The organism is Corynebacterium sp. UMB10321 (assembly GCF_030228725.1).
GTDB classification, from domain to species: domain Bacteria; phylum Actinomycetota; class Actinomycetes; order Mycobacteriales; family Mycobacteriaceae; genus Corynebacterium; species Corynebacterium pseudogenitalium.
Genome location: NZ_JASOZC010000001.1, coordinates 1 through 230,686 on the forward strand (window position 1 = coordinate 1; position 230,686 = coordinate 230,686).

At 63.1% G+C, this 230,686-nt stretch carries 200 protein-coding genes, 8 tRNA genes, 1 other RNA gene and 3 pseudogenes (1 of these 212 cut by a window edge); 123 read left to right on the top strand and 89 right to left on the bottom strand.

Annotated features, from left to right (window positions below; genetic code table 11):
* Positions 1–216: 216 nt before the first annotated feature.
* Positions 217–615, bottom strand: coding sequence for an SHOCT domain-containing protein (locus QP752_RS00005; RefSeq protein WP_070477224.1), 399 nt, complete (start codon positions 613–615; stop codon positions 217–219).
* A 232-nt stretch (positions 616–847) separates the two neighbouring features.
* On the opposite strand from QP752_RS00005, the gene QP752_RS00010 reads away from it, so the two are divergent.
* From QP752_RS00010 to QP752_RS00035, 6 genes and pseudogenes are all read left to right on the top strand, one after another.
* Positions 848–1,159: a transposase family protein gene (locus QP752_RS00010; RefSeq protein WP_070363309.1), complete on the top strand. Its 312-nt coding sequence runs from the start codon at positions 848–850 to the stop codon at positions 1,157–1,159.
* Between the two features lie 227 nt (positions 1,160–1,386).
* Positions 1,387–2,733: pseudogene (locus QP752_RS00015) on the top strand (IS256 family transposase).
* Positions 2,734–3,174: 441 nt separating this feature from the next.
* A complete protein-coding gene (locus QP752_RS00020) occupies positions 3,175–3,894 on the top strand; it encodes an SDR family oxidoreductase (RefSeq protein WP_070363308.1) in 720 nt (239 codons plus the stop codon).
* 29 nt (positions 3,895–3,923) lie between these two features.
* Entirely contained in the window at positions 3,924–4,256 is a 333-nt protein-coding gene (locus QP752_RS00025) for a heavy metal-binding domain-containing protein (protein WP_070363307.1), read from the top strand.
* 2 nt (positions 4,257–4,258) lie between these two features.
* The gene (locus tag QP752_RS00030; protein WP_070477226.1) at positions 4,259–4,546 is read left to right on the top strand and encodes an RNA-binding S4 domain-containing protein; all 288 of its coding nucleotides are present in this window, start codon (positions 4,259–4,261) and stop codon (positions 4,544–4,546) included.
* A complete protein-coding gene (locus QP752_RS00035; RefSeq protein WP_284803841.1) occupies positions 4,547–5,311 on the top strand; it encodes a VOC family protein in 765 nt (254 codons plus the stop codon).
* Between the two features lie 717 nt (positions 5,312–6,028).
* On the opposite strand, the gene QP752_RS00040 is transcribed toward QP752_RS00035, so the two are convergent.
* The 8 genes from QP752_RS00040 to QP752_RS00075 form a co-directional block, all read right to left on the bottom strand.
* A complete protein-coding gene (locus QP752_RS00040; RefSeq protein ID WP_070363304.1) occupies positions 6,029–6,814 on the bottom strand; it encodes a hypothetical protein in 786 nt (261 codons plus the stop codon).
* Positions 6,808–8,658, bottom strand: coding sequence for a M13 family metallopeptidase (locus tag QP752_RS00045; RefSeq protein ID WP_284803843.1), 1,851 nt, complete (start codon positions 8,656–8,658; stop codon positions 6,808–6,810). The genes QP752_RS00040 and QP752_RS00045 overlap by 7 nt, the downstream gene beginning before the upstream one ends.
* Before the next feature lie 44 nt (positions 8,659–8,702).
* Positions 8,703–9,587, bottom strand: a complete 885-nt coding sequence (locus QP752_RS00050; protein WP_284803844.1) for a cutinase family protein — start codon at positions 9,585–9,587, stop codon at positions 8,703–8,705.
* An 18-nt stretch (positions 9,588–9,605) separates the two neighbouring features.
* Positions 9,606–12,947, bottom strand: coding sequence for an arabinosyltransferase domain-containing protein (locus QP752_RS00055; protein ID WP_284803845.1), 3,342 nt, complete (start codon positions 12,945–12,947; stop codon positions 9,606–9,608).
* Between the two features lie 11 nt (positions 12,948–12,958).
* On the bottom strand, positions 12,959–14,953 hold the full coding sequence (locus tag QP752_RS00060; RefSeq protein WP_284803848.1) for a galactan 5-O-arabinofuranosyltransferase: 1,995 nt from the start codon (positions 14,951–14,953) through the stop codon (positions 12,959–12,961).
* Between the two features lie 50 nt (positions 14,954–15,003).
* Positions 15,004–15,768 (bottom strand): decaprenylphospho-beta-D-erythro-pentofuranosid-2-ulose 2-reductase, encoded by a 765-nt coding sequence (locus tag QP752_RS00065; protein ID WP_284803851.1) that lies wholly within the window; start codon positions 15,766–15,768, stop codon positions 15,004–15,006.
* 27 nt (positions 15,769–15,795) lie between these two features.
* Positions 15,796–17,211 (bottom strand): FAD-binding oxidoreductase, encoded by a 1,416-nt coding sequence (locus QP752_RS00070; protein ID WP_070477238.1) that lies wholly within the window; start codon positions 17,209–17,211, stop codon positions 15,796–15,798.
* 99 nt (positions 17,212–17,310) lie between these two features.
* Entirely contained in the window at positions 17,311–17,529 is a 219-nt protein-coding gene (locus tag QP752_RS00075; RefSeq protein WP_070363299.1) for a hypothetical protein, read from the bottom strand.
* Positions 17,530–17,560: 31 nt separating this feature from the next.
* On the opposite strand from QP752_RS00075, the gene QP752_RS00080 reads away from it, so the two are divergent.
* Positions 17,561–18,004, top strand: a complete 444-nt coding sequence (locus QP752_RS00080; protein ID WP_070363624.1) for a hypothetical protein — start codon at positions 17,561–17,563, stop codon at positions 18,002–18,004.
* 5 nt (positions 18,005–18,009) lie between these two features.
* Entirely contained in the window at positions 18,010–18,402 is a 393-nt protein-coding gene (locus QP752_RS00085; protein ID WP_284803860.1) for a GtrA family protein, read from the top strand.
* On the opposite strand, the gene QP752_RS00090 is transcribed toward QP752_RS00085, so the two are convergent.
* The 3 genes from QP752_RS00090 to QP752_RS00100 all read right to left on the bottom strand — a co-directional run bounded on the left by QP752_RS00090 (position 18,389) and on the right by QP752_RS00100 (position 21,362).
* Positions 18,389–19,306, bottom strand: coding sequence for a glycosyltransferase (locus tag QP752_RS00090; protein ID WP_256021956.1), 918 nt, complete (start codon positions 19,304–19,306; stop codon positions 18,389–18,391). The genes QP752_RS00085 and QP752_RS00090 overlap by 14 nt on opposite strands.
* Positions 19,307–19,666: 360 nt before the next feature.
* Positions 19,667–20,455 (bottom strand): ABC transporter ATP-binding protein, encoded by a 789-nt coding sequence (locus QP752_RS00095; RefSeq protein ID WP_070363296.1) that lies wholly within the window; start codon positions 20,453–20,455, stop codon positions 19,667–19,669.
* A gap of 16 nt (positions 20,456–20,471) precedes the next feature.
* Entirely contained in the window at positions 20,472–21,362 is an 891-nt protein-coding gene (locus tag QP752_RS00100) for an ABC transporter permease (RefSeq protein WP_256005951.1), read from the bottom strand.
* Positions 21,363–21,442: 80 nt separating this feature from the next.
* On the opposite strand from QP752_RS00100, the gene QP752_RS00105 reads away from it, so the two are divergent.
* A complete protein-coding gene (locus QP752_RS00105) occupies positions 21,443–22,708 on the top strand; it encodes an aminotransferase class V-fold PLP-dependent enzyme (protein ID WP_240492758.1) in 1,266 nt (421 codons plus the stop codon).
* Here QP752_RS00105 and QP752_RS00110 read toward each other — a convergent pair.
* A complete protein-coding gene (locus tag QP752_RS00110; RefSeq protein ID WP_284803872.1) occupies positions 22,705–23,703 on the bottom strand; it encodes an NAD(P)H-quinone oxidoreductase in 999 nt (332 codons plus the stop codon). The two genes, QP752_RS00105 and QP752_RS00110, sit on opposite strands and share 4 nt — an antisense overlap.
* A 62-nt stretch (positions 23,704–23,765) precedes the next feature.
* Here QP752_RS00110 and QP752_RS00115 point away from each other — a divergent pair.
* From QP752_RS00115 to QP752_RS00130, 4 genes are all read left to right on the top strand, one after another.
* Positions 23,766–23,850: transfer RNA gene (locus tag QP752_RS00115), tRNA-Ser, on the top strand.
* 81 nt (positions 23,851–23,931) lie between these two features.
* Positions 23,932–24,023, top strand: a tRNA-Ser gene (locus tag QP752_RS00120).
* A gap of 1 nt (position 24,024) precedes the next feature.
* Positions 24,025–24,100 (top strand) — tRNA-Arg (locus QP752_RS00125).
* 302 nt (positions 24,101–24,402) lie between these two features.
* Positions 24,403–25,227 (top strand): fumarylacetoacetate hydrolase family protein, encoded by an 825-nt coding sequence (locus tag QP752_RS00130; RefSeq protein ID WP_284803874.1) that lies wholly within the window; start codon positions 24,403–24,405, stop codon positions 25,225–25,227.
* Between the two features lie 12 nt (positions 25,228–25,239).
* On the opposite strand, the gene QP752_RS00135 is transcribed toward QP752_RS00130, so the two are convergent.
* Positions 25,240–27,780, bottom strand: coding sequence for a hypothetical protein (locus tag QP752_RS00135; RefSeq protein ID WP_284803876.1), 2,541 nt, complete (start codon positions 27,778–27,780; stop codon positions 25,240–25,242).
* Positions 27,781–28,034: 254 nt separating this feature from the next.
* Between QP752_RS00135 and mgtE the strand changes: the two genes are divergently transcribed.
* The 4 genes from mgtE (at position 28,035) to QP752_RS00155 (ending at position 39,582) form a co-directional block, all read left to right on the top strand.
* Positions 28,035–29,396: a magnesium transporter gene (gene mgtE / locus QP752_RS00140; RefSeq protein ID WP_284803878.1), complete on the top strand. Its 1,362-nt coding sequence runs from the start codon at positions 28,035–28,037 to the stop codon at positions 29,394–29,396.
* A gap of 69 nt (positions 29,397–29,465) precedes the next feature.
* Positions 29,466–29,541, top strand: a tRNA-Arg gene (locus QP752_RS00145).
* Positions 29,542–30,001: 460 nt separating this feature from the next.
* A complete protein-coding gene (locus QP752_RS00150; protein WP_284803880.1) occupies positions 30,002–37,531 on the top strand; it encodes a carboxypeptidase regulatory-like domain-containing protein in 7,530 nt (2,509 codons plus the stop codon).
* 143 nt (positions 37,532–37,674) lie between these two features.
* Complete coding sequence (locus QP752_RS00155) at positions 37,675–39,582, top strand: hypothetical protein (protein ID WP_284803883.1); 1,908 nt, start codon at positions 37,675–37,677, stop codon at positions 39,580–39,582.
* 76 nt (positions 39,583–39,658) lie between these two features.
* Here the strand turns inward: QP752_RS00155 and QP752_RS00160 are convergent, their stop codons facing one another.
* Complete coding sequence (locus QP752_RS00160; protein ID WP_246814881.1) at positions 39,659–40,690, bottom strand: prephenate dehydrogenase; 1,032 nt, start codon at positions 40,688–40,690, stop codon at positions 39,659–39,661.
* A gap of 52 nt (positions 40,691–40,742) precedes the next feature.
* Between QP752_RS00160 and QP752_RS00165 the strand changes: the two genes are divergently transcribed.
* The 7 genes from QP752_RS00165 to QP752_RS00195 all read left to right on the top strand — a co-directional run bounded on the left by QP752_RS00165 (position 40,743) and on the right by QP752_RS00195 (position 46,679).
* Positions 40,743–41,225: a tRNA adenosine deaminase-associated protein gene (locus QP752_RS00165; protein WP_256021940.1), complete on the top strand. Its 483-nt coding sequence runs from the start codon at positions 40,743–40,745 to the stop codon at positions 41,223–41,225.
* A gap of 41 nt (positions 41,226–41,266) precedes the next feature.
* Positions 41,267–41,695, top strand: coding sequence for a nucleoside deaminase (locus QP752_RS00170; RefSeq protein WP_284803885.1), 429 nt, complete (start codon positions 41,267–41,269; stop codon positions 41,693–41,695).
* 90 nt (positions 41,696–41,785) lie between these two features.
* Complete coding sequence (locus QP752_RS00175) at positions 41,786–41,992, top strand: CsbD family protein (protein WP_070363288.1); 207 nt, start codon at positions 41,786–41,788, stop codon at positions 41,990–41,992.
* A 49-nt stretch (positions 41,993–42,041) separates the two neighbouring features.
* Positions 42,042–42,129, top strand: a tRNA-Ser gene (locus QP752_RS00180).
* 377 nt (positions 42,130–42,506) lie between these two features.
* A complete protein-coding gene (locus tag QP752_RS00185) occupies positions 42,507–44,909 on the top strand; it encodes an MMPL family transporter (protein WP_284803887.1) in 2,403 nt (800 codons plus the stop codon).
* Positions 44,906–46,156 (top strand): tRNA guanosine(34) transglycosylase Tgt, encoded by a 1,251-nt coding sequence (gene tgt / locus QP752_RS00190; RefSeq protein ID WP_070477262.1) that lies wholly within the window; start codon positions 44,906–44,908, stop codon positions 46,154–46,156. Before QP752_RS00185 ends, tgt begins: the two co-directional genes overlap by 4 nt.
* A gap of 193 nt (positions 46,157–46,349) precedes the next feature.
* Positions 46,350–46,679, top strand: coding sequence for a helix-turn-helix domain-containing protein (locus QP752_RS00195; RefSeq protein WP_168161602.1), 330 nt, complete (start codon positions 46,350–46,352; stop codon positions 46,677–46,679).
* On the opposite strand, the gene QP752_RS00200 is transcribed toward QP752_RS00195, so the two are convergent.
* Positions 46,676–47,341: a queuosine precursor transporter gene (locus QP752_RS00200; protein WP_246814882.1), complete on the bottom strand. Its 666-nt coding sequence runs from the start codon at positions 47,339–47,341 to the stop codon at positions 46,676–46,678. The genes QP752_RS00195 and QP752_RS00200 overlap by 4 nt on opposite strands.
* Before the next feature lie 19 nt (positions 47,342–47,360).
* Between QP752_RS00200 and gluQRS the strand changes: the two genes are divergently transcribed.
* Positions 47,361–48,281, top strand: coding sequence for a tRNA glutamyl-Q(34) synthetase GluQRS (gene gluQRS, locus QP752_RS00205; protein ID WP_284803891.1), 921 nt, complete (start codon positions 47,361–47,363; stop codon positions 48,279–48,281).
* A 168-nt stretch (positions 48,282–48,449) separates the two neighbouring features.
* The gene (locus QP752_RS00210; RefSeq protein ID WP_284803893.1) at positions 48,450–52,031 is read left to right on the top strand and encodes a YPDG domain-containing protein; all 3,582 of its coding nucleotides are present in this window, start codon (positions 48,450–48,452) and stop codon (positions 52,029–52,031) included.
* 497 nt (positions 52,032–52,528) lie between these two features.
* Here QP752_RS00210 and QP752_RS00215 read toward each other — a convergent pair.
* Positions 52,529–52,614: transfer RNA gene (locus QP752_RS00215), tRNA-Ser, on the bottom strand.
* 114 nt (positions 52,615–52,728) lie between these two features.
* Between QP752_RS00215 and ffs the strand changes: the two genes are divergently transcribed.
* The 7 genes from ffs to QP752_RS00250 all read left to right on the top strand — a co-directional run bounded on the left by ffs (position 52,729) and on the right by QP752_RS00250 (position 58,242).
* Positions 52,729–52,827, top strand: an RNA gene (ffs, locus tag QP752_RS00220) — signal recognition particle sRNA small type.
* Between the two features lie 104 nt (positions 52,828–52,931).
* The gene (locus QP752_RS00225) at positions 52,932–54,218 is read left to right on the top strand and encodes an aminotransferase class I/II-fold pyridoxal phosphate-dependent enzyme (protein ID WP_246814883.1); all 1,287 of its coding nucleotides are present in this window, start codon (positions 52,932–52,934) and stop codon (positions 54,216–54,218) included.
* Complete coding sequence (locus tag QP752_RS00230; protein WP_070477271.1) at positions 54,215–54,751, top strand: hypothetical protein; 537 nt, start codon at positions 54,215–54,217, stop codon at positions 54,749–54,751. Before QP752_RS00225 ends, QP752_RS00230 begins: the two co-directional genes overlap by 4 nt.
* Before the next feature lie 18 nt (positions 54,752–54,769).
* Positions 54,770–56,746 carry a DNA polymerase III subunit gamma and tau gene (locus QP752_RS00235; RefSeq protein ID WP_284803896.1) on the top strand — a complete coding sequence of 659 codons (1,977 nt, stop codon included), beginning with the start codon at positions 54,770–54,772 and terminating at the stop codon, positions 56,744–56,746.
* Between the two features lie 73 nt (positions 56,747–56,819).
* On the top strand, positions 56,820–57,197 hold the full coding sequence (locus QP752_RS00240; RefSeq protein WP_070363280.1) for a YbaB/EbfC family nucleoid-associated protein: 378 nt from the start codon (positions 56,820–56,822) through the stop codon (positions 57,195–57,197).
* A gap of 58 nt (positions 57,198–57,255) precedes the next feature.
* Entirely contained in the window at positions 57,256–57,882 is a 627-nt protein-coding gene (gene recR / locus QP752_RS00245; RefSeq protein ID WP_070363279.1) for a recombination mediator RecR, read from the top strand.
* Between the two features lie 81 nt (positions 57,883–57,963).
* Positions 57,964–58,242: a hypothetical protein gene (locus QP752_RS00250; protein WP_005391230.1), complete on the top strand. Its 279-nt coding sequence runs from the start codon at positions 57,964–57,966 to the stop codon at positions 58,240–58,242.
* A 628-nt stretch (positions 58,243–58,870) separates the two neighbouring features.
* Here QP752_RS00250 and QP752_RS00255 read toward each other — a convergent pair.
* Positions 58,871–60,049, bottom strand: a complete 1,179-nt coding sequence (locus QP752_RS00255; protein ID WP_005323424.1) for an IS256-like element IS1249 family transposase — start codon at positions 60,047–60,049, stop codon at positions 58,871–58,873.
* A gap of 202 nt (positions 60,050–60,251) precedes the next feature.
* On the opposite strand from QP752_RS00255, the gene tet(W) reads away from it, so the two are divergent.
* Positions 60,252–62,171, top strand: a complete 1,920-nt coding sequence (gene tet(W) / locus QP752_RS00260; RefSeq protein WP_204083760.1) for a tetracycline resistance ribosomal protection protein Tet(W) — start codon at positions 60,252–60,254, stop codon at positions 62,169–62,171.
* Between the two features lie 233 nt (positions 62,172–62,404).
* Here tet(W) and QP752_RS00265 read toward each other — a convergent pair whose 3' ends face one another.
* The 6 genes from QP752_RS00265 to QP752_RS00290 form a co-directional block, all read right to left on the bottom strand.
* Positions 62,405–63,124, bottom strand: a complete 720-nt coding sequence (locus QP752_RS00265; RefSeq protein ID WP_284803901.1) for a type 1 glutamine amidotransferase — start codon at positions 63,122–63,124, stop codon at positions 62,405–62,407.
* Complete coding sequence (locus tag QP752_RS00270; RefSeq protein WP_256005979.1) at positions 63,117–64,376, bottom strand: Mur ligase family protein; 1,260 nt, start codon at positions 64,374–64,376, stop codon at positions 63,117–63,119. The genes QP752_RS00265 and QP752_RS00270 overlap by 8 nt, the downstream gene beginning before the upstream one ends.
* 9 nt (positions 64,377–64,385) lie before the next feature.
* Positions 64,386–65,378: a DNA polymerase III subunit epsilon gene (locus tag QP752_RS00275; protein ID WP_284803902.1), complete on the bottom strand. Its 993-nt coding sequence runs from the start codon at positions 65,376–65,378 to the stop codon at positions 64,386–64,388.
* Positions 65,379–65,392: 14 nt separating this feature from the next.
* A complete protein-coding gene (locus tag QP752_RS00280; protein ID WP_284803904.1) occupies positions 65,393–66,817 on the bottom strand; it encodes a hypothetical protein in 1,425 nt (474 codons plus the stop codon).
* A 228-nt stretch (positions 66,818–67,045) separates the two neighbouring features.
* Entirely contained in the window at positions 67,046–68,806 is a 1,761-nt protein-coding gene (gene leuA / locus QP752_RS00285; RefSeq protein ID WP_284803906.1) for a 2-isopropylmalate synthase, read from the bottom strand.
* Positions 68,807–68,958: 152 nt separating this feature from the next.
* A complete protein-coding gene (locus QP752_RS00290; RefSeq protein WP_070363273.1) occupies positions 68,959–69,816 on the bottom strand; it encodes a DMT family transporter in 858 nt (285 codons plus the stop codon).
* Between the two features lie 115 nt (positions 69,817–69,931).
* Here QP752_RS00290 and QP752_RS00295 point away from each other — a divergent pair, with 115 nt between their 5' ends.
* Positions 69,932–71,197: an aspartate kinase gene (locus QP752_RS00295; RefSeq protein WP_070363272.1), complete on the top strand. Its 1,266-nt coding sequence runs from the start codon at positions 69,932–69,934 to the stop codon at positions 71,195–71,197.
* Positions 71,198–71,212: 15 nt separating this feature from the next.
* Complete coding sequence (locus tag QP752_RS00300; RefSeq protein ID WP_070477284.1) at positions 71,213–72,247, top strand: aspartate-semialdehyde dehydrogenase; 1,035 nt, start codon at positions 71,213–71,215, stop codon at positions 72,245–72,247.
* A 526-nt stretch (positions 72,248–72,773) separates the two neighbouring features.
* Here the strand turns inward: QP752_RS00300 and QP752_RS00305 are convergent.
* From QP752_RS00305 to QP752_RS00315, 3 genes are all read right to left on the bottom strand, one after another.
* A complete protein-coding gene (locus QP752_RS00305; protein ID WP_256060099.1) occupies positions 72,774–74,048 on the bottom strand; it encodes a hypothetical protein in 1,275 nt (424 codons plus the stop codon).
* Positions 74,049–74,120: 72 nt separating this feature from the next.
* A complete protein-coding gene (locus QP752_RS00310) occupies positions 74,121–74,531 on the bottom strand; it encodes a helix-turn-helix domain-containing protein (RefSeq protein WP_256008224.1) in 411 nt (136 codons plus the stop codon).
* 47 nt (positions 74,532–74,578) lie between these two features.
* Complete coding sequence (locus QP752_RS00315; RefSeq protein WP_256005990.1) at positions 74,579–75,124, bottom strand: RNA polymerase sigma factor; 546 nt, start codon at positions 75,122–75,124, stop codon at positions 74,579–74,581.
* Between the two features lie 96 nt (positions 75,125–75,220).
* On the opposite strand from QP752_RS00315, the gene QP752_RS00320 reads away from it, so the two are divergent.
* Complete coding sequence (locus tag QP752_RS00320) at positions 75,221–76,780, top strand: catalase (RefSeq protein ID WP_284803915.1); 1,560 nt, start codon at positions 75,221–75,223, stop codon at positions 76,778–76,780.
* Between the two features lie 115 nt (positions 76,781–76,895).
* Here the strand turns inward: QP752_RS00320 and QP752_RS00325 are convergent, their stop codons facing one another.
* The 6 genes from QP752_RS00325 to QP752_RS00350 are packed head-to-tail and all read right to left on the bottom strand — an operon-like array spanning position 76,896 to position 82,819.
* Positions 76,896–77,240: a Na+/H+ antiporter subunit G gene (locus QP752_RS00325; RefSeq protein WP_070363266.1), complete on the bottom strand. Its 345-nt coding sequence runs from the start codon at positions 77,238–77,240 to the stop codon at positions 76,896–76,898.
* Positions 77,240–77,506, bottom strand: a complete 267-nt coding sequence (locus tag QP752_RS00330) for a cation:proton antiporter (protein WP_070363265.1) — start codon at positions 77,504–77,506, stop codon at positions 77,240–77,242. The genes QP752_RS00325 and QP752_RS00330 overlap by 1 nt, the downstream gene beginning before the upstream one ends.
* Before the next feature lie 3 nt (positions 77,507–77,509).
* The gene (locus QP752_RS00335) at positions 77,510–77,947 is read right to left on the bottom strand and encodes a monovalent cation/H+ antiporter subunit E (protein WP_256060101.1); all 438 of its coding nucleotides are present in this window, start codon (positions 77,945–77,947) and stop codon (positions 77,510–77,512) included.
* Positions 77,948–77,949: 2 nt separating this feature from the next.
* Positions 77,950–79,479, bottom strand: a complete 1,530-nt coding sequence (locus QP752_RS00340) for a monovalent cation/H+ antiporter subunit D family protein (RefSeq protein ID WP_256060102.1) — start codon at positions 79,477–79,479, stop codon at positions 77,950–77,952.
* On the bottom strand, positions 79,476–79,904 hold the full coding sequence (locus QP752_RS00345; RefSeq protein WP_070477297.1) for a cation:proton antiporter subunit C: 429 nt from the start codon (positions 79,902–79,904) through the stop codon (positions 79,476–79,478). The genes QP752_RS00340 and QP752_RS00345 overlap by 4 nt, the downstream gene beginning before the upstream one ends.
* A gap of 5 nt (positions 79,905–79,909) precedes the next feature.
* Entirely contained in the window at positions 79,910–82,819 is a 2,910-nt protein-coding gene (locus QP752_RS00350) for a DUF4040 family protein (RefSeq protein WP_284803917.1), read from the bottom strand.
* Positions 82,820–82,963: 144 nt separating this feature from the next.
* Between QP752_RS00350 and QP752_RS00355 the strand changes: the two genes are divergently transcribed.
* From QP752_RS00355 to QP752_RS00365, 3 genes are all read left to right on the top strand, one after another.
* Positions 82,964–84,373 carry a hypothetical protein gene (locus tag QP752_RS00355; RefSeq protein WP_284803919.1) on the top strand — a complete coding sequence of 470 codons (1,410 nt, stop codon included), beginning with the start codon at positions 82,964–82,966 and terminating at the stop codon, positions 84,371–84,373.
* Positions 84,374–84,731: 358 nt separating this feature from the next.
* Positions 84,732–89,681 (top strand): YPDG domain-containing protein, encoded by a 4,950-nt coding sequence (locus QP752_RS00360; RefSeq protein ID WP_284803920.1) that lies wholly within the window; start codon positions 84,732–84,734, stop codon positions 89,679–89,681.
* 446 nt (positions 89,682–90,127) lie between these two features.
* Entirely contained in the window at positions 90,128–91,354 is a 1,227-nt protein-coding gene (locus QP752_RS00365) for an IS1249 family transposase (protein WP_284803922.1), read from the top strand.
* Between the two features lie 139 nt (positions 91,355–91,493).
* On the opposite strand, the gene QP752_RS00370 is transcribed toward QP752_RS00365, so the two are convergent.
* Positions 91,494–91,570 (bottom strand) — tRNA-Pro (locus tag QP752_RS00370).
* A 50-nt stretch (positions 91,571–91,620) separates the two neighbouring features.
* Positions 91,621–92,469 (bottom strand): metallophosphoesterase, encoded by an 849-nt coding sequence (locus QP752_RS00375; RefSeq protein ID WP_284804314.1) that lies wholly within the window; start codon positions 92,467–92,469, stop codon positions 91,621–91,623.
* Between the two features lie 92 nt (positions 92,470–92,561).
* Here QP752_RS00375 and QP752_RS00380 point away from each other — a divergent pair, with 92 nt between their 5' ends.
* Positions 92,562–93,011: a GatB/YqeY domain-containing protein gene (locus QP752_RS00380; RefSeq protein WP_284803924.1), complete on the top strand. Its 450-nt coding sequence runs from the start codon at positions 92,562–92,564 to the stop codon at positions 93,009–93,011.
* A 20-nt stretch (positions 93,012–93,031) separates the two neighbouring features.
* On the opposite strand, the gene QP752_RS00385 is transcribed toward QP752_RS00380, so the two are convergent.
* Positions 93,032–95,395, bottom strand: a complete 2,364-nt coding sequence (locus QP752_RS00385; protein ID WP_240492832.1) for a transglycosylase domain-containing protein — start codon at positions 95,393–95,395, stop codon at positions 93,032–93,034.
* 185 nt (positions 95,396–95,580) lie between these two features.
* Between QP752_RS00385 and QP752_RS00390 the strand changes: the two genes are divergently transcribed.
* The 4 genes from QP752_RS00390 (at position 95,581) to QP752_RS00405 (ending at position 97,470) form a co-directional block, all read left to right on the top strand.
* Complete coding sequence (locus QP752_RS00390; RefSeq protein WP_083290794.1) at positions 95,581–95,937, top strand: WhiB family transcriptional regulator; 357 nt, start codon at positions 95,581–95,583, stop codon at positions 95,935–95,937.
* A 21-nt stretch (positions 95,938–95,958) separates the two neighbouring features.
* Positions 95,959–96,114 (top strand): DUF4177 domain-containing protein, encoded by a 156-nt coding sequence (locus tag QP752_RS00395; RefSeq protein ID WP_145945277.1) that lies wholly within the window; start codon positions 95,959–95,961, stop codon positions 96,112–96,114.
* Between the two features lie 3 nt (positions 96,115–96,117).
* Positions 96,118–96,582, top strand: a complete 465-nt coding sequence (locus QP752_RS00400; protein ID WP_070363257.1) for a RidA family protein — start codon at positions 96,118–96,120, stop codon at positions 96,580–96,582.
* 78 nt (positions 96,583–96,660) lie between these two features.
* Positions 96,661–97,470, top strand: coding sequence for an MBL fold metallo-hydrolase (locus QP752_RS00405; RefSeq protein ID WP_284803929.1), 810 nt, complete (start codon positions 96,661–96,663; stop codon positions 97,468–97,470).
* Positions 97,471–97,841: 371 nt separating this feature from the next.
* Here QP752_RS00405 and glxR read toward each other — a convergent pair whose 3' ends face one another.
* Positions 97,842–98,525 carry a CRP-like cAMP-activated global transcriptional regulator GlxR gene (gene glxR, locus QP752_RS00410; protein WP_070363256.1) on the bottom strand — a complete coding sequence of 228 codons (684 nt, stop codon included), beginning with the start codon at positions 98,523–98,525 and terminating at the stop codon, positions 97,842–97,844.
* Positions 98,526–98,747: 222 nt separating this feature from the next.
* On the opposite strand from glxR, the gene nth reads away from it, so the two are divergent.
* Genes nth through QP752_RS00425 form a run of 3 tightly spaced genes read left to right on the top strand, consistent with a single transcriptional unit; the run spans position 98,748 to position 101,253 of the window.
* Positions 98,748–99,521, top strand: a complete 774-nt coding sequence (nth, locus tag QP752_RS00415; RefSeq protein WP_252931727.1) for an endonuclease III — start codon at positions 98,748–98,750, stop codon at positions 99,519–99,521.
* Positions 99,518–100,072, top strand: coding sequence for a TlpA disulfide reductase family protein (locus QP752_RS00420; RefSeq protein WP_256008218.1), 555 nt, complete (start codon positions 99,518–99,520; stop codon positions 100,070–100,072). Before nth ends, QP752_RS00420 begins: the two co-directional genes overlap by 4 nt.
* Complete coding sequence (locus QP752_RS00425) at positions 100,072–101,253, top strand: MarP family serine protease (protein WP_256008217.1); 1,182 nt, start codon at positions 100,072–100,074, stop codon at positions 101,251–101,253. The genes QP752_RS00420 and QP752_RS00425 overlap by 1 nt, the downstream gene beginning before the upstream one ends.
* Here QP752_RS00425 and QP752_RS00430 read toward each other — a convergent pair whose 3' ends face one another.
* The 3 genes from QP752_RS00430 to QP752_RS00440 form a co-directional block, all read right to left on the bottom strand.
* Positions 101,254–101,880: an alpha/beta fold hydrolase gene (locus QP752_RS00430; RefSeq protein ID WP_284803933.1), complete on the bottom strand. Its 627-nt coding sequence runs from the start codon at positions 101,878–101,880 to the stop codon at positions 101,254–101,256. It abuts the gene before it with no gap.
* Between the two features lie 3 nt (positions 101,881–101,883).
* Positions 101,884–102,396, bottom strand: a complete 513-nt coding sequence (locus QP752_RS00435; protein WP_070363251.1) for a phage holin family protein — start codon at positions 102,394–102,396, stop codon at positions 101,884–101,886.
* Between the two features lie 81 nt (positions 102,397–102,477).
* On the bottom strand, positions 102,478–103,284 hold the full coding sequence (locus tag QP752_RS00440) for an HAD family phosphatase (protein ID WP_284803936.1): 807 nt from the start codon (positions 103,282–103,284) through the stop codon (positions 102,478–102,480).
* Positions 103,285–103,437: 153 nt separating this feature from the next.
* On the opposite strand from QP752_RS00440, the gene QP752_RS00445 reads away from it, so the two are divergent.
* From QP752_RS00445 to QP752_RS00475, 7 genes are read left to right on the top strand one after another with little or no spacing between them, the layout of a single operon-like run.
* Entirely contained in the window at positions 103,438–104,418 is a 981-nt protein-coding gene (locus tag QP752_RS00445) for a hypothetical protein (RefSeq protein WP_284803938.1), read from the top strand.
* Positions 104,418–105,506 carry a TadA family conjugal transfer-associated ATPase gene (locus tag QP752_RS00450; RefSeq protein ID WP_284803940.1) on the top strand — a complete coding sequence of 363 codons (1,089 nt, stop codon included), beginning with the start codon at positions 104,418–104,420 and terminating at the stop codon, positions 105,504–105,506. Before QP752_RS00445 ends, QP752_RS00450 begins: the two co-directional genes overlap by 1 nt.
* Positions 105,503–106,252, top strand: a complete 750-nt coding sequence (locus QP752_RS00455) for a type II secretion system F family protein (RefSeq protein WP_284803942.1) — start codon at positions 105,503–105,505, stop codon at positions 106,250–106,252. The genes QP752_RS00450 and QP752_RS00455 overlap by 4 nt, the downstream gene beginning before the upstream one ends.
* Entirely contained in the window at positions 106,249–106,803 is a 555-nt protein-coding gene (locus tag QP752_RS00460) for a type II secretion system F family protein (RefSeq protein WP_284803944.1), read from the top strand. Before QP752_RS00455 ends, QP752_RS00460 begins: the two co-directional genes overlap by 4 nt.
* Before the next feature lie 34 nt (positions 106,804–106,837).
* Positions 106,838–107,050, top strand: coding sequence for a DUF4244 domain-containing protein (locus QP752_RS00465; protein ID WP_070363246.1), 213 nt, complete (start codon positions 106,838–106,840; stop codon positions 107,048–107,050).
* Between the two features lie 3 nt (positions 107,051–107,053).
* A complete protein-coding gene (locus QP752_RS00470; protein ID WP_070363245.1) occupies positions 107,054–107,317 on the top strand; it encodes a hypothetical protein in 264 nt (87 codons plus the stop codon).
* Positions 107,318–107,319: 2 nt separating this feature from the next.
* Positions 107,320–107,643 (top strand): Rv3654c family TadE-like protein, encoded by a 324-nt coding sequence (locus tag QP752_RS00475; RefSeq protein ID WP_070363244.1) that lies wholly within the window; start codon positions 107,320–107,322, stop codon positions 107,641–107,643.
* Between the two features lie 56 nt (positions 107,644–107,699).
* Here the strand turns inward: QP752_RS00475 and QP752_RS00480 are convergent, their stop codons facing one another.
* The 4 genes from QP752_RS00480 to QP752_RS00495 all read right to left on the bottom strand — a co-directional run bounded on the left by QP752_RS00480 (position 107,700) and on the right by QP752_RS00495 (position 112,288).
* Positions 107,700–108,026: a type II toxin-antitoxin system HicB family antitoxin gene (locus QP752_RS00480; protein WP_070363243.1), complete on the bottom strand. Its 327-nt coding sequence runs from the start codon at positions 108,024–108,026 to the stop codon at positions 107,700–107,702.
* 5 nt (positions 108,027–108,031) lie between these two features.
* Positions 108,032–108,376 carry a hypothetical protein gene (locus QP752_RS00485; RefSeq protein ID WP_240492752.1) on the bottom strand — a complete coding sequence of 115 codons (345 nt, stop codon included), beginning with the start codon at positions 108,374–108,376 and terminating at the stop codon, positions 108,032–108,034.
* Positions 108,377–108,798: 422 nt separating this feature from the next.
* Entirely contained in the window at positions 108,799–109,596 is a 798-nt protein-coding gene (locus tag QP752_RS00490; protein ID WP_070363242.1) for a YwiC-like family protein, read from the bottom strand.
* A 355-nt stretch (positions 109,597–109,951) separates the two neighbouring features.
* Positions 109,952–112,288 (bottom strand): DEAD/DEAH box helicase, encoded by a 2,337-nt coding sequence (locus QP752_RS00495; protein ID WP_284803948.1) that lies wholly within the window; start codon positions 112,286–112,288, stop codon positions 109,952–109,954.
* A 158-nt stretch (positions 112,289–112,446) separates the two neighbouring features.
* On the opposite strand from QP752_RS00495, the gene QP752_RS00500 reads away from it, so the two are divergent.
* Positions 112,447–112,650 carry a cold-shock protein gene (locus QP752_RS00500; protein WP_070363240.1) on the top strand — a complete coding sequence of 68 codons (204 nt, stop codon included), beginning with the start codon at positions 112,447–112,449 and terminating at the stop codon, positions 112,648–112,650.
* 220 nt (positions 112,651–112,870) lie between these two features.
* On the opposite strand, the gene QP752_RS00505 is transcribed toward QP752_RS00500, so the two are convergent.
* Positions 112,871–113,497 (bottom strand): DedA family protein, encoded by a 627-nt coding sequence (locus tag QP752_RS00505; RefSeq protein WP_070477320.1) that lies wholly within the window; start codon positions 113,495–113,497, stop codon positions 112,871–112,873.
* Positions 113,498–113,654: 157 nt separating this feature from the next.
* Between QP752_RS00505 and topA the strand changes: the two genes are divergently transcribed.
* Positions 113,655–116,507, top strand: coding sequence for a type I DNA topoisomerase (gene topA, locus QP752_RS00510; protein ID WP_284803950.1), 2,853 nt, complete (start codon positions 113,655–113,657; stop codon positions 116,505–116,507).
* Positions 116,508–116,516: 9 nt separating this feature from the next.
* Here the strand turns inward: topA and QP752_RS00515 are convergent, their stop codons facing one another.
* On the bottom strand, positions 116,517–118,043 hold the full coding sequence (locus tag QP752_RS00515) for an adenylate/guanylate cyclase domain-containing protein (RefSeq protein WP_070975175.1): 1,527 nt from the start codon (positions 118,041–118,043) through the stop codon (positions 116,517–116,519).
* A 47-nt stretch (positions 118,044–118,090) separates the two neighbouring features.
* On the opposite strand from QP752_RS00515, the gene QP752_RS00520 reads away from it, so the two are divergent.
* The 6 genes and pseudogenes from QP752_RS00520 to QP752_RS00545 all read left to right on the top strand — a co-directional run bounded on the left by QP752_RS00520 (position 118,091) and on the right by QP752_RS00545 (position 129,779).
* Positions 118,091–119,284 (top strand): DNA polymerase III subunit delta', encoded by a 1,194-nt coding sequence (locus tag QP752_RS00520; protein WP_256365690.1) that lies wholly within the window; start codon positions 118,091–118,093, stop codon positions 119,282–119,284.
* A 49-nt stretch (positions 119,285–119,333) separates the two neighbouring features.
* Positions 119,334–119,406: transfer RNA gene (locus QP752_RS00525), tRNA-Thr, on the top strand.
* Positions 119,407–120,014: 608 nt separating this feature from the next.
* Positions 120,015–126,206: a G5 domain-containing protein gene (locus QP752_RS00530; protein WP_070363234.1), complete on the top strand. Its 6,192-nt coding sequence runs from the start codon at positions 120,015–120,017 to the stop codon at positions 126,204–126,206.
* A gap of 582 nt (positions 126,207–126,788) precedes the next feature.
* The gene (gene rhuM, locus QP752_RS00535) at positions 126,789–127,844 is read left to right on the top strand and encodes a RhuM family protein (RefSeq protein WP_256060123.1); all 1,056 of its coding nucleotides are present in this window, start codon (positions 126,789–126,791) and stop codon (positions 127,842–127,844) included.
* A 766-nt stretch (positions 127,845–128,610) separates the two neighbouring features.
* Positions 128,611–128,745, top strand: a pseudogene (locus QP752_RS00540) (alkaline phosphatase); the annotation flags it as partial.
* A 164-nt stretch (positions 128,746–128,909) separates the two neighbouring features.
* Positions 128,910–129,779, top strand: a complete 870-nt coding sequence (locus QP752_RS00545) for an alkaline phosphatase (RefSeq protein ID WP_284804318.1) — start codon at positions 128,910–128,912, stop codon at positions 129,777–129,779.
* A gap of 14 nt (positions 129,780–129,793) precedes the next feature.
* Here the strand turns inward: QP752_RS00545 and QP752_RS00550 are convergent, their stop codons facing one another.
* Both QP752_RS00550 and QP752_RS00555 read right to left on the bottom strand, forming a co-directional pair.
* Positions 129,794–130,453 carry a hypothetical protein gene (locus QP752_RS00550; RefSeq protein ID WP_070477328.1) on the bottom strand — a complete coding sequence of 220 codons (660 nt, stop codon included), beginning with the start codon at positions 130,451–130,453 and terminating at the stop codon, positions 129,794–129,796.
* Positions 130,454–130,750: 297 nt separating this feature from the next.
* The gene (locus QP752_RS00555; protein WP_284803953.1) at positions 130,751–132,295 is read right to left on the bottom strand and encodes an AMP-binding protein; all 1,545 of its coding nucleotides are present in this window, start codon (positions 132,293–132,295) and stop codon (positions 130,751–130,753) included.
* A gap of 67 nt (positions 132,296–132,362) precedes the next feature.
* Here QP752_RS00555 and QP752_RS00560 point away from each other — a divergent pair, with 67 nt between their 5' ends.
* A complete protein-coding gene (locus QP752_RS00560) occupies positions 132,363–133,175 on the top strand; it encodes a GDSL-type esterase/lipase family protein (RefSeq protein ID WP_070363231.1) in 813 nt (270 codons plus the stop codon).
* A 7-nt stretch (positions 133,176–133,182) separates the two neighbouring features.
* Here QP752_RS00560 and QP752_RS00565 read toward each other — a convergent pair whose 3' ends face one another.
* The 11 genes from QP752_RS00565 to QP752_RS00615 form a co-directional block, all read right to left on the bottom strand.
* Entirely contained in the window at positions 133,183–133,914 is a 732-nt protein-coding gene (locus QP752_RS00565; protein WP_284803956.1) for a thioredoxin domain-containing protein, read from the bottom strand.
* Positions 133,907–134,248 (bottom strand): DUF2304 domain-containing protein, encoded by a 342-nt coding sequence (locus tag QP752_RS00570; protein WP_070477332.1) that lies wholly within the window; start codon positions 134,246–134,248, stop codon positions 133,907–133,909. The genes QP752_RS00565 and QP752_RS00570 overlap by 8 nt, the downstream gene beginning before the upstream one ends.
* Positions 134,245–134,928 carry a glycosyltransferase family 2 protein gene (locus tag QP752_RS00575; RefSeq protein WP_070477755.1) on the bottom strand — a complete coding sequence of 228 codons (684 nt, stop codon included), beginning with the start codon at positions 134,926–134,928 and terminating at the stop codon, positions 134,245–134,247. The genes QP752_RS00570 and QP752_RS00575 overlap by 4 nt, the downstream gene beginning before the upstream one ends.
* A gap of 13 nt (positions 134,929–134,941) precedes the next feature.
* Positions 134,942–135,733 carry a glycosyltransferase gene (locus tag QP752_RS00580; RefSeq protein ID WP_070477334.1) on the bottom strand — a complete coding sequence of 264 codons (792 nt, stop codon included), beginning with the start codon at positions 135,731–135,733 and terminating at the stop codon, positions 134,942–134,944.
* 11 nt (positions 135,734–135,744) lie between these two features.
* Positions 135,745–136,593, bottom strand: a complete 849-nt coding sequence (gene rfbA, locus QP752_RS00585; protein ID WP_070477336.1) for a glucose-1-phosphate thymidylyltransferase RfbA — start codon at positions 136,591–136,593, stop codon at positions 135,745–135,747.
* Positions 136,594–136,597: 4 nt separating this feature from the next.
* Positions 136,598–136,945 carry a hypothetical protein gene (locus QP752_RS00590; RefSeq protein ID WP_284803958.1) on the bottom strand — a complete coding sequence of 116 codons (348 nt, stop codon included), beginning with the start codon at positions 136,943–136,945 and terminating at the stop codon, positions 136,598–136,600.
* 10 nt (positions 136,946–136,955) lie between these two features.
* Positions 136,956–138,248, bottom strand: coding sequence for a dTDP-4-dehydrorhamnose reductase (rfbD, locus tag QP752_RS00595; protein ID WP_256000701.1), 1,293 nt, complete (start codon positions 138,246–138,248; stop codon positions 136,956–136,958).
* Positions 138,248–139,234, bottom strand: coding sequence for a dTDP-glucose 4,6-dehydratase (gene rfbB / locus QP752_RS00600; protein ID WP_284803960.1), 987 nt, complete (start codon positions 139,232–139,234; stop codon positions 138,248–138,250). The genes rfbD and rfbB overlap by 1 nt, the downstream gene beginning before the upstream one ends.
* Positions 139,235–139,240: 6 nt before the next feature.
* Positions 139,241–140,422 (bottom strand): hypothetical protein, encoded by a 1,182-nt coding sequence (locus QP752_RS00605; protein WP_284803961.1) that lies wholly within the window; start codon positions 140,420–140,422, stop codon positions 139,241–139,243.
* A gap of 16 nt (positions 140,423–140,438) precedes the next feature.
* Complete coding sequence (locus QP752_RS00610) at positions 140,439–141,578, bottom strand: alpha/beta hydrolase family protein (protein WP_246814887.1); 1,140 nt, start codon at positions 141,576–141,578, stop codon at positions 140,439–140,441.
* 604 nt (positions 141,579–142,182) lie between these two features.
* Positions 142,183–143,457: an alpha/beta hydrolase family protein gene (locus QP752_RS00615; protein ID WP_284803962.1), complete on the bottom strand. Its 1,275-nt coding sequence runs from the start codon at positions 143,455–143,457 to the stop codon at positions 142,183–142,185.
* Between the two features lie 107 nt (positions 143,458–143,564).
* Here QP752_RS00615 and lpdA point away from each other — a divergent pair, with 107 nt between their 5' ends.
* From lpdA to QP752_RS00655, 8 genes are all read left to right on the top strand, one after another.
* The gene (gene lpdA, locus QP752_RS00620; protein ID WP_284803963.1) at positions 143,565–144,977 is read left to right on the top strand and encodes a dihydrolipoyl dehydrogenase; all 1,413 of its coding nucleotides are present in this window, start codon (positions 143,565–143,567) and stop codon (positions 144,975–144,977) included.
* A 541-nt stretch (positions 144,978–145,518) separates the two neighbouring features.
* Positions 145,519–146,292: a succinate dehydrogenase cytochrome b subunit gene (locus QP752_RS00625; protein ID WP_070363223.1), complete on the top strand. Its 774-nt coding sequence runs from the start codon at positions 145,519–145,521 to the stop codon at positions 146,290–146,292.
* A gap of 22 nt (positions 146,293–146,314) precedes the next feature.
* Complete coding sequence (locus tag QP752_RS00630; protein WP_071573625.1) at positions 146,315–148,333, top strand: fumarate reductase/succinate dehydrogenase flavoprotein subunit; 2,019 nt, start codon at positions 146,315–146,317, stop codon at positions 148,331–148,333.
* Positions 148,333–149,082, top strand: coding sequence for a succinate dehydrogenase/fumarate reductase iron-sulfur subunit (locus QP752_RS00635; protein WP_070477350.1), 750 nt, complete (start codon positions 148,333–148,335; stop codon positions 149,080–149,082). The genes QP752_RS00630 and QP752_RS00635 overlap by 1 nt, the downstream gene beginning before the upstream one ends.
* Before the next feature lie 30 nt (positions 149,083–149,112).
* Complete coding sequence (locus tag QP752_RS00640) at positions 149,113–149,481, top strand: hypothetical protein (protein WP_070363220.1); 369 nt, start codon at positions 149,113–149,115, stop codon at positions 149,479–149,481.
* A gap of 71 nt (positions 149,482–149,552) precedes the next feature.
* Positions 149,553–150,833: a DUF445 domain-containing protein gene (locus QP752_RS00645; protein WP_284803965.1), complete on the top strand. Its 1,281-nt coding sequence runs from the start codon at positions 149,553–149,555 to the stop codon at positions 150,831–150,833.
* A 13-nt stretch (positions 150,834–150,846) separates the two neighbouring features.
* Complete coding sequence (locus QP752_RS00650) at positions 150,847–151,236, top strand: CGLAU_01105 family protein (protein WP_145945274.1); 390 nt, start codon at positions 150,847–150,849, stop codon at positions 151,234–151,236.
* 23 nt (positions 151,237–151,259) lie between these two features.
* Positions 151,260–151,541 (top strand): DUF2516 family protein, encoded by a 282-nt coding sequence (locus QP752_RS00655; RefSeq protein ID WP_141742174.1) that lies wholly within the window; start codon positions 151,260–151,262, stop codon positions 151,539–151,541.
* A 6-nt stretch (positions 151,542–151,547) separates the two neighbouring features.
* Here the strand turns inward: QP752_RS00655 and QP752_RS00660 are convergent, their stop codons facing one another.
* From QP752_RS00660 to QP752_RS00670, 3 genes are read right to left on the bottom strand one after another with little or no spacing between them, the layout of a single operon-like run.
* On the bottom strand, positions 151,548–152,276 hold the full coding sequence (locus QP752_RS00660; protein WP_284803967.1) for a DUF2993 domain-containing protein: 729 nt from the start codon (positions 152,274–152,276) through the stop codon (positions 151,548–151,550).
* A gap of 5 nt (positions 152,277–152,281) precedes the next feature.
* Positions 152,282–153,100 (bottom strand): class I SAM-dependent methyltransferase, encoded by an 819-nt coding sequence (locus QP752_RS00665; RefSeq protein ID WP_284804321.1) that lies wholly within the window; start codon positions 153,098–153,100, stop codon positions 152,282–152,284.
* The gene (locus QP752_RS00670) at positions 153,093–153,569 is read right to left on the bottom strand and encodes a DUF2505 domain-containing protein (protein WP_070975192.1); all 477 of its coding nucleotides are present in this window, start codon (positions 153,567–153,569) and stop codon (positions 153,093–153,095) included. Before QP752_RS00670 ends, QP752_RS00665 begins: the two co-directional genes overlap by 8 nt.
* Between QP752_RS00670 and QP752_RS00675 the strand changes: the two genes are divergently transcribed.
* Positions 153,531–154,589, top strand: a complete 1,059-nt coding sequence (locus tag QP752_RS00675; RefSeq protein WP_284803970.1) for a UDP-N-acetylmuramate dehydrogenase — start codon at positions 153,531–153,533, stop codon at positions 154,587–154,589. The two genes, QP752_RS00670 and QP752_RS00675, sit on opposite strands and share 39 nt — an antisense overlap.
* Before the next feature lie 4 nt (positions 154,590–154,593).
* Here QP752_RS00675 and QP752_RS00680 read toward each other — a convergent pair whose 3' ends face one another.
* Together QP752_RS00680 and QP752_RS00685 are read right to left on the bottom strand one after the other, a co-directional pair.
* The gene (locus QP752_RS00680) at positions 154,594–156,315 is read right to left on the bottom strand and encodes a long-chain-fatty-acid--CoA ligase (protein WP_284803972.1); all 1,722 of its coding nucleotides are present in this window, start codon (positions 156,313–156,315) and stop codon (positions 154,594–154,596) included.
* A gap of 24 nt (positions 156,316–156,339) precedes the next feature.
* The gene (locus QP752_RS00685; RefSeq protein ID WP_284803974.1) at positions 156,340–158,037 is read right to left on the bottom strand and encodes a long-chain-fatty-acid--CoA ligase; all 1,698 of its coding nucleotides are present in this window, start codon (positions 158,035–158,037) and stop codon (positions 156,340–156,342) included.
* A 128-nt stretch (positions 158,038–158,165) separates the two neighbouring features.
* On the opposite strand from QP752_RS00685, the gene QP752_RS00690 reads away from it, so the two are divergent.
* From QP752_RS00690 to QP752_RS00705, 4 genes are all read left to right on the top strand, one after another.
* A complete protein-coding gene (locus QP752_RS00690) occupies positions 158,166–159,134 on the top strand; it encodes a MinD/ParA family protein (protein WP_070363214.1) in 969 nt (322 codons plus the stop codon).
* 13 nt (positions 159,135–159,147) lie between these two features.
* Entirely contained in the window at positions 159,148–160,413 is a 1,266-nt protein-coding gene (gene mshA, locus QP752_RS00695) for a D-inositol-3-phosphate glycosyltransferase (RefSeq protein ID WP_284803975.1), read from the top strand.
* 226 nt (positions 160,414–160,639) lie between these two features.
* Positions 160,640–161,605, top strand: coding sequence for a serine protease (locus tag QP752_RS00700; RefSeq protein ID WP_284803976.1), 966 nt, complete (start codon positions 160,640–160,642; stop codon positions 161,603–161,605).
* A 32-nt stretch (positions 161,606–161,637) separates the two neighbouring features.
* On the top strand, positions 161,638–162,090 hold the full coding sequence (locus QP752_RS00705) for a hypothetical protein (protein ID WP_143000818.1): 453 nt from the start codon (positions 161,638–161,640) through the stop codon (positions 162,088–162,090).
* Between the two features lie 93 nt (positions 162,091–162,183).
* Here the strand turns inward: QP752_RS00705 and QP752_RS00710 are convergent, their stop codons facing one another.
* A complete protein-coding gene (locus QP752_RS00710) occupies positions 162,184–163,299 on the bottom strand; it encodes a hypothetical protein (RefSeq protein WP_071569510.1) in 1,116 nt (371 codons plus the stop codon).
* 50 nt (positions 163,300–163,349) lie between these two features.
* On the opposite strand from QP752_RS00710, the gene QP752_RS00715 reads away from it, so the two are divergent.
* From QP752_RS00715 to QP752_RS00725, 3 genes are read left to right on the top strand one after another with little or no spacing between them, the layout of a single operon-like run.
* Positions 163,350–164,096, top strand: coding sequence for a phosphoglyceromutase (locus QP752_RS00715; protein WP_071566638.1), 747 nt, complete (start codon positions 163,350–163,352; stop codon positions 164,094–164,096).
* Between the two features lie 9 nt (positions 164,097–164,105).
* Positions 164,106–165,245 (top strand): cell wall metabolism sensor histidine kinase WalK, encoded by a 1,140-nt coding sequence (locus QP752_RS00720; RefSeq protein WP_083329444.1) that lies wholly within the window; start codon positions 164,106–164,108, stop codon positions 165,243–165,245.
* 25 nt (positions 165,246–165,270) lie between these two features.
* Complete coding sequence (locus tag QP752_RS00725; protein WP_256000717.1) at positions 165,271–165,966, top strand: response regulator transcription factor; 696 nt, start codon at positions 165,271–165,273, stop codon at positions 165,964–165,966.
* On the opposite strand, the gene QP752_RS00730 is transcribed toward QP752_RS00725, so the two are convergent.
* A complete protein-coding gene (locus tag QP752_RS00730) occupies positions 165,948–166,823 on the bottom strand; it encodes a hypothetical protein (RefSeq protein WP_284803980.1) in 876 nt (291 codons plus the stop codon). The genes QP752_RS00725 and QP752_RS00730 overlap by 19 nt on opposite strands.
* A 33-nt stretch (positions 166,824–166,856) precedes the next feature.
* On the opposite strand from QP752_RS00730, the gene QP752_RS00735 reads away from it, so the two are divergent.
* From QP752_RS00735 to QP752_RS00765, 7 genes are all read left to right on the top strand, one after another.
* Positions 166,857–167,813, top strand: a complete 957-nt coding sequence (locus QP752_RS00735; protein WP_071573638.1) for a Ppx/GppA phosphatase family protein — start codon at positions 166,857–166,859, stop codon at positions 167,811–167,813.
* Positions 167,813–168,586, top strand: coding sequence for a hypothetical protein (locus QP752_RS00740; RefSeq protein ID WP_284803983.1), 774 nt, complete (start codon positions 167,813–167,815; stop codon positions 168,584–168,586). The genes QP752_RS00735 and QP752_RS00740 overlap by 1 nt, the downstream gene beginning before the upstream one ends.
* A gap of 45 nt (positions 168,587–168,631) precedes the next feature.
* Complete coding sequence (gene proC / locus QP752_RS00745; RefSeq protein WP_284803984.1) at positions 168,632–169,435, top strand: pyrroline-5-carboxylate reductase; 804 nt, start codon at positions 168,632–168,634, stop codon at positions 169,433–169,435.
* A 218-nt stretch (positions 169,436–169,653) separates the two neighbouring features.
* Positions 169,654–169,845 carry a helix-turn-helix domain-containing protein gene (locus tag QP752_RS00750; protein WP_070363204.1) on the top strand — a complete coding sequence of 64 codons (192 nt, stop codon included), beginning with the start codon at positions 169,654–169,656 and terminating at the stop codon, positions 169,843–169,845.
* Positions 169,846–169,972: 127 nt separating this feature from the next.
* The gene (locus tag QP752_RS00755) at positions 169,973–170,074 is read left to right on the top strand and encodes an AURKAIP1/COX24 domain-containing protein (RefSeq protein WP_003855542.1); all 102 of its coding nucleotides are present in this window, start codon (positions 169,973–169,975) and stop codon (positions 170,072–170,074) included.
* 392 nt (positions 170,075–170,466) lie between these two features.
* The gene (gene bioB / locus QP752_RS00760) at positions 170,467–171,531 is read left to right on the top strand and encodes a biotin synthase BioB (RefSeq protein ID WP_070363203.1); all 1,065 of its coding nucleotides are present in this window, start codon (positions 170,467–170,469) and stop codon (positions 171,529–171,531) included.
* Positions 171,531–171,734: a hypothetical protein gene (locus QP752_RS00765; RefSeq protein ID WP_070363202.1), complete on the top strand. Its 204-nt coding sequence runs from the start codon at positions 171,531–171,533 to the stop codon at positions 171,732–171,734. Before bioB ends, QP752_RS00765 begins: the two co-directional genes overlap by 1 nt.
* A gap of 16 nt (positions 171,735–171,750) precedes the next feature.
* On the opposite strand, the gene QP752_RS00770 is transcribed toward QP752_RS00765, so the two are convergent.
* Entirely contained in the window at positions 171,751–172,773 is a 1,023-nt protein-coding gene (locus tag QP752_RS00770) for an HAD-IB family hydrolase (protein WP_284803986.1), read from the bottom strand.
* 66 nt (positions 172,774–172,839) lie between these two features.
* Here QP752_RS00770 and QP752_RS00775 point away from each other — a divergent pair, with 66 nt between their 5' ends.
* The 9 genes from QP752_RS00775 to QP752_RS00815 all read left to right on the top strand — a co-directional run bounded on the left by QP752_RS00775 (position 172,840) and on the right by QP752_RS00815 (position 183,876).
* Entirely contained in the window at positions 172,840–173,076 is a 237-nt protein-coding gene (locus QP752_RS00775) for a glutaredoxin family protein (protein ID WP_070363200.1), read from the top strand.
* 44 nt (positions 173,077–173,120) lie between these two features.
* Positions 173,121–174,446, top strand: a complete 1,326-nt coding sequence (locus QP752_RS00780) for a glutamyl-tRNA reductase (RefSeq protein ID WP_284803987.1) — start codon at positions 173,121–173,123, stop codon at positions 174,444–174,446.
* Between the two features lie 5 nt (positions 174,447–174,451).
* The gene (gene hemC, locus QP752_RS00785; protein WP_070477387.1) at positions 174,452–175,333 is read left to right on the top strand and encodes a hydroxymethylbilane synthase; all 882 of its coding nucleotides are present in this window, start codon (positions 174,452–174,454) and stop codon (positions 175,331–175,333) included.
* A 163-nt stretch (positions 175,334–175,496) separates the two neighbouring features.
* The gene (locus QP752_RS00790) at positions 175,497–177,209 is read left to right on the top strand and encodes a uroporphyrinogen-III synthase (RefSeq protein ID WP_256006065.1); all 1,713 of its coding nucleotides are present in this window, start codon (positions 175,497–175,499) and stop codon (positions 177,207–177,209) included.
* An 8-nt stretch (positions 177,210–177,217) separates the two neighbouring features.
* Positions 177,218–178,228 (top strand): porphobilinogen synthase, encoded by a 1,011-nt coding sequence (gene hemB / locus QP752_RS00795; protein ID WP_256006067.1) that lies wholly within the window; start codon positions 177,218–177,220, stop codon positions 178,226–178,228.
* A complete protein-coding gene (locus QP752_RS00800) occupies positions 178,221–178,790 on the top strand; it encodes a hypothetical protein (protein ID WP_083329446.1) in 570 nt (189 codons plus the stop codon). The genes hemB and QP752_RS00800 overlap by 8 nt, the downstream gene beginning before the upstream one ends.
* 31 nt (positions 178,791–178,821) lie before the next feature.
* Positions 178,822–181,380 carry a cation-translocating P-type ATPase gene (locus QP752_RS00805; protein ID WP_256000729.1) on the top strand — a complete coding sequence of 853 codons (2,559 nt, stop codon included), beginning with the start codon at positions 178,822–178,824 and terminating at the stop codon, positions 181,378–181,380.
* A gap of 27 nt (positions 181,381–181,407) precedes the next feature.
* Entirely contained in the window at positions 181,408–182,454 is a 1,047-nt protein-coding gene (gene hemE / locus QP752_RS00810; RefSeq protein WP_071573902.1) for a uroporphyrinogen decarboxylase, read from the top strand.
* Between the two features lie 15 nt (positions 182,455–182,469).
* Entirely contained in the window at positions 182,470–183,876 is a 1,407-nt protein-coding gene (locus QP752_RS00815; protein WP_256006071.1) for a protoporphyrinogen oxidase, read from the top strand.
* Here QP752_RS00815 and QP752_RS00820 read toward each other — a convergent pair.
* The gene (locus QP752_RS00820; RefSeq protein ID WP_284803991.1) at positions 183,873–185,192 is read right to left on the bottom strand and encodes an MFS transporter; all 1,320 of its coding nucleotides are present in this window, start codon (positions 185,190–185,192) and stop codon (positions 183,873–183,875) included. The genes QP752_RS00815 and QP752_RS00820 overlap by 4 nt on opposite strands.
* A 70-nt stretch (positions 185,193–185,262) precedes the next feature.
* Between QP752_RS00820 and QP752_RS00825 the strand changes: the two genes are divergently transcribed.
* Positions 185,263–186,786, top strand: coding sequence for a CAP domain-containing protein (locus QP752_RS00825; protein WP_284803993.1), 1,524 nt, complete (start codon positions 185,263–185,265; stop codon positions 186,784–186,786).
* Between the two features lie 19 nt (positions 186,787–186,805).
* Entirely contained in the window at positions 186,806–187,510 is a 705-nt protein-coding gene (locus QP752_RS00830) for a DedA family protein (protein ID WP_284803995.1), read from the top strand.
* Between the two features lie 194 nt (positions 187,511–187,704).
* Here the strand turns inward: QP752_RS00830 and QP752_RS00835 are convergent, their stop codons facing one another.
* Entirely contained in the window at positions 187,705–188,550 is an 846-nt protein-coding gene (locus QP752_RS00835) for an NAD(P)-dependent oxidoreductase (RefSeq protein ID WP_284803997.1), read from the bottom strand.
* A 20-nt stretch (positions 188,551–188,570) separates the two neighbouring features.
* Between QP752_RS00835 and hemL the strand changes: the two genes are divergently transcribed.
* The 7 genes from hemL to galE are packed head-to-tail and all read left to right on the top strand — an operon-like array spanning position 188,571 to position 195,523.
* Positions 188,571–189,896: a glutamate-1-semialdehyde 2,1-aminomutase gene (gene hemL / locus QP752_RS00840; protein ID WP_070975700.1), complete on the top strand. Its 1,326-nt coding sequence runs from the start codon at positions 188,571–188,573 to the stop codon at positions 189,894–189,896.
* Positions 189,897–190,499, top strand: a complete 603-nt coding sequence (locus tag QP752_RS00845; RefSeq protein ID WP_284803998.1) for a histidine phosphatase family protein — start codon at positions 189,897–189,899, stop codon at positions 190,497–190,499.
* Positions 190,500–190,513: 14 nt separating this feature from the next.
* Positions 190,514–191,092 (top strand): TlpA disulfide reductase family protein, encoded by a 579-nt coding sequence (locus QP752_RS00850; RefSeq protein WP_284803999.1) that lies wholly within the window; start codon positions 190,514–190,516, stop codon positions 191,090–191,092.
* A gap of 42 nt (positions 191,093–191,134) precedes the next feature.
* Complete coding sequence (locus QP752_RS00855; RefSeq protein WP_284804323.1) at positions 191,135–191,872, top strand: cytochrome c biogenesis CcdA family protein; 738 nt, start codon at positions 191,135–191,137, stop codon at positions 191,870–191,872.
* Entirely contained in the window at positions 191,873–193,501 is a 1,629-nt protein-coding gene (locus tag QP752_RS00860) for a cytochrome c biogenesis protein ResB (protein ID WP_070477401.1), read from the top strand.
* 28 nt (positions 193,502–193,529) lie between these two features.
* The gene (ccsB, locus tag QP752_RS00865) at positions 193,530–194,531 is read left to right on the top strand and encodes a c-type cytochrome biogenesis protein CcsB (protein WP_070477403.1); all 1,002 of its coding nucleotides are present in this window, start codon (positions 193,530–193,532) and stop codon (positions 194,529–194,531) included.
* Entirely contained in the window at positions 194,531–195,523 is a 993-nt protein-coding gene (gene galE, locus QP752_RS00870) for a UDP-glucose 4-epimerase GalE (RefSeq protein ID WP_284804001.1), read from the top strand. The genes ccsB and galE overlap by 1 nt, the downstream gene beginning before the upstream one ends.
* Here the strand turns inward: galE and QP752_RS00875 are convergent.
* Positions 195,520–195,783 carry a hypothetical protein gene (locus tag QP752_RS00875; RefSeq protein WP_070477766.1) on the bottom strand — a complete coding sequence of 88 codons (264 nt, stop codon included), beginning with the start codon at positions 195,781–195,783 and terminating at the stop codon, positions 195,520–195,522. The two genes, galE and QP752_RS00875, sit on opposite strands and share 4 nt — an antisense overlap.
* 53 nt (positions 195,784–195,836) lie before the next feature.
* Between QP752_RS00875 and QP752_RS00880 the strand changes: the two genes are divergently transcribed.
* The 4 genes from QP752_RS00880 to QP752_RS00895 all read left to right on the top strand — a co-directional run bounded on the left by QP752_RS00880 (position 195,837) and on the right by QP752_RS00895 (position 199,916).
* Positions 195,837–196,142 carry a DUF4229 domain-containing protein gene (locus tag QP752_RS00880; protein ID WP_284804325.1) on the top strand — a complete coding sequence of 102 codons (306 nt, stop codon included), beginning with the start codon at positions 195,837–195,839 and terminating at the stop codon, positions 196,140–196,142.
* A 358-nt stretch (positions 196,143–196,500) separates the two neighbouring features.
* A complete protein-coding gene (locus QP752_RS00885) occupies positions 196,501–197,838 on the top strand; it encodes a TrkH family potassium uptake protein (protein WP_284804003.1) in 1,338 nt (445 codons plus the stop codon).
* Positions 197,831–198,502: a TrkA family potassium uptake protein gene (locus tag QP752_RS00890; RefSeq protein WP_284804004.1), complete on the top strand. Its 672-nt coding sequence runs from the start codon at positions 197,831–197,833 to the stop codon at positions 198,500–198,502. The genes QP752_RS00885 and QP752_RS00890 overlap by 8 nt, the downstream gene beginning before the upstream one ends.
* Before the next feature lie 10 nt (positions 198,503–198,512).
* Complete coding sequence (locus QP752_RS00895; protein ID WP_284804005.1) at positions 198,513–199,916, top strand: succinic semialdehyde dehydrogenase; 1,404 nt, start codon at positions 198,513–198,515, stop codon at positions 199,914–199,916.
* Between the two features lie 6 nt (positions 199,917–199,922).
* On the opposite strand, the gene QP752_RS00900 is transcribed toward QP752_RS00895, so the two are convergent.
* The 3 genes from QP752_RS00900 to QP752_RS00910 form a co-directional block, all read right to left on the bottom strand.
* Positions 199,923–200,702 carry a MerR family transcriptional regulator gene (locus tag QP752_RS00900; protein ID WP_284804006.1) on the bottom strand — a complete coding sequence of 260 codons (780 nt, stop codon included), beginning with the start codon at positions 200,700–200,702 and terminating at the stop codon, positions 199,923–199,925.
* 34 nt (positions 200,703–200,736) lie between these two features.
* Positions 200,737–202,614 (bottom strand): AAA family ATPase, encoded by a 1,878-nt coding sequence (locus tag QP752_RS00905; RefSeq protein ID WP_284804008.1) that lies wholly within the window; start codon positions 202,612–202,614, stop codon positions 200,737–200,739.
* 99 nt (positions 202,615–202,713) lie between these two features.
* Positions 202,714–203,475: an Abi family protein gene (locus tag QP752_RS00910; RefSeq protein WP_084028621.1), complete on the bottom strand. Its 762-nt coding sequence runs from the start codon at positions 203,473–203,475 to the stop codon at positions 202,714–202,716.
* A gap of 407 nt (positions 203,476–203,882) precedes the next feature.
* Here QP752_RS00910 and QP752_RS00915 point away from each other — a divergent pair, with 407 nt between their 5' ends.
* Positions 203,883–205,190 (top strand): HtaA domain-containing protein, encoded by a 1,308-nt coding sequence (locus tag QP752_RS00915; RefSeq protein WP_284804010.1) that lies wholly within the window; start codon positions 203,883–203,885, stop codon positions 205,188–205,190.
* On the opposite strand, the gene QP752_RS00920 is transcribed toward QP752_RS00915, so the two are convergent.
* Positions 205,187–206,470 (bottom strand): hypothetical protein, encoded by a 1,284-nt coding sequence (locus QP752_RS00920; RefSeq protein ID WP_284804011.1) that lies wholly within the window; start codon positions 206,468–206,470, stop codon positions 205,187–205,189. The genes QP752_RS00915 and QP752_RS00920 overlap by 4 nt on opposite strands.
* Positions 206,471–206,939: 469 nt before the next feature.
* Here QP752_RS00920 and QP752_RS00925 point away from each other — a divergent pair, with 469 nt between their 5' ends.
* The 6 genes from QP752_RS00925 to QP752_RS00950 all read left to right on the top strand — a co-directional run bounded on the left by QP752_RS00925 (position 206,940) and on the right by QP752_RS00950 (position 210,822).
* Positions 206,940–208,085, top strand: coding sequence for an ImmA/IrrE family metallo-endopeptidase (locus tag QP752_RS00925; protein ID WP_284804012.1), 1,146 nt, complete (start codon positions 206,940–206,942; stop codon positions 208,083–208,085).
* Positions 208,086–208,571, top strand: a complete 486-nt coding sequence (locus tag QP752_RS00930) for a DUF4411 family protein (RefSeq protein ID WP_284804014.1) — start codon at positions 208,086–208,088, stop codon at positions 208,569–208,571.
* 267 nt (positions 208,572–208,838) lie between these two features.
* Positions 208,839–209,099 (top strand): hypothetical protein, encoded by a 261-nt coding sequence (locus QP752_RS00935; protein ID WP_143000822.1) that lies wholly within the window; start codon positions 208,839–208,841, stop codon positions 209,097–209,099.
* Positions 209,100–209,184: 85 nt separating this feature from the next.
* Positions 209,185–209,925, top strand: a complete 741-nt coding sequence (locus tag QP752_RS00940) for a hypothetical protein (RefSeq protein ID WP_070975727.1) — start codon at positions 209,185–209,187, stop codon at positions 209,923–209,925.
* Between the two features lie 12 nt (positions 209,926–209,937).
* A complete protein-coding gene (locus tag QP752_RS00945) occupies positions 209,938–210,201 on the top strand; it encodes a hypothetical protein (RefSeq protein ID WP_070975729.1) in 264 nt (87 codons plus the stop codon).
* 57 nt (positions 210,202–210,258) lie between these two features.
* Positions 210,259–210,822 (top strand): hypothetical protein, encoded by a 564-nt coding sequence (locus QP752_RS00950; RefSeq protein ID WP_143000823.1) that lies wholly within the window; start codon positions 210,259–210,261, stop codon positions 210,820–210,822.
* A 247-nt stretch (positions 210,823–211,069) separates the two neighbouring features.
* Here the strand turns inward: QP752_RS00950 and QP752_RS00955 are convergent, their stop codons facing one another.
* Positions 211,070–211,747: a TetR/AcrR family transcriptional regulator gene (locus tag QP752_RS00955; RefSeq protein ID WP_070614954.1), complete on the bottom strand. Its 678-nt coding sequence runs from the start codon at positions 211,745–211,747 to the stop codon at positions 211,070–211,072.
* A 91-nt stretch (positions 211,748–211,838) separates the two neighbouring features.
* Here QP752_RS00955 and QP752_RS00960 point away from each other — a divergent pair, with 91 nt between their 5' ends.
* Positions 211,839–213,068, top strand: coding sequence for an MFS transporter (locus QP752_RS00960; protein WP_070495012.1), 1,230 nt, complete (start codon positions 211,839–211,841; stop codon positions 213,066–213,068).
* A gap of 247 nt (positions 213,069–213,315) precedes the next feature.
* Here QP752_RS00960 and QP752_RS00965 read toward each other — a convergent pair.
* Positions 213,316–214,187, bottom strand: a pseudogene (locus tag QP752_RS00965) (Abi family protein).
* 171 nt (positions 214,188–214,358) lie between these two features.
* Here QP752_RS00965 and QP752_RS00970 point away from each other — a divergent pair.
* On the top strand, positions 214,359–214,586 hold the full coding sequence (locus tag QP752_RS00970) for a hypothetical protein (protein ID WP_256020512.1): 228 nt from the start codon (positions 214,359–214,361) through the stop codon (positions 214,584–214,586).
* A gap of 278 nt (positions 214,587–214,864) precedes the next feature.
* On the opposite strand, the gene QP752_RS00975 is transcribed toward QP752_RS00970, so the two are convergent.
* On the bottom strand, positions 214,865–215,767 hold the full coding sequence (locus QP752_RS00975; protein WP_284804017.1) for a 1,4-dihydroxy-2-naphthoate polyprenyltransferase: 903 nt from the start codon (positions 215,765–215,767) through the stop codon (positions 214,865–214,867).
* 48 nt (positions 215,768–215,815) lie between these two features.
* Here QP752_RS00975 and QP752_RS00980 point away from each other — a divergent pair, with 48 nt between their 5' ends.
* Positions 215,816–216,655 (top strand): glycosyltransferase, encoded by an 840-nt coding sequence (locus QP752_RS00980; RefSeq protein ID WP_284804018.1) that lies wholly within the window; start codon positions 215,816–215,818, stop codon positions 216,653–216,655.
* Here QP752_RS00980 and menE read toward each other — a convergent pair.
* The 3 genes from menE to QP752_RS00995 form a co-directional block, all read right to left on the bottom strand.
* A complete protein-coding gene (gene menE / locus QP752_RS00985) occupies positions 216,652–217,779 on the bottom strand; it encodes an o-succinylbenzoate--CoA ligase (protein WP_284804019.1) in 1,128 nt (375 codons plus the stop codon). The two genes, QP752_RS00980 and menE, sit on opposite strands and share 4 nt — an antisense overlap.
* Before the next feature lie 6 nt (positions 217,780–217,785).
* On the bottom strand, positions 217,786–219,000 hold the full coding sequence (locus QP752_RS00990; RefSeq protein WP_070477439.1) for an ATP-binding protein: 1,215 nt from the start codon (positions 218,998–219,000) through the stop codon (positions 217,786–217,788).
* Positions 219,001–219,081: 81 nt separating this feature from the next.
* Positions 219,082–219,219: a hypothetical protein gene (locus QP752_RS00995; RefSeq protein WP_168161606.1), complete on the bottom strand. Its 138-nt coding sequence runs from the start codon at positions 219,217–219,219 to the stop codon at positions 219,082–219,084.
* A gap of 282 nt (positions 219,220–219,501) precedes the next feature.
* Here QP752_RS00995 and QP752_RS01000 point away from each other — a divergent pair, with 282 nt between their 5' ends.
* Both QP752_RS01000 and QP752_RS01005 read left to right on the top strand, forming a co-directional pair.
* Positions 219,502–221,124: an ABC-F family ATP-binding cassette domain-containing protein gene (locus QP752_RS01000; RefSeq protein WP_246814891.1), complete on the top strand. Its 1,623-nt coding sequence runs from the start codon at positions 219,502–219,504 to the stop codon at positions 221,122–221,124.
* Complete coding sequence (locus QP752_RS01005; RefSeq protein ID WP_070477443.1) at positions 221,121–222,362, top strand: MFS transporter; 1,242 nt, start codon at positions 221,121–221,123, stop codon at positions 222,360–222,362. Before QP752_RS01000 ends, QP752_RS01005 begins: the two co-directional genes overlap by 4 nt.
* A 118-nt stretch (positions 222,363–222,480) precedes the next feature.
* Here QP752_RS01005 and QP752_RS01010 read toward each other — a convergent pair whose 3' ends face one another.
* The 6 genes from QP752_RS01010 to QP752_RS01035 form a co-directional block, all read right to left on the bottom strand.
* A complete protein-coding gene (locus QP752_RS01010; protein WP_255365778.1) occupies positions 222,481–222,612 on the bottom strand; it encodes a hypothetical protein in 132 nt (43 codons plus the stop codon).
* 162 nt (positions 222,613–222,774) lie between these two features.
* The gene (locus QP752_RS01015) at positions 222,775–223,533 is read right to left on the bottom strand and encodes an ATP-binding cassette domain-containing protein (protein ID WP_252931013.1); all 759 of its coding nucleotides are present in this window, start codon (positions 223,531–223,533) and stop codon (positions 222,775–222,777) included.
* Positions 223,534–224,580: an ABC transporter permease gene (locus QP752_RS01020; protein ID WP_070363171.1), complete on the bottom strand. Its 1,047-nt coding sequence runs from the start codon at positions 224,578–224,580 to the stop codon at positions 223,534–223,536.
* Positions 224,577–225,566 (bottom strand): substrate-binding domain-containing protein, encoded by a 990-nt coding sequence (locus QP752_RS01025; RefSeq protein WP_070477448.1) that lies wholly within the window; start codon positions 225,564–225,566, stop codon positions 224,577–224,579. Before QP752_RS01025 ends, QP752_RS01020 begins: the two co-directional genes overlap by 4 nt.
* A gap of 37 nt (positions 225,567–225,603) precedes the next feature.
* Positions 225,604–226,506, bottom strand: a complete 903-nt coding sequence (locus QP752_RS01030; RefSeq protein WP_070477450.1) for an AEC family transporter — start codon at positions 226,504–226,506, stop codon at positions 225,604–225,606.
* 41 nt (positions 226,507–226,547) lie between these two features.
* Positions 226,548–226,880, bottom strand: a complete 333-nt coding sequence (locus QP752_RS01035; RefSeq protein ID WP_070477452.1) for a helix-turn-helix transcriptional regulator — start codon at positions 226,878–226,880, stop codon at positions 226,548–226,550.
* An 84-nt stretch (positions 226,881–226,964) separates the two neighbouring features.
* Here QP752_RS01035 and arsB point away from each other — a divergent pair, with 84 nt between their 5' ends.
* Both arsB and QP752_RS01045 read left to right on the top strand, forming a co-directional pair.
* On the top strand, positions 226,965–228,050 hold the full coding sequence (gene arsB, locus QP752_RS01040) for an ACR3 family arsenite efflux transporter (protein WP_070363167.1): 1,086 nt from the start codon (positions 226,965–226,967) through the stop codon (positions 228,048–228,050).
* Positions 228,047–228,463 (top strand): low molecular weight phosphatase family protein, encoded by a 417-nt coding sequence (locus tag QP752_RS01045; protein WP_070975749.1) that lies wholly within the window; start codon positions 228,047–228,049, stop codon positions 228,461–228,463. Before arsB ends, QP752_RS01045 begins: the two co-directional genes overlap by 4 nt.
* A 27-nt stretch (positions 228,464–228,490) precedes the next feature.
* On the opposite strand, the gene QP752_RS01050 is transcribed toward QP752_RS01045, so the two are convergent.
* The 3 genes in view from QP752_RS01050 to QP752_RS01060 are tightly spaced (at most 22 nt apart) and all read right to left on the bottom strand, a layout consistent with a single transcriptional unit that may run on beyond the window.
* Positions 228,491–229,177 (bottom strand): methionine ABC transporter permease, encoded by a 687-nt coding sequence (locus QP752_RS01050; protein ID WP_070975750.1) that lies wholly within the window; start codon positions 229,175–229,177, stop codon positions 228,491–228,493.
* Positions 229,178–230,218, bottom strand: a complete 1,041-nt coding sequence (locus tag QP752_RS01055) for a methionine ABC transporter ATP-binding protein (RefSeq protein ID WP_284804023.1) — start codon at positions 230,216–230,218, stop codon at positions 229,178–229,180.
* 22 nt (positions 230,219–230,240) lie between these two features.
* Positions 230,241–230,686: the 3' portion of a MetQ/NlpA family ABC transporter substrate-binding protein gene (locus QP752_RS01060; protein ID WP_284804024.1), read on the bottom strand. 391 nt of this gene lie beyond the right edge of the window; only the last 446 of its 837 coding nucleotides appear in the window; the start codon falls outside the window, past its right edge; its stop codon occupies positions 230,241–230,243.

A 230,686-nucleotide genomic window follows, 5' to 3' on the forward strand; every position in this document is an offset into this window, starting at 1 on the left:
ACACGGCGAAGCAGAAGCCCTTCATGCCCCCAACAAGCCCACCCACGGAGTTGACAACCTATATAGGAACACCCCCCGCACACAAACAATCGGACACCCTCTGCCCGGTATGCGCCTGCTCGCGCGCGCAAGCCGCACACTTGGCGAATACCTAGGCCGCGCCGGATGGCCGCCCTCGGACCGCGACGCTGCGGCTGGCGAGGGAGCGGACCAGGGTCAGACCGAGGAGAGCGCCCTTGCCTTGATCTGGTCGAACTCCTGCTGGGTAATCGCTCCCGAGTCGAGAAGGGCCTTCGCCGAGGCGATCTCATCGGTCGGGCTCGATCCGGCGGAGCCGCCGGCGACGGACTTGATGTACTCATCCTGCCGCTGCTGGAGCTCCTGGCGCGCCTCGACCGCGCGGTCGGTCATCCCCCGACCTCGAACAAGCAGGTACGCGAGCATTCCGATGAACGGCAGCGCGAGGATGAACACCACCCACAGCGCCTTCGCGAAGCCGCCGAGGTCCTTGCTGCGGAAGAGATCTCCGAAGATCCACCACAGGGACATCAACCATGCGAAGAAGATGAAGAACTCGAACATGGCGAGTAGGAATGAGCCGTTGTCGTCGAACATTTGCTGACTTCCTCCTGACTGGATGGACGCTGGCCGAGCGGTCCACGCGGACCCCAGCGCACGACGGTTAGGAACAAGGACGTGCCCGGGCCGTCGCCGAACCATGTTAGCAGCTTTTCCTCACCAAGCGTGGTAGCCGGGTTGCGACGCGCTGACCGGGTTGGGCTGGTGAAGACGGGCCTGGGACTCCACGATTCGTAGCGACCAAGCAACGGATCGAGAGGAGTCCCAGGTGAGTGTTGAGGCTACCGTCCTGTCCGCTGCGATGCTCGGCATCTCGGGGTTGGTGGTGCTTGCCGTCGGTGAGTACGGCGGTGAGCTGGAGCTGTTGGTGGAGACCTCCGAGTCGGTGACCGGGTGCCCGCGGTGCGGGGTGGTCGCGGTGGCCCACGGCCGGCGTGAGCATCTGGTGCGTGACATCCCCTCGGCGGGGCGGCCGGTGCTGCTGGTGTGGCGCAAGCGGCTGTGGCGGTGCGCCGAACCGGCGTGCCCGCAACGTACCCGGTCAGTACACCTAATAAAGCGACGTCAGTACGTTCGCTAATGCTCGAGCTGATCTTTCATCGCTCGTACCTCTTGGCTGCCAGCGTGGTCACTTATTCGCAACCGCCCACCGTGCGTTCTCTACACCCCTCACCGTTGCACTCATGTGAGACATTTGAACGCGCTGTGGCCTTATCCGTCCCCGCGGATTGCTCCTCGCCTGTCATTCCTGAAGGGTGTCAGGAAGTTTGTGTGTGAGGCTCTGATCTAGAAGGAGTTTCACCGATAATGACTACGGTGTCACCGAAGAAAACCATGACCCGGCGAGGGTCAACGAGATCAGCGAGAAGCTGATGGAAAATTCTGAAATCGCCAGCTTGATTAGCGAGCTGTCGAGCTCCGCTGATGATGCAAGCGAGCTGGTCAAAGGCCTGCTGCAAGCATCAATCAACGCTGGCCTTAAGGCGGAGATGGATGCGCACTTGGGCTACGGCCATTCCGACCGCAAAGCGAAATCCCAGGTCGAAACCGCACAGGAGAATAATCACCGTAACGGGTCGTACACCAAGACCGTCAATTCTGGCTACGGCGCAGTTGAGGTGACCGTGCCCAGGGATCGTGCCGGCACGTTTACTCCCCGGATGGTGCCCAAGGGTGCACGTCGGCTCACAGAGCTCGACGACATGATTATCTCGCTCTACGCCGGTGGGATGACCGTGCGCGATATCCAGCATCACCTCGCGACCACCCTTGGGGTGGATATGAGCCCGGATACGATCAGCACCATTACCGATGCGGTGTTAGACGAGGTCATGATCTGGCAAAACCGCCAGCTCGACGAGTTTTACCCGGTGATCTTCCTCGACGCGCTACGCGTGAAAATCCGTGACGGCCACCGCGTGGTCAACAAGGCTTGCTACATGGCGGTTGGTGTCGACATGGACGGCATCAAGCACATCCTGGGACTGTGGATCGCCGACAATGAAGGAGCCGCATTCTGGGCATCGGTGTGTGCGGATCTGGCTAACCGCGGTGTCCAAGACGTGTTCATTGTGTGCTGCGACGGGCTCAAAGGCTTGCCGGAAGCCGTGGAGGCAACCTGGCCGAATTCCATGGTACAGACCTGTATTGTGCACCTGATTCGGGCTGCGAACCGGTGGGTGTCCTACCAGGACCGCAAAGCAGTCTCCCGCGCGCTGCGTGAGGTCTACACAGCCGCTAACGAGGACACCGCACGTGCCAGCCTGGATGCTTTCGAGGCCAGTGAACTGGGCCGGAAATACCCCCAGTCGGTCAAAGTCTGGCGCGACGCCTGGGAGCGGTTCGTGCCGTTTCTGCAGTTTCCGCCGGCGGCACGCCGGGTGCTCTACACCACCAATTCAATCGAGTCGCTGAATGCTGAACTGCGTAAAGCTACCCGCAACAGGGGCCAATTCCCGAACGATACTGCCGCACTAAAGACGCTGTGGCTGATGATCTGCAACATCGAACAAGCGTGCCGCCCAGCGAGCGAAGAAAGCAAAGCGCGACATTGAGTGCAACGGCTATATTGAAGGAGCGAAAGCCACCGGGTGGAAACAAGCCATCAACCAACTAGCCGTGGCTTACCCCGACCGATTCGCGGACTACTTGTAAACCACCCCCCTAGAGCACTCGATCTCGCTGGGGTCCCTGCGCTACCCGCAGACTTCATACCACACACCAGACGTCATTTGGTGTTGGTTTCTCGAAACGGGCGAATGGAACTGTTTTGAAAACCATATCTGGTTGTTGTCCGAGGTCATCCCAGGAAACCAGATAGATTTATACACACAAAATGTCTCTTAAGCCCAATTTGGAGCATGAAGCAACCCATAGGATTCCTCCTTATCAGGCGCCGCCCCATAGGGTCCTTCCGCAGGTGAGGGACGAAATCCCACGGAGAGGCGCAGGTGAATAAACTCCTGCGGACAGTGAAGTACTCACATGAATGGGTACGCACTGCAGGTGAGAGTATAACCCTGAGATTTGAAAAAGCAGGACGATCACCCAAACGCCCAGGCACGCCGAGCCCGCACGAGCACTACACTGCCAACCATGACAGAGACAACGAAAGTAGCCGTAGTAACGGGAGGCTCCGCCGGGATCGGGGAGGCGTGTGCGCGGGCGCTCGCCGCGGACGGTTGGAAGGTGTACGTGGCGGCGCGCCGGGTGGAGCACTGCCAGGCCATCGCAGAAGAGATCGGGGGCGTGGCGGTGCGCCTTGATGTGACGGATGAGGTGAGTGTGGGGGAGTTGGCGTCGATAATTGAGGGGCCGGTTGGGCTGCTGGTGAATAATGCGGGCGGCGCGAAGGGCCTCGACCTGCTTCGCGACGCGAACCCCGCCGACTGGCAGTGGATGTACGAGACGAACGTGCTCGGCACCATGCGGGTGACGAAGGCCCTGTACCCGCACCTGCTGGAGGCGTCCGGTCTGGTGGTGAACATTGGGTCCGTGGCGGCGACTGACGCGTACAAGGGCGGCAGCGGCTATAACGCGGCGAAGTACGGGCTGCGCGGGATCACGCGGGCGCTGCGACGGGAGGAGGCGGAGAACAACATCCGTGTTACGGAGATTGACCCTGGCCGGGTGAAGACGGACTTCTCCCTGAACCGTTTCGCGGGCGATGCCGAGCGTGCGTACGCGGTGTACGAGGGCAAGTTGAACTTGACCGCGGAGGACATTGCGGAGGCGGTGCGCTGGGTGGCGAGTTTGCCGCCGCACGTGAACATCGATACGTTGTCGATTATGCCGACTGACCAGGCTGAACGCTAAGTGTCGGGGGCGTGGCTTAGACTGGCTGCATGATTCTAAGCACTACTAATTCCGTCGATGGGGGCACCATCGCTGAGTACATGCGCATCGTGGGCGGCGAGGCGATCGTCGGCATGAATGTGTTCAAGGATTTCGCGGCGGGCATTCGCAACATTGTGGGTGGTCGCGCCGCCGCGTGGGAGGCCGACGTCGTGCGCGCCCGCGAGGAGGCCCTGAACGAGCTGTGGCATCGCGCCGCGGAGATGGGGGCTGACGCGGTGGTTGGCGTGAAGGTGGACTACGAGTCCATGGGCGCTGACGGCGGCATGATGTTGGTGTCCGCGGTGGGCACTGCGGTCAAGCTTGCTCCGCCGGTGGTGTAATCATGGCGTTTGATGTGGTGATTTCGGGGGAGAGCATTAAGCTCGGTCAGTTTTTGAAGGTGGCCAACCTTGTGGAGTCCGGCGGGCACGCCAAGGAGCTCATCAACGCCGGCGAGGTCAGTGTCAATGGGGAGGTGGTGCGTGCGCGCGGGCACCTGCTTTTCGACGCCGACTCCGTCACCGTCGGCACCCAAACAGCAACCGTGAGCACCGGCGGGGATGACGGCGACTACTTCGATGAGCGCACCGCGAACGACGATTTCGATCCGGAAAAGTGGAGGAACATGTAAATGCCTGCGTTTCAGGGAACACCAGGGATGCCGTACTGGCAGGACTGCTTGACCAAAGACGTGCAGAAGTCCGCGTACTTCTACTCGAAGGTGCTCGGGTGGGAAGTTACGGGCGAGACGTACCGGGTTGCCCGCAAGGACGGGCTGCCGGTGGCGGGGTTCGTGCCGTCAAAGCAGGAGCGGGACCTGTGGGTGACGTACTTCATGGACGCGGACGGCTCGATTGAGTCACGCGTGGAGCCGCTGGGGGGCAAGGTGCTGAGCTCCCAGGAGGTGGACTTCGGTGTGATGACGGTGTGTGCCGACTCGTCCGGTGGCCTGTTCGGCTTGATGCGCCCGGCGGGGGAGGATGCCTTCGTTGCCGCTGGTGAGCCGGGTGTTTCGGTGTGGTACGAGTGCGTGGCGCCGGATGAGGCCACCGTGGACTTCTACGGGGAGCTGTTCGATTGGGAGCTGCGCAAAGAAAGCGGCTACTACATTGCGCTGCAGGAGGGCGCGGCGTTCTTGGGCCTGCGTCTGGACCCGCGGCTGCAGCAGCACGGCCTTGCGGCGGTCTGGCACTCCTACTTCGGCGTCAAGGACGTTGATGCGGCATCCCACGCGGTGCGCATGGGTGGCGGCCAGGTGTTGGCTGGCCCGACGCTCAGCCCGTTCGGCCCGATGCTTGGGGCGAAGGACGCCACCGGCGCCAACGTGTACCTGTGTGAGGTGCCGGAGCCGGTCGGTGAGGACGTCAGTGAAGCGGACTCCATCCTGGACCTCTAGGGCGCGAAACGAAGCGGAAGCACTGTGTTGAAGAAGTGGATTGCTGCGCTGCTGGTGTGCGCGCTGATGCCCGCGTTGCAGGGCTTTCACGTGAACCCCGGCTACACGCGGGAGCGCACTGCGCTGGCGGTGGTGCACCCGGACGGCCGGGTGTCGATCTCCCCGGCGGGCGAAGAGCCACGCGCCGCGCTGTCCCTGGCCAAGCTCTACCTGGGGTACTGGGTGCTCTACAACGGCACGAAGGAGGAGAAGGCGCAAGTTGAGGAGATGGTGCGGGTGTCCAACGACGCGATCGCCGAGGAACTCGACGCCCGCTACCCGCAGGCCATCGACGAGATTGCCGCCGACTTCGAGCTGGAGCGAACGCAGCGCGTCGGCGCGTGGGGCACGACGTTGACGTCTGCGAGGGACGTGGCCACCTTCATCGCGGCCATCCTGTGGGACCCGGTTGCTGAGCCGCTGTTGGACGGGATGCGTCGGCAGTCGCTGGTGGCCTCTGACGGGTTTGGTCAGCAGTTCGGCACCGCGCGTCTGCGCGGCGTGCAGGGTTCCAAGATGGGCTGGGCCAACGAGGCCACCACAGCGACCGCCTCTGTCTCCTGGGGCACCACGCTGGATGAGACGTGGGCGGTGGCGGCGCTGACGAACGGCAGCGCCTACCACAACACCGTCGACGTACGCCGTGGCATCGTGCAGCGCCACGACGCCACGCCCGCGTCAGCGTTCGGCCGTACCAAGTCCGGCAAGAAACTCCGCGGCATCCAGGACCTTGCGCCGGTGCTGGGCCGGGGTAGCGATCACCCCGGTGGAGACGTACTCTTTCACTTCCGCCCCCTCGACTGAGGGCTGTTCCCACGCCGCGTCGGACGCGCGCTGGAGCAGCACCTTCGCGTCGCCGGTTGCTACTGCTGCGGTGGCTTCGGCGGGGAAGGTGAGCACGTAGGCGTCCGCGCCCGCAGGCAGCAGCCCGCAGGAGGAGCCGGTGCCCCACACCGCGACCACGTCCGCGCCTTCCTGGCGTGCGGCATGCACGGCGGAGGCGACGCCAGTCGGGTCGTCTACGTCGTAGGCGCGGGCACCGGCCTGCTCAGCGCAGGCGGCAACCTCGGGGCGCCAGGCGAACTCGCGGGCATCCGCTGGCCCGTCGTAGCAAGACACCACCCACACGCCGCCCTTTGCGGGCGCCTTCGATGAGGTGAACACCTGGCCCAGCGGGGCGTCCTCGACGGAGACGTCCCCGGTCAACGCCACGCCCGGCATCTGGTGATCCACTGCGGAGCCCAGCATTAGCATCGCGGCGTGCGTAATCCGGTCCGGAAGCAACGCCAGGTACTGCGGGGAGTCCTCGTAGGACGCCTCGATGTAGGACACCAGCTGCGCGAGCTGCTCGGACTCCGGCAGGGTGCGCTCCACGCCACCGACCTGGAACTCCTCGGAACCCTGCTCGTTGAGCGGGTAGTGCGCGCCCTCCGCGCCGGGCTGAAGCGACGATTCCTCTACCATATTTTGACCCTTTCCTCCGGGGCGATCCACATCGGGGAGCCGGGCTCCACGTCGAAGGCCTCGTAAAACTCGTCAACGTTGGAGGCGATGACGTTGCAGCGGAACTCGTTCGGCGAGTGCGGGTCAATCGCCAGCAGCTGCGTCGCCATCTCCGGCCGCGCCTTCGAACGCCACACGCGGGCCCACGCCAGGAAGAGCTCCTTCAGGTTCGGCTCGACGTTGTTGTCGGCGCAGTACAGCTGGTACGCCACTACCGCGATACCAAGGCCGCCCAGGTCGCCGATATTCTCGCCGAGCGTGAACTCGCCGTTGACCCCCGCCACGTCCTGGCCCTCCAGCACAGAAGGCACCAGACCCTGGAACTGCTCCACCAGCTTCGCGGTGCGTTCCTCGAAGTGGGCGCGGTCCTCGTCGGTCCACCAGGAGTTGAGGTTGCCGTGGCCGTCGTAACGCGAGCCCTGGTCGTCGAAACCGTGGCCGATCTCGTGGCCAATCACCGCGCCGATCGCGCCGAAGTTGCGCGCCGGGTCCGCCTCCGGGTCGAAGAACGGCGGCTGCAGGATCGCGGCAGGGAAGGTGATGTCGTTGACCACTGGGTTGTAGAACGCGTTGACGGTCTGCGGGGTGGTCACCCACTCGGAGCGGTCCGAAGGCTTGCCGATCTTGCCCAGCTGGTAGTCATGCTCGAAGGCGGCGCCGCGGCGCACGTTGGCCACCAGCTGCTCACCGGAAGGGTCAAAGGTCAGGCCCTCGTAGCTGCGCCAGGTTTCCGGGTAGCCGATCTTCGCCTGGAACAGGCGCAGCTTCTCCAGGGCGCGCTCGCGGGTGGCGGGTGTCATCCACGGCAGGTTGCTGATGCGCTGCTCGTAGGCGCGCACGAGGTAGTCCACCAGGGAGAGCATCTGCTCCTTCGACTTGGCGGGGAAGTGGCGCGCCACATACTCTTTGCCGATCTCCTCGCCCACCAGCGACTCCACCAGCCCCACGCCGCGCTTCCAGCGGTCGCGCTGCTGCGTCGCGCCGGAGAGCACCGTGCCGTAAAACTCGAAGTTCGCCCGCCCGATCTCCTCGGTGAGCACGCTTGCGCGCGAGCGCAGCACGGTCCACGCCGCCCACAGTTGCCAGTCGGCGAGGGTTTCGGGGCGAAGCATCGTCGCTAAGTCCTCGGTGAAGGAGGGCATCATGTTGATCACGCGGCCGTCGCGAAGCCCGGCGCCGCGCAGCATCGTCACAATTATCGACGGCAACTCCGCCAACTCCACCGGGTTGTAGGTAGCCATCGCGTCCCGGCTGCGCACCACATCCCAGTGGCTGGCCGCCACCTGGGTCTCCAGGTTCATGATGCGCTGCGCCGCCACCTCAGGCGTAAGCCCCAGCAGGTACGCCGGGTCCAAAAACGCCAGCATGCGGGCCACGTGCTTCTGGTAGGTGGCGCGGGTCTCCGCGTGGGCGTCCTCCCGGTAGTAAGCCTCATCCGGCAGGCCAAGGCCGGATTGGACAAGGTAGGGCACGCTGTCCTCGCCCTGGGAGTCCTTTTCAACCCAAAAGGCCAGGGGGGAGCCGACACCCGTGCGGTCGAGCACGCCCAGGTTGTGGGCGAACTCCTCGATATCTTTCACCGCGATCAGGTCCAGGTCCGGCTGCAGAGGCGCGGTGCCTGCGGCGTTGATGGCGTCGGTATCCATGAAGGAGGCGAACAGGTCGCTGGTCTCCGAGACGATCGTGTGGACGTCCTCCTCCGCCTTGTCGCGCAGGGCGTAGAAGGAGCCGTCGATACCGCGATCGGCTGGGATCTCGTGGGATTCGACCCACTCGCCGTTTACGTGATGAAAAAGATCATGCATGCCCACAACTCTAACGTGTGGGGCGGACATGCGCGTCGGCGGGACTAGCGGTGGTTGGCGATCCAGTTCGCAGCCTCATGCTGCTGCGCCAGCGTGTAGGACCCGTGCGCACCGATCGAGTGGATGATGCTGCTCGTGCGGCCGTCGTTCGCGCGCGCGATGTCAATCACCCAGCGGGGCATCCCGCCGCTGCTCAGGTTGACGTCCATCGCAGGGTCGACGATCTCGCGCTGATCCTCCGACGGGGAACACACGATGTCGCCGGTGTTGCAGATCTCCAGCACGCGCTCACCGAGGTCGCCATAGCCGCCCTCCAGCTCACCGAGCGCGCCGCGCACGTGTGGCGACGTTCCCACAGACATCACCGCACCGTTCCCGCCCTGGTAGGGGCTGGAAAACAGGGCAGCCGAGACGACGCGCTCCTTCGCGATAGGGCCACGGTCATGCGCAATGTTATTCAGCATCCGCGACACAATATCCGCGCCGAGGGAGTAGCCAGTGAAGCTGAAGCGCGCGTTCGGGCAGGCGTTCGCGATGCCCGCGACGGCCTTCTTCGTCTCCGCGTAGCCACGATTCGACGCCGTCTGGTACTGCGTGGTGGCGAACGGCGCGGCGTCGTACGCGATCCACAGCGGCTGAATCTGCCCACCCGTATACAGCTGGGTAAGCACGCCCGTGAGCCACACGTTCCCGCCGTGCGGCAGGTTGCGCGGTAGCCCCGGCATCGTATTGACGCCACCCGGCACCGCAATCAAGTACTCCGACTTGCAGCCCTGGGACTTCAGCAGGCTCGGCAGCCGGAACGACGGTGCGATCGGCGCCGGCAGCTGCAGCTGCTGCGCAGACGCCGGAGCCGCCGCACCAACCGCGACAAGGGCGGCGGTAGCGGCGGCAACAAGAACGGAGCGGAGGGATGAGAAAGCGCGCATGGCGCCTCATCTTAGCTGTTAGACCTCCCGAATCTTCATCGGGCCTGGGGTCCACCACCCTGAACGGGTGACCTCTTCGAGCTGGATCTCCGCGAGCGCTGGCACCTCACCGATGGAGTTCGTGCGCAGCTGGTAGCGGGACAGGGAACCCCAGTCGCGCTGCCAGTCGCCCTTCATGTACCCCGGCACCTGGTAGGAGTAGTTCACGGCCTCCGCGGTGGACAGCGCACCGCCGCCCAGGAAGTCCATGAAGCCGGACAGCTGCTGCTTGCCCGGTGCGTCAGGCATGATGCGGAACTCCGGAATCTCGGTCACGCCGGCGAAGTGGTTGAACGTGCGCTGGCACGGGTACTGGAAGGCCACCGACCAGTCGAGCAGGCCCGGGGTGTCCGAGTCGAACATCTTGTTCAGCGGCTGCAGCGTCGGGTTGCGCAGCGGGGTGACGGCCATCCAGTCGTCCTCCGCAAGGGAGGCGTCCTCGGCGACGAGGCGCACCACGTTCGCCTCCTCAGGCAGGTCCGCGATGGGGTAGCGCAGGTTGCGCCACTTCGGTGTCGGGCCCTGGTCCAGCATCTCGGTCTCGCCCAGGGTCTTTATCGAGCCGTCGTCGCTGCGCACGCCGTACTCCAGCACCAGCTCGGCACCTTCCTTCTCGACGCCATTAATGTCGTGGTGCGCGATCTTGCCAGCCACGGACGTGACCAGCAGGGGGGCGTCGTCACGCTTCTGTGGCAGCTCGAACCAGGTGGTTTCCAGGTAGGCCGTGCGCGTCGCGCGCTCGTCGTATGTGCCCAGCAGCGGGATGCGGTTGAAGTCCAGGTTGAACGGCAGGCGCACCGTCGACCCGTTGACACCGCGCAGCGTGAACGGGCGGTTGCCCTCGACGCTGCGTGCATCCGAGGAGAGCTCAGGCTCCTCGTTTGCATCCGACTGGACGGTTTCGATGGCGGTGTCGTCGCCCGATTTCGTATCCGTGGTGTCGGCGTTGTCGTCCGCGATCGTGGCAGGCACGCCGTCCGGGTGGAACGCGCGGTTCACGCCGGAGTCCAGCGAGCGGCCCAGCGGCACCCCGTCGACGGGGGTGAGGAAGGAATCGTTCGTGTCGGTCTCCAGCAAGATCTCGCTGCCGAGGGCGCAGATGTCACCCTTGAACGTCTTCACGTTGCCCATGCCCACCGAGTAGTTCGGAGTCTGCTCCGCAAACGCCTTCACAAAGGTCAGGCAGGAAAACGCCACCATGAGTACCGCGGCGACGGCGATCGGCGCGGCCATCACGCCAGCCCAGCGCGACGCCGCCGCGCGCTCCCGCGCAGAATCAGGGCGCGGCCGCAGCCACTGGACGACGCCCACCAAGGCAATCACCAGCGTAATTCCGAGCAAAACAGTGTTCGCCTCAATGCCCTTCACCTGTGGGTTCTTGTCCCACCACGGCACGCCGAAGGAGGACACGTACCACCAGGCGTTCCAGCCCGCCAGACTCAGGGACACCAGGAAGAGCACCGCGGCGATCGCAAAGGAGCGGTTGCGCGCCGACTGCAGCGCAAAGTGAGACAGCACCACCGCGCCGAGTGCTGCGACCACACCGCCGATACCCGCATAGATACCGAAGTGGTGCGTCCACTTCGTCGGGGTGAACATCAGGAAGAACGTGGACAGCCCGATGATCAGCATCAGGCGCTGCGTCGGCTTCGCAGGCGTGCCTGGGATCGCGCCGTGGCGTGCCATCGAAAACAGGATGAGGACTACGCAGAAGGCGAAGACCAGCATCGGGAAGCGGCGCGACAGCGAGCCGTCGACAGCTTCCTGGAACAGCGTGCCGTAGCGCACCCACTCCGAGTACCAGGACAGCGCCGGGCCGACCTCGCCGCGCACCTTGGTGGCCTCCAACACCGTCGCCAGCGTCTGGTCCTTGAACACCGGCACCATCACGGCGAAGCCCGCCGCCAAAAACGCCGCTATGTACGCGATGCCCGGCGCAATCGCGCGTCGCTTGTTCATGATGCGGAACACCTCAGGCAGGCAGATCAGGAACACGCCCACCGCCGCCAGACCCGTCGGGCCACAGGCCAGCGTGAACGCCGCCACCACCGTGCCCAGCGCCGCCGGGGCCAGTCGCTTCGTGGCGATCGTGCGCTCAAACAGCGCCCACGTCAGCGTCAACCCCATCGCGATAATCGGCTCCGGGCGGGTGCCGTTGTTGTACGGCAGCCAGAACGCCAGGAACACAAACGCCGCAGTCCAGTACGCCATCCGGCGGTCAGCAATCACCGCGCCGAAGCGCGGCAGCAGCTCGCGGGAAATCAGCCACCACGCCAAAATGGCGGCCAGCAGCGTCGGCAGGCGCATCCACATCGACGCCGTGGTCACCTTCGCCAACAACGCCAACACGTCATAGAACGGGGAACCGAACGGCGCCTCGGGCACGCCGTACCAGCGGTAATAGTTCGCCATGTAGTCCGAGTCGTTCGAGACCCGCGCCATCGTCAGCAGGAAGCCGTCATCCGAGGTGTTCGCGCCGAACACGTGCCAGAACCCCAGCACCGCCAGCACCACCGCGTCCAGCGGCTTGAACGTGCGCCAGCGCCGGTTGAACAGCGGGATGCGACGCCCATCAAGCTGATCCAGGCGCCACAGCCCCCACAGGCTCACCGCCATCGCAGCCAGCCCCAGCCACATCGCTAGCGACTTCACCAGGGTCGGGCTGGACGTAAAGCGAGAGTTGATCTCGATGTTGGCGGCGAGCCCGGCGTCGATAAGCTGCGTCGATGACTCCTCCTTCAGCTCCGAGTACAGGCCACTGAGCTGCGGACGGTAGTCATCCTCGAGGACCTCCTCGAAGCTGGTGCCCGGCACCGAAATCTCTGCCTGTTCATCCGTGATGTGCACCCGCAGCTGCTTATCCGGGCCGATACCCGCCAGCTCGCCGGGGCTCAGCTCGAAGAGCACCTTATTAATCGAGCTGACCACCAACCCGCCATCCGGCGCCGACACAAACAGGCCACGGTCCGTCGCTTCCTCCGAGGACGCAGGCAGCGTCGACACAATAATGTTCTGGCCTTCACGCAGGTGACGCGTCGCCTCCAGCGGCACCGTCATGTCAATCTCCTGCGGCGCCAGCGAAATCAGCGGGGCATTCACCGACCCCACCGAGCCGCCTTGCGGCCACTGCACTGACGACTGCACCTGCGTCACAGGCAGCAGCGGCGTCAGCAGCAGCAACACGAAGGCGATGAAGCCGGACACGACGGTCGCAGTCACCAGCTGGCGCGGGGCGCGCCGAGGTTGTTGCGCGCCGGGCGTGCTCGCCGCACTCTGTGGGTTCGCAGGGTTCACGGGATTCACGGATGTCTCAGTTGTCACAGGGGCATACTCTACTTCTCAGGCGTGGCGGCATTGCGAACCACCACGACAAACGGACCAATCTGCTTCGCGTCCCACGTCTCGCGGGGGAACGCCTTCGGGTTAAAGAACAGGCCTTCGTAGCGCACGTTCGGCTCGCTCGGGAAGATGTTGTGGCCGATGTGCGTCTTCCACGCCACATCCCGGTTCTCGGTGGCGTCGGCGCGGTCTTCGCGCGGGTCTTCGTTCATGGTTCCGCGGAAAATGAATGCCTGCGGCGCCGTCCACTTCGTGTCCTGCATGGCGGCGTCGAGCTCCTCGGGGGCGTCGAAGGAGAGCTTCGCCCACTGCGAAAGTGCCTCGTTGCGCAGGTGGAACTCCCCAAGCGGGTTAGCGTAATGGCTGGTGAACGCGTTGAAGCCGTGGTAGGGCTTGAACGCCATGAAGTTGATCTCATCCGTGTACACCACGGTCTCCCCAGGGGTGTAGCCGTGCGACTGAATGAACTCGTCGATCTCGCCGTAGTAGCGGCCCGGGTCCGGCGGGAATCGGTCGGCGCGCTCGCCGAAGCCGTCCGTATCCGAGTACGCCTGGTCAATGTGTGCCTCGTTGACCGCCGGGATGCGCTGCACGAACGAGAGCGTGCCCGCAGCCACCACGATGATGAGCACCGCGGTGATCACGCGCTGCGTGCGCTCCTTGAAGTGGCCCGGGTAGTAATAATCGACGCCAGCAGTGCGCAAGTCCGCCACCGCGAAGATACCCACGGTGGAAAACAGCAGCATCAGCAGCACCTCGATGCGGAAGCCCAGCAGGGACGTGCCCAGCAGCGACGCAAACATCGAGACGATCACCCAGGTGTAGCAGACCACCACCATCACAGCTAACGACGCCACCTCAGGCACATGCAGGCGCCCAACCATGAAGATCAGGCCCAACACCGACAGCACGCCGATGATGGACAGGGAGAAGAACGGCAGCGGGATCACCGTGCCCTGGGCGGGCAGGAAGTGGTTCGCGGTGTGGCGCACGTCGAAACCGCCGAAGGCCGACTCGTACAGGTACGGCGCCCAACCAATCGCCGCGATGCACAGCGCACCCACCCCGGAAGCCAAAAGGTGCACGACGGGGCCGCGCGCGAACTTGCGGCGGAACCACAACAGCACCGCGATCACCACAACGGTCAGCGCGGCGATCGCAGTAAACAGGGTGTAGAACATGGCGGAAACGCCCAGGTAGAGCGCCAGCACCACCGTGGCCTGCCAGGAGCCCGTCAGCGCCTTGTACGCGGTGACAGCGGCCGCGGGGGCGAAGAGGGCGACGATCGCCGCGTAGGGCTCGTCAGGCGTCTCGGTGAGCACAATGCCCGTCGATACGAGCGCGATCAGCGTGGATACCGGCAGGGAGCCGCACAGCTTCCGCCAAATCGGTACCAGCGCGCACGCCGCGGCAGCCAGGGATACCAGCGCCCACGGCTGGTATACTTCCCAGCCTTCCATGCCCAGCAGGTGCGCGAGGCGCCCGCCGAGCCAGAACCACCCAATCGGGTAGAAGGTAGGCAGGTCCAGGTAGTTCATGTCCTGGTTGGTGGCCACCTCGGTCATCCGGCTCAAGAACTGGGTGCGGAACCCCTGATCCACCTGGATGCCGTCCAGCCACAAGCGTGTCGACGCCAGCGGGATCCCCAGCGCCGTAATCACCAGACCAGCCGGGGCCAGCCCGCAGACAGCCTGGCACAGCACGCGCACCGGCCGCGACAGGCGCTTCCGCACCCACGCCCAGCACGCCAACGCCGCGCACAGAATCACAACGAAAGAGCCGCCCGTGGATAGAGCGCGCGTCACCATCGAGGTATTAAACGCAGGCAGCGACGTGGAGTGCAGCACGTACCACACCGCCAACGTCACCACCGCCGCGCTGGCACCGGCCGCAAGCATGCGCAAGACCGCCGACGTCCATGACACAGAGTCAGGCTCGTAGTCGACGGTCTTGAACTCCAGCGTGGGTTGGATGGATGTATCTGTCATGCACTCAGTTTGGCACATCGCAGCGCATCCACCACGTTCCCCGCCGGGAATTAGAAGTTGAGCTTGCGCATAATCGCCGCTGGGATGTGCTGCAGCACCAAAGAAATCGGGCCGAACAGCTTGTGCACGAACACGCTCGGCTCGCCCTTCAGCGCCGACTCAACGGCAGCCTGCGCTACCTCTTCCTTATCGACGGTCAGCGGAGCCTCCTCCAGCCCATCCGTCATCTTGGTACGTACCTGGCCTGGGCGAACCACAGTCACCTTCACGCCGGAGTCACGAAGCGCCTCACCCAACTGGAGGTAGAAGGCATCCATGCCGGACTTCGACGCGCCGTACACAAAGTTGGAACGACGCACACGCTGGCCCGCAACGGAGCTCATCGTGATGATGGTGCCGTGGCCCTGGCGCTTCATCTCCTGGCCCAACAGCACGCCGACGGACACGAACGCGGTGTAGTTCACCTGCGCCGACTCCACGGCTGCCGCCTGGTCCTGCCACAGCTGCTCCTGGTCACCCAGGGTGCCGAAAGCAACCACGGCGACGTCAACATCGCCACCGGAGAACGCCTGCTTGATCACGTCCGGGTGAGACGCGAAATCGGTCGCGTCGAAGTCCAGGACCTCAACGGAGCCTGCACCTGCGTTGGTGACCTCAGCAACGGCGGCGTCGATACGCGGGGAGTTCTTGCGAGCTGCAAGCGTGACATTCGGGTTGCCTCCGCGGGACACGAACTCGCGCACAATGGCGAGGCCGATGTCCGAGGTGCCACCCACGAGCAGAATGTTTTGCGCTTGGCCTACTGCATTCAACATGTGAAAAATCTCCTTCAGTTCATTCAGCTAGTTCAGCTCGAGGCGGCGGGACATGTCGGAAGCGAAGACGCCGGTCGGGTCGATCTCGCGGCGGGTCTTCAGCCAGCCCTCCAGACCTGGGTACATCTTGTGGAACTTCTCTGCCGACGTACGGGACTCCTTCGCCAGGTAGAGACGGCCGCCGAACTCCATCACCTGGTCATCCAGGCGGTCCAGGAACTCGTTGAGGCCCGGGCGGATCGGGAAGTCCACGCAGACGTTCCAGCCCTTCATCGGGTAGGACAGCGGCGCGCGGTTGCCCTCGCCGAACAGCTTGAACACGTTCAGCGCCGTGTAGTGGCCGGAGGACTGGATCTGGTAGATGATGTCCTTGAACGGCTCCACAGCGGTCGTCGGCACCACGAACTGGTACTGCAGGAAGCCCGCGCTGCCGTAGCCGCGGTTCCACTCACCAATCAGGTCGAGCGGCTGGTAGAACTGCGTCAGGTTCTTGATGTCGTTCTTGCTCGGGGCGCCCATCATGTAATAGGCCTCGCCGATGGCGGACAGCGTCAGCTTGTTCATGGTCCAGGACGGGAAGATGTCCGGCACCGTCATCAGCTGAGGCGCCTTGAAACGCAGCGGGTCCTTCGCCAGCTTCGGCGCGTACTCCTCCAGCTGCGCCAGCGTCGCCAGCGAGCCACGGGAGATGGTGGAACGGCCCGTCTTCGGCGGCGCGGAGATGGCGTCGAACCACGCGGAGGAGTAGGTGTAGTTGACTTCGGAACCGTCCGAGTGCAGCGCGATCGTCTCATCCAGGGTGCTGGTGCGCTCCGTGTCAGACAGGAAGTACGCGGTCTCCGTCTTGGTCATCTGGATGCGTGCACGCAAGATGATGCCGGTCAGGCCCATGCCGCCGACCGTCGCCCAGAACAGCGTGCCGTCCGGGTCGTCCGCGCTGCCTTCCGGCTCGAGGTGCAGGACGCGGCCGTCCGCCACCAGCAGCTCCATGGAGACCACGTGGTCGCCGAAGGAACCAGCGGAGTGGTGGTTCTTACCGTGGATGTCCGGACCGATCGCGCCACCGATGGTGACCTGGCGGGTGCCCGGCAGGACCGGAACCCACAGGCCGTACGGCAGGGCCGCCTTCATCAGCTGGTCCAGGTTGACGCCCGAGTCCACGTCGACGATGCCGGTCTCCGGATCAATCGAGTGGATCTTGTTCAGCTCGTTGATGTCGATGACCAGGCCGCCACCGTTCTGTGCTGGGTCGCCGTAGGAGCGGCCCAGACCACGGGCGATGACGCCGCGGCGAGCGTGCTCAGGCAGGCTCTCGTTATCCTGCGCGACCTGTGCGACGGCTTGCTTGATGACCTCCACGTCAGGCGTGGACAGCACATGCGCAGTCGACGGAGCCGTGCGGCCCCAGCCGTAGAGTGACTTAAGATTGGTGTGTAGTTCCATCTCTTTCGCTTCTTCTTGTCGTCGTTGCTTCGCCGAAGTGCGAAGACATTCGGTTCGAGTCTAAATGATGTAAGTCGAAAAACCTATAAAAACATCAAACTAAAGGTCCATAAGCTCCCTGATTTCTGCAGGAAGCTCCTCCTGCGACGTAATTTCCGGCTTCCCCGCAGCCTTATGCTCCCGCAGTAGCTCATAGATGCGCCCACGCGACATCGAATCCACAAACGGCAGCTCCTCCGCGAACAGCCTCACCATGTAATCGGACAGCGGCACCTCGACGCGCTGCGCCGCCTCATGAATCTCCTCATGCTTAGTCATGCTTTTCACCCTACTAGTAGCATTGGACACCATGACTGACACGATTCAATCACTTGTCGACGAGCCCACCATCGACTACAACGCCCTCGACGACACCTTCGGTGGCCAGTGCATCCAAGCCGCCTACATCCTCGCCGCCGCCTCCGTCCCCGACTTCACCACGCGCAAAGCGCTGGCCTGGACCCTCCTCGGCGCCGCCAACCTCGCCACCATCGCCGCCTTCAACGCCTTCGACGAGGACCCACGCAACGACCTGACCGCCGTCCTCGAATCCGAACAAGGCGAAGCCGAATCCATCGCCACCACCTGGTTCACCATCGGCGGCATCGCCGTGGCCGCCGTCGGCGCCTTCGCCGCCGGAGTGCAGGCGCAAAAGAAACTGGCAGGCTGGCTGGGCCGGAGGGGCGTCGCAAAGCCCAACGTGGCGATCGGCACCGTCGCAGCCCTCGCGTACCTCGGGGCGAAACAACTGTGAGCGCGATGAAGCAGCAAGCGCTGCCATTCCTCATCATCGGCATCGGCTGCGCCGTCATCGACTTCGGCATCACCTACACACTCACCGAAGGTGCCGACCTGCAACGCGACCTGGCCAAAATGATCGGCTGGGTCTTCGGCACCGCCACCGCCTACGTGCTCAACTCGCGCTACGCCTTCAAATCCGAAGTCAGCGCGAAGAAGGCAGGCGCCGTCTTCGTGCTCTACGCCTGCACATTCGCCGTCCAAGTCCTGCTCTACAAGTGGACCGAACCGCCACTCATCGCGCTCGGACTCCACAACCCCTGGAAAGACGGCATCAGCTTCGTCATCGCCCAAGGCGTCGCCACCGTCACCAACTTCGTCCTCCAAAGCAAGGTCATCTTTAAGGACGCCTAAAGTCCTCCCGCGCCCCCATCCGCAGCAGACGCAGCCACTGCAGGAAGCCCTTCGGATCCTTCCGCTCCACTAGGAAGAACCACCCGAAGCGCACCACTTCCTGCAGCTTCATCTTCTTCATACCCTGCTGATTAATGATGTAGCCGCGATTCCTATACGTGAAATACCTTTTCGACTCATTATCCGGCCACTGCGCATGCGCCCTGCCACCCATAATCGGGTGGAACTCGCCCGACCCATCCGGGTGCAAATACTTCGTGGTCAGCGCCGTGCCATACCGCAGCCCCGACTGCGACAAACGCCGGTGATACTCCACCTCATCACCCCGAATGAACAGGCGATAATCCGGCACACCAATCCGCTCCATCGCCTCCGCCGAGATCAACGCCCCATTAAATAAGGACGCATAATCGGGCAAGAACGACCCCTCCAACTCAGCCGTCGTCCGCTTCCACTCCAAGCCCTGGCGCAGGGGAAACGCCAACTTCGCCGGATCCCCAATATTCGCCACGACCGGGCTCACCTCATGCAGCCGGTGCTGCTCCGCCACGCGATACAGCTCCTCCAACACGCCGTGGTCCGCCGGGCGGCCATCGTCGTCCGCGCACCAAATCGCGTCCGCCCCCAACGCCAGCGCCGTCAAAAAGCCATACGCGAAACCGCCAGCACCACCCAAGTTCGTCTTCGACGGCAAATACACCGCCCGATCCCCAGCCAACTCCTGCAGCAGTTCCTGAACAGCCTGCTCAGAGCCGTTATCCACCACGATCACCCACTGCACCGGGTGCGTCTGGTTCACCACCTGTTCCAGGGAATGCCGCAGCATCTCGACACGCTTATGCGTCACAATCACCGCCGCCGTCGAACCACTACTTTTCAGGTGTGCCGTTCCAGTTCCAGTCATGCCTCATATTGTGCACCATCGGCGGGGCGGGGTGGGGGTTCGCGGGGGTTTTGCGCGGTTTTTGGTTCCGGTCGAGGTGTTAAAGGATTGCGATGCTGGTCGCCAGAAATCGGCCGGGCTGGATGAAAATGCGCGACCTGCATCGCACGCTTCTAACCTTGGAGGGGAAACGGGAGGGCAGACCGCCAAACGGTCGTTCGAAAACTGGCAAAAACTGCAAAATGTAGTAGGTGGATTGTAGTAATCCTCGAAAATGATTGCGAAAAGGGGATTACTACAATCCTGTTACTCCCATTTGGGTTTCAGAGAAGCTCCGGCCAGCGAAAACCGACCGAAACCAGCGCCCACCCAGCCCGGCGCCTACTCCGCCTGGAACCGCGTGACCAGGTCGTCGACGTACTGGCCGGCTTCGGGCCCTTCGTAGGCACCCACGACCTCGGAGACCAGGCCGGCTTTCCTGATTTCGCCTTTGTCCACCCACAGGGCGGTGTTGCACAACTGTGCCAGGAAGTCGTTGGAGTGGGAGGCGAAGACGAGGATGCCGGAGCGCTCGACGAGTTCGGCCAACCGGACGCGGGCTTTGGCCATGAAGGCGGAGTCAACGGCGCCGATGCCTTCGTCGAGGAGCAGGATTTCGGGTTCGATGGAGGTGACCACGCCCAGGGCTAGGCGAACGCGCATGCCGGTGGAGTAGGTGCGCAGGGGCATGGAGAGGTAGTCGCCGAGTTCGGAGAATTCGGCGATTTCGTCCATCTTGGCTTTCATCTGTTTGCGGGTCTGGCCGAGGAAGAGGCCGCGGATGATGATGTTTTCGTAGCCGGAGATTTCGGGGTCCATGCCGACGCCGAGGTCGAAGACGGGGGCGACGCGGCCGCGGACGTCGGCGACGCCGCGGGTGGGTTCGTAGATGCCGGAGAGCAAGCGTAGCAACGTGGATTTGCCGGCGCCGTTGTGGCCGACCAGGCCCACGCGGTCGCCTTCGCGCAGGTGGAGGTTGATGTCCTTGAGTGCTTCGACGACCACGGTGTTGGAGGCATTCTTGCCGATTTTGCCACCGGCGGAGGACATGACTGCCTTTTTGAGTGAGCGGGATTTGGCGTCGAAAATTGGGAAGTCGACGCAGGCGTTGTAGGTGTCGATGGAAACCATGTGTGACTCCTTCTCCTTAGACCCAGTACGGCACGCGGAAGCGCATTTGGCGCATGGCGAGCAGGGCGAGCAGCAGGCCGATGATGGTGCAGACGCCGACGACGATCCAGTGGTAGCCGGCGAGTTCTTGGCCGATCATGGGGGCGCGCACGATCTCGAGGTAGTGGTAGAGGGGGTTGATTTCGGCGAGCATGGCTCGCTTAGCGACGTCGCCGCCTTGCTCCTTGAGTGTGTGGGTGGTCCAGACGATCGGGGTGACGTAGAACAGCAGCTGCACGAGCGCTTCCAGAAGCGGGGCGACGTCGCGGAATCGGGTGGCGATGATGCCGAAGAGCATGGTCACCCACACCCCGTTGACCACGAGGAGCGCCATCGCCGGGATGGCGAGCAGGACTTGCCAGCCGAGGTGAATGCGGAACGCGATGACCAGGATGACCCAGATGACCAGGTTGTGGGCCAGGAAGAGGAGTTGGCGCCACACGAGGCGGTACACGTGGACCGACAGTGCCGACGGTAGCTGCTTGATCAGGCCTTCGTTTTCGATGAAGACTTCCGCGCCGTCTTTGATGCAGCCAGAGATGAATCCCCAGACGATGAAGCCGACGGTGACGTGTGGGAGGAATTCGCGCACGCTGATTTGGAACAGCATGGAGTAGAGCAGCCCGAGGGCGAGCGCCATCACGCCGGTGGCGATGGTGATCCAGAGCGGGCCGAGGGTGGAGCGCCGGTAGCGCTGTTTGATGTCTTGCCAGCCTAGTTGGAGCCAGAGTTCGTGTTGGCCCCATCCGCGGATGAGGTCGCGGAATGCCAGCTTCAGCGTTTTCGACTGTGATTTCGGAGCGTCGTCGTGGTGTGGCTCGGAGGTCATCCTTGCGACGTCGTTTCGGAGCTGGTTTGTATTGTGCACGGTTCATACCCTAGCTTGCGTGTGCGTTGGGCGGTGTTTTGGCAGCATGCTGCGGGTGGGGTGCGCTGCGGTGTTCGGGCGTGCATAATGATTGGAAGTGTTGCCTGGAGGAGGTCGTGGTGTCGTTGCAGTCGTATGACGTTGCTAGTGTGCGTGGGCTGTACACCTCTCTTTCTGACGGCTGGACCTACATGAATGCGCATGATTGCCCGCAGATTCCGGAGCGGGTGTCGGCGGCGGTTGCGCGTTCGTTCCGTATGTCGACGGCGGTTGCGCGCCCTGAGCCGCGGGTCGGTTCGCATGCTCGCCCGACTGTCGGTGTGCCTGAGGGGCAAAGTTTTCTTTTCGACGCCCGCTCCGCCATCGCCGACCTGTGCAACGTTTCGCCCGAGCGTGTGGTGTTGGGGCCGTCGCTACCGGTGTTGTATTCGGCGTTGGTGTTGGCGATGCGCCCGCTGTTTCGGCACCGTTCGTCGGTGGTGGTGTGCAATGCGGACCGCCCGGTGTTGACGGACGCGTTGGCGCGCTGCGCGGAGGATGCGCAGCTGCGTTGGGCGCAGACGGATCTCGCGACGGGTGACGTGCCTGCCTGGCAGTTCGGCGAGTTGGTGGACGGCTCGACGCGCCTGGTGGCAGTCCCCGCTGCGCATGAAGTGCTGGGGTCTGTGGTCCGCGTGGCGGACATTGCGGATACGGTGCGGGATCGTTCCCGCGCGTGGGTGCTCGCGGACGTCTCGGCGTACGCGCCGTATTACCTGATGGACTTCGATAGTTTCGGCGCGGATATTTTGGGCATTGACGTCGCGGAGCTCGGCGGGCCGCAGGTGGCGGCGCTGGTGTTCCGGGATGAGGCAATGTTCGGAAGGCTGGATATGTCGGCGTTGCAGCTCGACGTATCGACGGGCCTCGCCGGCGGGGTATCCGCCATCGTCGATCACTACGCGCGCCTGGTGGAGGAGCCGGGGCGCCGCAAGACCCGCCGCAACCGGCTGGAGTTCTCGATGGGGCTGACGCAGCGCTACATGCGCGGCCTGCGCGACGACCTGCACACCTTCCTGGGCACGTTGCCGTCGGTGCACATCGTGGGTGTGTCCGGCGAGGCCGCTGAGGGCTCGCGCATGGAGCACACCCCGCGCCTGGTCTTCGGTGTGCACGGCGTGCCGGCAGAGACGGTGCACCAGCGGCTGTTCGCCAACGGCATCGTATCGACGCCAGCTCCGACCACACCGCTACTGCAGGACATGGGTGTCGCCGAGATGGGCGGCGCGGTCGCCGTCGGGCTGGGTCCCTTCAATACGGAAGTGGACATCGAGCAGCTGATCCGCACCGTGGCCTCCCTGGCCTAAGCGGTTTCGACCTCCAGGACTACCTTGCCGGTGTGCTCGCCGGAGTTGAGGTAGGAGTGGGCGCAGCGGGCGTCGATAAGGGGGAAGGTCCGGGAGATGTTCGGTGTGATGTGGCCTGCTTCAATGAGCGGCCACACGTGCTCCACCGTGCTTGCCACGATCGCTGCTTTCATGGGGCGCGGGCGGGCGCGCAGCGTGGTCGCGTGGACGGATTGGCGGCGCGTGAGCATGCGGCCCAGGCTCAGCGTGCCCTTCGGCCCACCCTGCAACCCAATGACGACGAGCCTGCCGTCCACCGCCAGCGACTTGATGTTGGCCTCCAGGTAGGAGCCGCCGATGACGTCCAGGATGATGTCCGCCCAGCCCGCGAGCTCCTCCTCGAAGCGCTGCTCCTTGTAATTGATGAGCCTGTCCGCGCCGAGCTGCCTGCAGTACTCGAGCTTCTCGGCGCTCCCCGCGGTCACGGCGACTTCGCAGCCCATGGCTTTGCACAGCTGGATCGCGAAGGAGCCGATGCCGCCCGCCCCGCCGTGGATGAGCACCTTGTCCCCGGACTGCAACCCGGCGACCATCCCCAGGTTCGACCACACCGTGGCAGCCGCCTCCACAACGCCGGCGGTCTCCGTGAGAGTGAGGTTGGTTGGCTTCGGCGTGAGCTGGCCCTCCGGCACCGCCACGTACTCGGCGTAGCCGCCGCCTGCCAGCAGGCAGCCGACCTCTTCACCTTGTCGGCGGCTGGTCGTGCCCGGATCGGCGATGGTGCCCGCGCACTCCAGCCCCATAATTTCCGACTCGCCCTTCGGCGGCGGGTACATCCCCTTCGCCTGCATCAGGTCCCCGCGATTCACACCCGCGGCGTGCACTTTCACCAGTACTTCGCCTTCTTTCAGCTCGGGGAGGGGAACGGTTGTCAGTTCGAGAGCTTGCGGGTCCGAGGTATCAGTCTGGACGATGGCCTGCATAGTGTTCGTGTTCTGTGTGCTCATACTGCTCATACCGGGCCAGCGTACTGAATTTTCGCGTTCAGCAAGGGGGTGCTGTAGAATCACGCAACATTGGAGACGTGGCAGAGCGGCCGAATGCACTGGTCTTGAAAACCAGCGAGGGTCACACCTCCAGGGGTTCAAATCCCCTCGTCTCCGCACGTGAAGGCCCCTTACCGGTTGGTGAGGGGCCTTCGTTTTGTTCCCCGTTCGAGGTGTGTGTACTATGGGCGAAGGTCTGGAGACGTGCCAGAGCGGCCGAATGGGGCTCCCTGCTAAGGAGTTGCCCTCTTTGCGGAGGGCCGCAGGTTCAAATCCTGTCGTCTCCGCCACGCGCCCGTGGCTCAACGGATAGAGCATCTGACTACGGATCAGAAGGTTGGGGGTTCGAATCCCTCCGGGCGCACCAGATCAAACCCCAGTCCACTGTGTGTGGGCTGGGGTTGTTGTGTTGCTTGTGCCAGTGTCTCAGTGCCAATGGACGCAACCATTATTGCCTAGCCCTTTGGTGACCTGCTCATATGCCCGGGCGGATTTTTCGAATTGCGTCCCTTGGCACTCAATCGGCTGGGGGACACCAAATTCCCTCCCAGCCCATCAGCGAACTGGGAAAACGCCGAGCGCCGTCGCGCGAATTGGCGAATCTGGTGCGCGCGCATATGCGGGCCGGTAGCGTCGTGCGTACACACACGCACCGAAAGGAATCGCACTATGCAACTGATGACACTTCGCCAACCCGGCGGAACCACGACCGCCGCGCGCCGCACCGGGGAAACGACTGCGGTGAAGCTCGGCTTCCATGACGTAGGCGAGCTCCTCGCCCAAGAGAATTGGCAGGAGCTCGCCGCGGAGGAAGGGGAGCAGATCACCTTCCAGGACAAGGACCTGGCGCCTGTTGTGCCTCGCCCGGGCAAGGTCATTTGTGTCGGCCTGAACTACGCGAACCACATCAAGGAAATGGGTCGTGAGCTGCCGAAGGTCCCGACGCTGTTCATTAAGTTTGCTGACGCCCTCACCGGCCCCTATGACGATGTGAACGTTCCCGAATGGGGCAGGGGAGCCCTGGATTGGGAGGGGGAGTTGGCGGTTGTGATTGGGAAGAGGGCGCGTCGAGTAGTAGAGGCGGACGCGGCTGATTACATCGCGGGCTACGCGGTGGCCAATGATTACACGATGCGCGACTACCAGTACTCCACCCTGCAGTGGCACCAGGGCAAGTCCCTGGAGAAGTCCGCGGGATTCGGGCCGTGGCTGACCACTCGCGACGAGTGGGCGGGTGCGGGGCAGCTCACGACGCGCCTCAACGGCGAGGTGGTGCAGAACGATTCGACGTCTGACCTGGTGTTTACACCGGAGTTTCTGATTGAGTACATTTCGCACATTTACCCGCTGAACCCCGGCGACGTCATTCTGACTGGTACGCCGGGCGGGGTTGGGCATGCGCGCGACCCGAAGCGTTACGTGGGCGACGGGGACGTCGTCACGATTGAGATTGAGGGGTTGGGGCGCATCTCGAACCGCACTGTGTTCGAGTAGCGCCCGGCGCCCTTACTTCGCTGGGGTGGTGGGGACGACTGGCGCGGTGGTGGTCACTGAGCCGGTCGGCTGCTGGCCCTGGTTGCCGGAGCTGCCGACGGTGATGTCGATGTCCTTGACGTTCGGGATGCAGCTGCGCAGGCCGGCGATCGCCAGCAGGGTCACCACGACGCCGACCAGGCCGCCGCCGACCGCAGTCAGCGTGTTTGCGTCGACGTTGAGGGAGCGGGCGGTGTCGCGGAGTGCGCGGTCAATCGAGTTCTTATCGACGCCCGCAGCCTGAATACCGAGCTGGTTCGACAGTGCAACCGGGATTGCGGCAAGCAGCGGAAGGCCGAGGCCGACCAGGGTTGCGATGCAGCGTGGGTCGGAAATGCCACCCTCTGCGCCGACGCGCGCGTTCAGATTCGAGGAGCCGCCATTGCCAGCGCCCTGGCCTTCGCCGCCTTGGCCGCCGCGCTTGGAGGAGCCGCCGCCGGAGCTGAGCGGGATGCCCTGCACGTTCGGGTTCGCGTTATCGGAGACCTTGATGTCTGGGTTGCCGTTGTTGTTGCCGTTGTCCGAAACGTTGACGGTCGGGTTCGCGTTGTTGGTGACCACGACGGTCGCCTTAGCGTTGTCAGAGATCTTCACGTCTGGGTTGCCGTTGTTGTTGGCGTTATCGGAGACGTTGACGGTCGGGTTGGCGTTGTTGGTGACCACGACGTTTGGGTTGCCGTTGTTCGACGCGTTATCGGAGACGTTGACGGTCGGGTTCGCGTTGTTGGTCACAACAACGGACGCCTTGGCGTTATCCGAGATCTTGATGTCCGGGTTGCCGTTGTTCGACGCGTTGTTGTTCGCGTTATCGGTGATGTTGACGGTCGGGTTCGCGTTGTTGGTCACAACAACGTTTGGGTTGCCGTTGTTGTTGCCGTTGTCGGAAATGTTCACGGTCGGGTTGGCGTTGCCCGTGATGGTGACGTTGCCGTTGTCGTGGACCTTGGCGTTATCCGTGACAACGACGCTGACCTGCGGGTTACCGTTGTTGGAACCGTTGTCGGAGATGTTGACCGTCGGGTTCGCGTTGCCGGTGACGGTGACATGGCCGTTGTTGTTGCCGTTGTTCTCGATGCGGATCGCGCCGTCTTCAACCTTGACGATGCCCTCGAGCGCGCCCTTCAGGCTGCCGAGCAGCCCGCCGCCCGAGCCGCCCTTGCCGTCCTCACCAGAGCCGCCGGAGCCGCCACCGATGAGGCCGCCGAGCAAGTTACCGATAGCGCCGCCGATGCCGCCGGTGCCGCCGCCGATCAGGCCGCCCAGGATCGGGCCGAGGACGCCGCCGACACCCTTCGCGATTTCCCCGCCAGTGGTCTGCGGGTTGGTGGCGTTGATGCGGATGGTGCGCTCGACGGTGGAGGTGCCGTCGCTAATTTTGACTGGCAGGTCGAATACGCCCGGGGTGAAGGTGGCGGGTGCGTTGACCTGCACTTCGCCGTTGAGGTTGGTGAAGGACCAGAGCGGGTACTTCGCGCCGCTGCGCTCAATCGTGACGTTTTCCGGCAGGGTGAGGCCCGGAACCGGCTTCACGCGCTGCTTCTCGAAGTCGACTGAGTAGATCTTGCTGAAGTCCGGCAGGTCGCCTTCCCACTTGGCGGGAGGCATGGTGTCGGTGAGTTTGACCTTCAGGGTGCCGGAGTACGGTTCGCCTTCCTTCGGCGTGATGGTGACCGGAATATCCGCGCTACCAGACTTGATGGCGTTGTTGAAGGTGATCTTGTTCCACGGCTTCCCGATGGTGACGTTGCCCTCCGCATCGACGGTCACCGGCCAGCGCGTGGTGCTATCCCAGTAGGTCGACGCGATCTTGTCGCCGGGCTCGAGCTTGGCGTCCGGCACGGGCACGGTTTCTTTGTTCCAGAAGTTCTCGGCCTCGTAGGTCTTGTCGAAGTCGAACTTCGGCGCCTCAGGGGCTGGGGCTTCCTCGCTTGTCGACGGCCCCTCCGACTCGGCTGGTGCCTCCGATTCTGCTGGTGCCTCCGGCTCGGAGGACTCAGACGGCGCCTCGGACTCAGCCGTGGTGGTTTCCGGCGTGGTGGTTTCCGGCGTGGTGGTTTCCGGCGTGGTGGTCTCCTCCGCTGGCTTCTCGTCCTTGACGGTGATTTTCAGCGTGGCTTCGTACGGCTCGCCGGAGGCCGGGGTGACCTTGATCGGGATCTCGATGGTCTTACCGACCTTGCTGCTGAACGCCAAGCCGTCGGTCGGACGCCCAACGGTCAGGGCGCCGAGGTCGTCGAAGGTCACCTTCCAGCGGTACGTGGGGACCGTCTTCCAGTTGTAGTAGGTCTCCACCTTGTCGCCAGGGTTCAGGGCGATGTCTTTGAGCTTGACCGAATCAACGTCCCAGAAGTTGACCTCTTCTGGCGTCTCGAAGTCGGATGCCTGCGTCGCCACTGTCTGGGCGTGGGCTGCGGGGAGGTCGGACGTCGAGACGCTGACGAATGGGGCGACCAGCGCGATGGAAAGCGCACCGGCAGCGATAGAGATGCGCTTTGTGCGCGTGCTGTATGCCATAAACTTGTCCTTTGCTCAAGAGCGGAAACGCTGCACTGGACCTGCAGTACAGGTATGTCACAGATTGATATCGTTTCTGTCCAGTAAAACTTAACATTCTCACCCCCGCCCAAGGCGAGGAACGTAAAGGGATAGGCAAAACATGCAGGTAGTTCGCTGAACAAAAAGGTGCGCTATTCCACCTCCGGGGGTAAGTGCGGCTACGCTTGCAATGCTTGACTTGGCCGATCGTGGTGAGGTGAAAGGACGTGGAGATGAAGATCAATGACCCCGAGCAGCTCTACGAGCTCGAGCGGCGGCTGGAGGACCACGACCCTGAGATAGAGGAGCTCTCCGAGCTTCAGGAGCAGCTGAAGCACGTCCGCCTCAAGGACATCATCGCGATGATTGAGCGCACCGACGTCACGAACGGTGCGAAGATCCTGCGCCTGCTGTCGCCGGAACGTTCCGCGATGGTTTTCGACGTCCTCGACCCAGCCCACCAGGCTGACATGGTCACCGCGCTTGGCGACGAAGCCGTCGTCGGTTTCTTCGACGCCCTCGGCGCCGAGGACCGCGTGGCCCTCCTCGACGAGCTCCCTCCCGAGGTCGCCGCCCGCCTTATGCACGAGCTCGACGAGGACGACCAGCGCGTCACCAACGTCGTCCTCGGCTACGAGAAGGGCACCGTCGGCCGCACCATGTCGCCGGAGGTGCCGCTGGTCACGCCAGAGATGACGGTCAAGGAGGTCGTCGATAATCTCCGCGAGAACGTCGACAGTCTGGAGACGATCTACACCGTCCCCGTCACGGATGCGCACCGCACGCTCGTAGGCATCGTTTCTTTACGACGCCTCTTCCAATCCCACGCCAACCAACCCGTTTCCGAGGTCATGCGGGAAGCGCAGTACGCTTACGCCTCCGACGAGGCAGAGGACACCGCGCGCTGGTTCCTGTCGTCAAACTTGCTGGCGCTGCCGGTCGTCGATAATGAGCACCACCTGGTGGGCATATTCACATACGACGAGGCCCACGACATCGTCGAGGAAGCAGACAGCGAGGACACAGCCCGCCTGGGTGCGTCCGAGTCCCTGAAGCGCCCGTACCTCTCAACGCCGGTGCAGGCCCTGGTCAAGAGCCGTATCGTGTGGCTGCTGGTGCTTGCGGTCTCCGCGATCCTGACCGTGCAGGTGCTCGGTATTTTCGAGGACACGCTTGAGAAGGCCGTCGTGTTGTCCTTATTCATCCCGCTGCTGACGGGTACCGGCGGTAATACCGGCAACCAGGCCGCCACCACCGTGACCCGCGCGCTCGCGCTCAATGACGTCCGTAACCGCGACGTGGCTAAGGTGGCGTGGCGCGAAATGCGGGTGGGTATGCTGCTCGGTGCCGTGCTTGGCACGTTGGGGTTTGTACTGGCAGGGCTGGTGTTCGGGCAGTCGGTGGGCATTGTCATTGGGTTGACGCTGCTGCTGGTCTGCACGATGGCCGCAACCGTGGGCGGCGTGATGCCAATCATCGCTAAGACCATTGGCGCCGACCCAGCCGTGTTCTCCAACCCGTTCATCTCTACGTTCTGTGATGCCACCGGTCTGATTATCTACTTCTTTATTGCGAAGGCGGTTCTGGGCATCTAACAGGCGTTTTGCTGCACTCGCAGTTTCGGTGTAGAGTCTCTTTCGTTGCTTACAAGGCAGCAAAACACCGCGCCCGTGGCTCAACGGATAGAGCATCTGACTACGGATCAGAAGGTTGGGGGTTCGAATCCCTCCGGGCGCACCAAATAAAACCCCAGTCCACCGCGTGTGGGCTGGGGTTTCTGCTTTATTCTTTGAGGCGGTGCCAAAAGACGCACCCCTTGAAGCCTAGTCCTTTTCTGACCTGCGTGTATATTGGTCACGTTTTCTCGGATTGTGTCTCTTGGCACTCATTCCGTCATTGACAATCGGCGAACTGGGAAATAAAAAGGGGGACCAGCTGCTCTCAGCTTTTTGCAAGGTTTGCCAGGCGTGTGTTGGGGGTGCCTGATTGATTTGGACTAAGGGCGCAGGTCGGAGGGGGCGTCGATAGTTGGAGCGGTGCGAAGAGGGGATTTGCGATTCTTGCGCTGCGTATATGTAGCTCTTAGCTTGAGTTGACGGTGGTAAACGACGTATATTTGTACAGATTACTTAGGAGAAGTCTGTGCGCTCGCTCCTAGGCTTCGAATTTCTCTCAATAATTTACGAATCAGGAGATCATAATGACCGGAAACGGTAAGTCCGGACGCGGGCTGTTTTCCAGCATTCGCAGGGCGGCCGTCGCTACGGCGACCGCTTTCTCTCTGGCTGTCGGCGGGATGACCGTCCCGGCGGTGAGCAACCACGTCGCTGAGGTGGCGCTGCCGTCGGCGTCGGCAACTGTTATCACTGATTTGCCCATTCAGCAGGCAAAAGTGACTAAAAAGGGGCAGCGAAAAATTTCGTGGGCGATACAGTCTGTAGGGTCGGCGCGATATCCAATCCCTATCTCCGGGATTTTTACAATCACTCCTTGGCTGGAGTCCAAAAAGCCGATCGTGCCGATCGGTAAGGTAAAAGTCCAGATCAAGCAGGGTGCTGAAGCTGTTGAGACTCTAGGCGAGTTTGATTTTCCGATCACCTCTGACGGGAAGTCCTATAAGCTTGATCTCTCCTCCAAGTGCACCACCTCTTCGCCTTGTTACCTCCCACAGTCTGACGTCCACTCATTGTGGATTGAGTCTGCGAACGATCTCGATCGAAAGCTCTTGGGAAACTTCGAGCAAGGTCGCATTCAGGGAGGCTTTGGGCACCGTGAAGCTGAGGAAAAGAAACCAGAAGCCCCCAAACAAGGTTGGGTAGCGGGCCTTGTACAGGTACCGAATGGCTACTCGGCCTCCGATGTTGACCTGAAGATTGATGGGCGCCCAGTTCAAGTTGGTGGCAACGGCTGGTTTGTGAGCGAGAAGTTCAATGCTGGGACGTACGGCTGGGAAGCTCGCCTGAACGATAAGACTTCAACGTCAAGCGGCAGCGTTACAATCAGTGCTGACCAGCAGTCCTACCTCAATATCAAACTTGAGGAGCGCAAGGGGACCGTTTTGGTCCATATGCACGATCGTCATGGCTACCCGCTGTGGAACACGGGAGGTAGCCTGCAGATCAAACGTACCGACCTTGGCCCGAGTAACGGAGCTTCAATTGGTCATGGGAATTGGTCGTCGAATGAACTAACCGGAAGCTACGGCGACTACCAAATTTCGTACAGCGGCTCAGATGAATACTTCCCTACATCAGCACAGTCGTTCAATATTCCAGGGAACCGGCCAAGTGAAATCAGGTTCTACCTGCAGCGCAAGGAGGTCAGCGGTAGGGTTTACCTGCCGTCTGGTTACTCGTTCAATGCCGCGCAAGGGCTTACCCTCACAGTGTTTGACCAAAACAAACGCGAGGTCCGGAAGGTATCTCTCCTGGACTCTGGGGGTTACAAGATTCAGGGTCTGGACAATGGAAGCTACCGCTTCCAGCTCTCTGGTGACTACATCAATACCGTTTCACGAACGGTGAATATTAGTAACCGTACGGTCGACGGAGTTGACTTCCGACCAACGTTGAAAGAGGCCCGCGCGAAGGTAGAGATCCAGGTCCCAAGCAACGAGAACTTTGATGGCGGAAAGATTCGCCTGAAATACAACAATCAGACTTGGGGCGACTACCCGTACCAGAATCAAGCAGGATTCGACCTTGGCGTTGTCAAGCCGGGTGAGGTCTCCGTCCAGCTTATCGACCGAAACGGAAAGGTCGTGGGCAGTGGTTACGAGCTCGTGCTTCCAGGCGAAAGCAAGATTGTCCGCGCCACCGTGTCCAAGACGTTGGCTTCTTACCGAGGTGTGGTGCTCGACCAGTTTGATAATCCAATTTCTGATGCCACAGTCTCTGTAAACGGCAAAAGTGCGAAGACAGACTCTCGCGGTCAGTTCGTCGTTGCGGGTGTGAAGCCCACGGAGTCGGTTCAGGTAAAGGTCAATAAAACTGACTACACCTACGAGCTGAATAGGTCAGTGCCGGTCAATAAGACTGAAGGTGGCAAAACCTACGATCTTCCTGACCCGCTGAAGCCGAACTTTATGACGAAGGAACTCCTTCTCCAGTTCCTCGGCGGTGAAGAGGGGGCTGCGGGCGTGACGTGGGAAGTCGCTCCGAGCCCGAACTATAAGAAGGCAGACGGCGCCGATGGACGTAAGGGCGTCACTGATAAGAACGGCTTTGTCCAGCAGGTGCTGTACCCAGGCACCTACGATCTCAAGCTGACTTCTCCGAAGGGCGACCTGGGCGACAAGTACACGTTCGAAAATGCTCCTCGAACCGTCACGATTGATCCCAAGGATGGCATGCAAGTCCAGGAGATCACGCTGAAGAAGAACCCAGGCGAGATCAACGGTCGCGTCATCTACGACGATGGCAAGCCAGTGGTGAATGCCGAAGTTCGAGTTGGCAATGAGACGGTTCGTACGAACTGGAACGGCTACTACACCTTTAACAGGGTCGCGGCTGGTACTGACTCGGTAACCGTTGCTGCCGCAGGTGACGGCACCTACGCAGAGGCCTCGCAGAAGTTCTCCGCGCTCAAGGCAGCGGAGAGGAAGACTGTCGAAGACATCAAGGTCGACCGAGCAACCTCCCGCATTGAAGGCACCGTCCGCATCGACGGGAAGCCTGCTTCGGGTGGTGTCTCGGTGGAAGCAAAGGGCCAGAACGGCGCGTACATCGACTTCGGTGGCGTTGACTCGAGCGGTAAGTTCTCCTTTGCAAATACCGGTTCCGCGAAGCTGCTGCCAGGTAAGTACGAGGTCACGGTCCGAAACTCGGGTGATGGCCGCTTCGACGAGACGACCAAGTCTGTCACCGTCAAGCCTGGAGAGGCTGCAAAGGTTGAGTTTGACCTCAAGGAAAATCGCGCTCCAATTGTCGCGACCGTCCGTAATGAGGCCGGCGAGCTAGTCAGTGGCGCAAAGCTGACTCTCAAGGACGTTGACACTACCTGGACCGAAGGCGAGCGCGGCGTGTACACCTCGGGCAACCTGCCTGCTGGTGAGTACATCGTCCAGGTTGAGGCAAACGACACTCATGGTTCGACGCAGGGTAAGGTCACCGTGAGGTGGGCTGCAGGTGGCCGCGCTAACTACATCGTCACGCGTAACCCGGGCACCGTCACGATTAACGTCACTGACGATGCAGGGCAGCCAGTAAACGGTGTGAAGGTACGGCTTAAGGGTACGCAGTCTGACGCTTACAAGACGCAAATCAACAAGGACTTGACCACCGCAAACGGCAAGGTCGCTTTCGATAAGGTTCCAGTCGGTACCTACAAGGTCACCATTGACGACTCTGCAGCATACGACGAGGCCCAGGGTATTGAGCTCAAGGTCGATGCAGCGGGCAACGTCGTTCGCGATGTGAAGCTGCGTCGTAAAGATGCATCCATGACGGTCCACGTCATGGATGAGAAGAGCCGTGCTATCTCGTCACCAGTCATCAAGCTGATTGATGAAAACGGTGCAGAGACCAAGGGCACCGGTGACGTGAACGGCAAGGTCGAGTTCAACGAGCTGCGCCCAGGTACTTACACGATTGAGGTTGAGCCGACGGATCGCCACAAGGGTGGATCGAAGTCCGGCGTCACCATCAAGCCTGGCACCACAGCAGCTGATAACAAGGAATTCGTCAGGGTGACCAACGAGTCCGCGACGGTGATCGGTACCGTCGTCGACGAAAACAAGCAGCCAGTTGCTGGCGCCACCGTCAAGGTGACGAACGAAGGCACGCAAGAAGTCACGACTGACAAGGACGGCAAGTTCGTCGTCGAGGGCCTCAGCGAAGGCAACGCAACCTTTGAGGTCCCGAAGACTAGCGAGTACACCGGTAACAACCTCACCGTGAACGGTCTGCTGCCAGGTGATCAGAAAGAGATCACCATCGAGGTCACCCGAGACCTTAAGCGCCTCAACGGCTCCGTGCTTGACGACGGCGGCAATGCCATCGAAGGCGTCGAAGCACAGTTGATCCAGAACGGTGAGGTAGTAAAGACCCAGACCACCGATAAGTCCGGTAGCTTTGCATTCGACAAGATGGAGCCGGGTACCTACACGGTGAAGGTCGAGGAGACTGACACCCACCTCGCTGGTGAGAGCGAAAGCTTCGAGGTTGTGCTTGGCCAGGGTACGGATCCTGTCCAGGTCTCCTTGCAGCGCAAGCCAGGCAGCATGAAGGGTAAGGTCGAATTCTCGAACAACAAGGTTGTCGACGGTGCCGAGATCCGACTGGTACCGGAGTCCGGCGATCCAATCGATCTGGAATTCAACAACGAAGGCAACATTGCCGTGCCAGAGCTACCAGCAGGTACGTACAATGTTGAGGTCAAGTCCCCGGACAACTACAAGCGCGTAAGTGTTCCACCACTGACGGTCTACCCAGGCAAGGAAGCTGACTTGGGCGTGATTAAGTTCACCGCCGAGATCGGCGACGTTGCAGGCACTGTCCGTGACGAGAACGGCGAGCCTGTTGGCAAGGTCAAGATCAAGCTGCAGCGAGCAGGCCAGCAGCCAATCGAATCTGAATCTGCCGAAGACGGCACGTTCTCCTTCACCAAGGTCCCGGTGGGCGATTATACGGTTGACGTTGTGCAGCCGGAGAAGTTCAAGTCGGTTCGCGGTCTGACCGCCACGGTGAAGCCTGCCGAGGAAACGGCTCTTGACATCACCCTCGAGACGAAGCCGACGAAGAGCACCATCAAGGGCAACGTTGAGGACGAGGCCGGTGAACCGGTTGCGAACGTTGGTATCTCGCTCGAGCCGACCTCCGGCAAGGGCAACACCATCGACGTCAAGGTCGCCGAAGACGGCACATTTGACGACGCCACCATCCCAGCAGGCTCCTACAGTCTCAAGGTGACCCAGCCTGTTGGCTACGAACCGGTGGACAACATCCCGGTCAAGATCGACGCCGGTAAGGAGCGTGTCGTCCCGACCATCACGCTGAAGAAGAGCGAGGTGGAGGCCGAAACCGGTAGCTTCATCGGTGGTGTCTACGACAAGGCGACGAATGCTCCGCTGCCGCAGACCGGCCTGGTTCTTGTTGGCGACGCTGGACGCTACCCGGTGGCTATTAACGCTGACGGTTCGTTCCGTCGCAACGGCATCCCAACCGGTAACTACCAGTTGAAGATCGCGCAGCCGGAGGGCTACCTCGAGCGTGCGGACATCACCGTTGTCATCGATACGGGCCTGGACAACTATGCCCAGGACATCAAACTGGAGAGGATCCCAGTTGAGAACACCCCGACCACGGGTACCCTGCAGGGCAACGTGCTCGGCGTGAGCGAGGGCAAGCCAGTCGAGCAGATTGCTGGCGCGAAGGTGAACATCCTCCGCCTCGGTGGCGGATCTACGCAGGTCACCACGAACGATTCGGGTATCTTCACGGCTTCCGGTCTCGAGCCGGGCGAGTACGTCGTCCAGGTGGAGGCACCGGAGGGCTTCAATACGCCGCGTTACCAGCGTGTCGTTGTTGAGGCTGGCAAGACGAACGGCGACCTGCGGGTCTATCTTGAGCGTAAGCCGACGCCGAACCCGAAGCCAGGTGCAGCACCAGGCACGATCAGCGGCTGGCTCCTTGATGACGGCAACTACCCAATCAAGGGCGGCACGGTTCGCATCAAGGGCACCGCAAAGAATAAGGACGGCAGCCCACGCCTTGACGAGGACGGCAAGCCTATCGAGACACTTCCAGCGGTGAAGATTGGCAAGGACGGCTACTTCACCACGGATCGCCTTGAGCCAGGTGAGTACACCATTGAGCTCGACGTCCCAGATGGCTGGCCAAAGCCGAAGGGCTGGCCGAAGAAGGTCACTGTCACTGAGGACAAGGCGATCGAGCTTGGCCTTGTCAACATCAAGGCACCGCGAAGCAACGTCGAAGGTGTTGTTGACGACGGCTCCGGCAACCCAGTCGAAGGCGTCATCGTGACCGCGACCGACCCGCGTGGTGATACCAGCGTGGTCGCCACCGACAAGAATGGTAAGTTCGTCTTCGATAAGGCGCTGCCGGGTACCTCCACCATCGAGGTGTTCACCCCGCAGGGTATCCAGAACGTAGACCCAATGTACGTTCCGGTCAAGCCTGGCCAGGACGTTGCAATCCCTGGCGTCCACCTGACGGAGAAGCAGCTCAAGCTGAGCAAGCGTGTCCGCGGGTACGACGCCGACGATATGGACAGCGCCCCGATCCTCCCTGAGGACTGGGACCTGATCTACGGCTTCGTGATCACCAACGAGACTGACGAGATCATCAAGAACATCACCCTGGATGACCCATTCCTGGGAGATGCCAAGATCACCTGGCCTGAGGGCTGGGATAAGCCAGAGAATCGCACCTTGGAGCCGGGCGAGCACGTGTTTGCCTCCGCGAAGATTCCGCCGCAGAAGGACATGTCCGTTGTGAACAACATCGCGACGGCCCGCGGTACGGGCAGCAAGGGCCAGATGGTGGCGTCGACACCTGATAACGCAGTGGCAAGAATTGGTTCTGCCTCTGTGGAGAAGAAGGTCAACGCACGGTTCGGTGTGGATAAGAACAAGCCAGTGTCCCTCGATGTGGATGAAGACATGTACTTCACCTACGAGATCATGAACCGTGGCGCCGCACCGATGTACAACGTCACCCTGACGGACGAGGTCTGCGAGTGGAATGAAGGCACAAGCGAAGACGATTCCAACGAATGCAAGCCGATGGAAATCGACCTGCCGAGCGACTGGAACCGCACCCTGCTGCCAGGCGAGCGCGTCTTCCTCACCGCTGCGCTACCGCCGCTGAAGCCAGGCACCCGTCACCACAACAAGGCGCTGGTGAAGGCCGACCTTGACCAGCCGCGTCGTAGCCCAGGTATTGAAGAAGAGAAGGGCATCTACGAGGAGGACCCACCGTCAATCCTGACGGTTACCCCGAACAAGAACTCGTGGGGTAACGCACACGTGATTGTGTCTGAGGGCAAGACCCCGAAGGGCTACATCGATGGTGTGCTCAGCGGCCTGCCGGCTGGCCTGCTCACGGAGGCGAAGGTTGAGCTCATCTCGGAGGACAACAAGACCTCCCTGAGCGCAACCGTCGACGGTAACGGAAAGTTTGCCTACGGCAACGTCACGCCAGGCAAGTACAAGCTGCGCGTGACCAACCCGTCCGAGGACGTCATGAAAATCGCTGGCGAGTACGGCATCCCGACCGAGAAGGCAGCCAAGGGTGGGAAGATCACCACCAAGCTGTTCGAGGTCGAAGCAGAACAGCCGACGGACCTCAGTATCCAGCTGGTGAAGGCGGAAGTTCCGAAGGAAGGCAGCTCCCTTGGGCGCTGCATCACGGAGACCTCCTCCGCCTCGAACCCGGCGATGTACCTCATCCCGCTCGGCCTGCTGGTCGGCGCGATGGCGGGCAGCCTGGTCATCTACGAGGATCAGTTCAACGCCGTGGTCAAGCAGTTCAACCAGGCCATGCCGCAGCTCGCAATCGAGCGTCCGGCGTGGATGAACCAGATCAGCCGCCAGCTTGAGCAGCTGCACCCAGCAGCGGGTCCGGCAGTGCTGGCCATCATCCTGGTCGCGGTCGGTGCCATCGCGGTGGGCCTTGCTTACGCAGCCTGCGAAGCTGGTGCTGACGGCTCCAGCAAGGGTGAAAGCTCCAGCAAGAAAGAGCAGACCCCTAGTGAGGAAAAGGTCTCTTAGCCCAAAGCGCTAAGGACGAGCGAAAAGCAACCCGCCACCACGAAAATGGTGGCGGGTTGCTGCTTGAGAAGTACCACATCGTTTTGTACATTGAATGGTGGATTACTGGGTTTGCAGCCCCGCAACCTATACGAGAGGGAACAATGAAAATTTCGAAGACCGCTGGTTACTACGGCCGCTTGGCGATGGCGTCCGCACTCGCCGGGACATTCACACTCGTCCCAGTGGCAGCGAACGCTGACACCACGACCGAGACGCCCACCCAGGCGCCCGTCACCACGACAGCAACCGCTCCTTCGAGCATTGCTTCCTCCAGCGTGACGCCGAGCGCCAGCGCCACCCCAACCGTGAGCGTTGCCCCGTCCGTCGCGGGCGCACCAGCAGTGGCGACGACGCCAGCGAAGCCGAAGAAGGCGTCGACAAGCGATAAGCCGGGCACTGGTACGAGCGGTGTAGAGCTCGAGTCCGGTGCGTGGACGTACACGGCGGTTGCGGGGCACCCAACCGACGGCAGCGTCTACGCGCTGTCCACCGCGCCGCAGGAGAACCACCTGCTGAAGATCGATCCGGCGACGGGCAACGTCGAGGATCTTGGGGCTGCACGCGTCGAGCACGGCGCACTTCCAACCGACATCACCACGGCAACCATTACCTCTCATGGTCGCCTTATTGTGTCGGAGGAGCTGGCTAAGGACGGCGACAGCTACTACGCCATCGACCTGGACAAGCTGAGCACGGCCTCCACCCCGGTGTTCACTGAGCACAAGGTGTCGGTGGATACCTTCAGCAAGCCGAAGGACTTCAAGGCACCGGGTGCGTGGGGCACGGCTTCCAAGAAGGTCGACCCGAAGGGGGAGTACCTGCACGCATACGCTGAAACCCTCGACGGCAAGCCAGCGCTGTGGACCCTGAACACCGACACCGACAAGCTCAGCGTGACCACGTTGAAGGTGGCACATGGCGTCAAGACCGAGGGCATCGACCGTCTGGGTGAGGTTGCCTACGCAGTGACCAAGGACACCGACGTCTTTGTTGCCGGCGACAAGGACGGCAACACCGTCGAGTTCAAGCCGACGCAGCTGAAGATCGGCCCTGGCGACGAGCTCGTGGCCACGTTCTCCCAGGACGGCGACGACACGCTCAGCGAGGTGCTCGGCGCCGATAAGAAGTTCGGATTCACCGCCATCAAGCACGCGGGTGAGGAAAAGGACACGGATACGCCGAAGTCGGAGACTGGAACGACGACGACAACCACTGAGTCCACGGTGACGGAGACCCCGACGCCTTCCGAGCCAACGACGCAGGCGGCAACGACGTCTGCAACGACAACGACTCAGACCACGACCACTAAGAAGGAAGAGGCCGCGGAGCCGCGCACGCTCGAGGTCGAGATCTACGCAGGTAGTGGCAGTGATAAGAAGCCGGTCGAGGGTGCACGCCTGGTCGTGCCGAGCCTGGACAACCGGGAGCTCGACGGCTCGACCGACGCCGACGGCTACATGTCGACGACCCTGCCACTAGAGCTCAACGACAAGAGCTTCACGGTCCGTCTCGCAGAGGCGCCGGAAGGGTTTAAGAACAAGTCCATCCAGATCAAGAAGGACGACCTGGTCAAGGAAATCACCCTGGACAAGGACACCCGTGCAACGAGCACGAAGTCCAAGCCGCAGGAGATCCTTGAGGTATTCAAGGAAGTCAAGCCACTGCTCGGCGCGTTCGGTGCCCTCGCGGGTGCAGGCGCGGGAGCTGCAGGCTCGAAGTCGACGAGCTCGAAGACTTCGACGACCTCAACGTTCTCCAACTCCAAGAGCTCCGGCACCGTGTCCACCGGACGCACCACCAGCGCAACGTCCCGAAGCACGGCAGCGTCCCGTTCCACGGCGAAGAGCACGTCGCGTAGCTCCAGCAAGTCCTCCTCGACGACCACGTCGACCCGCAGCGGGGACCTCGCCGATACCGGTACCCCGATGTCCGGCGTGATCACGCTCGGCATTGTGCTGTTCCTGATCGGTGGCGCGTACGTCTTCATGGGACGTCGCCGCGACGCATAAAGCGCATTAGCAGTACAGAGTAAAGGCCCGAAGGGAGTGATCCCCTCGGGCCTTCGTCATACCCAGCAAACGCGAGCTAGAACACCTCGACGCGCCCGCCCAGAGACTCGATCTGGCGCAGCTGCTTCACCCAGCCTGGCGCGCCCGGGTGCAGGCGCATCACAGGGCGCGAAGAAATCTTCACCGGTGACACCGACTCACGTCGCGCGCCCGAACGTGCCAGCATACGGGTGTGCGCCCGGTGGCCGTTCTCGGCGAGGCGCTTCATGGAAGGAGCGTCGGCGGAGAGGGCGGAGCGGGCGTCGGCAAGAAGTTCGGTGAACTCGTCGATGATGCTGACGAGGCTCTCCGCGTTGGTTTCGCACATGTTGCGGACCAGCGACGGGTCCGTGCCCGCGACGCGCGTGGCGCCCTTGAATGAGCCAGCCGCAAGCGACTGCGCCAACGTGCCGCCGCGATCCCCGACCACGGAGAGCGCCTCCGCAATCACATGCGGAAGGTGGGACACGCGGGCCACTGCCTCGTCGTGGCGCTTCACCGACACCGGCACGGCCTCAGCGCCCGTCACCGCGACCAGGTTGCACACGTCCGCGAACAGGCTCGCCCACGTCTGTGGCACCTTGTCGACGCTCTCCGCGTAGTCATACGTCACCACCCACGCCGCGCGCTGGAACAGCCCCTCTTGGGACGCCGACCAGCCGGAAAACTCGGTGCCGGCCATCGGGTGCCCGCCAACGTAGCGTTCCTCAAGACCGCGCTCCAGCACGAGGTCGTACACCGGCTGCTTCACGCTCACCACGTCTGTAATGCCGCAGCTCGGAGCGTGCTCCGCGATGGCGTCCAGGACGGTCGCCACGGCATCCATCGGTACCGCGATCACGATCAGGGCCTGCTGCGCCTCTGCCTTCTGCAGTGCGGCTTCGAGATCGTTGGTGACGTCGAAACCATCTTTTTGCGCAGCCCTCGTGCCCGCATTCGAGTGCGTGTAGCCGAACGCATCGTGGCCGGCCGCGGTGAGGTCGCGAATGATGGAGCCACCGATCAACCCCAGCCCAACAATGCAGACGGGAGGCAGGTGGCGCGAAGAATGTAGGAATGAGGCAGTCACGGTTTCACATTCTAGTGACAAATTCACTGCGTGCAGGCTAATGTCGTGAGACATGGCACAGGAATTTCCAGACGGGTACGCAGTGACAGTCGCCCAGCACGACGGCGCATGGTCCGTGCACCGCTACAACGACAGCTTCGACTCGCTGGAAGACACCATCGCCGCAGTACGCCGCCTCCGCAGCGAAGGCCCGGCGTTTGCGCTGCTCAACGTCGAAAATGAGTACGTTGTGGTGCTGCGCCCAGGCCCAAACAGGGCACGCATCCTCCTTAGCGACGCCCCCATCGCCGTCGACGACGACTACGCCGCCGACGCCCTCGAAGAAGCCGGCTGCGACATCCCCGACATCGACCCCGACGACCTCGACGACACCGACAGCTGGGCCGACGGCGACTTCGACATCCTCGCCGACCTCGGCCTCACCGAAGAACGCCTCAGCCTCCTTCTCGACGCCGACGAAGAACCCGCCGACCTCATTGACGACATCGCCGACGCCCTCGGCTTCGCCGACGAACTTCACGAAGCACTGCGGTAACGTTGGCCTGCTCAAGCTGGCAGCGGCGCGCCACCGCCCGCATGCAACAAGCGCTCGACCTCGCGGCAACGACCCCGCCCGGCGACGTGCCCGTCGGCGCCCTCGTCTTCGACGCTGGCGGCGAGGTGATCGGCCGCGGCGTCAACCGGCGCGAACAACGCCAAGACCCCACCGCCCACGCCGAAGTCGAAGCGATCCGGGACGCCGCGCGCACCCTCGGGACCTGGCGCCTTGACGGCTGCGAGCTCGTCGTCACCTTGGAACCCTGCACCATGTGTGCCGGGGCCCTGCTCGGCGCCCGCATCGACTCGCTCATCTTCGGCGCCTTCGAGCCCAAAACCGGCGCCGTTGGCTCCCTGTTTGACGCCCTCCGCGACCCTCACCACCTCCACCAGATCCAAGTCCGCGGCGGGATCATGGAGCCCGAAAACGCCGCCCTCCTCGCCGACTTTTTCCGGGGCCTGCGCTAATACTTAACCGAATTGTTACAGCGCCGTCCTGCCAAAGTGGCTACCATGGGGAACCGTTAGCTTAAATACGAAACGAAAAGGAGCAATCTCATGGCTTTTGAAGGAGCAGCAGACAAGCTGAAGGGCACCGCTAAGGAAGCAGCTGGCAAGCTTTCCGACGACAAGTCCCTCGAGAACGAAGGCAAGGCAAACCAGCTCATTGGCGACGCAAAGGACAAGGTCAACGAGGCAGCCGACTCCGTCAAGGACAAGGCAAACGAAGTTGCCGCCAAGGTCGAGGACAAGCTGAACGACTAGTCCCCGCCTTGATTTGGTTGCTCGGGCAAGAACCGTTACTCTGGTTTGCGGTAGCGTGTCCGAGCGGCCGAAGGTACTCGCCTCGAAAGCGAGTGAGGGTAAAACCTCCGCGGGTTCAAATCCCGCCGCTACCGCCAATTAAAAACAACGCACCCTGGGTTCGCCTGGGGTGCGTTGTTTTGGTTTTTGGGGGCCCCGAGTGCGCGAGTGCCAAAGGACGCAATTCGCAAAACGAGCATTTGTATTCCCGCAGGCCAGAAAAGGGCTAGAGGTATGGTGTTGCGTCTTTTGGCACTCGCTCCTTTGTATGTGCACCACATTCCCTGTTTTGGGGTGGGGTCGGTGCGTTTCCCCAGGTCGTCTAAGGCGGGGAACAATTTCGCTTGGTCAAACCGGTGACCTGGGTATGAAGGGAAATCGAGTCCAGCAAGGGTTCGCCTATAAGATGGCCTGGTAGTGTGCCACGGTTTGGTGGCAGTCAGAATCGAGAAGCGACAGTGAGGACGTAAACACCGTGGCGAAAATGCTGTTTCGGCTTGGGCGCTGGTCATTTCTGCATAAGTGGAAGGTGATCGTGGCGTGGCTGTTGCTGCTCGGGGCGACGGCGGCAGGGGCGTTTTCGCTGATGAAGCCGTTTACGTCGGAGTTCTCGATTTCGGGAACACCGGCGATCGATGCGTTGGAGGACATGGACCGACACTTCCCGGGTGAAGGGAACGTGGCGACGGCGCCCGGGGTGAATTTGGTGTTTGCGGCGCCGGAGGGGCGTCGATTAGATGAGCCGGAGTTCATGGCGGGGATGGACGCGACGGTCGGCTACATCGAGGAGCACCTGGAGGGGCTGACGGGGACGGACAGGTTTGGCAACCCGGTGAATGTGAACCGGGAGCTGGGGGAGATGATCGTCGGGCAGATGACGCAGATGGGCCTGCCTGAGGAGCAGGCGAAGCAGGACGCGTACTACCTGCGGATGGTGTCGGATGATGGCCGGATCGGGTACACCACGTTTGAGTTTGGTGCGGAGTCTTCGATGTCGGTGTCGGAGGAAGAGCGCGCCGTGGTCAATGAGGCGCTGGAGATCGGCCGGGAGGCTGGCCTGCAGGTTGAGGCCGGTGGTGCCGGGTTCGGAGACCCGATCCAAATTAAGACGACGTCGGAGATGGTGGGGCTCGCGGTGGCGTTCGTGGTGTTGATTGTGACGTTTGGGTCCTTGGTGGCGTCGACAATGCCGATTGTGAGTGCTGTTGTGGGGGTGGGTATTGGTGTGCTGGCGGTGCTGATCACGACGCATTGGGTGGAGCTCAACGAGGTCACGCCGGTGCTGGCGGTGATGATCGGCCTGGCTGTCGGTATTGACTACGCGCTGTTCATCCTGTCGCGGTACAGGCAGGAACGGCAGACGCTGGACGCGCCGGAGGCGGCGGGCCTGGCGGTGGGCACGGCCGGGTCCTCGGTGGTGTTCGCGGGGGCGACGGTGTTCACAGCGCTGGTGGCGCTCTCCTTGGCAGGTATTGAGTTTTTGACGTGGATGGGCCTGGCGGCGGCGCTGACGGTGCTCATCGCGGTGCTTGTGGCATTAACGCTGCTCCCGGCGCTGCTGGGGGTGTGGGGTGATCGCTCGTTTGGTGGGAAGCTGCCGTGGTTCGCGGGCAACCCTGGCCCGGGTAAGCGGCCTGGCCGCGACTTGTCGGCGAAGTCGGTGGGCCGGTCCTGGGTGAATGTGGTGCGCAGGTTCCCGGTGCTGGTGATGACGGTGGTCGTGCTGGGGCTGGGTGCGCTGGCGTCACCCTTGCTGCAGCTGGAGATGGCGTTGCCGTCGGATACGACGTCGAACCTGGACACGACGCAGCGCAAGTCGGCGGACCTGATGGCGGAGGGCTTCGGCCCGGGGGTCAACGCACCGTTCCTCCTGGTTGTCGACGCCACCTCCGTCAACCCGGACGCGGAGATGCTGCAGCCGTACATGGCGATGATGCCGGACGAGGCTGGCGGGCGCGCGCAGAAGGCAGCGCTGGCGTCGTTTATGTACGCGGTGCAGGAGGCCAACAGCGTCAACGGTATCGAGCACGCGCAGCTCGTCGGCGCGAATGAGGACCTGACGGCGGCCCGGATCCTGGCCACCCCGAAGGGCGGTCCGGAAGAGGAGTACACGCTGGAGGTGGCGCATGCGCTGCGTGCGAACAATGTCCAGGTGGAGGATGCGACGGGGACGTCGATAGGCCTGACGGGTCTCACTGCGGTGCAGATGGACATTACTGAGGAGCTGGGCGACGCGATGCCGCTCTACCTGGCGATTGTGGTTGGGCTTGCGATCATCCTGCTGATCCTGGTGTTCCGCTCCATCCTGGTGCCGGTGGTGGCGGGCCTTGGCTTCCTGCTGTCGGTCGGCGCGGCGTTCGGTATGACGGTGGGCCTGTTCCAGCTCGGCTGGGGCGGACTTGTGAACACCCCCGGCCCGATCCTGTCATTTATGCCGATCTTCCTGATCGGCGTCACGTTCGGCCTGGCCATGGACTACCAGGTCTTCCTGGTGACCCGCATCCGCGAGCGCTACCTGAAGTTGCGCCGCGCCGGCGACCCGGAGGCGGAAATCAAGGCGGTGCGCGAGTCCACCGTCGAGGGCTTCGTGCAGGGCGCGCGCGTGGTCACGGCCGCAGCAGTCATCATGATTGCGGTGTTCGTGGCGTTCATCGACCAGCCGTTGCCGTTCATCCAAATCTTTGGCTTTACGCTCGGCGCCGCCGTATTTTTCGACGCCTTCTTCGTCCGCATGGCGCTCGTCCCCGCTACGATGTTCATCCTGGGCCGTTCCACCTGGTGGATGCCGAAGTGGCTGGACAAGGTGCTGCCGGAAGTTGACGTGGAGGGCACCGAACTCGAAGCCGAATTCCACCCCGAATCACTGGAGCACGCATGACCGACGACCTTTCCTTCGACCTGAACACCACCCTGTATGACGCGCCGGGTAAGCATGGGCGCACGGGTGTGATCCATACGCCGCACGGCCCGATCCAGACCCCGGCGTTCATCCCGGTGGCCACGAAGGCCACGGTGAAGACGCTCACCCCGGAGCAGATCCACCAGACCGGTGCGCAGGCGATCCTGTCCAACGCCTACCACCTGTACCTGCAGCCCGGCCCCGACATCGTGGACGAGGCCGGGGGCGTCGCCGCCTTCGAGAATTGGGACGGCCCGACCTACACGGACTCGGGTGGCTTCCAGGTGATGAGCCTGGGCGTCGGCTTCAAGAAGGTCCTGGCCATGGACACCGCCGGGCTCACCGACAAAGACATCCGGGCTGAGAAGCGCAAGCGCATGGCGATGGTCGACGAAGACGGCGTCGACTTCAAGTCTGTCATCGACGGTTCCAAGCACCGCTTCACCCCCGAGGTGAGCATGCAGATCCAACACCAGCTCGGCGCCGACATCATGTTCGCCTTCGACGAGCTCACCACCCTCGTGGATACCCGCGACTACCAGGAGCGTTCCGTGGAGCGCACCCACCGCTGGGCGAAGCGCTGCCTCGACGAGCACCACCGCCTCACCGAGGCGCGCACGCACCGCCCGAAGCAGTCACTGTGGGGCGTGGTGCAGGGCGCCCAGTACGAAGATTTACGACGCCACGCCACCCGCGGACTGCTCGACCTCGACAGGGAGGCGCGCGAGGCCGGCCGACGCGGCTTCGGTGGCTTCGGCATCGGCGGCGCCCTGGAGAAGGAAAACCTGGGCACCATCGTCGGCTGGGTCACCGATGAGCTGCCCGTGGACAAGCCGCGCCACCTGCTGGGCATCTCCGAGCCGGACGACATTTTCACCGCCGTCGAAGCCGGCGCCGACACGTTCGACTGCGTCGCGCCGACGCGGCTTGGTCGCCGTGGGGGCGTCTATACGCTGGACGGACGCATGAACCTGATGAACGCCCGGTTCAAGCGGGACTTCTCCGGCGTCGACGAGGAGTTCGGCGGCTACGTCTCCGAGAACTACTCGCGCGCCTACATCCACCACCTGCTCAAGGCCAAGGAGTTCTTGGCGGGGACGCTGTGCACCATGCACAACCTGGAGTTCATGATCCGCCTGGTGGACAACATCCGCCACGCCATCGATGCCGGGGAGTACGAGGCGTTCCGCGACGAGTTTATGGGCAGGTACTACGCGGGGAAGTAGATGATGGTGGCTAGAGGCTCTGTTGCTGGGTGGGTACAACAAACTGCGTGCGCCAAGTAGCAAGCAAGAACAGAAGGAGATTCGAGCTGCAAGGGCTGCGTTGGAGCAGTGGAAGCGTGACCAACCCTCTTGATCTTATGTGCTGTAACACATAAGATCAGGGGTATTGAATCAGCGGATGAAAGGTGTGGGAATGGGGACTACAGCATTTGAAGAATTCGTAAAACCGTATCGGGAAGCAGCTTCACCAGCTGCTGAGATCGTGCGAGATGCTGCTGCTCGTGCGTTTGCTTCCGAGATTGCAGACCGAAGGGCAGTGGGTGCTGCCCTGATGGCAGCGAGGAAAGAACGCGACGCAACGCAGCAAGAGGTTGCAGATTCCGCTGGGATCCAGCAAGCCGAGTTGAGCCGCATTGAAAACGGGCTTGGTAACCCGACTGTTGACACTTTGCTCAAAGTGCTTGCTGCCCTTGATCTCAGATTGGTGTTCGAGCCAGCTCCTAGCGCTGGCTCTGGGCGTTAGCTTCGCAGCTCCGCGTGCAGTTCCTGCTCGCGGCGGCGCACCCACGCGATGGTCGGGTACGTGATCGGGAGTAGGACGACTTCGAGCAGGGTCTTCCACAGGAAGCCGACGACGACGTAGTTGATGAACTGACCTGGCGTTTCGATGCCGATGACCGCCGCTGCGATGGCGCAGAACAGGAGGGTATCGGCGAACTCGCCGACGATGGTGGAGCCGATGAGGCGAGCCCATAGGCGGTCGTGTCCGAACCGGTCTTTCATTTTCTGCAACACCCACGCGTTGAGCAGCTGGCCTGCGATGTAGCCGGCCAGGGACGCCATGACGATGCGCGGCATGAGGCCGAGGATCGTCGAGAAGGGTTCTTGCATGTCGTAGAAGTCGGCGCCGGGGAGCCAGATGGCGATGTAGAAGGACACGACGGCCAGGATGGCGATGCCGAATCCGGTGAAGATCGCCCGGCGGGCGGCTTTGAATCCGTAGACTTCGGCGAGCACGTCGCCGAGGACGTATGCAAGTGGGAAGAGGAAGAAGGCGCCGTCGGTGATGAATGGTCCGAGGGCGACTCCCTTCTGTGCTGTGATGTTGGAAATGAGGAAGACGGCGCAGAACACAGATACCAGTACAGGGTAAAGCGATCGCGCAAAAGTTTCTTGGTTTGTCACGGCTACATATCCTATACACATGAATGCTGGACGGTATGCACCTTCTCCGAGTGGGGATCTCCATTTCGGTAATTTGCGGACGGCGTTGCTGGCGTGGTTGTTCGCGCGTCAGAGTGGGCGGCGTTTTTGGTTGCGGGTGGAGGATGTTGATTCGGAGCGTTCGTCGGAGGCGGCGGGGCGTCGTCAAATAGAGGACTTGTTGGCGTTGGGTCTTGATTTTGATCCGCCGGTGGTGTGGCAGTCGCAGCGTTCGGCGTTGTATGAGGCGGCGTTGTCGCAGCTCCCGGTGTATGAGTGCTACTGCACGCGCCGCGAGATTCGGGAGGCGGCGAGTGCGCCGCATGCGCAGCCTGGGATGTACCCGGGCACATGCAGGGATTTGGATGAGGAGCAGCGAGCTTTTCGACGCCACCAGCTTTCGCAGCAGGGCCGCATGCCTGCCCTTCGCCTGCGTGCCGATGTGCGGGAGTGGACGGTTCGTGACTTCTTTGCCGGGGAGGTGACTGGGCCTGTCGATGACGTGGTGGTGCGTCGCGGCGGTAACCTTGCGCAGGCGCAGGCGGGGGACTGGGCGTATAACTTGGCGGTGGTCGTCGACGACGTGGACCAGGGGGTTGACCAGGTGGTTCGTGGGGATGATTTGTTGATGTCGGCGCCCGCGCAGGCGTACATGACGCACTTGTTGGGCGGGCAGGAACCCGAGTATGTGCACGTGCCGCTGGTGCTCAACGCGGAGGGCAAGCGGTTGGCGAAGCGCGACGGGGCGGTGACGTTTGCGGAGATGTCGCAGCGCATTGGGGTGGATGGCGTGGTGCGGGCGCTTGCAGAATCGATTGGGTGCGCAGGCGCTGTGACGGCGCAGGAGATCCTTGAGCGCTTTGACCCTGAGAGGCTCTCAGCGGATCCTTTCGTCTGGACAAATACACCCGAGCGGGGGTAACCGCTGGTTGAATAACATGCATGTGATGCAAATATTTTGACGACAACTGTGCAGGTCCGGACGTTCGCTGAAAATAAACTGTCAAAAGTACTTGAAACTTCTTAAAAACCGTTCATGATGAATGGATAGCACAAATAACACACAGTTGCCTTTGAGGGGAGTTTCAGAATGCGAAATCGTAGAATGTCAGCCACTGTGGTGGCGCTGGCGCTGGGGGCGTCCGCGCTCGTGGTGCCACAGGTGGACGCGCAGAGCGCCGAAGAGAACCGATGCCACGACGTGCTGAGCGCGAACACCTTGTTCCCGCACCAGCGCATCGGTGGCGTGAGTACTCCGAACGAGGGCTCGTTTGAGCCGGGCACCCGCGCCGTTGTCAACGAGCAGGGCCAGGTTGAGGTGTACTACTGGGTCAGCCTCCACGGCGACGGCGAGCACGCTGTGGACTCGATGGTTTCCGAGCTGCGCATGAACCAGACCGGCATCTCTGATTTCGAGGAGACCTTCACCCTTTCGGCGGTGTCTGTAGGGGAGACTATCCCAGGAGCGGTGCGTTCCGGCGAGGATAGCACCACCAATATGGACCTGAAGGTCACCGGCACCGCGCACGTTGAGCCGGTCGAGCTGCACCTTTCGGAAGGCTCCCCGGTGGTGTCCGCGAAGGTCACCCTCGAGGACGTGAAGGACATCAAGGAAGGCGAGACACGCACGTTCGCGTGGGTCGCCCGAAGCGTAGGCAACGGCTACGAGAACTTCCCGAACCGCCTGGGCTTCGAAGCCCGCAACATCGCCGAGGTTGACCTGCTGCCGGTCCCGGCAGAGAACGCGCAGTGCTTCCCGCTGCAGGCGGCTCAGGACGAGGTGCCGGTTGTCACCGCGAACGGCAAGGAGTTTGCGACGAACATCCAGGTCACCAACGGTGCTGGAGAAGATTACGCTCGTGTGATTGCTGTCGTGACGCGAAACGGTAAGGCTGTCGAGGGCGCGAATGCGCGCGTCGATAAGGATGGCCGCGTGCATGTCACCCTGCCTGTCGGCGGGACCGGCGAAATCGACAACGAGAAGCCGGAGGCGCTCCAGGTTGAGGTGTACGCCACCCCGCGGGATGGCTCCGACCAGCTCAACCTGCAGAAGTACAAGGACAACGCCAAGATCGGCGAAACGTTCCAGCTCAAGACCCAGCAGTGGGCCCCAAGCTACGGCAACGAGAAGACCTCCCCGGGCAAGACGGCAACCGTCGCGCTGAAGCCGGGCAGCCCGAAGTACCCTGACGGCACCACCTTCGAGGTCGTCGGCGCTACCCCAAGCAGTGAGGCCCGCCCATGGGACGTCACCCTGGAAGAGGGCAGCAACGCGCTCAAGGTCACCGCGCCGATGAGCGCGCGCCTGGAAGACACCGTGACCGTGCAGGTCAAGGCCACCTACCCAGACGGATCCCACGACGTGCTGGAGTCCGTGGTCGGCGTTGACACGACCCTGGCACAGGAGCACACCCCTGGCTACGACGTCGTGATCACCCGCCCATCCGTCACAGTGACGCTGCCGCAGGTCCGTGACCAGGAGCTGCCAGCCGACACGACCTTCAAGATCGCCCCTGACCAGCAGCTCGGTGATTGGAAGGTGGGCGTCGATAAGCGCACCGGCGAGATCACCGCAACGCCGCCGGCGAACGCCCGCGACGGCGAAACCAAGACCATCAACGTCGAGGTGACCTTCCCAGACGGCTCCACCAAGGTCGTACCGGGCACCGTCATCGTCAGCGCGCCGCCGCAGGCACAGAACCCAGACGCGTACTACCTGGCGGAAACCACCCGTCCAGGCGTCGAGGTCACCGTGGACGCCCCAGAGTTCAGCGCTGATGCGCCGAAGGGCACCACGTTCACCATCCACGACGCCTACGAGGCACCGAAGGGCTGGAAGGTCACCGTCGGCGAGGACGGCTCCGTCACCGCGACCCCGCCGGCCGATGCCAAGCCAGGCGACCGCATTGTCGTGCCTGTCCAGATCACCTACCCGGATGGTTCCTCGATCACTCGCCCAGCGGTCGTCGTAGTTGTCGACGACGCCCCCAAGGGCACCAACGACGTCCAGTTCCCACCGAAGCCGACCAAGCCGGGCACCGTCGTAGTTGTCACCCCGAAGGGTGGCACCGAGGGCTCCACCTACGTTGTCGAGCAGAAGGACATCCCTGAAGGCTGGACCATCAACATTGACGAGAACACCGGTGTCGCGCACGTCACCCCACCAGCAGACGCCAAGCCAGGCGACTTCGGCGTGATTAACGTGCAGGTCACCGACCCGAACGGCAACACCATCACGCGCCCAATCGTCGTGACCGTCATCGACGACCCGGCCGCACCCGTCGACCCGAACCCGGCCACCCCGTCCGCCCCCGACCAGAACTACGCCCCGAAGCAGACCAAGCCGAACCAGACCGTGACCGTCAACCCGACGCCACGCGCGCCGGGCGGCACCGCCTTCGTAATCTCGCCTGAGTACAAGGCGCCGAAGGGCTGGAAGGTCACCGTCGGCGAGGACGGCTCCGTCACCGCCACCCCGCCTGCCGACGCCAAGTCCGGCGACTACACCGTCGTCCCAGTCGACATCACCTACCCAGGCGGCCAGAAGGTAACCCGCCCAGCAACCATCCTGGTTGTTGACGACGCCGACACCCCCGAAGGCCAGCCACCAGTCGACTACAACCCTGGCCGTACCAAGGGCGGCGTCACCGTTGTCGTGCCGCCAAGCACGCAGCCTGACGGCGCGACCTTCAAGATCGTCGACGGCTGGAAGGCGCCGGAAGGCTGGAGCGTCACCATCAACGACGGCGGCTCAGTCTCCGTCACGCCACCTAGCAACGCCAAACCAGGAGACCAGATCGTCGTCCCAGTAGAGGTCACCTACCCAGGCGGCAAAACCGTCACCCGCCCAGCCGTCGTTACCGTCAGCGGTGACACCCCGTCAACCTCCGCAGGTAACACCCCTCCGACCATTGAGGTCAAACCGGGCACATCGCACGTTGAGGTCCACGTGCCAGGTGCTAACATCGGCGACCTCAAACTCCCCGACGGCTGGACCGCTCAGCGCGAGGGCGACAAGGTCATCATCGTCCCGCCAGCTGAGCGAACCCCGGACCCCAAGGGCTTCGACATCACGATCCCAGGCCGCGAAGGCGACGTCACCGTCCACGTCGTTGTCCAGGGTGAAGACCAGCCGAAGACCCCAGGCAAGAGCTCGACCGATGACCTGCAGCGCTGCTTCGCCGACATGTCCTCCCACGGCGGGCCACTCCTGTGGCTCATCCCGCTCGGGTTGGCAGTCGCCGTCGGCGCGCCACTCATCGCCGCAATGGGCCCAGAGATCAGCGCCTCCGCGCGCCGTGTCTCCGAGCAGATGAACATCCCGAACCCGTTCGGCAACTTCGGCGACAACCGACCTGACTTCCTGAAGCAGCTCGACGTTGAAGCCGCCCGCCTGAACGCCAAGTTCGGCCCGCAGGCCACCGAAGCCCTCGGCGCCATCGCAGCGGTCACGCTCGGCATTGGTGCCCTGGCCGGCCTGCTCTCCCTGTGTGCCCCAGGCGAGAACGGCGCAGCCAACAAGATCCAGCAGAGCTCCAACGAGGGCTCCTCGCTCGGCGACTTCCTCGGCCGGAAGCCATCGACCACGGCACCTGCCACGACCTCGACGGCAGCTCCCACGACGGCACCAGCCACGACCTCGGCTGAGCCGACCACTACAGAGAACAAGTAGCTCCTCTGTATACAACCCCGCGACCTGTGAGTTGGGTCGCGGGGTTTTGTCGTGCTGGACCCGCGCACCAAATTCCCTCATACGGTCGGTGCGACCTGGGGAAATGCCTTGGCGACTTTTCAAAATGCCGGATTTTGGTGCGCAACTACCCTCCTCGCGCACCACATTCCTGGGTTTTCGCGGGACGGATTGGAAAAGTCAAGGTCACTGGCAGCCGGTGGGGGAATTTGGTGTCTCCGTGCGTGGTGCAAGTGCCAAAGGACGCAGTTTTTGTTGGGGGAGGGGGTAAAAGCCCAGGTCGTGAAAAGTGGGTTGCGTCCTTTGGCACTCGGGCGATGGGTAGTGCACCACATTCCCTCACGAAGCGAGCGCGACCTGGGGAAATGCTCGGGCACCACTCCGAAAAACAGGGAATGTGGTGCACAGCAAGCCCAATGCAAATACAAAAACAGCGCACCCGGCGAAAAACTTCAACCGGATGCGCTGTCTGAATAGCGCGGAGGATGTGGGATTTGAACCCACGAGGGTCGTGAAACCCGCACGCGTTCCAGGCGTGTGACATAGGCCGCTAGTCGAATCCTCCTAGTTGCGACACATCATGCGTCGAGGGACTACTTTAACCCATCCCCCCAGGTTCCGACAAAACGCCTGCGCAGTCAATGTTTTGCAACGCCTAAAGCTTCAGGCTAGAGTGTTCTGCAGGATCTCACGCGGTGCTCATCTCGTGAACTCCCCCAGGGCGGGAACGCAGCAAGGGTAAGCGGGCGCTGGCAGGTGCGTGAGGTCCCCTTTTTTATGGGGTAAAACTGGGGAAAAACCGTCGCGCGGGGTGGGGTGTCGCTAGTACGATGATGGGTCGTTAGTAGATACGCCGACGTACTCGAATAGGACACCAAGACATTGAACACCCCGTTGAAAGAACTAGATGCTGAGCAGCTTGCAAGCCTGGCTGCTGAGTTGCGTGAGCAGTACAAGCAGCTGGAGGAGACCAACATGGCGTTGGATCTCACGAGGGGGAAGCCCTCGGCGCGCCAGTTGGACTTGGCGGACGACCTGTTGGCCCTGCCGGGTGTGGGGAATCACCGTGACGCCTCGGGTGTGGACGTGCGTAATTACGGCGGCCTGACGGGCATTTTGCAGTTGCGTGAGTTGTGGGCCGAGGCGCTCGGCATTGACCCGAAGCTGTTGGTGGCGGGAGACTCGTCGTCGCTAAATATTATGTTTGACCTGGTGTCCTGGGCGTACACGTTTGGGACGAATGATTCGCCGCGGCCGTGGGCGGATGAGCAGCGCGAGCACGCGATTAAGTGGCTGTGCCCAGTGCCCGGCTATGACCGCCACTTCACGATTACGGAGCGCTTCGGCTTCGAAATGATCACTGTCCCGCTGCTGGAGGACGGCCCCGACATGGACGTCGTGGAGGAACTGGTGAAGGACCCTGCCGTGAAGGGCATGTGGTGCGTGCCGGTGTTTTCTAACCCGACGGGCGCGGTGTACTCGCAGGCGACTATCGAGCGCCTGGCGGCGATGGAGACGGCCGCGCCGGACTTCCGCATTGTGTGGGACAACGCGTACGCGGTACACACGCTGACGGATACGTTCCCGGTGAACGCGGACGTGCTTGCGCTGTCGGCGAAGGCGGGTAACCCGAACCGGTTCTGGTACATGTCGTCGACGTCGAAAATTACGCACGCGGGCTCGGGTGTGGCGTTCTTTGCCTCGTCGGAGGAGAACCTGGAGTGGTATGAGTCGATCGCGAATGTGCGAGGCATCGGCCCGAACAAGGTGAACCAGTTGGCGCACGCGATGTACTTCAAGGACGCGAATGGTGTGCGTGAGGTGATGCGGAAGCATGCTGAGTCGCTGGCGCCGAAGTTTGAGGCTGTGCTTGAGGTGCTGGAGAACCGGCTCGGGGGCACGGGCGTGGCGTCTTGGTCGACGCCGAAGGGCGGCTACTTCATCTCCTTGGACGTGATGGATGGGACTGCGACTCGCGTGTGGGAGCTGGCGAAGCAGGCCGGCATCAGCCTGACGAAGGCGGGTTCGGCGTTCCCGAAGGGGAAGGACCCGCACGATCGTAATATTCGTTTGGCGCCGTCGCTGCCGCCGCTTGAGGAGGTCACGAAGGCGATGGACGGCGTGGCCACGTGCGTGCTGCTGGCGGCGGTGGAGAAGCTCGGCGCATGACGGGCGACGAGCTTGTCGCCTGGCTGGCCTCGGTGTTTCCGGGGATGCAGCTTTCGCTTGTCGACGCCCGCGCCGTCGCCACCGCGGAACTGAACGGTGCGAACGTGGCGGTTACCGCCGGGTTCAGCGGTACTGACATGGGGCTGGTGGCGCTTCACGATGGCGGCCCCGAAGTTGTGTGCGAGGTGATGGCGGTGGGGGACGTCGATAAGCAGGTGCTTGCCCAGGCCGTTGTGGACGTGACCCGCGAGCTTGAGCGCCTTGGCGTGCCGGGGCAGCCTGGCGTGCTACTCGAGGGGCTGCTGGCGGACGCGCCGGGCACCGTGCGGCACGGGCTGCTGCGGGAGCCGGAGGTGTTCGCGCAGGGCACCCCGATGGTGCGTGAGCCGCGCCGGATCACGCTGCTTCTGGAGCTGATTGCGCTCACCGATGAGGAGTTCGGGATCGCCTCCGAGCAGGGCTATCCGGTGCTGGAGCGGCGTCTGCGCAGGCGTGGCGTGGATGTGAAAGATTGGTGCCGGGAAGAGGGCTGATCGTCTACACTTGGCGCCGTGGCTCTGTACCGGAAATATCGTCCTGCAACGTTTGGTGAGCTGGTTGGGCAAGACCAGGTGACTGTGCCGTTATCGAACGCTCTCGACAACGGGCGCATCAGCCATGCGTACCTGTTTTCGGGGCCGCGGGGGTGCGGCAAGACGTCCTCTGCGCGCATTCTGGCGCGCTCGTTGAACTGCGTTGAGGGGCCGACGTCCACTCCGTGCGGCAAGTGCGCGTCCTGCGTGTCGCTGGCGCCGGGTGGCACCGGGAACCTGGACGTGATGGAGCTGGACGCCGCCTCCCACGGCGGTGTCGACGACATGCGTGAGCTGCGCGAACGCGCCATGTTCGCGCCTGCGGAGTCCCGCTACCGCGTCTTCATCATCGACGAGGCGCACATGATTTCGCCCTCCGGCAACAACGCCCTGCTCAAGATTGTGGAGGAGCCGCCAGAGCACCTCATCTTCATCTTTGCGACGACCGAGCCGGAGAAGATCCTCGGCACGATTCGCTCGCGTACCCACAACTACCCGTTCCGCCTGCTGACCCCGCAGGCGATGCGCCACCTGTTGGAAAACATTGTGGCGGAGGAGGGTGCGTACGTCGACGAGAACGTGTACCCGCTGGTCATCCGCGCTGGCGGCGGTTCGCCGCGCGACACGCTGTCCGTGCTGGACCAGCTGTTGGCGGGCGCCGGCCCGGACGGCCTGACCTACGAGATGGCGCTGCCGCTGCTCGGGGTCACGGACCTCACGCTTCTCGACGCCGCCATCGACGCCCTCGCCACCAAGGACGCCGCGGCGATGTTCCACACCATCGACAAGGTGATCGAGTCCGGCCACGAGCCGCGCCGTTTCGCCCTCGACCTGCTGGACCGACTGCGTGACCTGCTGCTCATCGTCACCGTGCCGGATGCCTTCGGCGAAGGGCTTGTCGACGCCCCCGTCGACCGCGCCGAAATCCTCCGCGCCGAAGCGCAACAGTTCCACCCGTCGACGCTGGCCGCGCTCGCGACCGAGGTCAACGACCGCATCGCGGACCTGCGCGGCGCGACGTCCCCGCGCCTGCTGCTGGAAGTGATGATGGCGCACCTGCTCACGATGGGCGACCGCCCGGCGGTTTCCTCGGCTACCTCAGCTGCACCGGCGCCTGCTGCCCCTGCGCAGGCGGCCCAGCCTGCCCAGTCGGCCCCGTCGCAGGGTGGGGGAGCCGCGGCCGCTGCGGCTGCTGCGGCCAGGATCGCGGAGCGCCGCAAGGCGCAGAGCGCGCCAAAGCCTGAGCCCAAGCCCGAGCCGAAGCCTGAACCGAAGCCGGTGCCGCAACCACCCGCGGAACCCGCAACGCCGCCGAAGCCGGAACCAACCCCGGCACCGAAGCCAGAGCCAGCACCTGCGGAGGACCTCCTCGAACTCGTGCAGCGTGACTGGATGAAGCTGCGCCAAGCTGTGGGCAAGCGCAACCAGGTCGCCGAAATCATGCTTGCCGAGGCCAAACCGCTCTCCTTCGACAACGAAGACGGCCAGCCCACACTGCTCATCGGACATAACACGGGTGCCCTCGCGGAGCGCCTCAACGCCGACAACAACAACGCGGACATCGTCGCGGTGTTCTCCGAAGCGCTTGGCACCAAGGTTGCCGTGCGTTGCGTGGTGGGCACGAAAGGGGCGAAGGGGGCGTCGAAAAGTGAAGCAACCCCAAAACCCGCAGCGCAGCAGCCCACTGACTGGCGGGCGATAGCGAAGGCCGCCGGGCAGCGCAGCGCGCAACAGGAGCGCCGCGAGCGCGAGGAAGTCCCACCGCCGCCCGAACCATTCCACGAAGACGCCGGATGGGAACCGCCACCGCCGCCGCCTGAGCCCTACAGTCAAGAGGACGAAGAGCGCGACATGGTCGACCAGGCCGAGGCCGAGTCGGCGACCTTCGATCGTCGCGACGCCACCGAAGTCGCCATGGACTTGCTTGCCAGCGAACTTGGAGCCAAGCCCTTGTAAGCATTCAGGAATCACCGGGTACACTGGTGAGCAAATTAGACAAAATCACTGACACGAAAGGGTGTTACACACCATGACCCAGCCAAATATGCCTCAGGACATGCAGGAACTCATCCGCCAGGCAGCCGAGGTGCAGCAGGCGCTGCAGCAGGCACAGCAGGAGCTGCTCAGCACCACCGTCACCGGCACCGCTGGCGGCGGCCTGGTCACCGTCGTCATGACCGGTGGCGCAGAGATCACCGACCTGCAGATCAAGCCGGAGGCTGTTGACGCCGACGACGTCGAGACGCTGCAGGACCTCATCCTCGCCGCATACCGCGACGCCCACAACAAGGCCGGCGAACTGGCACAGGAGAAGATCGGCCCACTGACCGGCGGCGCAATGCCACAGGAGGCTCCTGGTGGTCAGCAGCCTGCACCTGGTGAGATTCCGTTCGGCGGCATCATCTAAACCCACCCGCTTGAACGCCTGGCACTTCGCCAGGCGTTTTGTGTTGTAAAGGACCCCCATGTTCGAAGGACCGCTCCAAGACCTTATCGACGAGCTCTCGCGCCTCCCCGGCGTCGGACCCAAGTCTGCGCAACGGATCGCCTTCCACCTCCTCCAAACCGAGCCCGAAGATATCGACCGACTCCGCGCCGCCCTCGCCGGCGTCCGCGACGGCGTGACGTTCTGCCGCATCTGCAACAACGTCTCCCGCGAAGCGGTCTGCCGCATCTGCGCCGACTCCGGTCGCAAAAAAGACCTCATCTGCGTCGTCGAAGACGCCAAAGACATCCAGGTCATCGAGCGGACCGGCGAGTTTAACGGCCGCTACCACGTGCTCGGCGGGGCACTGGACCCACTCGCGAACGTGGGCCCCAAGGACCTCGCCGTCACACCCCTGCTGAAGCGCATCGGCGGCGTCCTCCCCGACCTCGACGGTGACGACGCCCCCCAAATCACCGAAGTCATCCTCGCCACCGACCCCGACACCGAAGGCGAAGCCACCGCCTCCTACCTGGCCCGCCTGCTCAAAGACTTCCCAGATCTGACCGTCTCCCGCCTGGCATCCGGCATGCCGCTCGGCGGCGACCTCGAGTTCGTCGACGAACTCACCCTCTCCCGCGCGCTCTCCGGGCGGCTCACGTTGTAGGAGGTGCTGTGCACCAAATTCCCTCACTGACCCTAGGTGGCAGGCTGGTTGTGGGCCAGAACCCGAAGGAGGTCCGCACCCATGTCCCCACACGATATTCCCCCGCTGATCCCCAAGCCACCAGAGAAGGATTGGGCCGATTACAACACCAACCCCGACCCCGGCAGGACTCGTAAACGTCGGCGTGCAAGCATGCTTTCTGCACGCGATGTGCTGGCGTTGCCGACTGTCACCCTTGCACCCGGTGCCACGCTTTCCGATAGTGAGTTGGTCATGCCGGATGCTGCGGCAGTCGTGTTTATCCCCAACACTGAATGCTCATGTACGGTAAAGAAGCAAGCAACCGAAAACAATAGATAGACCGCCAGCACTACACTATTCCGAACCAAAGACCAAAAGATAAGCATTTTGAGAAAATCTAAACTTTTGGATTTTCCTACAATGCCGACTACGGCGGAATCCCTCCCACTCCTTATATATTTCTTTCTGTATACATTGAATTTGTATTTAGTAAAATGCAGACAACACCACGGATCGGCTTTTGGCTGGACAATTCCAACCAAACACCGCAGCAGACAGTAGAAACCATTCTGAACGTTAGGAAGCCGGTATGATTGTTACATATAAGGGGAAGAAAAATTTCTTTTAGATACTTGTTTTCCTAAAACTGATGTGATATAATAATTCAATTCCAGAAAAGGAGTAAAAAATATGCGGCAAGGTATTCTTAAATAAAACTATAATCAAATAGTGGGAACAAAGGATTATGATAGTCCCTTTTGTAGGGGCTTAGTTTTTTGTACCCAATTTAAGAATACTTTTGCCTTATCAATTTTGACATATCCCCAAAAACAGCACTCACAAACAGGTGTATGCTGTATATGTGTATGTCCGCAAATTATCATCCCCAGTGGTAAAAGTATTTTACTGCTGGGGATTTTTAGGGTTAAGGGTCAAAATGTGTGTCTGGCTCGGCGTGTCGCGGGGGTTAGATTTGGCCTTTTTGAATGCCGATTGAGTGGGTGTAGTCGGTGTCGATAGCGTTGTCGTAGAGGGCTGGGCGTCCTGTTTCGTGGTCGGCTTGGTTCTCGGTTTGGGTCAGGGTGGATACTTTGGCGAGTTGGCCCTGGCCCCAGTCGGACTGCCTGGCGATTCGTACTGGATCGTCAGGCAGTTCCGTTTTTAAGTAGAGCCACCAATCCAGCATGCGGCGTTGTCGTTCGCCTGATCTGCCGCGGTGGGTTCTGGCGAGCAGTTTGAGCTGGGCGTTGATGCCGCCTTCTAAGCTGTTGGTGGTGGATTTGATCCGCTCGGGCGCAAGGACTCCTGCTGGCGGGTTGAGGTAGACAAACAGCATCTCGGACCGCCAAAGATGGTTGAGGCTGTTGTAGGCCTTGCGCACGTTGTGGTGGGTCCACACGCGGGTCCATGCACCTGTTTTGGGGTCTTTGATCATGGTTTTCTCGTTCATCCATTCCCGGTAGATCGTTGAAAACTCGTGCAGTTGCACACCCCACGCGGCGGCTTCATCCAGTGTGGTGATCCGGGTCAGTTTCAGCGCAAGTCGGTAGATGGTGCGCCCGGCATCGGTGCGTGGGTTGGTGGTAGTGTAGCGGCGGACCACGCGTTGGGCGTGGACGAGGCAGCGTTGAATTTTCGTAGTCGGCCAGCACTTTTTGATTGCGCTGTATGCGCCTTGGCCGCCGTCGATGACGGCGATGAGTGGGGCTTCGATGCGTTCAAGCAGCAGTTGGTAGTCGCGGGTGGTTTCGTGTTTGCACCAGTGCCAGGCGATCACGTGGTCGATGGTCGCCGCGACGATCAGGCAGCCACCGGCGGTGTAGGTGCCATCGAGAAATACCTGGTCGTAGATCCGCTTGTGGTGGCCGGCGGTGGGGTCAGGCACATCAACGAGCCAGCACCACTTGAAGCGCCGCTTCATGGTGGCGCGGCTAACACCGTTTCGTTTGGCTAGGTCGTCGAGTGATATTGCGGTGGTGCAATGCTCGATGAACTGGGTGAACACTGCCGCGTTGGTGATGTCGTTTCGACGTTTGACGCTGGAGGCGCCGCATTGTTTGCAGCGCCATCTGGTGGTGCCTTTGCTGGTGGTGCCGTTGCGTTTCATTTCACCGCCGCAGTGGCAGCGTGGTTGGTTCTTCGACATTGCGACACCACACCACGCCGCGCATAGCACATCACGGCTGCCACACCGAGGATTTCCCGTCGGGGGCTAGATATATGCTTCCGGAGCATATACTTTCCGGAAACCTACAGGTCAATCCGTGAAAATCCGCGATTCCGGACACACTTTTTGACCCTTAACCCGATTTTTATGCCCTTCGGGGCAGTAAAGGGAGGACAATCACATGAAAATAATCAATATTGGAATTCTTGCCCATGTAGACGCTGGAAAGACGACCTTGACGGAGAGCCTGCTATATGCCAGCGGAGCCATTTCAGAACCGGGGAGCGTCGAAAAAGGGACAACGAGGACGGACACCATGTTTTTGGAGCGGCAGCGTGGGATTACCATTCAAGCGGCAGTCACTTCCTTCCAGTGGCACAGATGTAAAGTCAGCATTGTGGATACGCCCGGCCACATGGATTTTTTGGCGGAGGTGTACCGCTCTTTGGCTGTTTTAGATGGGGCCATCTTGGTGATCTCCGCTAAAGATGGCGTGCAGGCCCAGACCCGTATTCTGTTCCATGCCCTGCGGAAAATGAACATTCCCACCGTTATCTTTATCAACAAGATCGACCAGGCTGGCGTTGATTTGCAGAGCGTGGTTCAGTCTGTTCGGGATAAGCTCTCCGCCGATATTATCATCAAGCAGACGGTGTCGCTGTCCCCGGAAATAGTCCTGGAGGAAAATACCGACATAGAAGCATGGGATGCGGTCATCGAAAATAACGATAAATTATTGGAAAAGTATATCGCAGGAGAACCAATCAGCCGGGAAAAACTTGTGCGGGAGGAACAGCGGCGGGTTCAAGACGCCTCCCTGTTCCCGGTCTATTATGGCAGCGCCAAAAAGGGCCTTGGCATTCAACCGTTGATGGATGCGGTGACAGGGCTGTTCCAACCGATTGGGGAACAGGGGAGCGCCGCCCTATGCGGCAGCGTTTTCAAGGTGGAGTATACAGATTGCGGCCAGCGGCGTGTCTATCTACGGCTATACAGCGGAACGCTGCGCCTGCGGGATACGGTGGCCCTGGCCGGGAGAGAAAAGCTGAAAATCACAGAGATGCGTATTCCATCCAAAGGGGAAATTGTTCGGACAGACACCGCTTATCCGGGTGAAATTGTTATCCTTCCCAGCGACAGCGTGAGGTTAAACGATGTATTAGGGGACCCAACCCGGCTCCCTCGTAAAAGGTGGCGTGAGGACCCCCTCCCCATGCTGCGGACGTCGATTGCGCCGAAAACGGCAGCGCAAAGAGAACGGCTGCTGGACGCTCTTACGCAACTTGCGGATACTGACCCGCTTTTGCGCTGCGAGGTGGATTCCATCACCCATGAGATCATTCTTTCTTTTTTGGGCCGGGTGCAGTTGGAGGTTGTTTCCGCTTTGCTGTCGGAAAAATACAAGCTTGAAACAGTGGTAAAGGAACCCACCGTCATTTATATGGAGCGGCCGCTCAAAGCAGCCAGCCACACCATCCATATCGAGGTGCCGCCCAACCCGTTTTGGGCATCCATCGGACTGTCTGTTACACCACTCCCGCTTGGCTCCGGTGTACAATACGAGAGCCGGGTTTCGCTGGGATACTTGAACCAGAGTTTTCAAAACGCTGTCAGGGATGGTATCCGTTACGGGCTGGAGCAGGGCTTGTTCGGCTGGAACGTAACGGACTGTAAGATTTGCTTTGAATACGGGCTTTATTACAGTCCGGTCAGCACGCCGGCGGACTTCCGCTCATTGGCCCCGATTGTATTGGAACAGGCATTGAAGGAATCAGGGACGCAACTGCTGGAACCTTATCTCTCCTTCACCCTCTATGCGCCCCGGGAATATCTTTCCAGGGCTTATCATGATGCACCGAAATACTGTGCCACCATCGAAACGGTCCAGGTAAAAAAGGATGAAGTTGTCTTTACTGGCGAGATTCCCGCCCGCTGTATACAGGCATACCGTACTGATCTGGCCTTTTACACCAACGGGCAGAGCGTATGCCTTACAGAACTGAAAGGGTATCAGGCCGCTGTCGGCAAGCCAGTCATCCAGCCCCGCCGTCCAAACAGCCGCCTGGACAAGGTGCGCTATATGTTTCAGAAGATAATGTAACGTCTTGCGCAATGCAAGCGTTCATTGCTGGCTATTGCGAAATATCATTGAGCGTTCGAGCAGGCGCTGAGGCGTTTCCCCAGGTCGCGAAAATCCAATGAGGGAATTTGGTGTCACCCCAACCGGGCCGAGTGCCAAAGGACGCAACCGCTTATTTGCGACCTGGGCTTTTCCCGAGTTCCTCGGAACGAATTGCGTCCTTTGGCACTGGCTCCTAGAGCGCTAGCGGCAACCTACCTGAGGCGCTCCTTGCGCAGCTGGTCCACCTCGGGCAACGCGAGTGGGGTGAGTTCCTGGGCGTGGATGCCGAGGGCGCGGGCGAGGAGGAGGTCGGCAAGTTCGGGGTTGCGGGCCAGGGCGGGGCCGTGCATGTAGGTGGCGATGACACTGCCCTGCACAACGCCCTCAACGCCAGCCCGAGAACCAGCACCCACGTTGTTGCCCACGCCGCGTTTCACCTGGCCGAGTGGGGAGGCGTCGGGGCCGAGGGTGGTGCCGCCCATGTGGTTTTCGAATCCGGTGAGGGGGGCGGAGAGGCCGTCGAGAAGTGGGTGGGATTGGACTTCCCCGATGGCGCGCTCGGGCATGGGGGAGGTGTGGACGTCGAGGACGCCGATGCCGGCGACTTCTTCGCCGTGGGCGGTGAAGCTGTGGCCGAGGACCTGCATGCCGGCGCAGACGGCGAAGACGGGGCGGCCGGCGTCGATGGCGTGCTGCAGGCCGGGGGATGCTTGGAGGCGCGAGGCCGCGATGATTTGGGCGGAGTCCTCGCCGCCGCCGAGGGTGTAGATGTCGCAGTCGGAGGGGATGTCCTCGGTGAGGGGGATGGGTCGGATGTGGGTGTCGATGCCTCGCATGCGGGCGCGTTGGCGCAGGACGAGGGCGTTGCCGTCGTCGCCGTAGGTGCCGAGTACGTCGGGCAGCAGCAGGCCGATGGTCAAAGTGTTAGTCACGGTCCAGCTCCTTGTGTAGGTCCTTTTTGAGGTCGCGGAAGGCGGTGTAGTTGGCCAGCACTTCGACGCGGCCGGGTGGGCAGGCGCGGATGGCGTCGACGCAGTTGTGGATCAGTTCGTGTTCGATGTCGGCGTAGAGCAGGCGCACGGCGAGGTCGGTGCCGCGTTCGCCGGCGGCTTTGACGGCGATGCCGTGGAAGTCTTCGAATTTGACGTCCCAGAGCCAGGAGAGGTCTTCGCCGTCGGCGACTTGGCCGTTGACGGCGATGACGAGGCCGTCGGCGGTGCGGTCCACCATGGAGAGGGCCTCTTGCCAGCCTGCCGGGTTCTTGGCCAGCAGGAGGCGGACTTCGTGGTCGCCGAAGTGGATGGTGGAGTAGCGTCCAGCGACGTCTTGGACGTCGGCGACGGCGGCGAGCGCGGAGGCGAGTGGTACACCGAAGACGTCGACGGCGCAGGCTACGGCCTGTGCGGCGTTGCCGCGGTTCGCCCGCCCGGGTAGCGCGAGGTCAAGCGTGACGACGCCCCCATCCGGGCAGCGCAGGCCGTCGTCGGTGACGGCGTAGGTGGGGGTGGGGCGTCGAAACTCAGAGCCGTCGGGGAGGGGCTCGACGGCGTACCAGTCGTCCTCGGTGCGTACGACGTGGCCGCCGCTGCGGGGGTTGGTGACGGAGTCGCCGAGCCAGCCGGCGCCCGCGGAAACCCAGATGACGTTGGGGTGGTCCCAGGCGACGGAGGTCATCAGCACGTCGTCGCAGTTAGCGATGACAGTGGCCTCCGGGTGGGCGTTGACGGCGCCGCGGAGGGCGCGCTCGATCTTGTTGATCTCACCGACGCGGTCCAGCTGGTCGCGCGACAGGTTGAGCAGCACGAACGCCTTCGGCTGCAGCCGGTCGGCGATGTGGGGGACGTGCAGCTCGTCGACCTCGAGCGCGATCGTGGAGGCGTCCTTGCCCGCCATGAGCGCGGAGATGATGCCGGCGTCCATGTTGTCGCCGCCGTCGTTGGTGGCCACGGTCCTGGTGGAGCGCAGCGCCGCTACCAGCATCTTTGTGGTGGTGGACTTGCCGTTCGTGCCCGTCACCAGCACGGCCGGGCGCCCCTTGGACAGGCCTGCCATGATGTTCGGGTCGATCGCGTTGGCAACGAGCCCGCCGATCATGCCGCCGGCGCCGCGGCCGGTGGCGCGCGACGCGAACGTGGCGGCCTTCGCGGCGGCCAGCGCAACAGAGGTACGCAGTTGTGAGAGCATGCCTCTACGTTAGTCGCGCGCTACGGCCTGGAGAAACTCCTGCGCGCTGAGCACCGGGATGTTTTTGCGGTGCGCGTGCATCGCTTTGCCACGCAGTTCTGCGCCGCGGGAGGGGGCGTCGGATACTACGAGGGATGCGGTGCGTGTGAGCTTTTCTTGGTAGTTCAGCCCGGCGTCGAGCGCGGCCTGGATGAGCTCGTCGGGGTCGACGGCGACGTCGTCGGAGATGGAGATCTCCATGCCTGGCTTGAGGCCCGCACCCGTGTAGACGCCCGGATTATCGACGTCCCCTTCGCGCTTATGCGCGTCCACCCGCAGTGCGGAGCGCTGCAGGCCGAAGCGGTCCGCCTTGAGGTCCTCCGGGTCAATGCTGGTCAGCGTGCCGTTTTCGCGCAGCTGCAGGTACACCGCGACGAGCTTCAGTGTGGCCGCCCGGGAGAGTTCCTCCTCGGGGACGCTGGCGCGTTCGACGGTGGCGGTGGCCGGTTCGGAGAGCACGCCGACTTGGTTGGCCACGGCGTTGAGTCGCTCGTCGATGAGGATGTGGCCCTGGCGGCGCGCGCTGCCGAGGATGTCCACGATTGCTTCGGGGCGCGGGATGTGGCCGACGCGCTGGCGGCGCCGGTTGTGTTTGCGGGCGCGTTGGCGGTTGGCGCGGGCGGCGGCGTTCATGGCGCGGCGCGACTCGGAGACGAGGTACCCCCACTCCGTGGGGCTGTCGAGCACGATGAGGGTGCGGCCGTCGATAAGCTTGTTGAGTGTCTTGAGGTGCCGCGCGAACCGTGGCGCCTGAGCGAAGTCGCTCTTCTCCAGGTTGTGGAGGTGGCGCGGACCGGCGTCTTTGACCGGGTTGAACACGGCGTGGAAGTCCTCGCCGACCTCGCCGTTTTCGTCGAACGTGACCGCATCGAGGGTGAGCAAACGCCCCGTGGAGGGGTGGATGCTTGTCGAAAGGGCGCTTACCGCGACGAACGGAAAGAGCTCGTGGTCAGGTGTTGTCATCACTCTGATAGTAGCTATGGCCACTGCACGCGGTGTAATGGCCCGCCGAGCGGCGTGTCCGACTGGATCTGCAGGCCGCCGAAATTGTACTGGTAGTCGGGGGCAGGCGCTGGTGCAGGGGCCGGCGCGGGCTGTTCCTGCACGGGAGCGGGCTGCTGCACAGGCGCTGGTGCGGGCGCAGGGGCGGGCACGGGCGCAGGCGCTGGGGCCTGCCACACCGGGGCCGGCTGTGCTGGCACCTGGTACGCCGGTTCCTGTTGCGCCGGGGCTGGAGCCGAGGCCGGCTCAGACGCGGGCTCCGAAGAAGGCGGCGTGGTCTCCTCGGTGGTCTGTTCCGTCGACCGCTTCGAAGGTTCCGGCTTCTGGCCGGACTTGCTCGGGGAGTGCGCAGGCTCCGTCATGTACGTGGAAACTGTGTCCGGCGAGCCGCTCCACTGCTCGCTGAACGCCACCGAGCCGATCAGCGCGATCAGCAGCGCGCCGATGACAGCGGCTACCCAGCGCATCGGGTGGATCGGCTGGTTCTTCTTCGGCTGCGCCTCCGGGGCCTTCTCGTCCGCCGGGGTCTCCATGGCGGGGAACTCCTCCGAATCAGCCTTCGCTGCGGCGGACTTGGCCACCGCGTCGGCGCTGTCTTCCAGCTCCTCTGGGCGTACCACGGGGATCACGGTGGTCGCCGACATCGCCGAGGTATCCGGGTGGCGCGGGTGGACCTGCACCGGCGGAATCGGGGAGAGGGGCGGAAGCACGTCCGGGGCGAGTGGGCCAACGGTCACGCTCAACGACGGCTTGCCGCCCAACGGCGCGAGGTAGCCGTGAGCTACCGCCAGCAGGCCACGCTCGCTGAGGGACTGCAGCGTCGGCAGCAGCGCGGTGGCCACTGGCCCCACCAGGGTGCCGACGGCCCGATCCCCAATCGCGACCTGCACAGTATCTTCGGCGGCATCCTCAGTGGCGCTCAGCGTGAGCAGGTAATGCTTCCGGTCCAGCACCGAAACTTCCTGGGCTTCCTGCGCGTCCGGGAGGAAGGAGACGTCGTAGGTGCGGGTGTCGTCGAGAAACACCCACGGCTCGGTCGGGGGCTGGTTGGTGGGGATGCACAGGCCGGGGCGTGGCAGGCGGAGGACGGTTTGCAGGGAGCCGTCCGCAAGGCGGGTGGCGCGCACCGTGACCTGCGGGATCATCGAGGCTTCCACGATCCAGGACAGCTCCGCGTACTCGCGCGCGTCCGAGGCGCTCATGCTGCCGAGCACTGAGTCCTGGAAGTGAATGTCGAACCCGCCGCACTCAGCGCGCGGGATAAGCAGCGCCGCGAGGTCTGCTACGTCCGTATCGGCGGAATCGAGCAGGTGAATGATGTGCTCTTGCTCCGCCTCGTGCACCGGGATGTTGCGAACAGCACCAAGCCCGTGGTCTGGAACCACGTATGTTGTTGCCATTTCGCCCTGCCTTACCCGGTGCTGCCTCGCCAGTAGATAAATCTCCGAGCAATGAGTATAAGGCCCGCACCTGGGTAAACGCATGTCGACCTGTGGAGGCGTGTGGCACGTCATGTTCGTACGCAGCGCGGATTCTTATTCGCTGAGAGCGGCGTAAGAGAAGCGAGCGCGCTTTATCACTCGCATCTCAGTCCGCCAGGCAGAACGACCCCCCTGACGGGGGTGGTGTTACGCGACTGTTGAGCGGTTCACCGCGGACACGATGGCCTGCATCGACGCCAGCGTCGTCGATCCTGCCACGCCAGCGCCCCACGCACACTTGCCGTCGACATCCGCGTAGATGTAGCAGGCCGCGTCGGCGTCGTCACCCGCGGAGCGGGCGCGCTGCGAGTAGTCCTGCACCTCGACGTTGATGCCGATGTTCTCCAGAGCGTTCGCGAACGCCGCGATCGGGCCGTTGCCGACACCCGTGACTTCGTGGTCCTGGCCGTTGTAGGTCACGCGCGCGCGGATCCCGGTCGTCGTGGCGTCCTTGCCCTCCTCATCCGACGTGCGGAAGGAGTGCAGCTCCAGCGGGGCATCCAGGTCCAGGTAGGTCGTGGCGAAGATGTCCCACATGTTCTTCGAGTTGACCTCGCCGCCTTCGTTGTCGGTGATGTTCTGCACCACCGCCGAGAACTCCGGCTGCATCGCCTTCGGCATATCGATGCCGTGGTCCGTCTTCATGATGTAGGCAACGCCACCCTTGCCGGACTGGGAGTTGACGCGGATGACGGCCTCGTAGTCGCGGCCCACATCCTTCGGGTCGATCGGCAGGTACGGGACCTCCCAGACCGTCTCGCGCAGCTCTTCCCACTGCACCGCGGTGGAGTTTGCGCCCGGGCGCACCTTGCTCGCCAGCGCGTCCAGGCCTTTATTAATAGCGTCCTGGTGCGAGCCGGAGAACGCGGTGAAGACCAGGTCGCCGCCGTATGGGTGGCGCTCGGGGACGCGCAGCTGGTTGCAGTACTCCACAACGTCGCGGATGCGCTGGATATCAGAGAAGTCGATCTGCGGGTCGACGCCCTGCGTCAGCATGTTCAGGCCCAGCGTGATCAGGTCGACGTTGCCGGTGCGCTCACCGTTGCCGAACAGGCAGCCCTCGATGCGGTCCGCGCCTGCCATGTAGCCCAGCTCGGCCGCGGCGATGCCTTCGCCGCGGTCGTTGTGGGGGTGCAGCGACAGGATGATGGAGTCGCGGCGCTTCAGGTTGCGGTGCATCCACTCGACCGAGTCCGCATACACATTTGGGGTAATCATTTCGACGGTCGCCGGCAGGTTGATGATCATTGGCTGCTCAGGGGTCGCGTCCATGATCTCGACGACGGCGTCGCACACCTCAGCCGCGAAGTCCAGCTCAGTGCCCGTGAAGGATTCCGGCGAGTACTGCCAGCGCCAGTTCGTGTCCGGGTAATCCTTCGCGATGCCCTTGATCAGCTCCGCCGCGTCCGTCGCCAGCTTCTTGATCGCCGGGCGGTCCTTGCGGAACACCACCTCACGCTGCAGCTTCGACGTGGAGTTGTAGAAGTGCACGATCACGTTCTTCGCGCCTGAGCAAGCCTCGAACGTGCGGCGAATCAGGTGCTCACGGGCCTGCACCAGCACCTGGATGGTGACGTCATCCGGGATCATGTCCTGCTCGATGATCTCGCGCACAAAGTTGAAGTCAGTCTGCGAGGCGGACGGGAAGCCCACCTCGATCTCCTTGTAACCCATCTCCACCAGCAGGTTGAACATGCGGCGCTTGCGCTCCGGGTTCATCGGGTCAATCAGGGCCTGGTTGCCGTCGCGCAGGTCCACCGCGCACCACTGTGGCGCGTGCGTGATGGTGGCGTCTGGCCAGGTGCGATCCGGCAGGCGGATAGGCTCTACCTCCTGCGCAAACGGCAGGTAGCGGTGCGCTGGCATCTTCGATGGCTGCTGCTTATTCCAGGCTGGTTGGGTGGTCATTGTGGCTGTTCTCCTTCGTGGCGAGTTTCACGGTCGGCGTGCACAAACTCCGCGACGGGCGCCGGCCGTGTTACAACGAGGCCTGTATCCCGCCGCGGCAGATTAGGAGCAGCAGCTGATGTGACATGCGCCAAAGCATACACGGTTTGGGCCTATCCCACTTGAATACTGACCCGTGTGAGCATCGCCGCGCTGGCCAGCATCATAATTATCGACGCCACCATCGCTACCCAACCCCCAACACTGGACACGGCGAAGTTCTCCCCAAGCAGCACGATGCCCAAGGTGAGTGCAACCAGCGGCTCAACAACCTTCATGGCCGGCAGCGTGGTGGCCAGCTTGCTGGCGCCGAACGCGAACTGCTGCACTGCCGTGCCCAGCACCGCGCAGGCCAGCATGGCCCAGAACTGCCACGACTCCACAAGTCCAACGACTCCGCCGTGTACGTAGGCGTCCACAGCCACCTTGGAAAACACCGCCAGGTAGCCGAAGATCGCGCCGCACAGGATGCCGTAGGCCAGCGCCTGCGTAGCGGCGCCACGGGTGCGGGCGAACGCGACCGTCCCGACCATCCAGGCCAGCCCAACCCCGATTGCCAGCACCCAGCCGACCATCCCCGGCGGGGCGGTGCCCGGAACCGGGCGGCCCACCAGGATCACCACCGCAACGAAAATGGTCAGCAGCGTCGCCCACGCCGTGCCCTGCGGCGACATTGTGCGGTGCTCCACGCGCGCCGAAAGTAGCAGCGTGAACATCAGTGACAGCACCAGAATCGGCTGGACTACCAGCAGGGATCCGAACGCCAGCGCCAGCGCCTGAAATCCGTACGCGGCCAGCGCAAGGGCGAGCGATGCCCACCAGGCGGGGCGTCGCAAAGAAGAAAGCGGTGAGGGATTGACCTCCGTTGTGGAGCGGCCGGCGCGCAAGATGCGGTGGCGCCACACCGTCCCCACCGCGATGAGCAGCGCAGACGTGAGCGCAAAGCTAATCGCAAGGAAGTCGTTCTGCATGGTCAACGATAATACTAATTTTCTGTGCCATGTCGCCCCATAGTCGTTTTTGGGACGCTATTCTTATAGTGCGGATTTTCACGCGACAGTTTTTACACCGATGGAAGGTTCTACCATGGCATTGATCGTGCAGAAATACGGGGGCTCGTCCCTCGAAAGCGCCGACCGCATACGCGCGGTTGCTGAACGCATCGTTGCCACTAAGAAGCAGGGGCACGATGTCGTAGTGGTGTGTTCCGCAATGGGCGACACCACCGACGAGCTGCTGGACCTCGCCGCCCGCGTCAACCCAACCCCACCCGCCCGCGAGATGGACATGCTGCTCACCGCAGGCGAGCGCATCTCGAACTCGCTGGTCGCGATGGCGGTCGCATCCTTCGGCGCTGATGTGCAGTCCTTCACCGGCTCGCAAGCGGGCGTCATCACCACCGAGCGCCACGGCAACGCCCGCATTATTGAGGTGACGCCGGGCCGCGTCCAAGAAGCTATCGACGCCGGCCGCATCGCCATCGTCGCCGGTTTCCAGGGCGTCAACCGTGACACCAAGGACGTCACCACCCTCGGCCGCGGCGGGTCCGACACCACTGCCGTCGCCCTCGCCGCCGCCCTCGGCGCCGACGAGTGCGAAATCTACTCGGACGTTGACGGCGTCTACACCGCCGACCCACGCATCGTCCACGATGCCCGCAAACTCGACAAGCTCTGCTTCGAAGAGATGCTTGAGCTCGCCGCGTCCGGCTCGAAAATCCTTGTGCTGCGCAGTGTGGAATATGCGCGCGCATTCAACGTACCCATGCGGGTGCGTTCGTCATACAGCAACGATCCCGGCACCCTCGTCGCCGGAGCATTGGAGGATATCCCCATGGAAGAAGCAGTACTGTCCGGCGTTGCCACCGACGCCTCCGAAGCGAAAATCACCATCCTCGGCGTCAAGGACCTGCCAGGGGAAGCAGCCAAGGTGTTCCGCGTCCTCGCCGACAACGAGATCAACATCGACATGGTGCTGCAGAACATCTCCAGCCTCCACAACCTGACCACCGACATCACCTTCACCCTCCCAATTGCCGACGGCCCCCGCGCCATGGAACTGCTCAAGGCCCTCCAGGCGAAAGAAGGCTGGGACAACATCACCTACAACGACCAGATCGGCAAGGTGTCCCTCATCGGTGCAGGCATGAAGACCCACCCGGGCGTCACCGCCGACTTCACCGAAGCACTTCGCGACGCCGGCGTGAACATCGACATGATCACCACCTCCGAAATCCGCATCACTGCCGTTGTACGCGAAATCGACCTTGAGGAAGCCACCCGCGCTATCCACGACAAGTTCGAACTCGGCGGCGACGAACCAGCCATCGTCTACGCTGGCACCGGACGCTAAGAAAGGACACACTTCATGACCACCATCGCAGTAGTAGGTGCAACCGGCCAGGTCGGCCGCGTCATGCGCGAAATCCTCGCCGAACGAGACTTCCCAGCGGACAAGGTGCGCTTCTTCGCATCACCACGCTCCGCGGGTAAGCACCTCGAATACCGCGGCCAGGACGTCGTCGTCGAAGACCTCACCCAGGTCACCGAAGACTCCGTCGCCGACGTCGACATCGCGCTCTTCTCCGCAGGCGGCGGCACCTCCAAGCAGTGGGCCCCAGTCTTCGCAGCCGCCGGCGCCACCGTCGTAGACAACTCCTCCGCGTGGCGCAAAGACGATGACGTCCCCCTCATCGTCTCCGAGGTCAACCCCGACGAAGCCAAGGCGCCAGCCAAAGGCATCATCGCGAACCCGAACTGCACCACCATGGCAATCATGCCCGTGGCCAAGGCACTCCATGACGCCGCCGGCCTTCACACCATGCGCGTAGCCTCCTACCAGGCTGTTTCCGGCTCCGGCCTCGCCGGTGTGCAGGCGCTTGCAAACCAGGTCGCCGAAATCGGCGAGCGCAACACCGAACTCGCCCTCGACGGCTCCCTCCTCCAGCCCGAGGAGCTCGGCCCATACGTCGCGCCGATCGCCTTCAACGCGCTGCCACTCGCCGGCAACCTCGTCGACGACGGCACCGAAGAAACCGACGAGGAGCAGAAACTCCGCAACGAATCGCGCAAGATCCTCTCCATCCCAGACCTGCGCGTCTCCGGCACCTGCGTCCGCGTCCCAGTGTTCACCGGGCACACCATGGTCGTCCACGCCGAGTTTGAGAAGGAAATCACCCCTGACCAGGCTCGCGCCGTGCTGGAGGCCGCGCCGGGCGTCTCCGTCGTCGACGTACCGACCCCTCTCGCCGCCGCCGGCAAAGACGATTCCCTCGTCGGCCGCATCCGCCAGGACCAGGCCGTCGACGGCAACCGCGGCCTCGTGTTCGTCGTCTCCGGCGACAACCTGCGCAAGGGCGCCGCACTGAACACGATTCAGATCGCGGAGCTGCTTGTGAAGTAGCTTTTCTGGCTTCTTGAGGGCACTTGAGGGCGCTTGAGGGCGGTCCCCTGGGGTTTGTTCCCTGGCGGGGCCGCTTTTCTGCTTCGGCTTTTGGGGCAGGCCGGTCCGTGACCAGGGGAAATGCCCAAATACTTTCCTGGATCCAGGGTTTGAGGTGTGGTTGCTAGGTAACCAGTGCCAATGGACGCACCTGAAAACATCTAGCACATTGCTGACCTGCAGTGTTGAATGGCTGCACCAAAACCGGTTGCGTCCTTTGGCACTAGGCCTCTCTGGGTGCACACCAAATTCGCCCATGCAGAATCAACGACCTGGGGAAACGCTCAGGGCTGCTCCTGAAAAGCGGGAATTTGGTGTCGGACCGGGTGGTGGGGGCACCACATTCGATCAAGTACCGCCTACGACCTGGGGAAACGTCCCGACCCCTCTCCGAAAAACAGGAATTTGGTGCGCGCATCCTTGCTTGGGCTAAAGAAAAAGTGCCAAAGCACGCATCTTGCGTCCCTTGGCACTTGGCGGAGCAGGATTATTTAGCCTGGCTCTCAGCTCCGTCCGTCTCGAGGACTTCTTCCGCTTCGAGGGCCTGCTCGGCCTCTTCGATCATGGCTTCCTTGAAGTCCTTATTTTCCATGACGGACTTCTCGGTAATCTTGTCCAGCTCGCGCTGGTCGTGGCGGGTGAACTTCACGCGCGGATCGAGTTTGTCCTTCATGAGCTCGAGGGCGCGGCGTCGCAGGCTGCCTTCGTGGCGCAGGGTTTCCGAGCCGCGGATGCGGGCTAATGTGACCACGACGATGAGTACCAGGCCCAGGTAGCCCAGGATCGGGTAGACGAACGAGATTAAGTCCTTGAAGCCGACGAAGGACAGGACGAACCCGATCAGGCACGCGGAGATGTAGATGACGCGGAACTTCTGCTGGCGACCGCGCGCCAGGCGCTTGCCCAGGGCGTAGAACATGCCCAACGAGGTGGCGAAAATCATGCCGAAGATCACGAACGTCATGATGAGGCCGAGTGTTGGGTTGATGTTGTTGATGAGGGTGAGCATCGGCATGTCGTGGCCGTTGACGTCGCTGATGCTGACCATGAGGCCCATGCCGAGCAGGAGCAGCATCGCGAGGTAGGCAATGCCGCCGAAGAGGCCGCCGAGGCCGGTTTCGCGCGGGTCGAGGTAGTTGCCGCCGATGACGACCGCCATGGACACAACGCAGATGAAGTTCAGACCGGTGTAGTTCAGTGCGGCGATCCACCAGTTTGGCAGCTCGGTTGCGACGTCCTGGGCCGCGATGTTGATGCTGTCCCAGTCTGGCTGCGCGTTGACGATGGTCCAGGTACAGCCGCCGATCACGAAGATCAGGAGGAACGGGGTGAGGATGCCGATTGCGCTGGTCACCTTATTGACGTCCAGCATGCCCACGCCGAGCACCATTGCCAGCATGATGACCGCGCCGATCCAGACCGGGATACCGAACTGCTGGTTCAGGTTCGCACCCGCACCTGCGAACATGATGAACCCGATGGAGAACAGCGTGATGATGGTCGAGATGTCCAGAACCCAGCCCATGACCTTGCCGGTGATGTTACCGAGCACTTCCATGTGTTCAGTCGCCTGGAAGTATGAGCCAAGCTGGAGGATGGAGATACCGCCAACCAACATCAGGGCCGAGCTCAAGAGTGCTCCCCAAATGCCTTGCGTGCCGAAGGCTACAAAGTACTGCATCGCTTCCTGGCCGGACGCAAACCCGGCGCCGACAACGATGCCGATGAAGGCAAAGGAGATCGCTATTGCGTTTCGAATCATAAAAGGCAGTGTAGTTGATGGGTTGGGCCTGGTCGGTGAATTCGGAACCTTTTTGGTTTGGTTCCAGGTGGATCATTCGTCCGGGTTGGCGCGCTGCGCTGCGTCCCTTTCGCGTTTGAAGGCGAAGACGTCGTCGGCGTATAGGCGCCGGTGTGCCCCGACTTTGTGGCCGGCTAATTGGCCGGTGTCGATGAGCTTCACGACGTGAGGTCTGGACACATGGAGGAGGTCTGCCGCCTGCTGGGTGGTGAGCTCTTTTTGCACCGGAACAATTTTGACCTGCCTGCCATCGGCCTCGTTGGCGAGCACCTCGCGTAGCGCGGAAGCCGCAGAGCGTGAGATCTCGATTGGCTGCCGGGTCCCATCGACAACGATGTCAACGCTGCTCGAGGTGGATCGAGAAAGCGCGACGTCAAGGTCTTCGAGTGCCTGGCGTGCTAGTCGCTCTACGTGGGAGCTTGTCATTTCTTCATGTTGTGGCATACTGTCATCATACACATAAACGAAACAAACGAAAAGGGGGTAACGGGCTAGGTCTGTTCCGTAAGTCGCATGATGTCTTTTCGGGCGCGGGCGACGCGGGAGCGGATGGTCCCGATGCGCACGCCAGCGATTTTGGCGGCTTCCTCGTAGCTGTAGCCGAGCACTTGCGTGAGGACGATGGCTTCGCGCCTGTCGGGGGCGAGTTCGTTGAGGAGATTGTGGGCGTCGATAACTTCGGGCCACAGGTTCGGGTCGTCGGTGCTGGGCTGTTGGTTGGCGACGTCGTCGTAGCCACTGTTGGTGGCGCGCGGGCGACTGCGGTCGTGGCGCACGGAGTCGATCCAGGTGCGGCGCGCGATGGAGAGGAGCCACGTGCGGGCGGTGGAGCGGCCGGCGAAGCGCGGGAGGGCGCCGAGGGCGCGCAGGTAGGTCTCTTGGGTGAGGTCGTCGGCGGCGTCGTGTCCCGCGAGGTGGGCGAGGAGGCGCCAGACGTCGTCCTGGGTGGCGGCGATGAAGTCGGTGAGGGCAGCTTTGTCGCCCCGGCCGGCCCGGAGGGCGAGGTCGGTGACGTACTGGCTATCGCTGCTGTTCACGAATAAAAAGGGTACCAGTATCGGGAAAACCCTTGATGTCACTCTGATATTCACGTACGGTATAAATAAACACCAACCCATAAGGAGGGCCTAACAATGGCAGAGAAGAACGTAGACCACATCCTTTCGAACGGCGAACGTCCAGCGGGCAAGGGTCAAACTACCCAGCTCAGTGGCCAGCCCGTCCCATCGGAAAACGTGAGTGTTACGCAGGGCCGTCAGGGCGCGAATGTCCTGGATGACATTCACCTCATCGAGAAGCTTGCGCACTTCAACCGCGAGAATGTCCCCGAACGTATTCCACACGCGAAGGGCCACGGAGCATTCGGTGAGCTGCACATCACCGAGGACGTGTCCAAGTACACGAAGGCGAAGCTCTTCCAGCCTGGCACCGTCACCCCGATGGCTGCACGCTTCTCCACCGTTGCTGGTGAGGCAGGCTCCCCAGACACTTGGCGTGACGTCCACGGTTTCGCACTGCGCTTCTACACCGAAGACGGCAACTATGACATTGTCGGCAATAACACCCCGACGTTCTTCCTGCGCGACGGCATCAAGTTCCCGGACTTCATCCACTCCCAGAAGCGCCAGCCGAACTCCGGCCTGCGCGATGACGAGATGCAGTGGGACTTCTGGACCCGCACCCCTGAATCCGCCCACCAGGTGACCTACCTACTCGGCGACCGCGGCACTCCGAAGACCTCCCGTCACCAGGACGGATTCGGCTCCCACACCTTCCAGTGGATCAACGAGGAAGGCATCCCAGTTTGGGTCAAGTACCACTTCAAGACCCGCCAGGGCTGGGAATGCTTCACCGACGAAGAAGCCACCGAGAAGGCCGGCACGGACCCGGACTTCCAGCGCGAGGACCTCTTCAATGCCATCAAGGAGGGGGACTACCCAATCTGGGACGTCAAGGTCCAGATCATGCCGTTCGAGGAAGCGAAAGACTACCGCTTCAACCCGTTCGACCTCACCAAGACGTGGTCGCAGAAGGACTACCCGCTTATCGACGTCGGCTACTTCGTCCTCAACCGCAACCCGAAGAACTTCCACGCACAGATCGAGCAGCTGGCACTCGACCCAGCCAACTTGGTCCCAGGTGTCGGCCTGTCCCCAGACCGCATGCTTCAGGCCCGCGTCTTTGCGTACGCTGACCAGCAGCGCTACCGCATCGGCGCCAACTACAAGGATCTGCCGGTCAACCGCCCGATCAACGAGGTGAACACCTACGCAGAGCGCGGCTCCATGGCATACTTCTTCAACGAAGAGAACGAACCAAACTACAGCCCGAACTCCTACGAGAAGGGCGCCGGCTACCTCGACGACGGCGAAACCTCCGCGAGCGGCCAGGATCTCGGTCTCGCCGAGAACCTCTACATCAACCCGGACCCGGAGGGCACCGACCTGGTGCGCGCCGCCTACGTCAAGCACGCTGAGGATGACGACTTCGGCCAAGCCGGCACCCTCTACCGCGACGTCTTCGACGACGCCGCCAAGGAACGCTTCGTGCACAACATCACCAACAAGATGATGGCGATCACCAACAAGGAGATCGAGGAGCGCGTCTACGAATACTGGGGCAAGGTCGACGCTGACCTGGAAACCAAGGTCCGCGAATCCTTCGCCGCTAAGCGCGCAGCGCAGCAGAAGTAACCCTTAACGATTTAAACCCGCCAGGACGGTGACGTCCCGGCGGGTTTTGGTGTTTGTTGGGCAAGCTCGGCGGCTCACATGGCGGTGCCTGAGCACCACCCTCCCAAAACCAGACCTAAATCCGGTAGTTTGGCCGGTTCGGGTGGCGGTCGCGCTTATCGGAGACGGTCACGCCGTAGAGGGTGCGGCCCATGATGAAGGAGCCGACGGAGCCGACGATCCATACGCCGGCGATGGCGATGATGGCGCGGAGGAAGTCATTGAGGTCGAAGCCGGTGGTGGACCAAGACCAGATCAGCTTGGCAACGACCAGGATCGGGAAGGCGAGGCAGACGGTTGGGCCGAGCAGGTTCGCGCGGGTCAGTGCGTCGGGGGCGCGCAGCTGCAGGAGCGCGGTGGCGACCACCAGTAGGGTGGCCACGATGACGAGCGCTGCGACGATGATTTCGATGATGGTCATTAGCGGCGTCCTCTCGTGATGATGCGGGCCATGGAAATGGTCGGGATAACGCCACAGACGAGGCCTGCGAGGATGGCGATTTCGTAGCCGATCATGGTCTGGGTCCAGATGGACCAGACGAGGAAGATGGTGACCATGGCGTAGAAAATGAGGTCGGCCATGACGGCGCGGGAAAGCTCGTCCTTGACCAGGATCAGACCAGCGAGGCCGACGAGCAGGCTGAGCGCCATGACGATGACGCAGCCCATGAGGATCATTTCAAACATGTTCTAGTCCATCCTTTCCGCTGGTGGCAGGGTGTGGTCGTCGGGGTCGCCGAGGTCCACGTAGGGGTCCCACCCGATGGATGCGGGGTCCAGCGGGGTGGCTTTGACCGCCGGGTTGATGCGCTCCTCCATGTCGATCAGGCCAGCGATCTGATCTAATGGGTCGCTGCCGAACGCCGCTTGGACCAGCAGCACCATCGGTCCGCCTTCCTGGGCGGGGTAGCGCAGCCCGAGGGACAGCGTGCCCGGGGTGACGGTGATGGAGGTGGAGTACCAGAAGACCTGCCAGTCGGTGGTCAGGCGCAGCGGGTAGTAGATGATGATCGGGTCGAGCCCGGTGTTGGGCTTGAATGCGGCCGCGGCGGCGCTGAAGCCTGCGGCGAAGATTTCTTTGATGAGCCAGGCGGTGTAGCCCACGCCGTGTACGAAGCGTTGCAGCATGGTTAGTTACCTCCTTGGAGGGTGTCCACATCGGGGATGCCGATGGCGTCGTCGCCGAGGACGGCGGTGGTGTAGGAGTCGACGTCGAGAAGGCTATCGACGGCCGCGGTGCTGGCTGCCCAGAGTGGGCCGGCGCCGATGAACATGCCGAGGGACATGAACATGAGCAGCGCGGACGGTGCGAGCAGCTTCGCGCGGACGTTGAGGGCCTTCGGGTAGTGCTGCATTGGGCGGCCCCAGAAGACGCGCTTCCAGACGCGCATCATGGACAGCAACGCACCGAAGGACGCGACGATGATGGTGGTGATTGCCACCCAGGAGCGCCAGTCGCCGGCCGTGGCGGCTGCGAGCACGATGGTGACTTTGCCGAAGAGGCCGGAGAACGGCGGGAAGCCGACGATGGAGAACGCGCCGGCGACGAAGACCGCGGAGGTGAGCGGGTCGCGGCGTGCGAGGCCGGACAGCTTCGAGATGGTGCCGGTGCCGTAGGTTTCCTCGATCGCACCGACGTTGAGCACGAGTGCTGCGATGGTGATCATGTGGTGCAGCGTGTACATGAGGCCGGCGGCGAGGGCGTAGCGGGCGTCGTCGTTAGTAAAGGCCAGCATGATGAGGATGAACGGCATGCCGTTGACCATCTGGTAGCCCAGGACGCGGCGCATGGTGTGCTCGGCAAGGCCGGCGAAGCCACCGATGAGCATCGAGATCACCATGATGACGATGATCAGTGCGTTCCAGCGCGCGTCCATGTCGAAGATGACCACCCAGATGCGGAAGAGCATGTAGACGGCCACCTTGGTGTGCAGGCCGGAGAACAGGCCCATGACGGCGGCACTGGTGGAGGGGTAGGTGCGTGGCAGCCAGGTGTGGACCGGGAAGACGCCGGCTTTGGCGGCGATGGCGATGACGACCAGGCCGGTGGCCACGGTGATCGGGCCGTTGCCGGCCGCGGCGCCGCGCAGGGCGGCGATGTTGACGGCGCCGGCAACACCGTAGATGTAGCCCACGCCCATCACGAGCAGTGTCGACGCCGCCAGGTTCACCAGCACGAACGTGCGGGCGGACAGCAGGCGGTTGCGGGTGCCGGTCATGGCGATGAGGCCGTAGGACGGCAGCAGCATGACCTCGATCATGACGAAGAAGTTGAACAGGTCCGCGGTGAGCAGTGCGCCGGAGACACCGGTGATAAGCACCAGGGTTAGCGGCGTGAAGTAGCGCGCCTGGGTTTCACCGGCCACGCTGGCGAACCAGTTGGAGGTCAGCGCCACGATCATGGTGGTGATCAGCATGATGGCCGAGAACTGGTCGGCGGCGAAGGAGATGCCGACGCCGCCCTGGTACAGGCCGATGACGTGGGAGATGGTGCCGTGCTCGGCGGTGTAGCCGTACAACCAGATGGCCATGCCGAGGTTGATGGCGGGGATGATGAGGCCCAGGGCGTCGTTGCCGCGCTTCCAGGGACTGAGCGTCGTCACCGCCGCCATGATGAGTGGCAGCGCGACGAAGACTGGGAGGATTGCGTCCGCACTCATGCGCGTGGTGCTCCTTCCGTGTTGTTCATCTTGTTCGGGTTGAGGCGCGCGGTGCGGCCTGCGGTGGACAGCGCGGACGGGCTCAGGCGCATCAGGTCGTAGGTGCCTGCGACGCCGGTCGGGTTGTCCATGGTGTCGTCATCCTTGCCGAGTGAGGCCAGCATGAGCAGGATCGTGGTCGTCGCCATGGCGATGACGATGGCGGTGAGCACGAAGGCCTGCGGGAGTGGGTCGGACAAGTCGGCGAATTCGGTGCGGGAGGGGAATGCCTCGCCGCGCCAGGCGCCGACGCCGGTGGCAAGCAGCGTCAGGTTGGAGGCGTGCCCGAAGAGGGACATGCCGAAGATGATGCGGACCATGCCGCGCTGCAGGATCATGTAGACGGACCCTGCAACCAGGACCGCGATGGTAAGTGCCATGACCATGTGGTTTACAGCTCCTTCGTGGTAACTGGGCGCGGGTTTTCCGCGGGGTTGAGTGGGGCTGGGTGGGCGTCGACAGGCTCGGCGGGTGCTTCCGGCTCTGGTACATCCGGCAGTGGGTTTTCGCCGCCGCGGGTGTAGGTGAGGTCGGAAATCTCGGTGCCGGGGCGTAGGTAGCCGCCGAGCGCGTTGAGCGCCTGCGTGACCATGCCGAGCACGGCGAGGTAGATGCCGAAGTCGAAGATGAGGGACGTCGTCATGTGCTCCCCAGCGATGGTGCCGTGGATGGCGTACATGAAGCCGCCTTCGAGGAACCCGAGGAAGCCGGAGCTGATGGCGATGATGATGCCCCAGCCTGTCAGCCTGATCGGGGTGAGTTGCTTGACGACGTACGCGTCCGCGCCACGGGACAGGTAGTTGAGGCCAAACGCGGTGGCCAGTACGAGCGCTGCGACGAAGCCGCCGCCGGGTGCTGTGTGGCCACGGAAGAAGATGAGGATGGACAGCAGTGCGAGGATCGGTACGACGAGCGCGGACGCCTTGCGCAGTGGCAGCGAGTTGAGCTGCGACTGGCCGAATGGGCGTGGGCGGGTGCCGGCCTCGAACATGTGGCGTGGCATGGACTGGACGACGGCCGCGATGACCACTGCCGCCATGCCGAGCACGGAGAGCTCGCCGAGGGTATCGAAGCCACGGAACTCAACGATGATGACGGCGACGATGTTGTCGGCGCTGGTCATCTTGCCGCCCTCGGTGAGGTACCACAGGGCGAGGTCGGAGCGGTCGTGGCGGCCCAGCAGGGCGTAGACGCCGAGGAAGGCGACCACGCCGGCGATGGCAGCGACGACGGCCGCGAAGACCTTGCGTGAGGTCGGGGTCTTGGGGAAGGTGCGTGGCTGGTAGCGCAGCACCACCATGATGATCACGACGGTCAGCGACTCGACGAGGAACTGGGTGAGTGCCACGTCGGGTGCGCCGAGCATGAGCATCTGCAGCGTCATGCCGACGCCGGTGGTGCCCAGCAGTACCGCCGCGGCGAGGCGGGAGCGGGTGCGCACCAGGCCGATGACGGACAGGGCGATGATGGCGAATGGGATGAGGTCCCACCACACGTCGATGCCCTCGGCGCGTGGGGCGAGCGGCATGCCGTCGACACCCTGGGTGAGCACGGCGGTGCTGACGCCCAGGACGAGGATGCACAGCACGAGTGGCAGCAGGTGGCGCGACGGGTTGAACGTGTCCGCCATCGCGCCGAGCCAGCGGCCCACCTTGGAAAGCCCGCGGACCATGGCGTTGAGTAGGTCATTGCCGCTGGTTGGCAGCAGCTGCTTGTTCTCGACGGCCGCGAAGAACGGTTTGCGCACGAAGAGGACGAAGCAAACACCCAGCACGAGCACGATGAGCGAGACGATGAATGGCGCGTTCAGGCCGTGCCACAGTGCCAGGTGCGAGTGGAACTCGGTGTCGCCAGTGATGGTGTGCACGCCCGCGTTGATCGGGTTGTCTACCCAGCCGAGCGTGAACGGCAGGACCAGGGAGGTCAGGCCGGGCAGCGCGGCTGGCAGCCAGAGCGCGACGGGCGCTTCGGTGACGTGCGGCATGGGCTTGGTGCCGTCGATAAATGCGCCGAAGACGATCTTCGCCGAGTAGATGAAGGTCAGCAGGGCGGCAAGCCCGGCGATGGCGAGCAGCAGCGGGCCGAAGCTTGTGGCGTCGAACGCTGTGAGGATGGATTCCTTCGAGATGAAGCCGAACAGTGGCGGGATGGCGGCCATGGAGGCCGCGGCCACGCAGGTGGAGGCGAAGGTGAACGGCAGCTGCTTGTACAGCTGGCCGAGGCGGCGGATGTCGCGGGAGCCGGCCTGGTGGTCAATGACGCCGATGAGCATGAACAGGGAGGACTTGAATAGCGCGTGGGCCAGCGTGTGCACCATCGCGGCGGCGAGTGCCGCCGGGGTGCCGATGCCGATCGCCGCGACGATCCAACCCAGGTGGGAAACCGTGGAGTAAGCCGTCAGGTGCTTCAGGTCCGTCTTCGTAATGGCGAAGGCTGCCGACATCAGCGCGGTAAACAGGCCGGTGACCAGCAGCAGCGTGTTCCACGCGGTGACGTCGTGGAAGATGGTGGAGAAGCGCAGCAGGACGTAGACGCCCGCCTTGACCACTGCCGCCGCGTGCAGGAACGCGGAGACTGGGGTGGCTGCCGCCATGGCTTCAGGCAGCCAGAAGTGGAAAGGGAATTGCGCGGCCTTGGTGAAGGCGGAGAAGCCGATGAGCAGCGCCACCGTGGTGGTCAGCCCCGGCGACTGCGCCCAGACCGGCGACGCGAGCACTGCGCTGAGCTGCGTCGTTCCTGCCGCGACGGAGACGACCGCCAGGCCCGCCAGCAGCGTCAGCCCGCCGAAGAAGGTCAGGATGAGCGTGCGGTAGGAGCCGGCTTCGCCGCCGGAGCCGGAGCGGGCGATGAGCATGAAGGACGCGATCGAGACGAGCTCCCAGCCGATGAAGAGGAGCACGGTGTCGTCCGCAAGCACGAGCAGCAGCACCGAGAGGGTAAACGCCGTCATGATGGTGTAGAAGCTGGTGTTGCCCTCGCGCTTCGGCAGGTATGCGGCCGAATATATGAGGACAATGCCGCCAATGACGAGTGCGAGCAACGCAAAGAAGATGCTCAGGCCGTCCGCGCGCAGTGAGAACGCGATTTCGGTGCCGGGCCCGAGGATGTCGTTGGCCCAGGTGACGGACCACGTTTCCACGTTGCCTTGGGAAATGCTGGGAAATTCGCGGCCCAGCGTGACCGCTGCGGCGAACAGCAGGAGCGCCAGCGGCCAGCCTGCTTTCCTGTCGAAAACTCGCACGAGCAGCGGCGATAGCGGAACTGTCGCGGCCACGAATGCGAGCACGAGAGGTAGTGCCATGGTGAACCCTCTCTGAGTTTGGGATTTGAAAACTGTCAGTTGCTTTAAAGGGTAGCAACAAGCTTGGACAAGGCCACAACATCTTTGGGAGCGTGCGGTGTGCCTTCCAGCATTCATGCAGTTGCAGGGGTTACATTGTGCACCATGAAGTGGCGCGTGTTGTGTGTGTTGTTGGTGTGTATTGTTGCGGCGTTCCTGCCGTTGAGCCCGGTGAGTACTTGGATGTCCACGCAGGGGGATGCCAGCGCGCCGCAGTTGCCGTCGGATCAGGGCAACCCGAACGAGGCGCGCCGCGCGGCGGGGGAGGCCAACACGCAGGCGGGCTTTCTCACGCAGGGCACCAAAGAGCTTGTCGACGGCACCTCCCAACTCACCGGCGGCGCCGACGAACTCGTCGCCGCGATCTCCCAGGCGCAGGCTGGTGCGCAGGAGTTGTCGGCCGGGATGGTGCAGCTACAGGCGGCGACGGGCCAGCTCGGGGGTGGCGCGACGGAGGTCGCGGACGCGATTGGCCAGGTTGTTGAGCAGGCCACGGCCTTCGATGCAGTGCGTGGCCAGGTCACCGCTGCCATCGACCGCGCCCTCGTATCGACGAAGGCCTCCAAGGACCCGGACGTCATCGCCGCACGCGAGCAGCTTCAACAACTGAAGGTCCAGGCGGACAATGCCCAGTTGCCGCCGGAGGTTGTCGCCCAGATGAACAAGCTGCGCGACGGCTCCCGCGAGGTAGCCAACCAGCTAGCGGTGCCGGGCTACGCCTACCACGACGGCGTCTACACGGCCACGAACGGCGCCCAGCAGCTGGCGAGTGGACTGACTCAGCTCAATAACGAGGCGCAGGGCGCGGTCGGCGGTATTGCACAGCTTGATGAGGGTGTCGCAAAGATTGACCACATGGCGAACCTGACCGCCGACCAGATTCGCGCGGTGCGTGGCGCGCTCCCGGCGCCGGCGGCGGCCCAGGCGGGCGTGGAGGGCGCAGCGCAGGAGCCGCAGGAGTCCTCGCTGGCCCCGGTCGCGGCGATGCTGGTCGCGGCACTCGTGGGGTTGGGCGGCGTCGGCGTCGCCGCGGCGGCGTGGCTGTCCCGCACGAGGCGCTGGCTGGCGCTGGCGCTAGGCGTCGTGCTCCTGGCGGTCGCCGGTTGGACCCTTGTGTTTATCCTCGGCCACAACTTGAGCCCGGCGACCCTGGGAATCGCGGCTCTCGCGCTGCTGTGCGGCGCAGCTGCCTCTACCGGAGTGACGACCGCGCTTGCGGCACTGTTTGGTCGCGGATGGGGGAGCCTGGTTGCGGCAATCCTGATAATTCTTCAGATGGGGGTAGTCGGGTGGGTTTGGAAAGCCGCCGCAGCTGCCCCTGTTAGTGGGGTCCTCGAGGCGCTTTCTTCGGCGATGCCGATGCACTGGCTGGCCGCGTCGCTCTCGAGCGCGGGCAATAACGGTTCTGCGCAGGCACTATGGATTGGTATCGCTATGAGCGCGCTCGTCGCGGCGGTCGGGCTGCTGGGCGGAGTACCGCAGCGACGTGACGTTGCGGTTCACGTGGAGGAATAATCCGAGCACACGGACATGGTTCCTACTTTCGGATGGGTTTGTGTTAATCTAGCGATGCTCATTTCAAGTAATAGGGGCTTGGATTGAGTGGTCTCCTTTCGCCCATTGTGGGCAAGAAAGGGGTTAGGGATGGGGAAGGCCCCGTCGGCTTCGGCTGGCGGGGCCTTCACTTATTGCCACTTATGCAACGTTAAGAGTGTACGAAGCGCACAGCCCGAATTACGCTGTTACTGACAAATCGTTGTGAAAAGTGAAGGGCAGCCACATGCAAGGCACATTTCCGGGCGCGGGGCGTCGGAAAGTACGTGTTGGAGTTACCGTAACGTCTGCGATAGCGCTCGCGTTGGGGAGCGCGGCTGTGGTTGTACCTTCCCCTGCTGCATATGCGCAGGAGAACTTGGCGTACACCGGTGCGGTGATCGGCGCTGAGCAGCAGGCGAAGTCAGAGGGGCTGGGCGATGATGCCTGCCGAGTGGTGCTGGAGAAGGACGATGTCGGCAAGGACGTTGCGGGTTTCAGGTTTGACGCGCTCAACCCTGGCGAGTACTCCGAGAGTGCAACTGAGTTCGGCATCCAGCTGCACTTCAACGCGGACAAGCAGCGCACCTTCACGGATACAGGGTTTAGCGACAGCGGGCCTGTTCCAGTCGAAGCTGGCGAGCTAGGCGTTGTCCCCGCGGGTGAGAAGCTCGATGGCGGTAACCCGTTCACGGTGAACAACACTGCTGAGCCCGCCGAGATTACCGCTTCCCGAGTTCAGCGCAACTTGAACGGCGCGTTCCCCTTCACGGAACAGTTCCAGCAACAAGCCGTGAGTCCGGAAGGGCTCACCTTTGCGTGGAAAGGGGCTTACACAAAGGAAGACTCTGACCACAGGTTTTTCAAAAGCCAAAACTTCCAAGCTGACGCGAACGCAAACCCTTGGCCGAGCGAGACCGACGATTGCGTCCCCCTCAAACTTGATTGGGAGCACATTTCGAAGGCCGTGATCAAGCCGGGGGAGAAGGTCAAGATCGCCTCTGCTGGCGGGATGTTCACGGAACGTGACCTGAGCCGCCTGCGTATCCAGGTCGCGGACGGCAGCGGCAAGGTGCTCGAGCACGTCACCATCACTCGTGACGGCTCCGACTTCTTCCTTACCTGGCCGAAGTTCGCCGACGACGCCGAGCTCGACGGCCTCCAGGGCCTCACGTTTACCGCGGTTGCGCTGCCGCGCAGCGTCGAGGAGCTCGAGGCTATCGCTCAGAACCACGCGTACGAAGATACAAGGGTTGGGGTGACGGACAGCTCCATTGCGCTGCCACGCTACAACACCGCCAACGAGCTCAGCTCGCACGCGATCAGCGTCGACGACACGCTCTACCACGATCCGCAGTTCACCAGGTCTGAGGTCACCATCACCTCCGGGATCTCAAAGGATGCGATTGTCTTCGAGGAGCTTCCCGACGCAAACGGGCACACCCTCGCCGACCTGAGGGAGAAGTTCGACGCCACCATCACCCTCGACGAGAGCCTCGTCTACGACGGCTGGACCGCCAAGTTCGCCGACGAGGAAAAGGGCGACTACAGGGTGATCATGACGGCGCCGGAGGGCGTCGATAAGCCGACCCCTGGGACGTTTGCGCAGCCTGTGGTGCATGTTCGTTACTCGAACGGCTCCAAGGACGCCATCCCGCTGCTCGTTGTCGTCGAGCCGAATCACACGCAGCAGACCAACCTCGAGTACCCCGCGGAGCCAGTGCGGGGCGCCCAAAACACAACACTTACCGCCAAGGCGAGCCTGACACGGGTGCTGGGCAAGGGGGACGTCATCAAGCCGAAGAAATTCGAGCTTATCGACGCCCCCTCCGACAAAGACGGCTGGAACGTCACAGTCGATAAGGAAGGCACCGTCACCGCGAAGGCGAAGGCAACCGTGCCGAACTTCACCACCATCAAACCCGTGGTGAAGGCGACCTACCCGGACGGTACGACCGACGAAGCTCCGGTGTCCTTCCAGGTGTTCTCGGACGTGAAGGTGCCGTCATATGGCTCGGCCTCGGGTGAGGCGGCAGACCGCGTGACGCTCACGCCGACCGTGCCGAAGGTTGGCCTCGGCGGCAACGCGCACGACGAAACACCGAACCGCTACACCTTCCCTAACGGCTCCCAGCAGTACAAAGTCGGCGACTGGAACGTCACTCTCGACGCCACCACCGGCGAGCTGACCGTCACCATCCCGGACACCGCGCTGCCGGGCGCCTACATCACGGTGCCGGTGCGTACCCACTACGCCAGCGGCGCCGTGCCGCAGGAAACCACCGCCACCATCAACGTGATCGGCGACGGTACGGGCACCGACGTTGCGAACTACCCGCAGAGCTTCACCAAGCCCGGGCTGCCGGTCTCCTCGATGATCAGCACCCTGCTGGCGGACCCGGTGAAGGCGAAGTACAGCCTGCCGGAGCAACTCCCGGACGGCTGGACGTTCGACGTGTCGAAGGAGGGCGTGGTCACGGCCACTCCGCCGAAGGACGCGCGGCCCGGTGACCAGGCGATCATCGACATCCACGTCCGCTACCCGGACGGCTCCGAGGCGGACGTCCCGGCGGCGTTCACCGTCGTCGGCGACGACAAGGGCATGAACAACCCGCGGTACCAAACCAAGTCGGGCAAGCCGGGCACCACGGTCACGAGCAAGCTGGACACTGGAAGCGTCCGGGACATTTCGGAACCGAAGTTCGCACTGATCACGGACCCGAAGGACAAGCACTACATCGCTCCGCCGCGTAACCTCCGGTGGGAGCAGGTCAAGATCGACCCGAAGACGGGCACCATCACCACCCCGGTCAGCGAGCGCGCCGTACCGGGCAGCTCCGCGGACATCCCGGTGCGCGTGACCTATAAGGACGGCACGACCGCCATCATCGTCGCCACCGTGGTCGTCCTCGGTGAGCAGCGCGCCGTCTACGAGCCGCGATACGAGCAGCAGGAGGCGAAGCCGGGCGTCGACAAGCGATCTGAGATCACCGAGCCCACCCGCATCCCTGCCCGCGACCTCGCGGAAAAGACGCCGTTCAGCGTGCCTGCGAGCCTCGACGGCTGGAAGCTGCGCGTCGACGACGCTGGCGTGGTCACCGCGACCCCGCCGAAGGATGCCGAGTCGGGTAACCACCTCAACGTCCCCGTCACCGTTACCTACCAGGACGGCTCGAAAGACGTGGTCACCGCGGCGTTCGTCGTGGTCAGGGAGCCCGCGCCTGACGTCTCCTTCGACATCAACACCGAGTACGAAGTCATCGTGCCGTTTGAGACACAGATCGTCTTCGACCCCACACTCGACGTAGGCACGCAGGTCGTCGACGCCGAACACCCCGGCGTGCTCGGCACCGACAAAGTGACCACGACCAGGACCATCACGAACTCCGAGGTGGTCAGCACACGCATCGAGCAGACGCGCATCGCGGACCCGCAGGATCGCATCGTGCGCGTCGGCACGAAGGAAACACCGGGCGTCACGCCGGAAATCCACTGGTCTGAAGAGACGCCGTACCGCGTCATCATCCGGGAAGACCCGACGCTCGAAGCCGGCACCCACAAGGTCGCACAGCGCGGCAAGGTGGGCAGGATCTCCTACAAAATTATCGACGGCATCGCGCAGAAACCGCAGGTCGTCGACGCTGAGGACCAGGTCATTTTGGTCGGCACCAAGAAGGAATCCAAGCAGACAGAGCTACGCGAGACCATCCACACCCCCGTGCCGTTCGAGACCGAAATCCGCCAGGTAGACAGCCTGCCCGCTGGCGTGGTCAAGACCATCCAGGAAGGCTCCTACGGCCAAACCATCACGGAGAAGACCTGGCAGCTTGTCGACGGCCACGTCGTCGGCAACCCCGTCGAACACACCACCACGACCAAGACCCCGGTCAAGCGCATCATCGAGGTCGGCGTCGGCCACATCGTGCCAACCTACGGCAAGGTCGTCCAGGAACCGGGCGTAACCGATGAGGTCCCTCTCCACGAAGGCTCCAAGGTGCCTTCTGACGCTACCTTCGAAATCGACCCCGAGTGGAAGCCAACCATCCCGGGCTGGACCGCCACCGTCGACGAGCACGGCCGCGTCTTCTCGACGCCGCCAGCCGATGCCAAGCCCGGCGACTCCATCCTCATCCCCGTCAAGGTCACCTACACCGACGGAGCCATCCTGGTAGTCCCGGCGTTCGCGGCCATCAAGGAAACCGACGAATCCCCGCACGTCAGCTACGCCTCCGCCTCCGTCCTTCCCGGCGAGACGAGTACTCAGCCTGCAACCAACGCCACCGACGGCAACCGCTACTCGGTACCCGACCGGGTCAATGGCTGGAAGGTGAGCGTCGACGAGCACGGCACCGTTACCGCGACCGCGCCGAAGTCCGCCACCCCAGGTGCCTGGATCCGCGTCCCTGTCACCGTCACCCCAGCCCACGGCGAGGCCTACACCACCCAGGCCGTCTTCACCGTGGCCAACGTGCCGACCGGGCCAGTTGAACCTACTTCTTCCGCGACTGCTGCGCCGGAGCCGTCCCCGACTGCCACTCCGACTGCTCCTTCTGTACCTATCGCGCCAGCACCGTCGTACCCGCCGGCCATCACCGCGCCGGGCGTGCCGACGTCCATCAAGATCAGCGGCCACACCGACGGCAACACCTACAAGCTCGGCGCCCTGCCGACCGGGTGGCGGGCCTCCGTGTCCGCCTCGGGAGATCTGCTGGTCACCCCACCCGCCTCCGCCGAAGTCGGTGAGAAGGTTGACATCCCCGTCACCGTCACCACAGCCACGGGCGCAACATACGAGGTGAAGACTGTCGTGGGGGTCATCGCGAAGGGTGGCACTACCACGAGTCCGACCACGCCTGCGCCGACCACATCTACTCCCACTCCAGCCGATTCATCTGCCGACGGCTTCAAGCGCTGCATGGCCAACATGTTCGCGCTCAACAGCCCGATCCTCTGGCTGCTGCCAATCGGGCTCGCCGCCGCAGTTGGCATTGGCGTTGCGAACACGATGCAGCCACAGATCAACGCCGCTCTTGGGCAGTTCAACGACTCCCTGCGCCACGTAGGCCACGGGTTCGAGGGCCAGATTGCCGCCATTAACAGGCAGTTCGGCGTCGACGCCCGTCAGCTGCAGCCCGTTGCTATCGCGCTTGGAGCCATCGCAGTCGGCGGCCTGGCGATCTCCCTGATCGCGCAGGCATGCCAGCCCGAGGGCTTTGACCGTGGCATGACCGTCCTCGGTTCCTCCAAAGATGGTGAGCCAGTGCCAAAGGACGCATCTTCCGAAAAGTAGGCCTTTTGGGACCTGCGAGTTTAGACGTCTAATCCAAATGGTGTTGCGTCCTTTGGCACTCGCCCCGGTTGGGGTGACACCAAATTCCTGTACGAGGTTTTCGTGACCTGGGCTTTTCCGGATCTGCGTGGGAAAACCGGGAATTTGGTGTCTAGCCCGTTCGTCGTGACACCAAATTCCCACCCTGCCCCTTGGCGACCTGGGGAAACGCCGACGGTGCTCCCCAAAAAACAAGGAATGTGGTGCGCGGGTCCCAAGCCCACCTGAGCAACGCGAAACCCCGGGTTAAGCGACAAAATGTGTGCTTTTTTGGATATGGATTCCAGGTCCTGCCTGGGCCTACGGCGGGACAGTGCTCGTTGAATCGGGATTCCCTGCCGTAGACCGGAAGGTCCACCACTTCAGGCGTTGGATGTGCTATGACAGCAGACTGTTAAACCAGCTGCATGCCAACTCAACACAGAAAGAGAAAACACAACAGGCCCCTATGCCCGGCATGCGAACACACCGCCACAAAAATGGGCACCACATCCAGCGGAAAACAGCGATGGCGCTGCACAGACTGCGGGCACACCTTCACCAATCCCAACACAGCCAAGACCAGCGCATATCGGTTTGCCATCTTCATTGACTGGATCACCAACCAGCGTCCCCTCGACGCTGTCGCTGCTGCGCACAACGTCTCCAGGCGCACACTCATCCGCTGGTTCACCTACTTTTGGTTCATCATCGTCCCGTGCAAACCGGACCCGTACCGCGTCTACGACCAGCTTTTTATTGATGGCACCTACTTCCACAAAAAATGCCTGCTTGTCGCTGCAACCAGCGAGCACGTCGTCGCCTGGCACTGGTGCACACGAGAAACCGCCTACGACTACGCCAAACTCTTCGACATGATCGCCGAACCCCTCGTCGTGACCACAGACGGCTCCGGTGGCGCCCACAAAGCCATCAAACAATGCTGGCCAAACGCCTCCATTCAACGCTGCCTCGTCCACGTACGCCGCGACACCATCAAAGACACCACACGCCAACCCACAATCGCCGCACACAAAGCACTCCTTCGCCTCGGCAACCAGCTGACCCACATCACCACCCGTGACCAGGCAATCACCTGGGTACTTCGCCTCAACCGCTTCCATGACCTCTACGGTGACTGGCTCAAACAACGCACCTATCGCAACCAAGTCGCCCCAGAAGAGATCCCAAAACGTATCCGCGACAACCAGCAATGGTGGTACACCCATCCCAGAGCCCGCAGAGCCTACCGCCGATTCGAGCGTCTCTACCAACAAGGCCACCTCTTCGTCTGGCTCAACCCACCACACCGCACCACGACCACGCTGAAGACCATCACAAACAGCCTGGAAGGCGGCATAAACGCACAACTAAAACACCTCGCCCGAGCCCACCGCGGCACATTTGACGAACACCAGCGAATCATCATGGACTGGTGGCTCTACCTGCACACCCAACACCACGATGACCCGCTGGCGCTAGCAATCGAGCAAGACTTCGGCCACGCAGGCTACGCACACGCCCGCCAGGCACACATGCGTGAACGCGACCAAGCCAACTCACCCGACGGCCGGCCGAAAGTCTACGACACCGGCATCGACACCGACTTCAACCCCTCCTGGGCCATCCGACACGGCTGGGCAGGACGCTCATAACCCCAGCACAACACCCCACAACCCACCCATCCCAACCCCTGAAAAAGCACACAATTTGTCACTTAAGTCGACACGCCGAGAAAAGCACACATTTTGTCGCTTAACCCGAAACCCCGCCGCGAAAGCGGCGGGGTTTCATTGGTCGGGATAACAGGATTTGAACCTGCGACCTCTTCGTCCCGAACGAAGCGCGCTACCAAGCTGCGCCATATCCCGTGGGCACCTGGTTACTTTACTCCTGTGCCCGCGAAAAACAAAAGCCGTGGTCAGGGCCGCTCCGTGATGTGGAGGAGCGCTGCGGATGGCGGGCAGAAGATCCGTACGGGGGCGTACTTGGAGGTGCCCAGCCCGTTGGAGACTTCCATCCACATGCGGCCGAAGCGGTGGAGGCCGGAGGCGCGCTCGCGGTCGATGTCGGCGTTGGTGACGATGGCGCGCTCGCCAGGTAGGCAGATCTGGCCGCCGTGGGTGTGGCCGGACAGCGCCAGTTGGTAGCCGTCGCGCTCGAAGGCGTCGAGGACTTCCTGGTAGGGGGCGTGGAGGAGCGCGATGGCGAGGTCCGCGTCGGCGTTGGGGGCGCCGGCGATGGTGGAGTAGTCGTGAAGGTTGTGGTGTGGGTCGTCGACGCCTGCGAGGGCGAGGCGGACGTCGTTAATTTTGAACTCGAGCCTGCGGTGTGTGGCGTCGTGCCAGCCGTGCTCCTGGAATGCGGCGCGCATGCCTTCCCAGGGGAGGTCGACGTAGGAGGGCTCGCGCTTCGTGCCGAGGAGGTATTTGAAGGGGTTGATGGGGCGGGGTGCCCAGTAGTCGTTGGTGCCGAAGACGAAGGCGCCCGGGATGTCGAGGAGCGGGCCGAGGGCCTGGAAGACCCAAGGCACGCCCTTGGGGTCGGAGAGGTTGTCGCCGGTGTTGATCACCAGGTCGGGTCGGAGTTCGGCGAGGCTGGAGACCCAGGCGACTTTTGCGCGTTGGCCTGGGATCATGTGGAGGTCGCTGACGTGGAGGATGTCGAAGGAGTCCCGCCCGTTGAGGGTGCCGGGTGGGAGGAGGGGGAGGGTGTATTCCTTCAGTCGGTAGTTGTTGAGTTGGCTCACGCCGTACGCGGCGGTGGCCATGCCGGTCGCAGCGATGACGCCGGCGGCACGCGTGAGGCGTTTGAGGGAAGTATTCACGCGTCCTAGCGTACAGATGGACTACGCTTTCCCACATGAGTGAATTGAAAGCACAGCTGCGCGCAGACTTGAAGGCTTCGATGAAGGCGAAGGAGAAGGAGCGCACCGGCACCATCCGCATGTTGCTGGCCGCCATCCAGACCGCTGAGACCGAGGGTACGAAGCACGAGGTGGATGATGCGGAGATCCTGAAGATCATTGCCCGCGAGGTGAAGAAGCGCCGCGAGTCCGCGGAGATTTACGCCACGAACGGCCGCCAAGAGCTTGCCGACGCCGAACTCCACGAAGCCGAAATCCTCGAGGCATACCAGCCCGCCCAGCTCACGGACGAGGAGGTTGACGCCCTGGTGGAGGAGGCCGTCGCCGAGGTCGGCGCCGAGTCCATGGCGCAGATGGGGCAGGTCATGAAGGCTGCGAACGCGAAAGCCGCCGGCCGTGTTGACGGCAAGCGGCTTTCCACGGTGGTCAAGGCCCGCCTGAGTTAGGGATGAACTAGGAACCAGCCTTATTGGAAGACGTTCGTGAGCGCATCGCGGGCGTCGTTCAGCGATTGCTGGATGCCGTCGAAGTCGACGGCGGGGGCCTGCGTGCTCGTTGGTGGCGGGGTGGACGCCGACGGTGACGCGGTGGGGGAGGCGGCGCTGCCGTCGGACACGTTGAGGGTCACCATGGTGCCCTGCGTGAGCGCCGGGTTGGCGGGGATCGCTGCGATGACGTTGCCGGCGGGCGCCCCGTTGCCGAAGACGGTTTGGGTGGTCACGTTGAACCCTTGCGCCTGGAGCTGCTGCTTCGCGGTGGCGGCCGGGAGGCCGACGACGGCGTCGAGCGCCGACTGCTTCGTGCCCCGCGTGTAGGTCGCGTTCGTTGGTGGTAGGCCGGCGGCCGCGGCGCCTGGGACGCCGTGGGCGGCTTGGAACCAGGTGCGCGCGGCCTCGTTGCCGCCGAACAGGTTGCCTGCGGAGCATTGGCGAACCGGGCCGGTGCACAGCGGGGTGGTCTGGGTGCCGTCATTGAAGATGTATGGCGCGCCGGCCATCCCGCGGGTGAACCCGAGGAACGCGGAGGACTGGTGGGACTCCGTGGTGCCGGTCTTGGCAGCGACGGGTGCGGTCCACCGGGAGGCGGCGGCTGCGTCCTTGGCGGTGCCGTCGATAGTGTCGTGTGACATGCCGAGGGCGAGCGCGCCGGCGATGTCCGGGTCAATGACCTGCTCGCACGGCGGGCGCTGGATGAACACTTCCTGCCCGTGCTTATCCACGACGCTCTTGATCGGGTTCGGCTCGCACCAGCGGCCGCCGGCGGCGAGGGTGGCGCCCACGTTGGACAGCTCGAGCGGGTTCACGGCCGTGGGGCCGAGGACGAAGGAGCCCATGTTCTCTTCCTTCGCGGCTTGGGCGACGGAGCGGCCGTCGCCAAACGTATTGGGTTCGGTGTAGGAGCGAAGGCCCAGGCGCACCGCCATATCCACTGTTGGGGTGACGCCGACGCTCTGGATGAGCTCTATGAACGAGGTGTTCGGGGACTGAGCCAGGGCGTCGCGCAGCGTCATCTGCGGCGGGTAGACGCCGGCGTTCTCCACGCAGTAGGCGCCCGGCGGGCAGCCGGCGGCGCCGCCCTTGCCCATGCCGTAGACCACGGAGCGCGCCGGGGTGTTCAGCATGGAGTCGAGGCCGTAGCCCTGCTCGAGCGCTGCAGCCGCCGTGAAAATCTTGAACACGGAACCGGCGCCATTGCCCACCATGGAGGTCGGCTGCGGCATGATCGTCTGGTGCTTCTCCAGCTCGAGGCCGTAGTAGCGCGAGGATGCCATCGCGAGGATGTCGCGGGAGTCCGCGCCGGGCCGGATCACGTTGAGGACCTCGGCCACGCCGTGGGTGGCTGGGTTGACGTTGTTACGCACCGCCTGCACCGTCGAGGCCTGCACCGCCGGGTCGAGGGTGGTGGTGATGGTGTAGGAGCCGCGCTCGATCTCGTCGAGGCTTAAGCCTTTGCTCTCCAGGTACTGCAGGGCGTAGTCGCACATAAAGCCTGCGTCACCGGCGGTGATGCAGCCGTCCGGCAAACCCTTCGGCTTGTCCACCACGCCCAGTGGGGTCGCCGCGTAGCGGTCCGCTTCCGCCTGCGTGAGGTGGCCTTCGTTCACCATGTTCTGCAGCACGGTGTTGCGGCGCTGCGTCGCGCCCTCCGGGTTCGTGTACGGGTTCAGGTACTCCACGGACTGCAGCAGCCCCACCAGCAGCGCCGCCTGCGGCGGGTTCAGTTCAGCGGCCGGGATGTCGAAATAGATGCGGGCTGCGGCCTCGATGCCGTAGGCGTGGTTTCCGAAGGAAACTAGGTTGAGGTAGCGGGTGAGGATCTCGTCCTTCGTCAGCGTCTTGTCCAGGTCGGATGCCATGCGCATTTCGCGCAGCTTCCTCGGGATCGACTGCTCGGTCGCCGCCTGCGCCTCCTCGTCGTTACCTGCCTCCACCAGCCACAGGTAGTTCTTCACGTACTGCTGATTAATTGTCGACGCCCCCTGCTCGACACCACCCGCCAGCACATTGGTCACCATGGCCCTCGCGAAGCCCTGCATATCAACGCCGTCGTGCATATAAAAGCGTCGATCCTCTGTGGAAACCAGCGCATGTTTTACATGCGCTGAAATTTTTTCGCTTGGAACCTCGTATCTACGCTGTTTGTATAACCACGCAATGGGGGTGCCGTTGACGTCCGTAACGGTCGTGACACCGGGGACATCGCCGTGTGTCAGGTCGAGCAGATTCGACTGCATTGTATTCGCGGTGCGCGCAATCGCGAGGCCCGTCAGGCCTGCGACCGGCGCCAAACACAGGGCAATCGCCAGCGCAACGGCGCAAAGGCCGAGCAAAAGGTTTCCAAAGGAACGAAGTGCACTCACACCGTTACCTTAAATGAAACGCGGGGGAGAGTGAATAGGACGCCCCCACCTTTCGTGTGATGCATTTTACAAGCTGCATACCCTGTGAATACACTTACAAGCGCTTAATGGGTCTAAGTATTATACTTTGCCTCCGCTTGAAAGGAGACCGATTCATGACTGCCACTCTTGGAACCGCGACTTGCGAGGACACCCGCGCCATTCCGCGCCGCGTGAACTCTGCTGGGGATCTTGTGTTTGACCGTGGGGAGTGGATTACGCGTGCAATCTGTCGCACAGGTGACCCAGACGCTCTCTTCGTGCAAGGTGCCGAGCAGCGCAAGGCCGCAGAAATTTGTCGACGCTGCCCCGTCCAACTCGAGTGCCTCGCCGAGGCCCTCGAAAACCGGGTCGAGTTCGGCGTGTGGGGCGGCCTGACCGAGCGTCAGCGCCGCGCCGTCCTGCGCAAGAACCCACAGGTCAACGACTGGGGCGAGCACCTCGTCGCCGGCCGCGAGATTATCGGCCTCTAGAATTCGTCTAGGGTAGTGGCCATGACGAAATGGGAATACGCAACGGTTCCGTTGCTCACACACGCCACGAAGCAAATCCTGGACTCCTGGGGCGAGGACGGCTGGGAACTGGTCACCGTCACCCCAGGGCCGACGCCGGACAGCGTCGTCGCTTACATGAAGCGCCCGCTGGAGTAGGCCATGGCACACACTGATTGGGCCGCGCGCCTTACCGAACTCGGCATCACCCTGCCCGCCGTCGCCGCGCCCGTCGCGGCCTACGTTCCCGCGGTGCAGACCGGCAACCACGTGCACACCTCCGGGCAGCTCCCATTTATCGACGGCACCCTGCCCGCCACCGGCAAAGTCGGCGCGGACGTCTCCGCCGAGGACGCCTACGGCTACGCCCGGCAGGCCGCCCTCAACGCGTTAGCTGCCGTCGATAATTTGGTGGGCCTCGAGCGCATCAAGCGCGTGGTGAAAGTCGTGGGCTTCGTCGCCTCCGACCCGGCCTTCACCGGCCAGCCCGGCGTGATCAACGGCGCCTCCGACGTCATCGGCGACATTTTTGGCGACGCCGGCGCCCACGCCCGCTCCGCCGTCGGCGTTGCCGTGCTGCCGCTCGACAGCCCAGTCGAAGTGGAGCTCGTCGTCGAGCTGCAGTGATACCGCGCGGTGCCCCTAAGCGGGGGAATCGCGTTGTTTCGCAGCAAATTCCGCGCGCAAGGCGGTAGGGTGGGTGGCATGCAGCATCCCGCTTATAGTCAGTTGCGTCCTGTAACGGCATCCGTCGCGGTCGTTCTTGCGCCCAATCCAAGCTACGCGGCGCTCGAAGGCACAAACTCCTGGGTTGTGCGCGACCCTGAAGACGAATGCAGCATCGTCGTCGACCCGGGCCCAGAAGACGAAGGCCACCTCAACGTCCTGCAGTCTAAAGCGGACAAGGTTGCCCTCATCCTCCTGACTCACCGCCACCACGACCACGCCGACGGCGCCCGCCGCTTCTCGCAGCTCACCGGCGCCCCAATCCGTGCTCTTGACGCCCGCTACACCCACGGCGCCGAGCCACTCACCGATGGCGAAATCATCTCCATCGAAGGCGTCTCCCCCAAGATCCAGGTCGTGGCGACTCCCGGCCACACCGCGGACTCTACCTGCTTCTTCGTCTACACCCACGACGTCGAAGATGACCAGCTCGAAGGCATCATTACCGGCGATACCATCGCCGGCCGCCACACCACCATGATCTCCGAAACCGACGGCGACCTGGCCCAATACCTAGAAACGCTGTCCATGCTGGAGCGCCGCGGTAAGAACATCCCGCTGCTCCCAGGCCACGGCCCCGACGCCCCGGACCTCTCCGCGTTCGCCCGCAAGTACATCGACCGCCGCGAGCAGCGCCTCGACCAAATCCGTGAGGCCCTGAAGAAGTACGGCGAGGACGTAGACATCAACACCCTTGTCGACGCCATCTACGACGACGTCGACCCAGTCCTCCGTGGCGCCGCGGAACAGTCCACGCGCGTCGCCCTGCGTTACCTGAAGGAACACTAGTTCCTGGCGTTTCGAGTTCTAGAGCCCTAGTTGCCTTAGTCGTGGATGCTGGCAGCTAGGGCTTTTGTGTTGCCTTTGGTGCTTGGCTCAATCCGCTCGGCACCAGATTCCTTGTTTTTGGCGGACGGATTTGCAAAAGCCCAGGTCGCCGAAGCCTGGTGTGGGAATTTGGTGCGCGCCGGGCCCTCGCAGTGCCAAGGGACGCAACCCAAAAGAAACTAGACATTCAAAAAGCCTGGTAGAAAAAGGCCTACCTAAAAGAAGGTGCGTCCTTTGGCACTGACGGTGAAGGGGAACTTCACAAGTGCGGCAGAAAACCCCCGGGGAAGGCCCGGGGGGCTCACAAAACAGGCAAAAACTAGAAAAGCAGCCTACCGCGCGCGGCGGGCGAGGTGCTCCGTGTTCACGATGACCACGGACTTGCCTTCGAGGCGGATCCAGTCGCGGTGGGCGAAGGTTGCCAGGGCTTTGTTGACGGTCTCGCGGGAGGCGCCAACAAGCTGGGCGATTTCTTCCTGGGTGAGGTCGTGGTTCACGCGCAGGACGCCGCCTTCCTGGGTGCCGAACCGGTTGGCCAGCTGGAGGAGGGTTTTGGCAACGCGGCCGGGAACGTCGGTGAAGATGAGGTCGGCGAGGGACGCGTTGGTGCGGCGGAGGCGGCGGGCCAGGACGCGGAGGAGCTGCTGGGAGATTTCTGGGTGGTTGTCGATCCACTTCTTCAGCAGCGTGGAGTCCATGGTGGCCGCGGTGACTTCGGTGACGCACACTGCGGAGGAGGTGCGTGGTCCTGGGTCGAAGATGGACAGTTCGCCGAACATGTCGGAGGGGCCCATGACGGAGAGGAGGTTTTCGCGTCCGTCGGGGGCGTGGCGGGCGAGTTTCACTTTGCCGCTGATGATGATGTAGAGGCGGTTGCCGGGTTCACCTTCGTCGAAAATGGTGGTGCCGCGGTTGAAGGTGACTGTTTCCATGTCTTGGATCAGTGCTGCGACGGCCGCGGGATCCACGCCTTGAAATATGCCCGCGCGGGCGAGAATTTCGTGTGCGCCTTCCATGAATCCTCCTTGTGGACGGGTGTGACAGTCCGTGTCGGTTGTCACGTTAGCTCTTGAAGTGTGCGTGAGTCACACCACATTGGAACTGTACCACTAGTCGACGACTGCGGACTCTAAGTGTTCCATTCCTATGGTGAACAACCCGAGAATGAGGGGAATCGCGACGACTAAGAGTACTGCCATGCGTCCATCGTATCGCTTACCCCGTTAAGGTGAGAAAGCATGTCTGGTTCGTTGACGCCGCAGCAGCGGCGGGTCCCTGGTAAGCATCCGGTGTTGAAGGGGGAGGAGTCACCGTTGGCGCGGAAGCGTCGCGCGCGGAGGATTAATCGTACGCTGGCGAAAGCGTTCCCTGATGCCCATGCGGAGTTGGATTTTTCGAGCCCGCTGGAGCTGCTGGTGGCGACGGTGTTGTCGGCGCAGACGACGGATGTGCGGGTGAATCAGGTCACCCCCGCGCTGTTCCGGGCGTACCCGACGGCGGCGGATTACGCGGCGGCGTCGCAGGCGGAGGTGGAGGAGATCATTCGCCCGACGGGTTTCTTCCGTGCGAAGGCTGCGAACTTGATTGGGTTGGGGCAGAAGTTGGTGTCGGATTTTGGGGGTGAGGTGCCGGTCGCGTTGGAGGACCTGGTCAGCTTGCCGGGGGTGGGGCGCAAGACGGCGCACGTTGTGCGGGGGAATGCGTTTGGGAGGCCGGGGCTGACCGTCGATACGCATTTTCAGCGTTTGATGCACAGGCTGAAGCTTATCGACGCCTCCTTAGGCTCAAATGCGGTGAAGATTGAGCATGCTGTGGCGGAGTTGATTGAGCCTTCGGAGTGGACGATGTTTTCGCATCGGATCATTTTTGAGGGCCGGAGGGTGTGTCATGCCAAGTCGCCGGCGTGTGGTGTCTGCCCTATCGCGTACGATTGTCCCAGCTTTGGTCTGGAGGGTCCGACGGATCCTGCTGAGGCGGCGAAACGTGTCAAGGGCGAGATGGAGCAGGTGTGAGCGCGAGTAGGTCGGTGGTTGCGAGCGTCGCTGCGATTGTGGTGGTGTCGGCGCTGGTGGTTGGGGGTGCGTGGCAGTTGTTGCGCCCTGGGGAACCGGCGCAGCCGGGTAACCAGCCCGCCACGACGGCGCAGGTGGCGCAGCGCCCGGATTGCCCGGGCCCGACTGTGGCCGGCGTCGCGTTGCCGTGTTTGGGTGGGGAGTCGGGCCAGGAGTCGGAGTCGGGCTTGACGGTGGTGAACGTGTGGGCGTGGTGGTGCGAGCCGTGCCGCGCGGAGTTGCCGTTGTTTGACGCGCTGGCGGAGGCGCACCCGGACGTGCGCGTGGTGGGTGTGCATGCGGATGGTAACGCTGCGAATGGGGCGGCGTTGTTGGGGGATCTGGGTGTCGATGTGCCGAGTTACCAGGACAGTGAGAATGCGTTCGCGGGCGCGTTGGGGCTGCCTGCGGTGGTGCCGTTGACGTTGGTGTTGCGCGATGGGCGGCAGGTTGGGTTGTTCCCGAAGGAGTTCGGCTCGCTGGAGGAGCTTGAGGAAGCGGTGGGGCTCTAGTGCTTATCGACGTCCTCATCCTCATCATCGTGCTCGCCGCCTGTGTGAGCGGTTGGCGTCGCGGTGCGTTTTCGGCGGTGCTGTCGGCCCTGGGGATCGTGGCTGGCCTGACGCTCGCGGTGGTGGGGGTGCCGCCGTTGATTCAGCGCGCGGACGCGCAGTGGGTGCGCGTGGCGGTGCTGATTGTGGTGGTTGTGCTGGTGGTCTGCCTGGGGTCCTTCGCGGGATCGACGGTGGGTGACTGGGTGCATGACCGGTTCCGACGGAAGGCGGCGCAGCGTCTCGATTCGCTGTTCGGTGCCCTGTTCCAGGGGGCCGTGGCGGTGGCGTTGGTGTGGTGCGTGTGTATGCCGTTGGCGGCGTCGTTGCCGGGGGCGTGGGCGAAGCACTTGCAGAGCTCGCGGGTGCTCACGCAGATTGATGCCGCGATGCCGGCGGCGGGCAAGCAGTTGCCGTCGCAGGTGGCGGCAGTGCTGGCGGATTCGGGTCTGCCGCCGCTGATTTCCCCGTTTGCCTCGGATGGGCACGCGGAGGTCGACGCCCCGGACCCGTCGGTTGCGCGCCCCGAGCTTGTCGACGCCGTCCGCGCCTCCGTGGTGCACGTGATGGGGGACGCGGAGTCCTGCAGTCGGCGGCTGATGGGCTCCGGATTCGTGATCGAGGACGGTTACGTGCTCACCAACGCGCACGTGGTGGCGGGTACGGAGACGGTGTCCCTGGACACGGTGCTTGGGGTGAAGAAGGCAAAAGTGGTCTTCTACGACTCGGAGGCGGACATCGCGGTGCTGCACGCGGAGGCGCTGGGGATCGCGCCGCTGCGCTGGGCCGAGGGCACGCTGCGCACCGGCGACAGCGCCCTGGTGATGGGTTTCCCGGAGTCCGGCCCGTTTGAAGCGATGCCGGTGCGGGTGCGCAACCAAGTCAGCCTGTCTGGCCCCGATATTTACGCGAAGCGGCACGTGCAACGCCAGGTGTATACGATCCGCGGCAATATCCGTCAGGGCAACTCGGGTGGGCCGATGCTGACCCCGTCCGGCGCTGTCGCGGGCATGGTGTTTGGCGCCTCTGTGGACGCCACGGAGACCGGTTACGTGCTCACCGCGCAGCAGATCCTGGAGCGTACGGGCGAGATCGCTGGGCTGCGTGAGCAGGTTGGTACGGGGGCGTGCGTCGGGCGCTAGCTACATGCGGGCTTCGATGCGCGCGAGTTCCAGAATGTAGGGCAGCGCGTTGGTGATGTGGGTGCCGTCCCGGCGCAGGCGCAGGTGGTCAGCGGTGGCGTCCTCGGGCTGGTTGCGCAGCAGGTCGCGTAGCCACAGCTGGTCGAAGAGGGCCGGGACATGGCGGTAGAGCGCCGTCGGTACAAAGGCGGCTTTGCTGCCGGTCCATGGTGCTGAGGTGTGGCGCGTGACCAGGTGCGGGGACCGCTCCCGCAGCGTGTTCGTGATCACGGTGGAGGCGCCCGCGCTGATCACCTCCGCGGAGTCGTGGCCCAGCGTGTGGATCGCGCCCTTCAGGTCACCGGCGTGCAGCAGGAGGGCGTCGCCGCTGCGGCGCACCGGCTTGTCGGACAGGCCGCAGCCACGCAGGTCGAGGGCTGCAACGTGGTAGCCGGAATCGGCAAAGTCGGCGATGCGGTTGCGGTAGTCGTACCAGCCGCCGAACGCGCTGTGCAGCAGCAACAGCAGCGGATTCGTAGGGTCGCCTGCGACGGCCGCATGCAGACGCAACCCACGAGTGTGCAACCACTCGTGGGTGAAGGGACCAGGTAGGTCGATGGCCGAAGGGGACGTCGAAAAGTGTGGCACGCCCTAGTTCGAGCCCGTGTAGAGCCCCGAGCTGTCCTTGGCAAGGTTCTTCTGCGCCTGGCCTGGGCGCAGGTTCTTCAGCTCGTTGACGGAATCGATGGTCTTCTTCGGCGCGCGGATCTTCTTCAGGCTCTTTACGCCGACCAGCGCCAGAATGCCCGCCAGGGCGATCATGATGGCGAAGACAATCAGGAACGCCCAACCCCGGTGCATCCAGGAGGACAGCATCTCGGCGAACGCGAAGAAGAGGAAGAAGGAGGAGTACAGGGCGATAACACCCGCGACGCCCAGGAGGCCGCCGCCGACGGCGCCCTTCTTGGCCTCGCCGATGACCTCGGCCTTGGCCAGCTCAATCTCGCCGCGAACAAGCGTGGAAACCTGCTCGGAGGCGTTCGAAATCAACGTACCGATGGAGTCCTTGCCCGGGTGGGTGACATCGGTGTCGTGCAAAGGAATCGAGTTAACCTTTGCGGACACTGCGGACGTTCCACTGGTGTACAGACCTTCGTTGCTCACTGTATGTTCAACCTTCCTGCGATTATTGAATGCACTCAACCCTAGCAACCATTGATGGGATTTGTCGCACACGCTCAGGGCTTAGGCAGACTTATCTTTCTTGATGGCCTTCGCCAGCAGCGTCCCTGCCACGGCCAACGCGGTCACGCCCGCGATGACGGACGCCCCGATACCGACCTCTTTCGCGTTCGGCATCTGGATCAGCGGCTCCGGGTTCTTGAACGTCTGCACGTCCCAGCCCTCCGCCTGCGCGTGCTTGCGCAGCGCCCGGTCCGGGTTGACGGCGACGGGGTTGCCAACCAGCTCCAGCATGGGGATGTCGGTGGCGGAGTCGGAGTAGGCGTAGCTGCGATCCAGGTCGTAGCCGTGTTCGGCGACGAATTCGCGGATGGCTTCGGCCTTGGCGTCGCCTTTGAGGTAGCGGGTGATGCGGCCGGTGAGGGTGCCGTCGACAACCTCGACCTCACTGGCGACAATCATGTCGATGCCCAGCTCCTTCGCAATCGGCGCGACCAGGATATTTGCCGACGCCGAGATAATAATGACGTCGTGGCCGAGTTTGCGGTGCGCCTCGATGAGTTCGCGGGCCTCCGAGTAGATCGCCGGGGTGATCACGTTGTGCATGGTCTCGGTGGTCACAGCGGTGACGTCCTCGACGCTCCAGCCGGTGATCATGTTGGCCAGGTTGTCGCGGGTGGTGTCCATCTTTTCGCTGCTCTGCCCGATGAGCATGTAGGCGGCTTTGGTCAGGTAGAGGTCCAGCGCTTCCTGGCGCGTGATCATGCCGTTGTTCAGGAACTCTTTGCCGAACGCGAACACGGACGAGGTGGCGATGATCGTCTTATCCAGATCAAAAAACGCCGCTACCGGTGCCGAATTCGAAGCCATGAGGCACATTCTAACGCCACATACACGAACGCGTTGGGCTGTGCAGAATGTTATCCACAAATCAGGGTCGAGCGTTCAGGCAACAGGGGAGTTATCCACAGGCGCGTTCCAAACCGTTGTGGGGCGGTTGTGGCGTGGGTGATGCTCGAAGCCATGAGCACGCACAACATCACCATCGCCGTCAGCGACGCGGCGCTGCACCCCGAGGCCATGCACCTCGCGGCGGCAACAGGTATGCCCGTCACCGACCTCAGTAGCGCCGAGCCGGCGGAGGTCGCCCGCCGTTGTGAGCAGGCCTTCGCCATACTTATCGACGCCCACTTCGCCACCCACCTGCCACCCGCGGTACTGCGCCGCCCGAATTGTTTCGAGCTCGGCCAGCAGCGCGGCGCCTACGACGTCCCGGATCAGTCCGGACAGCTGCTGCGCGCGCTCGGGGCGCTGCGGACACCGAAGGAGCGGGGTCGGGTGATCGGCGTGGTGGGCGCGTCCGGCGGCGTGGGCGCCTCAACGTTTGCGGCGGCGTGCGCCAGGGCCGCGGCACCGTCGACCCTGGTTGATGGGCACGCGCACTCCGGCGGGCTGGACCTGCTGCTCGGTATCGAGGAGGAGATCGGCGCGCGGTGGGGCGAGATCGCGATCGGGGAGGGCGCGGTCGCCCGCGAGGACGTGCGCCGTGCGCTGCCCGCCACCCCGGACGGCGTGGCGGTGATGACGTGTAGCAGGGAGGCCTCCGGCGCTGGTTTCGGGGATGATGTGGAGGATCTTGAGGCGCTGGTGGAGGTGCTCGGCACCGGCGGGGTGACTGTGGTGGACGCTCCTTGTACGCAGCTGCCCGCCCGCGTTGATGTGGTGGTGATCCTGGTCGCGCCCCAGGTCAGGGCGGTGTCCGCGGCGGCGCAGCTGGTCGCCGAGTGCGAGCGCGCCGGGCTGCGGCACGTGCTGGTGGTCAGGGACATCGGGTGGGCCGGCATCGGGGTGGATGAGATAGCGGCGATTGCGGGCTCGCGGGTGGTGGCCACCATCGGCCAGGTCCGCGGGCTGACGAAGCGCGTTGAGCAGCGCGGCCTGCCGCAGCGGTTGCCTACTGGGCTTGCGAAGGCGGCGAAGGCTGTGCTCGAGGAGGTGGCCTAGTGGATCAGGACTTGTTACTACGCGTGCAACGCCGCATGGCCGACGAGCCCGGGGAGGTCGACGCCACCCGGCTTGCGGCGCTGATTCGCGAAGAGGCCGTCGTTATCAGTGACGTGGACGTGCTGGCGGCGATGCGCCAACTTCGCGACGACACCTCCGGCGCCGGGCCCCTGGAGCCGCTGCTCGTCGGTGGCGGGGTGACCGACATCTGCGTCAACGCCCCCGACCGCGTGTTCGTGGACCGCGGGCACGGCCTCGAGCGCAGTGAGATCCGCTTCGAGTCCGAGGAGTCCGTGCGCCGCCTGGCCACGCGCCTGGCGCTGCGCTGCGGGCGCCGCCTTGACGACGCCCAACCCTACTGCGACGGCCATTTCCGCAGGCCGGACGGCGCGCTTATCCGCTTCCACGCGGTGCTGGCACCCACGGCCGTGGCGGGCACGTGCCTGTCGCTGCGCGTGCTGCGCACCACCACCGCCACCCTCGACGAGCTGGTGGCCAGCGGCACGATGGATGAGGAGCGCGCCGAGATGCTCCGCGAGATCGTGCGTGCCCGGCGCGCCTTCGTCATCGTGGGCGGGACCGGGTCGGGCAAGACGACGTTGCTCTCCGCGATGCTCGCGGAGGTGGCCCCGCACGAGCGGATCCTGGCGATCGAGGACACCTTGGAGCTGACCCCGAACCACCCGCACGTGCTGAACCTGAATACGCGGGCGGTGAACACTGAGGGCGCCGGCCAAGTCACGATTGCGGACCTTGTCCGGCAGTCGCTGCGGATGCGCCCGGACCGGATCGTGGTGGGGGAGATCCGCGGGGCGGAGGTGACGGACCTGCTTGCAGCCCTGAACACTGGTCACGAGGGTGGCGCTGGCACCTTACACGCCAACGCGATTGAGGAGGTCCCGGCCCGGTTTGAGGCGCTCGCCGCGCTCGGCGGGATGGGGCGCGACGCCCTGCACGCGCAGCTCGCGCCGGCGCTGGACACGGTGATTGTGATGCAGCGCCGCCCCGACGGCCGCCGCGTCCTGCACCAGGTCGGCGCTCTGGAGGGCAACCCGGTGACCACGCGAGTGATTTGGCAGCGGCCATGACGTACCTGTTCGCATTCGCGGCCTGTGTGGCCTGGACGGGAGGGGTGCCCGCGCATCGGATTCGCCCGCGCGTGGTGTCGTGGGGGTGGGTGCCGCCGGTGGCGCTCGCGGTGGCGCTGCTGGTCATCGTGACGGATCGCGCGGCGGTGGTCATCGCTGCGGCGCTCGCCGGGGCGACGGCACTCTACGCCTACTCGCGACGCCGCGCCGGGCAGGTGCTGGTGCGGCGCCAAGAGGCGGCCTCGCAGTTCTTGGGGCACATCAGCGCCAGCTTGCAGGCAGGTTCCTCGCTTCTCGACGCCACGCTGCGCGCCACCGACCAACTCCCCGACACCACCCCCACCGACCTGCGTGCCGACGCCTCCCTGTTCTGCCACGTGCTACGCACCGGCGACGCCGCGGGGCTTCGCACCCCGGAGCTGTCCCGGGTGGAGGCGCTGTGGCGGGTCGGGGTGCAACGCGGCGTGCCGATCGCCTCCCTGGTCACCGCCGCCCGCGAGGAGATCGACGCTGCGCTGCGCCACCGCGCCGCCACCGCTGCGGCGCTGGCCGGGCCGAAGACGAGCGCGGTGGTGCTCTCCCTACTTCCGCTGGCAGGGATCGGGATGGGTGCTGCGATGGGGGCGCGCCCGCTGCACTTTTTGGCCGGCACCAACTTGGGCGGGGTGTTGCTCATCGTTGGCACTGCGCTGGTGGGGGCCGGTTTCTGTACGTCACAACACATCATTGAAAGGGCAACCCAATGAGTACGTTTGTTACCGCTTTGTGCGTCGCTGGCGCGATGGCCGTCGCCGGGCACAGCCCGCGCGGCAGAGTGGGCCGCGATGTGCCGCGTGCGCCGAAGACCCCGCGGGACGGGCCGTCGCCAAGCCCCGGCAGGAGCGCAACCGACATCCGGCTCTTCGCGGCGTGCTGCCGCGCCGGCCTGCCGGTTGCCGCCGCCGCGGGCGCAGTGGCCGACACCCACGGCGAGGACTCAAGCCCATGGCACACCGTGGCGGCGCTCAGCGCGCTCGGGGCCGACCCGGCACGCGCCTGGGCGGAGCTGCACACAGTGCCGGGCGGGGAGGAGCTCGCGCACCTGGTGGCCTTATCTAACGCCACGGGTGCAACCCTCGCCGCGGGTTGCGAGCGCATCGCGGTCAGCTTGACCGCAGACGCCGCCGACCACGCCACCGCCCGCGCCGAGCGCGCCGGGGTGCTCATCGCACTCCCGCTGACCGCCTTCTTCCTGCCGGCGTTCTTCGTCCTCGGCCTGGCGCCCGTGGTGGTCAGCCTCGGCCAAACCCTGTTTTAAAACACCAACAACTAATAAGGAGATAAAAATGTCTATGAATCTTGTTCACGCTGCCGCTGCCCGAATTATCACGCGTATGCAGGCGAAACTATCCAATGACGACGGGCTTTCGACCATCGAATACGCCTTTGGTACTTTGGCGGCCGCCGCCCTTGCCGGGGTGCTGTACATGGTGGTCACCAGCAACGGCGTCTCCGACGCCATCGAAGGCGTGATCACCGACGCGCTGACCAACAAGCCGGGCTAGCCCATGAACACCATCGAGGCAGCGCTCTCCCTGAGCGCCCTGGTGGTCGTCGCCGGTGTGATCGTGGCGGCGCTGGCCGCGATGGGCGCCTACATCTCGGCGGTGGACATCGCCGGGGCCGCAGCCCGCGCGCACGCCATCGGCCTGGACTACGACCCGCCCGCCGGGCGCGTGACCACCCAGGAACGCGGCGGCATGGTCACCGTGACCGCCCGCGTGCGCGGCATGGAGGCCACCGCCGTCTTCCCAACCGAGTTCGGAGGCTAGACATGCTTGGTCAACTCCGAAGCGACGAAGGCTCCGCATCTGTCACCACGGCGGGCATCATCGCCGCGGTGACCGCGCTGGCTCTTGCGGTTGCGGCGGTGGTTGCCGGGGTGGCGAACACCCATCGGGCGCGCGTCGCCGCCGACCTCGCAGCTGTCGCCGCGGCCACCGCCCTCTACCAAGGTGTCGAGGCCTGCTCCACCGCCAACGACACCGCCCAGGCCAACGGTGGAAGCGTCGACACGTGCGAGGTTGACGGGCCGGACGTGCAGGTCAGCGTGCGCGTCGGCCGGGCCGTGCAGAAGGCGCGCGCCGGGCCGGTCTAGCAGGTGAGTGGCGTCTCGTCGTGAGCATCTCAGTGCGCGTGTGGTCTGTGCGCCAGTTAGACGGACGCGAGTTTTTGATTGACTAGTGCGTTGAGAGAAATTCCCTCTGTTTTAGCGGCGATAACCAACCGCCGATGCAGCGACGGAGACGTGCGCACGTTGAACTTCCCCGAATAGTTACGACTCCCCAATGGCACGGGAACCACCTCGCCGGAGGCCTCCATGTCTTCGACAACCTCAGTCACAAGATCAATCAAACCGCGCTCGGCCTGGTGCCGATCTGCATCCAGCCAAGACAATGAGGGGAACTCAGCCACGGTCGCCACGTACTCCTGATCTTCTTCCGACCAGGAGACTTGATAGGTGTACTTATTGATGTCCATGCTGGCTACTCCGATTCACTCTTCTGCGTGCCTAGTTTCTCAATTGCTTCGAGAACCTGGTTCACTTGATATGGCTTGGCCTTGCCCTTCGCATTTTGAATATTGACACGAGGGTCACCCGGCCACGGGGTCTTGTAGGTTTGAACATCGATTATTTTATGAGGAAAAGCATATATCGGCGCGGGTAAGAAGCCCTTGAACTTATTTAGGTTTTGGTTCGCAATATTTGTCCCAGACGGCGCGATCCACAATTCTTCATTATTCCCGACATTCCTTGATGGACACGTACCCTTCCCGTTCGTCCCCGGGAAGGCATAGTGGCTGCTTTCCGAAATTCTCTCTTCGCTCATTGATGGAAAAAACAAATTGCGAAAACCGGGGAATGATCTGCGTCGATGGGAATGAATCTCTCAAGGCGTACGTGATATCCCAGCCCGCGTCATACCATTGAAATCTATCGAATTGGTCTTTCCAGCGCGGGCGCTGATGAAAGCTATCGGGTTTCTCGAGAAAATTATCCTGAAATTCCCTCGTCCACTCAAGGATTTCGTTTCCTAAAGCTGGCTTAATCCCTATCTCCTCAGGAAGATAGAACCCTAGGTTTTTAGGCTCAGAGACTACTAGTTCTTTAGACGGCCATAAAGAGCTTGGATGGCTATACTCTGGACGAAGCAGAATTTTTCGAGAGGACATAAACTACAGTATCCCAGCTTTACCGCCAGAGAAGCGGAAGATCTGTGATACACCCTGCTCAATCTGGTCAGGCGCCGCTCTATCCGGTGAGCAGCACCCCAAGTGCCGCGAGCGCCGCCAGGACGCACGGCACAACCTCCGCCTTGCCGATGTCCTTGGCAGTCCACCGCTTTCCGCGACGCGCGCTCAGTGGGAAGTACACTGCGCGGGCCAGCGCCAACACCAGTACCGCAACCATCCACCAACCGAACCCAACAAGGACGGTATATACGACCATCACCACGATTGCCACCACGTGGTAGCCGATACTGAACGCCAACATGGCGCTGCTGCCGCGGTCACGCACCATTGTCTTGACCAGCGGCACCGTCCCGGTGAAGTAGAGCGCCAAAAACGTCGTCGCGACGATCGCCGGGCTGGACCAATCAGTCGGCAACCCGGCTAGGTGCGCGATCACCGCGACCAGTAGTGCGGAGGCGACCGTCGTCGCTGCGCCACTGGCCAGCGAGCGCGGTCTGCGTTGCAGTGTTTCCCACACAGCGATGCCGACCAGTGGGGCGTAGCACCACGCCCACCTGAGCACCGACGGATCCTGCATGACCACGATCGCTACCGCGACCAGCGAGATCGCTCCGTAGGTGAGTACTGGCGGCATGTACTGGCGGCGCCGCTCCACAGTGCGTGCCCGGGCCGCCTGGCCGAACGTGAAGAACGCGCAGTATCCGATAAACCACGCAATCAACAACCACACGATCGCGGCCGGGAAGCGCTCGGTGCCGAACGCGACGCCGAGGGTCCCCACAATGGCGGGGGTGAGCGCCATTGCCCACGCGCCGTGCTGGTTTGGGATCCACATGCGGAGTGTGCGTTTATCCATGCCCCGCAGTGTATCAATCAAAAGGACTATGATTAAGCTGAAAACCAGTAACCCCGGCGATTTACTCCTACTTTCGTAGTGCAGGGATCGTTCCGGGGCTTTCGAGGTAAAGGATAGCATTTCCGCTCGCTAGGGGCTGTGATGGATTTTGGTGCGTGCTGCGCCAAGGTGTGCACCAAAATCCCGCTTTTCGGGATGGCGCCGTGGCGTTTCCCCAGGTCGCGACCCCTGCGCAAAGGGATTTGGTGTCACCCCAGCAGAACCGAGTGACAAAGGACGCAACCCACTTTTTGCGACCTGGGCTTTTGCCGGATTCGGCCGACCGGATTGCGTCCTTTGTCACTCGCTCCCCGATCTATGCACCAAATTCCCGGTTTTCTGCGTCCACGGATGACGCCTTGCTCAGGAGCCCCAACACCTTCAGCGCCGCCTGCTTATCCAGCGGCTGATTCCCGTTGCCGCACTTTGGAGACTGGATGCAGGACGGGCAGCCGTGCTCGCACGGGCAGGACTCCACTGCGCCGTAGGTGGCGGTGATCCACGTGTGGAAGCGGGCGAAGCCTTCGTCGCTCATGCCGGCGCCGCCGGGGTGGCCGTCGTACACGAACACTGTGGGCAGCAGTGTGTCTTGGTGGAGGGCCGTCGATACGCCGCCGATGTCCCAGCGGTCACACGTGGCGATGAGCGGCAGCAGCCCGATCGCCGCGTGCTCCGCGGCGTGCAGCGCGCCGGGCACCTCGCCCGCGCTGATGCCTAGCGAGTCCAGCACCAGGGGGTCGATCGTGTAGGCCACCGCTCGGGTCTCCAGGTGCTGCGCGGGCAGGTCCAGCGGGATGTGTTCGCTGACCGAGCCGTCCGCCAGGCGGACAACGTAGCCGGTGACGCGGTCGGTGACCTCGACGTCCACGCTGGCCACCCACACGCCCTTCGCCAGCTGGTGGGTCTCGTGGGCCTCGCCCAGGATGCGGATGTCCGTCGTGGAGCGGGCGCGGGTGGTGTAGTCGGGCTGCGCGGGCTCCACGAGCGCAACGTAGTCGTCCAGGTTGAGTTCCTGCACCACGAAGTGCTCACCCTGGTGCACATACACGGCGCCCTCGTGGACCTGGGTGAGGGCGCGGGCGGCATCGATGGTGCCCAAAAGGCGACCGTCGCTGACGTCCACGATCATCACCTCGGCGCCAGCACCGCCGCGGATAGAGACGGTCACCTCCGCGTCAGGTGCGGGGAACCAGCCGCGAGGGCGCTTGCGCAGCAGGCCCTCCTCGCACATTTGCTCCACCACGTCGTGGGCGCCGAAGTCGTCGACGTCCTTCGAGGTCAGCGGGCGCTCGTGTGCTGCGTGGTAGAGGTGGCCGCGCAGGATGTACGGGTTCGACGGGTTGAACACGCTGCGCTCCACTGGGCGGCCCAGCAGCGCCTCGGGGTGGTGCACCAGGAAGGCATCCATCGGCTCGTCGCGGGCAACGAGCACCACCAGCGAGCCCTGCCCGCGGCGCCCCGCCCGGCCCGCCTGCTGCCGAAACGACGCCACCGTACCCGGATAGCCAGCCATCACCACGGCGTCGAGTCCGCCGACGTCGATACCCAGCTCGAGCGCGTTCGTCGTCGCCATGCCCAGGATGTCGCCCTCGTCCAGGGCGCGCTCCAGCGCACGCCGGTCTTCCGCCAGGTAGCCCGCCCGATACGCCGCGATCCGCCGCGCAAAATCTGGCCGCCCCGCAGCACTCAAATCCTCCTGCGCGCGCATCGCCACAATCTCCGCGGCCGGCCGCGACCGCACAAACGTCAAGGTCCGCGCCCCCTCACGCACCAACCACGCCATTATCGATGCCGCCTCCGTCGTCGCCGCATACCTCACCGGGGCACCGTGCTCACCCTCCGCGCCCTCGATGAAACCCGGCTCCCACAACACCACGGTGCGCTCACCCGTCGGCGCCGTATCCACATCCACCGCCCGAACCGGCCTGCCACACAGCAGCTCGGCGTGCTCCGCCGGGGCCGCCGACGTCGCCGACGCAAACACCAACGTCGGCTCTGAACCGTACGCGCGGGCGAGGCGAAGCAGGCGTCGAAAAACGAGGGACACATTGGCGCCGAACACCCCTCGATAGGTGTGCGACTCATCTACCACGATGAAGCGCAGGTGGCGCAGCAGGCGCGCCCACCGCTCATGCGAACCAAGGATGCTCGCGTGCAGCATGTCAGGATTCGTGAACACGAACCGCGACTGATCGCGAATCGCACGCCGCGCATCAACCGGCGTATCACCGTCATACGGCGCCGGCGTAACCCCAGGTAGATCCTTCGTCAAGGCAAGTGTCGCCTGCAACTGGTCCGAACCCAACGCCTTCGTCGGCGTGATATACAGCGCACACGCCCGCTCGTCCGCCGCCAACGCAGACAGCACCGGCAGCTGATACCCCAACGACTTACCTGACGACGTCCCCGTCGCCACCACAACGTCCTCACCCCGCCAAGCCGCCTCGGCGCACTGCTGCTGATGGCGAAACAGCCGCTGCACACCGCGCTCCTCCAGCGCGTGACGCAGCGCCGGATGCACCCACTCGGGCCACTCGCCGTACTCCGCCGGGCGCGCCGGAATCTCCTCCACGTGCGTGATCGTGGAGTGGGGGAACTGCTCGCGAAGCCCGCGAACGAGCTCGCCCCCAAAAGAACAAAAATCCTGCTTCATGACACAGCAAAGTATGCCAGTTTGTGGCACACTGGTTGGCAGTAACAAATTTTGTGCGCGCCTTCAACGGTGCTCGCGAGGGATTGTTTACGCGGGCGCCAGGACATCAGCCCTGGTGGACGGCTTCATTTATCCATCTTTTGAAAGGGAACACACCAATGGCTACAGGCATCGTGAAGTGGTTTAACGCAGAAAAGGGCTTCGGCTTCATCGCTCCAGACGACGGCTCCGCCGACGTCTTCGTCCACTACTCCGAGATCCAGGGCAGCGGTTTCCGCACCCTCGAGGAGAACCAGAAGGTCGAGTTCGAAATCGGCGAGGGCGCCAAGGGCCCACAGGCCCAGCAGGTCACCGCTCTCTAATCTATCTAGGTGCATGCCCCGGCTCCGGCCGGGGTTTTTGCTTTTGAGTTCCATTCACGTGGCAGTGCCAATAGACGCAATTCCTTCCGGGGGATTCGAGAAAAGCCCAGGTCGTGAAAAGTAGGGTGCGTCCTTTGGCACTGACTCCTGTTTACTAGCACCAAATTCCCTCGCCGAAATTAGCCACCTGGGAAGCACGCGCCGCCAGCACAGCCAAGACCTACACGGCGGAGACGCCGCGCCGGACGTCGAAAAGTTCGAAGATGTAGGACTGGATGCGCTGCATGATCCAGCCGACGAGGGCGCCGAGGGCGATGCCGACGATCATGCCGAGGAGGGGGAAGTCGGAAAGGAGGGAGCCGCCGGCGTAGCCGAGGCCGACGGAGAGGCAGGCCCAGATGATGACGCCGATGGTGTCGTAGAGGAAGAAGGCGAACCAGTTGTAGCGCACGCTGCCCAGCACGATGGTGGCAACCCAGCGTGCCCAGGGTAGGAACCTGGCGACGAGGACGGTGATGCCGGCGCCGCGGTTCATGTTGCGGCGCACCCAGTCGATGGCTTGGCCGGCTTTGGAGTTGGGGTCGAGGCGGTCGACGACGTGGATGAGGCGTCCGCCGAGGAGGAAGCAGATGTTGTCGCCGATGATGCCGCCGATGATGGCGGCGGCGATGATGCCCCACGCGTTGGGGACGCCTTGGGATGCGGAGAAGGCGCCGGAGAGGTTGAGGACGGTTTCGGAGGGGATGAGGGGGATGAGTGCGTCGCCGAGGATGAGGAGTATGACGAGTGGGTAGAAGAGGGGTGTGCCCATCAGGGTGTGGAGGAAGCCGATGAGGGAGTCGATCATCTGGGGTTTTACCTCCTTGGGTGCCCGATGGTGCTCATGGGGGTTCAGTGTAGTTGGTGGGGGTGAAAACGAGGAGTTGTAGGGTTGCTATTCATATTGTCTGATACAACTTATGTGAGTTAACGAACATAGTTCTTGAAGTGAGGTGTCACGAAGCGTGGCTGAAGACGGCAAGACCCTCGTCATCGTGGAGTCCGCGACGAAGGCGAAGAAGATCCAGAAGTATCTGGGGAGCGACTACATTGTGGAAGCTTCCGTGGGGCACATTCGTGATCTTCCGGGCCGCGCTGCTGACATCCCTGCGAAGTACAAGAAGGAACCGTGGGCGAAGTTGGGTGTGAATCCGGAGTCTGGGTTTGCACCTATATATGTTGTCAGTCCTGACAAGAAGAAGAAGGTCGCTGACCTGAAGGCGAAGTTGAAGCAGGCGGACAGGCTGCTGCTGGCGACAGACCCGGACCGTGAGGGTGAGGCGATCGCGTGGCACTTGCTGGAGACGTTGAAGCCGAAGGTGCCGGTGGAGCGCATGGTGTTCAACGAGATTACGGAGTCGGCGATTCGGGAGGCTGCGGAGAATACCCGCGAGCTGGATATGGATCTTGTCGACGCCCAGGAGACCCGTCGCATTCTGGACCGGTTGTATGGCTACGAGGTTTCTCCGGTGTTGTGGAAGAAGGTCATGCCGAGGCTGTCGGCGGGTCGTGTGCAGTCGGTGGCGACGCGTGTGATTGTGGAGCGTGAGCGCGAGCGCATGGCGTTTATCCCGGCGGAGTATTGGGATGTGACTGCGACGTACGGTGGGGGTACGGCGTTTGATGCGAAGCTTGTTGCGATTAATGGTTCGCGGATTGCGCAGGGCAAGGACTTTGATGATCGCGGTCGGCTGAAGGGGTCGGCTGAGGGGATTGTGGTCGTCGATAAGCAGGTGGCGGAGGAGCTTGCTGGGGCGCTGAAGGGCACCTCGATGACGGTGAGCAGCGTGGAGGACAAGCCGTACAGCCGCAAGCCGTACGCACCCTTTATGACGTCCACTCTGCAGCAGGAGGCCGGGCGGAAGTTGCGCTTTACGTCGGCCCGTACGATGCGTATTGCGCAGCGTCTGTACGAGAACGGCCACATTACGTATATGCGTACGGACTCGACGTCGCTGTCCCAGCAGGGCTTGTCGGCGGCGCGAGCTGCGGCGACGGAGCTGTACGGCGCGGAGTACGTGGCGGACAAGCCGCGTATCTACGACCGGAAGGTGAAGAACTCGCAGGAGGCGCACGAGGCGATCCGCCCTGCTGGTGAGCGTTTTGCTACGCCGGGGCAGCTGTCGAAGGTGCTGGACGCAGAGGAGTTCAAGCTCTATGAGCTGATTTGGCAGCGCACGGTGGCCTCCCAGATGGAGAACGCCCGCGGGAACTCGACGAAGGTGACGGTCGCGGGCGACTTCGATACCGAGTTTGCTGCGACCGGCCGCACGATTACGTTCCCGGGTTGGCTGCGCGCCTACTCGGACACCCGCGACAGTGAGACGCACTTGCCGCAGCTCACCGCTGGCGACGAACTGCCGACCACCGCGATTTCGGCGGATGGACACTCCACGAACCCGCCGGCGCGCTACACGGAGGCGAGCCTGGTGAAGAAGATGGAGGACTTGGGGATTGGGCGTCCGTCGACGTATGCGTCGATTATTAAGACGATCCAGGACCGCGGCTACGTCTTCTCCCGCGGCAACGCGCTGGTGCCTAGCTGGGTGGCGTTTTCTGTGGTTGGGCTGTTGGAGAACAACTTCGACGCCCTGGTGGACTACGACTTCACGTCCTCGATGGAAGACGAGCTTGATGAGATCGCGCACGGCAACGAGGACCGCACCCGCTGGCTGACTAGCTTCTACTTCGGCGACGCCGACGCCAGCGACAACACCGCTGAGGCGATTGCGCGTCGCGGTGGTCTCAAGCACATCATTGAGGACAACCTCGAGCGTATCGACGCCCGCCAGGTCAACTCGCTGAAACTCTTCGACGACGCGGAGGGCCGCGCCGTCAACGTGCGCGTGGGCCGCTACGGGCCGTACATGGAACGCCAGGTGGGTGTCACCGCCGAGGGCGAGCCGGAGTACCAGCGCGCCAACATCCCGGAGGCGACCACGCCTGATGAGGTCACCCTGGAGCTGGCGGAGAAACTGTTCGCCACCCCGCAGTCGGGCCGTGAGCTGGGCGTGAACCCGGCCAACGGGCGCACGGTGGTGGCCAAGGAGGGCCGCTTCGGCCCGTACGTCACGGAGCAGCTCGGCGACGACGAGCTGGAGAAGGCGCAAGCCCACGCCGAGGAAATCATCGCCGAGGAGCGTGCCGCCGAGGACAAGCAGCGCGCTGAAGAAGGCAAGCGGAAGAAGAACTGGGACACCAAGACTGCCGCGAAGCAGAAAGAAAAGCGCATGACCGAGCTCGTCGACGAGCAGCTCAAGCCCGCGACGGCGTCTCTGTTCCAGTCGATGGACCCGGCCTCTGTCACGCTTGAGCAGGCGCTGCAGCTGCTGAGCCTGCCGCGCGAGGTGGGCGTCGACGATGGGGAAGTGATCACGGCGCAGAACGGCCGCTACGGCCCGTACCTGAAGAAGGGTTCCGACTCGCGCTCCCTGGCCAGCGAGGAGCAAATCTTCAGCATCACGCTGGACGAGGCACGCCGCATCTACGCGGAGCCGAAGCGCCGCGGGCGCGGGGCGGCGAAGGCGCCGCTGAAGCTGCTCGGCGACAACGACGTGTCCGGCAAGCCGATGTCCATTAAGGACGGCCGCTTCGGACCGTACGTCACCGACGGCACTACCAACGCGTCCCTCCAGCGTGGCGATACCCCGGAGACCATGACGGACGAGCGCGCGAACGAGCTGCTGTCCGCGCGCCGGGCCCGCGAGGCGGAGAACCCGAAGCCAGCCAAGAAGGCCGCGCGCAAGACCACGCGGAAGAAGGCAACGAAGAAGACGACGCGCAAGAAGGCGACGAAGAAGGCCGCGAAGCGCTCGTAAGCGGGGCGGCTAGTAGCGGTCCGCCAGAGTGGAGCGCACCGGGCGGGCCAGCTGCGTCATGCGGTTGCGCCCGCGCAGCTCCACGGACTTCATGAGCGTCCAGCGCTGCTGCTCGACCTCGTTGGCGGCGCGCAGGGTTGCGGCGTTGGTGAGCACGCAGCCCGGGGTGTCCTTGGCCAGCTCGGTGAGGCGGGCGGCGGCGTTGACGGCGTCGCCGATCACGGTGTATTCGAAGCGGTCGGAGCCGCCGATGTGGCCGGCGACCACGTGCCCGGAGGCCACCCCGATGCCTGCCTGCAGTTCCAGGCCCGCCAGTTCGCGGCGGAGTTCGCGGGCGGCCTGGAGGGCGTGGGAGGCGGCGTCGTGGATGGAGACGGGCGCACCGAACACGGCCAGCGCGGCGTCGCCCTGGAACTTGTTGATCACGCCCTTGTTGCGGTGCACCACCTCAACGACGATCTCGAAGAAGTTGTTCAGCGCGGCCACGACCTGCTCCGGGGTGTGGTTGACGGCGAAGGTGGTGGAGCCGATCACGTCGATGAATACGACGGCCACGCGGCGGTCCTCCCCGCCGAGCTCCGGCTTCTCCTCGAGCGCCTTCTGGGCGACCTCGGTGCCGACGTAGCGGCCGAAGATGTCTCGGACGCGCTGGCGCTCGTTGAGGCCGCGCATCATCTCGTTGAACCCGGCTTGTAGTACGCCGATTTCGGAGCCGTCGTAAATGTCGACCTGGGTGTTACGCTCCCCGCGGCGCACCTTATTGATGGCTTCCTGCAGCTCCTTGATGGGGTCCACCACGCTCATGATGGCGAACGCAGTGCCGATGAAGCCGGTGGCCAGTGCGGTGAGCGTCAGCGCGAGCACGGCAGGCATGAGCTCGCCGGGGCGGTTGTAGAAGAAGCCGTGGCGCTGCGCGAAGAACAGGGCGAGCACTCCGAACATTGGCACGGCGGAGGTGGTGAACCACGTCAGGTATAGGCGGTGCTTGATCGGCGGCTCCAGGGTGGAGTCCTCGAAGCGCCGCGCGAGTGCCGACGCCGCCACCGGCCGCACCAGGCGCTCTGCCTGCAGATATGTCATCACGGCAGTGACGAAGCACGCCAGCGACGTAGACCCTAAGGTCACGATTGCCAGCTGGTGGTCGATGCGCCAGGCGGCCACAGTGATGATCATGATGCCGATGGCCCACACCCCGACCACGATCACGGTCTGCAGCACCGGGATGCGCATGACCAGGTTGCGCACCATGTTTGGGTCGTGGTCATCGGGACTGAGCTGCCACTCCAGCACCGGCCGGAACAGGAAGAAGGTGACCACGATGCCCACGAAGATGGCAAAGCAGAAGTAGGCCGCGCCGAGGAAGCCGAGGCTTTCGTCGTGAATGTTGAGTTGCTGCACCTCCCGCATGGGGATGAGGAAGCGCACGAACAGCATGATCAGCACGGCGCCGAGCACGTTGGTTCCGAGCACAGTTGCGGCGTAGAGGGGCCACGAGGTGCCCCACAGCCATTTGAAACTGCGCCAGAATCGTTCCATGCTGTAACACTTTAGCGGGTTTTCGCCCTGCTGTACGCTTGGGGCTTGTGCCTACCGTGAGTCAATTACTTGCCGACGCCCCCTCCGTCCAGCAGGTCATCATGAACGCTGCCGCGGCCGCCCGGGGGATCGGCGATGCCCGCGCGATGACGCACTCCTGGCTGTTCACGGGGCCTCCCGGTTCGGGGCGTTCCAACGCGGCGCTCGCGTTCGCGGCTGCGCTGGTGTGCACGGACCCTGACGAGATCGGCTGCGGGCGCTGCAAAGGCTGCCGCGACGCGCTGTCCTCCCAGCACACCGACGTCATGCACGTGGTGCCCAAGGAACTCACGATTAAGGTGAAGGAGACCCGCGAGTACATCGCGCAGGCCGCCCGCATGCCGACGGTCGCCCCCTGGCGCGTCCTCATCATCGAGAACGCCGACCGCCTCGGCCAGGACGCCTCCGACGCGCTGCTGAAAACGGTGGAGGAGCCCCCAGCCCACACCGTGATTATCCTGTGCGCGCCGTCGACGGACCCGGAGGACTTCTCCCAGACGCTGCGCTCCCGCTGCCGGCACCTCTATATCCCCGCGCCCTCCGAGGACGAGGTGGTGCGCATCCTCATGCAGGAGGAAGGCGCCACGGAGTCTGACGCCCGCCTCGCCGCCGCCACCACCCTGCGACACGTGGGCCGGGCGCGACGAATGGTCAACGACAAGTCCGTGCAGATCCGCCGCGCCCAGGCGATCAACCTTGCCGAGCTGGTCTTCCACGGCGCCCAGGCCTTTCAGGCCGTGGCCTCCCTGGTAAAGGCCACGGAGAAAACTGCCGTCGAGGACTACGCCGAGGAGGACGCCGAGGAGCGCGCCAAACTCGAGCAGGCCCTCGGTGTCGGCGCGAAGGGCAGGGGAGCGGCGAAGGCGCTGCGCGGGGCGTCCGCCTCCGTCAAAGCGCTCGAGGCGAGCCAGAAAGCGCGCGGCACCCGCCGCAAGCGCGACGTCTTCGACCTCATCCTCGTGGACCTCGCCGGTATCTACCGCGACGCCCTCGCCGTCCAGTCCGACGCCCAGGTCTCACTGACCCACCCCGACTTCCAGCCGCTGGCCGCCGAACTCGCCGAGAAGGTCCGCCCCGAGGGGCTCGTGGCGTGCCTCGACGCCATCGCCCAATGCCGACTGCGCCTCCAACAGCAAGTGAGCCCCGTCGTGGCGTTCAACGGGATGCTCGGCCACATCCGCCTCGCCTGCGAAGCCCGCTGACCTGGTAGTTTCGTGGATTCTTGGCGGTGCTGTAATATTGTGCAGCGTTGCCACCTTAGCTCAGTCGGCAGAGCGTCTCACTCGTAATGAGAAGGTCGCGAGTTCGATTCTCGCAGGTGGCTCAGGGAAAACCCCAGCTAGAACACGGTTTTAGCTGGGGTTTTGTTATGCGCGGGTGTCAAAGCCCATCGTCTCCCGTACCAGCGCGTTCGTTGGAATTATTTCAGATGACCACTTCGACGACTTGGTAAAACGTTACGAGAAAGCGCAGAAAGCCTGGGCCGGGACCAAAATAGTTCGCGGAACCGGGAACCTTTTGCAGTCGAACCGGTCAGCGACAGCGTGCCCTGCTACGAAACCTTAGCGTGACTTATATTCATAGGTATAGGGCACATTTAGCGTGCTTTCTGGTGTGTGGTAGGTCTCGCCCATGTATCGCCGCCCTCTTTGCTCACTCCCTGTTTCCACCACTGCAGATGCCAGTCTGGCGAGAAAAATAAACGCACCCCCGCCCGTACGGAAAATGCGAATACGCGGGGTGTTTTTCTGGTTTCATGGACGTTCGCGGTGGGGGTGCTGTGAATTCTATATCGACATCCGTTATACCTATTCACTAGAATAGATAGCTATCTACTGCTGGAAATACCATGTCAGTGGCACTTTTACACCAGATTCAGGAAGCTGGTTGTTTTTATCAGTTTCTTCTGAAGCAATTATGAGGAGTAAATTAATGGCCGAATCATCTCGGCGTTTACGTAAGTCAACGTCTACTGGCATCGCGGCGACATCCGCGATCGCGCTCGCACTCGGAGGCTTGAGCGTCGTCGCCCCTGGCCCGCTGGCGCCGCACGCTGTGGCCGCCACCATGTCCGGCGGTATCCGCGAGAAGTCCGGCGCGGTGGAGAAGGACGCCCAGAAGGCCTCTGACCTGCCGGCCGGCTCGTGTGTTATCGAAAGTGTCGAGCCGGATGGCAGTCAGGCTGGTTTCAGCTGGAACACCCTGGAACCAAGCGGGAGCAGCCCCTCGAAAACCCGGTGGGGCTTGAGTGTCTCCTTCGATAACTCGAAGGACCGCACGTTCGCTGATTGGAGCTTTACCAATTCAGGCCTTATGGGCGGGTACCTCGATGCGGCTCAAATTCCCGCCATGGATGCGGGTCTGACCCTCGTCGACAAGGTAGTCACACACAAAGCCGACGAAACCCTCGTGATTGATGGCTCTGGGCGACAGCGAAACCTCAACCTTGTCGCGAAACTGACCGATGCGAAAGTCAAGCAGTTCGCTGAGGCCACTGCCGCGAACCCGGTACGTTACGCCTGGCAGGGTGACTATAAGCAGGAAAACCCTAAAGGACCAAGGGCAACCCAGGGAGGCAGCGTGCTCTTCACGGCCGTCGTAAACCCGTGGCCGAGCGAGAACATTGAATGTAACCCGATCACGGTGTCGTGGGATACTCCCGATGTATCCGAGAACCACGTGATTGTCCCTGGAGAAGTATCCAAGGTCGGTAAGATCAACGTTCCTGCTGTGACCGGCGGTGGCACGGATGACTCCATGTCCCGCATGGTCGTGGAAGCCTACGACGGCAACGGCAAGTTCATCGGCACCACGGACCCGGCAGCATCCGGCGGCGAGCAGCTCCTGCGTATCGACAGCAAGACCGGCGATATCTACTTCACCTGGCCCGAGTACCGCGGTACCGACCTGGCAACTGACAAGAACGTGAACTTCTCCGTTCTGGCGAAGCCGCGTAACGTGGACCAGCTCCAGGCCGCTGGTGAGAACAACAATGAGTTTGGCACCACTCAAGTCTTCGACAGCTCCAACTCGCTGACACGCTACAACAAGGCGAACGTCATCGGCTCCCAGGCGTTTTCCCTGGATAACACGGATGAACATAACCCTCGGTATGACAAGGTTGACGCCACGATCATTTCCGGCGTCGATAGCGCTACCGGACCGCTGGCTACCGAGCCGCAGAGGGTCACCTTCACCCAGACCCCTGACCTGATCAAGGAGCTGGCGAAGAAAAAGGGCGACGGCGGTTTCGAGGCGAAGGTCGCCCTGGATAAAACGTACGTCTACGAGGGCTGGACCGTCGAGATGGACGAGGACTACAACGTCACCGTCACCGCACCGGAAAACCCGAAGCCAGGCACCTTCGCGCAGCCCAAGATCACGCTGGAGTACTCCAACGGCTCCACCGATGTTCTCCAGCTCTTGGTGGTCGTTGACCCGAACAACACCCAGGTCACCGACCTGGTACGCCCGGGGCTGACCAAGGGCAAAATCGGTGAGGACCTCACCGCGCAGGTGGGCACCAAGTCCATCATGAAGGGCCACAAGCCAGTCCACCCAGCAAAGTTTGAGGTTGACCCGGACACCGTACCGTCCGGCTGGACCGTCACGGTCGATGCGACCGGCAAGGTCACCGCGAAGGCAGACGATTCTGTTGCGCCGGGCACCGTCATCACCCCGAAGGTGAAGGCCACCTACCCGGATGGCACCGACGATGAGATTGAGACCCAGTTCCAGGCGATCGTGGACATCAAGGTCCCTGAGTACGATACGGTGACCAACAAGCCGAACGCCAAGGTCAGCCTGATCCCGAACGTTCCTGAGCGTGGCCTCAGCGGTAACACCTCTGACGAGGTTCCGAAGCGCTACACCTTCGAGAACGGTCAAACCACGATTACCCTCACAAGTAAAGAGGGCAAGACGTGGACCGTTAAGATTGACGAAAACACCGGCAAGATCACCACGACCATCCCAAAGGATGCGCCGGAAGGCGACATCCTGGATGTACCGGTTCTCGCCTACTACGATGGCGCTGACCCGCAGAAGGTGAAGGGCACCGTCGTTGTGATCAAGGGCGACGTCGCCCCGCAGTACAACGTGCAGGTCACCGGCCCGAACCAGGCTGTTGACCACCAGGTAACGGGTGCGCCGCAAGACTCGACGTACTCCTTCGGTAACGACGAGGACGGCAATCCGGTAACGGAGCAGGAAGTCGACGGCTGGAAGTACACCATCGACCCGAAGACCGGTGTTGTGTCTTCCACCCCGCCGGCAACCGCTAAGCCGGGTGACAAGAAGACCATCACGGTTACGGTCCAGACTCCGGACGGTTCCCGCCCAGAGGTCCCCGTCACCACTGTGGTGAAGCACACCAACAGCTGGGAAGCTGAGCCGGTATACCCCGTGGAAACCGTCTACCCGGGTGAAGCTGCAACGTTGCCAGTTGATCTTCAAAAGCCGGAGGACGTCAACGTCGCGAAGGAAAACCCCTACAAGCTGGGCGATGTTCCGGCTGGTTGGAATGTCAGCATTGACGACAATGGCCAGATCACTGCAACCGCACCTGCGGATGCAAAGCCGGGCACGCAAGTCAAGATTCCGGTCACCGTGACTTACGAAGACGGTTCTACGGATATTGCATACGCCGTCGTCAACGTCCTCGGCCTTCCGACGCGTGAAGTACCGTTCAATGTCGAGTACAAGTACGACGACTCCATCCCTGCCGGCGAGTACAAGGTTGAAACCAAGGGCAAGCCGGGCGCAGAAAAGATGCACAAGGACGGCACCTGGGAGCGCACCACGGAGCCGACGAACGAGGTCGTCGTCATCGGCACCAAGCCTGCCGAGAGTGCCAAGGACGTGACTTGGACGGCACCTACTCCGTTCGAAACTGAATTGCGAGAGAACCCGGAGCTGAAGCCGGGCGAGGTCAAGGTTGTCCAGGAAGGTGTTCCGGGAGAGAAGACCTACACGGCCAAATTCACTTCCAAGGGTGATGAGGCCACGGTTACCCCGGAGGAGAAGGAGACCAAGACTCCGGTCAAGCAGATCATTGAATACGGTCCTGGCGTTGCTCCGAGCGAGCTCGTGACCACTGTGAAGAAGCCAGTGCCGTTTGAGACCGAAGTTGTCTTCGACGACACGCTCGCGGCAGGTGAGCAAAAGGTGGATCAGGCGGGCAAGCTCGGTGAGGACACCGTGACCTCCACGCAGAAGCTTGTTGACGGTAAGCCTTCCGGCGACCCGGTCGTGAAGACTGAGCGCACCGCGGAGCCCACGAAGCAGATCATCCGCGTCGGTACCAAGACCGCCGGTGAGACCAAGAAGACCGTTGAGTCTGAGGTTCCATTCGGTGTGAAAATCGAATACGACCCGAACATGCCTGCTGGCAAGTCCGAGGTAGTCACCGAAGGTAAGCCGGGTAAGAAGACCACCACAGTGACCCAGAAGGTCACCAACTCCCAGCCGGATAGCGAAGCTACCGTCGAGGAGAAGGTCACCGAGCAGCCTGTCGATCAGGTGATCAAGGTCGGCACCAAGCCGTCCGAGACCTCTGAGAAGGTCGAGTGGAAGGCGCCAGTTCCGTTCGAGGTTGAGACGCGTCCGAACAAGGATCTGAAGCCGGGTGAGATCAAGGTCGTCCAGAAGGGCGTCCCTGGCGAGAAGACTTTCACGGCTGACTTCACCTCCAAGGGCGACGATTCTTCCGTGAAGCCTGAGGAGAAGCAGACCAAGGACCCGGTCAAGGAGATCATCGAGTACGGTCCGACCACTCCTGACCAGACGCTGACGTCGACAAAGACACGCGAGGTCAACTACGAGACCGAGTTCATCGTGGACAACACGGTGCCGGTCGGCCAGACCAAGGTCGAGCAGGAAGGCGAGAAGGGCGAGGAGCTGATCACCTCGACCCAGAAGATCAAGGATGGCAAGCCAGACGGCGAGCCGAACATCACCGTCGAGCAGACCAAGGCACCGAAGAAGAAGATCGTCCGTGTCGGTTCCATGACCAATGGCACGTACGAGCTGGAAGAGAAGCTGCCGATCCCGTTCGACACCGTCGTTGAGTACGACCCAGAGATTCCGGCTGGCGAGTACAAGATCGTCACCAAGGGCCAGCCTGGTGAGAAGACCACCAAGATCACCCAGACGATCGAGAACAGCAAGGTTGTTGATGCCAAGCGCGGCGAGACGACCAACTCTGAGCCGGTCACCGAGGTCATCAAGGTCGGTACCAAGCAGGCAACTGCATCCGACAAGGTGGAGTGGAAGGAGCCAATTCCGTACCCGACGGAGCTGCGCCCGAACTTGAACCTTGCCCCGGGTGAGGTGCGAGTCGTCCAGCAAGGTAAGGACGGCGAGGCAACCTTTACCGCGACATTCACCGGCACCAACGGTGAGGCCGCCAAGACGGAGGAGACAGCTCGCACCGAGCCGACTCCGCGGATCGTCGAGTTCGGCCCAGGCCTTGAGGACGACAGCGTCGTCTCCAAGACCACCCGCCTGGTCGAGTTCGAAACCGAGATCGTCGAAGACCCGAACCTTGAAGAAGGCAAGCAGGTCATCGAGCAGGGCGAGTTCGGCGAGGAGGTCGTCACCTCCACGCAGAAGCTTGTCGACGGCAAACCATCCGGCGAGCCTGTGGTGAAGACCGAGCGTACGAAGGAGCCGAAGAAGGCGATCATCCGCGTCGGCACCAAGAAGCCTGCGAACCCAACACCACCGACCGATGAACCGGAGCAACCGACGCCTCCGACCGATGAACCAGGGCCGTCGATCGATCCGAAGGAAGTCGAGCTTCCGTTCACCACGAAGATCATCTACGACGAGACGCTCGAGCCTGGTCAGGAAATCGTGGACCAGGAAGGCGCAAACGGCAAGGTTGAGGTGACCGTCGAAAAGGGTCAGCCTTCGGTGAAGGTCGTGAAGGAGCCAGTCGAGAAGATCATCCGTGTTGGCACCAAGCCACCTGCGGATATCGAGTGGAATGAGCGAATCCCGTTCGAGGTGAAAGTCAAACTTGACCCAACCATCGAGGCTGGCAAGCACAAGGTCGAGCAGGAAGGCAAGCCAGGCCTGGTCCACCACAAGTCTGACGGCACCGAAGAGACCGTCGTGGAGAAGCAGGACCACGTTATCCTCATCGGCACCAAGAAGCCGGGCAACGATCCGGAGAACCCGGATCAGCCTGAGCAGCCGACGCCTGGTGGCGACCTGGAGATCAAGGTCCGCTACACCACCCGGATTGTCTACGACCCGAACCTGAAGCCAGGCGAGGAAGTCGAAGACGTTGCGGGTAAGGACGGCCGTTACACCATCAAGGTTGTCGACGGCAGCCCCGTCGCCGAGATGGTGGAGAAGCCAGTTGAGCGCGTTGTTCGCGTTGGCACCAAGCCACCGGCGGGCACCGGCTGGACTGAGGAGGTCGCCTACGACTACGAGGTCGTTGAGGACTCCGAGCTCGAATCGGGCAAGCACGAGGTTGTGCAGCCGGGTAAGCCTGGTCAGCGCATCCATAAGGAAGACGGCAGTGTCGTCGAGGTTGCTCCGCAGAAGCTGATCATCAAGGTCGGCACGAAGAAGAGCCCAACCGACCCGACCGACCCGTCGAAGCCAACCGAGCCTTCGACTCCTGCAGAGCCAGGCGCCAACGCCTCGTCCGAGAAGGCGAAGCGCTGTGCCGCGAACGCGTTCGCGGTCAACAGCCCGCTGCTGTGGCTGCTGCCAATCGGCCTCCTTGCTGGTATCGGCTACGGCGTGAACGAAGCGTTCGGTCCGCAGCTGCAGCAGGCTGGTGCTGAGCTGAACGCCCGTTTCCAGGAGTCCATGCCAAAGCATGACTGGGGCCACGGTCAGCAGGGTCGCCGTCACGAAGACCCGGAGTGGGTCCGTGAGTTGCGTGCGAAGGCAGACGCCGTGAACCGTCAGTTCGCTGGCTACGGCGAGCAGCTGCGCCCGCTGGGTATCGCGCTTGGCGCGATTGCCGCGGTCAGCATGCTGGGTGTTCTGATCGCCCAGGCCTGTGAGGAGGACGGGTTCAATAACGGCTTGACCATCCTCGGCTCGTCGAAGGGCGACACGCCTGCCGACAAGGCCAAGGCTGGTTCTTCTGAGCAGAAGTAAACCGCGCAGAGTCGAATGAAAGGCGCCACCCACACCGGGTGGCGCCTTTTGGCGTTCCGGAGCGGATAACACCTACTAGGAATTGCTCAACCTGTGACAGGCAAGGGCGAATCACAGAGTGCAGGGCGAAAGAAAGCGCCAGAGGTTCAGGAAGACCAAGACAAAAGGCTAGAGGCTGTCCGCAAAGACGAACCTAAGTCGGCGAGACCGCTCGAGACACTGCGAGCTGGTGTACAGAACCCATCCCAGAGTGAGCCAAAGCCCCGGAATTGGGGAGAACACCTGGATTGGAACAGGCACAAGTTTGCTCAATGGCTCGTTGTCGGCACGCTTGTTGCGACCCTAATCTTTCAGTCATCGAATACGCGTGGCCACGTGAGGACCAGACGTTTGCCGGTACCATAGACGTCTTCCAGATCATTGCCACTACTGCACTTGGGTATGTGTTTGGACGATCTGAGAGGAAGAACGATGGCGAAGGCACGCGCTAACTGCCCTCCGACCCTGCGCCTCGGCTTTCGTTAATCACATGTGCCGGTACCATTGGCGGTTATTAATCCAGAGGAACCGCAAAGGAGCGTCATGCCAGAGGAATACGAGATTGAGAAGTTTGAAGATTCGCTCGGAGAGTTCATCGTCTACCGCACAGAGGATGACGAAACGGAGGTGCATCTCAAGCTTCGTAACGGCTCTGTCTGGATGACCCAAGGGGAGATGGCCGAGCTGTTCGATATAGGGGTGGCCACCGTCAGCCGCCATCTCAAAACAATCTTTGAAGACGGGGAGCTCAAACGCCCGGCAACTGTTTCATATTATGAAAGAGTTGCCCTTGAGCGGGGAAGACAGGTCACTCGGAGATTGGAACACTACAACCTCGATGCCATCATGGCGGTCGGCTACAAGGTTCGTGGGCGGCGCGGGGCACAGTTCCGAAACTGGGCGACGGAGGTGCTTACAGAGTACTTAGTCAAGGGCTTCGCGATGAACGACGAAAAGCTCAAGGACCCTACTGGTGCCGACTACTTCGACGAACTGCTGGAGCGGATCCGCGACATCCGTGCCTCGGAGCGACGCTTCTACCAACAGATCCTTGAAGTCGTGGCGACGGCAACGGATTACGACAAGGATAATTCGGCACAACGAAACCTCTTCGCTGCTCTGCAGAATAAGCTCCACTTTGCGGTCGCAGGCCAAACGGCCGCGGAAATCCTCGAAACAAGGTGCGACCCAAGCCAGCCAAATATGGGGCTAACATCTTTTGCCGGTAAGAAGGTGCGCAAAAAGGACGTCACGATCGCAAAAAACTACCTCGAAGAGGGAGAGATGCGCACGCTGAACCGGCTCACCACAATGTACTTGGAGCATGCCCAGCTGCAGGCAGAGCGTCGTAAGGCGATGACACTCAAGGATTGGATCGAGCAGACGGACAAATTCATCCAGTTCAATGACTATCCGGTTCTCGAAAATTCAGGGCGAGTTACTACGGCAGCCGCCAAGCGCCACGCGGAAGAGCGGTACGAAATTTACGACCGGGCACGGAAAAAAGAACTCGAGGGCATCGAGCTACAGAAACAGATTGAAGACATGCAGCGCATCGAGAAGGAGATTCTGTCCAGCAAGCGACGCCTGGCGCGCTAACCCACATCCGGCACGGCACGTATCCGACCACGCCGGACACTACGAGCCTGCAGATGATCCGCGCGCGGCGCCGCGCCCGCGCCTGCAGCAATCGCCACGGTTACACCCATGTACTTCAACACGCACGTGTCGATGCCACCGAGGCCAGCGTCCTCGCAGTCAACGCCTAGCTGCTGTCAACCGCCATTTCGCAGGCTACGGCGAGCAGTGGCGCCTTTTGGCGTTCCACAACCGTTGAGGGTTTGCTCAGCGTTCACCCAAAATTGCGCCAAACATAATCGGAATGTCTCCGGAAACTCACATTGCTTTCGCAGAATCGATACGTCGCCAACCCGGCGGCTCGAACCAAGTACTGATTCTGTGAAGGAAACTCATGGCTTTTACCAACCCACGTGTCGCCGCTGCAGCAACGTCCGCAGTGGTGGCGCTCGCTGTCGTCGCAACGCCTGCAGACGCCGCTGAACCAAAGGCACCGAAGAACATCATCTACATGGTCGGCGACGGCATGGGCTACAACCACGTCGCAGCAGCCAACCTGTGGCAGACTGGCCAGTCCAAGTGGATGCTCAACGGCGAAAACAGCATCAACAGCATCTCCAACGTCGACGGCAAACCAGTCCAGGCCTTCGAGCAGGAGGACAAGGGCTGGAAGCACACTTCCATGACCACCTTCCAGTACGGCAACGAGTACGACGAAATCAAGGCGTGGAGCGACCGCGACTGGATTAACAAGAACTTCACCGACTCCGCCGCAGCCGCCACCGCCATGGGCACCGGCGTCAAGACGGACAACGGCAAGATCGGCGTCGACCACAAGGGTGAGAAACTGGAGAACACCTCCCAGCGCGCCGTGAAGCAGGGCAAGGCCGCCGGCGTCGTGTCCACTGTGCCGTTCAACCACGCCACCCCGGCAGGCTGGGGCGGCCACAACGAGAACCGCAGCAACTACACCAAGCTCGCCGACGAAATGCTCGGGCCCGACAGCCCACTGTCCGTCATCATGGGCGCCGGCCACCCGCTCTACGACGACAACGCCCAAAAACCGGCAAGTTCAACCCCAAGTACATCACCGAGGAGACCTACAACAAGGTCGCCAACGGCGAAACCGACTGGAGCCTCGTCACCGACCAGGCGGACTTCGAGTCCCTCGCCAAGGCAGCCAACAAGGACGCCAAGAAGGTCTTCGGCCTCGCACCTGTGGCGAACACGCTGCAGCAGGGCCGCGACGGCTCCGACGGCGAAGACAAGGCAAATGTCGGCCCGTACCTGACCGAGTTCAACAAGGGCGTGCCAACCCTGGCCACCATGTCGCTCGGCGCTCTGAACACCCTCAACCAGGACGAAGACGGCTTCCACCTCATGATTGAAGGCGGCGCCATCGACTGGACCGGCCACGCCAACACCATCGGCCGCTCCATCGAAGAGACCATCGACTTCTTTGACGCGGTAGAGGCCGTCGAAAAGTGGGTCGAGGAGAACTCCTCCTGGGAGGACACCCTGCTCATCGTCACCGCCGACCACGAAACCGGCTACCTCGCCGGCCCGCAGGACCCATCCAAGTACAGCGAGCTCAGCGGCGAAAAGGGTGCCAAGCCGGAGCACACCTACAACTCCGACAACCACACCAACCAGCTCGTCGGCTTCTGGTACAAGGGCGCAGGCTCCGACGACATCTACGAAGAGGCCACCAAGCACACCGACAAGATCCGCGGCTCCTACATCGACAACACCACCGTCGCCCGCCTCACCCTGGACAAGTGGTGGAACGGCGAAAAGCCAGCAGACAACAAGAAGCCTGCCGACGGCTCCTCCGCCGACTCCCCGTGGCTCATCGCCATCCTGTCCATCCTCGGAGTCGCCGGTCTGCTGGCTGTGATCGCACAGGCAGCACCATCCCTGGTGGACAACCTGCGCACGCAGCTGCCTAAGTTCTAGCAGCTACTACCTGTCTACATAGGAAGCATCGGCAACTTCACGCCGAGCTTCGGCAACGCGGCAATCAGGCCAATGATCGCGAGCACCGCCGCGATCACGCCACCAACAATCGCCGCCACGTTCAGCTCTGGCTCCGCCGTCGGGTACGCAACATCCGCCTGAGCGCCTTTCGCGCAGGCAGCGGCCGCGGCGGAGTCGGCGTCGTCAAGCATTGCCTGCTTCTCGGCGACCTTCCCAGCTGGCGTGGCGGCCCACGCCTTATACAGCGCCTCATCACTCTTCTCGACGCCAAACGGCACCTCAGCGCGCTTCATCTCCGGACCGACCTGGCGCTTGGCCGGGTCGATGCCCTCGAGCGTGCGTTCCTTCGTCGGCTTCGTCTCCTTCACCGTCTTCTGTGCCTCGGCGTACTTCTCGGCGAGCTTGGTTGGGCGCTTCGTGGCGTCCGGGTAAGCAGTATCCACGGCGGCCACGAAGTCGCGTGCCTGCTCATGCAGCCCAATCGCCTTCGACGCTTCGAACCAGGAGACGACGAAGCGCTGCTCGTCGGCCGAGAGCTGCACAGTGCACATGCCGTCCTTGTCCTTCACGTTCACCGTCGCGGCGTGGGCGGGTGCGGCAATGGTGCCGAGCGCGATCGCAGTGGCAGCAGCGCAGGTAACAATACGTTTCATGGTGTCCTCCTTGAGGTCGAGTGGGTGTACCGGGTGTACGCGATTAGTTTCCGACACCGCACGTTGCGACAGCGTTAACGTGGGAATTCGGGGGTAGGTGGGGGTGGTTTGCGGCTGGTCTCCGGGCGGTTCTCGCTCGGGTCGAGGTGTTCAAGGAGTGCGATGCAGGTCGCGCTTCCTCGCCCCGCGCGGCTGATTTTCGGCGACCAGCATCGCACGCTTCTAAGACCTCGACCGGAACGATTTGGAGCGTCTCATGTGAGGCTGCTACGTGCTAACCCGCGCGCCGAATGCCCGCTACAACTCTCGTGGCACGACTTTGCCGGTGGCGTTGCGGGGTAGGGCGTTGACGAAGTGGACGTCGCGCGGAACGGAATGCTCGGCGAGGTGGTCGCGAACCCAATCCTGGACGCTGGCAGCCGTCAGCGCCTGGCCGTCTGGATCGTCAGCGCGGACGACCCAGACGGCGACGCGTTTGAACGTGTCGGGGTCGTCGACGCTGCCGACGTAGAGGTCGTCGATACCTGGCATGCGCTCGAGGACTGCTGCGACGGATTGGGGGTGGACGTTCTCGCCGCCGACGATGATCATGTCGTCGCTGCGGGACACCACGTGCAGGAGGCCCTGGTTGTCGAAGTAGCCGAGGTCGCCCATTTCGATGAGGCCGTCGATGGTGACCATGGGCGTGTCGGGGTTGGTGTAGCCGCGGAGGGCGGTTTCGTTGTTGAGGAAGATGCGGCCGACGGTGCCGGTGGGGACTTCGCGTCCGGCGTCGTCGTAGATGCGCAGGGTGGTGCCGGGTGGGACGCGGCCGACGCAGGTCGGGTCGTTGGCGACGGTGGTGGCGTCGGCGGCTGCGGCGAGGGCGAGTTCGGTGGAGCCGTAGATGTTGGCCACGATGGGGCCGAAGCGGTCGATGAGGCGTTCGGCGAGCAGTGGGGTCAGGGCGTTGCCGGCGGTGCCGATGAAGCGCAGGCGCGATGTGTCGTAGTGTTCATCCAGGTCAAGCATCTGTTTGAGGAAGATGGGAGAGGAGATGAGGCCGTCGCAACGGAAGTGCTCGAGTTGGCGGAAGGCGTTGGCGGGGTCGAAGACGCGCTGGGTGACGATGGTGCCGCCTACCCCGAGCGCGATGTTGAGCGCGGACCAGCCCCAGGTGTGGAACATGGAGGCGGTCATCTGGACGGTGTCGCCGGCGCGGAAGGGGATCGCCTCGAGGTAGCCGGCGGCGACGATGGGGAGGGTGGGCTCGGCGCGCAGGATGCCCTTGGGGATGCCGGAGGTGCCCGAGCTCATGAGCACGATGTCGCCATGTTTCGGAAACAGCGGCAGCGCGGCGTCGCCGCCACCCATACTTATCGACGCCAACTTCGCCCCATCAACCACTACCATGCCGGTGACCTTCGGGATGCGGGGCAGGAACTCGTCGTCGGTGAAGAGGATGTTGATGTCGTTTTCCTCGATACACCCGCGGAGCTGTTCGGTGGAGGAGCCGACGTTGAGGAGGAAGATGGAGCCGCCGGTGTAGCCTTTAGCGCCGAGTGGCAGGATGATGCCGCGGCCATTGCGGGCGATGACGCCGATGCGCGGCTGGTCGGTGACCGTAAGGATCCAGCGGGCCACGTTGCGCGCTTGGGTGCGGAGGTCGCGGTAGGTGAGGAGGCCGGCGTCGTCGATAAGGGCGGTGCGCTCGGGGGCGGCGAGGTAGCCCTGTTCGATAGCGCGGGCGGTGGTGAAGCGGAAGCGGAGCAGATTTGGTATAACCCCTAGCGCTGCTTTCGGGCTGTTGCCGAGGCTGATCATTCCGGCGCGGTGGGTGGCCCTGAGAAAGCGGAGAAACATTGCTCTATTCTATGACATCTGGCAAAGTAGGCGTAGTTCTTGTTGTAGATGTGAAAGAAGTGCACTTGTGTTTCGTAAGTTGACGGCGGCGATCGTCGCGACCGCGCTGGCCATTGTGCCAGCGCAGGCCACCGCGCAGCCGCGTAACATGGTGGTTTTCGGCGATTCAGTCATTGCCGACCCAACAGTCCACGACTGGGCGGCAGGAAAAATCGGCGCCACGCCACAAGGCTCCTCGGATGCGAAGGTCTGGTGCCCAACCGGTGCGAGGAATTGGGGCAAGCAGGCGGCTGCGCGCCTCGGGTTGCGGGCAATGGACTACTCCTGTGCCGGCACCGTTTCAACTCGCGTTGGCCCCTATTTCTCCCTGCAGGTTGACCGCGCGTTGCGCGACCGCGCCCTGAACCCGGCAACGGCCCGCGTCATCATCTCGACCGGCTTCAATGACACCTATTCGACCGGCGGCCGGTCCCCGGAGCAGGTGCGTCGCGCCTTCGTCGACGCGATGGTGCCGCAGGTGAACCGTATCCGGGCGGCGGCGCCGAACGCGCGCATCCAGATTGTCGGCTACCCGAAGATCACGCAGGGCGACCGCGTGTGCCTGTTTCAGCTGGGCAACAACATGCACGACGCCACCCCGATGCCCTTCGTGCAAGCGTGGGAGGACACCGCGCAGTGGATGCAGGTGGACCTGGCGCGCGCAGCGGGTGTCGAATTTTTGGACCTGAAGCCGTCCACGTGGAACAACAACATGTGTGCCCCGGACCACATCCGGATGTGGGCCGGGCTGGTCGATTTCGGCCCTTCGCCACGCAACATGCCGCTGCACGTGAACCAGCGCGGCCACGCCCACGTCGCGGACGTCATCGCGCATTCCTAGAAACTAGCTACTTGGCCAGCGCGTCCTCGATGGCCTGCTCGAAGGCCTCGTAAGGCTGCGCGCCGATGATTTCCTGGCCATTGACCAGGAAGGACGGGGTGGAGTTAAAGCCTGCACGCTGCGCTAGGTTGTTGGCGTCCTGCAGGGCGGCGTCGTACTTGTCGCTGGCGGCGTCGGCCTTGAACTTCTCCATGTCCGGCATGCCTGCGGCTTCAGCGAAGCGGACGAAGTCCTCCATGTCGAAGTCGGGGTGGCCTTTGGCCTTGATGGCCTCTGCCATGTAGGCGTCCTGGTACTCGAAGAATTTGCCTTGGTCGGCGGCAGCGCGGCCGGCGCGGGCTGCTTCGACGGCGGCCTGGCCGTTAACTACGAAGTCGTTGAACTCGATGCGCACCTTGCCCTCATCGACGTAGTTCTTGATGATCTGCGGCATGATGTCAACGTTGGCCTTGATGCAGAATGGGCAGTCCCAGTCGGAGAACTCGGAGAGGACGACGGGGGCGTCGACATCGCCGAGGGCCATTGGGTCGTTGGCGTCGCGGCGCTCGATCTCGGCGGCGGCCTCGTTCATAGTCGGTTCGGCGGCAGGCTCTTCGGCGGCCTGAGACGGTGCAGTCTGGGCGGTCTCCGTGGCGGGTGTCGCGGAGTTTGCGCCGATGACGTAGCCACCCACCCCGGTGCCGACCGCCAATACTGCCGTAAATGCCCACATCAGTGGTGGGATCTTGGTATCACTCATGGTGCTCCTTTGGTTGTTCTGCGTTTTGTAATGCTACCGCCCGCGCCAAACGAGCGTAGCGCAGCTCCTGCTCACGGAACCGGGTCCAGGTCGAGATGGTGGTGAAGAAGAACGCGATGATCAGCACGTACAGCATCAGGTCCGTGCCGCGGGCAACACCCAACCAGTTGGCAAGGATGGTGACGTCGTCGGGGCGCAGGATCGCCCAGATGGCGGCGATGAACATCGCGCCGAAGCCGATCTTCACCCACGCTTTCGCGTTCGCCTTTCGGCGGTTAGCAAAAAAGTAGAGCGCCAACAGGACGGTGGCGCAGATCAGTGCGAACTGGATCATGGGAGCCTCCCTGCCACGATGTTGTCGGCCAGGATGTTGACGCCGTTGATAAGCGACTGGCCCTTGCTCATCGAGTACTCCGTGTACAGAATCTCCACCGGCTCCTCGGCGACGCGCCACTTGCGTTGGTCGATCAGGGCGACGATCTCGGATGCGTGCGACATCCCGTTCATCCGCAGGTTCATCTCGTTGGCCACTTTGAGGTTGAAGGCGCGTAGGCCGTTGTGGGCGTCGCTCAGCCCGAGGCGACGAGTGCGTGGCGAGAGCAACACCACCGTGCGCAGCACCACGCGCTTGATCCACGGCACCTGCGAGCTATCTTGGCCGGCGAAGCGGGTGCCCACCACGATGTCGAGCGGCTCCGTGCGCAGGCGCTGCACCATGCGCAGCACGTCCTTGACCTGGTGCTGACCGTCGGCATCGAAGGTGACAAAGTACTTCGCCCCCGGCTGAGCCCGCGCGTACTCCACCCCGGTCTGGATCGCGGCGCCCTGCCCCAGGTTCACCGGGTGGTTGACCAAGTGAGCCCCGGCGGCGCGGATGGCGTCGGCAGAATTGTCGCGGGAGCCGTCATTGACGGCCACGATGTTCGGGAACGTAGCCCGCGCATGCTCAATGACCTGCTGGATAACGGGGCCCTCGTTATAGCAGGGGATGATGAGCCAAGTGTCGTCGTTCATGTTGACGCAGATGTTACCCGGCGCGGTGGAAAAGCTGCGCATAAACGCGCTTCAGCAGAGGCTTCGGCAGCAGGCGGTAGAGGGTGCGCACTGCGACGTTCACCATCGCGCGCGTGCGGCCGATCAGGCCGTAGCGCACCAGCCGGATCTGCATGTCTACCTCCGAGGTGAACATGTCGCTGCCGGTGCGGCGGTCGAACTGCTCGTCGGTGACACGGAAGTAGGTGAGTGGCTCCTGCATGTTGTACAGGGTGTAGCCGTCGGCGATGAGGCGCGCGAAGAGGTCGTAGTCCTCCATGAGGTGCACGTCCTGGTACCCGCCCACCGCCTTGACGTCCGCCGTGCGGTACATCACGGAAGGGTGGTTCATTGGCGAGTTCATCTTGGCGTAGTGTGCGGGGTGCTCGGGCAGGCGTCGGATGCCGCCGGTGCGCTCGCCGTCGAACTCCTGCACCGCAGTTCCCACCACGGACACCTCGGGGTGCTGCTGCAAAAACTCGAGTTGCCGCTCGATGCGCTGGGGGAACGCCTTGTCGTCGGAGTCGAGCTGCGCCACGAACTCGCTGTTGATCGTCTCCAGCGCCGCCTGCAACGCGGGGCCCGCACCGCGGTTTTCGGCGCAGCGCACCACGCGCGCCCCATACTTCTCGACGACCCCCTCGACCCCATCCGCCACCGGCCCATCAAACACGACCACGACCTCGTCCGCGGGGCGGGTCTGCTCAGCGAGGGACTGTAGCGCCTCGGCGAGCTGGTCAGGAACAGTGCCGTGGTAGGCAGACAGGAGCGCTGTAACGGTGGACATGGCTACCGATACTAGTTGCGTGCGGCGTCGAGAAGAAATGTGCCGTAGCCCGACTTCACCATGGACTCACCCAGGCTGACCAGCCTGTCCACAGAGATGAACCCCTGCTCGTAGGCGGCGACCTCCGGCGAGCCGATCACCACACCGGTGCGCTTCTGCAGCACCTCCACGTAGGCGGACGCCTCCGCCATGGAGTCAATCGTGCCGGTGTCCAGCCACACGTCACCCCTGTTCAAACGGTGGACCCGCAGCTGGTTCGCCTTGAGGTACGCCTCGTTCACGCTGGTGATCTCCAGCTCGCCGCGGGCACTCGGGGTGATCGTCTTCGCGATGTCCACGACCTGGTTGTCGTAAAAGTACAGGCCGACGACGGCGAAGTTGGACTTCGGGTGCTCCGGTTTCTCCTCAATCGACGTGGCCACGCCATTCGCGTCGAAGTCCACCACACCGTAGCGGTGCGGGTCGGAGACCTCGTAGGCGAAGATGGTGCCGCCGGTGCCGTCGTGGCTGAGGTCCAGGGCGCCGTCGAAAATGTTGTCACCCAGCACGAGCGCCACTGAGTCATCCCCGATGAAGTCCTCGGCGATCAGAAACGCCTGGGCAAGCCCGTCGGGGGAGGGTTGGATGCCGTAGTGGAGCATGATGCCCCAGTCGGAGCCGTCGCCGAGGAGGCGCCGGAACGCGGGCGCGTCCTCCGGCGTGGTGATCACCATGATCTCCCGGATACCAGCGCTGATTAGCGTGGTCAGCGGGTAGTAGATCATGGGCTTGTCGTAAATCGGCATCAACTGCTTCGAAATACCCTTCGTAATCGGGTAGAGCCGGGTGCCGGACCCGCCGGCCAGAATGATGCCCTTCATCGACTTAGCGCTTCGGCAGGATCTTATCCAGCGGCAGCTTCTCGATCACAGCCAGCACCGTGGTCAGAATGCCCATGATGAACAGGACGAGCGCCGGGGTGGACACGTTCGACGTGTCGCCCGCGGACAGCGCCATCGCCGGGTCCGTCGGAGCGGTGTTCGTCGTCGTGGTGGCCTCAACCGTCGGGGTGACCGTCGTCGTCACCGTCGGGGTGACGGTGACCGTGGCGGCTGCCGGGGCCGAAGGGGCAGACGGGGTCGAAGGAGTAGAAGTCTGCGTGGAAGCGAACGCCGGGGTTGCCACCACCAGTGCCCCCGCCACCGCGAGAGCTGCAAGAGAAGTGCGATTCATGCAGTACAACCTACCCAAGATAGAGCGCCAACGCAGCTCTCCAGTTCATGGGGGCAAAGCCCGTCGCCTTGATCTTGTCCAGCGCCAGCGTCGATTCCGCAGGCCGTGGCGCCTTGTCCCCGTACTCCTCCGAAGTTACCGGGTGTACCTGCGCGGGGTCCTTGCCCATCCCGATGAATACCGCCATCGCGATCTCGTCGCGGCCCACCGAATCCCCATCCGAAGTGATGTTGTACACCCCGTACGCAGCCTCGTTGGCCAGCAGGTGGCGGATGCCCTTCGCCAGGTCCTCCGCCGACGTCGGCCGCCCGCGCTGGTCCTTCACCACCCGCGGCTTTGCGCCGGCCTCCGCGAGGGAGCGCATCGTCGCCATGAAGTTCGCGCCGTCCCCGAACACCCAGGACGTCCGAACCACGTAGTGCCTGCGCGCCACCTGCGCCGCCGTCTCCCCGGCAGCCTTCGACGCCCCGTAGCGGCTCAGCGGGCTCGGCAGCTCCTCCTCCGTGTGCACCTGGTGGGTGCCGTCGAAGATGTAATCGCTGGACACGTGCACCAACACCAGGTCGTGCTCGTTGGCCGCCCGCGCTAGCTGCGCCGGGGCCTCCGCGTTCACGCGCCACGCGCCCGCCGGGTCGTCCTCCGCACCGTTGACGTCGTTGTACGCCGCGCAGTTGATCACCGCCCAGTACTTCGACCAGTCCACCCCCTCCAGCTTCGTGATGTCCAACTGCTCCCGCGTACAGAACTCCGCCTCATCCGGCCCGTAGAGCTCCTGCAGTGCCCGGCCCAGCTGGCCGTTCGCGCCCGTCACGAGGATTCTGCGCTGGGGGACTGGGGTGGCGTCGACAAGCATGGGGTGGGTGAGGTCAGCCTGCGAAAGCTCCGTGGGCTCCAGCGGCCACTCGACCTCCCTGTAGGAGCAGTAGGCGTAGCGCGCGCCGGGCTGGTAACGCTCGTTGACCAGGTAAATGTACGTCGTGCCGTCCTCGAGCGCCTGAAAGCCGTTGGCCACCCCGCGCGGCACGAACACCGCCGTCTCCGGGCCGATCTCGCAGCTGAACGTCTCCCCGAACGTCTCCGATCCCTCTCGCATGTCCACCCACGCCCCGAACACGCGGCCCGACGCCACCGACACCCACTTATCCCACGGCTCCGCGTGCATGCCGCGAGTCGCCCCGCGCCGCGCGTTGAAACTCACATTCTGCTGCACCGGCACCAGCTTCTGCCCGGCCCAGTTCTCCTTGAACCAGCCGCGGTTATCGCGGTGCACCGCAAGCTCGTGGACTTCCAACCCAGCAATCATTACTGTCCTCTCGCTTCGTATCGCTTCTCGACGTCCCCCTTCGCCCCTTCCCACCACCAGCGGTTCTCGCGATACCACTCGATGGTTTGCTCCAGCCCATCGCGCAGATCTTCCGTGTAGCGCGGCCGCCACCCAAGCTCCGTGGTGAGCTTCGTGGAGTCCATCGCGTAGCGCTGGTCGTGGCCGGGGCGGTCGTTGACGTGCTCGTACTCGCCGCCCATCAGCTCACAAATCATCTCGATGACCTGCTTGTTCGTGGTGTGGTCATTATTCGCGCCGATGTTGTACGTCTCGCCCAGCTTCCCGCGCTCCAGGATGGTCAGCACGGCGTCGTTGTGGTCGTCGACGTGGATCCAGTCGCGCACCTGCGCGCCCGTACCGTACAGCTTCGCGGGCTGGCCGCACAGGATGTTCGTGATCTGGCGCGGGATGAACTTTTCCACGTGCTGGTACGGCCCATAGTTGTTGGAGCAGTTCGAAATCGTCGCGTTGATACCGAAGCTGCGGATCCAGGCCCGCACCAAATGGTCCGAGCCGGCCTTCGTCGCCGAATACGGGCTCGACGGCTTATACGGCGTCGCCTCCGTGAACTTCTCGTTGCCCGTCAGTGGCAGGTCTCCGAACACCTCGTCCGTGGAAATGTGGTGCAGCCGCGCCCCGTGCTTCCGCACCGCCTCCAGCAGCACATACGTGCCGATCAAATTCGAGTGAATAAACGGCGACGGGTCCTCCAACGAATTATCGTTATGCGACTCCGCCGCGAAATGCACCACCACATCCGACGCCCCCACCAAGTCACCCACCAGCGCCTCATTAGCGACGTCCCCCTCCACCAACTCCACGTCCAACCCCCGCAGATTCGCCGGGTTGCCCGCATACGTCAGCTTGTCCAGGACCGTGACCTTGTAGTCAGTGCGCTCGGTAACCATCCGCACGAAATTCGCGCCGATGAAGCCCGCACCACCAGTGACCAGCATTGTTCCCATGGGCTTCTACCTTAGCCGGAGCGCCACCAAATGTACCGCCGCCCCCGCCAACGGGCCTGCGAACAGGGCCGTGACCACGACGGAGTGGACGTCGACACCCACGAGCCGCGGCATCACCCCCAGCACCGCGAACGCCACCGCCGTCGCCGTCAGCCACCCCGCGACGTACCAGCCGTGCCGCTCCAGCGACAGCACCGCCACCCCCGTAATGATCAGCGCGCCCATAAACGCCGACGCGAACGTGAGCACCCCAAGCGTCAACCCATCGACGTAAAACTCCGGGTCAAACGCCAGTTTTAGAATCCACGGGCCCACCGCCCATGCCGCGGCGAAGCCCACAACGCCCAAGCCGAGCACGGCAGCAACCGGCTGCACCAACGCCGCAAACAACGCTTCTCGACGCTCCACAAACCTCACCACCAGCGCCGACTGGAACCGCTGCAACGGCACCAACACCGGCGCCCGCGTCAAAATCACCGCGTTCATAATCGCTGCCACCGACAACTCAGGGAATGCCGCGTTCACCGCCGTCGGGAAGCCCGTAATCAACGCCGCCGACGCCCCCGACGCCACCATCGCCGTCAACACCCGGCGCACAAACACCCCACGATGCACATCCAGCGGCACCCGCAAATGCTCCCGACGCAACACCACCAGCCAACTCAACGCGCCGACCACCGTAATCACCAAAAACGCAGGCAGGCCCCACCCCAGCGCCCACGCCAGAAGCGCCAACACCAGCCGCACACCCGAATCCAGCGCCACCAGCGCCGCGTAGCGCTCCCACAACTGCGCCCCCGACAGCACCCCGCCCAGCACCGCCTGGAACACGTACATCACCAGGCCAACCTGCAGCAGGGCAGTGGCCGTCAGCGTACTTCCGGGAACAACGGTGCCAATGAACAGTGCGCCCGCGACCGTTGCCGCGACGACCACCACCAGCGCCGTCCACGCCCCCAACCGCCACGGATTCGCCGAACCCCGCCGGCCATCCTCGCGCGCCGCCGCGACGGCACGCGTGGTCTCGTGGGTGAGGCCGTCGATAAGCCCGGTGGACGCGAAGAACAACCCCCAGTACGCAGCGAAGTAGCGGTAGGCCGAGTCGGCGTCGAGTGCCTTCGACGCCACCCACAACACCACAAAGCCACTGACCGCCGCGAACAGCGTGGCAAAAGAAAGGTGCTTCACCTGGCGTTACATCGCCTTACATTCCGAACGACGGCGCGATCGTCGTAAACCACGCCTTGTGCAGATCCTCGCGCCAGTACGGCCACGAGTGCGTCCCCGCATTCCGGAACTCATACTGCGCCGGAATATTCAAGCCTTCCAGCTTCGCGCGCAAATCATGCGAACACTTATTAATCGCAGCCTCAATCACGCCGCCCTCAACCTGCAGAATCGCCGAACCGACACTCGCCGCAGGCTGCGGAAGCCCCTGGCCAACCAAGTAACTCACCTGATCCTGGCGGCCCGCCAGGCCCGTGCCCGTCGAAATATACAAGCGGGTCCCGCGCAGCTTCTCCGCATTCACAAGCGCATCGTTATAGCGGTTATTCGGGCTACCCATCGGCCCCCACATCATCTCCGGCGTCACCGTCCGGTAATCCAACGTTCCCGACGCCCGGTTCACCGTAATCCGGCCAAACTGGTACGCCTCAGGCGTCGACGTCGCCGCACACCCCGAGAAGGACGCCGCAGACTTATAGAACCCGGGGTAGTGCGTCGGCAACACCAGAGACGTGGTCCCCGACATCGAGAATCCCACAATCGAACGGCGATTCTTGTCCGCCCCCAGCAGCCCCTCAATCGGCCCCGGCAACTCCTTGACCAGGAACGTCTCCCACTTCTGTGGGCCGTTAATGTAGCGCGAGCGCACATTGTCACTCACCCAGTCCGTGTAGTACGAAAACGCGCCCTCCTGCGGAATCACAACATTGACGCCCTTGCCTGCGAAGAACTCGCGAGCATCACTCATGCTCAACCAGTCCTGGTGCTGCTCCGCACCACCAGCGCCGTTGAGCAGGTAGATCGTCGGCGCGTTCTGTACGCGCTGCCCCGCAGTATTCGTCGCAGGCAACACCGCCACCGGGATATCCCGGCGCATCGACGGCGAATACACCAAGAAGCTCAACACCTGCTTATGGTCAACCTTCTCGACCCACTTCTGCGGCTTCCCGTCCGTCTTCGCCAACGGTGGATTCGCAATTGCGTTCCAGGGCTTCACCGTACCCACGGGCTGGGCCGATGCTGTTGGCGTAACTGCTGGGATCGCCTGGAGTGCCGACAAAGGAATGGCCACAGCCATCGCTGTAGCCACAACCGAACGAGTGATGCGCTTCAACATGGAAGCCATCCTACTTTACAGATGTGGCAATTGGGGCTTCTGGTGTCACTTTGTTCGGCGTTTCGTGCAAGAATGTGGGAAGTATTTCGTTCTTACAGAATTTCTCTTTGAAAGAAGGTAGTTGCAATGAACCCGATCGAGTCCATGCAGGTCGCCATCAATAACGTCCTCGGTGAGCTGATCCACTTCGGCTCCTCGACGTCTTCCACCATCGCATACGGCATGGGCCTGTTCTAGAGGCTCGGCCCGCTTGAACCCGTCGCGCCACCTGTTGTTGGGTGGGCGGCGGGTTTTTGTGGTTCGTGCAGGGCGCTGCGCACCAAATTCCTTAATTTTTGGGGGCAGGTTTGTGTTTCCCCAGGTCGCCGAGTGGGCGTGAGGGAATTTGGTGTCTTGTGGAAACGCTGGAGTGCCAAAGGGCGCAACCTTATTTAGGCTAGACATTCAAACCTGCAGGTGAGAAAAGCGCTAGATGTTAAGGGTTGCGTCCTTTGGCACTGGTCGACCAGGGGGGCGCACCAAATCCCTAGTTTTCGGCGGGATGGTTTGCGTTTCCCCAGGTCGCTGAAGGGAGCGTGAAGGAATTTGGTGTCTGGGGTGGGGGCTACAGCCCAAGCGCCGGCTTGATGGTCTGCTTCCAGGACAGCTCCAGGTCTTCCTTCCAGATACGCCATGAGTGGGTGCCGGTGGCGCGCAGGTTGGCGTTGTAAGGGATGTCGTTGGCTTTCAGCTTGACCAGCAGGTCGTGGGTGCAGGCGTTCATGGCGGCTTCGATCACGCCGCCCTCGACGATGAGGGTCTGGGCGTTCGCGGAGGCCTGGACGAAGTCCATGTCGCGGGTCTTGCGGAGGAAGCCGACAGTGTCGCTTTCGGCGAAAAGGCCCGTTGCGCTGGAGATGTACAGCTTGGTGCCCTTGAGCTTCTCGGCGTTGACGAGGGCGTCGTTGTGTCGGTTGTACTCGCTGCCGGCGCGGCCCCACATCTCCTCGGGCTTGGCGCCGCCGCGGTTGACGGTGAGGTTGACCCAGCCGTTCGGGATGCCGGTCGAGGTTGCCGCGCAGCCAGAGAAGGAACCGACGGCGGCGTAGCGTCCAGGGTTGTGCTCGGCAAGGAGAAGTGCGGAGGTTGCGGACATGGAGAACCCGACCACGGCGCGCTTGTCGTTGGCGTTAAGGTAGGGCTCGATGGCGTCGGGAAGCTCGGAGCCCAGGAACGTGGACCACAGCTGTTTGCCCTGCAAGTAGCGGGAGTTCGGCTCGTAGAGCCAGTCGATGTAGTAGGAAAACGCACCCGCCATCGGGATAACCACGTTGACCGGCTCGTCTTCGAAGACCTTCTTCACTACGGTGCCCGCTTGCGCGATCCAGTCGGTGTCCTGCTCGGAGCCGCCGGCGCCGTTGAGGAGGTAGACGGTCGGTGCGTTCGGCACGCCAGCGCGGATCACGCCGACGGGGATGTCGCGCTCCATAGCGGGGGAGTAGACGCTGAGCTTCTCGGAGCCCTTGATGCCGTCGATGTTAGTGAACCAGTACTGATCGCCGCCGCTGGGTTTTTGCGGTGCGGTTTCCAGCTTCTTTACGCGCGCGATGGCATCGTTTGTGGTCTCGGCACCCTCGGCTGTGGGGATGTCGGCGTCGTCAAGCGTGGGTTCGGTGCTGTCTTCCTCGACGACTTCGACGACCGTCGTTTCCTCAACCTTGGTTGTGGTCGTGGTGGTCTTCGAGGAAGAGGTCGTTGTCGCCTCATTTATCGACGTTTCCTCTACGCTCTGGGCGGCAGAAATAGTCGTTGCCTGTTCGGATGGTGCAACGGCATACCAGCCTCCTGCAGCGATCGCCACGGCGGCGGCTCCGGCGATGGCTGGGCGCGCAATATTCACGGGGTGCTCCTCAACTATTTGTAAGCGGTGAAGGGGGTCCTTCAAGCATTCTATTAAAGTGTCCGATATTGAAGCGAAAACGTTACAAGCAACGTATTCTATGTGGCGTGACTAAAGAGCATTATGACGTTGTTGTCCTCGGCGCTGGCCCTGGTGGCTATGTCGCCGCCATCCGAGCAGCGCAGCTGGGCCTGAAGGCTGCGGTGATTGAGAAGCAGTACTGGGGAGGTGTGTGCCTCAACGTTGGGTGTATTCCGTCGAAGTCGTTGATTAAGAACGCGGAGATCGCCCACATCTTTAACCATGAGGCGAAGACGTTCGGCATCAAGGGTGATGTCGAATTCGATTACAAAGACGCCCATAAGCGCTCCCGCAAGGTCTCCGAGAAGATCGTCGGCGGCGTGCATTACCTGATGAAGAAGAACAAGATCCAGGAGATCCACGGTGTTGGTTCCTTCACCGACTCCAAGACGATCGAGATCACCGAAGGCGACGACAAGGGCAAGACCGTTACTTTCGGCAACTGCATTATCGCGACAGGCTCCGTCGTGCGCACCCTGCCAGGCATCGAGTTGAGCAAGAACGTTGTGTCCTTCGAGGAGCAGATTCTTAACGAGGACGCGCCGAAGTCCATGGTTATTGTGGGTGCGGGCGCTATCGGCATGGAGTTTGCGTACGTGCTGTCCAACTATGGCGTGGACGTCACCGTTATCGAGTACATGGATCGCGTCCTGCCGAACGAGGACAAGGACGTGTCCAAGGAGATCGCGAAGGCGTACAAGAAGCTCGGCGTCAAGCTCATGACCGGCCACGCAACCACCGCGGTGCGCGACAACGGCGACTCGGTCGAGGTGGACGTCAAGAAGAATGGCACCGACAAGACTGAGACGCTCACCGTTGAGCGCGTCATGATCTCTGTCGGTTTCGCCCCGCGCGTCGAGGGCTACGGCCTGGACAAGGCTGGTGTCGAGCTCACCGAGCGTGGCGCCATCGCTATCGATGACCGCATGCGCACCAACGTAGACGGCATTTACGCCATCGGCGACGTCACCGCGAAGCTGCAGCTCGCGCACGTTGCGGAGGCCCAGGGCATCATCGCCGCCGAGACCATCGCGGGTGCCGAAACCCTCGAAATCGAGGACTACATGATGACGCCGCGCGCCACCTTCTGCAACCCTCAGGTTGCTTCCATGGGTTACACCGAGGAGCAGGCGAAGGAGAAGTGGCCAGACCGCGAAATCAAGGTTGCGACCTTCCCGTTCTCTGCGAACGGCAAGGCAGTCGGCCTGGCTGAGACCGCGGGCTTCGGCAAGATCGTCGCCGACGCCGAATACGGCGAGATCCTCGGCGCTCACCTGGTTGGCGCCAACGTTGCCGAGTTGCTGCCGGAGGTCGTCCTCGCACAGCGCTTTGACCTCACCGCCGGCGAAATCGCGCGCTCCATCCACATTCACCCAACCCTGTCTGAGGTACTGAAGGAAGCGGCCCACGGCATCGAAGGCCACATGATCAACCTGTAGCCTTTTTCTTCTCGACGCCCGGTCCCGCCTGTTGGTGGGACCGGGTTTTGCGCTGTGTGGGTGGGGTTCTCGCTCAGTTGCCCTGCCTTCGCGCCTTCATACATTGCTCCGGTTGAGGCGTTAGAGGAGTGCGATGCTGGTCGCCTCTTTTGGCTGACCCTATCCGATTTTTGCCGACCTGCATCGCACGCTCCTAAGCCCACGCTTCGAACGTTTTGGGGCGCGCTGACGGGGTAGTAAAAGGACCGCTCACCCTCCCATTTCCCGATGTTTGAAGCAGACTCTTGACTACCGACCTTTGGGGGTAGTTCGAAGATTTTATAGACGTTACGCGCAGGTCGTGAGTAACATCACAAATTAGGTTTACCTTGGTTTGTTCTCATACTGAATATGTGCAGGGTGTCGCCATGCTTAAAATTTCGAAAATCTGCCAAGCGCGTCCAGGCGGTGAATTTTGGGTGAAAATCAGGCGAAAGAAACATGCTCTGACTAGGCAATAGTGAAGAATGGTGCCTAAAGTGGTTACGACACTGGAGGTGCCATGACTGTACAAAAAACAGACCGTGAAGCAATTCGTCACGGAAAAATTACTGAGAAGCCGCTACGAGAGCGGCCAGGGTTCCCAACATGGGCAGTAAAGCTCGAGATGGCCATCACTGGCCTCATCTTCTCGCTCTTCCTTCTTGTTCACATGGTGGGCAACCTGAAGATTTTCATGCCGCTCAAGGCTGATGGCGGCGCACACATTGATGATTACGGCGAGTGGTTCCGTACGTTCGGCGAGCCGCTGTTCCCGCGTGGGGGATTCCTATGGATTCTCCGCATCGTGCTGCTGACGTGCTTGATCCTGCACGTGTATGGTGCGTTCACTCTGAAGAAGCGTTCCGCCGAGTCGCGCGGTACGTTCAAGCGCACGAACCTGATGGGGGGCTGGCAGTCCACCGCGACGCGTTGGATGCTGGTGACCGGCGTCATCCTGCTGTTGTTCATCATCTTCCACATCCTGGATCTGACCGCGGGCACGGTTGTTGCTTCTGAGCAGTTCGTTCATGGCAATGTCCGTGACAACCTGATTGCAACCTTCGCTCCTGAGCGTTGGTACGTGACCCTGTTCTACCTGGTTGCCATGCTGGCGCTGCTGCTGCACCTGACGCACGGTGTGTACTTGGCAGTTTCTGACCTTGGATGGCTCGGCGAGCGTGGGCGCGGCGTAATGGTCGTGTTGGGGTACGTACTGCCGTTCATCGTTGTTCTTGGAAACGTCATCATGCCACTGGCCATCATGGCTGGTCTTATCCCGGGGTACACCCGCTAACGGCTGATTAGGAGAAACTTTAATGACTACCTCTTTGAACCAGACGCAGGACGAGGTGTTCCGCCAGCCGGAGTCCTCGGCTCCTGGCGTCACCATTGGCCGCATTCTTGATAATGCAATGCCGGACCGCCACAAGGTTCGGATGAAGGACATGTGGGAGTACCAGAAGGACCACATGCAGCTGGTGTCCCCGCTGAACCGTCGCAAGTTTAAGGTGCTCGTTGTTGGTACTGGCTTGGCTGCCGGTGCTTCTGCCGCCGCGTTGGGCGAGCTGGGCTATCAGGTACAGGTCTTCACGTACCATGACGCCCCTCGTCGTGCACACTCCATTGCAGCGCAGGGTGGCGTCAACGCCGCTCGCGGCAAGAAGGTTGATAACGACGGCGCGTACCGCCACGTGAAGGACACCGTCAAGGGTGGCGACTACCGCTGCCGTGAGGCTGACTGCTGGCGCCTGGCCGTCGAGTCGGTCCGCGTGATTGACCACATGAACGCGATTGGTGCTCCGTTCGCGCGTGAGTACGGTGGCTCCTTGGCTACCCGTTCCTTCGGTGGTGTGCAGGTCTCCCGTACCTACTACACCCGTGGCCAAACGGGCCAGCAGCTGCAGCTGTCCACCGCTTCGGCGCTGCAGCGTCAGATCCACCTGGGCAACGTTGAGATCTTCACGCACAACGACCTGATCGATCTGATCATTACTGAGGAAGACGGCAAGAAGCGTTGCCGCGGTATTGTTACCCGCAACCTGATTGACGGCTCCCTGACCCCGTTCACCGGCCATGCTGTTGTGCTGGGTACTGGTGGTTACGGCAACGTGTACCACAAGACCACGTTGGCGAAGAACTCGAACTCCTCCGCGATGATGCGTGCGCACGAGCTTGGTGCGTACCTGGCGTCGCCGGCGTTCATTCAGTTCCACCCGACCGGCCTGCCGCTGAACGCGAGCTGGCAGTCGAAGACGACGCTGATGTCCGAGTCCCTGCGTAACGACGGCCGCATCTGGACCCCGAAGGAAAAGGGCGACGACCGCGACCCGAACACCATCCCAGAGGACGAGCGCGACTACTTCCTGGAGCGTCGTTACCCGGCGTTCGGTAACCTCGTGCCACGTGACGTTGCGTCCCGCGCGATTTCCCAGCAGCTCAACGCTGGCTTTGGCGTTGGCCCGCTGCACAACTCGGCGTACCTGGACTTCAAGGATTCCATCGAGCGCCTTGGTGAGGACACTATCCGCGAGCGTTACGGCAACCTCTTCGAGATGTACGAGGACTCCACCGGCGAGAACCCATACAAGGCCCCGATGCGTATTGCGCCGACGGTGCACTTCTCCATGGGTGGCCTGTGGACCGACTTCAACGAGATGACGTCTATCGACGGCCTCTTCGCAGCAGGCGAGTGCTCCTGGACCTACCACGGTGCGAACCGCCTGGGCGCGAACTCGCTGCTGTCCGCATCGGTCGACGGCTGGTTCACCATTCCGTTCACGGTGCCGAACTACCTGGCGGATCACCTGAACGAGCCGGTGTACGCAGAGGATGCACCTGCATCCGTTGAGGCTGTACAGCGTGCGCAGCAGCGCATCGACAGCCTGATGAACATCAAGGGCTCCGACCCGCACGGTCCGGAGTACTACCACGTCAAGCTGGGCGAGATCCTCTACCTGCACTGTGGCGTGGCACGTACCGCCGACAGCCTGCGCGAGGGCATCGACAAGATCCGCGCACTGCGCGATGACTTCTGGGCGAACCTCCACATCCCAGGCCGCGCTGATGAGATGAACCAGGTCCTCGAGGCTGCGCTTCGCCTGGTTGACTACATCAACCTCGGCGAGCTGATGTGCATCGACGCACTTGACCGCGACGAGTCCTGTGGTGCTCACTACCGCATGGACCACCTCACCGAAGACGGCGAGGCCCGCCGTGACGATGAAAACTGGTGCTTCGTTTCCGCATGGGAGACCGTGGGCAACGACCAGTTCGTGCGTCACGCTGAGCCACTGTACTTCGATTCGATCCCACTGATGACGAGGAACTACAAGTAATGAAACTGACACTTGAGATCTGGCGTCAGGCCGGACCCGAAACTGAAGGCCACTTCGAGACCGTCGAGGTGCCGGACGCAGTTGAGCAGATGTCTATCCTGGAGCTGCTTGACCACGTCAACAACCAATTTGTTGAGGAAGGCAAGGAGCCTTTCACCTACGCTTCTGACTGCCGCGAGGGCATCTGCGGTACCTGTGGTTTGACCATCAACGGTCGCCCACACGGTGCGGACCAGAACGTCCCTGCATGTCTGCAGCGCCTGGTGAACTACAACGACGGCGACACCCTCAAGATTGAGCCGTTCCGCTCCGCTGTGTTCCCGGTAATCAAGGACCTCGTGGTTGACCGCTCCGCGCTCGACCGCGTGATGCAGCAGGGTGGCTACATCTCCGTCTTCCCGGGTACCGCCCCAGACGCAGACACCCTGTCCGTCAACCACCACGACTCCGAGCTTGCGCTCGACTACGCAGCCTGCATCGGCTGTGGCGCTTGTGTGGCTGCGTGCCCGAATGGCGCCGCGCACCTGTTCACTGGTGCTAAGCTGAAGCACTTGAAGCTGCTGCCACTGGGCAAGCTGGAGCGTAGCCGTCGTGCACGCAAGATGATCGACGAGTTGGAAACCAACTTCGGTCCTTGCTCCCTGTACGGCGAGTGCGCAGACGTCTGCCCTGCAGGCATCCCGCTGGACGCGGTTGGCGCGATTAACGCCGAGCGTGTCCGCGCGGCCGCCCGCGGCGGCGACGACTAAACAGAGAATAAAACGAGGAAGGAAACAACGATGGCGTCCCAACATGCTGTAGCTGATATCCGCAGTGAATCGTTCCCTGAGTATGAGGGCAAGATTCAGGACCTGTACGTCGAAGGCTACGACCCGGTGTCGTACTCCGCGCCGCACTCTTCGCTGCTGCGCTACTCCACGTGGGTAGCGATGGGCCTGATCTTGGCGTCACTGTTCGGTATGGGGCTTGCCATCTGGGGCGCAACTGTTGGCACGTACGGGTATGGTGCGTCTGCTGAGGTCAGCAGCCAGCTCATCCTGTACGGCCTCGTAGAGGCGGTTGTGACGTTAGTGCTCGGCGCGTTCCTTATCGTGAAGGGTCGCGCGGCCTACCGTCAGTACCGCGAGCAAACCGGTCGCGTCAACTAGCGGCTACCTCCAGGTCTCCCCGTCACCACGCTCAATATGGTGGCGGGGAGATTTTTGCTTTAATCAAGTGCATGGCTACACACGCGTTAATGGAGCTCACCGAGGCGGACGAACAGCGCCGCAGGACACTGCGGAAGTACAAGATCGGGGTGACGGCCCTGCTTGGGCTGATGGCCGTGATCTTCCTGACGTGTTCGTGGTGGCAGTCGCAGGGCACCGCGCCGTTGTGGGTGGGGTACGTGCGCGCGGCGGCGGAGGCCGGGATGGTTGGCGGGCTGGCGGACTGGTTCGCGGTCGCGGCGATCTTTAAGCACCCGATGGGGCTGCCTATCCCGCACACGGCGCTGGTGCCGAACAAGAAGGACCAGGTGGCTGACGCGCTGAGTGACTTCGTGAGTGAGAACTTCCTCAACGCGGAGACCATCACCGAGAAGGTGATGGCGGCGGGCATCCCGGAGCGTGCCGGAAGGTGGTTGTCGCTTGAGAAGAACGCGAAGCGGGTGTCGGAGGAGGTCGGCAAGTTTACGGTCAAAGCCGTCGAGGCGGTCGACCCTGCGGAGGCTGAGGAGTTCCTCAACTCGCAGGTCATTGACCGGTTCGCGGAGCCGATCTGGGGCCCGCCGATCGGGCGCGCGCTGGAGGGCTTCATCGCGGACGGCAAGATCGAGCCGGTGGTCGACGACATCGTCGCCTGGGGCAACGAGCGCCTCGCCGGCATGGAGGACGCCATCGTCCGCACCATCGATGAGCGCATGCCCGCTTGGGCCCCGAAGTTCGCCAAGGACCTGGTCGGTGCGAAGGTCTATAACGAGCTGGTGGCGTTCATGGCGGACGTCGATAAGGACAAGGACCACGAGGCTCGCCGAGCTATTCGACGCCAAATCAACCAGTTCGCGCAGGACCTGCAGTTCGACGGTGCCATGATTACGCGAGTGGAGGAGCTGAAGGCGGATGTGATGGCGTCGAATGCGGTGCAGAACGCGGCCGCGGGGCTGTGGGGGCAGGTGTCGGCGGCGATTATTGAGTCGGCGTCGGATCCGGAGAGTTTGGTGCGTCGAAAGATAGCCCTGACGGTGCACGAGTGGGGCGAGAAGCTAGTCAACGAGCCGGCGACGCGTGAGGCGGCCGAGCGTAACCTGCAGAAGTGGACGCACTTCGCTGCGGAGAACGGTGCGGGGCAGATCGTCGGCATTATTTCGGAGACTATTCAGAAGTGGGACGGGCAGGAAGCCGCCGACAAGATCGAGCTGATGGTGGGCAAGGACCTGCAGTACATCCGCGTGAATGGCACGGTTGTGGGTGCATTGGCCGGACTTGTTATATACGCTGTGTCACAGTTGCTGTTTTTCTAAAAGGAGAATGATGATGTCTGAGAACAATTCTGGTCTGCGCGATATTGCGGATGCGTTGCTGGTTGCTGGGCAGTCGGTCGGAGAGGCCGTCGGCAAGCTGGGCGGCGATGTGACTGAGCAGCTGAAGCAGGCTGTGGACAACGCTCGTAGCACGTTTGACGGTGCGGGCGATGACAAGGAGCTGAAGGACGCAGTGTCTTCCTTTGCGAGCGACGCCGAGTCCATCGTGCGCAACATCGGTGATTCCGCGGAGGCCGGCGAGGCTAAGGATGCGTTCAAGCTGGTCGCTGAGGAGATCCGCGATGCGTTCGGCAACATTGACGCTGATGACGCGAAGCAGCGCATCGAGTCCGTGGTTGCGCGTGTGCAGGAGCGCGTCGCTGACCTGGGCGGCAAGAAGTAATGTCCCTCACTGCTGAGCAGCTGATCATGTCGCTGCCCGTGATGGCGAACGCGCTGCTGTTTTGGGTGCTGGCCATCGCGGGCATTGTGGCGGCGGTGATGGCGGCGTCGACGCGCCCGGACGCGTTTGAGGCGGCGGGGCGTCAGTCGAAGGGCACGTGGGTGGCCATTCTGGCTGGTTCCGCGTTCGCTTGCATGCTGTCGTTGCCGTTCGTGGCGTGGATTGGCGCGGTCGCCATCGGTGTGTACTACTTCGATGTGCGGCCGCAGATCAACAACATTTTGCGGGGGAATTACGGCTGGTAAGCAGGCCTACTGCTGGTAGGCCTGGAGTTCGGCGAAGTCCACGTTGTGGCCCTGCATGGTAACGCGGAGGCCGCCGGGGACGACGTCGAAGCCGGTGATGCGCATCGTCTGATCGGTGTACTCGGTCACGCCGTTGGTGAGTGCCTCGGTAATCGCGGAGGAGATCTCATCCGGCAGCGTGTTGCCGAACAGCGAGGTGTCGACGGCCTGGACGGAGAACCCGCCGGCGTCGTCAATTTCGGGGTGAAGTGAAACCGCAGCGGCGCCACCGCTGAACTCGACGGTGAATGTGCCGTCCTCGGGGGAGGTGGTCACCTCGGACACGTTGATGAGCGCGGAGAGGAAATCGCTGCCGATGTTCTGCTGCAGCTGCGTGTTCAGCATCGCGCGCACGAACTCGCTCGGAACCTCGGTGGTGGCGGTCAGGGTGTCTGCGACGGACTTGCCGCTGGCGTCGACCTTGATGGAGTCCATCTCCACGGTGGAGGCCGGCTGGCCGGTGGTTTCGTCGCCGTTGACCACCAGTGTGGATGGCGTGGTCACCGTGACGTGCGGGATGGTGCCGCGCAGCATGCCCAGCGTCAGGGGGGAAGCGCCGAAGGAAACCTCGGTGCCCTCCGGGGCTTGGTCGCGCATCTGGCTGCCGATGTAGGCGCGTGAGCCGGCTTCGGCGGCGATGAATAGGACCAGGATGGCGGCGAGGATGCCGATCAGGACTTTCCAGACGGTTTTCATGCGCACTAGTGTAGCGATTCGTCCCGTGGCGCTACAGCTGCCCAGTCGACGGTGACGGTGTTGTCGCTGAGTCGGCGGCGCACCGGGGCGATCGGCCAGTCGCGGGCGAGCGCCTCGCGGGCGTGGCGCCACCGCACCCGGGGGCCGTGCGGCTCCCAGCCGGCGGCGTGTTCCCAGGCGGAGTCGGCGTCGCGAAGAAAGTCGTGGATGGGCTCGCCCGGAACGTTGCGGTGGATGAGCGCCTTCGGCAGGCGTTCGGCCAGGTCGCTTGGCGTGGCAACGTCGAATGGGTCCCAGGACAGGGTCAGTGTTTGGGGGCCGGTGGCGTCGAGAAGTACCCAGGTGCTGCGGCGGCCGAGCTCGTCGCAGGTGCCCTCGATGAAGAGACCGCCGGGGGCGAGCTTGGAGGTGACGGTGCGCCACACGTCGGGGACTTCCGCGACGTCGTACTGGCGCAGCACGTTGAACGCGCGCACAAGCTGCGGCTGGTAGCCGGCGAGCTCGAAGCCGCCGAGCTCGAAGCGGACGCCGTCGCGCGGCGGAAGTACCCGCTCGGGGTTGATCTCCAGGCCCACGACCTCGACGTTGGGGTTGATGCGCCACAGCCAGCCCGCCCACTCGCAGGTGGTGGTGTGGGAGGCGCCGTAGCCGACGTCGAGTGCTAGTGGGGTTCCTTCGCGCAAAAGCGAAATGACCCGCGCGTTGTGGCGGGTCCATCGATCGCAGCGTCGCAGCCGGTTGATGCCAGTCGTGCCCCGGGTGATGACCCCGTAGGGCTGGCCGTGGCCCGCCTGCGAGCGCAGATTGTGGTGGTGCTTAGAGATTGTTGGTGATCCATTCCTCGGTGAGCTTCGCCTCGTTCTCGACGATCTCCTCGAGCGCCTCAGCAACCTTCGGCTCCAGCGCAGCGCCCATGAACGGGATGTCTACCTTGGCCTCGTTGTCGTAGGCCAGGGAGGTGGTGTCGCCGTTGTCGGTCAGCGTGATCTCGCCGCCGAAATCGACCGGAGTGCCCTTGACGTCACCGGTGAAGGTGATCGGGTCCGTGCCGGTGTTGACGGTGCGCTTCAGCTTCAGGTCCTGCGAAATCATGGCCTGCGCTGCCTCAGGCAGGATGGACTTCGGCAGGATCTCGAAGAGGACGGCAGTGGAGCCGTCGAACTCGTGGAGCTCGCCCGGTTCGGGGGAGAGCTTCTCCGCGATGAACGCCCAGTAATCCTTGCTTGCAAAGGCGTCGCGCACCTTCTGGGCAGGATGGTTGATGGTTACGGTGATTTCACTACGTGCAGTCATAGTGAACAGACTACCGTTGATGGGGTGTCTGATACATCTTTTGCCTCAATGACAACTCTGCGCGTCGGCGGCACCCCCGCTGATGTGATCCGCTGCGACACCGCAGAGGACCTCGCTGCGACGGTCGCGCGTCTCGACGCCGCAGGCGCGCCGCTGCTCGTCGTGGGCGGCGGCTCCAACTTGGTGGTCGCCGACGGCCCGCAGGCAGTCACTGCTGTGCTCGTGCGCAACGCCGGCATCGAACTTATCGACGCCACCACCCTCCGCGTCGGCGCCGGCACCGTGTGGGACGACGTGGTTGCCTACGCCGTGGAGCACGGCCTGGCGGGCATTGAGGCCCTGTCCGGCATCCCCGGCTCCGCTGGGGCCACCCCGGTGCAGAACGTGGGGGCCTACGGCGCCGAGATCGCTGACGTGCTGCACCGCGTCCGCCTGTGGAACCGAGAGACCGGCGTGGACGAGTGGGTCACCCCGGAGTCGTTGGAGCTGGCGTACCGCTACTCCAACCTGAAGTTCACCCACCGTGCTGTGGTCCTCGAGATCGAGCTGAAGCTGACCGAGTCGGACCTGTCGGCGCCGCTGCGCCACCTCGGCGGAAAGCGGGTCCCACTCGCGGAGGCACGCGCATCCGTCCTGGAGACGCGCCGGTCAAAGGGCATGGTGCTCGACCCGGCCGACCACGACACCTGGTCCGCGGGCTCCTTCTTCACCAACCCGGTGGTGGACGCCTCGGTGGCGGACGCAATCGGTATTGAGGGGATGCCGCGCTACCCACAGGAGGACGGCCGCGTGAAGCTCTCCGCCGCCTGGCTCATCGAGCGCGCCGGGTTCCCACGCGGCCACCCCGGCGAGCACGCCCCGGCCCGCCTGTCCACCAAGCACACCCTGGCGCTGACGAACCGGGGCAACGCCAAGGCCGACGACATCGTGGCCCTGGCCCGCGACGTGCAAGCCGGTGTGGAGCGCGCATTCGGCGTCCGGCTGGTGCCGGAGCCGGTGTGGGTCGGGATGTCGATCTAATCACCTACAGGCGGGACAGGAGCTCCTCCTGCACCTTGCGGCGCGACAGCTTGCCCAGCTGGTCCTTCGGCAGTTCCTCGAAGTGGTAGAAGGTGCGCGGCACCTTGTAGCGGGTGAGGTTCTTGCGGGCGAAGTCCTTCAGGCCCTCCGGGTCGAGTGGGGCGCCGTCGCGAAGCGTGACGCAGGCAACGACGTCCTCGGAGCCGTCCTCGCGTGGGCGGCCGACGACGGCGACGTCGACAACATCGGGATGGGTGCGCATGACCGTTTCCACCTCGGCGGGGTAGACGTTGAAGCCGCCGGTGATGATGAGCTCCTTGAGGCGGGAAACGAGCTTGATGAAGCCGTCCTCCTCCATGACGCCGAGGTCGCCGGTGCAGAACCAGCCGTCGTGGAAGGCCTGCTCGGTGGCTTCAGGGTTGTTGAGGTAGCCCGCGAAGACCTGGGGGCCGCGGGCGAGGATTTCGCCGGGCTCGCCATAGGGCATGTCCTCGTCCAGGTTGTCGGGGTTGACGATGCGGATCTCGGTGTCGGGGAAGGGGATGCCGATGTAGCCCGCGCGGCGGTCCGCGGTGCCCGGGTTACCGATCAGGATCGGGGAGGTCTCGGTCAGGCCGTAGCCTTCGACGAGGTGGCCGTGGGTGACGCGCTCCCACGCCTCGATCGTCTCGACGGGCAGGGAGGCCGCGCCCGAAAACCCGGTGTTGACGCCGTCGATGTTGAGGCCTTCGTTGTTGGCGGCGTCGATAATTCGCTCGAACACGGTGGGCACGCCGGGGATGAAGGTGGGCTTGAACTTCTTGATGGAGCTCATGATGAGGTCCATCTTTGGTGCGGGCAGCAGGTCAACCTCGGAGCCGATGAGCACCGTGAGCGTGAGCGAGAACGTCAGGCCGTAGGCGTGGAAGAACGGCAGGGTGGCCAGCATGCGCTGCTGCGAATCGGACTGCAGATCCTTGACCCAGGCGACGCCCTGCCACGCGTTGGCGTGCAGGTTCTTGTGCGTGAGCACCGCGCCCTTGGGCTCGCCGGTGGTGCCGGAGGTGTAGAGGATGAGTGCTGGGTCGTCGGGGGTAATGTCCGCCTCGGTGGCCAGGTCGTTGCCCTCGCCGCCGATCGCGGAGCCGAGCAGCGTCTCCCACGGCACCGTCTTGAGTACGGTGTTGGAGCTTTGCACAGTGAGCTGCTCACGCGCCTTGCGGATCTTCGCGATCGGGATGCGCAGCGCGAGCTGCTGCAGCTTCGGCATCGCCTTGGTCATGTCGACGGAGATGACCGTCTCCAAGTCCGTGGTGGTGCGCAGCGCCTCGAGGGTGTCGGCCGCCTTGTCCCAGGCGATGGCCACGCGGGCGCCGTGGTTTTTAAACTGCGGGCGAAGCTCGTTCGCGGTGTAGAGCGGGTTGTGTTCGACGACGACGCCTCCAAGCTTCTGCACCGCGAAGAACGCGATGACGTGCTGCGGGCAGTTCGGCAGCAGGATGGCCACGCGGTCACCCTTGCGTACGCCGAAGGCCTTGAGCCCGGCGGCGGCGCGGCGGACTTCCTTGTCCAGCTCGCCGTAGGTCATGGAGCGGCCGAAGAACCTGGTCGCTGGCTTGTCGGCGTTGCGTTCCAGGTTGTCGTCGTAGATGCCTGGCAGCGTAGTGAACCCGTACTCGAGCGAGTGCGCGGTCCACTCCGGGTAGTACTGCAGCCATGGCTTTGTGGTGTTTGCATCCAAGGTCATGGCCCTACCCTACGCTACCGTAACCTATTGTGTGGACTGCAGCATGGCCACCAATTCTTGCTGCACCGCGCGGCGCCGGACCTTGCCGGTCTGGTCCCGGTTCAAGTCCTCGAAATGGTAGAAGGTGCGCGGCACTTTGTAGCGGGTCAGACGCTGGCGAGCGTGCTCCTTCAGGCCTTCCGGATCGAGCGGGGCGCCGTCGCGAAGCGTGACACAGGCGACGACGTCCTCGGAGCCATCCTCGCGGGGGCGGCCGACGACGGCGACGTCTTCGACGTCCGGGTGGGTGCGCACGGCCTCCTCGACCTCGTCCGGGTACACGTTGAAGCCGCCGGTGATGATGATTTCCTTGATGCGCGCCACCAGACGGATGAAGCCGTCGGGCTCCATGACGGCCATGTCGCCGGTGCGGAACCAGCCGTCGTGGAAGGACTTCTCGGTGGCCTCTGGGTTGTTGAGGTAGCCGGAGAACACCTGCGGGCCGCGCGCGAGCAGCTCGCCGGGTTCGCCGTCGGGCATGGTCTCGCTGGGGTTGTCCGGGTTCGCGATGCGGATCTCGGTGTTCGGGAACGGCACGCCGATGTAGCCGGGGCGCCGGTTGCCGTCGAGGGGGTTGCCGCACAGGATCGGGGAGGTTTCGGTGAGCCCGTAGCCTTCGATGAGCTGTCCGCCGGTGACGCGTTCCCACAGCTCAATGGTGCTTTGCGGCAGGGTTGCGGCACCGGAGATCGCGCTGTGGAAGGAGGAGAGGTCCACATTCTTTTCGACGGCCCACTCTGCAATCCGCTCGTACAGCAGCGGCACGCCGGGCAGGAGGGTCGGGCGAGTCTTCAGGATGGCCTGCTGGTAGAGCTTCGGCTTCGGTGCCGGGACGAGCACCATCTGGCCGGCGACGGTCAGCGGGAACCCGTAGTTCAGCGCCAGGCCGTAGATGTGAAACATCGGCAAGATGGCCAGCACCTTCTCGTTGACGGCGCCCCAATCCTTCACCCACTGTGCGCCGGCGACCAGGACGGAGAGCACGTTGGCGTGCGTCAGCGGCACGCCCTTGGGGGTGCCGGTGGTGCCGGAGGTGTACAGGATGAACGCGGTGTCGGACTGTGCGATGGTCGGCAGGTTCGTTGGTGTGGCGGGCTTCGCTACGAGGGATTCCCACGAGATCGCCTTCGGTGCGGGCTTGTGCAGTTCCTCGCGCTGGCTGCGCACGGCCCCGAGGGGCACCTGCAGGGCGAGCTGCAGGTGGCGGGGCATGGCGTCGATAAGGTTGACGGCGATGACCGTCTCGAGCGCCGTCGTTTCCTGCAGCGTGTGGAAGGTCTCGGCCTCCCGGTCGAACACGATGGCCACGCGCGCGCCGTGGTCCAGGAACTGTTTCTCCAGCTCGTAGGCGGTGTAGAGCGGGTTGTGCTCGATGGCGACGGCGCCGATGCGCAGGATCGCGGTGATGGCGATGACGTGCTGCGGGCAGTTCGGCAGCGCGATGACAACGCGGTCGCCTGGTGCGACGCCGAGGTGCTGCAGGGCGGCAGCGAGGCGGTTGACCTGCTCGTTGAGGGCTTGGTAGGTGAGTGTTTTGCCCATGAACCAGGTGGCTGCGCGGCCCGGGTGGGTGGTTGCGGCGGTATTGAACAGGCTGACGAGGGTGTCGCTGCCGACGATCGGGTGCGGGTCGGTCCATTCGGGGTAGTGCGTAAGCCAGGCTTTGGTTTCGTAGGCTCCCATAAACACTCCTTTTGTTAGCTAGTCGAAAGTAGGTGAGGGAAAGTATAACCTACGGTTTGGTAGGTTTTGCTAGTTTTCCACATCAGGTACGCTCGTGAGCCATTGGGGAAACACAAGGGGGGATTCCATTGACCACATTTTTCGACGCCACCACTGACCTCACACCGCCAACCGGCCTCGACCAAAGCAACCTGGTCGATCCCGTGAAAGCACCGCCAAAACAGGGCTGGCGCAAACTTGTCCACAGCGCCAGCCGCGGCCGCATCAACCCGGGGCGCTCCCGCGCCCAAGCCGAACGCGACGAACTCATCGACGCCATCCGTGCACCCCTGCGCGGCGACTACCGGATTGCCGTCATGTCGCTGAAAGGGGGCGTCGGCAAGACAACAACAACCATTGCCCTCGGCGGTGTCTTCGCCGAAACCCGTGGCGACCGCGTCATCGCCATTGACGCCAACCCGGACCTCGGCACGCTCGCGCAACGCGCCACCGCCAACTCGCCCGCCACCATCCGCGACCTCCTGCTCGCGCAGGACACCTCGCGATACCCGCAGGTCAGGGCGTTCACCAACCAGGCCAGCTCACGCCTCGAGGTCATCGGCTCCGAACGTGACCCGGCCGTCAGCGAAGCCTTCTCCGAACTCGACTACCGCAAAGCCATCGACATCCTGCAGCACCACTACAACGTCATCCTCACCGACTGCGGCACCGGCCTCATGCACTCCGCCATGGCTGGCGTCCTCGACCTGGCCAACGCGCTCGTCCTGGTCACCTCACCAGCCCTCGACGGCGCCCAGTCCGCCGCAGCCACCCTCGACTGGCTCAGCCTCCACGGCTACGACCAGCTCGCTTCCAACGCGGTCGTCGTCATCAGCGCAGGCGCGCCGGGCAAACCCACCATCGACATGGAGCGCCTCACCGAACATTTCGCCGCCCGTACCCGCGCCGTCCACGCCATCCCATACGACCGCCACCTCGCCGAAGGTGCCGTCGTCGATATGGACCGCCTCGCACCCGACACCCTGCGCGCCTACCAGCAGCTCGCCGCGACCGTCGCAGCCGACTTCGGGTCATGGCACCGCCACGCCGTGATGTAATACGCTGGCGAGCATGCGCGTCGCCATGATTTCAATGCACACCTCGCCCCTCGAACAGCCCGGCATCGGGGACGCCGGGGGGATGAACGTGTACATCCTCAACATCGCCCAGCAGCTTGCGCGCCAGGGCATCGAAGTCGACGTGTTCACCCGCGCCACCCGCCCCAGCCAGCCACAAATCGCCGAGGTTGAGCCGGGCTTCCGGGTCATCCACATCGTCGCCGGCCCCTACGAAGGCCTGCCCAAAGAGGAGCTGCCCACGCAGCTGGCCACGTTCGCCGGCGGCATCGTACAGTTCTGCCGAATTTACGACGCCCACTACGACATCATCCACGCCCACTACTGGCTCTCCGGCCAGGTCGGCTGGCTGCTTGCCGAACTGAGCGACGTCCCCCTCATCTACACCGGCCACACCTGGGCCGCCGTCAAAAACGCCTACGCGTCCGGCGCCGAAAGCTCCGAAAGCGAAGCCCGCCGCATCTGCGAACAACAACTCGTGGACAACGCCGACCGCCTCGTCGTCAACACCAACGACGAAATCACCGAACTGTCCCGCCACTACGACGTCGACGCGGGCAAAATCGCCGTGGTCACCCCCGGCGCCGACACCGAGCTCTACACCCCCGGCACCAACCGCAACACCGAAATGTCACGCCGCCACCTCGGCATCCCCGTCCACGCCAAAGTGGTCGCCTTCGTCGGCCGCCTCCAAGAATTCAAAGGTCCGCAGGTGCTCATCCGGGCCATCGGCCAACTCGTTCGCGACGGCGTCGACTACCCCCTGCGCGTCCTTATCTGCGGCGGCGCCTCCGGTGGCGGAGTGAGCGTCGATACGTATCAGCGCCTCGCCGAGGAGGAGGGCGTGGGCCACATCGTGCGCTTCCTCGGGCCGCGGCCGCCGCAGGAACTCGTGAACGTCTACCAGGCCGCCGACATCGTCGCCGTCCCCAGCTACAACGAGTCCTTTGGCCTCGTCGCCGTTGAAGCCCAGGCCACCGGCACGCCCGTTGTCGCCGCCGCCGTCGGCGGCCTACCGATCGTCGTCGCCGACGGCGAAACCGGCACTCTCGTCCCCAGCCACGACCCCGTCGACTGGGCCAACGTCATCGGCACCCTCCTCCGCGACGACGACACCCGCATCGCCATGGGCCAAGCCGCCGTCGCCCAAGCCAGCAAGTTCAGCTGGCGCGAAAGCGCCCACGACCTCACCGGCATCTACCAGGACACCCTCGACCATTTCGACCGCGGCCTCTGCGACCGGAAAGCCATCGGGAGCTAATTGCATGTTTGGGGGAGCCCGGTTTGGGCTGCGGCCAAGAGATTTTAATAACGTTCTGGTCGAGGTACTGGAAGCGTGTGATGCTGGTGGTTATTCAAAATAGGCATCGGGTCGGGTGAAATGTATTCAGAGTATGTAGCACCAATTATGACGTAAATACTGGTGGGACTGTGCTACGATCAAATCGAAAAGGATCGGACCGTTAATCTTTCGTTAAGGAGCTACTGTGCGGTATCGAGTTTTGGTTGAGGGTCTTCTGCTTGTCTTCGCTTTTGGCGCTGTAGGGACGCCGGTGAGTGTTGTGCAGGCTCAAGAGGCTGGAGAGCAGGTCAATGAGTTATATGAAGGTGGTGAGGAACAACATTGGGTGGATGAGTCTGATGGAAATGAACCGTACGATGAGGGGTTGGACTGGTTCACTACCAATAAAACTCCTACATACGACAATAGGATCGGTGCCTTATATTTCTCTGACGGATTAAAATCGGAGCGAACATGTACAGCCAACTATATTGGAGATTATTACTGGCTGACGGCTCGGCACTGTGTTGAGGATGAATTGAATTCAATTGGATTTATCCAGCAGTCTGATGGTGAATTTGCCGGGATTGAGTTAATTGAAATGGCTCCCGACCCGGAGCACGATCTTGCGCTCATACGTGTGGGAACTGGAATTAATGCTAGAAAATTTGAGTTGAGTGCGAGGCCGCCACGAGTGGGTGACGGCGTTCGAGTAATTGGCTATTCGGGGCAGGTTGGGCAGCGCAATAATTTTTCGTCGGCAGCAGACTTTCGTGTGGGGGTAGTTGATTACCTGGTTCATACCACCAGGGGAGACGTTTACTCCGATCAAGTGCGTTTAGACCCAACCGGCGACGCCAATTTGTGTCACGGTGACTCTGGTGCAGCGGTTTTTGCCGGGAATGAGATAGTTGGGGTTGCTTCGACTACTGAAATCCAGAATGATAGCTCTGGGCGGAAGCAGTGCATTGGGTCTGGATCGGCTGCAAAAATCGACTCGAATTTGGGTTGGATACAAAAAACGGTACAAAATCAAAGCTTGACTCAAGCTCAGAAGCACCGAGCTTGGCGGGGCGGTGTTACGGCGAAATCTAATCGTAAGTCCCTTGGTGTCCATGAGCGTTCGAAGCTCCCAGGCAGTTCTTGTGGGGGATCGTCGTGCGGAAAGTAAAGAAGATGCAGCGAAGATTTCTAGTGTGTGGCATGACTGCGTTGGTTACAGTTGTGCCTGGGGTTACCCACGGTGTTGGTGCAGCGGTTTCGGTTGACCAAACTGTGGGAGCAACAGTGGCGTCGAGCAAAACAGACAACGTGTTCGATTTCGCTGATGCTATGTGGTATGTATTCAAGCATCGTGAGGAGTCTGAAGAGATGAGCGAGGCGATGCGCTGGGGGGTGACATCAGAAGAAGAAGCAGCGAAGTGTCGTGAGCTGAAGAAGTCTCCAGTCCAGCCTGCAATTGGTGGCCCAATTTGTCCATCTCAGGCATATACGTCGGCAGACGTGGCCCTAGCGAAGTATGCCTCCACGTTTGCCAAAGGGTCGCCTATTTTGGCCTTGCGGATAGCTCTAGCGGTCTTGGCCGTTCTTGGTGGGGCTGCCTATGCGGTAGGTCCACATTTATCGAATTGGGGTGTTCCAGTCCCCTGGCTGTGATGACGTAAAAACCAACAGACTTAAAGGTTTTCGTACAACACCTCACAAAGATAAAGATGATGCCTTAACCGATCGCCACCGCACCGCCCCGGACTACCGCCCGATCGCCTCCACCGCCGCGGCGGCACCCCACTTGCCGAGCTGCTGCGCGTGGTGATCGACCGCACCTGAGACGTCGGCGGCGAGGCGTTGCGCCTGCTCAACGGTGCGAACTTGCCCGGCGCGCTGGGCGGCAACTTCGGCGTCACGTTGGGCGGCGGTGACGGCCTCGTCGAAGCCTTGCTTGCCGGTCTTGCTCGGTTTCAGTTCGGGGTTGTCCTGCATGATCTGGTGCATGAGGGCGCCTTGCTCCTGGTTGAGCGGGGTGAAGTTGCCGTGGGGCGCGGTGGAGTCGGGGAGGGTGAAGGCTTCGTTGACTTTGCCGTCGGGGACGTTGAAGGCGTCTTCGATGATGCGGTCGGCACGCTGGGCTTTGCCGAGGGGTCCTATGCCCATGGAGCTGACGCCGAGGACAGCGCCGTCGCGGGGGTCGTAGTTGATGCCGCCGGAGTCGCCGTGTTCGTAGCGCAGGCCCCAGGAGTAGATGCTGTTGCGGGAACGGGCGAGTTGGTGGCCGCAGGTGCGGCCGGTGGTGGCGCCGTCTTTGCAGATGGGCTGGCCGAAGTTGGAAGTGTCGAAGTAGTTGTAGGGCAGGTTGCGAGTGTCCTGGATGTAGCGCAGTTCGCGGGGTGCGCCGTGGGCGTGGCCGTTGGCGTCGCGGGAGAAGGACATGCGGGTGGCTGGGGTGTCGGGGGCGGCGGTGACGACGCCCCAATCCGGGGTGTTGACGGTGTCCCAGAAGAACTGTGAGGGGAGGTAGACGTCGGCGTAGTCGGTGGAGGGTTTGAGGTTGGTTGGGGTGCCGATGGGGCGGTAGCTGGCGTCGATAGGCACTTCGACGCGGTGGGTGCGCATGACGTCGGTGGGCTCGTTGTCGACACCCTCGGAGAGGTCGAAGCAGTGGCCGGCGGTGATCATGACGCGCTGGCCGTTGATGGTGCCGCTGAAGCCTTGGGAACAGGACGCGGCGCTGGCGTGTTCGGGGATGGAAATTGTGTGATTGCCCACTCGCATTGTGGTCGGCGGCTGCTCGGGGAGGACGCGAAATGGTGCTCCAGGTGCGAGAAGTGCGACGGAGAGCGCGGCGGCGACGGCGTTGGCGTGGATCATAGTGAAAGAGCTTAAAGAAAAATCATACGATTCGTGGCATGATTGGTGCCATGACGAATGGAAAGTTGATTCTTGTCCGTCACGGACAAAGTGAATGGAACAAGTCCAACCAGTTCACCGGCTGGGTCGATGTCAATCTGACCGAGCAGGGTGAGCAGGAAGCCGTCAACGCCGGTAAGTTGATGGCAGAAAAGGGCGTGCTGCCGGACATCGTGTTCACGTCGCTGCTGCGTCGTGCGATCCGCACCGCGAACATCGCGCTGAACGCTGCGGACCGTCACTGGATCCCAGTTGTGCGTAACTGGCGCCTCAACGAGCGTCACTACGGCAAACTGCAGGGCCTGAACAAGGCCGAGATCCGTGAGGAGTACGGCGAGGAGCAGTTCATGAGCTGGCGCCGTTCCTACGACACTCCGCCACCAGAAATCGACGCCGACAACGAGTACTCCCAGACCGACGACGTGCGTTATGCGTTCCTCCCGGAGGTTCCTCGCACGGAGTGCCTGAAGGACGTTGTGGAGCGCTTCCTGCCGTTCTACATCGACGTCATCCTGCCTGAGGTTCTCGACGGCAAGACGGTCATGCTGGCTGCGCACGGTAACTCGCTGCGCGCGCTGGTGAAGTACCTGGACAACATCTCCGACGATGACATTGCTGGTCTGAACATCCCGACCGGCATGCCGTTGGTCTACGAGATTGACAGCAAGGGCAAGGTGCTCAACCCAGGCGGCACGTACCTCGATCCGGAGGCGGCTGCGGCAGGTGCTGCTGCGGTTGCTAACCAGGGCCAGAAGTAAGTAGCCACATTGTCCCCGCTACTGGCGTTTTTAGGGGGCGTAGTTCTCGCAGCGCTTGCTGCACCGTTGGTGCGGCGGGCGCTGCGTTGGCGTTTACGCAACCGGGTTGATGGCGGTTCGGATTCCCGCAGGGCGGCCACGATTAGTGAGGTGCTGCAGTTGGCGGTGCAGGGCTCGCCGACGGGGATTGCGGTGATGAACCAGGAGGGCAAGGTGTTGCTCTCGAACGCGAGGGCGCACGATATGTCGCTGGTGTATGACCGCACGGTGCAGCCGGAGGTGTGGGAGACCGCCCAGCAGGTTTTTGAAGATCAGGAGACGCACGTCCTTGACCTTGACCTGCCGATTCGCGCGACGGGGTCCCGCATTCGGAACGTACGCGTGGTGGTCAAACCGCTGACGCTGACGGAGAACTCCTACGTGATTGCGTACAGCACGGACGAGTCGGAGAACGTGCGGATGGAGCATGCGCGCCGCGACTTCGTGGCGAACGTCTCGCACGAGCTGAAGACGCCGGTGGGTGGGATGGCGCTGCTCGCGGAGGCGCTGCTGCAGGACCCGGATGACCCGGAGATGGTGGACTACTTCGGCACGAAGGTGCTGAAGGAGGCCCACCGGATGGGCGACATGATCACGGACCTGATTTCGCTGTCGAAGCTACAGGGTGCGGAGGCGTTGCCTGAGATGTCGCCGGTGAGCCTCGACGAGGTGATTGACGACGCCATCACCCGCAACCACGTCACCGCCGAGGGCCGCAACATCGACCTGATCCGTGGGGAACCCACCGGGATTACGGTGATGGGGGACCAGTCGCTGCTGACGTCCGCGGTGAGCAACCTGGTGTCGAACGCCATTAACTACTCGCCGGACGGCCAGCCGGTGAGTATTACGCAGCAGGTGCGTATGTCCGGGAAGCAGAAGGTGGCGCTTGTGCGCGTCACTGACCGGGGGATCGGAATTGCGCTGGAGGATCAGAAGCGCGTGTTTGAGCGTTTTTACCGCGTCGATAAGGCGAGGTCTCGCTCGACTGGGGGGACTGGCCTAGGTTTAGCCATCGTGAAGCACGTGGCGCAAAACCACGGGGGTACTATCAGAGTGTGGTCGCGCCCGGGGACCGGGTCGACTTTCACGCTCGAGTTGCCGATGTAGCTTTTGCAGGAGGGTTTCCCTAACCGTGTCTACGAAGATCCTGATCGTTGAAGATGAAGAGTCCCTGGCGGATCCGCTGTCGTATCTGCTGGAAAAGGAGGGCTTTTCCACGGTGTGGGCGGCCGACGGCCCCGCGGCGCTCGAGGCGTTCGAGGCCAACGAGGTCGATCTTGTCCTGTTGGACCTGATGCTGCCGGGCATGAGCGGCACGGATGTGTGCCGGAAGCTGCGCGCGAGTTCGTCGGTGCCGATCATTATGGTCACGGCGCGCGATTCGGAGATCGATAAGGTGGTGGGCCTCGAGCTCGGCGCGGATGACTACGTGACCAAGCCGTACTCGACTCGCGAGCTCATTGCGCGCATCCGGGCGGTGCTGCGCCGCGGCGGGGAGTCGGCGGCGGAGGAGGCAGAGCCGAGCCGCGACGTACTCATCGGCGGCCGCGTCACCATGGACGTCGAGCGCCACAGTGTGCTTGTCGACGGCCAACCAGTCCGCATGCCGCTCAAGGAGTTCGACCTCCTGGAGTACCTGATGCGCAACGCCGGTCGGGTGCTTACGCGTTCCCAGCTCATCGACATGATCTGGGGCGCTGACTACGTCGGCGACACCAAGACCCTGGATGTACACGTGAAACGGCTGCGTTCGAAGATTGAGGAGGAGCCGTCGAAGCCGAAGCAGCTGGTGACGGTGCGCGGCCTGGGCTACAAGTTCGAGGCCTGATCGCTGGCCGGGTGCGTGGTCTTCGCCTCACGGGGGAGTTTCGCGCGGGCGGCGCAGTGCGCGGCGAGGACCTCGTAGGGTTTCTCGCCGATGAGCTGCTGTAGCTCCTGCTTCATCGACTGCCACACGGGTGTACCGCCGGTGTGGCAGGCGGGCGCGTCGGTGCACCACCAGTCGAAGTCTTCGCCGCCGCCGCCCCACTGGCGCCGGTCGTACTCGCCGATGGTGGTGCGCAGGATCTCCTGGCCGTCGGCGCGTTCCTCCCACGAGTCCTCCCGGGAAAACGGGACCTGCCAGCACACTTCCGGCTTGGAGCCGATGATGTTGCGGCCCTCCGCCATCGCCCACTGGTGCAGGGAACAGCCCGGGCCGGTCTCGGCGCCGTTGCGGTTGGCGAAGATGCAGGCGCCATCCACCACGCGCGTCTTGATGTGTGGGCCGTCGTCCTCTTCTTCGGTGTCGTCCCACTCCAGCCAGGGCTCGAGGACGGTGGGGTCGGCGGCCGCGATGTAGGAATCGACATCGCGGGGGCGCAGCTGCCAGTACTTCGCAGGCATCTCGGCGACCGCATTATAAAGGTCATCCCGGTCCGTTTCGTCGGAGAGGTACGCGCCGTGGATGCAGCAGCCGACAACGGAGAAGTCCTCATCAATCCCGTGGCACTGCGGCGTGCCAAACCGGCACGACCAGGTGGATTCCACCCACGTCAGGTCGATGCTGAAGTAGTGCAGCGGGTCCTCCGGGTGCATGAACACGAACCATTCGCGGGGGAAGTCGGTGGGCACTTCGCGTCCCGCGAGGATCGAGCGGCCGGCGGGGGATTCGGCGGGGAATCCGAGAAAAACTGGTTGATTCACACCAACACACCGTAGACGCACTACGCTGAGGGTGTGCGATTAGGTGTATTAGACGTAGGCAGTAATACGGTGCATCTCGTGGGGGTAGATGCCCGCAGCGGTGGCCGCCCCACCCCGATGAGTGACTGGAAGCAGCCGCTCCGGCTCGTCGAACTCCTCGACGACGAGGGCAATATTGAACCTCGGGGCGTCGACAAGCTTGTCGACGCCGTGGGGGAAGCCGCAGGTCTAAGCAGCAAGCTGAAGTGCGAGGAGTTCCTCGCCTTTGCGACGTCCGCCGTGCGCTCGGCGACGAACTCCGAGGATGTGCTGAAGAAGGTTGAGAAGAAAACCGGCGTGCGCCTCGAAGTCCTCTCCGGCGAGGAGGAGGCGCGGCTGACGTTCCTCGCGGTGCGCCGCTGGTACGGGTGGTCCGCCGGGCGCATCACCAACCTGGACATCGGCGGCGGCTCCCTGGAGATGTCCACCGGCACCGAAGAAAGCCCCGACCTGGCCGTGTCCCTCGACCTGGGCGCCGGGCGGCTCACCCACGAGTGGTTCGAATCCGACCCGCCCGAGCGCAAAAAGATCAACCTTTTGCGCGACTACATCGACGCTGAACTCGCCGGGCCCGCCCGGGAGTTCCACGCGCTGGGGGAGGCGGGGCTGGCCGTCGGCACCTCGAAGACGTTCCGCTCCCTCGCCCGGCTAACCGGCGCTGCACCCTCCTCAGCTGGGCCTTTCGTGAAGCGAACCCTCACCGCGCCGGGCCTGCGCCAGCTCATCGCATTCATCTCCCGCATGACCGCAGCCGACCGTGCGGAGCTCGAAGGCATCAGCGCCGACCGCTCACACCAGATCGTTGCGGGTGCCCTAGTTGCAGAGGCTGCCATGCGAGCGCTTAAGCTTGATAAGTTAGAGATCTGTCCATGGGCGCTACGAGAAGGCGTGATCCTCCGTTGGATCGACCAAGGGCATGACTTAGGAGATGACGAAGGAGACAACGACTGATGTCTGAGGACAAGCAGCTGACGGTTGCGGAGCTCCTCGCCCGGGCCCAGAAAACCAACCCGGACGTGGGTAAGCGTCCCCGCCGACGCCGCAGCTTGGAGGAAGGCGGCGTCTCGGTCGCGGAGCTGACCGGCTCCTTCAAGGCTGTCGACGCCCGCCCGGCCGAAGCGAAGCACTCCAGCGTGCCACTCGACGCACCAGCCGAACCAACACCAGCGAAGCCTGCGGCTGAAAAGGCAGAGACTGCAGCTGAGAAGCCCGCTGCAAAGCCTGCGGTTCCGGCCGAGAAGCCGGTTGACCCGCCCGCGCCTGCGCCTGCCGCGCAGAAGGCCAGCCCTTCCGAGGACGAAACGACGCAGATCCGCGTCGTGGAGGACACCAACGAGCCAGCGCAGCGCACCAAGCTTGAGGTGGCTGAGAAGCCCGCCGAGGAAGACGCGCTCGACCTCTTCGACGATGAGCATGCTGAGGATGTGGACGTCGAAAAGACTGAAGCCGCCGAGGTCGCCGAAATCGATGACGACGGCGCCGTCAACCCCATCATGCTGGTGCTCTTCGTGTTCATCGGCGTGGTTCTGGGCGTGCTCGGGTTCATGCTGTTCAGCTGGATCTGGGCGAACCTGGCAACCGCACTCGCAGCCATCCTGGGCGCCGCCGCTGTTGCGGGCGTCGTCTTCGGTGTGCGCGCGATGCACACTGGCCGCGATGGTCTGACCATGACGCTCGCGGGCGTTGCCGCCCTGGTCATGGCGTTCGGCCCGGCCCTGCTCTAAGGGCGTTTTCCACCACAGTGCCCCCGTGGCGCTAGTGTGTGGTGCATGGAAAAAATCGCAATCATTGGCGTTGGCAATATCGGCGAGGCCCTGCTGCAGGGGCTGATCGCCTCAAAGGTTGAACCGCACCACCTCATTGCCACCTGCCGCTCCGAAGAGCGCGTGAGTGCGCTCGCCGAGCGCTACGCCATCCAGGCCACGACGGACAACGTCGAGGCCGCCGCCGACGCCGACGTTGTCTTCCTGTGCGTCAAACCCAACCAGATCATTGACGTGATCGGGGAGATCGCGGAGACTGTCGCGAGCAATTCGGTGCCCACCGTGCTCGTCTCGATGGCCGCCGGCGTCGACATCGCCGACATGGAAGAGGCAATCTCGTCCGCGGGCACTCCGATCATGCGCGTGATGCCCAACACCCCGATGCTCGTGGGCAAGGGCGTGCTCGCCGTCTCCGCCGGCCGCTATGTGGAAGACGAGCAGCGGGAGGCCGTCGAAAAGCTGTTGACGTCCGCGGGCCGCGTCGTCGCCGTCCCCGAAAAGGCAATGCACGCCGTCACCGCGCTCTCGGGCTCGGGGCCCGCCTACTACTTCCTGCTCACCGAAGCACTTATCGACGCCGGCGTTGCCCTCGGACTGCCCCGGGACCTCGCTACGGAACTGGCCACCCAAACCTGCGCCGGCGCCGGAGCGCTCCTGGACCAGCACCCCGACCCCGTTGGCCTGCGTGCCGCCGTCTCCTCACCGGGCGGCACCACCGTCGCCGCAATCCGGGAACTCGAGGAGTCCGGCCTACGCGCCGCGATCTACCGCGCCACCGACGCCTGCGCGACGCGCTCCGAAGCTTACTGAGCCGATTGCGCCGGTTGCGCCGGTTGTGCCGGTTGTGCCACAGCAGTCACCGCTTTCACACCAGATACGGGGTGTTTCTCCAGGCACTTTGAAAAATTATCGGCACATGAGTCGCATTAGGCCCAGTGTTCACGATAAGGTTGTTTGAAGCACGTGCGTGTTTCGTCCTGCAGGAGGGGAAGCCTGCAGCGCGACCGTGCTGAAGGGTTTATGAATTAATGGCAAATGAAGATAAAGGCAAGTTCTTAACCGTCGCTGAAGTCGCCGAAATTATGCGCGTCTCCAAGATGACGGTCTACCGCTTGTTGCACTCGGGTGAGCTGCCGGCAGTACGCGTCGGCCGCTCCTTCCGCGTCAACGAAACGGCGGTCAGTGAGTACCTTGAATCCTCCGTGTACGACGTCGGATAAATAGCACTCACCTTGCCCGAACCTTTTTGAGTGCCAAACACCTTGGTTGTATGCTTACACCCATTGCGTGCACCCCGGGTGGATGCCGGCACGTCAAGAACGTACTACGAAGAAACGAGGAAGCCTTATGGGTTCAGTGATTAAGAAGCGCCGCAAGCGTATGTCCAAGAAGAAGCACCGCAAGATGCTTCGCCGCACGCGTGTTCAGCGTCGTAAGCTTGGCAAGTAAGCTTTTGCAGCGCCCGCACCACATGGTTGGAGCGGGCGTTTTTTCATGCGTGTGGCTCGCGCTCCATACCGGTGAGCGAGCGAATTAGCCTGGGGAAATGCGGTTGTGGGCGTGGCTAAAACCCAAATGGTAGTAACAGGATTGTAGTAATCCGCTTTTTGGCTCCAATTTCGGGGATTACTACATTCCTGTTACTACACTTTGCAGGTCAGGCGGGTGTTCGGGCGGGTGGAGTACCCCGAAATTGCGAAAAGTTCCTCGGATTTCTGTGATCGCGGGAACTTTTTGATGTGGGTGGAGGTTGGGGCACGAAACACCTGAACGGTGTTCAATTGCGGTCTACACTGATGCGTACTTACAACACGTCCCCGCACTGAACGGAGCGCATTACCATGACCGACATCCTCGACATCGCACGCGAAAAAGCCCTTGAGCGGGGCGAAGGCCTGAACAAGGAAGAGCTCCTGCAGATCCTCACCATCGAGGACGATCGCCTGACGGAACTGCTCGACCTTGCCCATCAGGTTCGCATCAAGCACTGTGGCGTCGACGTCTCCCTGGAGGGCATCATCTCCCTGAAGACTGGCGGCTGCCCCGAGGACTGCCACTTCTGCTCCCAGTCCGGACTGTTCGAGTCCCCGGTCCGTGCCGTCACCCTGAATATCGACGAGCTCGTGGAGGCCGCGAAGCAGTCCGAGAAAATGGGCGCCTCCGAGTTTTGTATTGTCGCCGCCGTGAAAGGCCCGACGCAGGACCTGCTGGACCAGGTCGCGGCGGCGGTGACTGCCATTCGGGAGGAGGTGGACATCTCTATTTCTGCCTCGCTTGGCATTCTGACCCGTGAACAGGCGCGCCAACTCGCGCAGATGGGCGTGTCCCGCTATAACCACAACTTCGAAACCGCTGAATCCTTCTTCCCGAACGTGGTCACCACCCACACTTGGCAGGAGCGCAAGGACACTCTCGAGCACGTGCTCGCTGAGGGGATGGAGACCTGCTGTGGCGGGATCATTGGTCTGGGGGAGACGATTGAGCAGCGGGCTGAGTTCGCCACGCAGCTTGCCGAGATCCAACCACACGAAGTGCCGATGAACTTCCTCGACCCTCGCCCTGGCACCCCGTTCGCCGACCGGCCACTCGTCCCGCAGGGGGAGGCGCTTCGGGCCGTCGCCGCGTTCCGCTTGGCTATGCCCACAACCCAGCTGCGCTTCGCCGGTGGCACCGAGCTCGCCCTTGGCGACGACGGCACCGAAGCCGGCCTGATGGGCGGCGCGAACGCCATCATCGGCGGTAATTACCTGACCACGTTTGGCCGTCCGATCGAGAAGGACCGCGACGCCGTGGACCGCGTCCTCGACGGGAGCTCCCGGCCGCGCATCAACCTGGGTATTACACCCGTCGGCCAGAAGGTGAACTCCGGCCACGGCATCCTCTACGACACGATCAAGTCACTCTGATGCGCATTCCAGACAACACCGATCTTGCCGACGCCATCCTCTCTGGCGACATCGCCTGGCCCCTCGACCCGGCCCGCCCCTACGACGCGCCACGTATCTGCCCGCTGTGTCAGCGGCGGATGGTGGTGAAGATTTCGCCGATGGCGTGGTCGGCGGCATGCTCCCGCCACGGATTGCTGCGTTCGGAGTGGCTTGAGCGGTGATGCCCGCACCAAAAAACTACCGTCGACGCAGCGCCACCACGCCAGCCGCGACACCGGCAGCGAGCGCGCCGCCCGCCAGAGCGCCGAGGGCCGGGAGCATGTACCGGCGTAGGGAGCGGTAGTCCTCGATGGTCCAGCCTTGGCCTGTCGCGTAGCGGCGCAGCGCACGGTCAGGGTTGATGGCGACGGGGTTGCCGACCATGGACAGCATCGGCAGGTCGTTGATGCTGTCGGAGTAGGCGGTGCACTTTTCCAGGTCGAGCTTCTGAATCGCGGCCAGTGCCGCCACGGCGTGCTGCTTGCCGGGGCCGTGGAGGATGTCGCCGACGAGGCGGCCGGTGAACTTGCCGTCTTCCTCTTCGGCGACGGTGCCGAGGGCACCGGTGAAGCCGAGGCGTTCCGCGAGCGCCTGGCCGATTTGGACCGGGGTGGCGGAGACCAGCCAGACTTGTTGGCCTTGGGCGATGTGGCGGGACGCGGCGTCGATAGTTGATTGGTAGGTCTTGTCGAGCATTTGGCGGTCGACGATTTCGGCGCAGAGCTCTTTGAGCTGCTCGACGTTCTTGCCTTTGACTACTTGGAGGGCCTGCTCGCGGCCTTTGGCGATGTCTTTGGCGCTTTCGGAGCCGGAGACGCGGTAGCGGATTTGCTTGGTCAGCGCGGGGAGGAGCTCGCGAAGGGTGATGAAGCGCTGCTTGGCCAAGCCTTTGGCCAGCAGGATGAGCGAGGAGCCCTGGATGAGGGTGTTGTCGATGTCGAAGAACGCGGCCGCCTCGGTGTCTTGGGGGACGTCGGGGTCGGGCTGGGTGATTTTCTCCCGGCCGGCGGTTTTGAAGGCGCCGCCGACGGAGTCGACGCCGGTGGCGAATTCTTCGATGCTGATGCCGAAGGTTTCTTCGATGGCGGCGGCTGCGGCGGCGTTACCGGCGGTGCGCTGGGATTCGGCGTCGAGAGGTGGGAGGGCAACTTCTTCGAGGAAGCGGCGAAGGTTGCCTTGGGTGAGTGACCATTGGGCCAGGAGTTCTTTGTGGTCGGACATTGCCAGCGAGCCTTTCACCGTGTGGCAGACGTGATAGCTTGTATCGTAAACAAGATTGGCGGAGAGATGAAACAGGTTGAACTGATGGTGCGCGCGACCTGCGGGTCGTGCGAGCGGGTGGCTGCGCAGATCGCCCCGGTGGTCGAGCAGTGCGGTGCGCAGCTCACGCTTGTAGATGTCGACGCCTCTCCGTCGCTCAACGCCGAGTTCGGGGATCGCGTCCCGGTTGTGGTGATTGATGGGGACGAGTTCGCGTGTTGGGAAGTGGATAACGCGGACCTGGCCGAGGCGCTGTCAGAGTGACGCGCTATCCTTTGGTTTGATTCACGGCTGACTGGAGGGATTGAGTGAGTGTTCTCGTTGTAGGGATGTCGCACCGCTCGGCGCCCGTTGCGTTGTTGGAACGCTTGAGTATGGATGATGCGGTGCAGCATTCGGCGGCGTCGGCGCTGGTGGAGCGCCCGTCGTTGTCTGAGGCGATGATCATTTCGACGTGTAACCGGCTGGAGGTGTACACGGTTGCCAACGCGTTCCATGCGGGTGTGCAGGATGTGTTGGCGGTGCTGGCGGAGGTCTCCGGGGTGAGTGAGGCGGAGCTGCGCGGCTACCTGTACGTGCGGTATTCGGACGCGGCTGCGGAGCACTTGTTGACGGTCGCCTCCGGCCTGGATTCCATGGTGGTGGGGGAGCAGCAGATCATCGGGCAGGTGCGGACTGCGTATACGCACGCGGCGGAGCAGGGCACGGTGGGCCCGGCGTTGCATTCATTGGCGCAGTCGGCGTTGCATACGGGCAAGCGTGTGCACACGGAGACGTCGATTGATGATGCCGGCGGCTCGATGGTGACCTTCGCGCTGGATACGGCGATGGAGACGATGGGGGTGGACACGCTGGAGGGCCAGACTGCGCTGGTGTTGGGGGCTGGTGCGATGAGCTCGTTGGCGGCGACGCATTTGGGCAAGAGGGGCGTCGATAAGTTGATTATTGCGAACCGCACTCGCTCGCGCGCGGAGCGGTTGGCGGAGCATGCCCGGGAGGCCGGGGTGGCTGCGGAGGTCGTGGACTTTAATGCGCGCGCGGGGGCGTTGGGGCGTGTGGATATTACGGTGTCGGCGACGGCGTCGGATGGGTTTACCATTTCGGGCGAGGACATTTCGGGGCCGACGATGCTGATTGACTTGTCGCTGCCGCGCGATATTGACAATTCGGTGCTGGAGCACGAGGGCGTGCACTTGATCAACATCGAGTACCTGCACGAGCAGCTGCACAACGCGGACTCGGAGGACTCGAAGGCGCTGCAGGCCGCGGAGGCGATCGTGGCCGAGGAGGTGCAGGCGTTTAGCTCCGAGCAGCGGGTGCGCGAGGTGGCGCCGGCGGTGGCGCAGCTGCGCCGGGTTGGGTCGGAGATTTCGCAGGAGGAGCTGGCGCGGTTGCGCAAGCGCCTTCCTGACCTGCGCGAAGAGGACTTCCAGCAGGTGGCGCGGTCGGTGAAGCGTGTGGTGGATAAGCTGCTGCATAAGCCGACAGTGAAGATTAAGGAGCTGGCGGCGAGCTCGGACTCGATTAGCCTGGAGACCGCCGTTGAGGAGCTGTTTGGGGTGCGCCCCGTATCGGCTGCTACTGATATGGACCGGTTGCCGAGTCCCGACGAGTTGAAGTTGAAGGAGTCGTAATTTACATGCTGAAAATTGGTACGCGGGGTTCGCACTTGGCCACGACGCAGGCGGGTCACATGCGTGATGCCCTGATCGCGCACGGTTACCCGTCTGAGCTGCACATTGTGAAAACTGCCGGGGATGTTTCCCACGCGCCGGTGGAACGCATCGGCGTCGGCGTGTTTACGTCTGCGCTTCGCGACGCCCTCTTCGACGGCGAGGTGGACGTCGCCGTGCACTCCTTTAAGGACTTGCCGACGGCCCCAGAGCCCCGCACCTATCTGATCGTTCCGGAGCGCGAAGACCACCGCGAGGCACTCATCGCCCGCGACGGCCTGACGCTGGACACGCTGCCGAAGGGTGCGAAGGTGGGCACCTCGGCGCCGCGCCGTGTTTCCCAGCTGCGCGCGCTGCGTCCTGACCTGGAGATCCTCCCGCTGCGAGGCAACATTGAGACGCGCATGGGCCGGGTGGAAAGCGGCGAGATGGACGCGATTGTCCTGGCGTATGCGGGCTTGGTCCGTGGTGGGTTCGCGGACCGCGCCACCCAAGTCTTCGATGCTGAGGTGTTCATGCCCGCCCCGGCGCAGGGTGCGCTGGCGGTGGAGTGCCGCGTCGACGACACCGCGCTGCGTGAGGGCCTGGACAAGCTGTTGGACGCAGATTCTTTTGCGTGCGCGGCGGCGGAGCGTCAGGTGCTGGCGACTTTGGAGGCAGGCTGCACGGCCCCGGTTGCGGCGCACGCGACCATCGCTGACGGCACCATTACCTTGCGGGCGGGGGTATTCGCCCTGGATGGCTCCAAACAGCTGATTGAGGAGGCTTCAGGTAAGGACGCCCGTGAGCTGGGAACACAGCTTGCGCAGACGCTGATTGGCCGCGGGGCGGCAGAAATTATGCAGTAAGTTTTCAGACTGGTTTTGAAACAGGTTTTGAAACACGGCGTATGCAAATTAAGGTGTAACTACCATACGTCCAATCGTCTCGGTGTATAGGGGTCCCTTTGGGGCTCGCTGTACGCCGGGACACTTCTTTACGCCTTATACAAGACCAGAAAAGACCATTTTGATGACACTGCCCTCAATCACGCCCCAGCCGGGGAAGGTGATCTTCGTCGGTGCCGGACCTGGCAATCCCGATTTGCTGACGATTCGCGCTCGCCAGGTGATGGAACGCAATTCTATCGCGTTGGTGGAACCGGATGTTCTTGAGGGTGTCCGAAACGTTCTTGCCGCAGCGTGCGCGGTGCCGCAGGAGAAGATCGACGCTGCTGAGGCGCAGTACGAGGCGATGTGTGCGGAGGCGAAGGCCTCGGGGGCGCGGCGCCGCCCGCCGAAGCCTGCGGACCCGACCGCGGCTGAGGTTGAAGAGGTGCCGCTTGGCACGGACGATATTGTTGCGCGGTTGCGCTCGGCGCTGCAGGCGGCGGCCGAGGTGATCCGCAAGGGGGATGACGGTGACGGGGATGTGATCCGTCTGGTCAGCGGGAACCCGCTGACGCGCGATGCGGTGCGGGAGGAGATCGCCGCGGTGGCGGCCGCCGGCCTGGAGTTCCAGATTGTGCCGGGGATGTCGCTGCCGTCGACGGTGCCGTCCTTTGCGGGTATCGCGCTTGGTTCAACGTATACGGAAGCAGATCTGGCGAACGGGCCGGTGGACTGGGACCAGTTGTCGCAGGCGCCGCAGCCGTTGGTGTTGCAGGCGGTGCGCGAGCAGCTGCCGGAGATGGCGTTGCAGTTGATGCAGCGCGGGTTCCCGGGTGAGCTGGCGTGCAGCGTCACGGCCAACGGAACGACGCGGCTGCAGCGCACGGTCGATGCGACCCTGGAGACCCTGGCAACCATGGACTCGGTGACGGCGGATCTGCCTGGTTCTTTGGTGGTGACGCTCGGTACTGTGAATGATGATCGATCGAAGTTTTCGTGGTGGGAAAACCGTCCTTTGTACGGGTGGCGAGTGCTGGTGCCGCGTGCGAAGGAGCAGGCGGAGGCGATGAGCAGCCGCCTGGCGTCGTACGGGGCGATCCCGCAGTCGGTGCCGACGATTTCTCTGGAGCCACCGCGCAACCCGGCGCAGATGGACCGCGCGATTAAGGGCATCGTGGAGGGCCGCTACCAGTGGGTGGTGTTCACCTCGACGAACGCTGTGCACGCGGTGTGGAAGAAGTTCGAGCAGCTTGGCTTGGACGCCCGCGCGTTCGCGGGTGTGCACCTGGCGGCGGTCGGCCGCAAGACGGCGGAGGCGCTGCGCGCGCTAGGGATGAGCCCGGAGCTGCTGCCGCACCGCACGAAACAGAACGCCGCTGGCCTGGTGGAGGTGTTCCCCGAGTACGTCGAGGACATCGACCCGGTCTCGCGGGTGCTGCTGCCGCGGGCGGACATCGGAACGAACGTGCTGGTGGATGGCCTGATTGAGAAGGGCTGGGACGTCGAGGACGTCGTGGCGTACCGCACGGTGCGCGCGGCCCCGCCAGCTCCTGAAGTACGCGACATGATCAAGACCGGCGGGTTTGACGCGGTCTGTTTCACGTCCGGCTCGACGGTGCGCAACCTGGTTGGCATCGCAGGCAAGCCGCACCAGCGCACGATCATCGCGTGCATCGGCCCAATGGCGGCTGAGGCAGCGCGCGAGCAGGGGCTGCGTGTCGACGTCGTACCAGAGGTTGCGGACGTGCCGTCGCTGGTGGACGCGCTTGCCGAGCACGTCGCCGCCCTGCGGGCAGCTGGGGAGCTGCCGCCGCCGCGGAAGAAGCGGAGGGCGCGTCGGAAACCGGCGTTATGATGTAGCACATGACTACATATCATCTTCCACGCCGTCCACGTCGCCTCCGCCAGAATCCTGCGATTCGGCAGCTCACCGCGGAGACGCGACTGGCTCCGGCCGATTTTATTTTGCCGTTGTTCGTGGCTGATGGCATCACCGAACGCCGAGAGATTGCCTCCATGCCGGGCGTGTACCAGCACACCACGGACACCCTGAAGGCGATCTGCCACGAGGCACTCGAGGAGGGGATCCGCTGCGTGGACCTCTTCGGCGTGCCGCTCGACGAGGATAAGGACGCCACGGGTTCCGTCGCGTGGGACCCGGAGGGCATCCTGAACCGCAACGTGTGTGCGCTGCGCGAGGAGTTCGGCGAGGACCTGCTGATTATGGCCGATACCTGCCTGGATGAGTTCACGGACCACGGGCACTGTGGTGTAGTGGGCGTCGATAAGTATGGCAATCAGGTGGTGGATAACGATGCAACCTTGGACCTCTACCGCGATATGGCGCTGTCGCAGGCTGCCGCGGGCGCGCACATCGTGAGCCCGTCGGGGATGATGGACGGGCAGATCGGTGTGATCCGCGAGGCACTCGACGCCGAGGGCTACCAGGACGTGGCCATCATGGCGTACTCGGCGAAGTACGCGTCGAAGTTCTTCGGGCCGTTCCGCGACGCGGTCGGCTCCTCCCTGAAGGGCGACCGCCGCACGTACCAGCAGGACCCGGCGAACGCGCGCGAGTCCCTGCTCGAGACCGAGCTCGATATTGAGGAAGGCGCGGATTTCGTCATGGTCAAGCCTGCGCTGCCGTACCTGGATGTGCTCAGCCGCGTGGCGGACATGTCGCCGGTGCCGGTGGCGGCGTACCAGGTTTCGGGCGAATACGCGATGATGGTGGCCGCTGGCCAAAACGGTTGGATCGATTTCGAGGCGACCATGATGGAGTCGCTGACCTCTATCAAGCGTGCTGGCGCGGACCAGATTTTGACGTACTACGCAATCGAGGGCGCGCGTGCGCTGAAGGAGCTTCATGGCTAACACACCTCCCGCAGCGCAGGCCCCGGCCCTGCCACCGAGACACCGGAAGGACGAGCCGACGCAGCAACAGCCCGAGGCGGTGCGCTATCTCCTCGGCGCGTGGGCAGTGATGATCCTCGGTGAGCTCCTGCACCAGATCCTCGCCGTGGTGGTGACGGTGCTCGACCCGGCTGCGCTGCGCGAGGCGGCGAAGCAGGCCGCGAAGAACCAGTCGGAGGCGCTGCCGGAGAACATGATGCAGGCGAGCATGTACGCCACGGTTGTGCTGATGGCGTTGCTGCAGCTGGGCATCATCGTGGTGTTTTGCCTGGCGCTGCGCTCAGTGCAGCGCCGCGGAAAGTGGATGCTCAACGCCACGCGGGTGCTGCAGGTCTTCTCGGTCTTCTTCGCGGTGCGCGTGCTCACGCTCTTCTTGATGACGCCCGCTGCGACTAAAGTGCCGGTTGCGCTGTTCGCCGTCGACGGTGCGGTGCAGATCGTGGTCGGTGTGGCGGGAGCATTGGGGCTGTTCTATGCTTCCCGGAAGGAATCGCAGGACTATCTGCGTCCGGCTGAGCAGTAGCAGCAGTAGGGAAGAAGTGGAGTAACGGCGCATGGCTGATAATGTGACGCGCTCAATTGACGACGCCCGCCTGGCGGCCAAGGACGCCGGGTTCGACCCGGACTCGCGCCACTCCGAGGACAGCAACGGCAACCCGTTGCGCCCCCACGCTTCCTACGCGTTCGAGCTCGAGGGCCTGGAGGACGGCGCGCAGCTGCGCGACATCGAGGAGGCCCTCGAAGAGCTGCCAGGCGTGCAGGCGCGCCTGGTGTACCCGACGAAGATGGCGTGGGTGACCGCGCCGGACACCACGGCACCGCACACGATCGCCGAGGTGATGCAGCGCTTCGGGGTGGAGGTGCAGCTGACGGATTCGACGCTGCGCCGCCGCGCCCAGGGGCATTCGGTGGTGGATCACACGCTGCCGCGGCGTGGCACGCGCGGCATGTCCGGCCGGATGCGCCGGATGAAGGAACACGAGCAGCGCTCCCTGCGCACGGCGCGCGCGAGCGGGTTCGTGCGCACTGCCCGACGGCGCCGCGGCATGATGCGTGGCCAGGACGTACTGTTTACCGCCCGCGACTTGGTCACGCCGCTTCGCATGTGGATCGCTATTGTGCTGAGCATCCCGGTCGTCCTGATGGCGTACGTGCCGCAGTTCCAGTTCCCGGGCTGGCAGTGGTGTTCGTTGGCGTTGTCCACGCCGGTCGCACTGTGGTGCGCGTTCCCGTTCCACCGCGCGATGCTTGGTGGCGTGCGCCGCGGGATTTCCGCGCTGGACGGCGCGAGCTCGATCGCGATTTTGGCCGCTTGGCTGTGGTCGCTGGTCGCGGTGGTGCTGACGTCCGCTGGGCAGATCGGCTGGACTACCAGTAGTGGCTGGGTGCCGCACCAGATGGGCCACGACGTTGAGATCTTCTTCGAGGTCTCCTGCGCCGTGACCACGTTGTTGCTGGTGGGACGCTACTTCACCATGCGCGCTCGCCCCCGCCTCATGGAGGATTTGCAGGCCCGCAACCCTGATCCGGACGCGGTGTACAAGGTGGTGCGTCGTTCGCGGGCGGGCAACGTGACGGAGGAAGACTTCCCGGCAGTCGAGCTGAACAAGGGGGATGACGTCTACGTCCACGCGGGCGAGATCATCCCTGCCGACGGCGAGGTGGTCGGCGGCTCTGGCGTGTTGAACCCCCAGATTATCGACGCCCGCGAGCCTTCCGAGGTGAAAGTCGGCTCAACGGTGCGCGCCGGGTCGGTGCTGCGCAGCGGCAAGATCAAGATGCGCGTGGAGCGCGTCGGACACACCACCCGCCTGGGCGCGGTGGAGCGCTGGGTGGACGCGGTGCTGCGCCACCAGAACGAGGCCACGTTGATGTCCACGCGCGCGGCGGGCCTGCTCATCCCGGCGGCCTATGCGCTGGCTATCTTAGATTTTGGGCTGTGGGTGCTGCTGACCGGCAACTACAATGCTGGCTTTTCCACGGCGTTGGCCATCCTGGTGGTGGTGGCGCCGGTGGCGCTGGCGATTTCGCCTTCGCTGGCGATCCGCCTCGGCATTGAGTCGGCGGTGCGAAACGGCATCCTGATCCGCGACGGCGAAACCTTCCGCGCGTTGGAGTCGACGGACACGGCCGTGTTCAACCGCGTGGGCACCCTTGTCAAGCCGCAGATGACGGTGGAGACCGTCACCGCGGAGCGCGGCGAAAGCCCGGAGATGGTGATGCGCGTGGCGGGTGCGCTGTCGGTGGAGTCCAACCACCCGTCGGCACGCGCGATGGTGAAGGCGGCGCGTGAGGCGCGCGATGGGCGCACGAAGAGCGCCGATGTGCCGTCGTGGATCGAGATGAGCAACGAGGAAATCACGCCCGGCGGCGAGTTCCGCGGCCGCCTCACCTTGACCTACGGCGACGAGGACGAGGACCGCACCGAGTCCTTCGACGCCTGCCTGTGGCGCCCCACGAACCTGTCCCAGCTGCACGGCCGCCTCGCGATGGCCGCGACCGCCGGAGGCACCCCTGTAGTGGTGCGCTGGCGCGGCAAGGACCGCGGCGTGATCACCCTCTACGACCCCGCGAAGGACGACGCCCACGAGGCCATCAACCGCCTGGAACAGATGGGCGTAGAGACGGTGATGCTCACCCGCGATACCTACCCGGTGGCCCGCCGCTTTGCCGACTTTTTGGGTATGTCCAACGTGCTCGCCGGCATTACCGCGCCGGACAAGCCGGGGGCGGTTCGCGCCATCCACACGAAGGGCGCCACGGTTGCCATGATCGGTGACGCCACCGCGCTTCCCACTATCAAGGTGGCGGACGTCGGCCTGCTCTACGCCACCGACGACATTATCGACGCCCAGTCCTCCACCATCGCCCGCGCCTGCAACGCCGTGCTGATCCGCGACGACGTCTCCGCCGTCCCGCAGCTCATCGCGCACGCGCGCCGCGTGTGCCACATCATCGACTACAACATGATCTTCGCCTGGGCGTACAACTCCACCGCGATCGTGCTTGCCGCGATCGGCGTGCTGCCCCCGGTGGGGGCCACGCTGCTCATGCTCGGCAGCTCGCTCGTGATTGAGGCGCACTCCTCGCGGGCAAATCATTTTCCCACCTAAACCGCAACGGCGGTAGGGTGGGAGACTATGACCAGACGCGACCTTTCTTCTGCCCCGTTCATTGAGGCCGCCAACGGCCGCACGCCCTCACGCACCCCGGTGTGGTTCATGCGCCAGGCCGGGCGCTCGCTGCCGGAATACCGCAAAGTCCGTGAAGGCATCTCCATGCTGGACTCCTGCTTCATACCGGAGCTCCTCGCCGAGATCACGATGCAGCCGGTGCGCCGCCACGACATGGATGCGGCGATTCTCTTTTCCGATATCGTCGTGCCGCTGAAAGCGGCGGGTATCGGCGTGGAGATCGTGCCGGGCCGCGGCCCAGTGATGGAGAAGGCGATTACGACGAAAGAGGACGTCGATAATTTGCCGGTGCTGGACCACAACGTTGAGGAAGTGGCCAAGGGCATCGAGATGATTCTCGACGAGCTCACCGACACCCAGGCCCTGATCGGCTTTGTCGGCGCGCCGTTTACGCTGGCCAGCTACCTCATCGAGGGCGGGCCGAGCAAGAACCACGAGAAGACGAAGGCCATGATGCACGGCGACCCGGACACGTGGCACGCCCTGATGCGCCGCCTCGTGCCGACCATCAGCGCGTTCCTGCGCACGCAGGTCGACGCCGGCATCGACGCCATGCAGCTCTTCGACTCCTGGGCAGGCTTCCTCACCGAGGCCGACTACCGCGAGCACGTCCTGCCGTACTCCGCCGAGATCCTGAAGGAGGTCGAGGGTGTGATCCCGCGCATCCACTTCGGTGTGGCCACGGGTGAGCTGCTCGGCGCGATGTCGGAGGCGGGTTCCGAGGTGATGGGCGTCGACTGGCGCGTGCCGCTCGACGTCGCCGCGAAGCGCTTCGCGTCCCCGCGCGTGCTGCAGGGCAACCTCGACCCGGCGATGCTCTTCGCTGGCCCCGCCGTGGTGCAGGAGGAAGTGCGCCGCATCAAGGCGGAGGCCGCCCGAGCTATCGACGCAGGCACCGCCACCGGCCACATCTTCAACCTCGGGCACGGCGTCTTGCCGACCACCGATGCAGGCGCCATCACCGACGCTGTCGCAATGATCCACGAAGCATAACGAAGGAGATCCCCATTGAATATCGCCATTGTCGGTGCAGGGCTTGCCGGGCTGACCGCAGCGTTTGAGCTGCGCAACTCCGGCCACACCGTCGACGTCTACGAGGGCAACGACCGCATCGGCGGCAAGCTGTACACCGTTGCGTTCGACGGCGGCCCCACCGATATGGGGGCCGAAGCCTTCATCGCGCGCCGCCCGGAAGCGAAGCAGCTCGTCGAGGAGCTGGGTCTGCAGGACTCGCTGGTCTCCCCGTCGGGGATGCGCTCCCTGCTCTACGTCGACGGTGAGACCCGCGCCATGCCGGCTGGTGGCACGATGGGCATCCCTTCCACCTCCGAGCCGGTCGCGCACCTGGTCAGTGAGGAGACCGCGCGGCGCATCGACACCGAGGCGCAGCGCGAAGGCTTCGAGTGGACCATCGGTGGCGACATGAGCGTCGGCGCCCTGGTCCGCGAGCGCTACGGCGACGACGTCGTGGACAACATCGTCTCCTCCCTGCTTGGCGGGGTGTACTCCTGCACCGCCGACGACCTGGGCGTTCGCGCCACCGTGCCGCAGCTCGCCGCCGAGTTCGACCGCCTGGCCGCCGACGGCCCCGTGCACCTTTCCACGGCGGTCGCCAACTTGGAGGCGGCCCGGAAGAAGGCCGTTGCCGCGGCTGGGTCTTCTGATGCCTCGAAGCCTTCGAAACCGGCACCCATTTTCGCGTCCTTCCGCGAGGGCTACCAGGAACTCTACGAGGCACTCGCGGAGCAGTCCGGCGCAAACATCTACGTTGACGCGTTCATCCCGTCCATCAGCCGCGAGGGCGAGGGGTTCCGCCTCAAGGGTGGCGAGGACACCGTCTACGACCGCGTGCTGTTGGCCACCCCGGCGCCGACGACCGCGCTGCTGCTTCGCGACATCGCCCCCGAGGCCTCCGAAGCGCTTCGCTCCGTCGAGTTGGCGAACTCCGCCGTGGTGGGCCTGCGCTTCGCCACCGACGAGGGCCTGCCGGAGAACTCCGGCGTGCTGGTCAGCACCGATGCGAAGGACGTGCACGCCAAGGCGTTCACGCTTTCGTCGCGTAAGTGGCCGCACCTCGCCGAGCGCGGCGGCGCCCTTGTACGCGCCAGCTTCGGCCGCTACGGCGATAACATCGCCCTGACTGCCAGCGAGGACGACCTCGTGGACTGGGCCCTCGACGACCTGCAGACCATCACCGGCTTCGACGGCCGCGCCGCCGGCGTCGAGGAGATCTTCGTCCAGCGCTGGCTCGGCGGCCTCCCGCGTTACGACGCCACCCACCTGGCCACCGTGGCCAAGGTCCAGGACGCCCTCGCCGGTATCGACGGCGTTGGTGTGACAGGCGCCTGGGTTGCCGGGGTTGGGGTCCCGGCAGTGATCGGCAACGCGCGTCAGGCGGCGCAGGATCTCCTCTAGACGAGCACTTTGCCCTTCTGCTCCGGCAGGACGAACGCCGCCACGGCGGCCACGGTGAACGCCACCGCGAAGACTACGAACACGCTGGCGTGGCCGCCGAAGGACAGGACCGGCGGGACGATCAGCGGCGCCAGGATCGAGCCGACGCGGCCGAAGGCCGCCGCGGCACCCGTGCCGGTCGCGCGGATCTGGGTGGGGTAGAGCTCAGGACCGATGGCGTAGAGGGCACCCCACGCGCCCAGGTTGAACAGGGAGAGCAGGCAGCCTGCGGCGATGATCTGCCAGGGCGCGGTGGCGAACCCGTAGAGCCCCGCCGACACCGCCGACCCAGCCAGGAAGACGACGAGGGTGGTGCGGCGCCCCCAGACCTCAATGAGCCAGCCTGCCAGGGCGTACCCGGGCAGCTGGGCCAGCGTGATGATCAGCGTGAAGCTGAAGGAGCGCACGAGGCTGAAGCCTTGGTCCACAAGCAGGGAAGGGATCCAGGTGAACGCGCCGTAGTAGGCGAGGGAAACGCAGAACCAAACGGTCCAGAACGCGGCGGTGCGGGCGCGCAGTTCGGGGCCCCAAATGTGATGGCTAGAACTTGCATCGGGATCGGTGGTGGTGGCGATGGGTGCGTCGGTAAGTAGTTCGGGCGGGACTTGCTCCTCGAAGCTGCGGACCACTGCCTCTGCTTCCTCGTCGCGGCCGCGCGACTCCAGGAAGCGGACCGATTCCGGCAGCTGCATGCGCACGTACAGTGCGTAGAGCGCAGGCACGGCGCCGAGCGCAAGCCCCCAGCGCCAGCCGTTTTCGCCCTCGGCGACGACGAACGTGCCGATGACCGCCGCCAGGATCCAGCCCGCCGCCCAAAACGCCTCGAGCCAGACCACCATCCGCCCGCGCACCTTCAGCGGCGCGAACTCGCTGACCAGCGTGGACGCGACGGGCAGCTCCGCGCCGAGGCCCAGTCCGGTGAGGAAACGGAAGACGAGCAGGACAGCGACCGACCCGGCGAGCGCTGAAGCGCCCGTGGCCACGCCGTAGATCAGGAGCGTGAGGGCGAAGACCTGGCGGCGCCCCAGCTTGTCCGCGAGCAGCCCGCCGAGGGAGGCGCCGACCGCCATCCCGATGAACCCCACGGACGCGATCCAGCTCGTGGTGGTTTTCTCCAGGTCCCAGTGCACGGCCAGCGCCGCGATGACGAAGGAAACCAGCCCGACGTCCATCGCGTCGAGCGCCCACCCCACCCCCGATCCGACGAGGAGCTTCTTGTGCTTCGGTGTAACCGGCAGCCTATCGAGGCGCTGCGTGCGGGTCAGTGCTGTTTTCATGGGCAAAACCTTAGACCAACCCTGTCGCTTATTTGGGAAAATTACTAAAGTTTCCTGCTAATCTGCCGGTATGAAGAAGCAGCTTGGACTCATGCTCGTTACTACCTGCTCAGCGGCCATGTTGGTGGCCCCGCAGGCCATGGCGGAGGACACCGCCCAGCTCACGGAAGCTCGCTGCGTGGCACTTGTCGACGCGGTGAAGGACGCCACCGCGAAGCAGCGCGATGCGCAGGACCGCGAGCGCGCCACGCAGCAGACGCTCGATGCGGCGCAGCGCGACGTCGCCGCCGCCCAGGAAGAACTCAAGGCAGCAAAGGGCATGGTCGCCGCCGCCCAACGCCTTCTTGACGACGCCACCACCGACCGCACCGCGAAACAGTCCGCAGTGCCCGCCGGCATGACGGCGGAATCTGCACAGCAGGCGCTCGAGGACGCGAAGGCGCGGGCCGCCGAAGCAGCCGCCGCCCTCGAAGCCAGCAAGGCCGAGGCGCAACAGCAGTTCGACCGCGGCTCCCTCGGCTTCTTCGAAGCCATGGGCGCAACCGACGCCGTCGCCGAACTGAACACCGACTTCCGCTTCAAAGAAGAAGACCCGGTGGCGGGGCAGACGGGCTACCGCATCGCGGACGACACCCACATCGGTGAGACCGACGACGCCACCCACCTGGACAACATGAAGACAGCCATCGGCTGGCTGCCCGAGGCCAATGAACTCCGCGAAAGCGACGGCCAGCCCGCCCTGCCCGTCTCCGACTTCCTGATGGCGCAGGCCCAGGTAAACGTGAACTGGTCGCACCAGCTGCCGCGCGGGCACTCGAAGAACGGATGGGACAACCTGTCCTGGAACTACGACAACCCGTTCAAGGGCTGGTTCCACGAGGAGCGCGTCGCGTACTTCGAGGCGATTGAGAAGGGCGAGAAGCCATTCGAGGCGGGCGCTGGCCACTACATGGCGATCGTCAACCCGGACATGCGCGCCACCGGCTTCGCCGTGAACACCAAAGCCTTCCGGTACCAGGGGTACCCGTGGCGTATTGCACACGCGCAGACCTTCGCCACCCACTGGATGAAGCAGGGCACTCCACTGTTCACCGTCGACGAGTACACCGAGCGCTTCAATACCTACTACGACGGCCTCAAGCACGCCATCGAGTTTGGCGACGCCACCAAGCGTCAAACGCTCGAGGAGCGCGAAGGGGACGTCGACAAGGCGGAGCGGACCCTGGAAGCCGCACGCGCGCTGCGGGCCGCGGAGGAGCTCGTGGCAAAGCGTGAGCAGGAGCTTTCCGCCGCCAAGGAGGCGCAACCGGCCCGACAGACCGCAGCCGAGGAAGCGCTGACCGCGGCGAAGCAGGCGCAGGAGGATGCGGCTGCTGCCGCTGCGACCGCCAAGGCAGCCGCAGCCGAGGCCCGCGCAGCCACCGAACGCGCCGAAGCCGAATACAAGCCTGTGCAGGCGGAGTGCGCCACGCTGGCCGCCCCGGAGAAGGACGGCTCCTCCACCGGTGGCATCATCGCCGGCGTAGTGCTCGGGCTGCTGGCGATCGTCGGAATCGTGGTAGCCACCAACCCAGGAGTTCTCAATATGTTCTAGGTAGGTACACTCTCTGCTTATGCAAAGCGAGGAGCAGACCACACCCGAACCAGAATGGTGGGAACAACCAGGCATGCCCTGGAACAGCAAACCAACCAAGGCTGACTACTGGTGCCTTGGCTGGTTCGGCTTCGTAGGCCTCTTCGGCCTCGCCATGATCCCGCTTCGTGCCTGGCTACTCGGCCTGCACCCGCCCATCATGCTGGCGATTACGGGTTCTCGGATTGGTGCGGCGTCGACAGGCGCGCTCGCCGCCGTTGGCGAGGTGCAGCACTGGCTGGGCTACCTGCTCATCGGCACGCTGATGGCCATCAAGTTCGACTGGATCTACTGGTGGGCCGGCAAACTGTGGGGGCGCGGCATCCTGGACGTGCAGGCGCAGAACTCCAAACGCAGCGCCCGCAACATCGCGCGCGTGGAAACGTGGGCCCTCAAACTCGGCTGGCTGGGCATCTTCCTCGCCTACGTACCGATCCCGCTGCCCATCGCCTTCGTCGTCTTCGTCCTGATGGGCATGACCGGCATGCCGCTGTGGAAGTTCATGGTGCTGGACTTCATCTCGAAAACCCTGTGGTCACTGGGCTATTTCGCCCTCGGTTGGTGGATCGGGGAGCCCGTCGTGTACGTGCTGGAGCAGTACGCGAAGGTGGCCAACTGGATCGCCATCGGGCTGATCGTGGTGATCATGTTCGGCGCGTTCCGGAGGCAGGCGAAGAAAGCGTAAGCGGATGCGCGCACCAAATTCCCTCACGCAGTTTGCGCGACCTGGTCTTTTCCAAACCGCCGCGCGAAAATCCAGGAAATTGGTGCCCTCTCAACCGTGCCAGTGCCAAAGGACGCAACCCCCTTTTCACGACCTGGGCTTTTGCGTCCTCCCCGAACAAGAATTGCGTCCTTTGGCACTCGCTTCCCAGAAAATTAGCGGTACACCACCACTGAGGAGAAGTCCTCGTCCCCGTGGCCCTTCTTCTGCTGCTCCTGCAGGGAGGCAACTGCGGCTGCCACGGCGGGCAGCTCCTTGCCGGCGGCCTCGGCGGTGGCGAGCATCAAACGCGCGTCCTTCTCGATGGCGTCGGTGGAGAAGTCGCCGGGGTTGGTGTCGCGCTCGCCGAGCAGGAAGGGGGACTTCATGTTCACGATGAACTCGAGGCCGGTGGAGCCGAGCATGTCGACGATGGTGGCGTCGTCAAGTCCTTGGGCGTTGCCGATGTGCAGTGCCTCCTTGAACCCCTGCATGGTCACTGCGAGGGCGAGGTTGGCGATGAGCTTGCCCGTCGCGGCCTGGGCGGCGGTGTCGACGACCTTGAGGCGTTCCGGGTTCGCGGCGGCCCACGGCGCGACGACCTCGGCGACTTCCTTGCGGCGCTGCTCGGTGGCGCCGCCGACGTAGACGCCGAGCTTGCCGGCGCGCGCCGGGATGAGTGAGCCGACTACGGGGGTGTGGACGAAGGTGGGGACGGCGGCGGCGAAGGAGTCGGCGTCGGCGGGGGAGATGGTGGTGGCGTCGGCCCAGGTGACGCCGTCGGGGATGAGGCCGGGTTCGATGACGACTTCGCGGACGGTGTCGGGGCCGAACAGGGAGGTGATGACCATGTCGGCGCCTTTGACGGCGTCTGCGGGGGTGTCGGCGGCGGTGGCGCCGCGCTCGACGAGCGGGGCGGTTTTCGCTGCGGTGCGGTTCCAGACCGTGAGGTCGTGGTCACTGACAAGCTTGAGTGCTAATTCGGTACCCATACGGCCGAGGCCTAAAAATGCAATCTTCATATCGCCTAGGATAGGCAACTATGACGAAGACGAACCTGACTTCAGAAAATACTGCTCGTTCTGCTGAGTTGTTTGCGCGTGCTCAGCGGGTCACGCCGGGCGGGGTGAACTCGCCGGTGCGCGCGTTTGGCTCGGTGGGTGGGCAGACGCGCTTTATCGAGAAGGCGTTCGGCAGCACGCTTGTAGATGTCGACGGCAACTCCTATGTCGACCTGGTGGATTCGTGGGGCCCGATGATCCACGGGAATGCGCACCCGGCGATCCTGGAGGCCGTCGAGAAGGCGTTGGTGAACGGGTTGAGCTTCGGTGCGCCGACGGAGGCCGAGGTGGAGATCGCGGAGATGATTACGCAGCGTACGTCCGTGGAGGAGGTGCGCATGGTCAACTCGGGTACTGAGGCGACGATGTCGGCGGTGCGCCTGGCGCGCGGGTATACGCAGCGCCCGAAGATTATTAAGTTTGATGGCTGCTACCACGGCCATGTGGACGCTCTGTTGGCGTCGGCAGGCTCCGGCATTGCGACGTTCTCTCTGCCGGATTCGCCAGGGGTGACCGGCGCGCAGGCGGCGGACACGATCGTGGTGCCGTACAACGACATTGAGGCAGTGAAGCGGGCGTTCGCGGAAAACGAGGGCCAGATTGCTGCCGTGATCGCGGAGGCGGCCGCCGGCAATATGGGTACGGTGGCGCCGCAGGACAACTTCAACGCGAAGCTGAAGGAGGTCTGCCACGCCAACGGCGCTCTGCTCATCCTGGACGAGGTGATGACGGGCTTCCGCACCTCCTACTCCGGCTGGTACGGGGTCGATGGTGTTGCGGGTGATCTGACGACCTTCGGCAAGGTCATCTCGGGTGGGTTGCCGGCGGCGGCCTTTGGTGGGCGTCGAGAAGTAATGGAGAAGCTTGCGCCGAACGGGCCGGTGTACCAGGCAGGAACCCTGTCCGGAAACCCGGTGGCGATGGCTGCGGGCATGGCGTCGTTGCGCCTGGCCAGCGAGGATATTTACCCGGTGCTGCACCGCAACGCGGACAGGCTGGAAGATTTGGTCAGCTCGGCGCTGACGCGTGAGGGCGTGGCGCACCACATCCAGCGCGCGTCGACGATGCTGTCGGTGCGCTTCGCGGAGAGCGAGGGCCACAACTTCGACGACATGAAGGCGGCGGACACGTTCCGCTACGCGCCGTTCTTCCACGCGCTGCTGGACCACGGCGTGCACGCGTCCCCGAGCCCGTTCGAGACCTGGTTCGTCTCCACGGCGCTGACCGACGACGACTTCGCCACCATCGAGGCCGCGCTCGTCCCGGCTGCGAAGGCCGCAGCCGCCGCGACCCCGGAGGGCCAATAAATGACGCGAAGTGTTGTCCACCTGGTGCGCCACGGTGAAGTGTTCAACCCGAAGAAGATCCTCTACGGGCGACTGCCGGGCTACCACCTCAGCTCCCGCGGATACTCGATGGCCGCTGCGACCTCGAAGTTTTTCGAGGGCCGCGACGTCACCTACCTGGCGGCCAGCCCGCTGCTGCGCGCGCAGGAGACCGCGCAGCCGATTGCGGAGGTCACCGGCCTGGAGATCGATACGCGGGAGGAGATCCTGGAGGCCGGCAACACCTTTGAGGGGCTGCGCACCAAGGGGTGGCGCTCCCAGCTGTGGAACCCGATCCGGTGGCGCCACATGCTCAAGCCCTGGGAGCCGAGCTGGGGCGAGTCCTACGAGGACATCTTCGCCCGCATGGACGTCGCGATTGAGGACGCCCGCCAGCGCGCCGAGGGCCACGAGGCCGTGTTGGTGAGCCACCAGCTGCCGATCGTGACGGTGCAGCGCTACGTGCAGGGCAAGCCCTTCGCGCACGCGAGCCGTCGCTGCGAGCTGGCCAGTGTGACGTCACTTGTGTTCGATGATGACGTTGTTGTTGACTGGTCATACTCAACCCCCGCATCCGCGATCTAACCTGGAAGGACCCTATGACCGTGCGCCGCAGCCTTGTCCCATTCGTTGCCGCAGCCGTGCTGCTGAGCGGGTGCTCGAGCGCCAGCGACAACGGCGAGTCCTTCGCGTTCCACTCGCCGGGCGGGCAGGTGGAGCTGTTCTACCCGCAGGAGGAGCGTAAGCCGCTGCCGGACTTTTCCGGCGAGTCCCTGATGGAGCCGGGCAGCGAGATTTCGCTCAGCGACTTCGACGGCGAGGTCGTGGTGCTCAACGCGTGGGGCCAGTGGTGCGCGCCGTGCCGTGCGGAGGTCGACGACCTCCAGGAGGTGCAGGAGTCCATCGAGGGCTTCGGCACCGTGCTGGGCATTAACGTGCGTGACCACAACGCGGACATTGCGCGCGACTTCATGAAGGACAACGGGGTGACCTACCCATCCATCTACGACCCGCCGTTTAAGACTGCCGCGTTCTTGGGCGGCGTGCCCAGCTCCGTGATACCGACGACGATCGTGCTGGACACCCAGCACCGCCCGGCGGCGGTGTTCCTGCGGGAGGTCACCGCCCAGGAGATCATCGACCTGGCGAATACGCTGCACCAGGAGGCGGAGGCCTAAGTGGGGGAGGCGTTATCGGAGCTGGTCTCCCAGGGGCCGCTGATGCTGGGGATGCTGGCGGCTGCGCTGGCCGGGTTGGCGTCTTTCGCCTCGCCGTGCGTGGTGCCGCTGGTGCCGGGCTACATGTCGTACCTGACGGGCATCGTGGGCGGCGAGCTTAACGTGGATGAGCGCGGGGTGTCGGTGACGCGGCGCCGCTGGGCCGTCGCCGGCGCGGCGGGCCTGTTCATCCTCGGGTTCACCGTGGTGTTCCTGCTGGCCACCGTGACTGTCTTCGGTGCGGTGAGCGCGGTGGCGCTCAACGCGGAGACCCTCATGCGTGCGGGTGGGGTGGTCACGATTGTGATGGGCCTGGTGTTCGCCGGTTGGGTGCCCGCGCTGCAAAACGACACGCGGCTGCGGCCGAAGAAGTGGACCACGCTGCTGGGCGCGCCGCTGCTCGGCGGGGTGTTCGCGCTCGGGTGGACCCCGTGCTTGGGGCCGACGCTCGCCGCCATCGTGTCCGTTTCTGTGGGGACGGCGGGCATGACCGCGGCGCGCGGCGTGCTGCTGGTCATCGCGTACTGCCTCGGGCTGGGGCTGCCGTTCTTGCTGGTGGCGCTTGGCTCGGCGAAAGCGGTGCGTAGCATCGAGGTGCTGCGAAAGCACTCGCGCACCATCCAGGTGATCGGCGGGGTAGCGATGGTCATCGTCGGCCTGCTGCTGCTGACCGGGGCCTGGAACGTGTTTATCGGCTGGACGCGCCAGCTCGTCTTCGGATATGGAGCAACGGTGATTTAAATGAGCACTGCATGGACGTGGCTACGCAGGTCGTGGCACTGGCTGACCAGTATGCGCACCGCGCTGCTGCTCCTGTTCTTACTTTCGCTCGCCTCCATACCGGGCGCGCTGTTGCCACAGCGCACGGTCTCCGCGACGCTGGTAGACGACTACCTGCGCGCCAACCCAACCATGGGGCCCATCTACGACAAGCTGCAGCTTTTCGACGTCTTCGATTCCACCTGGTTCGTCGCCATCGTCACGCTGCTGATGGTGTCGCTGGTCGGGTGCATCATCCCGCGCTCGATTGACCACTGGCGCGCGTACCGGGCCACGCCGACCCGGGCACCGAAGTACCTGTCCAGGATGCCGCTGCATGCGGAAGGGGACGTCGATACGCCGAAGGAAGAGCTGGAGGCGAAGGCGCGCGCAGTGCTGCGCAAGTGGCACGTGGCTTCCTACCAGCCGGAGGAGGACCGCGCCGGGGTGTTCTCCATCTCGGCGGAGCGCGGCTACTCCCGCGAGCTGATGAACCTGCTGTTCCACATCGGGCTGGTGGGCATGATTGTGGCGTTCGCGGCGGGCCGCATGGTCTTCTACGAGGGCCAGGTCATCATGGTGACCGAGTCCGAGTCGCAGTACGCGGTGCCTGTGGAGCAGCCGCGCCAGTTCTGTAATACGTCGCCTGCGAACTTCGACGTCTTCCGCGCCGGCCCGCTTTTCGACGGCACTGGCCTGCACCCGTTCTGCATCGAGTCGAAGAACTTCCGCGCCGAGTACCTCAACACTGGACAGGCGAACGGGTTCTGGTCGGACGTGGCCTACACCCCGGACGTGGCCGCCCCGCGCGAGCAGTGGCAGGACTTCACGCTGCAGGTCAACCACCCGCTGCGCGTGGACGGCAACCGCGTCTACCTGCAGGGGCACGGCTTTGCCCCCCAGGTGACCATCACCTGGCCGAACGGGGAGTCGCGCACCCAGATGGTGCAGTTTAGGCCCACGGACGTGCAGAACTTCCTGTCCGCCGGCGTGATGCGCTTCGACCCGCCGGCCGGCATGTACCCGGACCTCACCGAGCGCCGCGAGCACCAGATCGCCATCGAGGGCAACTTCGCGCCCACCGCCCAGTGGACCGGCGTGAACGGCGACATGCTGCAGTCCGGCTTCCCTGCGATGCAGGACCCGGCGATGGCAGTAGACATCTACGTCGGCGACGCCGGCCTGGACACCGGCCGCCCGCAGAACATCTTCGTGCTGGACCAGAACCTGATCGCCGAGGGGCGCCTGCAGAAGGTGGAGCGCGTCAACCTGGTGCCGGGGGAGGAAACCACCCTTGAGGGCGGCATCCGCGTGCGCTTCGATGGCGCAGCCGAGTACGCCAACTACCAAATCTCCCACGACCCGACCCAGGGCTGGATGCTGGCCACCTCGGTGCTCATGCTGGCCGCGCTGGCCGGCTCGCTGACCATCAAGCGCCGCCGCCTGTGGATCCGCCTGACCCCGACGGCCACCGGCACTCACGTGGAGCTCGCCGGCCTGGCGCGCACGGACCGCGCCGGGTGGGGCGCCGAGTTCGACGAAATCGTGGAGGAAATCCTGGGCGTTTCGGAGGAGGAGAACCCCTCCTTCGAGGTTGATGACCTTGGCTAACCTGCGATGACGCGGTAGATTGTTCCCCATGCTTGTCGATTCCACGATGGCGGACCTTTCAGACCTCACGTTCCGCACCGCGTTCATCCTGTACCTGGCTGCGCTGATCATGTCCTGTATCTACTACGGGCGCATGTTCGGCGTGCTCGACATGCGCCGCGAGCGCGCCCGCATGGATCAAAAAGTCGCCGTGGGGGCCGGGGGCGGCTCCGAGCTTATCGACGCCCCCTCCGACTCCTTCGACCAGGCAGAGTACGACCGCCGCGTCGCCGGCGCTCGCAAGTGGGCGAACATGACGCAGGCGCTGATCTGGTTCGGCATCGTGCTGCACGTGGCGTCCTTCATTACGCGCGGGCTGGCGGCGAAGCGCTTCCCGCTCGGCAACCTGTACGAGTACATCCTGGCCATGACGGCCGTCGTGATGGTCGCAGCCGCGATCGTGGTGCAGCGCAAGAACTGGCACACCATCTGGCCGTGGCTGCTCGCCCCGATGGCGATCGCGATGTTCTTGAACTCCACGGTGTTCCACATGCACGTGGCGCCGGTGGTGCCGGCGCTGCAGTCCTACTGGCTGCCGGTGCACGTTTCGTCGGTGTCGGTGGGGGCGTCGATAGGTATTGTGTCGGGCATCTTTGCGCTGCTGTACTTGCTGCGCATGTGGCAGCCGCGCGGCGAGGAGCATGGGTTTTTCGGCGCGATTGCGAAGCCACTGCCGAGCGCGAAGACGCTCGACCAGATCACCTACAAGACGGCGATTATTACGCTGCCGCTGTTCGGAATCGGCATTGTGTTTGGCGCGATCTGGGCTGAGGTCGCCTGGGGTCGCCCGTGGGGCTGGGACGCGAAGGAAACCGTGTCCATGATCACGTGGATTCTGTACGCCGCCTACCTCCACGCGCGCGCCACCGCCGGCTGGAAGAACTCGAAGGCCGCGTGGATCAACGTTTTTGCCTTGGCCATGACCATCTTTAACATGACCTATGTAAATACTGTCATTGCTGGACTTCACTCGTACGCAGGATTGAACTAATGAAAACACTGATTACAGGAGGGGCCGGCTACATCGGCTCCACAATTGCATCGTGCTGCTCCGACGCAGGCATCACCCCGGTCATCTTGGATGACTACTCCACTGGCCTGCGCGTCTTCGCAGAGCGCTTCGACCACTACGAGGGCGACATCGCCGACACCGAGCTGCTCAACAAAATTTTCGACGACCACCCCGACATCGAAGCCGTCATCCACTGCGCGGCCAAGATCATCGTGCCGGAGTCCGTCGCGCAGCCGCTCGAGTACTACGACGTCAACGTCGGCCGCGCAACCAAGATGCTGCAGGTCCTTCGCGACCGCGGCGTCAAGCGCGTCATGCTCAGCTCGACCGCCGCAATGTACCAGGCGGACGAGGACTTCACCGTCAACGAGTCCTCCGTTGTGGCGCCAACCAGCCCGTACGCCGCGTCGAAGTGGATGCTGGAGCACGTCATGGCTGACGCCGCTGCCGCCGGCCAGATCCAGGCTGTGGCCCTGCGCTACTTCAACCCGATCGGTGCCGACCCACAGCTGCGCACCGGCCTGCAGAACCCGCTGCCGTCCCACGCGCTGGGCAAGATGATCACCGCCCACCAGAGGGGTGAGGCGTTCACGGTCACCGGCGTCGACTGGCCAACCCGCGACGGCTCTGGTCTGCGCGACTACGTCCACGTTTGGGACCTGGCCCGCGCCCACGTCGCCGCCCTCAAGGCCGACCTAGCCCCGTACGAGGTCATCAACCTGGGCACCGGCACGGGCACCACCGTCTTCGAGCTCGCGGAGGCGTTCAAGTCCGCCAGCGGCTCCGACATGGAGGTCACCACCGCACCACCACGCGAGGGCGACGTCGCCGGTTGCGCACCGCGCATCGACAAGGCGCGCGAGGTACTCGGCTGGTCCCCAGAACTCACCATCGAGCAGGGCGTCCGCGACTCCCTGGCCTGGGCAGAGAAGCTGCCCGAGGTCCTCGCCGAGGAAGCAACGCGCAGCTAGTCTTCGCCGCGCTTCCTCCGACGCTCCTCCTCTTCACGACGCCGGCGCTCCGCCTCCTCGCGGGCCCGGCGTTCTTTAAACCTATTCTTCTCGATCTCCCACAGGAACTCCTCATCATCATCCGGCCCCTTAATAACCGGCGGTTGTTCCTGCTGCTGCACCCCGTACCCTCCATACCGTGCATTCGACCCCGGGCCGAACGCGCGCCACATCAAGTACACAGCCAGAATGATCAGAGCGATGAGTAGAAGCCTTCCCATGCCCTCTAACATACTGGTCCACCTTTGCGTTAGGCTAAGTCCCCATGGCCCCCATGAGTGAAGCACCCGAAGTAGATCCGAGCGCGAAGCGTCGCGCCAACAAAGCCGCCGCCATCTATGGGCTGTATCGGCTCCTCCTCTTCATCGCCCTTACCGTGGTGATCCAGCTGCTAGCCGTCGCGGTTGGGGCGCCCGTGCCGCTGATCATGTCGGCCCTGCTGGCCCTGATCGTGGCGTTCCCACTGTCCATGCTGGTGTTCAAGAAGCAACGCATCGAGGCCGTCGAGGCGCTTGCGCATTGGAAGGAGCAGCGCCAGGCCCGCAAGGCGTGGATCGAGGCCGAGCTGGCCGAGCGTTAGTTCTCTCGTGGGTGGGGTGCACCAAATTCCTGCATTTTGGCGTCGTGGGTTCGTAAAAGCCCAGGTCGCTGATTGCTTGCGGCGGAATTTGGTGTCGGGGCTATCGGTCGGAGTGCCAAAAGACGCAATCGAATAAGGTCTATTGCTTCAAAGTTGCTGGCAAAAATATGCTAGACAACAAACGATGTCAGATTTGGCACTGGCGCCCACTCCATAGCTACTCAGCGACAAGAAAACCCCTCCGCAGCCAGTCCGCTGAACGGGTGACTTCAGGCAAGAGGGGAATACCCCTCACACTTTACACTCGAAAAGTTCAAAACCCTTGCCACCCGCACCCCGCTGGCGTAATGTTCCGCTGGTGCCTGCTGACATTCGGCACCGCCAGCTCAATAGCGCGGCGGTGATCTTGTTCGGCTTCCTGGTAGCCCTGTTCGTGGGCACCGTGTTGCTGATGCTTCCGGCTTCCACTGTGAATCCGGGTGGGTTGCCGCTGTTGCCGGCGTTGTTTACGGCGACGTCCGCGCTGTGTGTAACCGGCCTAGCCATTGTGGATACGGCGACGTATTGGACTACGTTCGGCAAGGTGGTCATTGCCGTGTTGATCCAGGTTGGCGGGTTCGGGGTGATGAGCTTCGCGACGATTCTGGGTCAGGCGGTGGTCCGCAAAGCGAATTTGAGTGCGAATGTGATTTCGGCGGTGGAGCGTCGTACGGCGGTGGGCGGGATCGCGCCGCTGTTGAGGCGGGTCCTGCTGGTGAGCATCGTGGTGGAGGCGCTGGTCGCGCTGGCGTTGACGGCGCGGTTCGTGGCGTTGGGCTACCCATTGCCGCGCGCGTTGGGGCATGGGGTGTTTCATGCGGTGTCGGCGTTTAACAACGCGGGGTTCGCCCTCTATTCGGACAACATGACCGGCTTTGTGGGGGACTGGTGGGTCTGCGCGCCCATCATGGCGGCGATCATTATTGGTGGTTTGGGGTTTCCGGTGCTGTTTCAGTTTCGGCGAGATGTGTTGCGCCTGTACCGGTGGACGTTGAATACGCGCATGGTGGTTGCGGGTACGCTCTTCCTTCTTTGCTTTTCGACGGCCACCATCCTCGTCATGGAGTGGAACAACCCGCGCACGCTGGGTGGGTTGCCGGCGTCGGATGCGGTGTTGGCGGGACTGTTTCAGGCGGTGCAGACCCGCACGAGCGGGTTCAACTCTGTCGATATTGGCGGGATGCACGAGCCGACGCTGTTTGCGATGGACCTGTTCATGTTTGTGGGGGCGGGCCCGGCCGGCACCGCGGGCGGCGTGAAGATCACGACGGTGTTGGTGCTGGTGGCGGCGGTGTCGGCGGTGGTGCGGGGACGCACGCAGCCGGTCATGCTGGGCAAAGGTGTCCCGGTGGAGGTGGTGCACCAGGCGATCACGGTGGTGATGCTCAGTGGCGCGCTGGTGGTGGCGGCGACGTTCGCGTTGTTGGCGCTGACGCCGTTTCACCTGTCGGAGGTGTTGTTTGAGGTGCTGTCGGCGTTTGGCACGGTGGGGTTGTCCACGGGTATTACGCCGCATCTGGATGCGGCTTCGTTGTTGGTCATTATTTTTATGATGATTGTTGGCAGGTTGGGTCCGATTACTGTGGCGACGGCGTTTGCGTTTGCGGAGCCGGCGTCGAAAATGTTGCTTCCTTATGAAAGGCCGATCATTGGTTAAGTTTGGAACGCCCACGTACGCGGTGCTTGGGCTGGGTAGGTTCGGCTCGGCGGTGGGCCGGGAGCTCATGTTTGACGACGCCACCGTCGTCGGCATCGATCTGGAAGAGTCCGCCGTGAAACGCAACAACGGGCTGCTGTCGAAGGTGGTGCAGGCGGACTGCACGGACGTGGCCACGATTGATGAGCTGGGCATTTCGGAGTTCGACGGCGTCGTCGTGGCGATCGGCGGGGCGCACGTGGAGGCGTCGATTTTGACGTGTTCGCTGTTGGTGGATGTGGGCGTCGAGAATTTGTGGGCGAAGTCCTCCGGCAATGCGCACGGGCGCATCCTGGACCAGATCGGTGTGCCGCATGCGGTGCACCCGGAGGAGGCGATGGGGCGGCGCGTGGCGCACCTGGTGCGTGGGGCGAACCTCGACTACGTGGAGTTGTCCTCGGGCACGGCGCTGGTGCACACGGTGGTGCCGACGCACGTGGCGGGCCCGCTCGACGAGCAGGCGTTGTGGCAGAGCCACGGCGTGAAGGTGATTGCCGTGCGCCGGGAGGACCGCTGGCAACCGGTGCTTGGGCACATGGTCCTGGTGGCTGGCGAGCAGGTACAGATCTATGGGGATTCGCGCCGGGTGGAAAAGTTCAGCCGCATGGCGGCGCGGCGACGCTAACCTGGGCTGCATGTCAGTACAGCACGCTTTCGACACTGCACGCGCGGCACAGCGCGCCTGGGCGACGACACCTCTTCGCCAGCGCAGCCGCATCTTTCTCCGCTACCACGACCTGGTGTTGGCGCACCGCGACGAATTGGTGGACCTGATCCAGCAGGAGACAGGTAAGGCGAAACACAACGCGTTCGACGAGGTCATGGATGTTGCGATTACCGCCCGCCACTACGCGTACCGCGCGAAGGCGCTGCTGACGCCAGCCCGAGTGCGGGGCGCTATGCCGGTGGTGACATGGACCGAGGTGCACCGGGCACCGAAAGGCGTGGTGGGAGTGATTGCACCTTGGAACTACCCGCTCTCGTTGGCGGTGTCGGATGCGGTGGCGGCACTGATTGCGGGCAACGCCGTGGTACTGAAGCCGGATACGCAAACCCCGCGCACCGCGCAGCGCGCCCACCAGCTGTTGGTGCAGGCTGGGCTGCCAGCCGATCTGTTCCAGGTTGTGGAAGGAAGTGGGCGGACGGTGGGGCAGGAGATCGTGAAGCGATGCGATTTCCTCATGTTCACAGGGTCTACCGCCACCGGCAGGAAGCTTGCCGCGCAGGCCGGGGAGCGTCTGATTGGGTTTTCCGCTGAGCTGGGCGGGAAGAATCCACTGCTGGTTTTAGCCAGCGCGGACCCCGAGACGGCGGCGCGTGGCGCCGTTGACGCGTGCTTCAGCAATACCGGTCAGCTGTGCATCTCCGTGGAGCGGATCTACGTGGACCGCGCCGTGGCAGAAGTGTTCCTTGAACAGTTTGTGGCGCTGACGAAACGCCTGCGCATTGGGCACGGGTGGGGTGACGATGTTGGCTCGTTGATTTCTGCGGAGCACCTCTCACGCATCGACGCCTACGTCCACGACGCCGTGACCAAAGGCGCCACCGTCCTGACCGGTGGAGAAGCGCTACCGCAGCTCGGCGACACGTTCTACGCACCGACCATCCTCGTGGACGTCCCGGAGGACGCCGATCTGTACCGCGAGGAAGTGTTCGGGCCGGTCGTCTACGTGGAGGTGGTGGATGGGCCGGAGGTGGGCGTCGAGAAGATGAATGACACCGACTACGGGCTCAACGCCTCGATTTGGGGCGCGGAGGACGAGGCGCGCGTGGTCGCGGGGCACGTGCACGCCGGGACCGTGAACATTAATGAGGGGTACGCGGCCGCGTGGGCATCGATGGACGCGCCGATGGGCGGGTGGAAACAGTCAGGCGTGGGGCGACGCCATGGCGACGAAGGCCTGCTGAAGTACACCGAGGCCCGTACCGTGGCGGCGCAGCGTTACGTGCCGCTCGGCGGGGTCGGCGCTGGCGGCGGCAAGCGGGTCGCGGACGCGATGGCGCTTGCGCTGCGGCTGGGGAAACGCCTGCTGCGCTAGGCCCGGCTAGTCCTTGCTCTCGTCGCCGTGGCCGGTGGCGTGCGCGATGGCGTCGGCGAGCCACTGCGCCAGGCCAGGTTGGCGTTCTTCGTAGTAGCGCTTGAAGCGTTCATCGGCGATGTAGCCGCGCGAGATCTGGAACTGCATCTCCGGGGTGACGTCGAAGAACTGCCCGATCACCTTCCGGTGCTGTTCGACGAGTTCGGCGGCTTCCGCGCTGTCGGTGGGCACGTCGCGGCGAACAGCGTCGGCGAGTTTGGTATCGATGGCGTCGAAACGCTGCTTGCTGTCCTCCCAGTCGCTCGCGCCCCAGTTGCCGGTGCGACCCTGGTACTGCGCCCAGCCGGGCGTGTCGCCGTAGGCCTCTTGCGCCTCGGCTTGGTGTTCGGTGTAGTTCGGGTCGCCGAGGATCTCGCCGACTTCTTCAAGGGTTGGTTTGTGGTTATTCATTGCTTGCTCCAATAACTTTTCGACGGCCACCACCATCCCATCGATCCGCGAACGCTCCTCAAGCAGGCGTTCGTGTTGCCTGCGCAGGTGCTCCCGGTTCGAGGTGGGGTGGGAGAGTACTTCTTTGATTTCAGACAGTTTCATGCCAGTGGTCCGGTAGACCAGGATGTGCTGGATGCGCTCCAGGTCATCTGGCGTGTACAGCCTGTAGTTTGACCAGCTGCGATACACAGGTTCGACGAGGCCGGCCTGCTCCCAGTGGTGCAGGGTGCGCACCGTGATCCCGAATGCGTTGGCTACTTCGCCGACTGTGTACAGCGCTTCGTTGTTGGTCATGGCAGCCATTGTGCAGTCTGACGTTACGTCAGGGTCAAGCTTTGCTCTCGTCGATCTTGGAAAGCAGCTCGTCCGGGCCATACAGACCGGAGATTTCGACGGGGATGAAGAAGTCTTCGGTGAAGAACTGGCCCTTGGATGCGAACTCCCTGTTCACCCACGCGCCGAATGCATCCACTGGGATGAGTGGTATGCCGTACTGGCTGGCGGTCAGGTCGTCAGTGATGAGGGCGTCGCAAAGTGAGATGGGGATTTCCGGGCTGTACACGAGGCCGAGCTCGTCGCACAGGAGCGCCATGCGTGCACCGTCGGTGATGTGGATCCCGTTGATGACGATCGACCCACGGAACGCCACCTGGTGGCCTTCCTCGAGGATGTCGGCGAGGAAGGTCTCGTAGGGCGAACCCGTGTAGTACCTATACCAGTCCTCAAAATCGGCGAACGAGACGATCGGGATGCCCAGCTCCCGGGCGGTTCTTGCCTTGCGCGACATGGATGCCGGGTCCCACGCTACGAGGACATCGCACGTGGTTGCAGAGACGCTGTCTTCGAAGATGAGCCCGCACGAATCGCAGGCGGAGATGAGCTGCTCTTCGCCGTCGTAGAAGCTGATGGCTTCGCGGCAGCCCGTAAACACCACCCTCATGCCTGGGGAGAGCAGCGCAGCAATGTCGATGTTTTGCTCTTTGCCCTCCGGGAGGGACACCTGCGTCAGCCCTGTCATGATGGCGCGTTTGCGCACCTCCTCTTCGGCCCGCTTCGTCCAAACGCCGCGAGACATCCCCCAGGAAGAAAGCCGCAGGGCAGTCTGCTGGAGCATGCGTTGGTCGCTGACTTCCACGCCGGAGCCGGAGAAGGCTGCCCATGCGTTATCGGAGTCGGTCGCGCGAGTTTGATCGAGCTTGAGAGGAGCGGCGGGCGCCCAAAACGGCTGGAAGAGTGCGCCTTCTTGTGTATCGGATGCGTCGGGTACCGGCCGCACGTAGGGGATCTCGACGTCCCCCGAGAGGAAATCGAGCGCCATGGAGTGCGCGCGTTCGATGACGTCGCTGCCCTCAATGATGATGTCGAGTGCCTCGGCGTCGATACCGTCGCCGAGTTCCATGTCGAGGCCTCGTGCCTGGTAGCGGCCGGCGTCCTGGGCCATCTCCAGGCGATCGCCGACGACAATGCCACCTGCAGCCTGCCGTAGCAGCAGCGGCCAAAAGTCCTCGAGCTGCGGCGCGATAGCAACCCCACCCGGAGGAACCTCGTTGTCGAGGCCGAACTGCCCCAAGTCAGACATCGGGTTGAGCCACGTGCCAAAGTCCGCAACGACCTGGCCACGCTCCACAACCACCGCGTGAACGCGAACGACGTGGTAGCTGACGCTAAAACTGACACCGTCAAAGGAGAGGAACACGTAACGCTCGGGATCCTGCCTTGCCTCCTCCAGCATCATCTCCAGCGGTGAGTCGGGCCCAGCCAATTCTCCCGCAGCGATGAGTTGCACGCCCCCAAACGGTTCGTTGTTCTTTCGCACGCGCTGCAGGGCGACGCTCATCATCAACAGGAGCTCTGTGTTGACGTTGTGGGCGTCGTCGATAATTAATGTCTCAATCAAGCTGAGCAGCAGCTTTGCACTGTCGATGTCCCAGGAACCGCCCGGCAGGACGTCGCCGAGCGTCATGAAGGGATCGAAATTGAATGCAGAGTCGATCGTCAGCCCGCTGATGCCGCTCGCCGCGCGTCCCAGCAGCGCGACGGGCAGCACCCGTTTGCGCTGGCTATCGGGTAGTGCGTCGTTCACCTCCATGAACGTGCGCAGCAACGCCGACTTGCCGGTGCCGGGCGCGCCGTCGATCACAACGCTCTCGCCGTTGAGCATCGACGCGAGCTCATGCTCGAAGTCCTGCGGCATAGAAATAGCCATGACCTGCACCTTTCGCATCAACTATCACTTGTTGACTTCATTGAAGCATGCAGCCCCGACATTGCACGGGCGATGTTCGAACGGGGGTTCGCGGTGCTATTACGTGGTGCAGGGGCGTGCAGCGATTAGCCTGGGAACATCGCTGTTTTCTGCTAGCCAGGCGGCCAACTTCGGGTCAAGCATCCTGGCAAGCTTCAGGGTCTCCTCGTGTGCCTCCGTGCAGGTCATACGGTGAGGCTGTCCAGGCATCGGGAAACCTCTGATGAGCGGTTCATGGTGGGCTACACGGTTTCGAATGCTATTGACTCGCTTGCAAATCCCGTGCACCCAATCTCTGGTGAAACCAGCATGTTGCTGTCTTGCTACGTTTCTTCCTTCAGGGAAAGCATGACGTAGGGCGGCTTCCCAGTTGTGCTCGTAATTGACGCGGACCCGTCTGGGGGACTTGCCTGTATGTCCTCCTTTGTCAAAGAGATTCGTCCAAAAACCAAAGGTACAGTTAGCGAAAAGATGCCCGGGAACGTCACCATCGTTTGGACGCTCACGTACCCTCCTGGAAAGTTGCGACCAAGCCACCGCAAGATTCTGCTCTGACCGTTCATCCAGTGGAATTTCGAGGTACCAGTGGCTGCCCCATTTTGCAGCTGCCGCTTTATTGATCGATTCCCGTAGTGCAACTTCCAAAATGGCAATATCCGCTAGAAATGCAGTAGATAGCTTGATGTTCCATATATAGAGCTCGAGGGCTTCGTCTATGTTGCCGTTCGGCGATTCGCTAAGAAAACTGGCTAAACGGGCGGGTGGGAGGGAACCCCAAAGCAAGGCAGCATTTGTCGAAGGCAGTTGTGTAGGAAACGTCATTGCTATAGGCTAGCCAATGTAGTCCCCCGGATCCGGACCATAGTTAAATGTCTATGGTTCCCGGGGGTTTATTATTCTGAAACGCTTGTCGGGTGGTAGCCCACCACGACAGGTTCGTTCACGAACCGGCCACCGATGGTGGGCGTGCTGCTTGCTCCGGTCGACCTCTTACCGTCGACCTGCTCGCGTCGACCAACCCTGGTCAGCGTAAAATCGGCAAAATCGCACCAAAAAGGCCCAAAATGCTGTGACCTGCGTTGGTCGACCGGAAGAGGTCGACAGGAACGGAAGCGACGGGAACGAACGCCCCAGAAACGCCCCAAAACCCGCCCGGAAACCTTTACTCCAAACCATATCTTGCACTAAGGTAAGGCAAGCCTAATAATTCTACGAGGAGGGTGAACCTTATGAAGAAGTCCCAACGTCGGATCCACGCTGTGCTGCCAGCGCTGCCCGCGGTTGCGCTCGCGGCAAGTCTCGCCGTCGCACCGCTGGCCGTCCCGGCCCAAGCCCAGGAGGCTGGCACCACGGCCGTCGCGCCCGTCGCAGCAGCTCAGCCAGCTGGGACAACACCGCTTGCTGACGCCCAAGCCCAAACCCTGGAGTGGGAACTGAGCAAACGCGCCCTGCTGTGGGACGCCGCAGTGGAAGGGGAGGGAGTCTCCGTCGTCCCGGTGGACGAGTCCGAGCCGAACAATGGGAGCCTGAAGCTGACGAAGGCGACCGGCTGGGTCGACGAGGACACCAAAGCGCTGTCGGTGCAGTGGACCGGCCAGGTGACCTACACGATTAACGGGGCGCAAACGATCTCCTTCAAGGACTTCGCGCTCGAGGTCGATGCGGAGGGCGCCGGTAAGATTACGGCGGTCGTGAGTTCGGCGGACCCGAACCAGGCAGCAAATAATAAGGAAGCGAAGCGGGTCACCGTCGCGACGTTCAAGGGTGCCAACGTTGCCGTCGATGGCAAGACAGTGATGGTGGGGGCGACGCCGGAGTACGAAGGGGTCGTCTATAAGCGGGATGAGGACATTTCCTACCCGGATGCATGGCCGACTGAGCTGGTGAACAACGTGACGGACTCGGTGCGGTCGTGGTTCTACAACTCCGGGAGCAGGTGGGAGGACCAGAAGAAGCCGGCGCCGTTTGCTGTGACGCTGGAGCTCGGCGAGAAGCCCGAGAAGCCTGCCGAGCCGGAACCGGCACCAGCGCCAGGGCAGCAGCCAGAAGGCGGCATCCGCGATGCCTCGATTAACCGTGACGGCCACCTGATCCTGACCTTCACCAACGGCACGACCAAGGACCTCGGCAAAGTGGTGGGGAAGGACGGCAAGGACGGCCGCAACGGTGTTGATGGTAAGGACGGTCACGATGGTCGTGACGGCCGCGACGCGCCTGCCGGTCGAGACGGTAAGGATGGACGCGACGGTACCGCAGGAAAAGACGGCGCCCCAGGCAAGGAAGGCGCCGCAGGCGCGGACGGCAACAACGGCAAGGACGGCCGCGGTATCGCGTCGGTGAAGGTGGATAAGGACGGCAAGCTCGTCGTGACGCTGACGGATGGGACGGTGCTGCCGCCGGTCGAGATGCCGTCGGTGCAGCAGCAGGGTATGGCCCCGGAGTCGATTGTGGCGATTGTGCTGGGGGTTATCGCCACGCTGTTGGGTGGGTTTGCCGCGTTGCATACGCTCGCGGCGAGCATCCTGCCGAAGATCTAACGCTGCAGGCGCTTCAGTAGTGCCGCGATCACGGGGGACTGGGTAGCCAGGCCAGCAACGACGGCGAGTAGGGCTGCCCCGCCCGCGATCAGCACCGCGCCCCAGGCCGGGAACTTGGTAGGGGCAGCAGGGGTAGTGGGCTCGGCAGGCACGGTAGGCGCTGCAGGCGCAGTGGTCGTCGAAGTCGGGGTGGTCGGGGTGGTCGTCGGCGCCTCCTTGGCCTCTGCAACTTCGACCTGCACGGGGTTGGTCGGCATGGTGAAGCGCAGCGCCTGCGTCGCGGGGTCGACTGTGTAGTCCTTCACCCCGGTCACTGACCATTTCGCTTTCGCGGTCAGGGGATTCGCTAGGGTGATCTCGGTGCCGGGTGCCACGTACTCGCCGTACTCGTGCGCGATGCCGGCCGCGTACAGTCGCTGGCTGATTGGTTTATCGACGTCCCCTACGACAAAGCGCGTCGACGTCCCGAAGTCCGTGGTGACGAACTTGCCGTTGACCCATCGGCTGGCGTTGACGGAGGCTTGGTAGACGCCGGGGTCGGCATCGTCGAACTTGGCGGTGCGGGCGTTGGGGTCGGAAAGGTCGAGGCTGCGGAGGGTTTTTGTGCTGGTGCAGTGTTCGACGCATTCGATTTGGGCGCGCCACGCGGTGCCGGGGACGGACTCGGGGTAGTCCCACGCGACGGTGACGTTGCGCTGCTGGTCGATCTCGCCGCGGACGTTGGATGGCGTCGCTACGTGGTCCGTTGTTACCGACGGCACCTTGAAGGTGACGCCGCGGTCGAAGTAGCGCTCGCTGAGCGCCAGGGCGTGCGCCGCCATGATCCCGACCGTGTATGTTTGTCCAGGTTGTAGCGTGTTTGCCTCCACGAGCAGGTCGAGGTCCAGCTTCCCGCCGTTGTCTTCCATCGCGGCGGCGGGGATCCAGCGGGCGACGAGCGCGTCGCCGTCGCCGGTCATGGTGGAGCAGTGGTTGAGGCGCCATACGCGCGTCGGCGTGAGCACCACGTAAACGCCGTTGGACGCCCCGGGCGTCGACGCCGGGTTGATCCCCGACCCTTTCAGCTTGAACGTGATGTCTTTGGTTGGGTCGATGGTGTCGGGGCCGGTGACGTCGAATTGCACGCCGAGGTTCGGGTGCCGCGTGTCGAGTTCGCCGGTGCAGCCGGGTGCGGTGGCGGCGTCGATAGTTGGGAAGGCGTGCGCGACCGCAATGTTAGTGCTGAGCAGCGCGAATAGGGCAGCGCCCGTTGCGACGCGACGCCGTGTGGATACGTTCAAGATGAGACTCCCCTCATTAGATAACTTAGGTTAGCCTTATCTTAAATGTCTATCGCTATTGTGTGCAACGGCTGGCACGCTTTTTGATACTGCGAGACTGTGTCTGGCCAAGTCGTCCCGGGGGACACAACCCGAATTACGGAGGACATGATAACGAAAGCTCCGAAACTGTGTTCACGTTGTCCTTCTGGAAGCGAGGAGAACTTGCGATTTGTTGCGAAACGGTTGTAGCTGGTTTGATCTTGCAGCTTGGCGAAGTATATCCCCCGATTGCAATAAGAAATCCAGCCCACACTCTGAGCTTGGCTCGGAGGCGGGCTGAACGATTGACATGAATCCTAGCGTTCGTGAGGTTAGTTCCACAAGCCTGAAAACTCGTTTGTATCAATTTGCTAGCTGTAGCTACCCAGAGATGTTTGTCGGGCTCCTCCGCTAAGGTAAAAACTACGTAACTAGCGGGAGGTGAGAGATGGCTGTTCGAGTCGACATTGCAGAGCCGACGCTGCGCTGGGCGCTGCAGCGTACCGGCAGCACGGTGGAAGAACTTGCCCAAAGAAGTGATTTTCGGTTGGTCCGGCAATGGCTGGAAGGCAAGGTGTCGCCGACGCTGCGTCAGGCTGAGCACTTGGCATCGCTCGCATGTATCCCGTTTGGTTACTTGCTTCTCGACGGCCCCACGGACGATCAGCCGGATTTCCCAGATTTTCGCACCGTGGATAGTAAGAAAGTAACTGAGTTCAGCCCAGCGTTGAAGGAGACTATTTATACCTGTGAGCGCCGACTGAGGTGGTACGCCGAATTTGCACGCGCGGAAGGAATTGAGCCTCCAAATTTCGGTGGTGCCTGGACACTGCGTGATCGCCCGGACGATGCGGTGCGTGCATTGTTACCCCGGCTTGCCGATGCTGGTTGGAGGCCAGGTAAAGCGACCACTGGTCGGGAGAATGTATTGGAATTAGCAGATGCAATTGAGCACTGCGGTGTCCTGGTAATGCGAAATTCCGTACTTGGAAATAACAACCACCGCAAACTCGACATCGACGAGTTTCGTGCTTTCACACTGTTCGATGGTTCCTACCCCTTGATCTTTGTTAACGGCAGTGATTACAAAGTTGGGCAGTACTTCAGCCTTGCTCATGAGCTAGGCCATGTTCTGCTCGCTGCAGAAGGTCTCACAGGTGCCATGAATGATCATCACGATGTGGAGCGATGGTGTAACAGGTTTGCAGCTGCCCTGCTTCTGCCGCAGCATGCGTTGTTGCAGGAGTGGGACAGCAATCCGGATCTGAATCACATAACCCAGTGGGCCTACGATGTGTACCGGGTAAGTGCGGATACGACGCTGTGGTCCCTGGTGGGGCGCGACCGCCTCAGCAGGCCGCAGGCGCAGGAATTCCTTCAACGACGTTCTTTGCGCCCCAAGACTCCGGTTGTTGGCGGGGGCGGTGACTTTTTCGTCACGTTGAAGTCGCGGCTGGGCGGCCGATTTTTGGACACCGTCACCGGGGCATATGTAGACGGCGCAATTTCTCAAGAGGAAGCGTCGCGCCAACTGGGGATTGCCAAGAGCGAGACGTTGAAGAATACGGTTACTCGTGCGCAGGGGGTCGCATAGATGTACCTCATCGATACGAATATCGTGATTGGTGCGTTCAATCATCGACCACGGGACATTTTTGAAACGTACTGGCGGCAGTTCGATTCATTTTTCTCCAATGGTCAGTTTTATTTTCACCAGAAGGTAGAAGATGAGTTGCTGAAACGTGATGACGAAAAGTCACAGTGGTTGAGAAGCTTCGTCCCTACGTCGCAGATTCTCACTGTGACGCAGGAAGAAGTTGACGCCTATCGTGCGGTAACACAATGGGTGCGTGATCGTAAGGATGCTCCCTATGAAGAAAGCGCCATTCAAGAATTTCTGCGCGTTGCAGATTCTTGGATAGTGGCGAGTGCGCATGCCCGCGACTTCACCGTGATTACGAACGAGACCCCGAGTCCGCGAAAACAAACGCGGGTCAAGCTGCCTGACGTTGCCAATGGCTTGGGGGTGCAGTGCATGACCGAGTTTGATTTTCTGCGACAGCAAAACATTATTTTTTAGGGCGGTCAGTACTCCCTGCCTCACAACCCTTCGACCGTCCCGAGGAACCCCGCGATGATGTCCCGGTACGTGCCGTGCACACACTAGGAGCGGCCATATCTGGAACTGGGGTTAAAGAGGACGGCGAGATCAAGTGGTTTGAGGGCCAGTCATCAGATGGACTAATCAATGTTGACGAACGGTTGAAGAAGTTGAAGGCGGGTTCGCTGACGATGATGCGCACGGACGATTTGACACCTACGGATGAAGTTTTGGCGGTGATTAGCGTTGATTGACGTTGCAGCACGGGCGGTGGAGCGCGCTAGGGAGGCGCTGCCCGAGCGCCTGTGGTCTAACCGGGTGGTTGTTTACGGTGACGAGGCGATGGTAATGCCGGAGGAAACAGTGCCCATGGTGGTTGGTGACGCTCCCGCCTGGGTAACCCCTACAGAGGTTGTGGCTTTGTCCTCCAACGCTGATACGTGGCCGGAGTGGTACTGGCAGGTGTGTGAGGACGATTCCGCCTGGGTGATTATCACGCAACACTGACCGCCACCCTGACTCCGCGATACTCCTCCCCGTTACCACCAAGGCGTGGAACACCACCCAAGCCCCCAAGGAGGAGACAAACCACATGTCGGATGAAAACACCACCCCCGCAGAACTCGCACAGCAGGCCGCTGACAAGGCGCAGCAAGCCCAGCACGACACCGAGCAGGGCAACTACACCCAAGCCGGTGAACACCTAGGCGAGGCGCAGGCCAACGAGGCGGACGAAGCCGTAGACCTTGACGCGCTACGTAAGCAGCTCGCCCGATACGAAGCGGAAAACCGCAAGTTGAAGAACGAGAACGGCGACCGTCGAGTGAAGGCGAAGCAGGCGGAAGAACAGGCAGCGACGTTGAAGAAACTCGCGCAGGTACTCGGTTTTGAACCGTCCGACGAAGACCCGGAGGAACAAATCAAGCAGGCCAAGGCCGCCGCGCAGGAACGAGAAGCCGAGCGTGACAAGCTCCAGGCCGAACTCGACCGAATGCGCGAGGACAACACCCTACGCAAGCTGGCGAAGGAAAACGGGGCAGACCGCGACATGCTTGTGCCGTATCTCCGTGGTGTAGGTGATCTCCCGCAGTGGGGCAGCGACGAGTGGGACAGTAAGGCTGGCGAACTCGTCACCAACACGCTCAACTCATTTCCACAGTTCAAGGCGGGTGGGGTAGCACCCCGCACCAGCGGAACCCCCGCCCCACGAACAACAACGATGGCCGAATCCTCACCGCCGATGACCTCGACCGCCTGTACGCACAGGGCAAGTTTGAGGAAATCAACAATGCAGTGGAGGAAGGCCGTATCAGCCGCTAAAAGTTTCCACTAAGAGGAACACACTATGGCAACTCCACAGTCCCACAAGAACTGGGATCCGGTAATCGGCCCGATTGTCGCGTCTGAGCTCATGCAGCCGCTCCGTCAGACCTGGGCATTCGCGCAGGAAGGCGTGACGAACCGCGACTTTGAGGGCGAAATCCGCGGTAAGGGTGACGAGGTTGTTGTCACCAACCTTAGCCGTCCCACCATCCGTAAGTACGACGAGTCCGAAGACACGGTTGTTGAAGACCTTGAGTTCGGCGACCGCAAGTTCAAGATCGACTAGGGCGATTACTTTAACTTCAAGATTCCGCTGGTATCTTCCGTCCAGTCTGCTCTGGACGTGAAGCCGGAGGCAGTCAGCGAGGCAGAGGAAGGCATGTCCGAGCAGGTCGATACCTACATCGGCAAACTCATGAAGGACGGCGTTCGTAAGCAGAACCAGGTGGGCAAGCTTCCGTTGGATATTGATTCCAAGGATTCTTTCTCCGTGCTAGTGAAGTTGCGTAAGAAGTTGAACGCTACCCACGTTCCGAAGACTGACCGTTTCGTGATGGTTGGCCCCGAGATGGAAGCGGCGCTGCTGCACGACGAGCGCCTGGACAAGGCAGTGAACAACAGCAATCTCTTGAACGGTGAGATTGGTCGCCTGCTCGGGTTTCGCATCATTTCCGCGCCGACGGTGCCGACGGTGGCGGGCCGTGAGGTGGTCATTGCGGGCCACCCGATGGCTACCCCGTTCGGCTACCAGATCACGGAGGTGGAGGAATCGTCCATGCTGCCGTTCCGTTTCACCCGTGCGATTACGGGCCTCCAGGTGTACGGCGGTTCCGTGATCCGCCCGGAGGCGCTGGCGACGGCTGAACAGGATGTGGTGGAGCCGACCACGGCGGGTGCTACCGAGTAGACGCTAGCCCGTAGCAGACAGCGAAGGGGGTCAGGGTGTGTGCCTTGGCCCCCTTTACCCATACCTGGATGAAGGGCACACCATGAATAATCCGTATCAGGAAGAACTACTTAACCGTCTCCGTGACCATGAGAACGCGGGGGTGAACGTGAACTGACCCGGCTTATCAACTGGGGTACATCCGCTGTGTTGAAGTACACAGCTGTGCGGGCGCTCACTAAGACGATGATTGAGAAGTGGGTCAGAGTTAAGGCAGCAGGGTGTGTTCGATGCCGTCTAGGATCACATCGATGACGAGGTCGTAGTATTCCTCGGACATCGCTTCTTCTTCATCAGGGTGTGAGAGAGGCTCCAGGTAAGAGTTGACAATACTGGTCAGTCCAACAGATTGAGCCATCATAGGCTCAAGCCTGACAAGCATTTCGTGCAGGTTGTGGCGAGGCTGGATTTGATTGGATGCGCGCAGGTTTCTCGCTCCGATCGTGTGGATGATCGAGTTCGCGATAATTGTGTAGGCCACAGGCGAATTGTCACCAAACCCAGCTTCTTGTAGTTTGGCCCAGGCTCCATCGATCATCGGCAAAAACTGTTCGGTGAACTTGCCCCGCGCGAACCTGTCGGTAATCCCCGGATATGCTAACAATGCGGGGCGTAGATTGTGAGCCATAGCTCGAAACCAGGCTTTCCATTCAAGGTCCGGGTCGGGAACTTCAATCCCGACACATACCCGGTCTACAACAGCATCACAAATGGCTTCCTTGTTTGGAAAATAATGATAAATCACTGAGGGAACCACGCCCAGTTCACGGGCAATGTCCCGTACTGACCATCCCTCAACGCCACTGATCGCGCTTAACTGTACAGCTTGTTTGACAATCAGCTCGCGTGATAGCCCAGCCCTTCGCCCCGTTGGCACAGTGTTCATAAGGTGACCCTAACTTATTCCTTGACCCTTACTAGAACACCATTCTACAATATCCCTAAGTGAAACAGTGTTCTAGTAATGGAGTGTAGTGATGCCCGACCCTCGTAGTAATAAGCCGACACAGAGCTCTATTGATCCAGGAGCGCAAGCGAACCTGGTAGTGGGAATCGTTTTTCTCGCCTTTATGGGGCAAATGATTCTCAATCCGATCATCGCGCCACTGTCACGACAGATGGGATTGCGGGAATGGCATATTGGCGCCACTATCTCTTTGGCAGCGATTGTACTAGCGAGCTTGAGTGCTTATTGGGGGCGAGCTTCCCAACGTGTCGGCGCTAAACGTGTACTCGCTGCCGGGCTTGTGATCGCGATCATCGCTTTGAGCGCCTTCGGTATTGTCTCCTACCTGGGGATGAACCAGGTAGTTGGCGGTGTCGGACTAGTTTTTGGTGTTGTGATCACTCGTGGTTTGCTCTATGGTGGAGGGATTTCAGCGATCGCCCCGACCGCGCAAGCCCACCTGGTCACGCATGCTGCCAGCGAGAACGGGCGGGTAAAAGCACTGGGCATGATTGGAGCGGCTCAAGGGATGGCCTCCATTGTTGGAGGTGTTACTGGAGGTGTGTTAGCCGCTGCTGGTGGCCTGCTCTTGCCCTTGGTGGTCATGCCCGTTGTGATGGTGATTGGTCTGGTTGTTCTCTTGGTGAGTTTCGCACCTCAAAGCCGAGGGCAACTTTTTGCAAAGCCTCAACGGATTCGCTTCACTGATCCGCGTGTAGCTCCCTGGCTAGCAACTGGTCTGGTGATGTTTCTTGTGTTTTCTTCTGTTGCTACGATTTTTGGATTCACTGTCCAAGACCGCTTCGCCCTGTCGGCAACTGCGACCGCAGGTATTTCCGCGATTTACCTGACCATCATGGGCGTGACCATGATCATTGCCCAAGCGGTGATTGCTCCAAAGACAGGGTGGGGAGCAGCGAAGCTTTTACGTACTGGTCTGGCCATTACACTAGTTGCAACTGTGCTCATTTGGCCTACCTCCTCGCACGCTTTACTGGTTGTCGGGTGTATCGTGCTGGGGGTAGGTATGGGACTGGCGATGCCCGGGTACAACACTGGCCCAACCTTGAAGATGAGTGCAGATGAGCAAGGCGCAGTGGCTGGCATCATCAACGCTAATAATGGGTTGGCGTACGCGATTGCCCCGCTGGCTTCGACCGCCCTTTACGGGTGGAACCCGCTGGCACCCTTCGCCGTCTGTATCGCCTTGATTGCAGTGGTCGTCATCTACGCCCACACCGCACCCGCACTACGCCAATAACTATGAGCGTGCCTGAAGTAGCCGTTCCATCACGTTATCCGCAGGAGTCGGCCCCGAGTAGTCCACCAGCGAGTTGGCTTTGACGACGCTCTATGTCAAGTGGTTGTGAGTCAGATTTATGGTTAACAATGCATCATCAATGCACACGGCGTCGGTGCCGTTTTACTTGTCGTGCGGATAACGTGATCGTGACTTTTGCAGGCAACCCAGTCGGTGTTTTTGGTCGCGCGGTAATGAACCGCAAGGATTAGACGCGCCAGAGAGGCAACTCACGCCGGTTGTCAGGTGCGCCTGTGCGAGAAATCGGCACGATGGGATTGTGCGGGTAAGTGTCGAACAGCTTCGGCATCCGGTCGGCTGGGGACAAGCCCAGTTGGCGGTGCAAGTATTGGATAAGGGAGAGCTGCCCGAACACGCGATTCATTCCTTCAGCTACCGGAGCCAGCCTGACGTCATTGTTCAGTTTCGGTTTGATGTCGTAAACGCGGTTGAGCATCCTCGCATGATGAGCTGCGTAGTTGCGCAGAATATTCAAGGATTTCAGCCACGATTCAAGCTGAGGACCGGTTAGGCCGCAGGGTTGGGCAATCCGTTTGCGCACGATATTGGGCGACATGCCGTACAGGTATGACAGCATTCCCCAATCCATGATTTCGACGGCCGCCCAGATGGGTAGAGTCCCGCCATATTTGGATTTGTGGTGGGTGACGAAGTCCTCCTTCGACGCTTTCAATGCCGACTGGTACTTTCTCACCCATACCTCATGCACGCTACGCCCGTCTTTGTTTCGCTGCCGTGCCCGGGCGTTCAAACGTTGAGGATCCAAATAGATCAGCGGGTCAAGGCGGCCCAGTTCGTGACCGAGCTTGGTTCGAATAGCCAACTCCACGCGATCAAGCTCGATGAACACGCTGTGGCGCAATTGTTCGTCAAACCCATAGAGGGCTACCACCAGGTCAAACGATGCTCCGTCAACGAATTCATCTCGGGCGGTGCCGTCGCCTTGGGAGAAACGGCGCATCAGTAGTTCAATCGCGCCAGCAGCATCTCGGCATGCTCGGGATAAAAAACGAAGACCGGCCCTGGACTCCCACCGAGGCGGGCAGCGGAACCGGTCATGTTGCTTGCAAAGCTACCTAGTTGACGACGGCGAAGCAAGAACACGGGGCACGGAGCCATCGGTACGTTCACACACCAGTGGGCTCTCTGATCCGTCCGGATTCGTCGGTCCTCGGGGGCGTATGTGCGAGAGCCTTCCTCACGCTGTGTCCGGTTTCCCCAATCACCCAGGTGACAGAGTCTGAGGCGTATGCGGGGTCGAAGCGCTGCCTGGCGGCCAGGTTCGAGTTCTTTGACCAACAGGCGTTCGATGCTGGCAGGTTCATCTACGGCACCACCAACCTCGAGACCACCATCCACGACGGCACGAAGCTGCTGGACGCCTGGCTGGACGAGGCCGACGGGATTGATATGGTCGCTGCGTTGCCATCCTCTCCGGGTTCGCCGGGCGTGTCCTGAAGAATCGTGTGTCGATTTGGAAAAGCCCAGGTCGTGTAGGTCGTGTGAGGGAATGTGGTGTCTTGTGTGAACGGCGAGTGACAATGGACGCAATCCTGCCGGTCGACCTTGGTAAAAGCCCAGTTCGCGAAAAGGGGGTTGCGTCTTTTGTCACTAGCGCGGCGAACGAGGACACCAAATTCCTAGATTTTCGCACGCCGGTTTGGAAAAGCCCGGGTCACGCAAACTGTGTGAGGGAATTTGGTGCGTAGACCCCGCAAAACCACAAAGAACCAGCCCTACGCGTACGGGACGACCATCCCGCCGAACGCCAGCGCAACGGCCGTGAGCACGGCCCAGGCCAGCATGGCCTTGCCGTTGAGTCCAAGGACCGGGATGAGGGCGGTGCCGGTCGCGCCGCTGCGAACCTTCAAGATGGCGGCGATCGCCAGGGGGAGCGCCACCAGTCCGACCAGGGCCGGCGCGTACACCAGGGCCAACAGCACGCTGACTACGAACGGGACGCAGGTCAGGACGGTGAACAGGGTGCGGGCGCGGCTGTCGCCGAGGCGGACCGCGATGGTCTGCTTGCCGGAGGCGGAGTCGGTGGGGATGTCGCGGATGTTGTTGACTAGGTTCACGGAGGCGGAGATCGCGCCCACCGCCACCGCGACCAGCAGGCCTTCCCAGGACAGGAACCCGGTCTGGACGAACTCGGTGCCCATCACGGCGACGAGGCCGAAGAAGATGAAGACGCTGACCTCGCCAAGTCCGATGTAGCCGTAGGGGTTGTTGCCGCCGGTGTAGAACCAGGCGGCCGCGATGCAGGCCGCGCCGACCAGGATCAGCCACCACGCCCCGGCCAGCACCGATAGGACGATGCCGAGCAGCCCGGCGACCCCGAACGCGACGAAGGCGGCCAGTTTCACATCCTTCGGTTCGGCGAGGCCGCTGGCGGTGATGCGGAGGGGGCCGGAGCGGTCGTCGTCGGTGCCGCGGATGCCGTCGGAGTAGTCGTTGGCAAAGTTCACGCCGATGATCAGCGCCCACGCCACAAGCAGCGCGAGCAGTGCGCGGCCCAGGTGGGCCTGCGCGGTAAAGGCGGCGACGCCGGTGCCGGCGATGACGGGGGCGAACGCGTTTGGCCAGGTGTGCGGGCGGGAGGCTTCCCACCACGCGTGCAGGTTGGGTTGTGCAGTCATGGTTTCCATCATGCCCCGTATCCGGGCTGTCGGCTAAAGTGGTGCGCCATGTGGGTCGATTATGTGGCGCGGCAGGCGGTGGCGCAGGTAGGCGCGGCGCTGCGTTTGCCGTCGTTGCGGATGGCGGTGCGCTCCGGGCGTCTGGAGTTCCCGGCCGCGGGCCACACCGTGATCAGCCTGACCTCGCACGGCTCCCGCTTATCGACGGTCCATCACACCCTCGCATCGCTGTTGGTGGGGACCCGCCGCGTGCCCACCATCCTGTGGCTCGACGCCGTCGACTACCACGCGCCCTGGCCCGAGCCGCTGCGGGAGCTCGTGGAGTGCGGCCTGCAGGTGCGTTGCTCCGACGGCCAATACGGCCCGCACACCAAGTACTACGGCACGTTCCGGCAGCTCGCGGGCGCAGGCATCAGCGTGATCACGGTCGATGATGACGTGTTATACCCGCGGTGGTTCGTCGAAAAGCTGGTGGTGGATCCGCTGGCGGTGACGGCCTACCGGGCCCACGAGATCGCGCTGGCGGGCGGCGGGTTCGCGCCGTATACGCAGTGGCGCAGCGTGCGCACCACCGCGCCGAGCCCGCGACACTTCGCCACCGGCGTCTCCGGCGTGGCGTACCCACCCGCGATGGTGGACTTCGTCGCCGCCCAGGGCGACGCATTCCAACGCGCCGCCCCCAGCGCCGACGACGTGTGGCTCAACATGTGCGCGGTGCGCTCCGGGCACTTCGTGCGCCAAGTCTTTGACAAACCGAAGGAGTTTCCGCTGGTGCCAGGTTCGCAGTCGGTGGCGCTGGTGCGCACAAACCTGCGCGGGGGCAACGACGCCCAGCTCGCCGCAAGCTACAGTGCCGAGGACATCAGCGCGGTCGTCAACGCAGGCTAGAACAGGTCGCGCACCGCGGACCGGTCCACCTTACCCGGCCCCAGCAGCGGTAGCGCCGCGACGCGCTTGAGTTCCTTCGGTACCTGCCACCGTGGCAGGTCCTGCAGGGCATCCATCACGTCCGGCACCTGCGCCTCACCCGCAACCGCGGCGCAAATGCGCTGGCCGAAACGCTCGTCCGGCACGCCCACCACGCACGCGTCCGCCACGCCGGGCACGCGCAGCAGGAACCGCTCCAGCACCTCCGGCTGCAGCTTCAGCCCACCCGAATCAATCACATTATCGACGCGCCCTTCGACCGTGAGGTGGCCGTCGACAAGCTGGCCTGCGTCTGAGGTGCGGAACCACCCCTGCTCGGCGAAGTCGGGGTGCTCGGGCTGGTTGCGGTAGCCGCGCGCGACCATGGGCCCGCCGAGCCAAATGCGGCCGTCGCGGATGCGCACGTTGGCGCCGGCGATTGGCACCCCGTCGTAGACGCAGCCGCCGGAGGTCTCCGAGGAACCGTAGGTGGTGACAACGTTGATGCGCAGCTTCGCCGCCGAATCCAGCAGCGCCGGGTTGGTGGCCGCTCCGCCGACGAGCACCGCGTCGAAGCTGCGCAGCGCGTCGATGCCGGTGAGCGTGGACATCGCCTTGTCCAGCTGCAGCGGGGTCAGCGCTGTGTAGCAGCGGTCCCCGGTCGCCGCGATCTCCGCGGTGCGGGCCGCGAACTCATCCACGTGGAACCCGCGGGTGAGGTCCACGAAGGCGGGTTCGACACCCGCGACCATGCTGCGCACCAACACCTGGATGCCCGCGATGAACGCGGCCGGCATCGCCAACAGCCACTGGCCCGGCCCGCCCAACGCCTGGTGGGTGGCGTCCGCGCTGGCAATCAGGTTCGTCGGGGTCAGCAGCGCACCCTTCGGGGTGCCCGTAGACCCGGAGGTCGCTACCACGAGGGCGACGTCGTCGTCGATCGGCTCACCCACACCCTGTGTGTTGCGCAGCAGGTTGGCGCGCGCCGGGTCGTTCGTCGGCACCGGCAGCAGGGCGCGCTGGCCGGTCAGGGCCTCCTCGAGGGCAGGCAGGATCGCCAACGGATCGGCAGGGTTAACGGGCAGGAGTTCCAGCAGCTTCGTCACGAAGCGTTAGTCTAGCGCCCCGCCCGCAAGCACCTCGATGGCGTCGCGCCACATGACGTTGCCGGTGTCGGGGGCGAAGCGATCCGTCGTTACAAGGATGCAGCGGGATCCGGCGGGCAGTGTGTCGAACGGCGCGAGTTCGCGCGCGAGCGTTGTGGGTTCGGTAACCGTGAGCGCCACCTGGATGTAGAGTGTGCGCTGTCCATCATTGGCGATGAAATCGATCTCCCCACCGGGCACCTTGCCGGTGGAAACCTGGTAGCCGCGGCGGCGAAGCTCCAGGTAGAACATATTTTCCAAGTCGTGGCCGAAGTTAAAAGCGCGAGAGCCCAGCAGGGCTGTGCGCAGACCTGGATCGACGAAGTAGAACTTACCGTTCGTACTCAGCCATCGCTTGCCCTTCGTGTCGTAGTCCCGGCACTGATAAATAAGGTGCGCGTCCGACATCAGGCCGAGGTAGCGGTCGACCGTCTCGCTCGACGCCTTGAGCCCCTCGTGCTTGAGGTGGCCCACGATGCGATTCGTAGACACCGGGTTACCTGCATTATCGAAGAGGAAACGGGCCACACGTAGGAAAGCGTCGGTGTCGCGGATCTGGCCGCGCAGCGAAATGTCGCGGGTAAAGATGGAATCGAAGAGGGAGGAGTTCGCCTGACGAATCACCACCGGGTCCGCGAGCTGCACCGTGGCGGGGAAGCCGCCGATAGTGACCCACTCCTGAAATGCGTGATCAAGCCCAGGGCGTGCGTCCGCTGGGTAGCGGAACTCCATGAATTCCGCCAGGGAAAGTGGCAGCATCGGGATCTCGATGTAGCGCCCCGCTAGATAGGTCAGCGACTCGCCAACGAACAGGGAGGCGTTGGAGCCGGTGACGCAGATCTCCAGCTGCTCGTTGAGCCGCAGTGAGTTGATCACGCGCGCCCAGTCCTTCAGCTCCTGCACCTCGTCAACGTGGAGGTAGCGCAGCCCCTGTGCGAGCCGTTGCGTAACGGTGTCGTGGAAGGTGGTCGGGTTCCGCAGTGTGGCGTTGGCCTGATCCTCGAAGTTGACCACCATGATGGCGTCTTCCGGGGTGCCGTGCTCGCGCAGGTGGCGGCGGTACAACTCCAGGAGGGTCGACTTCCCGCAGCGGCGCACGCCGGTGATGATGCGTACGAAATCGTTATCGGTGACTGCCAGCAGGTTATCCAGGTACTGCTGCCTCGGGTGCAGGACTCTCATGAGTTTCGAGTATACCGGAAACTATCTCCAAAACAGGCAAGAGTTTCAGATATACTTGAAACCGCGCAGCTGCCCGCGCAGCTACCGGCCCAGTTCGTGGCTCAGCGCCTCGAGCTCCCCGCCGCCAGCGATGGCGCCTCCGCCTGTCGGCGAGCATTCGCCCAACACCGCCACAACAAGGCATAACACCGAAACGACCGCCTTCCTGGACTTCTTCATTGCCAAAGTGTGAACCACCGCATTCGGGTGCGTCAAGCGGACTAGACGTATTGACCGGAGGTTGTAATTAATTTGTCGGGATCCGCCACGCTGGGTAAGCTCTGCCTCATGTATTCAGGCATCGCTTCCATGAAGCTGCGTTCCGCCCGCTGACGGCGGCGGGACCCCTTCTGACCTCTCGTCTGCCGTCCTGGCCATCTGCCGGGCGGTCATTTAGTGCTGCCCGGCTCCATGACGAGCTGAGAGTACGAAATGCCAATTACACCAACCTTGCGGTCATGTGTGTGGAATGGAACGCCCCGCGGGCCAGTCGCACACATCCGTGCCGAATCAATCCACATCACCTTGGGAGACAGGCACCTCCTGAACGGGCTGGATGTCACCGTCTCCGCCGGCTCACGCCTGGCGATCGTCGGCGACAACGGCCGTGGTAAGACCACCTTGCTCCATATCTTGGCGGGGCTCCTGACCCCTGACTCGGGAGTAGTGACCCAGATGGGTTCCCTCGTCCTGGTCAAGCAGGACATGCCCACTGAGGGCAACCGCACCGTCGGCGATCTCATCGCCGAAGCGACAGCTCCCTCCAGGGCTGCACTTGAGGCACTCGACGTGGCGAGCGCAGCACTCGCCGCAGGAAACGACGCGGCCGATGCCTATTCCGCAGCGCTCGAGACCGCCACGCTATTGGATGCCTGGGATGCAGAAAGGCGCGTGGACATCGCACTTGCAGGCTTTGACGCTTGCAGCGACCGCGCCCGCAAACTGTCGACCTTGTCGGTCGGGCAACGGTACCGGGTCCGGCTTGCCGTCGCACTTGGATCGACCCCTGACCTGCTCCTGCTGGACGAGCCCACGAACCACCTCGACGCTGCAGGACTGTCCTTCCTAACCGAACGACTGCGTGATCACCCCGGTGGTCTGGCTCTGGTCAGTCACGACCGCGCCCTGCTGTGTGATGTGGCGACCACCTTCCTGGATCTCGACCCGACCCGAGATGCCGTGCCGCGAACCTACTCGGGTGGCTACCAAGGCTGGATTGAAGGTCGCCGACGAGAACGCCTCGTGTGGGAACAGGACCACGCCGCCCAGGTCGCCCGGCACAAGGAACTGACACGCGCTGCAGCCGAGGCACGCTCCCGCCTGTCTCAGGGGGGATGGAGACCTGACAAGGGCACAGGCAAGCACCAACGCGCCACACGCGCTGCTGGAGTGGTTCAAGCCTTCAACCGACGTATAGAAGACCTGGAACGTCATGAGATCGACGTGCCGGCACCGCCACTGCGTCTAGCGTGGCCCGCCTCGACAACTCGTGCCGGACAGAGCATCATGAACGCCACCGAAGTTACTGTGAAGGACCGGTTGGACACTCCGGTGTCGGTTGACGTGGACGGCGGTGACCGGTTGGTGGTCACCGGACCAAACGGCGCGGGAAAGTCCACCTTGTTGGCAGTTCTTGCACAGCGTCTGGCCCCCACCACGGGACATGTGCGAGTGAACCCGACAGCGCGCATCGCTCTGCTGTCTCAAGAGGTCTCCGACTGGGATCACTCCAGCTCCGCACACGAGGTCTACGAGGCGTACCTAACAAAGCTGGGCCGCCGATCTCAGGCGCCTACTCTCGGCTCGCTCGGGCTGCTCGAGGCCTCTGCAACCAACACGCCCGTGGGGCGCCTGTCGCAAGGACAGCAACGCCGACTTCACCTGGCCATGTGTCTGGCCCAGGACCCAGACCTGCTGCTCCTGGACGAACCCACCAATCATCTGTCATCGAACCTCGTCGACGACATCACCACCGAGCTTCAACAGGCCTCCTGCGCGGTGATCGTCGCCACCCATGACCGGCAGATGCTCCGCGACTTTACCGACTGGCCCCATCTGAACCTTGACTTGAAGGAGATGCTATGAACCCGCTTCACCCCTTGACCATCCCCACGTACCGCCAGTTGTTCGTAGCGATGGTGCTGACCATCTTCGCCCAGGGCGCCTGGGCCCTCTACCTGACCATGCAGACCCTCGACCTGGGCGCCACGCCCGCCACCCTGTCGGGTGTCGTGGCCTGGAGCGGCATCGGCCTGCTTGTGGGATCCCTCCCAGCTGGCGTAATTGCCGACCGGATCCCCAACAAGTCCGTCATCGTGGGTGTGTTCGCCCTGAACCTCGCCATCGCGACCGCGACGTCCACAGCAGCAATCCTCGACTTTGTCACCTTCTGGATGCTCGCGGTCTCCGCATTCATCATTGGCGCTTCAACCGCCTTCTTCTTCCCCGCCTACACGGCACTGGTGCCAGTCCTGGTGGATAGCGACGACCTCATGGCCGTCAACGGCCTCGAAGGCGCCACCCGTCCCTTGGTCGGACAGGCACTTGCGCCCGCCGTCGTCGGAGCGGTCATCGGCGCAAGCATGCCCGCCGCTGGCGGGTACCTCATCGCAGCAGCAATCGGACTTGGCCTGCTCGCGGCCCTGCGGCTTCCCACCCCCACCCGTGCCGAAACGGAGGCCGATGCTGACGCTGCGGCCGACTCACCGATCACCGACCTGCTCGATGGCTTCCGCTACGTTTCCCGCACACGCTGGGTCCGCTCCAGTGTCCTGTTCGCGGCCGTTATGGGACTGGTCGTGACCGGACCACTCGAAGTCCTCCTACCCGCTCTTATGCGCTCCTCGCATGACAATGGACCTGCTCTCTACGGGGCCGTCCTGGCTGCCCTCGGCGCGGGCGGGTTGGTGGGCTCCCTGCTGGCGGGGTCGTGGCGCACACCGGAACGCTTCCTGCCCGCAATGGTCGGCGTTTGGGCGCTCGGATGTCTGTTCTTGTCCATTCCGGCGCTCACCAGCAATCCATGGGCCATCGGTGCAGGACTCGCGTTCTACGGGGCGCTGATCGGGATCGGGATGGTCATCTGGGGAACAGTGCTCCAAGAGCACGTCCCCTTGGAGATGCTCGGCAGGGTCGCCAGCCTCGACTTCTTCATTTCCATCGCCTTCATGCCTTTGTCCATCGCTCTCACCGGACTCTTCAGCCGCTTCATCGACTCCAGGACTCTGTTCATCACCGCCGGCCTGGTGCCACTGGCCATGGCAGCACTGCTCCTAGCCCTGGGTCAACTCAAGATGCCGCAGAAGACGCTGGCCGAGGCATGAGAGACCTAAGACACACGAACATCATCCTCACACCTCTCCACCGCTTTGCTACCGCGGCGAGCTCGGCGGCTGGTTGCACTGGGTTTTCACGATTGACCAACGTTTGAGGTCAGTACAGCTAGAACACCTCGGCGATCAGCAGCATGGCCGGCAGCGCCAGGAAGATGGTCAAAAACACGGTGTCGCGGTAGTGGGTGGCGGAGGGGGAGGTTGCTTGGCGACGATCCTTCGGCCTGCGCCAGCAACCCACAAATAAACACGTCCACGAGCCATGCCCGGCTACGGGCGAACACCTCCTCTGCCATGTCTGGCAGCAGGGTGCGCTGGCCCGCAAGCACCCCGATGGCGTCGCGCCACGTGACGTTGCCGATGTCGGGGGCGAAGCGATCCGTGTCAGAAAAAGTCGTTACCGCTACCTTCCCAGCTCGTGGCTGAGCGCCTCGAGCTCCCCGCCACCAGCCATCTGGTGGGTCAGCTCCTCCAGGGTCACGTTCTCCCGGGGCTCGTCGAGTTCCTGGCGGCCCAGCTTCAGGATGGTGAAGTGGTCACCGACCAGGAACGCGTGGTGCGGGTTGTGGGTGACCAGGACGACGGCGATGCCGCGGTCGCGGGCGGCGGCGACAAAGCGCAGCACCACGCCGGACTGCTTCACGCCGAGCGCCGCGGTCGGCTCGTCCAGGATCAGGACGCGGGCGCCGAAGTAGACCGCGCGCGCGATGGCCACGACCTGGCGCTGGCCACCAGAGAGATTCCCAGCGTCGACTTCGACGTCGGGGATGTCGATGCCCATCTCGAGGAGCTGCTTGGCGCAGATCTGCTTCATCTCGGCGTCGCGGAGGACGCCGAAGCGGCCGGTGAGCTCCTGGCCGAGGAAGAAGTTACGCCACACGCTGAGCTCATCCACGATCGCCAGCGTCTGGTGCACCGTCGCGATGCCGGTATCGATCGAGTCTCGGGGAGAGGTGAAGGTGGTTGGCTGGCCGTCGATAAGCACTTCGCCCGAGGTCGGTTGGTGCAGGCCAGCGAGGATCTTGATCAACGTGGACTTGCCGGCGCCGTTGTCGCCGAGTACGCACGTGACCTCGCCCTCGTTGACGGCGAGGTTCACCCCGCGCAGCGCGTCGAAGCTGCCGTAGGACTTGGTGATGTTCTTCAGTTCAATGACAGCCACTTAGCGCCCCTTGGTGTACTTAGCGAAGGACATATTCGTAAACACGGCGACCAGCAGCGTTGCGCCGAGGAAGAACTTGAACCAGTCAGGGTTCCAGCCGGCGTAGACGATGCCCTGGTTGGTCAGACCGAAAATCAGCGCGCCGATCGCGGTGCCCACCGCGGTGCCGCGGCCGCCTGTCATGGCGCAGCCGCCGATGACGGCGGCGATGATGTAGAGGAACTCGTTGCCCACGCCCTGGCCTGCCTGGATGGAGTCGAAGGCGAACAGGGTGTGCATGCCCACGACCCAGGCCGCGAAGCCCACGCCCATGAACAGCAGGATCTTCACCCGGCGCACCGGCACACCGACGGCGCGCGCGGCGTTCTGGTCCCCGCCGACCGCCGTGATCCAGTTGCCGAACTTCGTGCGGAACAGCACAAACGAGGCAATCGCGACGAGCAGCAGCCACCACAGCACCGTCACGTTCAGCGTCACATTGCCGACGTCAAACGTGCCAGCGAACACCACGTGCGCCGACGGGAAGCCCTCCATGTCGGAGATGATCGGGGTTGCCACCTGGCCGGTCACCAGCTTGGTCACCGCCAGGTTGAGACCCTGCAGCATCAGGAACGCGGCCAAGGTAATCAGGAAGCTGTCGATGCCGGTGCGGGTCACCAGGTAGCCGTTCAGCGCGCCGATCGCCAGCGAGATCCCGAGCGCCATGAACGCGCCAACCCACGAGTTGAGGTGCAGGTTGTAGTTCAGCATCGTCGCGGCCAGCGCGGCCGTGGTCACGGCGACGCCCGAGGAAAGGTCGAACTCGCCACCGATCATCAGCAGCCCCACCGCGAGCGCCACGATGCCCAGCGTTGAGGACGCGTACAGGGTGGTCGCGAGCGCCTCAAAGGAACGGAACGCGGGGGCGACGGTCAGGAAGAACGCAAAGATCGCGATGAAGCCCAGCATCGAGGCGAACTCGGGGCGCCGGATCAGCTTGGCCAACCCAGTGTGTGTTCGTAGCCGGTCATCGCTTGTCGACGCCCCTTCGCTCACCACCGCGCTCATCGCATGCCCGCCTTCGCAGCTTCGGCGACCTTGTCCACGTTGTCCTTATCGACGAAGCTCGGGCCGGTGTAGACGGGGCGGCCGCCGCCTAGGGTGCCGCCGTTGCGCTTCGCGATCCACAGTGAGTCGACGGCCAGGTAGCCCTGCAGGTACGGCTGCTGGTCGACGGCGAAGGCGACGCGGCCGTCGGCGATGGCGTCGACAAGCTCGGCGTTGGTGTCAAACGTGGCGACCTGCGCCTTGGACCCGGACTGCTTCACGGACTCCGTTGCGCGCATCGCCACCGGCGCCTGGAGTGCGAAGACGGTGTCGAAGCTCTTGTCCTGTGACAGTTTCGAGGTGATGGTGGACTGTACGGACGTCAGATCCTGGCCGTTGACGTAGAGCAGTTCGACGTTGCCGTCGAGGCCCTTGCGCACACCGTCGCAACGCGCTTCCTGGGAGGAGTTGCCCTGCTCGTGGATGACGCACAGGACGTTCGACTTGCCTTCCTCCTTGAGGCGCTCGCCGGCGGCGTTGCCCGCCACCGACTCGTCCTGGCCGAAGAAGCCCGTCATCCCGTAGTCCTGGTACTTGCCCATACCGGCGTTCAGGCCGACGACGGGGATACCACGGTCGACAGCGTTGCGCGCTGCGGGGCCGATTGCCTCGGCGTTCGGCATGGTCACGGCGATGCCGTCGACGCCAGCGTCCACCGCCGAGCGCACCAGGTTCGCCTGGTTCGGCGCCTGCGGGTCGGAGGAGTAGCGCAGCTCGATGTTGTCCTTCTTCGCCGCGTCCTCCGCGCCCTTGCGCACGAGGTCCCAGTAGGTGTCGCCCGGCGCACCGTGCGTGACCATGGCCACCACGTACCTCGGCGTATCGACGCCACCAGCGGTCCCTTCAGTGTTCTCGGAGCGGGGTGCGCCGCCTGTTGAGGAGCACCCAACAAGCAGCGCCGCAGCCATCAGTGCTGCGGCAAAAAATGTAGTCCGTGTCTTAGCCATTGTACGAGTGTGATCCACCGCACCATGTTTGTCAAGGCTAGAACACCCCCGCGATCAATAACATCGCAGGTAACGAAAGGAACGTGGTGAGGAAGACGGTGTCCCGGCAGATCACCTCACCCGAGCGGTACGTCGCCGCGTAGTTGTACACGTTCTGCGCCGTCGGCAGCGCACACAGAATGAGTGCCGCGTACATATCGGAGCCGGTCAGGCCCAGAAGCGACGCCACTACCCACGCTACGGCCGGCATGCCGATCAGCTTGAGGATGGTAGCGGTGGTCGTCGCTAAGCGCTGGCTCTGCAGCACCTTCTCCCCGGTGAGCGAGGCGCCGAAGCTCATGAGGATCATCGGGATGGACGCGCCACCCAGAATCTGCAGCGGGGCGAGCACCGGCTCCGGCACCGTCCACGACGACGCCGACACCGCAAACCCCGCAAACGCCGCAACCACCACCGGCGCCTTCAACCCCGCAATCACTGACTTCAGCACCCCCGACGCCCCACGGTCCAGGCCAGCGATCACGATGGGGGAGAGCACCGCCATCTGCAACACCAGCGCCGGAATCACGTACGTCGGATCCCCCAGCACGTACGTGGCAATGGGCAACCCGATATTGACCGAGTTGTAATAACTCGACGACGCCGCCCCCGCCATGGTCTCCGCAGCATCCTGCTTGAACCACACCGCACTGATCGCCCAATAGATCAGCATCGTGGTCACTGTCGCGATTGCGATCACCAGGATCACCGGGGAGAAGAACGCATCCGTGTCCGAGACCGCCACCGACGAAAAAATCAACGACGGCGTTGCCACATGAAACGCGATGCGGTTGAGCTGCAGCCGCTGCTCACCCGGGCCGATCACCTTCTTCTGGGCAAGCCACCAGCCCGCCGCGATCACGGTGAAGATGATGGCGAAACCAGTCAGAACGTCAAGCATGTCGAATGAGTGTAGTGGCTACGCGCCCGTGAAACTGGCGCCTAGTCCATCTGCAGGACGGTGCGCAGTTCCGCGAAGGGAGCCGGGCAGATTTCGTGCGTGACGGTTCGGCCTGTTCGGGACTTTTTGAGTAGTCCGGCTTCGGCAAGCTTCTTGAGGTGGTGGGAGACCGTCGGTTGGCTGAGCCCGGAATACTCGGTAAGCGCGGTCACGCTCATCGGCTCGCACCCTTCTGCGGCGAGGCGGGAGAGGAGGCGCAGCCGGGCGGGATCTGCCAGCACTTTGAACAGGGCCGCGTAGCGCTCGGCGTCTTCTGGGGGGAGTGGGCCGGAGCCGAGTGAGCAGCAGTCTGGGGCGGGGGATTGTTCGTGCATGACTTCTACCTTCTCATATTGACAGCGGTCTATGCGGCCCTCTATTTTCACATATTGATAATTATCGATATGTGAGGTGATTAGATGACCAACCCAGAGCCGACCCCCGTTCGAATGTCGTTCCTCGACAGATTCCTACCAGTGTGGATCATCTTGGCGATGGCATTCGGTCTGCTGCTGGGCCGCGCCGTTCCAGGACTCCGCAGCACGCTTGAGCGTTTTGAAGTCGGCGGTATTTCGCTGCCGATCGCGCTGGGCCTTTTGGTGATGATGTACCCGCCGCTGGCCAAAGTCCGCTACGACAAGACCCGCGAGATCGCCACCGACAAACGGCTCATGACCGTCTCCATCATCTTGAACTGGATCGTCGGCCCCGCGTTCATGTTCGCCCTGGCCTGGCTGTTTCTGCCGGACCAGCCAGAGCTACGCACAGGCCTCATCATCGTCGGACTGGCGCGCTGCATCGCCATGGTGCTGGTGTGGTCCGACCTGTCCTGCGCCGACCGGGAAGCCACGGCCGTCCTGGTCGCCATCAACTCAGTATTCCAGGTGCTCATGTTCGGCGTGCTCGGATGGTTCTACCTGCAGATCCTGCCGAGCTGGCTGGGCCTGGAGACCACCTCTGTGGAGTTCTCCTTCTTCTCCATCGTCACCGCCGTACTGGTGTTTCTCGGTATCCCGCTACTTGCCGGAGTGCTCTCCCGCATCATCGGTGAGCGAGTGAAGGGCCGTGCGTGGTACGAAGAGACTTTCCTGCCAGCGGTTTCCCCGCTTGCGCTCGTGGGGTTGCTGTACACGATCGTGCTGCTGTTCTCCCTGCAAGGCGATCAGATTACATCCCAACCGTGGACCGTTGCTCGAGTCGCCCTGCCACTGCTGGGGTACTTCGTGGGCATGTTCCTGATCGCCCTGGTGGTGTCGAAGGCGTCGGGGATGGGCTACGCCCAATCCGCCTCCGTGTCCTTTACCGCCGCGGGCAACAACTTCGAGTTGGCCATCGCGGTGGCGATCGGCACGTTTGGCGCCACCTCGGCTCAAGCGCTGGCAGGTACGATCGGTCCGCTCATCGAAATCCCCGTCCTCGTCGGACTTGTCTACCTCATGCGCGGCATCGGGCAGAGACTCTTCCCAGGCGATCCCACCCTGCCAGCTGCAAGGAGCCGTTCATGAACCCCAGTGTCTTGTTCGTCTGCGTCAGCAACGGCGGTAAATCACAAATGGCGGCGGCGCTTGCGCGACACTACGCAGGCGACCAGGTCAGCGTCTTCTCCGCTGGCACGAAACCGGGCACGAAGCTGAACCAAGAATCCGTCGCCGCAATTGCAGAACTCGGTGCCGACATGTCGCGCGGCACACCAAAACCCATCGACCCAGAACTGCTGCGCACAGTCGACCGAGTAGTAATAATTGGCGACGCCGCCCAGCTCAGCATGCCAGCCGACGCCGCCGGCACCCTGGAACGCTGGCACACCGACGAGCCGTCCACCCGTGGCATCGAAGGCATGGAGCGGATGCGCCTCGTACGCGACGATATCGACGCCCGCGTGCGCGCCCTCCTGCGCGAGCTGCATCGCACGCTTTGAATCCCACGCTTTGAGCGGTTTGGGGCGCTACGCGCGGGCCCGGCGGGCGAGTGTATTACCTAGCGACTGGATGGCCTGCACCACGATGATCAGGATGATCACGGTGGTGAGCATTGCCACAGAGTCGAACTGCTGGTAGCCGTAGGCAATCGCGAGGTCGCCCACGCCGCCACCGCCAATCGTTCCGGCCATCGCGGTCGCGGAGATGAGACCCACGGTTGCCGTGGTGATTGCGAGGATGATGGAGGATTTCGCCTCCGGGAGGAGGAAGTGCCGGATGGTCTGCCACATGTTCGCACCCATCGATTCGGCAGCCTCGGTGATACCGGGGTTGACCTCGAGCAGGGACTGCTCGATGAGCCTCGCGATGAACGGGGCGATGTACAGGGTGAGTGGCACCAGCGCGGCCGTCGTGCCTATTGAGGTGCCCACAATAGAGCGGGTGAATGGCGAAATCGCGACGAGCAGGATGATAAACGGCAGGGAACGGATGATGTTGACCACCACGTTGAGCACCCCGTACACCAGCCGGTTCGGGCGCAGACCGCCCGGGCGGGTAATCACCAGCGCCAGCGCCAGCGGGATACCAACCAGCGCACCAATGAACAGGGCGACCCCCACCATGTACACGGTCTCCCCGAAGGAATCGAGGTACATCGACGGAGTCACGCGCGAGCCCGTGAGGTCGCGCCACCAGGAGTTCAGCGGTTCCATTTACGCCTCCACCTCATTCACAGTCACACCTTCCAGGCTCGACAGCCACGCCACCGCGCCGTCCGCCTCGCCACCACGCAGGCCGACGATGGTGGTGCCCACGGTGGTTGCCGCAAGCTCAGTACTTGACGACGCCAGCAGCCGCGCATCCACACCAAACTTGCCAACGAGCTGCGTGAACACCTCTTGAGCAGCCCCGCCCGTGTGGACGAGCTGCACCACGCGGTCAAACCTTCCTTCGCGGATAGTCTCGCGCACATGCTCAGGGACCTCGCGCTGGATGACCGTCTCCACGAACCGCTGCGTCAACGGGTGCTGCGGGTCGGCGAACACCTCGGCGACAGGGCCCGACTCCACCAGGTGCCCCTCGGACAGCACCGCGACCTCGTCCGCGAGGCGTGCCACTACGTCCATTTGGTGCGTGATCAGCAAAATGGTCACGCCGAGCTCCGCATTGATCTTTCGGAGTAGCTCCAGGATTTGTGTTGTGGTGAGCGGATCCAGGGCGGACGTGGGCTCGTCGCAAAGCAAAATGCTCGGATTGGTCACGAGCGCACGAGCGATGCCAACGCGCTGGCGCTGACCGCCCGAAAGCTGGCGCGGCTTGTGACTTGCGCGGTCGGCCAGCCCCACCATTTCGAGGGCCTCCGCGACACGGCGCTGGATCTCCGCCTTCGGCGTCTTCGACAACAGCAGGGGCGTGGCCACATTCTCCGCAACCGTCTTGGTCTCTAGCAAGTTGTAGTTCTGGAACACCATCGACACCTTGCGCCGCAGGTCACGCAGCTGCTTCGCGTTCAGCTTCGCGGGCTCCTCGCCGAGTACCGACACCGAGCCCGACGTCGGCACCTCCAGCCCATTGACGGTACGAATCAGCGTGGACTTGCCAGCACCAGACGTCCCCACCACGCCGGAAATCCCGCCCGCGGGTACCGCGAACGAGATGTCCTCGAGTGCAGTAAAGCTTGTGTCCCCGGTGTCGAACACCTTGGTCACACCGTCGAATATGACGGCGTTGCCGCTGCCGGTTGCGATGGTCATGCGAGCCTTTCTAGCGCTTTGTCTACTTCAGAGAATCCGGAAGGAACCAGTAGTTGTTCTCGTTGTGCTCGTCGAAGTACTGCTTGAACTCCTCCGAGCGGTACGCGTCCGCGACCGCCTTCGCCCACGGCTGATCCTTCTTGTCCTCGGTGGTCACCGCTACAAGAATCAGCTCCGGACGCAGCGTCTCCTGGAACACCTGCAACTTCGGGTCCAACCCGGCGGAATACGACATGGAGCCAGGAATCACCGCCCAGTCAAAGTCCGGCAGCGTGCGCGACAGGTTGCCCGAATCAATGGAGATAATCTCCAGGTTGTGGGGGTTGTCCTTAATATCCGACTCCGCGACCAGCGTCGCATCCGGGTCCTGCAATGTGATCCAGCCAGCATCCACTAGCAGGTGCAGCGCGCGGGACTTGTTCGACCCATCCAGCGGGATGCCAACCTTGTGGCCGTCGGCAACCTCGG

Coding starts and splice junctions, on each gene's coding strand:
- QP752_RS00070 (WP_070477238.1), bottom strand. CDS start 17,211: ATGGAACTACACACCAATCTTAAGTCACTCTACGGCTGGGGCCGCACG.
- QP752_RS00175 (WP_070363288.1), top strand. CDS start 41,786: ATGGCTTTTGAAGGAGCAGCAGACAAGCTGAAGGGCACCGCTAAGGAA.
- QP752_RS00955 (WP_070614954.1), bottom strand. CDS start 211,747: ATGAACACTGTGCCAACGGGGCGAAGGGCTGGGCTATCACGCGAGCTG.
- QP752_RS00150 (WP_284803880.1), top strand. CDS start 30,002: ATGACCGGAAACGGTAAGTCCGGACGCGGGCTGTTTTCCAGCATTCGC.
- QP752_RS00960 (WP_070495012.1), top strand. CDS start 211,839: ATGCCCGACCCTCGTAGTAATAAGCCGACACAGAGCTCTATTGATCCA.
- QP752_RS00855 (WP_284804323.1), top strand. CDS start 191,135: ATGCTGGGGATGCTGGCGGCTGCGCTGGCCGGGTTGGCGTCTTTCGCC.
- QP752_RS00590 (WP_284803958.1), bottom strand. CDS start 136,945: ATGAATCGCACTTCTCTTGCAGCTCTCGCGGTGGCGGGGGCACTGGTG.
- QP752_RS00680 (WP_284803972.1), bottom strand. CDS start 156,315: ATGACCTTGGATGCAAACACCACAAAGCCATGGCTGCAGTACTACCCG.
- QP752_RS00610 (WP_246814887.1), bottom strand. CDS start 141,578: ATGTTGAAGCGCATCACTCGTTCGGTTGTGGCTACAGCGATGGCTGTG.
- QP752_RS00440 (WP_284803936.1), bottom strand. CDS start 103,284: ATGGCTTCGAATTCGGCACCGGTAGCGGCGTTTTTTGATCTGGATAAG.
- arsB (WP_070363167.1), top strand. CDS start 226,965: ATGACCAACCCAGAGCCGACCCCCGTTCGAATGTCGTTCCTCGACAGA.
- QP752_RS01035 (WP_070477452.1), bottom strand. CDS start 226,880: ATGCACGAACAATCCCCCGCCCCAGACTGCTGCTCACTCGGCTCCGGC.
- QP752_RS00650 (WP_145945274.1), top strand. CDS start 150,847: ATGTCTGAGAACAATTCTGGTCTGCGCGATATTGCGGATGCGTTGCTG.
- QP752_RS00280 (WP_284803904.1), bottom strand. CDS start 66,817: ATGGCAACAACATACGTGGTTCCAGACCACGGGCTTGGTGCTGTTCGC.
- mshA (WP_284803975.1), top strand. CDS start 159,148: ATGCGCGTCGCCATGATTTCAATGCACACCTCGCCCCTCGAACAGCCC.
- QP752_RS00630 (WP_071573625.1), top strand. CDS start 146,315: ATGACTACCTCTTTGAACCAGACGCAGGACGAGGTGTTCCGCCAGCCG.
- QP752_RS00835 (WP_284803997.1), bottom strand. CDS start 188,550: ATGAAGATTGCATTTTTAGGCCTCGGCCGTATGGGTACCGAATTAGCA.
- rfbA (WP_070477336.1), bottom strand. CDS start 136,593: ATGAAGGGCATCATTCTGGCCGGCGGGTCCGGCACCCGGCTCTACCCG.
- QP752_RS00465 (WP_070363246.1), top strand. CDS start 106,838: ATGAATCTTGTTCACGCTGCCGCTGCCCGAATTATCACGCGTATGCAG.
- QP752_RS00155 (WP_284803883.1), top strand. CDS start 37,675: ATGAAAATTTCGAAGACCGCTGGTTACTACGGCCGCTTGGCGATGGCG.
- QP752_RS00825 (WP_284803993.1), top strand. CDS start 185,263: ATGAAGAAGCAGCTTGGACTCATGCTCGTTACTACCTGCTCAGCGGCC.
- QP752_RS00575 (WP_070477755.1), bottom strand. CDS start 134,928: ATGAACGACGACACTTGGCTCATCATCCCCTGCTATAACGAGGGCCCC.
- QP752_RS00305 (WP_256060099.1), bottom strand. CDS start 74,048: ATGATTCGAAACGCAATAGCGATCTCCTTTGCCTTCATCGGCATCGTT.
- QP752_RS00715 (WP_071566638.1), top strand. CDS start 163,350: ATGACGAATGGAAAGTTGATTCTTGTCCGTCACGGACAAAGTGAATGG.
- bioB (WP_070363203.1), top strand. CDS start 170,467: ATGACCGACATCCTCGACATCGCACGCGAAAAAGCCCTTGAGCGGGGC.
- QP752_RS00765 (WP_070363202.1), top strand. CDS start 171,531: ATGCGCATTCCAGACAACACCGATCTTGCCGACGCCATCCTCTCTGGC.
- QP752_RS00675 (WP_284803970.1), top strand. CDS start 153,531: ATGGTTGATGGTTACGGTGATTTCACTACGTGCAGTCATAGTGAACAG.
- QP752_RS00405 (WP_284803929.1), top strand. CDS start 96,661: ATGCAGCATCCCGCTTATAGTCAGTTGCGTCCTGTAACGGCATCCGTC.
- QP752_RS00065 (WP_284803851.1), bottom strand. CDS start 15,768: ATGTTGAATGCAGTAGGCCAAGCGCAAAACATTCTGCTCGTGGGTGGC.
- QP752_RS00850 (WP_284803999.1), top strand. CDS start 190,514: ATGACCGTGCGCCGCAGCCTTGTCCCATTCGTTGCCGCAGCCGTGCTG.
- QP752_RS00880 (WP_284804325.1), top strand. CDS start 195,837: ATGAGTGAAGCACCCGAAGTAGATCCGAGCGCGAAGCGTCGCGCCAAC.
- QP752_RS00515 (WP_070975175.1), bottom strand. CDS start 118,043: ATGGAACGATTCTGGCGCAGTTTCAAATGGCTGTGGGGCACCTCGTGG.
- QP752_RS00395 (WP_145945277.1), top strand. CDS start 95,959: ATGACGAAATGGGAATACGCAACGGTTCCGTTGCTCACACACGCCACG.
- QP752_RS00320 (WP_284803915.1), top strand. CDS start 75,221: ATGGCAGAGAAGAACGTAGACCACATCCTTTCGAACGGCGAACGTCCA.
- QP752_RS00505 (WP_070477320.1), bottom strand. CDS start 113,497: ATGATCGACTCCCTCATCGGCTTCCTCCACACCCTGATGGGCACACCC.
- QP752_RS00755 (WP_003855542.1), top strand. CDS start 169,973: ATGGGTTCAGTGATTAAGAAGCGCCGCAAGCGTATGTCCAAGAAGAAG.
- QP752_RS00625 (WP_070363223.1), top strand. CDS start 145,519: ATGACTGTACAAAAAACAGACCGTGAAGCAATTCGTCACGGAAAAATT.
- QP752_RS00570 (WP_070477332.1), bottom strand. CDS start 134,248: ATGATCCAGTTCGCACTGATCTGCGCCACCGTCCTGTTGGCGCTCTAC.
- ccsB (WP_070477403.1), top strand. CDS start 193,530: ATGCTTGTCGATTCCACGATGGCGGACCTTTCAGACCTCACGTTCCGC.
- hemE (WP_071573902.1), top strand. CDS start 181,408: ATGACCAGACGCGACCTTTCTTCTGCCCCGTTCATTGAGGCCGCCAAC.
- QP752_RS01055 (WP_284804023.1), bottom strand. CDS start 230,218: ATGACCATCGCAACCGGCAGCGGCAACGCCGTCATATTCGACGGTGTG.
- QP752_RS00290 (WP_070363273.1), bottom strand. CDS start 69,816: ATGCAGAACGACTTCCTTGCGATTAGCTTTGCGCTCACGTCTGCGCTG.
- hemB (WP_256006067.1), top strand. CDS start 177,218: ATGACTACATATCATCTTCCACGCCGTCCACGTCGCCTCCGCCAGAAT.
- QP752_RS00335 (WP_256060101.1), bottom strand. CDS start 77,947: ATGCTGCAACGCTTCGTACACGGCGTGGGCTACACCGCCTGGCTCATC.
- gluQRS (WP_284803891.1), top strand. CDS start 47,361: ATGAATGCTGGACGGTATGCACCTTCTCCGAGTGGGGATCTCCATTTC.
- QP752_RS00275 (WP_284803902.1), bottom strand. CDS start 65,378: ATGACAACACCTGACCACGAGCTCTTTCCGTTCGTCGCGGTAAGCGCC.
- QP752_RS00390 (WP_083290794.1), top strand. CDS start 95,581: ATGACTGCCACTCTTGGAACCGCGACTTGCGAGGACACCCGCGCCATT.
- QP752_RS00775 (WP_070363200.1), top strand. CDS start 172,840: ATGAAACAGGTTGAACTGATGGTGCGCGCGACCTGCGGGTCGTGCGAG.
- QP752_RS00270 (WP_256005979.1), bottom strand. CDS start 64,376: ATGCTCTCACAACTGCGTACCTCTGTTGCGCTGGCCGCCGCGAAGGCC.
- QP752_RS00090 (WP_256021956.1), bottom strand. CDS start 19,306: ATGACTGGAACTGGAACGGCACACCTGAAAAGTAGTGGTTCGACGGCG.
- QP752_RS00030 (WP_070477226.1), top strand. CDS start 4,259: ATGGCGTTTGATGTGGTGATTTCGGGGGAGAGCATTAAGCTCGGTCAG.
- tgt (WP_070477262.1), top strand. CDS start 44,906: ATGACCGACGACCTTTCCTTCGACCTGAACACCACCCTGTATGACGCG.
- QP752_RS00945 (WP_070975729.1), top strand. CDS start 209,938: ATGGCAACTCCACAGTCCCACAAGAACTGGGATCCGGTAATCGGCCCG.
- QP752_RS00485 (WP_240492752.1), bottom strand. CDS start 108,376: ATGAGCGAAGAGAGAATTTCGGAAAGCAGCCACTATGCCTTCCCGGGG.
- QP752_RS00670 (WP_070975192.1), bottom strand. CDS start 153,569: ATGACTGCACGTAGTGAAATCACCGTAACCATCAACCATCCTGCCCAG.
- glxR (WP_070363256.1), bottom strand. CDS start 98,525: ATGGAAGGCGCACACGAAATTCTCGCCCGCGCGGGCATATTTCAAGGC.
- QP752_RS00660 (WP_284803967.1), bottom strand. CDS start 152,276: ATGAAAACCGTCTGGAAAGTCCTGATCGGCATCCTCGCCGCCATCCTG.
- QP752_RS00910 (WP_084028621.1), bottom strand. CDS start 203,475: ATGACGTTTCCTACACAACTGCCTTCGACAAATGCTGCCTTGCTTTGG.
- QP752_RS00740 (WP_284803983.1), top strand. CDS start 167,813: ATGTCTGAGGACAAGCAGCTGACGGTTGCGGAGCTCCTCGCCCGGGCC.
- QP752_RS00230 (WP_070477271.1), top strand. CDS start 54,215: ATGACGGGCGACGAGCTTGTCGCCTGGCTGGCCTCGGTGTTTCCGGGG.
- QP752_RS00075 (WP_070363299.1), bottom strand. CDS start 17,529: ATGACTAAGCATGAGGAGATTCATGAGGCGGCGCAGCGCGTCGAGGTG.
- QP752_RS00340 (WP_256060102.1), bottom strand. CDS start 79,479: ATGAGTGCGGACGCAATCCTCCCAGTCTTCGTCGCGCTGCCACTCATC.
- nth (WP_252931727.1), top strand. CDS start 98,748: ATGTCTGGTTCGTTGACGCCGCAGCAGCGGCGGGTCCCTGGTAAGCAT.
- QP752_RS00770 (WP_284803986.1), bottom strand. CDS start 172,773: ATGTCCGACCACAAAGAACTCCTGGCCCAATGGTCACTCACCCAAGGC.
- QP752_RS00895 (WP_284804005.1), top strand. CDS start 198,513: ATGTCAGTACAGCACGCTTTCGACACTGCACGCGCGGCACAGCGCGCC.
- QP752_RS00990 (WP_070477439.1), bottom strand. CDS start 219,000: ATGAGAGTCCTGCACCCGAGGCAGCAGTACCTGGATAACCTGCTGGCA.
- QP752_RS00500 (WP_070363240.1), top strand. CDS start 112,447: ATGGCTACAGGCATCGTGAAGTGGTTTAACGCAGAAAAGGGCTTCGGC.
- QP752_RS00375 (WP_284804314.1), bottom strand. CDS start 92,469: ATGGCCACCGCCGCGTACGGCGTGAGCCAACTCAACAACTACCGACTG.
- mgtE (WP_284803878.1), top strand. CDS start 28,035: ATGAAGATCAATGACCCCGAGCAGCTCTACGAGCTCGAGCGGCGGCTG.
- QP752_RS00365 (WP_284803922.1), top strand. CDS start 90,128: ATGCCAACTCAACACAGAAAGAGAAAACACAACAGGCCCCTATGCCCG.
- QP752_RS00035 (WP_284803841.1), top strand. CDS start 4,547: ATGCCTGCGTTTCAGGGAACACCAGGGATGCCGTACTGGCAGGACTGC.
- QP752_RS00325 (WP_070363266.1), bottom strand. CDS start 77,240: ATGACCATCATCGAAATCATCGTCGCAGCGCTCGTCATCGTGGCCACC.
- QP752_RS00940 (WP_070975727.1), top strand. CDS start 209,185: ATGTCGGATGAAAACACCACCCCCGCAGAACTCGCACAGCAGGCCGCT.
- QP752_RS00915 (WP_284804010.1), top strand. CDS start 203,883: ATGAAGAAGTCCCAACGTCGGATCCACGCTGTGCTGCCAGCGCTGCCC.
- QP752_RS00750 (WP_070363204.1), top strand. CDS start 169,654: ATGGCAAATGAAGATAAAGGCAAGTTCTTAACCGTCGCTGAAGTCGCC.
- QP752_RS01020 (WP_070363171.1), bottom strand. CDS start 224,580: ATGAGCGCGGTGGTGAGCGAAGGGGCGTCGACAAGCGATGACCGGCTA.
- recR (WP_070363279.1), top strand. CDS start 57,256: ATGTTCGAAGGACCGCTCCAAGACCTTATCGACGAGCTCTCGCGCCTC.
- QP752_RS00060 (WP_284803848.1), bottom strand. CDS start 14,953: ATGACAGATACATCCATCCAACCCACGCTGGAGTTCAAGACCGTCGAC.
- QP752_RS00040 (WP_070363304.1), bottom strand. CDS start 6,814: ATGGTAGAGGAATCGTCGCTTCAGCCCGGCGCGGAGGGCGCGCACTAC.
- QP752_RS00300 (WP_070477284.1), top strand. CDS start 71,213: ATGACCACCATCGCAGTAGTAGGTGCAACCGGCCAGGTCGGCCGCGTC.
- QP752_RS00445 (WP_284803938.1), top strand. CDS start 103,438: ATGAGCACGCACAACATCACCATCGCCGTCAGCGACGCGGCGCTGCAC.
- QP752_RS00860 (WP_070477401.1), top strand. CDS start 191,873: ATGAGCACTGCATGGACGTGGCTACGCAGGTCGTGGCACTGGCTGACC.
- QP752_RS00995 (WP_168161606.1), bottom strand. CDS start 219,219: ATGAAGAAGTCCAGGAAGGCGGTCGTTTCGGTGTTATGCCTTGTTGTG.
- QP752_RS00875 (WP_070477766.1), bottom strand. CDS start 195,783: ATGGGAAGGCTTCTACTCATCGCTCTGATCATTCTGGCTGTGTACTTG.
- QP752_RS00550 (WP_070477328.1), bottom strand. CDS start 130,453: ATGAAACGTATTGTTACCTGCGCTGCTGCCACTGCGATCGCGCTCGGC.
- QP752_RS00130 (WP_284803874.1), top strand. CDS start 24,403: ATGCAACTGATGACACTTCGCCAACCCGGCGGAACCACGACCGCCGCG.
- QP752_RS01045 (WP_070975749.1), top strand. CDS start 228,047: ATGAACCCCAGTGTCTTGTTCGTCTGCGTCAGCAACGGCGGTAAATCA.
- QP752_RS00805 (WP_256000729.1), top strand. CDS start 178,822: ATGGCTGATAATGTGACGCGCTCAATTGACGACGCCCGCCTGGCGGCC.
- QP752_RS00330 (WP_070363265.1), bottom strand. CDS start 77,506: ATGTTTGAAATGATCCTCATGGGCTGCGTCATCGTCATGGCGCTCAGC.
- QP752_RS00645 (WP_284803965.1), top strand. CDS start 149,553: ATGGCTACACACGCGTTAATGGAGCTCACCGAGGCGGACGAACAGCGC.
- QP752_RS00530 (WP_070363234.1), top strand. CDS start 120,015: ATGGCCGAATCATCTCGGCGTTTACGTAAGTCAACGTCTACTGGCATC.
- QP752_RS00295 (WP_070363272.1), top strand. CDS start 69,932: ATGGCATTGATCGTGCAGAAATACGGGGGCTCGTCCCTCGAAAGCGCC.
- QP752_RS00640 (WP_070363220.1), top strand. CDS start 149,113: ATGGCGTCCCAACATGCTGTAGCTGATATCCGCAGTGAATCGTTCCCT.
- hemL (WP_070975700.1), top strand. CDS start 188,571: ATGACGAAGACGAACCTGACTTCAGAAAATACTGCTCGTTCTGCTGAG.
- QP752_RS00310 (WP_256008224.1), bottom strand. CDS start 74,531: ATGCCACAACATGAAGAAATGACAAGCTCCCACGTAGAGCGACTAGCA.
- galE (WP_284804001.1), top strand. CDS start 194,531: ATGAAAACACTGATTACAGGAGGGGCCGGCTACATCGGCTCCACAATT.
- QP752_RS00085 (WP_284803860.1), top strand. CDS start 18,010: ATGAAGCAGCAAGCGCTGCCATTCCTCATCATCGGCATCGGCTGCGCC.
- QP752_RS00255 (WP_005323424.1), bottom strand. CDS start 60,049: ATGTCGAAGAACCAACCACGCTGCCACTGCGGCGGTGAAATGAAACGC.
- QP752_RS00790 (WP_256006065.1), top strand. CDS start 175,497: ATGACACTGCCCTCAATCACGCCCCAGCCGGGGAAGGTGATCTTCGTC.
- QP752_RS00025 (WP_070363307.1), top strand. CDS start 3,924: ATGATTCTAAGCACTACTAATTCCGTCGATGGGGGCACCATCGCTGAG.
- QP752_RS00580 (WP_070477334.1), bottom strand. CDS start 135,733: ATGTCCACCGTTACAGCGCTCCTGTCTGCCTACCACGGCACTGTTCCT.
- rhuM (WP_256060123.1), top strand. CDS start 126,789: ATGCCAGAGGAATACGAGATTGAGAAGTTTGAAGATTCGCTCGGAGAG.
- QP752_RS00345 (WP_070477297.1), bottom strand. CDS start 79,904: ATGGTCATGGCACTTACCATCGCGGTCCTGGTTGCAGGGTCCGTCTAC.
- QP752_RS00195 (WP_168161602.1), top strand. CDS start 46,350: ATGGGGACTACAGCATTTGAAGAATTCGTAAAACCGTATCGGGAAGCA.
- QP752_RS01050 (WP_070975750.1), bottom strand. CDS start 229,177: ATGGAACCGCTGAACTCCTGGTGGCGCGACCTCACGGGCTCGCGCGTG.
- QP752_RS00170 (WP_284803885.1), top strand. CDS start 41,267: ATGCAACAAGCGCTCGACCTCGCGGCAACGACCCCGCCCGGCGACGTG.
- QP752_RS00095 (WP_070363296.1), bottom strand. CDS start 20,455: ATGGTTTCCATCGACACCTACAACGCCTGCGTCGACTTCCCAATTTTC.
- QP752_RS00975 (WP_284804017.1), bottom strand. CDS start 215,767: ATGACTGCACAACCCAACCTGCACGCGTGGTGGGAAGCCTCCCGCCCG.
- QP752_RS00050 (WP_284803844.1), bottom strand. CDS start 9,587: ATGCGCGCTTTCTCATCCCTCCGCTCCGTTCTTGTTGCCGCCGCTACC.
- QP752_RS00210 (WP_284803893.1), top strand. CDS start 48,450: ATGCGAAATCGTAGAATGTCAGCCACTGTGGTGGCGCTGGCGCTGGGG.
- QP752_RS00820 (WP_284803991.1), bottom strand. CDS start 185,192: ATGAAAACAGCACTGACCCGCACGCAGCGCCTCGATAGGCTGCCGGTT.
- QP752_RS00250 (WP_005391230.1), top strand. CDS start 57,964: ATGTCCCCACACGATATTCCCCCGCTGATCCCCAAGCCACCAGAGAAG.
- QP752_RS00685 (WP_284803974.1), bottom strand. CDS start 158,037: ATGGGAGCCTACGAAACCAAAGCCTGGCTTACGCACTACCCCGAATGG.
- QP752_RS00380 (WP_284803924.1), top strand. CDS start 92,562: ATGAGTGAATTGAAAGCACAGCTGCGCGCAGACTTGAAGGCTTCGATG.
- QP752_RS00490 (WP_070363242.1), bottom strand. CDS start 109,596: ATGGATAAACGCACACTCCGCATGTGGATCCCAAACCAGCACGGCGCG.
- QP752_RS00005 (WP_070477224.1), bottom strand. CDS start 615: ATGTTCGACGACAACGGCTCATTCCTACTCGCCATGTTCGAGTTCTTC.
- QP752_RS00705 (WP_143000818.1), top strand. CDS start 161,638: ATGACTGCGTTGGTTACAGTTGTGCCTGGGGTTACCCACGGTGTTGGT.
- QP752_RS01030 (WP_070477450.1), bottom strand. CDS start 226,506: ATGCTTGACGTTCTGACTGGTTTCGCCATCATCTTCACCGTGATCGCG.
- QP752_RS00905 (WP_284804008.1), bottom strand. CDS start 202,614: ATGGCTATTTCTATGCCGCAGGACTTCGAGCATGAGCTCGCGTCGATG.
- QP752_RS00480 (WP_070363243.1), bottom strand. CDS start 108,026: ATGGACATCAATAAGTACACCTATCAAGTCTCCTGGTCGGAAGAAGAT.
- QP752_RS00470 (WP_070363245.1), top strand. CDS start 107,054: ATGAACACCATCGAGGCAGCGCTCTCCCTGAGCGCCCTGGTGGTCGTC.
- QP752_RS00455 (WP_284803942.1), top strand. CDS start 105,503: ATGACGTACCTGTTCGCATTCGCGGCCTGTGTGGCCTGGACGGGAGGG.
- QP752_RS00565 (WP_284803956.1), bottom strand. CDS start 133,914: ATGAGTGATACCAAGATCCCACCACTGATGTGGGCATTTACGGCAGTA.
- QP752_RS00350 (WP_284803917.1), bottom strand. CDS start 82,819: ATGGCACTACCTCTCGTGCTCGCATTCGTGGCCGCGACAGTTCCGCTA.
- QP752_RS00080 (WP_070363624.1), top strand. CDS start 17,561: ATGACTGACACGATTCAATCACTTGTCGACGAGCCCACCATCGACTAC.
- leuA (WP_284803906.1), bottom strand. CDS start 68,806: ATGACCACCCAACCAGCCTGGAATAAGCAGCAGCCATCGAAGATGCCA.
- QP752_RS00900 (WP_284804006.1), bottom strand. CDS start 200,702: ATGACCAACAACGAAGCGCTGTACACAGTCGGCGAAGTAGCCAACGCA.
- QP752_RS01005 (WP_070477443.1), top strand. CDS start 221,121: ATGAACCCGCTTCACCCCTTGACCATCCCCACGTACCGCCAGTTGTTC.
- QP752_RS00400 (WP_070363257.1), top strand. CDS start 96,118: ATGGCACACACTGATTGGGCCGCGCGCCTTACCGAACTCGGCATCACC.
- rfbB (WP_284803960.1), bottom strand. CDS start 139,234: ATGGGAACAATGCTGGTCACTGGTGGTGCGGGCTTCATCGGCGCGAAT.
- rfbD (WP_256000701.1), bottom strand. CDS start 138,248: ATGATTGCTGGGTTGGAAGTCCACGAGCTTGCGGTGCACCGCGATAAC.
- QP752_RS00355 (WP_284803919.1), top strand. CDS start 82,964: ATGAAGTGGCGCGTGTTGTGTGTGTTGTTGGTGTGTATTGTTGCGGCG.
- QP752_RS00635 (WP_070477350.1), top strand. CDS start 148,333: ATGAAACTGACACTTGAGATCTGGCGTCAGGCCGGACCCGAAACTGAA.
- QP752_RS00930 (WP_284804014.1), top strand. CDS start 208,086: ATGTACCTCATCGATACGAATATCGTGATTGGTGCGTTCAATCATCGA.
- QP752_RS00845 (WP_284803998.1), top strand. CDS start 189,897: ATGACGCGAAGTGTTGTCCACCTGGTGCGCCACGGTGAAGTGTTCAAC.
- QP752_RS00135 (WP_284803876.1), bottom strand. CDS start 27,780: ATGGCATACAGCACGCGCACAAAGCGCATCTCTATCGCTGCCGGTGCG.
- QP752_RS00020 (WP_070363308.1), top strand. CDS start 3,175: ATGACAGAGACAACGAAAGTAGCCGTAGTAACGGGAGGCTCCGCCGGG.
- QP752_RS00165 (WP_256021940.1), top strand. CDS start 40,743: ATGGCACAGGAATTTCCAGACGGGTACGCAGTGACAGTCGCCCAGCAC.
- QP752_RS00980 (WP_284804018.1), top strand. CDS start 215,816: ATGTGGGTCGATTATGTGGCGCGGCAGGCGGTGGCGCAGGTAGGCGCG.
- QP752_RS00045 (WP_284803843.1), bottom strand. CDS start 8,658: ATGCATGATCTTTTTCATCACGTAAACGGCGAGTGGGTCGAATCCCAC.
- QP752_RS00495 (WP_284803948.1), bottom strand. CDS start 112,288: ATGAAGCAGGATTTTTGTTCTTTTGGGGGCGAGCTCGTTCGCGGGCTT.
- proC (WP_284803984.1), top strand. CDS start 168,632: ATGGAAAAAATCGCAATCATTGGCGTTGGCAATATCGGCGAGGCCCTG.
- QP752_RS00110 (WP_284803872.1), bottom strand. CDS start 23,703: ATGAGCAGTATGAGCACACAGAACACGAACACTATGCAGGCCATCGTC.
- hemC (WP_070477387.1), top strand. CDS start 174,452: ATGCTGAAAATTGGTACGCGGGGTTCGCACTTGGCCACGACGCAGGCG.
- QP752_RS00240 (WP_070363280.1), top strand. CDS start 56,820: ATGACCCAGCCAAATATGCCTCAGGACATGCAGGAACTCATCCGCCAG.
- QP752_RS00475 (WP_070363244.1), top strand. CDS start 107,320: ATGCTTGGTCAACTCCGAAGCGACGAAGGCTCCGCATCTGTCACCACG.
- QP752_RS00800 (WP_083329446.1), top strand. CDS start 178,221: ATGGCTAACACACCTCCCGCAGCGCAGGCCCCGGCCCTGCCACCGAGA.
- QP752_RS01025 (WP_070477448.1), bottom strand. CDS start 225,566: ATGGCTAAGACACGGACTACATTTTTTGCCGCAGCACTGATGGCTGCG.
- QP752_RS00925 (WP_284804012.1), top strand. CDS start 206,940: ATGGCTGTTCGAGTCGACATTGCAGAGCCGACGCTGCGCTGGGCGCTG.
- QP752_RS00710 (WP_071569510.1), bottom strand. CDS start 163,299: ATGATCCACGCCAACGCCGTCGCCGCCGCGCTCTCCGTCGCACTTCTC.
- QP752_RS00830 (WP_284803995.1), top strand. CDS start 186,806: ATGCAAAGCGAGGAGCAGACCACACCCGAACCAGAATGGTGGGAACAA.
- QP752_RS00460 (WP_284803944.1), top strand. CDS start 106,249: ATGAGTACGTTTGTTACCGCTTTGTGCGTCGCTGGCGCGATGGCCGTC.
- QP752_RS00555 (WP_284803953.1), bottom strand. CDS start 132,295: ATGTTTCTCCGCTTTCTCAGGGCCACCCACCGCGCCGGAATGATCAGC.